The following is a 201,973-nucleotide window of genomic DNA, read 5'->3' as shown; positions in this document are numbered from 1 at the left end:
CGGGCGGCGGCCCGCGCGCACGGCGGCGACCGCGTCGGCGAACTCACCACCACTGGAGTAGCGCCGCGACGGGTCTTTCTCCATCGTGATCTCGATCAGTTCGCGCACGTTGCCGGGCAGATCGGCCGGCATCGGGGGCGGTGTCTCGCGCACGTGCTTCATCGCGACGGTGATCGCGCCGTCGCCGGTGAACGGCCGCTGTCCGGCCAGCACTTCGTAACCGACCACGGCGAGTGAGTACACATCGCTGGCCGCGGTGGCGTCCTCGCCGACCGCCTGTTCCGGTGCGATGTACTGGGCGGTGCCCATCACCATGCCGGTCTTCGTCACCGGGGAGGCGTCCACCGCTTTGGCGATACCGAAGTCGGTGATCTTCACCTGGCCGGTCGGGGTGACCAGGATGTTGCCCGGCTTCACGTCACGGTGCACGACGCCCGCGCGGTGCGCCACGTCCAACGCGCGCCCGGTTTGCTCGAGCAGATCGAGTCCTTGGGGTACCGACAGCCTGCCGAGCCGGTTGAGCACGGTGTTCAGCGGCTCGCCCTGGACGAATTCCATGACGAGGTAAGCGATCTCGCTACCCTGCGGGTCGATGGTCTCGCCGTAGTCGTAGATGCCCGCGATCCCGGGGTGATTCAGCTGGGCGGTGGTCTTCGCCTCGGTGCGGAATCGATGCCGGAACGTCGGATCGGCCGAGAACTCCGATTTCAGCACCTTGACCGCGACCCTGCGGTCGAGCCTGGTGTCCAGCGCTTCCCAGACCTGGCCCATGCCGCCGGTCGCGATCAGTCGCTGCAGCCGGTATCGGTCGGCGATCATCGCACCGTTGTTCAGCATCGAGGTCCCCGTACCTTCACTCGCACATCCATATCGTTCAGCCCCCTCGAAGACCGGCGTCCAGAACCGCGCGAGCCACCGGCGCGGCGACCGAGCCACCGGTCGCGGCAAGCGCCCGGTCCCCACCGTTCTCCACGATCACCGCGATGGCGATCTTCGGGTTCTGCGCGGGGGCGAACGCGATATACCAAGCATGCGGCGGCGTGTTACGGGGGTTGGTCCCGTGCTCCGCGGTGCCGGTCTTGGACGCGATTTGATAAGGGGTCTGGCCACCTCCGGAGGTGTTGCTCTCCGACGCGATCATCAAGTTGGTTACGGTCGACGCTACATCGGCGCTGACGGCTTGGCCGACCGACACCGGCTTGGTCTTGGTCAGCTCGCTCAGATCCGGGCGCTGCAACTGATCGACCAGGTACGGCTCCATCCGGACGCCGCCGTTGGCGATGGTCGCCGCGACGACCGCGTTCTGCAAGGGGGTCAGCGCCACGTCGCGCTGACCGATGCTGCTCTGCGCCAAGGCGGCGTCGTCGGAGATCGGGCCGACGGTGCTCTCCGCCACCGGCATCGGGATCCCCCGGTGCGGGCCCACACCGAACGCGGCCGCCTCGTCCTTGAGGTCCGCGGCACCCACCTTGATGCCGAGTTCGGCGAACGCGGTGTTGCACGAGCGCCGGAACGCCTCGAACAACGAAGCGGTCGGGTTCGGACCGCAGGTGGTGCCGTTGTAGTTCTCCATCGGAGTGCTGGTGCCGGGCGGTGTGAAGGTCGGGGCGGCGGTGAACTGGTCGTCGGGGGTCGCGACGCCGTTGGCCAGCGCGGCGGCGGTGACCACGACCTTGAACGTGGACCCGGGCGGATAGGTCTGCGAGATGGCCCGATTCAACATGGGGTGGTTCGGATCCGCGCTCAGCGTTTCCCACGCCTGGGTGCCGCGCGCGCCGTCGTGCCCGGACAGCAGGTTCGGGTCGTAGCTCGGCGTGGACACCATGGTGAGGATCTTGCCGGTGCTCGGCTCGATCGCCACCACCGAGCCGGTGTAGCCCTTGCTGGTCATCTGGTCGTAGGCGACCTTCTGCATCAACGGGTTGAGCGTGGTGAGCACGTTGCCGCCGCGCGGGTCCCTGCCGGAGATCAGGTCGACGAGACGGCTGCCGAACAGCTGGCTGTCGGAGCCGTTGAGCATCGAATCCTCGGCGCGTTCCAATCCGGTGCTGCCGTACTGCATCGAGTAGAAGCCGGTGGCGGGCGCGTACGCCTCCGGCTCGCTCGGGTAGGCGCGCAGGTACTTGTAGCGATCGTCGGTCGCGATCGAGCTGGCCAGCACGGTGCCGCCCGCCGAGATCTGCCCGCGCTGGCGGGCGTACTCGTCCAGCAGCACCCGGGAATTGCGTGGATCCGAGCGCAGGTCGTCGGCCTTGATCACCTGTACGTAGGTGGCGTTCGCCAGCAGTGCGACGACCATGACCATCACCGCGACCGCGACTCGGCGTAGTGGAGTGTTCATGTCAGCGGCCCCGCATCCGGTCGTCCCCCGTCGCGGCGCAGCAGTTCGGTCTGCGCGTCGGCGATCGGCGCCGGTTCCTTCTTACGCACCGGGGCGGGTGCGCGGGCGGCGTCGGAGACCTTGATCAGCAACGCCAGCAACGCGTAGTTGGCCAACAGCGAGGAGCCGCCGTAGGACATGAACGGAGTGGTGAGACCGGTCAGCGGAATCAGCTTGGTCACACCCCCGACCACGACGAACAGTTGGATCGCGATGGTGAACGACAGACCGGCCGCGAGCAGCTTGCCGAAGCTGTCGCGCACCGCGAGGGCGGTGCGCAGCCCACGTACCACGAATACCAGGAACAGCATCAGCACCGCGGCGAGCCCGATCAGGCCGAGTTCCTCGCCGATCGTGGTGACGATGAAGTCGGTCTTGGCGAAGGGCACCTGGCTGGGCCTGCCGCTACCGAGGCCGGTTCCGGCGAGACCGCCGGTGGCCAGGCCGAACAGTGACTGCGAGATCTGATAGCCGGTGTTGTTGTAGTCGTCGAACGGGTGCAGCCAGGTCTCCACCCGGACCCGCACGTGGCCGAACAACTGGTAGGCGAAGATGAATCCGAGGGCGAGCAGCCCGCTGCCGATAACCAGCCAGCCGACCCGTTCGGTGGCGATGTAGAGCATCACCAGCACCGTGCTGAAGATCAGCAGTGAGGTACCGAGATCCTTCTCGAATACCAGCACGCCGATGCAGACGATCCAGACGGCCAGGATCGGACCGAGGTCGCGGCCGCGCGGGAACTCCATGCCCAGCACGTGACGCCCGGCGGCGGTGAAGATCTCGCGCTTGGCCACCAGCACCGACGCGAAGAAGATGATCAGCAGGATCTTCGCGAACTCACCCGGCTGGACGCTGAACCCGGGCAGCCGGATCCAGATCTTCGCGCCGTTGGTCTCGGAGAACGCGCTGGGCAGCAGCGCCGGGATGGCCAGCGCGACGAGGCCGATCAGGCCGAGGGTATAGCTGTAGCGGGCGAGGGTGCGATAGTCGCGCAGGGCGATCAGCAGCGTGATGAACACCAGCGTGCCCAGCGCGGTCCACAGGATCTGCTGATTGGCGTCGGGGGAGGGGGTCGCCCACGAGTTGTAGGCGGCGGTCTGCTGATCGGCCAGGTCGAGCCGATGGATCAGCACGAGACCGAGTCCGTTGAGCAACGCGACGATCGGCAGCAGCAGCGGGTCGGCGAACGGGGCGAACCGCCGCACGGCCAGGTGCGCCACCGCGAACAGCGCCAGGTAGGCCAGACCGTACTTGGCGATATCCCAGGTGATCGACTGTTCCTGACTGGCCTCGACCAGGAAGAGGGACACGGTGGTGATGACCGCTGCCGCCGCGAGCAGCAGCAGTTCCGCATTTCGTCTGGTGCTCGGCGGCGGCGCGGGAGCGAAGCCGCCCGGGGGGCTGGGAAAAGCCCCAGCCGACGGCGGTGCCGGCGCGGACATCAGTCCGTCACCCGGCAGTTCTCCCCCGTGGTCTGGGGATTGGGCGAGGTGCTCGACGGTGTGGCAGGAGCTTCCGACTTGGTCGGCGTCTTGATCTCGGTGCCCCTGGCGTCACCCTGTTCCGGCGCAGGCGCAGGCGCAGGCGCCGGTGTGGTGGTGGCCGGTACGGGCGGAGCGCCGTTGGGTGCGGGCGGTGCGGTCTCGGCAGGCGGGACGACCCCCGGCTGCGGCGCCGATCCCTTGACCGGGCACGGCGGCAGCAGTTCTCGCTGGGCCAGATAGGTCATCGAATCCCTGGCCTTGTCCAGCGAACCCGGCGGCAACCCCTTGTCCACCTGATCGCGGCCGGTCTGCTTCAGATCGCTGACCTTCAGCGGCTTGCACGAGGAGGGCGGATCCGCGCCGGGCTCGGCCAGGGTGAGTTCACCGTTGCGGGTCACGCACCCGACCAGGTTCACGTCATGGATCGAGTAGCCGAGGATCGACCCGGGCAACCCGCGCAGGATCACCACCGAACCGTCGTCGGCGCCGACGTAGTAGTTGCTGCGGATCATCTTGTAGCCGACCACGAGCCCGACGCAGACGGCGACGACGAGCGCCAGCGCGAGCACGATCCAGCGCAGCCGGTGCGACTTCTTCGCGGGCGGCTCGGGCGCGGCGGCGGCCCGGCGCGGCGCGGAGCGCGGCGGACGCAGAGCGGAAGCCCGGCCCGCGGCGGTGTTGGGCGGAGGAGTGTCCTCGTCGACGCCGGACGCGGCGCCCGCCACGATCGGGTGGCTCTGGCCGTAGTCCAGATCGATGACGTCGGCCACGACGACGGTCACGTTGTCCGGACCGCCGCTGCGCAACGCCAGCTCGATGAGCCGGTCGGCGCACTCGTCGGTGGTGCCCTCGCGCATCGTGTTCGCGATGGTCTCGTCGCTGACCACGTCCGAGAGACCGTCGGAGCACAGCAGGTAGCGGTCGCCGGCGCGCGATTCGCGCATGATCAGCGTCGGCTCGATCTCGTTGCCTGTGAGCGCGCGCATGATCAGCGAACGCTGCGGGTGCGTGTGCGCCTGCTCCGGTGTGATCCTGCCCTCATCGACCAGCGACTGGACGAATGTGTCGTCCCGGGTGATCTGGGCCAGCTCGCCGCCGCGCAACAGGTAGGCGCGGGAGTCGCCGATGTGCACGAGGCCGAGTTTCTTGCCCGCGAACAGGATTGCCGTGAGCGTGGTGCCCATGCCGTCGAGCTCGGGCTCCTCCTCGACCTGATCGGCGATGGCGGCGTTGCCTTCTCGGGTCGCCGCGTCGAGTTTGCCGAGCAGATCGTCGCCGGGTTCGTCGTCGTCGAGGTGGGCGAGCGCGGCGATCATCAACTGGGACGCGACTTCTCCCGCGGCATGGCCACCCATGCCGTCGGCGAGTGCGAGCAGCCGGGCGCCCGCGTACACGGAGTCTTCGTTGTTGCCTCGGACGAGACCACGGTCGCTGCGCGCTGCGTAGCGGAGAACAAGTGTCACGATCGCAGCTCGATCACTGTTTTGCCGACACGGACAGGCGTGCCGAGTGGAACACGGACGGCGGTGGTGACTTTCGCGCGATCGAGATAGGTGCCGTTCGTCGAGCCGAGGTCTTCCACGTACCAGTCGTCACCACGCGGAGACAGTCGCGCATGCCTGGTCGAGGCGTAATCATCGGTGAGTACCAGCGTGGAGTCGTCCGCACGCCCGATCAGCACCGGTTGGGTGCCGAGCGAGATGCGGGTGCCGGCGAGTGAACCCTGAGTCACCACAAGAAATTTGGCGCCCTTCTGGCCCCGGCTGAAGGAAGGCAGCACCGCGGAACCGCGTGCGGCCCTGGGCTGAATCCGAATGCCGGATGCCGCGTAGATGTCGCTGCGCAACGTGCGCAGCACAGCCCACACGAACAACCACAACAGCAGAAGGAACCCCGCACGGGTCAGTTGCAGGATCAGTCCCTGCACGGCGCTCCACCTCCTGTTCGACCGTGTACGTCGGTGCCGTAGGTGCGGTTCGACCACCCCCACCAGCCTGCTGGTCTTGCCGGCCCCGGTGTCGGCGCCGCGCGTGTGTAGGCAGCATCATAGGGCCGTCGGTCGAGTTCGATCACGATACGGCCGACGAATCCCTCGAGAGCCATGTCGTGACCTGCACCGCGAGCTTACGGGATCAGACGATACGGATCAGGATCTCGGAGTGCCCGGCACGGATGACATCGCCGTCGGCGAGCTGCCAGTCCTGCACGGGCGAGCCGTTCACCAGCGTGCCGTTGGTGGAGCCGAGGTCGGACAACATCGCGGTCTGTCCGTCCCAGCGCACCTCTATGTGCCTGCGCGACACGCCCGTGTCGGGCAGGCGGAAGTGCGCGTCCTGGCCGCGGCCGATGATGTTGCTGCCTTCCCGCAGCTGGTAAGTCCGGCCGCTGCCGTCGTCCAGCTGGAGGGTCGCCGAATAGCCGGAACCGGCCTGCGGCGCTGCGCCGTAGCCTTGGCCGCCCGCGTAAGGCTGCGGCGCGCCGTATCCGGGTTGCTGCGAGTACGCCTGTCCGTAGCCGCCCTGGTCGTCCTGGGCGTAGCCGCCTTGATCGGCGTAGCTCTGATCGCCGTAGCTCGGGTCGGTGTATCCCGACTGACCGTATCCGGGCTGACCATAGCCTGGCTGACCGTAGCCCGGCTCGGCGTAGCCCTGCTGGCCGTAACCGGCCTCGCTGTAGCCCTGCTGGCCATAGGCTTGGTCGGCGTAGCCCTGCTGGCCGTAGCCCTGGTCGCCGTAGCCTTGCTGGCCGTAGCCGCGTTCGGCGTAGCCGCCGCCCTGCTGGCCGTAGCCCGCTTCGCCGTAGCCGGCCTGCTGGCCGTAGCCGGATTCGCCGTAACCCTGCTGGCCGTAGCCCTGACCGCCCTGGCCACCCTGGGGGTAGTCGTAGCCGTTCTGGTAGTCGCCGTAGCCCTGCTGTGCGTCCGGAGCCTGGTAATCCGCCCCGTACGCGCCACCGCGGCCGTAGTCGTCGCGGTACGCGCCGTTCTGCGCACCGCCGCGACCGGCAGGCGGTGGAGCGTACCCGCGGTTGCGTGGATCGGACTCCGCGGGCTCACGGCTCGGGTCGTAGCCTGAGTTCTGCGTCATGGGGCCAGCTCCTGGTTGCGGGTTTGCAGGTCGTTGTGGCGGTGATTCGGGGCCGCGAGCCGCGCCGGCTCTGTGTCCGGCGTCGGGATCGACGCGGCCACTCGCCCTGAACTGTCCGGTGTGCAGCGTAGGTGATGCCTCGAACGCCACGTGTACTTCGCCGTAGGTCTGCCAGCCTTGTTCGCGGATGTAGTCCTGCAGGTGTTTGGCGAACGCGCGGGTGGTGAGGTCGTGGTCGGCGTCCAACTGCTGGTGATCGGAGGAGTTGATGGTGATCACATAGCTGTTGGGTGCCAGCAGATGCCCTCCGCCCACGTCCTGGACATGATCGGCGGCCTCGCGTTGCAGCGCCGCCTCCACCTCCTGGGGTACGACACTGCCGCCGAACGCTCGGGCGAAAACGTCACCGACGGCGCCTTGCAGGCGACGCTCGAATCGCGAAACGATGCCCATCAAGGCCTCCCTTCGGTGCGCGTCTCTTCCTGATTCGTAACAACGACACGCGCGTATGGCGTGTCGTTAATCGACCACGTTCATTGCATGATATCCACGATCGTCCACACCTGTAACTCTTGGCGACGGCCCCGGGTTCCCGGACCTGTCCAGCCCCCCGGTCAGGCCTCTGAAATGGCGATTTCGTATCCGGCGTGAGGCCGTGATACTGTCTCCCAGTCGCTCGGGCGAGTGGCGGAATGGCAGACGCGCTGGCTTCAGGTGCCAGTGTCCTTCGGGACGTGGGGGTTCAAGTCCCCCTTCGCCCACAGACGGGAAAGCCGCGTACTCGTACTGTTACGCGGCTTTCCCTATTTTCGTGTTTCGAAACGCCGCGATCGGGCCTCGTCGGTCAGTGCCCTCCCACAGTGGGTAATACTCCGAGCTGCCGCAGGAACTCGAGCACGTCCTTGCCGGACCACTTCTCGGCGAGCGTGCCGTCTGCTATCCGGTGGATCGCGGTACCGGTCATCGTCGATTCGTTCCCGGTCGCAGGTATCCCCGGTATGGCGGCCGTACCCGGTGAGCCGTGTGACAACCCGGTCGCCCTCCTCGAGCTGATCCTCGATCACATGCCTCCCGGGCGCGGCGTCCCAGAACATGCGAAAGCCTGTTCGAGGCCCTCGCGGCCGTTTCGCTGTCAGGGCAGCGGGCCGTGGCGGTCGAGGAAGCGCTGCTCGAACGCGGCGACGAATCGCTCCGGGTCGACTGCCGAGGATGAGTGTGCGAACTCACCGTCGTCGGCGACGTAGAAGATCGCCCGGCGGGTCTGCGCGTTCGCGTGGGCGGGCACGTGCACCATCCAGCCGAAGCGGAAGCGATCGGCGCTCAGCTGCGACAGCGGATACCCGGTGGTGTCCAGCTGCCGTCCGGTGATGTAGTCCCGTACCCGGCTGATCGCCTGTTCGGCGGGCATCGGCTCGGGCACGGTGGACAGCAGCCCGGCCGCCGAGAACTGATAGAGCGCGCCGTCGATGTCGTAGCGGCCGTCATCGCCGAATACGGCGACCAGCGCCGATCGCGTCACTCTTCCTGCCTCGGCCGCGGACAACAACGCGCCTATGGCCTCCGGCGCTTCCCTTCCCACGCTCTCCGCGAGCAGACCCGCCACGATCTTGATCGCCGTCTCCCGCGTCCACATGCCCGGCACCGCGGGCGCACACTCCTGTGCGGGCGGTGACTGCCCGCGGTACCAGCGCCCCGCTTCCCACCAGTAGCAGAACGACAACAGACCGGATGCCGCCCGCGGGTTCAGGACCGGGTCGGCCACCCAGTCCGGCGCGCCGCCGTACAGCTCAGGCATCGGCGCGCCCGCGTTGTACACCGCGTCCAAGGTCGGCGCGTTCCATACGCCACCGGACAACACGGCCCGTCCGGCGGGAAGCGCGTGCAATGTCGATCCCCCGCGTGAGGTGCCTTCGAACACGCCCACCCAGGGCAGCATCCGCGGCCCCCATTCCGAATTCGCCGCCACGAAGGCCGCGGCGATCGTCGTCCAACGCGCCCACATCTGCGGGAACGGCGGGAACTCGTTCTCCGCGAGCACCGCCCACACCTTCTCGGCCCGGTCGGTGCGCGCTTGGGCCGCGGCCTGCTGCGGAGTGCGTCGCTGCCGGTCACCGTGACCGATGTACGCGGCCAACCACACGGGCACCTTCGCGCGCGGATACGCCGCGAGGTCGGCTCGGTACGCCTCCGGCACGAACAGCTGACCGTCCGGGAAGGGCTCGTCACCGTAGTCGTATGCGACTTCGATCTCGCCGGAACTCGTCATCGCCAGCAGCAGACGCCACCAGGGTTCCGCACCAGCGTCGGCCGCGATCGCACGGTGCTCCCGGACGATGGAAAGCACCGGCTCCGGCGGGTCTACCGATATCACTTGCCCACCAACGGTATACACGAGCTGGGCGATCTCACCCACCACCGTGACCGCGAACACCGCGTCCACCCGCTGCCACCCCGTCGGCGCGTGCGCCGCCAGCGCACGAGCGAGCGGGTGCCCGACGGTCAGCCCACCGGGTTCGTCTGCCACATCGTCCTCCGTATGGTCGTCGAGCCACTGGTCTCGCTCCGCTTCGCCGAGTAAGCGCGGTGGCAGCGAATGTCGAAGATAGCGGGGCGCGACATGGTGTGCTCGGCGGAGAACGGTCGAGGCCGGGACCGGCCCTCCTCTGCTCTCACGGTTGCCATGAGCGGAGAATGTCGAGTTCCGCGCGTGGCGGCAGTAGCTTGGTGTGACCGGACAGCTCACGCACCTGGATCACAGCCTCACTGAATTCGCTGTTGATGAATTCGATCAGTTGAGGGGTGAGTTGGCCGGCGGCCGCCAGCGGCGCCAGTTTGACGGTGTCGTTCATGACCCGCTTGAACTTCTCGAGTCGGGCGAATTTGACCATGTCGGGGCCACCGAGTATGCGAGGCACCTCGATTCCGGGAATGAGATGGCCCAAGCGGGCCCAGTCGTAGGCGCTCGGACCGGTGACGGCGAGCTCCCAGTCGAGCAGTGTCACGTGTAGCTCGTTACTGATGAGGAAGTTTCCCTCGTTCGGGTCGGCGTGCAGAATGTGGTGGCGGGACTCCCGCATCGATCGGGCCTCGTCGATCAGCGGTTCGAAAGGATTCCCGCGGAGCAGGCCGAACTCGTCGAACAGCGGACCGAAGCGGTCATAGTGCCGTCGATAGAAATTCTCTGTATACCAATCGATATGGTTCAGGTACCACCCGCCGGTGTCACCTCTGTCGACGCCCGGTGGTGTCAGTTGATGCAGCAGCGGATGGTCCTCCGGCATCGCGCGCAGCTGCTCGTGGATGTTCGCGAAGGCCCGCAGTATCAGGCCCTGATGGGTTCGGATCGTTCTACGGTCCGCCCGCCGGAAAGTCTCGGCGAGATTGTCTCCCCGCGCGAGTCTTTCGATGAGAATCGGCGTCGATTCGTCGACCACGCGCCCGTCCGGCATGCGGCCGGTGATGACTTTCAGCAGTTGAGGTGCGTTCCGGACGTATTGTGAGATATCGGGGAGGGTGCTGTGCTCGGGTCCGAAACGTGGATCGTAGCTGCCGGTATCGGGCCGACCGATGCGCAGGACCAAGCCGAGGTCTTTGAGGATGACGGTCGTGTTGTAGGTTCCCGACAGCGCATCATGAAGCAGTGGTTGAGCTGCTCGGTACACCGTCAGGCCCTCGTCGTGAGTCATCGCGAATCCCCGGCGGCCCCCGAGCGGTCGGTACTCGTGCGCGGTGAGCAGCTGAGACACGTCGCGGACGGTGGTGGGGGTCTCGATCAGCGGAGCGGCTGATCGGCTGGAGGCGTCGGGCGCGGATTCGATATCGGCGCCTTGTCCGACCAAGATCAGTCCGATGGTGTTCGGATCGTGGTTCCGGTCGCGGTGGGGGTTGAGCGTATACACATGTTCAGTGCCGATATGGAGCTGATCGGCGGTGGGGAGCCGGTCGTCGGCCGAGCCGGGCACGAGAACGATCTGGTCCACGGCTCGACTCATCTGCAGAGTATCGGCGGCCGAGCGCAGCACGCCGATACCGTCGCCGTGCCCGATCACAGTGAACAACTGTGATCTGTGCGACCACCTGTGGTCACTGCCGTCGAGGGCCAATTCGCGCGTTGCGTCGTAAGTGATGAGTTCCCGCGCCACGGTGTCCCCGGCTACGTCTCGGGCTGCGACGGCGTTGTCTATGGTGTCCGGCTCAGCGGTGCGCGAAGGATCCCTTCGCCATCCCGCCCATCGCCGACGTCGATCTGGACCGGCTCCGCGCGGGCTGCGAGACGACCGTGCTGGTGCGTCGATCCCACGCGGTGAGCCGACAGTGAACATGATCGCTACGCGGGTGTCCCGGGGCGCATGCTGCTGCGCTTTCTCGTACTGCTGGCAGGCGTGAACCGACCAGTGGGACAGATCGGTTACAGGTGTGTCGGCTCCGGTGACGTTGAACGCTATGAAAGATGCGCTGTCGGCTTCGCCGATCGAGACGACAGCCCGCCCCGTGCCGCCTTCCGCGACGGGATCGTAGGAGACCAGCAATACCGGTGGCCAACTGGAGCCGGGGATGGTGAATCGGGGGGCGCTGCGTCTGACCTCAGTCAACTGGTCGCGCAGCGCGGCGAGCTCATCCCGGCGCTCGGGCGCGATGTCGGGGGATTCGAGGTCACGGGCGAGCGAGAGCCGATTCGCCAGATCCCGCGCCCGGTATGGGATGCCGGCGGCAGCCCCGATGATGTGGGGATACTGTCTCAGCACCGCCAACTGCATCTGCCACACGAAAAAGTCCGTGGCCCCCGCCAGCAGACTGCCGATCGTTACGGTATCGGTCCATCGAGTGAGCCCGTGCCACCATTGCATATTCTTTCCGACGTTGTCGAAGGCGCTCTCGAACAGATCGGGAGAATCGTTGTGGCTCAGCAATGACCGAATGTCGGCCTCCGGTCCCCGGACGATCCGCAGCAAGTCCACTGCGGTTGCGGCGAGGGCACGCTCGTCATCGGTGAGATCCCAATCCCTCGGCAGGTCGGCATCCAGACGGTGCTGCTCTGGGGCGTATTCGATCCCCGGACTTTGACTACCCAGCCCCCACAGTGCCCGCACGCCCCAGAGGAATGAGCGGGTGATGACGGACTCCGATTCGTCGCGGAAATAGTCCGAGAGGGCGCCATGTATGCGCCGCGCCCGCACTTCGGGCAATCGGTGGGAGTCCGCGACGATGACTTCTTCGTACAGTCTGTGTATATGGTCAGCGGCGTCTTGGAGCGCATAAATGGCACCGCTGTTCGTGAAGCGGGTGGTGGCCTCTGCCAGCAGGTCGTCGACCCGCCTCAGGTAGTCCAGCCCCAAGGCGGAATTGCTGGTGGGGAGCAGGTAGAACGCCGCGTCGAGCAGAGCAGGCAGTGCCGTGGCGATCGTCGCGGCAAACAGCCGGTCCGAGCCGGTTCGCGCCCGATCGAGCGCAAGGGCGTGGATGGGCAGCGATTCGAAGATCGCGGCGTACTTCGGTGAGAAACTCTCACCGGATCGCAGCTGTAGCAGCATGTCCATGGTATAAGCCCACTCCGCGACCATTCGAGCAATCGTCCCGTCGCGCACCTCATTCCGCAGGAAGGACTTCACAAGCCGCGCATGTTCCGCCGCGAGGGCGGCGCTCGGCGGGAAAGAGTCCTCCTCGAGCCAGATGCTGTGCTGGCCGGCTTCTTCGATAGGGGCTGCTATTTCCGCGAGGTGTGCCGGGACCACATGGTGCGGAGCATCCACCGACCAGCAGTATTCAGTGGACGTGCGGGTCACAGCGAACGTGGCATCGAGCACGGCGATCATGGCGGCGTACAGGTCGGCGACGGTGCGTCGGTTCGCCTTCAGCCAGGGCCCGAGAGCGAACAACTCGCGGTAGGTGGTCGGGTCGGTGGTGGGAACGTTGTCGCCGAAGCGGCGAGTCGCTTCCGCCACGATCGCGCCCAACAGGCGTGCCGGATTGATCACACGGTCGGTCACCGCTGGCGTTTTGCCGCGATGGAAGGCCGCTATCTGTTCGGTGGCCGTGTGGGTGAACCGGACCAGCAGTTGGTGCAACTCGTCGTCGGAGAGGCGTCCGGCCCAATTCTGGAGGTGGGCGAATGTGGCCTCGACGCGGAAAGTCGACAGCGCGGCGTTGGCGATTCGCTCGGCTCCGCTTCGTCCACTGCCGAACGCGCCGCCATTCGGGTCACCCGGATCCGCGGCATGCGTCACCACGCCGTCGGGCAAACCGCGCGGGGCGCCGCTGAAGGGATTCGCTACTGCCCATGGCGGACCGGAACCGAGCCCATCCAGACCACGGGCGCGTCGCGGCGGAAGATCCAGCGCGACAGCCGGATCGAACGTCCCCCGAGGATCGGTGCCCGGACGGGACGCTCGCGCCTGCCGCTGGTAGAGCCGACGCCCCAGTTCGACCCCGACCCCCATCCGCCGTGTTCGCAATCCGGGATGCTCCGTGGTTTCGGGTGGGATCACGGGGGCGGCAGTCGCCGGATCGTCCTGCTCCCTACCGCGGGCGAATCCATCGCCGTCCGCGTGCGGCTCCACCAGCCTGCTTATTCCTGCGGATCGTTGCCGGTCGTCGGAATCGGTGACTCTCTCGGTGGCCACCGCCGATTCCTCATTCTGCGCTGTCGCCTGTTGATACAGCCCGGCTGCATCGCCGTCGTTTCGCAGCGTGATCGCAGTGACAACCGTGCGGTGCTGTATGCGGTAGCGGCCCTGATACACCGCGTCGCCTGCCGCCGGAGCGTCGTCCGGCAATTGCGCCTCGAACGTCCCGGTCATGCGGTCGTCGGTATCGGGGTGGAAGGTGACTTCTACCTGGTTGTGCCTCAACTGGTGTCCGGTCAGCTTCGAGTGCAGGGCGAGGACGTTCTCCTTGGCGGAGATGTGCGCCTGATCCCAGTGCACCGCGGGGAGCGTGTGCATCAGTTCGCGCATGCGAGAGCGCTCTTCCTGTTGTGTCATCCTGAGCAGCAGGTCGGTCCGAACGGCGACATGCCGCTTCGCGTCGAGACCGATGGCTCGAATCGTTCGTGCCTCGCCGAGGGCAACGCCGGTGAAGTGTGCTGTCTGCACGGTGGCCACGACCAGCATTTCGGGCGGCTGCGGTTCGCCGTTCGGTCCGGTCGGGATCGATACCCCGATATGGCCTAGAGCCTGCAACGCATGGTCCATGCAGCGTCGGAGATTCAGTGCGGAGCTGTGCTCGTTCCCGACGACTTCGGCGGTGACCACGTCGCCGGGCACTACGTACAGGAGCGAACCGGTGTTCGTAACGCCCGCTTCGATGGGATCGGCCGCTGGCGTGGCGGATGCCTGCACGGGCCACTTATCTCGACTCGTGATCCGGGTGCCTGCCTTCCTGCGGCTCACCAGATACCCTTCGGCGCCCAACTGCTGGTAAGCGGCCGCCACGGCGGAGGCCGACGACATGCCCAGCTGTGCGGCGAGGTCGCTCGCAGGAGGCAGCGTCCGCCCCTCGGTCAATCTCCCCGAAAGGATTGCCTGGCGTAACTTGGAGACCACTGTGTTCCGCCCGCTGGCGCCACTGGGTGCCGGTTCCTCACCCGTCCACGTCACGGCGAAGACCTGGAGCACTTCGGCGGGAGTCAGCCGTTTGGTCTCCGGAGCAGCCTCTTCGTCGAGAATCGAGGCCAACGCTTGCACCCCGCGGTGGTGCAAGTGTTTGGTCGCGTTCTCGCTACGGTATCCGCCGGTTTCGTCGCCGATCTCAGCGAAGGTCAGATGCTGGAGGTACCTGAGCTCGAGAACCGTCCGTTGGTCCTCGTTGCGGATCCGGCGGAGGGCTGCCTGCAATTGTTCGAGCTTCGTATTGTCACCCTCGTCCGCCGCGGCGAGCGCAGCGTCGAAAGCTGCTTTGACCTTCGGTAATGCGTTCTTGTCGATCGCTGCCCGGGCGCGGCCCGCCGCGGAGTCCCCATCGGGTGCCCGGGAAAGCGCCTCGTTGTCGGGCGGTAGTGCGCCGGCGTCGGCTGGTCGCAGGGCGCGCCCGCGTGCGATGTCCGGGTCGGCGTGAGGGTTGTTCTCGCCCAGTTGTTGTTGTCTCGATTCCAGCGTGCTGCCGCTTTCGCGGCGGGTCAGTACCAGCGCGTGTGTGGTTTGTGCAGTGAACGGTGGGTTTTCTGGGTCGAATACCCTCTTGGGTTGTTGTGCGTGCTGGTCGTGAATCCAGAGCTGTTTGCCGTCGTTGCGCAGCAGGAACAGGTGGCCGATCGCGGCGCCGATGGGGCGGGCGTTCACGAGCATTCCCGCGCCGGGTCCCAGACGGGTCAGGAATTCCGCCATTTCGGTGAAACCACCGTCGAAGCGCTGGTGGTGTGCTCCGGCTAGCCAGGCCACTGCTGCTGGGGGAACCGGTCCGGTGACGTTCACGGGTTGTTGGACGTCGAACCCGAGGTCCCGGGCGTCCGCGAACGCTCCCACCGCGCAGATGGGATCCACAGCGCTATCCGACGGGTGGCTGTTCGTTGTCGTCGAGTCTCGCGTCTGTGCCGACGGTTGACCCGGCCTGTCGACAGCGGACTTCGATGGGTTTGCAGGAAGCGCTCTACTCCACTTGGGGGCCAGATGTTTCATCAGCAGCGAATAGAGCACCCGCTGTCCATCGGTGGGCGCCTCCGCCCGTACGACTGCGACGACCGACTCTGCCAGCGCTGCCTTCTCGTCCAGGTATAGATGTCGATCGGGCGACCGATGATCGTCGCGGAAGGCAGCCCGACGGCTGAACTCGGTGAACTGAGATCCCAGCCACTTTCCGAAATCCTCATTGCCATAGCTGCCTTTGTCTCGGCCATCGAGCCATCGGGTGAGCAACGCGGGGAATACATCGTCCAGAACAGCGCTACCGGCGTCGGCAGCCATGACCAATGCGAAGCGATACATTGCTTCGGGGTGAACATTGTGCGCACCGTATCTGAACTTGTCCTGATGATCTGTCGGAATGTCACCACGAAGGTTGAAGAATATCTCTTTCGTACCCTCGCCGACATTCTCATCCGGCGTGGCCTTTATCGAAGGGTCCATCGGTCGAAAGCCCACTGATTGGATTTCGACATCTGGGAAAACATCCCACATGGTGTGAAGGCCCCGGAAGAAGGCGCGGACTTTCTTGCCGTCGCTACCAGGGATATCGGCCCCTGCCACCGGGATGCCGCGTTCCGCGGAAAACGCCGCTGCGAGCTCTGACGGGCTGTCGGATCCTCTACCCCATTGGGTTCGTGCGTATCGGTCGACCTCCGGTAAAGGTGTATCGAGGAGATCCAGCGACTCCGGGTCGCCGCGCAGCTGCGCGAACAGCAGCCGATACAGTGTCCGCGCCGCGTCCGAAGCGTTGTCCCATCCGTTGAACTCCACATCGGCGACCGACGCGCGAGCGGCCTGCTGCACATCGAAGCGGCTCGACAAAGCATGTCGTCCGAGGCGAATCCGGCTGCGTGGCTTGACTACCGACTCGCCCAGCTGACCGCGCAGCCAATCCTCGAACCCGGTCTCGTCATCGGCTCCCCGCTCGGGCCGAGTCCCGAGGTAATGCGAGTACAGGTAGTCGAATCCGCGTTCCCGCACGACGCCGACTCCGGCCTCGACGAGGATGCCGCCGATCGCGCCCGCAACTGAGGCATCGAGTCGTTCGCCCGCCGATTCGGCCAGTCGGCCTAGCAGTCGCGGGTCCACGGTTATCGACTCGATGCAAACCTGGCCACGATCGTCACGACTAGCCGCGACGTCGATGCCTTGATCTCCGCGAACTTTGCCGACCGCGATCACAGCGCCGTTTCGTACGGTCAACTGCCGATGTCTGGTGAGCATGTGGTTCATTCCGCGAGCCACATTCCGGGATGCCTCCGGCTCGTTGAAGCCGACCAGCTCGACCTGCCACGTCCGCCGCGACCACGCGGCGATTTCGACAGCCGTACCGCTGCGCAAGACGTCCGAGTCCAACCAGTCATGGGAATCGTCCAGCGCACTTGCCACGAGGTCGGCCGAAGCGTCGGAGCGGGGATTCGTCGCAGAATGGTCGATGTTGTACTCGAACCACACCGTCTTGCCCCGCTGGTGCAGTTCGACACCCCACGCATCGGCGGTGTCGTCGACCATGACGATGCCCCGGCTCGTCGTCCGTGCCTGGTCCAGCGTCGGCAGTCCATGGTCGTTGTCGGTGACCTCGACTCGCAAGACGCCTTGATCGGACATCGTCGCATTCACGAACGCATCCGAATCGGTGTGCCGGAACACGTTGTCCACCAGCGCCGAGAACCCCAGCTCCGGGAACAAGGTCTGACTTCGTCCGGCCTTCGCGAGTCGGGCGATGGCATGGCGAACTTCGGCGGCCAGCTGCCGCTGGTCACGGCCGATCCGTACGCCGGTCGTCAGATCCAGCGACGTGCGCTCACCGGAAGCATCGGCGTGGGCGACGTCCCAGCGGCCGATGGTACGGCTGGGCACGTAGTGACTGTACGGGAGCACGAAGCTGACTTCTGTGCCCGCGGGCTCGCGCCGCAACGCGAAGCCCCACGACGTGGCCGATCGGTCCAACTCCGGGACCCAGGAATCCTGTAGCCCCGGCAGGTCCGGCGTCGGCAATGCGCGACCCTCGGCGGTGACGGTGCAATGCAACGTGGCGGGATGCACCGACACCGCCACTCGCGCACCATGGCTGTGACGAAACGCATCGTCCAACAGCGCAGAGATCAACCGAACGGCAACGGGCCGCTGCTGCGGACTCAGCCAACGTTCTGGCAGCAGACTCGTGATGTCCTCCCGACCCAGTTCCCACTCCTCGCGGGTGATGGCTACCTCACGCGAGGTGGCCGCTCGTGGGGGTGTCGAGTCGGATTGATGTCGATCGCCGGTGGGCGCGGTAGGAGAGATCTCCGGAGAGGTGCCGCCGAGTCGGCTGCTGTCGTCCGGTGGTTCGGGTTGGATGCCACGGACGAAGCCACCGCCGTCGGCGTGGGGTTCCGCGAGTCGATTGATGCGTTGATGTCTCGGTACCGGACCGCCGCGGTCCCAGGGATTGCGCTCGTCGAAGGGGTTCACGAGATCGGGAGCGCCCCCGATCATGGCAGCGGTCCCGGCCGGCTTCGACCGTGGTTTCCGGGGCGCGTGGCTGGGCGGACGCGCCTCCGGCTGTGCCGCCTGCCGAGGCGGCGACTCTGCCGGGGCTTCCTCGTGAGGAGATCCGGGAGCGCGAGTAACGTCGAATGGCGGAACCATGGTGCCGTCCGGGGCCACTTCGATCCGAATACATACATGCCCCTCATCGCTCGTGAGCATAATGTCTCGACCGCCCCAGACATCCCCTGTGAAACCTTGTTCGTGCAGATGGTTCGACAGCAACCGGTGTGCATCTCCGGCCGCTGCGCTGCACCCGACCAGCAGCAACTGACTTCCCGGATGGTGGGCAAAAGCGGTTTGGAAGTAATCACTCGACCACACAATTCGGCCGAACACGATTCCGTCGACAAGGACTCCCCGGCGCTGCCCGGTCTGCCGATCTTCGAGCATGATCAGATAGCCGTCTTCTTCTGCGTGTGCGAACACAACGATCGGCTCAGAATCTGTTTCGGCATCGAAGTACGGGGCTTTCTCGGGCTGCGGGTGGTCGGCCCACTGCGATGTCGGAGCTATATCCGGCATTCTTGTTGCCACATCCGACACCGGCCAGACGGGTATGAATTCTCGGTTTCCCGGCCTGTTCTCCGTCAGGCCCCATGCTCGGATATCATCGGCGTTCTGCTCGTCCCCTGGAAATCCTGCACCAGAAATCTTCCCGTCGGACGAAGACACCGGGATGATCCAGACATCGTCCAACTCGAATTCGACGTGGCGACCATTGTCGTCCAAACCGTGAAAAGGCGACTGCGGCGACGATTCGGAGTCGACCACACCGGTATCGGACAGCGCCGGTTCGTCTGGGTTTCCGCGCGTGCTTTCGCTGGGTGCCCCTAGGATCTTGTTGGCTTCGGGATCGGCGCCCGTACGCCCCTGGGCAGGTGATGCGTCGGTGTCGGCCGGCCGTTCGGGGCCTGCGAGAACGTCATTCGGCTCGAGGATTCGATTCTCATGCGGTGCGCGGCCGTCGAAGTTCTCATCTAGTTCGATCACCCTGCCCTCGAACCGTTTCAGCAGGGCGGCATACACCATTCTTTGGAATTTGCCGAATTGGGGGTGCCCGAGCTGTGGTTCCTCGTGACTGATGTACGCGCGTACCGGTCCGCCGTCGATATCCCGGTACGCGATGTTGCACCGCACCGTGAGACCGCCGGTCTCGATATCGATAACCCATGGGATTTCGTACTGTTCCCGCAAGTCGTCGTGTGACGCTGATCGGGCTTCGATCACATGCAGCACCAGGGAGTTCGGCCCGCTTTCCGGGTCGACGCCGGCCACGACTCCGCCCGTCGTGTACGGAGCGGTGCCGCCAAGGAGCTCGACAGTCTCAACCACCATGGTGCCGGATACCGTCGGCCCGCTGGGCGCCGGCTCGGGCGCCGCATCGTCCCGTGCGTGTCGCGGTACACCGAGACGCTCTGCGGGCTTCTGCTTCGGATCGGTTGGCGTTTCAGCTCGGCTTATCCGTGCGGTGGAGGCCGCGTTCGGATCGTCCGGTGCTTCGGTCGCTTCCGCTTGCCCGCGGCGGTGCTCGCTGCCGGAACGCATCTCATTCTCGAGCCGAGCGACGGCGAGGTCGGCGAGCAGGAAGTTCTCGATCGCCTCGGCGAGTCGCTGGAGGTTCGGGTCGCTCGTCGCATCGGCGAGCGCGCGTAGCTCCATCAGTGGATTGTCGGCGGATGTGTGGGCTGTCGGGCCGGGTTCCGATAGTCCTAGTAGGTTCGCCAATTGGTGATCCAGCTCCTCGCCCCGATCTGCGATCTGCTGCTGGGTCACCGGGTCGGCCTGCGCCGCATTCGCGGCTTCGATGTCCCGAAGCACGGGAAGCCGCAGTGCGACCCAGTCGATGAGAAGGTCCATATCCTGGGCTGAATCCACCACCGCCCAGGCTGTTTCGTCCAGCCCTCGAATCCACCGTTGTGCGATCGTCACTGCCTGCCGCACCCACCCGCCTCGCACCAGATCCGTGAGCACGCCCAATACCTCGGCCAGTTCGGCCCGTGTCGATTCCAGGTGAATGCGCAGTTCTTGCAGGTGAGCTCCCGGATCATCGGTCGCGCTGTCCACGGGCGCATCGCTGCCGGTGAAAATGGCTCCCGACCTGGTCAGCCACGGATCCACAACCCTGGTGTGAAATTCGTCGATCGCGGCGGTTACCCGATCGGCATCCTCGCCGAGGGCGATATCAGTGTATTTGGCTGTGATTACGTCATTTTCGCGCGTGAGCACCATGGTGATCCGGCCCGGCTTTCCCAGAACCGGGTTGATCGAGAATACGATCGATAGCGAATCATCCGCCGGGACAACGGCCGTGACGTACATCCAGAACTGAGCGGTGGCCCCCGGGAACATGGTGCGAGCATCGGGAACTGCCGGGTGGGGGCTTTCGCCGCGCTGATCGATCAGCGGACCGGCGGTCGGCACGCCAACCGGAATCTTTTTTCGCCACAGGTCGCCAAGGATGTTGTCGTCGAATTCGACCGGTACACCGCGCTCGGCCATTTCGAATAGGCCCTGGGCGACGTACTTCAGGTCGGCCGATGCCTTTGGCAGCATCTTACTGCCGAAGATAATGTATACCTTTCGGCCACCGTCGATAAACCAATGTCCGAATGAATATACCCGTATGTTGGGATTGGAAAATGTACTGTATAGCAGGGCGTGCGTCCCAGGGGGGGCCGGCATCGAGCGGTCGCCATTGTCCGTAAGGAAGAATACGTCACCTTCCGGCCCGGTGGTATACGGTGCGTCTTCGTCATGGATCCCGCCCCCGGTGGCGGTATACACATTCGTGTAGTCGAGCGTTTCGGCGATTTCCGGCGTGTACATGTACATGTGCGATGGCATTGGCACGGCGTCATATTCCATGCGAATTCCGGCTTCCCGCACGGTTGTGGTTGCGGCGGCATCGGCCGTGGGGGTCTCCGGTTCCGAGGCCGCATCGGTCTGCTGATGCGCGGGTACGGTCACCCCGAACTCAGCCGGAGAGGTCCGAGTACGCGGGGGTGTATCGGCTGGAGAATGATCGCCCTGGCCCTCGCTCGCCCCGACCGGGATGGCGGTCGGGGGACGAAGCAATTCGTTCAAGCGACGCACTACATCGTCCAGCACCGCGCCGTGCGGGGCTACGCGAGCGAGGACGGCGGCCACGCGATCGCGTTGCGTAGTCCTATGCCGAGCGTCGTCCTGATCGGTCGCTTCAGATGTTCGCTCGCTCTCGCGGCCTGCGATGAAATCTGCCATCCGACGAACAGCGCCGTAGGCGAGCAGTCCGATGGTGTCCTCGTCGTGCCCCAGCGCAGCCGCCATTTCGGCGCGCGAGTTCCCCTGCCTGCAAAGGCCGACGACGATGCGCTGCTGTTCTCGCCCGAGTCGGCGAAGCGCGTCTTGAAGTTGCCACGGACTGGCTTCGCTCAAAGCCTTGGACAGCACTTCCTGGCGCCGGTGCACGCCTCGAGCGACGATGAGCGACGCGAGGATGACGCTCGCGGCCTCCTTGCCCAGGTCCTCGACCGCGGTCGCGGCTAGTCCGAGTTCTTGCGCGATCTGGTCGATCGAATGCGCCGACCCCAGCCGCTGGATGACCAGTAGCTGCTGCGGAGTGATGTCGTCGAGGACGTCCATGACCTGTGAGATGGTCGCGTCGGCCAACACTTGCTCGCGGCTCTCGCGCTCGAAGCCTGTTGTCAGGATGTCGCGGAGCGCGATACGAAGCTCGACCGCCTTGGGCAGAGAGCCAGTTGTCCGCCCTGGTGACGTGCTCACGTCGCGTTCGCCGGTTCTACGGTGTCGCCATGGATGCGGCTTGGCCGCCGACTGCACAGCCGGCTCCGCCGCTTCGGAGACCGGCTCGTCGGCTGCCGGATCTGTGGGTCGCTGCCGCGTGGAGGGCTGGTTCTCCGAGCCGTCCTCGTTGTCGCCCGCAGGCGTCGGCTTACGCTGCGGATCGGGTACGGCGTGTTCGCGGGCTTGCTCGGTGGACGGGGTGGGATCGGGGTCGTCTTCCCTGTCGCGTCCACGGGTGAAGCCACCACCGTCGACGTACAGCTTCCCGAGCTCTTCTGCTTGTCTGTTCGGGCGGAGCCCGCCGGGGGCAAGGGGACTGCGCAGGTCGCCGAGGATATCGTCGTCGGGGTTCGGGACGAGATGGAAGTCATGCGGAAGTAAGGGGCGTGTGGGCCCGCTGCCTGCACCGGTCGAGGGTGGCGCATCCGGCGCGGGATCAGCTCCGGACTCCGACTCGTCGGCGGTCGGGATCGTAGGAGTGGCATGCTCGGCGTCGCGAGGCGCTCGGATGACTTCGAACGGAGGGACCAAGGTGCCATCGTCGGCGACTTCGATTCGAACACTCAGTAAGCCGTTGCTACCGGTGTACACCCAGTCCCGAGGCGCCCATACGTCCGCTTGGAAACCGCTGCGGTGCAGGTACCGCGCCAATAGTCGGTGTGCGCTTCCGTGCGGGGCAGCGGCACTGCAGGATATCTGCAGCAGCGGGCTACCCGGATGCTCCCGGTACGCGGCCTGGAAGGCATCGCTGGCCTCGGCCAACCGCCCGAATACTATTCCGTCCACCTTGACCCGCTTGAACCGCTGCGTCGCCGGGTCCTTGATCGCGACCGTATAGCCGCTCCCCGATGCGTGGCCAACCAGGATGAACGGCTCCAGCTGTGTCTCGGGGTCATACCACCCGGCCGGCTCGGTTTGGGTGTCCTGCCACCAGCGCGGCGCTACTCCCGGCTTCCGGGTCTTCACATTCGACGCGGGCCACGCCTGCCCGAATTCGCGGTACCCGCCTCTGGCAGTAGCCCCGGCCAGCCACGCTCGAACGTTGTTGTAATCCCGCTTCTCCGAGGGCAATACGACACCTTTGAGCCGGCCGTCGGGGGTATGCACCGGCTTGATGAGCACCTGATCAAAGGTGAATTCCACGTATCGATCGTTTCGATCCAAGCCGTAGAGGGGGATCTCCACAGCTTCCGCGCCGGATTCGACCAGTGTGTCATCAACTGTGTCATCCACCGCTGTTTCCGGAGACCCTGGAACTTCCGAATGCTGGTCAGGACCGGTGGCGGGCCAGCGACTCCATGGTGTCGGGGACTCCGATGCGCCGGGTGCCTGCGGCGTAGCCCCGGCGGGGCGGCCTTGCGGCGAGCGCGGATCCGGTTGCGGGGGCGACGTTGTAGGGCCCGGCGCGCTCGGTCCGGTCGAGGGAGCAACGCCGCGGCCTGGGTTCGATTCCGGAGGGGGTATCAGCGCACCGTTCTCGTCGAACAAGGCAGCCCAGGTTGCGCGGAGAAACGGGTCGTATTGCGTCGCGCCTGTGGCGCGTTCGACCGGCTTCAAGAGAGCTACAGTCGGGCTGACCTGGATGACCGGGCCGCCGCTGTCCTTGGTCAACACCAGCACCGTGTCGTGATTGGTGTTCCAGTGCATTCGCACCAGTGCGGTCGCCTTGGTGGGCATCCTCTCGATGAGGTCGAACGCCTCGGTCCATGTGGAGAACCGATGCAGGTTGTGGTCGCCCACCGCCTGTGCGATGTCACGTCTGGAGTGAGCGGCAAGCCCGTCCCGTAGATCGGTGGGAATGGTGACGACACGTCGTCCGTAGCGATCGTTGACCACCTGGAACGCCAGTCGTGCCTCGTCCGGCTGCATGAGCGTCTCGCTGCGCGCACGAGGCGGCGTCCCGCGTAGAGCTGCCGGATCGGTGTGGCCAGGGGCCAGCGCACGGGCGGCGCGCTCGACTTCGGAACGCATGTCGTCGCGCCGACGGGTCAGTTCGGCCACGGTGGCGGGGGAGAGGTCCGGGGCGGTCAGCTGATGCTCCAAGCCGAGCATGCCCAGTTCGAGCGTGAACCAGCGGTGGGCCAGTGCGTCCAGTCGAGCCGTCTCTGCGGCCGACCGCTCACGCTCGGGGGTCCCAGGCTGGAGTTGTCCGAGCTGGACATACATGTCCAGGCGTTCTCGCGGTATGTCCGTCTGGGCGGGGCTGGCCAGGACGGCGGTGATGTTGTCGTGGCCTCCGGCCGCCAAGGCGCGTTGCTCGAGTGCTTTCGCGGCGGCCAGGAGGTCGCCGGGCGAGCGCTCCAACTCGGAGCGGACGATCTCGGTGAGCGCCTCGGGCTGGAAAACTTCGTTCCACAGGCCGTCGGTACACAGCAGCAGAACGCCTTTACCCGAAATGGGCACGGACTCGGCGTGCGAACCTTCCGTGGGACCGGAGCCGAGGTAGCGTTGGATCTGGTGCGCGTACTGGATCTGCAACGCCTCGACTTCGGACATTCCCGACTCCACCAGGCGGCTCAGCAAAGTGTCGTCGGTGGTCAGCTTCTTCGACTCGCCGTCGTCCAAGGCGAGCCAATAACCTCGGCTGTCGCCGCGTGAGTCGGTCGTGATGCGGTGCGGCTCCACCACTGCCAAGACGATGGTTGCTCGCGGCGGCCGATGTGCTCCCGGGTATTTATCGGCCAACGCGACAACTGCGGCATCAGCCGCCGTCATCGCGTTATGCACCAAGCGCAAAGGATCGAACTCGCCACCCTGCGTGGTCGCCGCCGCCACCATATGATCCAAAGCCACCGTGGCGCCCACGTCGGCTGCCTCGTCGCCACGCGCCGATCTCGACACGCCGTCCGCCACGGCGAGGAAATGCACCGGCTGATCGCGGACGATCACCGTAGCGGCCTTGAAAACATCCTGATTGGTCGGGTGATCGGCGTCCAAGCCGATGTCGCTCACACCGGCGACCGCGCCCAGATTCTTCTCGACGTGCGGAGGCGGCAACGGTGTCTCGGTGGGCGCGAGTTGTGTGTCTCGCGGTGCCGCCGACGGGGAACCAACATGAACGATGGGTCGATCCGGCTCCAGCTCCGCCGCGGCCCAACCTACCCGGTCGTCGGCTGCTCGGTAGCGGGCGGCGGCCGCGGCTGCCAGCCGTGTCCAATCCACGCGATCCGGGTAGGTCTGCCGATCGCCTGCGTTCGCGGCGTTTTTCACGTCCATCAGCGCGGCCAGCCATTCCTTCGCCGCGTTGAAATGGTGCACGAGCAATTTGAGGCGCTCAGGCGCTGGCGTCGTATCCGTTCGCTGCATGACGTCCACCAATTCATCGAGGTGGTTGCGCATGTCGCGCAGCTTCGACTGCCGTGCCGCGTCCGCGTCCGGCACCGCCACGCGCGGGTCCACCACGGCGGCAGCGTGTTCTGCGGCGATCCCTTCGCGTACCAATCGGACCGTATTCGAGTCGACGCTGGACAGAAGGGTCGAGAAGCCGATTGCCGGTGAGGTGCCCGACGGCGTCTCGCGTAGTTCGGCCCTGAGTTGTTCGACTCGCTCGTCAGCCTCGCGATAGCGTTGCGCCGTCGTTCTCTGCAGCGCGGCATGGTCCGGATTCACCTGTCCGTCGGTGGCCTTGTCGGCGGCCATCAAGGCCTCAGCCCATTCCGCGGCGGCGTGGAAGTGGTGGACCAGCAGCCTGAGCCGCTCCGGCGCGATCGTCGTCGGTCGATCCAGCACGGCGTGCAACTCGTAGAGATGCACGAGCATGACGTCCAGCTTCTGCAGGCGGGCCACATCCGCGGGGTCGCCTGCGGTCTGCACTTCCACCAGCGCCGCCTGCTGTTCCGCCCCGATCGTCTCGCGCACCGACGCCAACAGTCGGGTGTCGACGGACGTCACCAGTTGCGTCGCGAGATCGTCGGTGGGGGGTGCGACGAGCGCGCCGTCGTCCGAGCCGACCGGTCCGGGGGCAACAACCGCGGGTGACTGCCGCACCAGGGACTCACCTTGTGGCGGCGCGGCTTCTTCGGCTGCTCGGTGAGCAGGCGGCTCGTGTTCAGCCGTGTCCTCTCGGTGCGGTACGCCCGGGCCATAAGGGCGGCCCAGCGGATCGTCTTCGTGGTGATGGAAGATCCGGGGGTCAGGCCCAGCTCTGCGTCCGAACCGCCGATTCTGCTTCGGGTCGGGTGGGAGGTCGAGGGCGGCGCGCGGATCGACATCGTGGAAATACTCCACGGCGCCGGGCGATGGTCCATCGGTCTTGCCCCCGCGCCCCTCGCGCTTCGGCTGTTCGAGACCGCCTGATGGGGACCGGGCGTCGTCGTTTCCGTCCGGCTCGACCACCTCTCTGCCGGCGGCGTCGGGCAGTATCGTCATCGGAAGGATTCCGGTGCGCAGGGCGATCGCAACCATTGCAGCGTGGTTCGTCGTGCCGAGCTTGCGTGCGATCCGCCTGAGATGGGAATCAACTGTCGCAGTAGATAAATCAAGTGCACCGGCGATCTCGCGGTAGGTCTTTCCGTCCGCGATCAATCCCAGCAACTCGGCTTCGCGCTCGGACAGCACGTTGTTGTGCTCTGCAGTAGGAACGGATTCATCCGCAGCGACGGGAAGGACACCGCTGCGCAATCCGATCGCCACCATCCCGGCACGCCCGTTCGCACCGAGTTTCTTGCCGATTCGCGTCAAATTGCCCTTCACCGTCACCGGCGACATTCCGAGCGCGACCGCGATCTCCTTGTTCGTACGGCCCGCGGCGGCCATGCCGAGCACCTCGACCTCCCGGCTGGACAGTACGCGGTCACCACCGGTCATGGATGCGTTCGAGGTCAGCGGGAGGATGCCTGTCCGTAGTGCTATCGCGACCATCCCGGCCCGATCACCCGTGCCCAGCTTGCCGCCGATGGCGGCCAGTTGGGTCTTCACTGTGCTCGGAGAAGTACCGAGCAACTCTCCGATTTCCTTGTTGGTCTTGTCCGCGGCTACCAGTTCGAGGACTTCGATCTCACGATCGGTCACCCCGCCGTGACGGGGCCCCGAACGTGCTAGGGCGGAGCCTGTGTCGCCGGGCGTCGGTGCCGGCGTCGCGCTGCCGTCGGTGAGCGATGCCGCATGGATCGACCTGGCCAGTCGCTCGACTGCGGCCCTTTGCAGGATGCCGATATCATCGCCACGATGCGCTGCTTGCACAGCGTCGGCGACAAGCTTTCGCTGCGTGGAGTTCAGTGGATCGAGGCCTCGCCGCAACTGCGACTCTGTGACCTGGGCCAACGACTGACGCAACGCGTCGGACTCCGGAACTCCCGAACTCGTAGAGAACGCTGCTGTGAGGGCCTGCCGATAGCGGACGAATCGAGGGTCGGGCGCCGAGGATCGAGCACGGGAGGTCTCCTGACTCGGTCGCGATTCGGCCGAACTATCAGGGGCAGACGATCGAGACTGCTCGTCGCTCGATGTTGTCCTCGGAGCGGGATTGGTTTCGACCCTGTCAGCGAGGGGCTTCGCCGGAGCGGGAGCGACAAAGGGCAGGATTCCGGAGCGGAGCGCGATCGCGACCATAGCCGCCCGATTCGCGGCATCGAGCTTCTCACCGATACGGGTCAGAACCTGTCTGACTGTGGCTACTGAGAGGTTCAACGAGGTAGAGATCTCGAGGCTCGACCTTCCCTCTGCGACCATGCCGAGCACGTCGATCTCACGAGTGCTCAACTCGTCGTCGTTTGCCGGAGCCTCGGCCGTCGGATCCAGGGGCAGAATGCCCGCGCGCAGCGCGACCGCGACCATCGCCGCGCGATCGGTGACTCCGAATTCGTCACCGATGCGGGCCAGGTGGTTTTCCACCACTCGCGGCGAGATCCCTATTGCCTGCCCTATGTGTGCGGTCGTTTCACCTGCGGCTACCCGACCGAGGACGTCGATTTCACGAGGAGACAGGTTGCCGCGGAACTGTTCGGCGGCAGGGTCGGTGAGAGGCAGGAGACCGGTGCGCAATGCGACGGCGACCATCGCGGCTCGCTTGCCGGTGCCGAGCTTCTCCCCGATGTGGGTCAGTTGATTACGTACGCCCGACCACGACATCTCGAGAGCTGCCGCGATGGCATCGTTCGTGTTGCCTTCCGCGATCAGGCGGAGTATCTCGACTTCTTGTTCGGTGAATGTGTCCGGGCTCGGTTGAACGGGCCGGCGCGATAACTGGATCTCCATCCAGACCGTCTTGCCCGGACGTCCATCCCGTGCCAGGTCCACACCGCGCGCGGTCGTGATCTCCGCGATGATGCCGGAGCCTCGGCCGTGGGTTCCGGCCGCGCGCTCGCCCAATGCGAACGGGTCCGAGTCGGCGGCGTCCAAGTCGTCCAGCGTGAAAGCGGCGAGCAGCGCCTCCTCGGCGTCCCTGTCGACCGCGGTCGATGGCGCCCCCTCGTCGTCCTGCTCCACGTCACTCTCCGGGCGCCACTTCGGCAGGCCGCGTGATGTGTCGGCGACTTCCACCCGCAACACGTCGTCGATCAGCCACGCCCGTATCTCCGCGCCGCCCTGCTTCGCGTAGAGGCCGACGTTGCCGACCACTTCCGACACCACCAGCTGGACGTCGTCGATCTGCCGGTCATCCGCACTCGCGCGCTCCAGCAAATCGCCGATCATCCGCCGGGCCCTGGAGGTGCCGGCCTGAACTTGACCGCGCTGAAGCACCAATTTCGCGGCAGGCTCCGGCGTCACCTTCGACGGGTCGTTTTGCCCAGTGGTCGCGAAGAGCGTGAAGTACCGTGTTCGTTCCCCGTTCGCACGTAACTCGAAACCCCACGTGCCGGCCAACCGCTCTACCAGCTCGATAGCACGGCCGGAGTCGGTCTGCGGAACCGCCTGCTCGTCACGAGCGGGAGTTTCCCGGCTCTGGTCGGTGATTTCGACCGATACCCACCGTGCGTGACCCTCGCCGCCGTTCGTTGCCCGAACTACTACTGTTCCTTGTGCAGTCCGCAGAAGTGCCGCGGCCATGGCCTCGGCTGCCTCGGCGTGATCCCCGACCGGCCAATCGCTCATCACGGTGTTCTGCAGCTGCTGCCTCAGTTCTCGAGCTCGCGCCGACGTGACGTCGATATTCTCGGCGGGCTGATCCGACTGGTTCCGGCCATCTTGCTGTCCCCGTAACCGGCTGGTGCCACGGGCAGCGCCCTCAGCATCAGACCGCGCGCTCACCCTCGGTTGTGGAGGTTCGGGTGGGGGTGGTGGCGGAGGTTGTTTGCGGGTACGTCTGCGTTTGTCCTCCGGATCGCCACCCATGCGGGTGACCAGGCGCTTGCGTTCGGTCTTCTTCGGTTGTGGAGCAGGTTGGTAGGGCGGGAGTCCTCCTATCGCGGGAAGGCGGCTTGGGTCCTCGCTGTATTCGAGGGAGTGCGGGTTCAGCTGAGGGCTTGCGGGTTTCTGCGGAGCGCCGGGCGCCTCGGGGTTCGGTTCGGTGGCATACCCACTCGGCATGGCGAGTGATGGGGGCGGTTTGGCGAGCCCGGCGTTTAGGCCGGTTTCCGGCGCGGCGAGATGGCGATCCGACAGAGGGTTGGTGATATCGGGAGCGCGCGGCGATGTGGGACCAGGGGTGTTCTCGGGGTTGTCGGGATTATGGAAGGCGCGGCCCAAGCCGACGGAATCGACAGGCAGGGGGGTCAACGCGGGTGTGCGCGGTATGACGGGTATGGCGTTGGCGGGTGGTTCGTCCTCCAGCGGGTAGGAGACGCCGGGGATGGTGACGTAATCTCCCGCCGGCTTCTTCTGGACACTGTGGTCCCGGGGGTCTTGCCAGACGCTGTGCTCGCGCGGGTCTTTCTGGACGTTGTGTTCCCGGGGGTCGTCCACGACGGTTCCCGGGGGTGTGGGGAACTCCTCTGGATCGGCGGAGGGTTCGTCGTCGCCCGGCGGGCTGGTAGCGGCGATGGGGGCCGGTGGTGTCGCGGCGGACTGTGGGGTTTCCCCGGGATCGGTTGACAGGAATCCCGGAATCGCAGCCGGTGTTGTCGGCATGCTCGCGGAGGCGGCCGGATCGTGGTGGCCACCCGGGGTGTGGCCCGACAGCGCTGACGGTGTGGCGAAGGGGATCGGGTTCGGCGGGTGCGGGTGTGCGGCAGAGGGTGTGTGGTCCGACGTACCGTGTGAAAAGGGGGTGCGAGGTTCTTCCGGTGGTCTTCGGTGTAGGCCAGGAGTGTTCGTGTCGGTCCCGGGGCGCGTCGGCGACGCCGTGGCATCCGGAGCAGGTCGTGGTGGGTTGGCCGACGCGACCGGGTTGTTGGCGTCGGCGGTGGGGCGCGCGGACGCCGTGGGTGAGGCGACCTCTTGTTTCGGTGGGCTCGGCGGTGCGAGCGGCGTGTTCGCGTCGGCTGTCGGCGACAGCTGCGGTGTGGCGTGTGTCGGCGCGGTCGCTGAGGCAGGGGGTTCGATCGCCGTCGGTTGTTCCGGAGTCGCGGTGTCGAGTTGCGGGAGCGCCGGATCGAAATCGAGGTCGCGAAGGATTTGTTCCTCGGCGGCGGTGGCGCCCTTTTCCAGGGTCTCGCCGGCAGGCCGGGGTCCTGTCATCTCCTGGGGCGTGTTACCGGTCGTCTGCTCCGGCGCCACCAAGTACATGTCCCCGGTAGGTCCGTGCTCGACCAACAAAGGATCCGGGTAAGAACTGCTGCCGTCGACGAGGACCTCGGTGGCGAGCCCGGGGGTGACCGGTTGTGCGCTCTGGTCCGGACGCACCTGAGGATCGCTGATCTGGGCCTGACGGGTCGGCATCGGTGTGGCCGAACCGCCTTCGGGAGGTGCGGCCACGGCGACCGAGCTGCCCGCCCGCGCGACCTCGGTGCTGCCCCACGCAGGCCAGGAGCCGCCGCGTCCGGGGGATGACGGTGAGTAGGGGTGTGATGGGCCGCCCGACGGGTAGTCGGGCGCGTTCCCGGGGGTGGTTCCGCCGCTCCCGTCCGGCAACTGCCCGGGGTCGTCGCCTCTCATGAACGCCGCGAGGGCTTGGCGGTCCGCTCCCTCCGCGCTGTCGAACAGATCGCGGAAGATCTGCTCGCCTTCGGCCATCATCTCCGGGGTCAGGCCGCTCGGCCGGTCCATGGAACCATCCCCGAACCCGGGTTCGGGCCCCCCCGCCCGTGGCGCGTCCACCTCACTGGTGGTGGACACGCGTTCGGGACTCGCCGTTTGCGCTTGGGGTGGCTGACCGTCCCCGGGCGCGGAGATCTGCGCCATCGGCGCGGCATCGGGGGGTAGGCCCCCATCCGAGGAAGCCACCCGTTCGGGTACTCCTGTGTAAGCCCCGGCCCGCGTGGCCCGCACCGCTGCCCCGGAGGCTCCGACGAGACCGGAGGCCGCGCCGGTCCACACCATCGCGGCCAGGTCCTTGCCGCGCAGTTCGCCGCCTGTCAATCCGTACGCGGTCAGCCCACCCGCCAGGCCACCAGCCATACCGCCCACGCCGCCCGCGGCCACGGTGCCGAGCACACGTCCGCCCGTTCGGATCGCCACGGGCGCGACGCGACGACCGACCTCGACACCTACCAGCCCACCGACGGCGCCGGCCGCCGCTCCGATCCGGACCTTCTTCCAATCCATCTTCTCCAGGTGGCCTTGCGCCATCTGGACGCGTTGCGCGACATAGGGAACCCCACCGCCGATCGCCGTCCCGAAGAACACGCCTTTCGAGGCCAGCACCAGGCGTGGGTGCTCGGCGACGAACCGCGCGGCACGTGCCAGCATGGTCAGCACCAAGTCGCGCTTGGCGAGTTCCATCCCCACCCTCGCCTCGGCGCGATCGGCGATCGCCTTCACGATGCTGCCGGGTGGCGGCATCGCCATGTCGATGATCACCTGGGCGAGCAGCGCTCCGGCGATGCCGATGATGACGTACTGCTGGTACTCGATGGCTGTGGCGTTGTCGTACAACTGCCGCGCCATGGCGTTGTTGAACTCGATCTGCGCCTGGATCTGGTCGATGATCTTGCGGTATTGCTTCTGTACTTCCGTACCGGTCTCGCCCTCGACCGCCTGCTCCAGCTGCTCCACCGTCGGCTGGAGCCGATGCAGCACCAGGACGAGCCCGTTCGCCGCGTCCGACCACGTGTCGGCGCTGCGCCGCATCGCCTCCGGGTCCCCCTCCGGGAAGTGCCCCAGCACCAACTCGGTCAGCCAGCCGGGGAAATAGTCCGGAATCTGCACCATCAGGCGCTCGATCGTCCGCGCGCGTGCTCGACGACCAGTCGGTGCAGCACCTTCGCCGGGCCGCAGGCGCGATCACCGCGCAGTTCGACTTCGGTGAACCCTTCGACCACCGCCGCTCGGGGATCGAAAAGGTCACCGGAGAAGCAGGCTCGGATCAGTTGTGCGCGCCACTGCCGGTAACCGCGGACGATCGCGGCCAGCGTGTCACCGCGGTCCCACGGCCCGCTGATGCGCCGATACTCCATGATCAACGACCGGTGCGCGGACCCACGGACACGGGGACCGGCTGCCGCCTCGAGTATCCCGCCGAGGTCGCGCACGATTATCGAATACATCGGCCGCTCAGTGGATTCGGCTACTCGCTCGCCCGATCGAACCGCGGTCTCGACCTTTTCTGACAGCAGCGCCCGATTCGCCACCATGACCCGGTCGAGCAGAATCCAGCCACCGGTGACCGGCCCTTTTCCCTCGTCGGTCGCGCGATCCAACACCACGCGGGACACCGCGCCGTCCCTGAGGTCGGTGATCTCCAACCCGGCCAGCTCGATGAAGGGATAACTGCCGAGGATGCCGTCGATTGCCGCCGCGATTTCGTCGACCGTACTTCTCGACACACCCGAGGTGTCGAATCCGTCGATCCGAAGGCCGTGACGAGCGGCGAGCGCCTGCGCGGCGGCCACCGCGTCCGGGTCGGTCCGTACCCGGGAGCGCTTCGCTTCCGCCGGGACCGGCTTCGGCTTGCGCCGTTTCGCGTCCTTGCCGGATTTCCCAGGAGGCGCCGCGTCGGGCCGGGGGCCTTTGCGGCGCGGTGGGAAGACCTGGCTCGGTGACGGACCACCGGCGTTTCGCGACCACGGCGTGCCGGGTGTGTTTCGCATCCAAGGCGAATCGGTGGGTGGCCTCGTCCAGCGGCCCTCCGGGCTCCGCTGGACGGCCGCCGGTTGGTTCGCACCCGGTTTGGGTGTCGCCGCAGGGGGCGAGGCGGCGGCGGACGAGGTGGTGTTGGCAGGGGACGCCGGGGTTCGCGCGGTCGGCGCGGCTCCTCGCGCGGTCGGCGTCGGCCGATCCGGAACCGAAGGCGTCGGGGACGAGTTGGGCAACGGCTCTTGTCCAGGTGAGCCGGGACTGTCGACCGGGCCGTAGTCGCCGGGGTTCGTCCGGCCGGGCGCGATCGGATTCGCGGTCGGTTGGTAGCCGGGCTGCGGTGGTCCCTGTGCGGCCGTGGGGTCGGATGCCGGAGCAGCAGAGTCGTACGCCGGGGTGGTGGGGTCGGACGCCGGGGTGGGCGCGATGGCGTCGCGAGCGGAGTTCGGCGCGGCGGCAACCGGCGTGGAGACGGGTCGATAGGGCGCCGGGCTCTGCCATTGTGGCTGCTCGAAGGGAACGCCATAGGCCGGATCGGAGCCGAACGGGTCCTGCTTGCGAAGTTGGGAGCCGAGGTTCTGGTCCTGGTCCCGCAGGACTTCGCCGGCGTCCGCGACGCTGCCGCTCATCCCGCGCAGATTGTGGACCAGGTTCTCGAAGCCGGTGATCCCCTTGTCGGCGGCGGGCTCGTAACTCTCGCCGAAGATACGGCCCGGCTCGTCGTCGCCCCAGCACTTTCCCTCGGCGGCGAGCCTTTGCCTCAGGCGCGCGAGTTCCTCCTGCGCCACGTCGGCGATCGCGGCGAGTTCCGGGGTCAGCGCTCGCAGCAGGTCGGTATCCACCCGCAACGATCGGCCCATATCCCGGCAAACCCTTCACCCTGCGTCGACGACACCGAGAGAAGACATTGTCCTCCGGGATCAGCTCCGGTACCCGCGCCCTCTCTTCCCGAAGCTGGGAACGGCCGAAGGGTGGGACCAGCTCGATTGTGTGTGTGAAGCCGCCGATCAGTCCCGGCGGCCGCCGGTCGCGGGACGGTCGGGCCCTGTTACTTCTGTGGCGAACTCAGCGACGGTTGGTGCAGGTCGAAGTAGGCGACGTCACCCATGAGGGCGTTCTCCTCCTCGAACAGCGACCGCAGGTCGTCCGGTATCTCGATCTTCTCGTGTTCGCGGGCTTCGGCTTCGGAGGTGAAATACACCGTCTCGACGAATCCGTCGTCGCCGTAGGTCGCCAGCGTGCCGCCGAGAATCTCCGGGCGTACCTCGTGCACCCGATCGCCCGACTGGGCCAGTATCTCGCGCATCCGTCCGGCGTCCCGGGTGTGACCCTCCATGACCTGCACGAATCCGGCGCGGTCGGAGCCGCCACCCATCCACTGCGTGACTTCGGCGCAGTCCATGAAGGTGACCGGCCCGTCGAAGCACTGCTCGGTCTCCCGCCACCAGGCGCCCTGCTCCGGGCGCTCGCTGTTGCGGCGGGCGGCCTCCTCGGATTCGAATCGGGCGAGCGCGATGAAGGTGCCGTCGTCGCACAGTCCGCTGGTCGTGCCGAGATAGCCGACGGCTCCCGGTTGCAGTTCCTCGTTCCAGCGGTCCATGCATCTACGCAGTCGGGCGGGGTCGGCGGCCTTGCCTTGAATGACTTGGATGAACATCGGTTCCTCCTCGGGCGGAGCGATCACTCCGCAGTATCGCCGGGGCCGTCGCATCGTGGTCCACCGAGGGCGGGACACCGCACGGCCCGCGATCGCGGCCGGCGCACAGTCAATCGTTCGCCGGTCGGATGCCGCACGCAAGGGCCGGACCGCGGTGCACCGACCGCGATCACAGCGGTCCGCCACGTGCTCCCTCGGACCGGTGCGTTCCCGGATCGGCGGTCAGGCGGCGGGCAGGGGCGTGTGGGCGCGGCAGGAGGCTTCCTTGTCGCGTTCGGTGATGCGGAGATACAGCCGGATCAGCACCTCGCGCAGGGTGAGGCCCAGTTCCGCGGCGTGGATGGCGGCCAGTTCGAGCGCGAGGTCGCTGGTGAGCGTGCCGGGATCGCTGAGCATTTCGTCGAGCATCATCCCGCTCACCGCCTGTTCGCGGGTCAGCGCGACCGCGGGCAACCAGCTGAGTTCCCACGCCGCGTCGGCGGAGAAGGGAAGCAGCCGGGCGTGCTCGGGGGTGATGTCGCTGGTGATGATCGAATAGGTGATGTCGAGTGCCATGATCCGCTCTCATTCACTCTGTTCGCGAATCCGCCGCTTGCCGGGGCATTGTGCCCAGGCGGTGGATTCGTCGGTGCCTTGGTCGCAGGGTGTCCGAATGCTTCGGGAGATCGGCGCGAGCGGAGAGGTGGGATGGTCACACCCGGCCGCAGACGAAGCCTGCTCGGCCCTGGCCGCGCCATGACGAGGTATCCGTATCGGCACCTCCTAGAGTTATCGGGCCACCGAGGTCGGCGAAGAGGAAAACCTTTGCGCCGAACGTGAATTGCGGTGGCTTCGAGAACAAGGCTAGGTGTGGCCACATCATGCTGTCAACGAAGCTTTAGCGCTTCGCAAAGATAATTGGTGAGCTATTGTGCTTTTGAAAAGTCGTTCTGCGCAGAAATCGGCAGAAATTGGTGAGACCTGCCGTTCGTACTGTGGGTGGCAGCCGGTGAAGCGCGTTTCTGGGCTCGTGTGGCAGCTTCTCTCGCGAAGCTTCGGGGCACCGCAGGATCTCTGGTCGACAACGAAATCCGGCTGGCGCGATTCATCGGATGCTTCGTGCCACTTGATGATTAGAATGTCGCATCATGACATGCCGTGAGCATGCGTATGCAAGGTGCAGATTGGGAGGCACGGGATGGCTGGCTCCGGCACGGATGAGCAGGTCGGCAATCTGGTCCGCAGGCTACGACTGGAACGCGGCTACACGCAGGCGGCGCTCGCCACCCGAGCGGGCTGTTCCCGCAGCCTGATTCAGCAGATCGAGAACGGCAGCCGGATTCCGCCGCTCGCGCTGCGGGAACGCCTGAGTCTCGCCCTCGGCGCGGAACTGCCGACCGACGGCAGCGCCGATCCCGCCACCGATCCGACCAGCAGCAACTACTACGACCTGCGGATGCGATTCAACGTCCTGCTCGGCAAGGACCCCGAATTGGTCTCGCGCGCATTGGGTATCGCCCAGAGCCTGATCGACGCCTCCGGCGCGCGGGCGGAAATCGAACCGCTGCGCCTGGTCGCCGATCGGCAGTTGGAACGCGCCGAGGAGATCCTCGCGCAGATTCCCTCGCGCAGCGCCACGGTGTGGGAGTGGAACACCGTCACCGACTGGCTGACGATTCTGGAACAGGCCACCACGTCGGTGTGCGCGATCCACACCGCGGACCTGGGCACGATCGGCGGTGACGTCGGCGACGACTATCACGCGGCGATCCTGCGCCTGGCCGACAAGTCGCATCCGCCGAAGATCGATGTGCGCCGGATGTACGTGCTGGACGACATCTCGGATGTGTGGCCCTACGACGACAAGCTGTGGAAACAGGCGCGCTCGGGCGTGGAGAGCGTGCTGGTCAAGCGCGAGTACGCGCGCAACGCGCAGAGCATGCTCGTGGTCGACGACCGCTACGTCGCGGTTGGCGAGTACGACTACTCGCGCCAGGCCCGGGTGGCGACGCGCTTCTCCGCGCTGAAGCACGACGTCGCGTTCGCGGTCCGGCGGTTCGAGAAACTCTACGACCTCCGGCGCGCCGGTTCGGCCATCGTGGTCGACCAGATCGTCGCGCAACCGCCCCTGGCGGAATTCGAACGACTCGCCGAGGGCAACTGCCGCAGCCTGTTCCGCACCGCGCTCCAGGAGAAATGGAACACCATGCCCGCACCGGGAGACTCTTCAGAAGGCGAGGTTCCGTGACTCAGAGCCACGTGCTCACCGATCCGCTCGCCGACCTGGCGCTGCTGACCAGTCGCTCCGAGGCCAGGAAACGGCAAGTGCGCGGGCACGTTTCGCGGGACGCCTGGTTCGCGGGGACCGGCGGCCTGCGCCACTCGGGCGTCATCGACGCCTACCACGGCGAAACCGGTCGTGCCCCGGACGCGCACGCCGTCGCGGCGCTGGATCGGGCGTGGCGAGAGAGCCTGCACATCGCGCCCTCCGCGGAGTATCTCGACGGCAGGCTCTACGACAAGCGGCAGCCGTTGATCCTGCGGGAGCTGGCGGCCCGCAGGCTGTTCGGGCGCCTGTCACATCCGGTGGAAGGGGTGCCCGGCGTCCGGGTGCGCGCGGAAGAGGTGATCGTCTGCCCGTATTCGAGCACGATGCTGCTCGAGGAGGCTGTCGCGAGCGTGGCCAAGCCCGGCGGGGTGATCGTGTGCCCGGAGGGCTTCTACAAGAGCGCCAGCATCCACGTGGAGAAATTCGGCTTGCGGATCGTGTCGTGCCCGGTGGCTCCGGACGACGCGTTCAAGATCGATCCCGCCCGGCTGGCCCGCTGTCTCGACGGGCTGCGGGCGACGGGCGAGCTGTGCGGCGTGCTGCTCACGCTGCCGGGCAACCCGGTGGTCGCCGACTACACGGCCGCCGAACTGGCGGAGATCGGGCGGGTGCTGCTCGACTGCGGCGTCCCCGTCATCTGCGACATGGCCTTCGACCTGCTGGTGGCCTCGCACATCCCGGTCGCCGCGCTGCATGTGCCGACCGAGCAGGGCATCCGGCGGCTGTACGACGTGGTGCTGACCATCACGGGCAACTCAAAGGGCTACAACGCCTTCGGCCCCTGCAAGATGGGTGCGGCATGCACGGGCGACAGTGCGTGGCTGGAGCGGATCCGGGAACGGCTCACCATCTCGTTCCAGCGCGAGACCACCCACCTGGCTCGCGCGATCCTCGAGCACACCTCCGAAGACTACTTCGATCGCAACCACACGCTGATGCGCGCGCAGATCGAGCGGGCCTGCGGCCACATCGCCGCGATCAACACCCGGCTCGGGGCCGAGGTCCTGCGACCGCTGGGCAATCCGGAAGGAATGTTTGTCTCGGTGGTGTTCGATCGCGCGCTCCTCGACGGGGCGGGTGTACGGACCAGTGCGCAGGTGGAAGACCTATTGCTCGCCGTGGCCGGCGTCGACAGCGTCGCGCTGGACCGCACCGGTTCACTGCGTCCCGGCGTCCGGTTGAACGTGCTCGCTCCCCGCAAAGCGCCACGACACGAATCGCCCGCTTTGCTCGAGGAGCTCTTCGACCGGCTGGAGCAATTGATCCGCGATATCGCGGGCGGGCTCACCTATCGCGCCGCGCTCGCCGATCGCGGCCTGACCGCCTTGGTAGCGGAGCCCGGAGCCGCGCGGTGATCGTCGGGGTGCTTCGCGAGACCGCGCCGCGGGAAACTCGTGTGGCGCTCACGCCCGATGGGGTCCGCACGCTTTCGACGGCGGGACACCGAGTGCTCGTGGAGGAAGGCGCGGGGCGAGGTGCGGGTTTCGCCGACGCGGCCTACCGCGCGGCCGGGGCGGACGTCGTCGGGGATCGCGCGTCGGTGTTCGAGCGCGCGGGCATCGTCGTCTGGGTGAAACCGCCCGCGTTCGACCTGGATTCGATGCCGTTGCGTGCTGGGACCACGCTGGTCGGCTTCCAGGATCCGCACTACCGTCGCGGCGAGATCGATCGGCTGCGCGGCCTCGGCATCGAATCGGTCGCCTTCGACCAGGTGCCGCGTGACGACTCGACCGCCGAGATCGATGCGCTGTCCGGCATGAGCCGGATCGCGGGCGCGGAGGGTTACGCCGAAGGCAGGCGGCTGCTCGCCCCGGCGCGGCTCACCCGTCCGGTCCGTGCCCTGGTGCTGGGGTGCGGGGCGGCCGGGCTCGCCGCGATCGCGGCCGCGCGCACGTTCGGCGACGAGAAGCCGACAGCGGTCGGTAACCGCCTCGCACAACGGGAGGCCGCGGCGGCGGCGGGCACCGGGCGGTTCGTGCCGAACCGGGAAGACAACGCGGCGTTGCTGGAATCGCTCGCCGCGACGCCGCCGGACCTCGTCGTCTGTACCGCCGTGCACCGCGGATCCCCGGCACCCCGCCTGCTCGGGCAGGCGGCGTTGGACCTGCTCGGCCCCGGGACCGTGATCGTGGACCTCGTGGCCAAGGCGGGCGGCAACTGCGTCGCGACCGTTGCGGATCGGACGGTCACCCTGCCCAACGGCGTCGTCGTCACCCATCGCTCCAATTACCCGGCGAGCCGTCCGGCATCGGCCAGTCGTGCGTACGCCGCGGCGACGGCCGCCATGGTGCTGCGGATCGCAGGAGAGCGCGGAAGTCCCTTGACGGTCGATGAGAACGTGTTCTAATTTTTGGCATGCGCAGATTTGACGGCCGCCGCGTGGTGGTGACGGGAGCGGGGTCCGGCATCGGTCAGGGCATCGCCCTGCGACTGCTGGACGAAGGGGCGCAGCTGGTCGCCGCCGACATCGATGCGGCGGGCTTGGCCACCACCGCGGACAAGGCGGGCGACAGCGCCGAGCGACTGCGAACGGTCGAGGTCGACACCGCCGATCCGGCGTCGGTGCGCGCCGCCACCGAAACGGCGCTCGAGTTCCTCGGCGGACTGGACGTGCTGGTCAACGCGGCGGGCATCCTTCGCCCCGCGCGCACCCACGAGATGCCGCTCGAGGTGTGGAACCAGGTGATCGGGGTGAATCTCACCGGCACCTTCCTGATGACCCAGGCCGCGCTGCCCGCTCTGCTGGACACCGGGCGCGGGGTGGTGGTCAACATCTCCTCCACCGCGGCGTTCAGCGCGGCGCCCTACCTGGCCTCCTACGCGGCGTCCAAGGGCGGCGTGAACGCTTTCACGCACGCCATCGCCTTGGAGTACGCCAAGCAGGGCTTGCGCGCGGTGAACATCGTTCCGGCCGGCATCACCAGCGGTATCACGACGAAGTCCATCCTGGCTCAGCCCGAAGGTTTCGATCCGCAGTTGTTCTCCCGGATGACCGGGTGGCTCAATGGTGGCGCGCTCGGCTCCCCGGAGGACATCGCCGGAGTGGTCGCCATGGTCGCCTCCGATGACGGGCGGTACATGACCGGAACCGAGATCCGGGTCGACGGCGGCGCGCTGATGTGAGTCAGCTGGGCGTGGCCACCAGAAGGTGGTGCGGAATCGGCGTATTCGCGAGCCGCCGATGCTCGACCCGGCAGCCCACATGTTCCAGTGCCGCGATCACCTCCGGCACCGGGCGCAGGGTGAAGCCGTACGACGTGAACGGCAGCTTCGCCATCGCGTCCGGATCTCCGATGCCGACCACCAGACGGCCACCCGGCCGGACCACGCGCGCGAGTTCGGCGCAGGCCGCTTGCAGGTCCGGCACGAAGTAGACGGTGTTCACGGTGATCGCGGCATCGAGACTGTCGTCCGGCAAGGGCAGCGCGGTGAGCGAACCCTCGAGCAGCCGCAGGCGACCGGACTCGATGTCGCTTCCGTGACCGGAGCGGGCGCGTGCCAGCATGTCCGCGGAGATCTCGACGCCGTGCACCACACCGTCCGCGCCGACTTGATCGAGCAGCAGGGAAAGCCCTGCACCGCCGCCGAATCCGAGGTCGGCCGCCGTGCCGCCGGGCGCGACGGAGGCAGCCTCCACCGCACCGGCGATGGCGGCCTTGTTGCCGCGATTGAGCACGAAGGCGATCCCTTTGCCGAGCACGCCGTGGGGATTTCCGAGCTGACCGGCGAGGGTGGACAACAAGCGGACCCGAACGGAGTTCATGCGCGCCATCGTATCGGCCCGGCCGTACCGGACGGTGGGGCGGAATGTCCGAATACTGTTCCCTTGGTATCCGTTCGACTACCGCGTTGGGAAGGACGACCTCGATGCGCCGACCGATGATCGTTCTGGCCGCCTGCGCGCTGGCTCTGCTGCCCGGCCAGCCCGCCTCGGCCGCCACACCGTGGGGGCCGCTCGCGCCGCCGAACCCGTTTCTCGGGCCGCCCGGCGCCGCGACCATGCACGGCGACGCGGGGTCCTCGGACGTGACAGCGCTCGCCGGGCCCGCCGCCGGGGCGGTCGCGGCCTATCCGCTGGCCTCCGCGTGCCCCACGCTGCTGGAAGGAGCGGACCGCCTCGTGGTCGCCCTGTGCACCGCGATCGCGGGACAGACCCCGACGGTGCACCTGCTCGATCCCGCGGCGCCGGGCCCGTTGGCGGGTTCGCTCGCCGCACTGCCGTTGACCAGAGGAAGCCTGCTCGGCGGCGTGTACGCCTACCTCGACCAGGACGACCGCTTGGTGGTCGTGGACGGCACCAGCCGGCTGCTGCGCATCCGGCACGAGCGCGACGCGACGGGGACGTGGCGGCTGATCAGCGAAGACTTCGCCGATCTCGGCCCGATGCTCCCGGCCGGGGACGCGGTGACCGGACTCGTGCCGGACTGGTCGGGCAATGTGTGGTTCGCGTCCGGTCAGGGAGTGGCCGGGTTCGTCACGGCTACCGGGCAGGTGGCGGCGCTCATGCTGCCCGCGGGCGAGCGCGTGGCCAACAGCATCTCGTCGGCGCCGAGCGGGCAGGTGGCGGTGGCCACGACGCACGCGCTGTACGAACTGCGCGCCGCCGCGTCCGGCATTCCGGAGATCGTGTGGCGCGCGCCGTACGACCGGGGATCGGCACGCAAGCCGGGGCAGCTCAGTTGGGGCACGGGCTCTACCCCCACCTACTTCGGGCCGCGCACCGGTGCGGACTACCTGACCATTGTCGACAACGCCGACGGTCAGGTGCGCGTCCTGATATTCCGTTCGGTGACCGGCGAACTGGTATGCGCGGCACCGGCGCTCGGCGAAGCCGGCGCGGGCAGTGAGAACTCGCCGGTCGGGATCGGCCGATCCGTCTTCGTTGCGAGCACATACGGATACCCCTACCCGGCGCTGCCCGAGGGTGCGGGACCGGCGGTGCCGCCGAGCGCGCCGTTCACCGGTGGCATGACGCGCATCGATGTGGACGGCGAGGGATGCCGCGTGGTGTGGGAGAACACGGTGCGCAGTGCGGCCGTACCGCGCCTGTCCACCGCCGACGGACTGCTGTATACGGTCGCCCGCGTCGGCGCGGACCACACCACGCCGCTCGACGGGTACGCGTTCACCGTGCTCGATCCGGAAACCGGTGCGGTGACCGCCTCGCACCCCCTTCCCGGCACCGTCGTCGACGATCCTCTCCAAACCGCGCCGCTGATCACGCAGGACGGCCACCTGCTCCAAGGAACGATCACCGGGATCCTGCGCGTCGGCTGAGCCGGCGGGGCAGCGAGGAAGTGACTCGGTTCCCACTCGGCCATTTCCGCCCCTGGCCGGGGCGCACGGTTCCGTCCGCGCATCAATGAACTCGGTGGTGCGTCTGGCCGCGCACAGCCGAATCGCCTTGGCGGGGGAACGGGAACCGATCGAGCGGTGAACTGTGACGTGCGTCTCTCGAACTCGGCTGCGGTGGTGTCGATTTCGCGCGGTTCCAGCCCTCGTTGCGACAGATGAGGCGAAGATCACATACCCCGTTACGGTTGCGGCCGAGGTGCTGAATCGGCAGCCGGCCGGTGCGGGCGACTTCTCTTTTCCTGGCCGGTTAATCCAGAGCCTGTCGGGGAACTGGCCGGTCTTCCCTGGGCATCACTATGTCCTTACCCGGTTTATTACCGCGTAAACAAACCTGTAGTCTCTTTCTTTCGGATGCTGATCAGCAACCGGCAATTCTTGCAAATGAACGTGCAGGTGGGAGCCCATGTCGGCAACCATGGAGGGGTCTATCTTCCGCTCCGGCTAACGCCCAGGAGGAGTTCCCCCGCTATTGCGGAGTGGATTCCCGTGGGGTGTTTCGGGAGTGTCACGGAGGCGGTGCCGGACGGTCGAAACAGTGATCGCGCGTGTCGCACGCGGTTAGCTGGCGGGGAGTGAAAGTGTGCGCCCCCCGGGGTTTGCTGGGACACTGCTTTATACGCTTGACCTCGACGGGGAGGGTTGCGTAGGGATAACGATTGTGTAGAGTTGACGGTAACGCTGGCCGCAGCTCGAGCCGGACTCGCTGCGGCCAGCGGAACTCAAATGGGGGACTTCCGAACCGATCTCACACCGCGTAGCTGCCGATTGTCCCAGCTGTGTCGCTCAGGGTGTGCTGAATGTTGGCTGCGTCACAGCGGACGGCTCATCGCTCGATGCCTCGGAATCCGTGCCCACCTGCTCGGTGACCGCACGGCGGCCCACTCCGAACACGTACACCAGGAACAACGCCTCGGCGGTGAAGCCGATCGCGAGGCGAATCGGGGTGGGCAGCGGGCTCGGTGTCACGAATCCTTCGATGAAGCCGCACACCAGCAACACACCGACCAGGCCGAGCGCTACGGTGGCGGTCGCGCGTCCCTGCCTGGCCACCGCCTCCACCCGGCTGAGCCGTCCGGGATCGATCAGAGTCCAACCGAGTTTCAGGCCCACGCCGCCCGCGACGAACACCGCCGTGAGCTCCAGCGTGCCGTGCGGCAGGATGAACCCGAAGAACGAGTCCAGCCGTCCCGCGTCGGCCATCAGCCCGGCGCTGACGCCCAGATTGAGCGCGTTCATGAACAACAGGTAGACCGCGGGCAGGATCAGTACACCGGTGAACAAGGCGATGGCGGTCACCCACGCGTTGTTGGTCCACACCTGTGCGGCGAAGGCGCCCTGCGGATGCTCCGAGTAGTACGTCTCGAACGCGCCGCCCGGTGCGGTGAGGCTTCCGGTGTCCGCCGGGATTCCGAGTACTTCGCGCGCCGACTCGACTCGGTCCACCCAGACGGCCAAGCCGGCCGATACGCACAAGAACACCGCGGCCACGCCGGCCCACCACGGCCAGGACCGGTAGAGCGCCGCGGGGAAGCGGCGGCCGAAGAACCGGCCGATCTCCTGCCAGGTGTCGGCTCGGGTCCCGAGCACCCGGCCGCGCGCACGCGCCAGCAGCGCGCTCAGCCCGGCGATCAGCTCCGGGTCGGGGCTGTGCGACTGCAATCGGGCCAGCTGCTGGGAGGTGCGGCGGTAGAGCGTGACGAGTTCGTCCGCCTCCGCGCCGGTCAGCTTGCTCCGTTTGGACAAGTAGTCGAGCCGGTCCCACGCCCTGCGGTGCGCCAGGCTGTATGCGTCCACGTCCATTCGGTTGCCTCCCACTCCCGCCGGTCGCAAGAATGCTATCGACATGGCTGAGTTCACCACCGGCGAAGCAGTGGCCCTGGAGCTGCCGATCGCCCGGATCCCCACCAGGGCGAGCGCGTTCCTGATCGACGTGCTGGCCCAGTGCACGCTCGCTTTCGTGCTGCTGTTCGCGATCGTCACGCTGCTGCTGCCCGCGGGCGTCGACTCGGCCTGGCTGGATGTGGTGATACTGGTCACCATCGTGACCGTGCTGGTCGGGTATCCGGTGGTCTGCGAGACCGTTTGGCGGGGGCGGACACTGGGCAAACTGATGCTCGGGCTGCGCGTGGTGCGCGCCGACGGCGGGCCGATCGACTTCCGGCACGCGCTCACCCGCGGCCTGGCGGGCGCGATCGTCGATTTCTGGATGCTCGGCGGGTTCGGCGCGATCGCGGTACTCACCTCGATGTGCTCGCCGCACGCGCGGCGGATCGGTGATGTGCTCGCGGGCACCGTGGTCGTGCACGCGCAACGCCCGCTGCCACCGCCCGCGCTCGCGATCGCGCCGCCGTGGCTGACCGGATGGAGCGCGCAGCTAGATCTGTCCGGACTGCCGGAGGAACTCGCCTTGGCGGTGCGGCAGTACCTGACGCGGTTGCGCACCCTGACGCCCGCGGCGCAGCACCAGTTGGGCGCGGCGCTCGTGGGCGAGGTGTGCGGGCGGCTGCGCGTCGCGCCGCCGGCCGGTTACCCGCCGCCGCAGATCCTCGGCGCGGTCATCGCCGAACGACAGCGCCGCGTGCTGCCCGCGCCGAGATACCCCGTGTTCCCGCCGCGCGTCGGTCAGCCGTTCGCCGCGACGTAGTCGTCCACCTCGCGAAGGAACGCGTCCTGCCGGGCGGGCGTCAGCCAGGAAGCGCGAAACGAGTTCCTGGCCAGCTCGGCCAGCCGATCGATGCCGAGGCCGGCCTGCTCGGCGAGTGCGAGGTAGTTGTCGGCAACGTACGCCCCGAAGTAGGCGGGGTCGTCGCTGTTGACCGTCACCGTCAGCCCGCGATCGAGCAGGCCGACGATCTGCGCGGACTTCATCTCGGCGGTGACGAAGGAGTTCGACACCGGACAGCAGGTGAGCGCGATTCCCTTGGCTGCGGCCAGTTCGACCAGACGGTCGTCCTCGACGATGTTCGTGCCGTGGTCGAGGCGGTCGACGGCGATGTCCTCCAGCGCCTGGCGGATGTGCTCGACCGAATCCGGCTGATCGATGTCGCAGTGCATCGTCAGCAGGAACCCTTCCGCGCGGGCGCGCTCGAAGACGGCGGCGAACTTGCTCGGCGGGTTTGCGCGCTCGTCGGAATCCAGCCCGACCCCGAGAATCCAGCTCTTGTACGGCAGCGCCTCCAGCAGCGTCGCCATGGCGTACTCGGCGGAGTGATCGCGCAGGAAGCACAGGATCAGCTCGGCGGATATCCCCAGCTCCCGCCGCGCTCGCGCGATCGCCGACCGGTATCCGCTGATCACCGTGGGAAACGGGATCCCGCGCCCGGTGTGCGCCTGCGGATCGAAGAACAGCTCGGCATGGCGCACGCCTTGGGCGTGCGCCCGGCGCAGATAGTCGAATGCGAGGTCGTGGAAGTCCTCGGGGCGCTGGAGAACGCGCATCGCGGGGTAGTAGACCCGCAGAAACGACGTCAGGTCGTGGAATCGATAGGTCTGCTTCACCTCGTCCACGGTCTTCTCCGGCAGCTCGATGCCGTTTCGCCGGGCGAGGCGGAACTTCAGCTCCGGCTCCAGTGTCCCTTCCAGATGCAGGTGCAGCTCCGCTTTCGGCAGTCCACGGACGAAGGTGGCGAGATCTGAGGCCATGCGGCCATGATCCTCCTCAGAGCGCGCCGGATTGCTTCAGTTCCAGGTATTCGTCCGCCAAAGCCTCCGGCAGCCGTTCCGGTGACGCGGCGACGACCGCGATACCGGAACGGCGCAGCGATTCCTGAACCAGCGCGCGTTCGGCGAGGACGGATTCGGCCGCGGCCGCGGCGTAGAGGTCGGCGAGGTTGTCGCGGCGGGTGGCGGCCGCGGCGACATCGGGGTCGGTCACCGAGACGATGAGCACTCGGTGCCGCTGCGCCAGCACCGGCAGCACGGGCAACAAGTTCTCCTCGACCGCGGCGCCGTCCAGACTGGTGAACCAGACGACCAGGCTGCGTCGGCGGGTGCGCTTGATGGCCGCCCGCACCAGCCCGGCGCTGTCGGTGTCGACCAGCGCGGGTGTGATGCCTGCCATCGCGTGCATCAACTTCAGCTGCAGACCCTTCCCGCCGACACCCCGGACTTCGGCGCGGACTCGCCGGTCGAAGGCGAGCAGGTCGACCGTGTCTCCCGCGGCCGCGGCCAGGCCACCGAGCAGCAGGGCCGCCTCGATGCTCGCGTCCAAGCGGGTTCCGTCGCCGACCCGGCCCGCGCTGACCCGGCCGGTGTCCAGCAGCATCAGCATGTGCCGGTTGCGCTCCGGGCGCCAGGTGCGGACCAGGACGTCGGTGGCGCGGGCGGTGGCGCGCCAGTCGATGGCGCGCACGTCGTCCCCGGCGACGTACTCGCGGAAGGAGTCGAATTCGGTGCCCTGTCCGCGCAGGTTGGCCACATTGCGTCCTTCCAGGTGTTGCAACCGCTTGACCTTCGAGCGCAACAGCCGTTCGGCGCGGAACGCGGGCAGCGCGCGTACCCGGGCGGGCACGTCGTGCCTCGTCTGCCTGCCCGCCAGCCCGAGCGGGCCGAGCAGGCGCACGGTGACCTGGCCCGCGACCCGATCGCCGCGATAGGTGGGCGTGAGCGCGGTGCGGAAGCGGACCTTGGTGCCCGGCGCGAGATCCAATTCGTGCGTGCGGTTTCCGGCGCGTGCGCTGCCGGGCCAGTCGTCCCACACCGTGCCGCGCAGCGTGCGGGCTCCGGTGTTGACCGCGACGAGCTCCACCTCGACGGAGCGCCCGAGACGCACCGTGGTGAGTGCCTGGCGGGACAGCGCCAGGTCGCGCGCGCGTCCCACCGCACCGAGATCGATGAGCAGCCCGGCCGCCAGGGCACAGGTCACCACGACGACGCCGAGCACGGACGGCAGGACCAGGGCGACGAACAGGGCCGCCACGCCTGCCGCGGCGGCCAGCCGACCGGTGACGACCATGCGCTACACCGGAACCGGAACCGACAGCAGCAGCGACGACAGCACACCCTCGGTGGTCACGCCGTCCAGCTCGGCCTCGGGACGCAGTTGCAGGCGGTGCCGCAGCACGGCGACGGCGACGGCTTTCACGTCGTCGGGTGTGACGAACCCGCGACCGGTGAGCCAGGCGAACGCGCGCGAGGCCGCCATCAGCGCGGTCGCGCCGCGGGTCGAGGCCCCGTGTTGCACGGCGGGCGAAGTACGGGTGGCCCGGCACACGTCGACGGTGTAGGCGAGCACCTCGGGGCTGATCGTCGTCTGCGCGATCGCGGCGCGGGCGGCGGTGATGTGTTCGGGGCCCGCGACGGGACGCAAGCCCGCGGCGGTCAGGTCGCGCGGATCGAAGCCCGCGGCGTGGCGTTGCAGGATGCGGAACTCGTCGTCGCGGCCGGGCAGCTGGATGTCCACCTTGAACAGGAACCGGTCCAGCTGCGCCTCCGGCAGCGGGTAGGTGCCCTCCTGCTCGATCGGGTTCTGGGTGGCGACGACGACGAACGGATCGGGCAGCGGCTGCGGCTTCCCGTCCACCGAGACCTGCCGTTCCTCCATCGATTCCAGCAGCGACGACTGGGTTTTCGGCGGCGTGCGGTTGATCTCGTCGGCGAGCAGCAGGTTGGTGAACACCGGACCGTGCCGGAAGGTGAACTCCGCGGAGTGCGGATCGTAGATCTGCGAGCCGGTGACGTCGCCGGGCATCAGGTCGGGGGTGAACTGCACCCGCGCGTGGTCCAGGTCCAGCGCCGTGGCCAGCGCCCGCACCAGCAGCGTCTTGGCCACACCCGGCACACCTTCGAGCAGCACGTGGCCGCGGCACAGCAGTGCGAGCACGAGGTACATGACCGCGCTGTCGTTGCCGACCACCGCTTTACCGATCTCGGCGCGCAGGGCGTGGAACGCGGCGCCCGCCTGCTCGGCCGTCGGGGTGGTCTCGGTGCTGGTCATTCGATCTCCTGTGGTTCGCGGGCGTTCCCGGATGCCTTGGGGCGGGCGAGGGTCGGGCGAAGGCGTCTCATCCGACCTCCGATTCGACCCATTCGAGCTGAGCGGCGACCACCTGCAGGGTCCCTGGATCGGGCACCGGGCCGAACAAGGCGGCCCCGATTTGGGCGGGGTGGGCTCCGAGGCGCGCGGCGACCACGGCGACGATCCGGTCCGGCGGAGTGTCGGCCGTGATGCCGAGCGGGGCGCGGATGCGGCGCAGCGTGGCCGCCCGCAGCTTTCCGGCGACGTGGTCGTGGTCTTTCGAGCGGCGGTAGAGGGCGGCGTGCCCGGCGAGCAGTTCGTTCGCCGCCACCTCGACCGGCCGGGGCTCGCGCACCAGTGCGCCCCGCCTGCGGGCCCGCCACCACACCACCAGTGCGGCGGCGATCAGGAACTGCACGCCGCCGTAGAAGACCGGCGCGGGCAGCCGGTCCCAGATCGGGTCCTCACCCGCTCCGAAGCCGGGGCGGTTGGGCGGCGGGACATCGGGCAGATCCGGTGGCGGCTGGGGCGGCGGCGGAGTGGGCGCGGTGGGCGCACCGCAGGATTGCAGGGCGCCGTAGACCAGCAGCAGTAGCGCGGCGGTCGCGGCGATCCCCGCCCAGAACCGGGGGTCGCGCAGTAGATTCGGCAGCGGTGGAAGCCTGCGCCTGGTGCGCGGCGCCTTCTCGACCGCCTCGATCTCGACCGGTTCCGGCGCGGGCGGCGGCGCGGAGGCGGAGAACCGGTCGGCGTATTCCAGCCTGCGGTATTCGTCCTCGGTGGCGCGGCGTCCGCCGTAGACCACCTCGTCGAAACTCTGTGCGGCGGGTTGGATCTCGGTGGCGACCTCGAGCGGCAACGTGGTCGTCACATCGTCGGCGGTTTCCCGCGCGGTGCGCGAGCGCCGGACCTCCAGCACACCGCCCTGTTCCAGGCCGCGCAACACGGCCCGGAAACGTTCCCGCAAGGCACGGTCGAAATCGCGGTGCCGCGCGGCCGATTCGGCGGCGGCCCGATGATCGGCGGCGGCGCCGAGCCGCGGCGCGCCGGGCGCCGGGTCGTTGTCCGCGTGGGGACCCTTGGTCAGCCGGACCTCACCCGATTGCCGTGCCGACGGGATCTGTGGCGGTGTCGGATCGCTCATCGCGTCTCCTGCCGGGGGATGCGAATGTCCAATCCCTCCCTGCGGCAACGGCGATCGACGTAGCACACCACCCGCGACGACGCCTCGACCACTTCGCCGAAGGTCGTCAGCAGCAGCACCGCCGACGTGGTCAGCACGATCACCGGCCACCGGTGCGTGCCCGAGAAGTCCGAGACGTACAACGGAATGGCCAGCAGTGGGATCGCCAACAGCCCGAACAGCGCGCGTTGGGCGATCCAGAGCCCGACGGTCGGCCACTCCGCACCTTCGGCGAGCAGTTTCGCGCGGGCGATCCCGTCGCGGTGCGAGGTGCGCTCCACGAACAGCACCGGCACCGCCACCCAGCGGCGGGCGCGCAGCCAGCCCAGCCAGAGCACCGCCAGCGGCAGTGTCACGATCGGCAAGCCGCTCACCGCGAACACGCCGACGCCCGCCAGCGTGAACAAAAGCTGGAACACCAGCAGCGAGCCGAGCGTCGCACCGAATCGGCGCAACGCGGTCCTGCGACCGATCGGCGCGCCGCCGACGGTCGCGAGCCCCAGGGCCACGGTCGTGCCGCGTAACGCGAAGCGCAGCAACCAGGCACAGGCCGCGGTGGACAGGATCGCCGCCCAGGCGGTGCCCGCGTCGGAACCGCCGGTCAGCTCGGAGACGCCCGCGGTCACCGCGACGACCGCGGCCTCGGCCAGGAGCAAGCCCGGCACGCTCAATCCGGCAATGGCGCGGATGTTCGCCTGGATCAGCGCGAACGGCGCATCGAGCAGTTCACGGAAACTCAGCGGTCGGATCGGCACCGTCGTTCCAGGAGACCCCGGTACCGGATCTGTTCCCGCCCCGACGGCGCCGGCCGGTTCGGCGGCTGGCAGCACGGGCCGAGTCTAGCCGTCAGCGGCGCAGTAAGCGGTCCACCACGTGCCGGTAGCGAACCGGATCGATCGGTGGCAGGCCGAGCAGCGCGCGCAGGTACACGCCGTCGCCGACGAGCCGGATGAGGTCGGCCTGGACCGGATCGCTGACCTCCGCGTCCAGACCGTCCGACCAGGCGTTCATCATCTCGACCAGCGCCTGCTGCACCTCGTCGGGCTCCGGCGTGGCGTCGATGGTGCGCATGGTCGCGAGCATCGACCGATAGAGCTCGAGTTCCACCGCTTCCGCCGCGTCGTCCGGGTTCGGCGTCTGCAGGTACCACTCGGCTACCGAGCCGCCTCTGGCGACCGCGCCGTCGAGCTGCTTGCCCGCGCGGTCGGCCAGCCTGCGGACCAAGCCGGCGAGCAGCGCGTCTTTGCTCTTGAAGTGATAGAGCAAGCCGCCTTTGGAGACACCCGCGGCGGCCGCCACGTTCTCCAGCGTCACCTGCGACATGCCTTTTTCCAGCAGCAGGGTCTCTAGTGCGTCCAGGATGCGGTCGCGAGTGTCAGCGGTCACGGGCACGACTATACCGTCCGGACGGTTGATCCATTACTATACCGTCTGGACGGTAAGAAAATGGACGACGGAAGTCGAGAAAGTCATGAACCCCCAGACCGCGCAGCCCACCGGACGATCGGCCACCGCGACACCCCGCGCCGGAGCGCGCGAGTGGGCCGGATTGTCCGTGCTCGCGCTCGCCCTGCTACTGCTCGCCGTCGACGCGACCGTGCTGGACCTGGCCGTACCCGCGATCAGCGCCGATCTGGCCCCGACCACTCCGCAGCTGCTGTGGATCATCGACGTCTACTCGTTCGTGCTGGCCGGGTTGCTCGTCGTCATGGGGAACCTCGGCGACCGGATCGGGCGGCGCAGGCTGCTACTGCTCGGCGCGGCCGGATTCGGTATCGCCTCCGTGCTCGCGGCGTGGTCCCTGACGCCGGAGATGCTCATCGCGGCGCGGGTGGTGCAAGGCGTCGCCGGTGCGACGCTGATGCCCGCGACGCTGGCGCTGATCAGGTCGATGTTCCTCGATCCGCGGCAGCGCACGGTCGCGATCGCGGTGTGGAGCGCGATGGCGGGCGGTGGCGCCGCGGCGGGACCGCTGCTGGGCGGCTGGCTGCTCGAGCACTACTGGTGGGGTTCGGTGTTCCTGGTGAACCTGCCGGTCATGCTGGTGCTGATCGCGCTGGGGCCCGTGCTGATCCCGGAGTCGCGCGACCCGAAGCCCGGTCGCTTCGACCTGCCCAGCGCCGTGCTGTCGATGCTCACGCTGGTGCCGGTCGTGTACGCGGTGAAGGAATTCGCGGCGCACGGCCCTGGCGTGCGCCCGGTCCTGGTCGGCGCGCTCGGCGTGCTGGCCGGCGTGGGGTTCGTGCGCAGGCAGCGACGGCTCGCGCAGCCGATGCTCGATCTGGCGCTGTTCGCGCTGCCCAACTTCCGTACCGCGGTGGTGACCAGTCTGCTCGCGGTGTTCGCGCTGGCCGGTGTGCTGTTCTTCGGCTCGCAGTACCTCCAGTTGGTTCTCGGACGCTCGCCGATGCAGGCGGGCTTGCTGCTGCTGCCGGGTCTGCTGGCCGGGATGATCGCCTCGCTCGCCGCGGCCTGGTTGGTGCGGCGGCTGCGGCCGGGCACCGTGCTGGGCGGCGCACTGATCACCGCGGCGGTGGGCGCGGCGCTGTTCGGATGGCTGGGCCCGGAGGCGGCCAACAGCACGACGCCGTTCGTGCTCGGCTTCCTGTTCGTGGGGGCAGGTGTCGGCGTCGCACTGACCGTGTCGTCCGATCTGGTGGTCGGCTCGGCGCCCGCGGAGCGCGCGGGTGCGGCCGCCGCGGTGTCGGAGACCGCCTACGAGACCGGTATCGCGCTGGGCGTCGCGATACTCGGCAGCGTGGTCATGGCCATCTTCCGCAACGGCCTCGACCTGAGCCACGTGCCGGATGATCAGGCGGACGCCGCCTCGGAATCCCTGGGCGCGGCCACGGCTTTCGCCCGTGAGCTGCCGGAGGCCGCCGGAAACGCGTTCCTCGCCTCGGTGCACGATTCGTTCGTCTCCGGCATCCACTTCGCGGCGATCGGCACCACCGCGATCCTGCTGGCAGCCGCGCTGGTGGCGTTCCGGTTGCGCGGTGCGCGGATGTGATCGCCGGCCGGGGCGCTTCCGGGCGGGAGCGGTCAAGCGCGGGCCGGGGTCGTCCGCCCGCGCCAGACCGGTCGACATTGCGATTCGCGCCGGTCACACGCGATCGTGACGGCACTCGGGACCGGCTGATCCGGTCGCACCGTTCCGTGGGCTCGGCGGAGCGGACGTCCACCGTGCGCGAGCGCCGCGGCGAAGGTCGAGCGGGCGTCCCGCCGAAGACCTCACGCGGGGCGCGCGAGCCGGGTCGGCGTGAGGCGGCCGCGGAGGGTGACGGATTCGCCGAGTCGCCAATTTCCGGCCTCGGCCTCGGCGGCCGCCGCGACGGTGGCACCGGAGGCGAGCAGCAGACCCTGCTGCTTGGCCAGCTCGCACAGGCGCGCGGCCTCGTTGACTGCGTCACCGATGACGGTGAATTCATAGCGCTGGTGCGCGCCGACGTTGCCCGCGACGACCCGGCCCGCCGCCACGCCGACAGCGGCCACGTAATCCGCCGCGTCGGCATCGAGCCGGGCCCGGATCGCGCGTGCGGTGGCCAGCGCGGCGCCCGCGGCGTCGGACAGCGGCGCGGGCGCGCCGAAGACGGCGAGCGCGGCGTCCCCCTCGAACTTGTTGACCAGCCCGCCGTGGCGCTCCACCTCGTCCACCACGATGGCGAAGAACCGGTTGAGCAGGGCGACCATCTCCGGCGCGGGGATGGTCGCGGCCATCGTCGTAGAGCCGACGATGTCGATGAACAGGGCCGCGGCGTCGGTTTCCACGCCACCGAGCGTCGGATCGCCCGCCAGCGCGGCCGCGGCGACCTCGCGCCCGACATGCCTGCCGAACAGATCCCTGATCTGCTCGCGTTCCCGCAGGCCCTCCACCATGTGGTTGAAACCGCTCTGCAGTTCGCCGAGTTCGGTGCCGTCGTAGACGGCCAGCGCGACAGCCAGATCGCCGTCCTCCACCTGGCGCATCGCGCGGCGCACGCCGAGGATCGGGGCGACCGTCGCGGCCAGTGTCTGGGTCATCAGCAGCAAACCGAAGATCAAGGTCGCTCCGCCGAGGGACAGCACGCAGACCGCCAGCCGGGCCTTGGTCACGTCGTCCATCACGAGCGCCGACACCGCGAGCACCATCATCCCGGCCACCGGAACGCCCGATCCGACCACCCAGACCACCAGTGAGCGTCCGAAGACGCCGATACCACGGCGTCGACCGGAACTCGCGGCTTCCAGCACCCGTGCGGTGACGGGTCGCAGCGCGAACTCGATGATCAGGTAGCTGTTCGCGCACACCACGATGGCGCTGAGCGCGATGCCGAAGGCCACCTTCGGAATCAGGCGCGGTTCGGCCAGGCCGTACAGGGTGGTCAGCAGGACGAGTCCGCCCAACCACAGCAGCGCTTGGTTCCGCACCAGTCTGCGCGGTACCACCGTGGCCGCGGCCTGCTCCTCCTCGGTGGGCACGTGCAGCGGGTCGGTGGCCCACCGCAGCGCGCGCAGCCCGCGGGTCGTGCCCCACCACAGCCCGAGCAGCAGGGCACAGCTCGCGTACAGCGGTGCGGCGAGCACGTCGAGCAGCAAGAGATCCCGGGTGAACACCGACGGCCCCGGCAGGACGAAGCCCACCAGCACGATCGACACCACCATGCCCGTCAGGTTTCCCAACAGGGTGGGCACGGTGAGCAACAGCTGAATGCGAATGCGCTGCAGCCCCGACGACTCCTCGGCGGACCCGAGCAATGGCGAGCCCCACGGCGCCGCGGCGAGCGTCACCTCCCTGTGTTGCATGGGTGCAGCGTAGGCCGAGGCGTGCCCGGCCGCGGCGGGGCGATCACCGAGATGAGCCGCAGCGTCACCCGGAGTCCGAGGCGTCGGCGCCCACGCGCCACCTCGCCCCCCAACGCGCCGAGTGCGGGGCGTGCGATTCGGTTCGCGCGCGAATGCCCTGAATCGGCACCGAGGCGGCCTCGGTCAGCTCGATTGCCCGTCTGCGAGTGGCCGCGCCCACACAGGCGGTAGCCACGGGAGGAGCGCTTATTCGTACCTGCCGAGCTGCTGGACGCGGCCGACGCGGTGGCGGGCCGGTCGGTCAGCGCCCGGGTGGCAGTTCGCGGCGGTCGGGCTCGGGCAGCTCGTCTCGGCGCACGCCGGTGGGCAGGCCGTAGCCCGCGGCGCCGGTGGGCGGAAGCGAGGAATAGCGCGGCACGGCGTCGACGACGGTGGAGGCGATGTGCTGGGCGTGCGCGATCTCGGACGCGCCGGGTTGCGGCTGGTAGACGGCCTGCGGATGCGAGGTCTGGCCGTCGACGGTGACCTTGCGGGTGCGCCGCAGCGTGAAGGTGATCTCCTCGACCTCCTCGAACGCCTGCCGCGCCGTGCGCAGCGGGTGCGTCGCCGTATCGATCGCATTGGCGACGAACGACGGAACCAGCGGCCGGATGAAACGCGCCGCGGTATCGGTGAACGGGACCGTGCCGATCAGCGGCAGTTCGAGACCCCCGCCGCTCGGCGCCGGCGTCGCGGGTGCGACGGCGGGCACCGGCGGGTGCACGCCGACGGGAGCGGGTAGGTTCGGCGTCGCCTCGTCGGGCATGGCGCTGTCCTTTCGGTCGTCCGCCGCGGCGGGAAGCTCGGGGCGGCGCGGCGGCTCCGTGATGCCGATCTCGATGCCGCCGATGGCCGCGATGATGCGAGTGCGCTGGCGCTCCCGGTCGATGGCCGTGTCCGCCTCGACGGCGAGGCGGGCGGCGGTGAGCTGCTGTTCGGCGCGCAGGGTCTCCGCCTCGGTGCGCACTTCGGCCTGCTTGACCGCGATCGCCGCGTCGGCTTCCCGCTCGGCGCGGTCGTGCACCGTGCGGGCGGCGTTGTGCCGGTCGAACGAAGTCTCGCCACGCCACCACCGCAGCACAAGTGGCAGCAGGGCGAGTGCGACGAACGCCACGATGGTGAGGACGCGCAGCGGCAGCGCCTCGTGCACGGTGTAGTCGTTCATCGCCTGCCAGCGCGCGCCGAGTCCGCGATCGGTGTCGTCGAAGGCGGCGGTCCGCGCAGCCGACAAGGCGTCCTGGTCGGCGTCGATCCGGCGGTCCGCGGCATCCACCCGGCCCTGCGCGGTGGCGAGCTGCTTGCGAGCGTCGTCGAGCATGGCCTCGGCTGTCCGCGCCTCCGGCCCGCGACCAGGCACGCCGGTGATCCTGGTCCGCGGGCACTCGGGGGCCGGGTTGAATTCGCAGCGGGCAATCACCAGGGCGTGATCGATATCGTTCTGGGCCATGCCGATCGCCTGTTCGAGCGCGGCCCGGTCGGTCTTCGCCCGGTCCAGTTCCGCCTGCGCCGCGACGACCCGTGGCGCCGAATCGAGCGAGCGCTGCGCCTTCTCATCCAGCACTCGGTCGACGGACCCGCTGAACAACACGATCGCGGCCAGCTCCGCGAGCAATCCACCGGCCAGCACGGCGACCGCGAAGCGCGCGATCAGCCCGAGCCGATCCGGTCCTCCGCTCGGCCGCGCCGTGGCCAGCGCACGCGCCAGCGCGCCGGTCAGTGCGCCGACCACGATTCCCACCGCCGCCGCTGCCCACCAGGGCCAGGCGGACGCTGCGGCCAGGGCGGCGACCACACCGGAGATCGTGGCGAACAACAACACGACAGCGCCCGTGACGGCGTATCCGGCACGCTCGTGGCGATCGACGATCGCGCTGGTCCGGCCCCCTCCGAGCCAGGTGAACAAGCCGGTGACGGTCATCGGAAGGCACATCCTCTACGTCCCAGGCGCTTTCGCGGGCGCGACGAAACTGTCACGGATTCGTTGTGACAGCGTGACAGGCCCCGCGGGTGCGCAGCGAGCAGGGGAGGCCGGATGTGGCCAGGCTCACAGCCCGGTCCGCGGCATGCCGGGCGGCGCGGGTGACCTCGCCTACGCTGGCGCGGTGATTCGTTTCCATGCGGGCGATCCCAGGAGGTCACGACGTGCGCGAGTCGGTGGGACGCTGCTGGCAGCGGCGCTGCTGATGTGGCCGGCCGGCGCGGGCGCCGCTGCGGCCGACGGGTCCTTGGACCGGCTGGTCGCCTTGGTGGTCGAGCGCTTGAACACCGCCGACGCGGTGGCCGCGGCGAAGTGGGTGACCGCGGGGGAGCTCGGCATCGAGCCGACGATCGACGATCCGGCCAGGGAGGCGGAGGTCTACGACGCGATGGCCCGGCTGGGCGACGGTCGTGACCTGCCGGAGGACTGGGTGCGACAGGTTTTCCTCGGGCAGATCGAGGCCAACAAAACGGTGCAGCGCGGATTGATGCTGCAGTGGCGCTTCGACCCGGCCGCCGCGCCCATCGCGCCCGCAGGACTCGCCTCGGTGCGCCCGATCATCGACCGCGTGAATGTCGAGATCCTCGACCAGCTCGCCATGCACCGCACCGAGCTGACTGCGCCGGATTGCGCGGAACGGTTGGCGCGCAGCGTCTTCGGTGTATTCACCACAGGCAACGGGGACGCCCTGCACCGCGCTGCGCTGGTGCGGGCCGCCGTGTCGCTCTGCCGGTCGTAGGCCGGGCCCCGCCGGTCCTGTGGCGCGTCAGCGGAAAGATGTGTCCAACACCACTTCCCGAGATTTGCTGACTATGTGCTGAATGACACAACGGGCAAAACAGTCCGGACGGTCGGATCACATTCATGGCTTGTCACGCCCGTGTCGGAAATATCTCAGCGGGCCGATCGCCGAGTTAGCCGCCGCCGCTTGGTTTGCCGCGCCGCCAACCGGGGAAATCCACTTCGACGCAGGTGAGGGCGGTTTCCGGGCTTTGTGAGGAAGGTCTCGGATCGGTGTCGCGCACCGGTTTCCCCAGCTGGCACCGGGTGCCATAGGGATCGATCGCACGGCACTCGCTGCTTTACACTGGACGACGCGCACACGTGGAGGACCAAATGCAGAAGCCCAGCTAAACCTGGTTATTAGCACAACCTAAGTTGGTTGGGCCCCGGACCTGACTTATCGTTTGCTCTTACGCCGAACACAGAACGTTCGGCTACCTCGCCCGCTCGGGCAGCCCTAGCCAGGTGCTCAGCGTAGCGGGCGAGCACCCGCTCGGAGGTAAGGATCTTGTTAGGGATCCGTTACCGAAGGGCACCCACTACGTCACAGAAGCGGGTGGAGAGACAACTGCAGACCTGACTGCACGCCGAAGACCATCAGCGCGGCTGGCTTCGGAACGTACGGGCGCAGTCTTGTACGGAGGCGTTCGGCGAAAGGCCGTTTTCTTCGAAGGCCGACTTTCTTGAAGGCAGAGGCATGACGCAACTTCCTGGCCACAGGTCACCTGGACCCATCGGGCTCTACGACCCGGCGAACGAGCACGACGCCTGCGGCGTCGCATTCGTCGTCGACATGCACGGCCGCCGCAGCCGCGACATCGTCGACAAGGCTATTACGGCTCTGTTGAACCTGGAGCACCGTGGCGCCGCGGGCGCCGAGCCCAACAGTGGTGACGGCGCGGGCATCCTGATCCAGGTCCCGGACCGCTTCTTCCGCGCCATCGTGGACTTCGAGTTGCCGCCGGAGGGTTCCTACGCCACCGGTATCGCCTTCCTGCCGCAGGCCCGCCGCGAAGCCGCGCGCGCCGCCTACGGCGTGGAGAAGATCGTCAAGGAAGAGGGCCTCGAGGTCCTCGGCTGGCGCGAGGTGCCGATCGACGAGTCGTCGCTCGGCGCGCTGGCCCGCGACGCCATGCCGAGCTTCCGGCAGATCTTCATCGCCTCCCCGAAGAACGCTTCCGATCCGCTGTCGGAGATGGATCTGGAGCGTCGCGCCTACGTGGTGCGCAAGCGGGTCGAGCGTGAGCTGGGGTCGGCCGGTGCGGGTGAGGGCGCGGTCGGCAGGGAGTCGGTCTACTTTCCGAGCCTGTCCGGGCAGACCTTCGTCTACAAGGGCATGTTCACCACGCCGCAGCTGCGCGCGTTCTACCTGGACCTGCAGGACTCCCGGGTGGAGAGCGCCCTGGGCATCGTGCACTCCCGGTTCTCCACCAACACCTTCCCCTCCTGGCCGCTGGCGCACCCGTTCCGCCGGGTGGCGCACAACGGTGAGATCAACACCGTCACCGGCAACGAGAACTGGATGCGCGCCCGCGAGGCGCTGCTGCGCAGCGACATTTTCGGGGTCGACTCCGCGGGCAAGAACCGGCTGGAGAAGATCTTCCCCATCTGTACCCCCGGGGCGAGCGACACCGCCCGGTTCGACGAGGTGCTGGAACTGCTGCATCTCGGCGGCCGCAGCTTGCCCCACGCCGTGCTGATGATGATTCCCGAGGCCTGGGAACGCAACGACACGATGGACCCGCGGCAGCGGGCCTTCTACGAGTACCACTCGATGCTGATGGAGCCGTGGGACGGCCCCGCGTCGGTGTGCTTCACCGACGGCACCGTCGTCGGCGCCGTGCTCGACCGCAACGGCCTGCGGCCGAGCCGTATCTGGGTGACCGACGACGGCCTGGTCGTGATGGCCTCCGAGGTCGGCGTGCTGGACATCGACCCGTCCAAGGTGGTCAAGAAGGCGCGCCTGCAGCCGGGCCGCATGTTCCTGGTCGACACCGCCCAGGGCCGCATCGTCGGCGACGAAGAGGTCAAGTCCCAGCTCGCCGCCGAGCACCCGTACCAGGAGTGGCTGGACGCGGGCGTGTCCCGCCTCGCCGACCTGCCCGACCGCCCGCACGTGCACATGTCGCACGACCGCGTGCTGATCCGTCAGCAGATCTTCGGATACACCACCGAGGAGCTCAACCTGCTGATCTCGCCGATGGCCAAGACCGGCGGCGAAGCACTCGGCTCGATGGGCACCGACACCCCGATCGCGGTGCTGTCGGCCCGCCCGCGCCTGCTGTTCGACTACTTCTCCCAGCTGTTCGCGCAGGTCACCAACCCGCCGCTGGACGCGATCCGGGAAGAGGTGGTGACCAGCCTCAAGCGCAACATCGGCCCGGAGGCCGACCTGCTGCACCCGGGGCCGGAGTCGTGCAACATGATCGCGCTCGAGCAGCCGATCCTGGACAACGACGAGCTGGCCAAGCTCGTGCACATCAACGACGACGGATCGCACCCCGAGCTGCGCTCGGTGGTCGTGCGCGGCCTGTACCCCGTCAAGAAGGGCGGCAAGGGCCTGCGCAAGGCGCTGGAGGCGATCAACACCCAGGTGTCGGCCGCCATCGACGGCGGCGCGCGGATCATCGTGCTGTCCGACCGCGAGTCCAACGAGAAGCTGGCGCCGATTCCGTCGCTGCTGCTGACCTCCTCGGTGCACCACCACCTGGTACGCGAGCGCACTCGCACCATGGTCGGCCTCGTCGTGGAGGCCGGTGACGCCCGCGAGGTGCACCACATGGCCACCCTGGTCGGCTTCGGCGCCGCCGCGATCAACCCCTACATGGCCTTCGAGACCATCGAGGACATGCTCGAGCGCGGCGCCCTCGAGCTGCCGGGCAGCACCGGCGACCTAGCCGCCGACTACCGCAAGGCGGTCGCGAACTACAACAAGGCCGCGGGCAAGGGCGTGCTGAAGGTGATGTCCAAGATGGGCATCTCCACGCTGGCCTCCTACAACGGCGCCCAGCTTTTCCAGGTGATCGGCCTGTCGCAGGATCTGGTGAACGAGTACTTCACCGGCCTGCGCTCGCACCTGGACGGCATCGGCCTGGACGAGATCGCCGAGGACGTCGCGCAGCGGCATCGGATCGCGTTCCTGGAGAACCGCAACGAGCGCGCCCACCGCGAGCTCGAGGTCGGCGGTGAGTACCAGTGGCGGCGTGAGGGCGAATACCACCTGTTCAACCCGGACACGGTGTTCAAGCTGCAGCACGCCACCCGGTCCGGCCAGTACTCGATCTTCAAGGAGTACACCAAGCTGGTCGACGACCAGTCCGAGCGGCTGGCGTCGCTGCGCGGTCTGTTCAAGTTCAAGCACAAGGCGCGCAGCCCGATCTCGATCGACGAGGTCGAGCCCGCCTCGGAGATCGTTAAGCGGTTCTCCACCGGCGCGATGAGCTACGGCTCCATCTCGGCCGAGGCGCACGAGACCCTGGCGATCGCGATGAACCGCCTCGGCGGCCGGTCGAACTCGGGTGAGGGCGGCGAGTCGCCGTCGCGCTTCGAGCCGGAGGAGAACGGCGACTGGCGGCGCAGCGCGATCAAGCAGGTGGCTTCCGGCCGTTTCGGCGTGACCGCGCACTACCTGACCAACTGCACCGACATCCAGATCAAGATGGCGCAGGGCGCGAAGCCCGGCGAGGGCGGCCAGCTTCCGGCGCACAAGGTGTACCCGTGGGTCGCCGAGGTGCGGCACTCGACGCCCGGCGTCGGCCTGATCTCGCCGCCCCCGCACCACGACATCTACTCGATCGAGGATCTGGCGCAGCTGATCCACGACCTGAAGAACGCCAACCCGCAGGCGCGCATCCACGTGAAGCTGGTCGCCGAGCCGGGCGTCGGCACCGTCGCGGCGGGCGTCTCCAAGGCGCACGCCGACGTCGTGCTGATCTCCGGTCACGACGGCGGCACCGGCGCGTCCCCGCTGACCTCGCTCAAGCACGCGGGCGGTCCCTGGGAGCTCGGCCTCGCCGAGACCCAGCAGACGCTACTGCTCAACGGGTTGCGCGACCGCATCGTCGTGCAGGTCGACGGCCAGATGAAGACCGGCCGCGACGTGATGATCGCCGCGCTGCTCGGCGCCGAGGAGTACGGCTTCGCCACCGCGCCGCTGGTGGTCTCGGGCTGCATCATGATGCGCGTCTGCCACCTGGACACCTGCCCGGTCGGCGTCGCGACGCAGAACCCGGTGCTGCGCGAGCGGTTCACCGGAAAGCCGGAGTTCGTCGAGAACTTCTTCCTGTTCATCGCCGAAGAGGTCAGGGAGCTGCTGGCGCAGCTGGGCTTCCGCACGCTGGACGAGGCCATCGGCCGGGTCGACCTGCTCGACACCTCGCGGGCCAAGCAGCACTGGAAGGCCAGCAAGCTGGATTTGTCGCCGATCCTCGACGACGTCGAGACGGCGTTCATGTACCAGGACCGCCGCTGCACCAAGTCCCAGGACCACGGTCTGGACAAGGCGCTGGACCAGCAGCTGATCGTGCAGAGCCGCGACGCGCTGGAGCGGGGTCAGGCGGTGAAGTTCGAGACCAAGATCACGAACGTCAACCGCACCGTCGGCACCATGCTCGGTCACGAGGTGACCAAGCTCTACGGCGGCGCGGGCCTGCCCGACGACACCATCGACATCACGTTCACCGGGTCGGCCGGCAACAGCTTCGGCGCCTTCGTGCCCGCGGGCATCACGCTGCGCGTGCAGGGTGACGCGAACGACTATGTCGGCAAGGGTCTTTCCGGCGGTCGCCTGGTGGTGCGCCCGTCGCTGAACGCGCCCGGCGAGTTCGTCTCGGAGCAGAACATCATCGCGGGCAACGTGATCCTGTTCGGCGCCACCAGCGGTCAGGTGTTCCTCCGCGGTGTGGTCGGCGAGCGGTTCGCCGTGCGCAACTCCGGCGCCACCGCGGTGGTCGAGGGCGTGGGCGACCACGGCTGCGAGTACATGACCGGTGGCCGGGTGGTCATCCTGGGCGAGACCGGACGCAACTTCGGCGCCGGTATGTCCGGCGGCGTGGCGTTCGTCTTCGACCCGAACGGCACCTTCGCGTCCAAGCTCAACCCCGAGCAGGCCGAGGCCGTCGAGCAGCTGGCCGGTGACGATTTCACCTGGCTGCACGACATCATCACCCAGCACCGTGACCAGACCGGTTCCGCGGTGGCCGAGCGCATCCTGAGCGATTGGTCCCAGCAGGTGAACCACTTCGTGAAGGTCATGCCGCGCGAATACAAGAAGGTTTTGCTCGCCATCTCCGAAGCTGAGAAGAGCGGCAAGGACGTGGACGAAGCGATTATGGAGGCCGCTCGTGGCTAAGGAAGTTCTAGAGATGACGTGGACGAAGCGCTGTGACTATTCGGGGGCCGCTCGTGGCTGACCCCCAGGGTTTTCTGAAGCACACCGCACGCGAACTGCCCAAGCGGCGCCCGGTGCCGCTGCGCCTGATGGACTGGAAAGAGGTCTACGAGGAGAAGTTCTCCCACGAGACCCTGCGTACCCAGGCCAGCCGGTGCATGGACTGCGGTATCCCGTTCTGCCACAACGGTTGCCCGCTGGGGAACCTGATCCCCGAGTGGAACGACCTGGTCTACAAGGACCGCTGGCGCGAAGGCATCGACCGGCTGCACGCGACCAACAACTTCCCGGAGTTCACCGGGCGGTTGTGCCCCGCGCCGTGCGAGGCGTCCTGCGTGCTCGGCATCAACCAGGATCCGGTCACGATCAAGCAGGTCGAGGTCGAGATCATCGAGAACGCCTTCGACGAGGGTTGGGTGACCCCGGTCTACCCGACCCGCCTCACCGGCAAGAAGGTCGCCGTCGTCGGCTCCGGTCCGGCCGGTCTGGCCGCCGCGCAGCAGCTGACGCGCGCCGGGCACACCGTGACCGTGTTCGAGCGGGCCGACCGCATCGGCGGTCTGCTGCGCTACGGCATCCCGGAATTCAAGATGGAGAAGCGCTTCATCGACCGCCGCATGGCGCAGATGGAGGCCGAGGGCACCATCTTCAAGACCGGCGTGAACGTGGGCGTCGACATCACGGCCGAGCAGCTGCGTGAGAAGTTCGACGCGATCGTGCTGGCCGGTGGCGCCACCCTGGCGCGCGACCTGCCGATCCCGGGCCGCGACCTGGACGGCATCCACCAGGCCATGGAGTTCCTGCCGTGGGCCAACCGGGTGCAGCACGGCGACGACGTCCTCGATGACGAGGGCCTGCCGCCCATCCACGCGAAGGGCAAGAAGGTCGTCATCATCGGCGGTGGCGACACCGGCGCCGACTGCCTCGGCACCTCGCACCGGCAGGGCGCGGCCAGCGTGCACCAGTTCGAGATCATGCCGCGCCCGCCGGAGGAGCGGGCCGCGTCGACCCCGTGGCCGACCTATCCGCTGATGTACCGGGTTTCCTCGGCGCACGAGGAGGGCGGCGAGCGGGTGTTCTCGGTCAACACCGAGCGCTTCGTGGGCGCGGACGGCAAGGTGACCGGCTTGGATGCCCATGAGGTCAAGATGGTCAACGGACGCTTCGAGAAGGTCGAGGGCACCGACTTCACGCTCGAAGCCGATCTGGTGCTGCTGGCGATGGGCTTCGTCGGTCCCGAGAAGCCCGGTCTGCTCACCGATCTCGGCGTCGGCTACGACCAGCGCGGCAACGTGCAACGCGACAAGAACTGGGCCACCAACGTTCCCGGCGTCTTCGTCGCCGGTGACATGGGCCGCGGTCAGTCGCTGATCGTCTGGGCCATCGCCGAAGGCCGCGCCGCGGCCGCGGGTGTGGACCGGTACCTGGAAGGCGAGACCGCCCTCCCGGCGCCGATCACCCCCACCATGGTGGCGCAGCGCTAGAACCCCTCTCTTACCGGAGCGGAAACAAAGGCGCCTGTGGACAACTCGTCCACAGGCGCCTTTTCGCGATCGAGGGGCTTTCGGCCCACGCCTCTCCTGTGCTCCTGCCCGAGCAGGCATCGGAAATCCGACACACTACGAGGTTCGAATGGCATTGCGGCGTTCGTGGCTTTATTGTGATCTCCGGCGTGCTGCTGATCTTGGGATGCGGTAATGGGTGCACGTCATACCGGTCGGGTGATCGTTGTTCACCCGGCGTGCACTGAAACGACATCCGGTGAGTTCAGCATTGACGCGGCAACTCGGCGGGAAGTTCGACGAGGGCGAGGTTTGGAGCGGTATGCAGTGGAAGAAGGTCGTCGCGGCTCTGGGCGCGTCCGCGACCGTGATGTCCGGCTTGGTTTTCGGCAGTGGGTCGGCGAGCGCCGCTCCTGGTTGCCCGAGCTTGTACGTGGTGGCGATCCCGGGTACCTGGGAGACCGGGCGGGACAAGACCCCGCAGCCCGGCATGCTCGCCGGCGTGACTCGGGGGCTGCCCGCTTCCGCGGAAGTCGACTACGTGACCTACGCCGCGACCGCCTTCCCCTGGGAAGGTGAGGTCTACGGCAACTCCAAGAAGGAGGCGGTCGACAACGCGCGCGGCCTGATCGCGAACATGGCGCAGCAGTGCGGCGCGACCAAGATCGCGCTGGTCGGCTACAGCCAGGGCGCGGACGCCGCCGGCGATCTGGCCGCCGAGATCGGCACCGGCCTCAGCGTCGTGCCTGCCGATCGCGTCGCCGGTGTCGGCCTGATCTCCGATCCGCGCCGGTCGCCCACCGACGTCCAGGTCGGCCCGGTGGCTCCGGGCGCGGGCGCGGGCGGTCCCCGGGTCGGCGGCTTCGGCTGGGTCAGCGATCGCACCCGCACCATCTGCGCGCTCGACGACCTCTACTGCGCGACCGCGACCGACGACTTCGTCACCCGGTTCGCCGGTTTCCTCGCCCAGGCGTCGGACGCCAACCCCGCCAACATGTGGCGCTACCAGATCGAGGCGGGCAACATCCTCGGCGACCTGATGTCCTCGGGCGGTGTCCCGGTCCTGCAAGCGCAGCTGACCGACTCGGCCACCCAGCAGCGGGCCAAGGACCTGGAGCGGTTCTACAAGTCGCAGTCCCACACCCTGTACGGCAGCTACCCCGTCGGCGGCGGTCAGACCGCCATCTCGTGGATGCACAACTGGATCGCGGGCATGGCCTGAGCCACCGCTGAAACACAAGGCCCACCTCCGAACTCGGAGGTGGGCCTTTTCGTTGGGGCGGAACGACTAGCTCGAGCCGGTCGGCGGCAGGACATGCTCGAACTTGTAGAAGTGCCGTGGGCCATCCGGCCCGGGGCCGCCGTCCGGCCCACAGTCGGGGCGGTCGTCCGGCCCACGACCCGGCCCGTCATGCCGTTCGTGACGTTCGAAATGACCGGGCCCGCCATCGATGTCGGCGCCCTGCCGCGGCGCGTCCACCAGCTGTACCTGGCCCTGGTCGGCGGGGGTTTCGGCGGACGCGGTCGACGCGAGGGCCGCGAGCGGGACGGCGATCAGCGCGCCGGCCACGGCGACCCGGGCCAGACGCCGCAGCGGCGTAGCGGTTTCGGAGAGCGACACGAAGTTCCTTTCTTTCGGATCGTGGGCCGCGTTCGGAGCGGCTCACGTGTCCTATTTCAGATCGTGTCACTGGCAAATCGATGCGACCGGCCTGGCACTCGGCTGTGAATGCTCAGCGCGGGCCGATATTGCGCGGCAAGAGATCCCAGACATGCCCGTTCTCGTTGATGGTGGCGGCCGTGCGGCGTCCCGTGCGGGAGAACAGGATCCTGGTGATCGAGCAGTAGTCGATGGGGAAGGTCAGCGGCCTTTCCAGCGCGAGGACCTCTTGCAGCAGCACGTTGATCACACCGCCGTGCGCGAACACGACCACGGTGTCCGCCGGAGCGGTGGCCGCGACGACATCGGAGACGGCGGCGTGCACCCTGGCCTTGAATGCCGCATCGTCGATCTGCACCGGAAGATGCCCGGCCTTGATCCGGTCATAGGCGTCGCGGAATTCGACCTTGGCATCCTCGATGGGGATGTAGGAAGGCAGATCGCGATCGTATTCGGCGAGTCCGTCGATGACGTCGACGCCGAGACCCAGCTTCGCGGCGGTCGGTGCCGCCGTTTCCCTGGCCCGGCGCTGCGGGCTGCTCACGACACGGGAGATCCGGTGATGACCGAGCGCCGCGGGCACCCGCTCGGCCTGCTCCACCCCGACCGGGGCCAACTCCGGATCGGCGGGCCCACTCGAACTCGACATCCGGACGGGCTGAGCATGGCGAACGAGAATCAACTGCACCCGCCCCACTCTGCCGCATGCCCATGACTCACTTCATCCGGCCTGTGGTCTCGATGACCGGCACATTCGGGGTGACATACTCGAAGCATGAATCTCGAGCCGTTTCCGCAGTGGCTGCGCCCGCCGCCGGGCGGATTTGTCGCCGAGGATCTCGACCGCCTGCCAGACCTTCCCCCGCACACCGAGTTGATCGACGGGAGTCTTGTCTTCGTGAGCCCGCAGGCGAAGTTCCACATGCTGGTGATTACACTGCTCGACTCCGTACTGCGCCGTCTGGCTCCGGACCACCTGCGGGTGCGGCGGGAAATGACCGTGACACTCGGCCGGGACCAGCGCCCGGAGCCGGACCTGATCGTCATCCAGGCCGAGCGCGACGGCGGTCCGGAACTGACCTCGTATAGGGCCGATGACGTCGTTCTCGCCGTGGAGGTCGTCTCTGCCGAATCGCGTACGCGCGATCGGGAGCGCAAACCGCAGCTGTACGCCCGCGCGGGAATCGCTCACTTCTGGCGAGTCGAGAACGCGGACGGCCGCCCGGTCGTCTACGTCTACGAACTGGATCCGGCCACGAAGACCTACGCGCTCACAGGGATTCACCACGATCGCCTGAAGCTGACCGTGCCGTTCGATATGGACATCGATCTGACCGAGATCGATCGACTCTGAGCCGGTCGGTAGACAGCGGGAAACGACGGCCCGGTTCGCTTCGCGCGAGCCGGGCCGTCGATGTCTGCCGCTAGGTGTTCTTCTTGCGCTTGGCCAGCAGGTAGATGCCGCCGATGATCAGCGCGACCACCAGCAGGCAGCAGATCGCGCCGATGATCAGGCCGCCCCCGCCCCTGCTCTTCTTCTTTTTGGCGGCCAACTCGAGCGCGGAGTTCCACGTGTCGGGGCTGGCCCACACGGTGTGGTCCAGCAAACTCGCGTTCGTCAGCAGGTCAAGGTACATATCGAGCCCCTTACGGTGTAGCGGCCTCCTCCCGGGGCCGAATCTCCAAGGGTAGCGGCCCGATTCGCTCGCGGAGACCCTTCCACGACGAAGCCCCGGTCAGCGAGGTTTCACCAAGGGGAACGGCAGTGTCTCGCGAATGCTGCGTCCGGTGATCAGCATGACGATCCGGTCCACGCCCATGCCGAGCCCGCCGGTCGGCGGCATGGCGTGCTCTAGCGCCAGCAAGAAGTCCTCATCCAGCTCCATCGCCTCCGGATCACCGTTGGCCGCGAGCAGCGACTGCTCGGTGAGCCTGCGGCGCTGCTCCACCGGATCGGTGAGTTCGCTGTAGGCGGTGCCGAGTTCGACGCCCCAGGCGACGAGGTCCCAGCGTTCGGTGACGCCGGCGATACTGCGGTGCTGTCTGGTCAACGGGGACACCGAAGTCGGGAAGTTGATGTAGAACGTCGGCTCCTCGGTACGGGATTCGACCAGGTGCTCGTACATCTCCAGCACCACCTGGCCCGCGTCCCAGCCGTGCTGATAGGGCACCCCCGCCTTCTCACACAGTTCGCGCAACTCCTCGACCCCGGTCTCGGGGGTGACCTCGGCCCCGATCGCCTCCGACACCGCGCCGTGCACCGTCCGCACCCGCCACTCGCCGGAGATGTCCACCTCCTCGAAGGTCCCGTTCCCATTGGGCCGTAATGCCACCATGGCGCCGTTGGCCGCGATCGCGGCGTTCTGGATCAGCCTTCGGCAGGTGTGCATCATGCGCTCGTAGTCGCTGTGCGCCTCGTAGGCCTCGAGAATGGTGAACTCGGGGTTGTGGCTGAAATCGACGCCCTCGTTGCGGAAGGTCCGCCCGATCTCGAACACCTTCTCCATACCGCCGACGCACAGCCGCTTCAGATACAGCTCGGGTGCGATCCGCAGGTACAGGTCGAGGTCGTAGGCATTGATGTGCGTGACGAACGGCGTGGCGTTCGCGCCGCCGTGCACCTGTTGCAGGATCGGCGTCTCCACTTCCAGGTAACCGAGGGAATCCAAGGAGTCCCGCAGCGAGCGCACCACCGCGCTCCGCTTGGCCAGCACCTCGCGGATCTCGGTGTTGATCGCCATGTCCACATAGCGCTGCCGCACCCTGGCCTCGGGATCGGCCAGCCCTTTCCACTTGTCCGGCAGGGGGTGCAGGCACTTGCCAAGCATGTGCCAGTCCGCCGCGAGCAGCGAGAGCTCACCGCGCCTGCTCGCCCCGATCTGTCCGCTCACCTCGATCAGATCGCCGAGATCGAAGAACTCGCCGAATTCGGCGCTGCGTGCGGTGCCGACCCGGTCGCGATCGATGACCAGCTGGATGTCGTCGGTCCAGTCCCGGACCACCGCGAAGATCACCCCACCGTAGTCGCGGATGCGCAGCAACCTCCCGCACACCCGGACCGTGGTGCCGCGCGGGGAGCGGCGCGCATCGGCGACGGTATGCGTCGGAGGGTAGGCCACCGGGTAGGGATCGATGCCGGATTCGGCCAGGCGCGCCAGCTTGTCCATGCGCACGCGGACCTGTTCGGGCCTGCGCGGAAGCTGCTCCGCACCGTCGACCTCGGCGGTGTCCGGCGGGCTGCCGTCCGCGTGCAGGCCCGTCACCGTGGCGGGCACCGCCGTGTGCTCGCCGGTGTGCGACGCGGTGTCGGGCTCCTTGCCGAACCGCGGCAAGAAGCCCTCGGCCAGCGCGCTGGCCACCGCGACGCGCGGAAGCTGCCTGCGCTCCTCGAACAGGAAGAACCGGGGCACCCAGTACGGCTGGTACTTCACATTCGAGCGATACAGCGCCTCGAGCTGCCACCAGCGGGAGAAGAACAGCAGCACGCCGCGCCACAAGCGCAGCACGGGACCGGCCCCGATCCGGCCGCCCTCCTCGAACACCGCGCGGAAGACCGCGAAATTCAGCGACACCTTGGTGATGCCGTACTGCTCGGAGTTCAGCGCGAGCTGCGAGATCATCAGCTCCATCACACCGTTGGGGCCACCGGGGTCGCGGCGCATCAGCTCCAGCGAGACACCGGTGCGTCCCCACGGAACCAGCGACAGCATGCCGAGCACCCGCTCCTGTGGGTTGACCGCCTCCACCAGCAAGCAGTCGCCGTCCAGCGAATCGCCCAATCGCCCCAGCGCCATGGAGAACCCCCGCTCGGTCTCGGTGTCGCGCCAGGCGTCGGCGCGGGCGATGATCCGGGCGAATTCCTCGGCGGGGATATCGCGGTGCCTGCGGATACGGACCGCCACGCCGTGCTTGCGCAGCCGGTTGGCGGCCTGCCGCACCGGCTTCATCTCGGGCCCGGCCAGTGAGAAGTTCCTGGTGTCCAGGATGGCTTCGTCGCCGAGGCGCAACGCGGAAAGACCCGCCCGGCGGTACGCCGTCGCACCGAGTTCGCTCGCGCCCATCACCGCCGGAGCCCACCCGAATTGATCGGCCTGGCGCAGCCAGGCATCGATCGCCTGCGGCCACGCCTCGCGGATGCCGATCGGATCCCCACTGGCCAGGCAGACACCCAGTTCCACCCGGTAGGTCACCGCCGCCTTGCCGCTGGGCGCGAACACCACCGCCTTGTCCCGGCGGGTGGCGAAGTAGCCGAGGGAATCCTCCACGTCCGAACGCTCCAGCAACCCGCGGATGGCCGATTCGTCGGTGCCGGTCATCGCGTTCGCCGCCCGCTGCGAGCGCAGCAGGATCACCACCGCGGCCAGCAGTGCGACGGCGCCGAACAGTCCGAGCAGGAAATTCACGAACGGCGGCGGATGCCCGTCGAAGTGCTCGTTGTCCGCCAGCACCGCCGCGGTCACGCGGTAGATCGCCCAGCCCGGTCGCTGCACGCCCCGCGGGAGACTACCCGGGAACAATTCCACCAGGCCCCAGCCGAGCAGAGCGCCGATCGCGAGGCCACCCGCCAGCACACCGAGCGCCTTCCACCCTGCGCCGCGGCGCACCTTGGTGTAGAACTCCGGCCATGCCGCGATGAGCACGCCGATCACGGCGAGATGCAGCACCATCGCCACCAGCGCGTGGATACTGCCCCGGTCGGCGAAGGTGACGCCGTTGACGATCGTGTAGATCGCGAGGTAACCGGTCAGCAACCACCAGGCGATACGTTTGCGGCTGGCTATCGCGCCCGCCGTCAGACCGACCACAAGCGCCCACATCAGGTTCGTGTCCGGCGCGTCGAAGTAATAGGTATCGATATAGCGGCGCGGCACCTGGGTCAGGAAACGCAGACCCGGCGAGAGGCTCCAAAGGAAGCACAGCGCCGCGAATACACCGAGCGTCAACCCCGCGATATGCGGCACTTCCGAAAGTCGTCCGTGACCCCGGTGGGGAACCGGCGGAGTCGGTTTATCCGCGCGTGGTGCGGTGTCGAGGTGTTGCTGGGCTTGCGTGGAGGTCACGGAACCAGTGTGTACGTGAGTGTGTCGGATTTGCCAAGCCTGCGGCGCGCGTGTTTGTGCGGTGTTTGCGCGGGCGGACTTCTTCGCGGTGTGTTCGTTGCCGGGCAGAGCCGAACGCCGACTTTCCCGATTCCGCGCTGACCTGGGCGGAGTGGCCGATCAAATCGGCGTGAATTCGATGCATACGGTTCGTCGGTGGGATTTCCGCGCGGTGCGGATGGCCGGGCTCGAGTTGCCCAGAGATCGCTGAGAGGACGGGGCGGTGTTCGGCGAGTTCGGATGGGGGAGTAAGTATTTACTTCATGTCGGAACCAGTCGAAGTGCCGATCGATGACGACGTTATTCGGCTCGGCCAGTTTCTGAAGCTGGCCAACCTGATCGAATCCGGTTCGGAGGCGAAGACGGTGATCGCCGCCGGATTGGTGCGGGTGAACGACGAGGTGGAACTGCGGCGCGGGCGGCAACTGCACATCGGCGATGTGGTCGCGATTGCCGGTCACAAGGCGGTCGTGTCCGCCTGATCGCGGGCTCGGGGCGGCGGCCGGAGCGATCCGGCGCGCCGCCGAGCCGCTCAGTCCTCGGCGCGCACGACGATCCCGTCGTGGTCGCTGTAGAGCACCTCTCCGGGCACGAAGGTGACCCCACCGAACTCGACCGGCACATCGCGCTCGCCGCTACCGGACTGCGTGCTCTTGCGCGGGTTGGTGCCCAGCGCCTTGATGCCGATGTCCAGGGTGCGCAGGATGGCGGAGTCGCGGACCGCGCCGTTGACGATGACGCCCGCCCAGCCGTTCTCGACGCCGCGCCCGGCGATGATGTCGCCGACCAGCGCCGTGTGCACGCTCGCGCCGCCGTCGACCACCAGCACCTTGCCCTCGCCCGGCTCGCCGAGCGTCTGCTTCACCAGCAGATTGTCCTGGAAGCACCGGATGGTGGTGATGCGTCCGGAGAACGACGCACGCCCGCCGAACTGGATGAACTGCGTGTCGCAGCTGCGGATCTCCGGGCCGATCTCGTCGGCCAGGTCGGCGGTGGCGATTACATTCTGCGATTCGGTCACGGTGTCTATTTTTCCAGCGCCTGTGGCGCTGGGTGTTCGCGACCCCTTCATGGCTCGCATCCGAGCTGGGCCGCGAACGGCGCATGCTCGGTCTGGCTTCGCTCGAAACCGGGCGTTGAGCCGGTTGGGTGGTGTGAGGCGGAGATCGCACTACCCGGGGCTCGGCTGTCCCGGGTGCTTGCTGCGTCATCACGAGCGCTGCAACGAGCTGGGTGGGCGGCCCAGGTGGACGTGCCTCGCCCTCGCGCGTGGTTGCTCGGTGCGCGGTGTGGGAGGTGGGCGGAGCTATCGGTGGCCGTAGCGCAATTCGTACAGGTCGCGATCGTGGTCGGTGTACTTGCCGTGGTCGACGAGGTCGGGGCTGAGGCCGTGCTGGATCAAGCGGAAGCGGCGCCAGACGTAGCTGAGCGCGACCGTGAAGACGACCAGGGGGACGATCATCATCACGATCAAGCCGACCTTCAGGGGCAACGGTCCGGGGAACAGCAGCACCAATGCGAAGAACGGGATGATCGGCCCGAGGAAACGGACGAGATAGCGCTCCATGGCCCCGTGGCCGACGAGGTCGTGGGTGACCCACTCGTGTAGCTCCTCGGGGAGTTCGCGGCCGAGATCGTAGGCGATCCGCTGCCGAAACGTGGGGGTTCTCATGTCTCTAGGCTATTCCTGTGGCATAAGTCACCGCTAGGTATCCTGCGGCTCAGGCGCGTCCGTGCCTGCGCTCGTAATCAAGGCGTTCGCGCTCGCCGCGGCGGCGGGCGTCGGCGTCCGCGAGCGCGGGGTCGAGACCGTGCTTGATCAGCCGATGACGCCGGTAGACGTAGAGCAACGCCACCGTGAAGTAGACCAGCGGGATGTACAGCAGTGCCATCATCGCCAAACCCATCCACAACGGGCCGGGCAGCAGCAGAAACAGCATGAGCACCGGGAGCACGGGTACCAGGAACCGCAGCAGATAACGTCGCGTGGCGCCGGGACCGACCAGATCCTCCCGCACCCATTCGGACATCGATTCCGGCAGCGTGCGGCCGAAGACGTAGCCGATCCGCTGTCCGAACGAGGGTGTAGCGCTCACACCTACAGCATCCCCACCCCGCCACCATCGGCGCAACCGATCCCATCGCGCCGCGAGCGACATGCCATCCCGAGGCGCTCGGCCGGCGCCATAGGTCTCGACCGACCGCGACCATCGGGTCTGGAGGCGACCCTCCGGACGAACACGGTGATGCGCCGCAGGCGCGGCGAATCGAACAACGGATCAGACCGAGTCCGCGTGGAACGCGGCGATCCCGGTGACCAAGTTGTGGGTCGTGTGCTGCACGGCGATCTTGACGAACGGTTCGATGGTCTTACCGAGGGCGCGGCCCGCCAGGCCGCCGGGCACCCAGTAGTCCACGATCGCGTCGACGGTGCACAAACCCTCGCCCTTGTCGTGGAACAGGAATGTGGACGAGACGTCGAAACCCTTGATGGACTCGACGCCGATCGCGAAGTCCCTCTCCCAGCGGACCACTCGGATCCGCGACTTCAGCGAGGCGGGCCCCAGCTTCATGTGCCCGTCGAACGTGGCGCCGACACCTTCGGTCTGCTCACCGGCCGGGGTGAAGGACTGGATGCCGTGCAGGAATCGCGACAGGTTCCGATAATCGTTCACGTAGGCGAACGCGGACTCCGCCGAGGCCATGCAATCCTCGACGATCTTCACTTCGGTCATGCGCAGACCCTAACCGGGCTCCGGCGATACGGCTCAGGCTGTCACCGCCAGGGTCGCGGCGAGCCCGAAGGCGAGCGCCATCACGACTACCTCGGCTACCGCACGGCGCAGCGAGTCCTTCGCGTCCATCCGGTGATCCGCCGCCTTCGGCACCCAACTGCGCCGCCACCACCAGCCGAGGGCGAGCAACCCGAGCAGCACCACGGTCTTGGCGAGCAGGATCCTGCCGTAACCGGTGCTGACGAACGGGGTTATCCCGCCGACCCGGATCAGTCCGTTGAGCAGTCCCGTCACCGCCACGACCGCCACCAGGGGCAGCGCCACCGCCGAATACTTCGGCAGCACGACCGCCCACTCACCGCGGGTGCGCACGACCAGCGCCAGCGCGATCAGCAACCCGAACCAGGCGCCCGCCGCCAGGGCGTGCACCGCCGCGAGCACGGAGCCGAACGTCTGCTGCGACATGTGCCCCGTGATCGGCCGCAATGCCAGCGCGACCGCCGCGAACACCAGGACGAGGTCGGCGGAGGCGGACCCGGGCCGCCGGAAGGCCAGCGCCGAGCCACCGGACACCGTCGCGACGCCGACCAGAATCGCGATTCCGACCTGCCCACCGCTGACGTCGACGAGATAGGTGCCGAACTCCCCGGCGCCGAGTTCGCGCACGGGAACGCCGACCACGTCGGCGGCCTCGAAGACCAGCACGGCGAACTCGGCTACCGCCCAGATCCCGGCGAGCACCGCCAGTAGCCGCCAGGGCGTCCGCAAGCGCGGCGCGACCCTGGGCAGCGCGGCCAAGCCGAGCGCGGTCGCCCCGACGCCATCGGCCACCACCCGGACCACGGCCTCCCCTGGCAACGGGACCGGCCGGATCAGAATCCAGGCCAGCGCGACGCCCAGCAGCCCGGCGGGGATGGTCAGCAGCAGTACGGGCCAGGGCATTCGGCCGGGAGCGCGCCGAGCGCCACCCCGGCCGCCGATCTTGACGTCGTTCACCGCTTGGAGTCGCGGTTCCTGCCGCCGAACAACGCGAACGCGAGCCCGCCGCCGAACAATACGACCGCGCCGGCGACGAACACCCACAGCGGAATACCGTCCGAGCCGTCCGAGCCGTCCTTGGCTTTCGCATGGGGTTTCGGTCCCGGCGTGCCGTTGCCCGGCTTGCCGAGCGTGAAGTGCCGCTTGCCGCTGACCGGGTGCCCGTCGGCCGAGGTCACCCGGTAGGCGATGGTGTACTCGCCGACCGGCCCCAGCTCGCCCAGGGCCACGCTGACCGTGTTGCCGTCGACCACCGGCTCACTCTTCGACCACAGATTGCCGTCCGGCCCCACGACGGTGAGCGACGGGAAGCTGGGCTGCAGTTCCTCGTTGAACGTGACGCTCGCGCGCTCCGGACCGGCGTCGACGGTCGCGTTGTCCTCCGGGACGCTTCCCGTCGCCGCGGAGTGCGCGGCGGCGACTCCCGTTGCGGCGATACCGAATCCGAGCAGGAACAGGCCCGCCACCACGGCGGCGAGGAGGCGGCGGGTCATGCGCGCCGCCCGCGGATCACGTTGCCGAGGCCGAGCGCGACACCGAGCAGGCCGAGCGCGAGACCGATCCCGCCGAGCCAGCGGGCCGTCTCGTCGTCGTGGTCGTCATCTTCCGCTTCGGCTTCGCTGCTCACCTTGTGCCCGTCCGCCGCGTTCGCTTTGCCCGCGGTCAGGGTCAGCGAGGGGGCCGGGTGCTCGGGTTCGTCGCCGTCCTTGCCGACCGGCTGATCCCAGCTGAGCACCTTGCCGTCGGAATAGGTCTGCTTGGCGGGGAAGCTGACCGAATCCAGCGCGGGCAGCGGGCCGACGGAGACCGCGAAACGCTGGAACTGACCGGGCGGAATGCCCGGCGCGCCCGGGTCGGCGGTCCAGGTGATCGCGGTGACCTCCTTCTTGTCGTTGCGTTCGACCTTGGCCGACCATCCGGGAATCGATTCGGTCCGAGCCGATTTCAGGTTGGGCAGAGTGATGGTGAGCGCCGTGGTGCTCGCGGTGTCGGATTCGGTGGGCACCCGGAAGGTGGCGACGGTGTATCCGCCTTGGGTCGCGCCCGGAGCGTCCACCGTGACGTGGGCCGCGGCGGTGCCGCCTGCGAGCAGGACGAGTGCCGTTGTGGTGACCGTCGTTGCGACGGCGCGCGGAATCGAGCTGTGCATGCTGAAGCCTCTTGTGCGAAGGGAAGGGTGGCGGGATCAGACCGACACCGGCGGCGCGCGGGGGCCGAGCGCACCGAGCGGAGCACAGCGATGGGGCAGGAGATCGGGATCCGGCCAGGGCGGTGAACCGGCGATCCGCGCGGGGCGCGGCGGAGCGGATAACGCCCGCAGGACGCTGGAGACGGCGGCGTAGAGCCGCTCGGTGAGCACGATCAATGCCGCGCAGCCGACCGTCGCGGCGATGTGCGCGAGCAGCATCCATCCGGTCGGCAGCGGGGAAGCCGTTGCGGTCGAGCCGGTCCCCGCGTGGTCGTGGCCGAGCAGAACCGACAGTGCGGCGTGACTCAGCAGCTGGCCGGCGCCGAGCAGCCCGGCCGGGACGGACGGGCGCGGGCACGCCCGAACGGCTCCCGCGGCCGCGCCGGCCAGGGCGGCGATCAGCAACAGCAACGTCAACTCGGTGGAGCCCGGCGCCCCGCCACCCGCTGCTCCGTGCGCCGCCACGGCGAGTACGCCGACCAACACGCCGACCAGGCCACCTCGCAGGTGGCCGGTGATCGGGTGCGGGGCCATCGAGGGAGGGAAGGTCAGCGCACGCCGAGCCGGGCCAGGATGTCGGACTCGATCCCGGACAGCTCGTGCGAGATCGACGCGTGCACCGAACGGCGGCGGTTGGCGGGCATCTGGTCGGCGGTGTGCACGGCGGCCGTCAGGCTGCCGAGGCGGTCCTTGGTGGCGGCGACGAACTTCTGCGTCTCGCCTTTGTCCTTGCCGTTCTGCGCGCCGACCTTCAGCAGCGCCGCTTCGGCATTCGTGATGCGCGCCTGCAGCTTGGCGCCGTGTCCGGTGAAGTCGCCGAGCTGGTCGACGCCCACGCCGAGTTGCTGGGCGCGGCGGGTGTCGAGCTGTCCGCGCAGGAAGGTCGCGCCGCGGTAGGCGAGCGGAGCGAGCACCGGGATGAGCACACGCGCCACGCCGAGGTACTTCTTCACCTGGCCGGCGCTGAACGGATCGCGCTCGGCCTTGGCGGCCGCCTTCAGCGCGGCTTTCTCCTCCGCCTGGAACGCCGCGATCTGCGCCTTGGCGACCTTGCGCTGGGTGCGCGCCTCGGCGCGGCGCGCTTTGCGGTCGTTCTTCGCGGCGAGCCTGGCCTCGATCGCGGCCTTGTGCTTGAGGGCTTTCGCCTCGGCCCTGCGGCTCGGCCGCCGCTTGCGCTTCGTGAACAACCCCATCGAAGGCCCTCCGTCATGCTGGTTCGCCATGGCAGTACGGCGCCGGGGAAGCCCGTCCGCCCATGTCACACGGTTTGCCGCCACCCTATCGGGTCCGCGGTGTCAGCTACGAGGGTAGTGCGGCCCAGGCGCTGGAATTCAACACTGTCGGGGGTAGGGACCATACTGCTTAGCGTGGATTCGGACATCGGTGACCAAGACGGTCTCAAGCGCGACGGAACGGCCGTGGATCGGGCCACCGGCGCGCCGACCGCCTTCATCGATGCCAGGGCGCTGATCGGCTGCCGCCATCGCCTGCGTCTGGACGCTACGCACCCCGACGCACTGATGGGCATCGCCGAGGACGCGGGCGTACGCCAGCGCCGGGATGCCGCCGTCGCCCACCGCTCCCGGGTGCGCGACGCGCTGGTCGGCGCGGACCCCGATGCCTGGGTGGTGATCGATCCCGGACTGCGCGCCGCCGAGCGCGCCGAAGCGACGATGCGCGCGTGCGAGATCGGCGCACAGCACATCTGGGGCGGCCTGCTGCCACAGGAGCCGGACACCGGCAGGCGCGGAGGTTCGGAGATCCTGCTGCGCGACGCCGATCGCGGCGGGTACATCCCGATCATCGTGGTGAACCACAAGGTGACCGATCCGCGTCAACCCGAGCGGGCCGACTTCCACCCCATCACCTCGGACCCCTATCGCTGGAATCCGCAGCCGGATCCGCACCGCAAGCTCCGACAGCAGCCGCGCGACCAGCAGCGGCTCGCCCATCTGCACCGGATGCTGCAACGGCACGGCCTGGCCAGCCCCGCGCTGGTCGGCGGCGTGATCGGCTTCGACTTCGATCGCATCCTGGTCCACGATCTGGCTCCGTTGCTGGCCGATTACGACCGCCGCTACGCCGACCGGATCGCGGTGGTGCGCGGCGAGCTGCCCACCATTCCCTCCAAAGTGCCCGAGTGCAGGCAGTGCCCGTGGTGGACGCGCGGGGTCGAGGGACCGAGCTGCGAGGGCTGGCTGATCGAACATCGCGACGTCAGCCTGGTGGCGCCCGGCTCCCGCGCCGAGGTACTGCGCAGGCACGACATCGAGACCATCGACGAACTCGCCGCCTGGGTGGGCGAGGAACCCGAGGACTGGCAGCACGGCCCGTTCGACGAGGCCGTGGTGACGGCACGGGCGTGGATCGCGGGCGCGCCGCTGGTGCGGCGGGTCGAGCAGGTTCGGGTGCGACGAGCGGACGTCGAGGTCGACGTCGACCTGGAGAGTTTCCAGGAATACGGCGCGTACCTGTGGGGAACGCTGCTGAACGGCGTGTACCGCCCGTTCGTCACCTGGGATCCGTTGCCCACCGAGGACGAGGGCCGCTCCTTCGGCGAGTTCTGGACCTGGCTGATGACGGTGCGCGCGGAGGCGGCGGCCACGGGCAGAACGTTTGCCGCGTATTGCTATTCGCGGACGGCGGAGGACAAGTGGCTGTACGAATCGGCGCGCCGGTTCGCGGGCCGCCCGGGCGTGCCGACGGTGGAGCAGGTACGCGCGTTCGTGGACGGACCGCAATGGGTGGACATGTTCCAAGCTGTGTCGGACCAGTTCATCTGCCCGAACGGCAAGGGACTGAAGAAGATCGCGCCGGTCGCGGGGTTCTCGTGGCGCGATCCGGAGGCGAGCGGCGAGGCGTCGATGAGCTGGTATCGGCTCGCGGTCGGTTACGACGACGGCGCGCCCGACCAGACCCAGCGCACCCGTTTGCTGGAGTACAACGAGGACGACGTGCGCGCCACCCAGGTGCTGCGCGAATGGATGACCACGCGTGCCGACGAAGAGGTTCCCGGTCTCGCCGACTTCCGGCCGGTTACCGATCCGCGATCGCACGGCGCCGTCCCGGATTACGCCGCGGTGCCACCTTCGGCCACGTAGTCCGAGCGCGGCTGTACCATCGCCGACGTGACAGAGCACGTCGAACAACTCGAGTTCCAGGCAGAGACACATCAGCTGCTAGAGCTGATGATCCATTCCGTCTACTCCAACAAGGACACCTTCCTGCGGGAGCTGATCTCGAATTCCTCCGACGCGCTGGACAAGCTGCGCCTGGAGTCCTTCCGGGACAAGGATCTGCACGTCGACACCTCGGACCTGCATATCGAGCTGGGGGTCGACAAGGACAACCGGATCCTGACCGTACGGGACAACGGCATCGGCATGTCGCGCGCCGAGGTCGTCGACCTGATCGGCACCCTCGCCAAGTCCGGTACCGCTGAGCTGCGCAAGAAGCTGAACGAGGCGAAGTCCGAGGCCGCGGCCGAGGAATTGATCGGCCAGTTCGGCATCGGTTTCTACTCGACGTTCATGGTGGCCGACAAGGTCACCCTGACCACCCGCCGCGCGGGCGAGACCACCGGAACCCGGTGGGAGTCGAGCGCGGGCAGCTCCACCTACACGATCGAGGAACTGGACGAGGCCCCGCAGGGCACGTCGGTCGCGCTTCACCTCAAGCCGGTGGACGAGGAGGATCACCTCTTCGACTACACCCTGGAGTGGAAGCTGCGCGAGATCGTCAAGAAGTACTCCGACTTCATCGCGTGGCCGATCCGCATGCAGGTGGAGCGGACCGTCACCGAGGGCGAGGGTGAGGACGCCAAGGAGACGACCATCCTCGAGGATCAGACGCTCAACTCGATGAAGGCGCTGTGGACGCGCCCCAAGAGCGAGGTCTCCGACGAGGAGTACAAGGAGTTCTACAAGCACGTCAGCCACGGCTGGGACGATCCGCTGGAGATCATCCCGTTGAAGGCCGAGGGCACGTTCGAGTACCAGGCGCTGCTGTTCATCCCCTCGCACGCGCCGTTCGACCTGTTCACCCGCGAGCACAAGCGCGGTGTGCAGCTCTACGTCAAGCGGGTGTTCATCATGGACAACTGCGAAGAGCTGATGCCGGAGTACCTGCGCTTCGTCAAGGGTGTGGTGGACGCGCAGGACCTGTCGCTCAACGTCTCACGCGAGATCCTGCAGCAGGACCGCCAGATCCAGATGATCCGCAAGCGCTTGGTGCGGAAGGTGCTGTCCACGGTCAAGGATCTGCAGGGCGCCGAGGACCAGACCAGCTACCAGACGTTCTGGAAGGAATTCGGCCGCGTCCTGAAGGAGGGCCTGCTCTCGGACTTCGACAACCGCGAGACCATCCTGCAGGTCTCCTCGTTCGCCTCGACGAACTCCGAGACCGAGCTGACCACGCTGGCCCAGTACGTGGAGCGGATGCCCGAGGGGCAGGACACGATCTACTACATGACCGGCGAGACCCGCCACCAGGTCGAGAGCTCCCCGCATCTGGAGGCGTTCAAGGCCAAGGGCCGCGAGGTGCTGATCCTGACCGACCCGGTCGACGAGATGTGGGTCGGCTCGGTGCCGGAGTTCGACGGCAAGGCGTTCCAGTCCATCGCCAAGGGCGAGGTCGATCTGGAGACCGAGGAGGAGAAGAAGGCCTCCGAGGCGCTGCGTGAGCAGCAGGACAAGGACTTCGCGGAGGTGCTGACGTGGCTTGGCAAGGCGCTGGAGCAGAACGTCAAGGAGGTGCGCCTGACCAACCGGCTCACCACCTCCCCGGCCTGCCTGGTCGGTGACGTGTTCGACTTCACGCCGATGCTGGAGCGGATGTACCGCGCCTCGGGGCAGGCGCTGCCGGAGAGCAAACGGATTCTGGAGCTGAACCCGGCCCACCCGCTGGTCACGGGCCTGCGCGACGCGTACGCCGCCAAAAAGGAGGAGGCCGACGCGGGCACGGCGACCGAGTTGTCGGAAACCGCCGAACTGCTGTTCGGCACGGCGGTGCTCGCCGAGGGTGGTGAGCTGAAGGATCCGGCGCACTTCGCCCACATCCTTACCGATCGGCTGACCCGCACGCTGTGAACCCGCCCGCGACCGGAGGACCACGTCGAGGTTCTCCGGTCGCGGCCGGTGCGGTCGGCGACGTTTCGGCCATTTCTCGGTTACGGTGACCGTCGAGGTGGCATATTCGCAGGACTGGGGAGTATGCCCCCGGGTGGCGCGGTTAGATGTGGATGCCTGAAAGGATCGTCACAACATGTCCGCAAACCCGCTTGCCGTCGCCGAGCCATGGGATCTCGTCGCCGACGGGTACGCCGAGTTCGCGCCCACCATCATGCGACCGTTCTCGGCGCGGGCGCTCGAGTTCGCCTCGTTGTCACCGGTGTCGCGGATCGTGGATGTCGCTGCCGGGCCGGGCACGCTCAGTCTGCTGGCCGCGGGCCAGGTCGCGCAGGTCGAGGCGATCGATTTCGCGGAGTCGATGATCGCCCGGTTGGCGAAGGACGCCGCTGCCGCCGGGCTGACGAACATCCGTGCGCGGGTGGGCGACGGGCAGAATCTGCCGTACGAGTCCGACCGGTTCGATGCCGGGTTCTCCATGTTCGGCCTGATGTTCTTCCCGGACCGCGCTCGTGGCTTCGCCGAACTGTTCCGGGTGCTGCGGCCGGGCGGCACCGCAGTGGTGTCGAGCTGGGCGCCGATCGCCGACTCACCGCTGATGCGGATGATGTTCGGCGCCCTGACCGCGGCCGACCCGAACATCCAGGAGCCGCAACCGAACTTCTTGAGCCTGGAGAATCCGGAGGTCTTCGAATCCGAGATGCGCGGCGCGGGTTTCGAGGCGGTGTCCATTCAGCGGCATTCGATCGCGCTCACGTTCGGCAGCCCCGAAGAGATGTGGGAGGCCATGGTGCGCAGTAGCGCCCCGTTGGAGCTCATGCGCCACAGTGTGAGCGCGGAGGTCTGGGGTCGGCGCGCCGCCGTCATGAAAGCGTTTCTCGCCGAGAAGTACCGGCCGAACTACCCGTTGTCCACCACGGCCTATCTCGGCATCGGGCACAAACCGCAGGCGTGAAAGACGGCAGCGCGCGGCCCTTCCAGGAGGGGCCGCGCGCTGCCGGAGTAGCGCAGCGGGATTACCGCGGCGCCATGCGCAGCGCGCCGTCCATGCGGATGGTCTCGCCGTTGAGGTAGTCGTGCTCGACGATGTACTGCGACAGCTGCGCGTACTCGTCCGGACGGCCCAGGCGGGACGGGAAGGGCACCCCTGCCTCGAGGCCCTTGCGGTATTCCTCGGTGACGCCGGCCAGCATCGGGGTGTCGATGATGCCGGGGGCGATGGTGTTCACCCGGATACCGAACTGGGCCAGGTCACGCGCGGCCGGAACGGTCATGCCGTGCACACCGCCCTTGGAGGCCGAGTAGGCGATCTGACCGATCTGGCCCTCGAACGCCGCGACGGAGGCGGTGTTGATGACGACGCCGCGCTGGCCGTACTCGTCCACGGCATCGGTCTTGGCGATCGCGTCGGCGGCCAGTCGCATGACGTTGAAGGTGCCGAGCAGGTTCACCGTGATGACCGTGCGGAACAGCTCCAGGTCGTGCGGGCCGTTCTTGGACAGGATGCGGCCCGCCCAGCCGACGCCGGCGCAGTTGACCACGATGCGCAGCGGCGCGCCGGACTCGACGACCTGCGCGACGGCCGCGGCGACCTCGTCGTTGCTGGTGACATCGGCGGGAATGAGGGTGACCCCGGCGGGCACGTTGTCGCCCGCGCGCTCGATCGACTGCGGTACATCGAGCCCGAAGACGGTGGCGCCCAGTTCGGCGAAACGCTTGGCGGTGGCGGCGCCGAGGCCCGATGCGCCTCCGGTGACAATGGCGGCGGAACCCGAAATCTCCACGATGGTCCTCTCGTTCGTGACAGCCAGTTGGCCTTTCGTCAATTGCACCCTAACCGGTGCGCGGCGCGCGGCCCTGCACGGCTCCCGCGACTCGTTCCCGGCGCGCACCCTCTTCGACCGGTCTGCGGACCCGACCGCGCAGAATGAAGCAGCCCAGTTCAGCTCCACCGAACACCGGAGTCACCGTATGACCGAATCGGCCCTCAGCGCACGTCTGCCCCGCGGCAGGCACGGCCTGCCGCGAGAGCAGGTGATCGCCTCGCAGCGCGAGCGGATCCTCGTCGCGACGGCGGAGGCCATGGCCGAGAACGGATATATCGGAACGTCCGTCGCGGCGATCCTGAAACGGGCGGGCGTGTCGCGGGAGACCTTCTACGAGCAGTTCCGGTCCAAAGAGGACTGCTTCGAGGCAGCCTACGAGCGTGCGGTGCAGCTGTTGCTCGACCGGATCGCCGCGGCCACCGGGACGGAAGACGACGCGGACGCCATCACCCGCATGGACCGGATCCTTCGCGCCTATCTCCAGTATCTGGTCGACGACCCGGCCAGCGCGCGGCTGTTCCTGGTCGAGGTGTTCGCCGTGGGGTCGGCGGCCATCGCGCGCCGCGCCCGGTTGCTGGAGCGGTTCGTCGAGTTGATCGCCGACGTGCTCGACGCTCGGACCGAGCCGCAGCGCTTCGCATGTCAGGCCGTGGCCGCGGCTATCGGTTCGATGGTCACCGCTCGGATCGCGGCAGGGGATGTGGACGGTCTGCCCGCGCTGCGGGAACCGCTGCTGGATCTGCTGCGCCGGGGTGGCGGACTGTATGGAGCCGCGCTGGACTCGTGCGGCGAGCCATTCGCGTGAGCAGCACCGCACCGGCCAGCGCCGGAGCCAGGGCCGCGAGTCCGGCGACGGCGGCGCCGCCGAGGGCCGGTGCGGCCGCGCCGAGCAGGGTCGCCGAGCCGAAGAAGAGGAAAAGCAGGCCCGAGCCGATGCCGATGGCATGCTCCGGCAGATGCTTGCCGACCAGGATGCCCACCGCGATGGCGAGCGCGTCGGCGGCGACCATGCCGATGGTCGAGCCGAGCCAGACGCCCACCCAGTCGTAGTCGGTGGCCAGCGCGGCGGTCGCGAACATGGTGCGATCGCCCAGTTCGGCGAGCAGGAACGCGGACAGCACCACCAAGAACGGCGCCCCGGCGGCCTTCGGCGTCTTCGGTTCCGGATCCTCATCGCCGGGGCCGAAGTGCTCACGCAGGGTCCACAGGCCGACGGCCAGGAAGGTGACGGCGGCGACCAGCGCGATCGCTCTGGTGGGCAGGGCCGCGCCGAGGAAGTGACCGACGCCGACCGAGATCAGGTGGACCGCGGCGGAAGCCGTCGCGATACCGCCCAGCACCACCCACCAGCGATAGCGCAGCGCGAACGTCAGCGCCATCAGCTGGGACTTGTCACCCACTTCGGCGAGAAAGACGATGCCGACACTCAGCAAGACGGTGGCGATCATGTGTGGCGGTTCTCCCAGGTCTCCGGCCTGCCGGTCGGAGATGTGGGGCTCCGGCCGACAACGAAATGGTTGTCCAGGCCGAAGGTCTCGCCCACCGGACGAATGCCGGTTCACACAGCCGGACCCGGGCCCTGGTGGACCGAGGGTCAGTATGTCGACTGTGCGATTGGGGGCTACTCCCCTTCGCTGTAGCCGACTCTACCCGCCGGAATCGGCTCCTGCCAACCCGCTGTAATCGAAATCGCCATGCGCACAATAAGTTTGGCGATCCAAGCGGCGAATTTCGGTTACCCCTCACGCGGCCAGCAGCATAGCCAGAACCGCGGTGTCGGGATCGCTGATCGGGTCCAGTCCGACCCGGCTGACCAGCGAGGTGATCGTTCCGTCCGACTCCGCTTCCACCCACGCGGCACGGTGTTCCAGCCCCAGATGGGGCACGCCGGGCAGCAGCACGCAGCCGGACGCCGCGCCGGCGCATTCGGGCAGCGAGGGGCGGGTTTCGGAAGGAGGATGCAACATCAGCAGCGCCGGTGGCACATGCTCGGCGAAATGGCCCGGCTCGACGGCTTCCTCGCCCAACACCGGCCCTTCGGCCAGCACCAGGCCGACCGTGCCGGGCGCGGGATCGTCGGGCAGGTCCTCCCGGACGCCGAAGACGGTCGAGGTCGTCAGCAACCCGGGTAGCGAAGCTACGCGCACGGCCAGGACCAGCACCTGAGCCCACTCCTTGGTGGTGTCCGGCCAGCGGCCGGAGATCAAGAAGCCACGCAGCGACCCGCGCGAATGGAACGGCGTGATGCCGATCGGTTCGTTCGTGCGCATTTCTGCCTCCCGTTGTCGAACCCGGGGGCGACCTTGCCCGTCCCTTTTTGTGTGGATCCCGAATATGAACCACGAGTCACCTGGCACACAAGTACCAAAGAGTGCCAATCGGACAGTCGGACGAAGATCGGCGGGCAATCGGGCTGCGCATGCGGCGGATCCGGCCCCACCTCGCAGGGGTCGAATTCCCGGTCACCGGGCGGGGTCCTCGGCAAAGTGCCCGCGTCACCGGGAAACAGAACGGGCCCGCGAACCCGGCCGCGCATGGCGGACGGATTCGCGGACCCGGTTCCGATGCTCGGGCTCAGCCGAAGATGAGGCCCTTGGCCTGCGAAGTGGCCTTGGCGAAGCGCTCTTGCACGTCGGCCCAGTTGACGACGTTCCAGAAGGCGGTCACGTAGTCGGCCTTGACGTTCTTGTACTGCAGGTAGAAGGCGTGCTCCCACATGTCGACCTGCAGCAGCGGGATGATGCCCAGCGGTACGTTGGCCTGCTGGTCGTAGAGCTGGAAGGTCAGCAGCTTCTGGCCGAGAGTGTCGAAGCCGAGCACCGCCCAGCCCGAGCCCTGCAGACCGTTGGCCGCCGCGGTGAACTGCGCGCGGAACTTGTCGAACGAACCGAACTGGTCGTCGATCGCCGCGGCGAGTTCGCCGACCGGCTTGTCGCCGCCGTTGGGGGAGAGGTTCTTCCACCAGATCGAGTGGTTGACGTGCCCACCCAGGTGGAACGCGAGGTTCTTCTCGTGCAGGAAGATGGCGCTGTGATCGCCCGACTCGCGAGCCGCTTCCAGCTTCTCCAACGCGGTGTTCGCACCGGCGACGTATGCGGCGTGGTGCTTGGAATGATGAAGCTCGTTGATCTGCCCGGAGATGTGGGGCTCCAGGGCGCTGTAGTCGTAATCCAGATCTGGCAGCGTGTACTCAGCCACGATGTCCCTTCCTATGTCGGGCCGGTTGTGCCCGTTGTTCCGAGCACAGCCAACCATCATTCGTACACCCGGTCGATTCCAACTCGGGCCCGCGCCCGCGCATTCCGGTGACGCCGCTCACAGCCTGCGGGTCGCGCACCGTCACATCACGCACATCGGCCCCACTGGAAACGCACGCGTAGCATCGAACCATGTCGTGGTACGACGAACTAGTGGGGCGTCTGAGCCTCCCCGAACCCGTCATGATCGCACCCGAGCAAGCCCTGCCAGGGCGGGCGGAGCCGCTCGACGTGCCGGATACCCACTACGTCAACGCTCACCCGATCCATCCGCCGTTTCCCGACGGGCTACAGCTCGCGGTCGTCGCGATGGGCTGTTTCTGGGGCGCGGAAAAAGGTTTCTGGGAACTCGACGGCGTCTACACCACGGCGGTCGGATATGTCGGCGGGTACACGCCCAATCCCAGCTACGAAGAGGTCTGCAGCGGACGGACGGGACACACCGAAGCCGTGCTCGTCGTGTTCGATCCCGCGGTGATCGACTACGCGGGCATCCTCAGGCACTTCTGGGAGAACCACGATCCCACCCAAGGCATGCGTCAGGGCAACGACCGCGGCACCCAGTACCGTTCGGCGATCTTCACCTTCGGCCCGGAGCAAGCCGATCTGGCCCGCTCGACGGCCGAGGCGTATGGCAAGCGCCTGGCCTCGGCGGGGTACGGGCGGATCACCACGGATATCGCGCCGCTGCCCGGCTTGGCCGCCTTCTACTACGCCGAGGGCTATCACCAGCAGTATCTGGCCAAGAACCCCGGCGGATATTGCCCGGTGCACGCCACCGGAGTGAGCTGCCCGGTGGGCACGGGCGCCTGAGCGGCGCTCACAGTGGCGGAGCGATACCGGGACGCATCGCCCGTGGATCACCCGCATCGTGCGCGCGCCACCACCGCGCGCCGCCCGCGACGAAGTCCGCCAGGGGAATCTGCTTGCCCCGCGTGTCGTATACGACGATGTCGTCGAACCACACCCGGACGTCCAGCTCGCGCGGATCGATGCCCTCCTCCTGGGAGAACTCCAGAACGTGCGCGGACTCCTGAGCATCGATCCGGGTATCGAAGCTGAGCAGTTCGCTCCACAGCGCCCAGCTGCTGTCGTCCAGATCGATGAACTCCCAGCCGTGCAGCCGCCCGCCGCCGAAGCTGCGGATCGCCTCGTCCAAGCCGTCCAGTTGCAGCGGCAGCACCCGGGGCTCCAGGTCGTCCCAGTGCTGCGTGCGCAGTGACGCGGCGACCCGGCTCACGCGGGTGAACCGCACCTGCACCCGGCTGTCCTCGGCGGCCGTCCCGTGTTCGGGGAGGGTCAGCACTTCGAGGTCGAGTCGTAGCTCGCCCGCGGTCTCGTCGACCGCGAGCCCGAGGCACGTGGCCTCGGACAACGCGACGTTGAGCCCTTCGGTGTCCATTCCGTGGCGTGGCCCCCTGCTCACGTTCATGCGCTCAGGCTACCGATCCTCGACGCCGGATCGCGGCATTTCGGCGGCGTTCCGAATTTCATGGAACCGAACGCGCCCAGGCCCCGTCAAAGTAGATGTCGGAACCCCTTCGGCCGCAGGTTCCGATGTCGGCGACGAATGGCCGCTCCGGGATCGATAGGAGGGGAGTCCCGGATCGGCCATTCGCACCGCACGGCCGTTAGGGGGTGAATCCTGTCACCTATCAGGCATTCGGCCTCTGATTCGGACCAAAGGTACGGGAACGCCCCGAATGTTAGCTGATAAGTTGCGCAAACGCTGCGCCAATGCGGCAAAATGCCCTCGACCGCTGCGCCTTGTGGATCAACCTGTGGATTATGTGGATAACTTCGCCCGAGTTATGCACAACCCGCATCGAGCGGGAAAATGGTCGGTTCCGGAAGGGAGAACATACCTGAAGTCGTCGCACGGTGTCGAGGCCGCTCCCCAAGGCATGGAACTGCGCGGCGGCCCGCCGCCCATGGCAGGATCGATTCTGTGACGAGCCCCCACGTTCCGTCGGTCACGGTGGAGGATGTGCCTGCCGAATTCGACAGCGCGCCCGCGTCGGCCGACACGCCGCGACAGATTCTGCTCGACGTTCGTGAGGACGACGAGTGGCGGCTCGGGCACGCCCCGGGTGCGACCCACATCCCGATGGTCGACGTCCCCGCCCGGATCGATGAGCTGGAGTACGACGCGGAACTCTATGTCATCTGCAGGCAGAGCGGCCGGTCCTTGCAGGTGGTCGAATATCTCGCGCACATCGGCTATGAGGCCGTTCAGGTCCGCGGGGGCATGGTGGCGTGGCAGCAGGCCGGGCGCCCGCTGGTCGCGGAGGGCGACCACGAGGCGAAGATCTACTGACGAAAGAACGAGGTGCGCGGGTGAGTACGGTGGTACAACCTTGTGCGCGCTGCGGTGCGCGCTGGGGCGTGCAAGGGGCGCCGATGCACTGGTGCCCGCGTTGCCGCGGCGTGCTCCTCTCGCCGGCGCCGATCGACGCGCCCGCCGACCGCCGCAACTACCGCTGGGTGGCCCGTAAACCGGATCACCGCGTCCGCAGGCAGCCGCCAGGGCCTGCCACGCGGAGCCGCACACCTAGGTACACGCGGATTCCGCGCTGGGGTCTGATCGACCCGCCGCCGCAGGCCGGGAGCGCGGTACGCCGTCCGCTGGACAAGTTGACCGACTCGGTGACCAGACTGCTCGTCGCCGCCGCGGCCGTTTTCGGGCTGGCGGCCGTCGCCGAGCTGGCGCGCTATGCGCTCTTGCTGCACAACCGGACGCGCCTGATCCACCCCGCCGTGCTCTTCGCCTCCGACGCGTTCGTAATCGGCGCGGGGGTGCTCGCGATCCTGATCGCGCTGCTGGCGGCCTTGTCCGCGGTCGGAAGGCTGATCGAGGTCAGGCAGGCGGCCTACGACGCCGCGGGTCGCAGCGACCCGCGTTCGCCGCGAGCGCTGATATCCGGCTGCCTGATCCCGGTGGTCAACTTGCTGTGGGCCGGGATCTTCCTCAGCGAAGTGGCCGCGTTGAAAGGAGATCCCCGGGCGGGACGGGCGGTTCGAATCTGGTGGGCGGCGTGGGTGTTCGGCGGGGTCGTCGCGGTGGCCGCGCTACTGTGGCGCACCGCGGATTCGTTGCAGGCGCAGGCGGATGGGGTGTTGTTCACCGCGGTCACCGACGCGGTCGCCGCGGCGGTCGCGCTGCTGACCCTGTGGGTGCTGCGCACGATCGAGGGCCGTGACCTGCTCGGTCGCTACCGGACCGCGCGCCGCTGGCTGATCGCGGTCGACCCCGCCGTGCCGGTGATCGAGCCGGTGCATCCCGGCGGACGCGCGCACGCGGCCGAACCGGCGGGCGCCGAGCGGGCACACGAGGACAACGGTGCTGAGGACCGTGAGCAGGAGGAGGTCATGGCCAAGTGAGCCAGGGCAGTCGCGCGCCATTCGTCGTCGCGCATCGAGGCGCCTCGGCGGCGCGCCCCGAGCACACGCTCGCCGCATACGAGCTGGCGCTGCAGGAGGGCGCCGACGGCGTCGAATGCGATGTCCGGCTGACCAGGGACGGGCATCTGGTGTGCGTGCACGATCGCACCGTCGACCGGACCTCCTCGGGCAGCGGGCTGGTCAGCGAGATGACGCTGGAGGAACTGCGGGTCCTCGATTTCGGCGCCGACGGCTCGCCCGCCTCGGTGCTGACCCTCAGCGAGCTGATCAGCCTGGTGCTGGACTGGCGCAGCAGGCCGACCAAACTGTTCATCGAAACCAAGCACCCGGTCCGCTACGGCGCGCTGGTGGAGAACAAACTGCTCGCCGAGCTCCAGCGGTTCGGCATCGCCACCCCGGCCTCCGCCGACCATTCCCGGGCCGTCGTGATGTCGTTCGCGGCCACCGCGGTCTGGCGCATCCGCCGTGCTGCTCCGCTGCTGCCCACCGTTCTGCTCGGTGAATCATCGCGCTACCTGGGCGGCTCCGCGGCGACAACCGTCGGAGCCACGGCCGTCGGACCCTCGGTGAAGACCTTGCGCGACCACCCCGAGTTGGTCGACAAGGCCGCCGCCGCGGGCCGCGCCACCTACTGCTGGACCGTCGACGACCCCGGCGACGTTCAACTGTGCGCCGACCTCGGCGTCAGCTGGATCGCCACCAATCACCCCGGCCGCACCAAGGCGCTGCTCCCGGCCGCCTGAATCGGCCGTGCGGGTGATCGGGCCGCGCGCCCGACTCCTCCCGCCCATCGACCCGCATACTCGCACCCGCGTGCGCGCCGGTGGCCCGCGGCGTCCACAACCCAGCCGCCTGCGGAGGTCTTGGATGGCAGGTCGCGAGGCGAACGACCACGCGCGGTCGACGGTACTCGAGCTCGAAGAGACCGCGGACACGAGCTCGAATGCTGACGTGCTCAGCTCACCTCGACTCCCGGTTTCGAGCGAGACCGAGCATCCGCCGTTCGCGGCCATGAAGGGGCCGCGAACACCCAGCGCCGCAGCCGGTGGAAATCAACACAGTCGCGAACACGCCGCGCCGCAGGCGCGGCCGGTCCAACACTGTGTAGGTTGACCCCTCGTGGGTAAGAGCAAGCGCAACAGTCCTAAGCCCGGCGGGAACCGGGCCCAGCGTCTCGCCGAGCGGCGGGCAGCGCAGGAGCAAGCGGCACAGGCCGTCACGCGTCCGTTCGAGGGCTTGGCCGCGGAGTGCGATCTGGTCGCGCTCCGTGAATTCGTTCCCTCCGCCACCGCGCGGTTGACGCCGGTGGCGTCGGTCGCGGCCGAGCGGCCGGTCGTGCTCGCCACGGTGCTGCCCGGCGCGGTGGCCGCGCTGGTGCGCGCCGGCGACGAGCCCAGCGGGTACGTGGGCGTGCAGACGCAATTCCAAGGCGCCGACCCGGCCGCCGATCTGGCCGCGGCGATCCTGTGGACCCAGTCCGCCGAGCCGGGCGATTCGCTGACCTCCGTGGCGAGCGTCGCGGGCGGCCCGCGGCTGGCCGATGTCATCGATCCCGCCGCGAACCTGGAGCTGACCGTGCACCAGGACTTCGACTGGTGGGTGCCTGCCGGAGTCGAGCCCGACGCGCAGGTCGCCGCCACCATCGAGCAGGCCAAACAGGCGATCATGCCTTCGGCGCGGCTCGGGCTGGACGCGGACGCGATCGGCGCGGCCTGGTGGGTGGACGCGGGTGAGAAAGCGCACATCCGCTGGGTGCGGCCGGAGGACGAGGACGCGCTCATGCTGGCGCTGGCTCGCCTGCACGCCTCCGGTGGCCTGCACCTCGGCGAGGGTTCCCGATTCGCCGGGTCGTTCCGTACGCACGGTGTGCTGGTCCCGGTGTTCGACCTGGACCCGGAGCTGCACCCCGACGAATGGGTGAAGCCCGCAACCGAATTCGGTGCGCGCCTGTCCGAGGCGCTGGCCGTCGACGCCCCGCTGACGGCCGACGAGCGCCGCTCCCGTGACGGCCTGCGGTCACGTCAGGTCACACTGCGCTGAGCCAGGGGATGGGATTCATGCGAATTCCCTATCGATCCGCTGCGACGGTTTTCGATTGCCGTCGATAACGCTGGAAGAGAGGGAACTCTCACCGACTCGCGGTGAAAGTGCCGAAACCGTCTCGCGCGGATTTCACGGGCAATAAGGCGCCGGACGGCGGCAGGCCCGGTTCCTGATAAGGAACCGGGCCTGTTCGCCTTCTCGGCGCGAACTCCGTCAGACGGAGCCGCCCGCCACCGAAGGCGCACCGGAGGTGTCGCTCGGGCCGCTCATTTCCCGGGCGACGAATTCCTCCAGGTCGAACAGGTTCGACCCCGCGCGATCGGCGATGGTGAGCAGTGTGGTCATGTTCGCGACTTCCTCGACCTGTTCCTTCAGGAACCACTGCATGAACTGTTCGCCGAGGTAGTCGCCCTCTTCCCGGGCGGTGCTCGCCAGCTGGATGATCTGCTCGGTGACCGTCTTCTCCTGGGCGAGCGCGAGCGCGATCGGCTCCCGAGCGCTCTCGAAATGCGATTTCGCCGCGTCGACGCCGGAAATCTCGATGCTGATATCCCGGTCCAAGAAGTACTGCACGATCATCATCGCGTGATTGCGCTCTTCGACCGACTGCTTGTAAAACCGCTTGGCCAGCTGCGGCAGGTCGGCATTGTCGAACCACACCGCAATCGCGATGTACTGATGCTCGGCATTGAATTCGTGCCGGATCTGATCGTGCAACAGGCTGTGAAATTTGCTGCGGGGTGAGTCCGGATGGCTTGACATGGCATCGACATTAGCGCTGGTCAGATCCCATGTCATCCAAGTGCAGCCTTATTGAGGCTAGTGTTGCCTAATTAATTCCGCGCTGCTCCAGCCATTTTCGGCGCCGGAATATCGGTGCGCTGCGGCGCCCGCATCTCCCGGGCGACGAACTCCTCGACGTCGAACAACTGGCCGTCGGCGCGGTCGAGCACGGCCAACAGCGTGGTCATCCGGGCGACGCTCTTCACCTGTTCCTCCAAGAACCACCGGACGAATCGTTCGCCCAGATAGTCACCGGTGGTGCGGGCCGCGCGGGCCAGATCGCTGATGCGGGTGCTGCGGTCCTGTTCGATCTCCAGCAGCAGAGCGACTGCGCCGCGCGGGGTTTCGAAGGTCGACGCGATCTCCTCCAGGCCCCCGATCTGCACCGGGAGATCCCGGTCCAGCAGGTACTGCACCATGCGCAGCGCATTGCCGTAGTGCTCGCGTGACCGGCCGTAGGCGTGTCCGGCCAATTGCGGCAGCCTGCGCGAGTCGAAGTACACGGCGGCGGCGAGATACTGCTGGGCGGCGGTGAATTCGTGACGGATCTGCGTGCGCAGCAAGTCGGGGAAGGACTCGTCGGCCTTGTCGGTGTCCGGCATGGCATCGACGCTACCGCGTCAGCAGATCCTCCGGGATGGCACGGTCGTCGGCCAGTGCGTCGAAGAACCGGCCGGCCTTCTCCTTGTCCCACAGCAGGACGTTGCCGCTGTCGGTGTCGTCGAATCCGCCGATCGGTACCGTCGTGGCGACGGTTTCGCCGCGCAGCGCCCAGCCCAGCCCACCGAGGTCCCAGATGTGGTCGCCGTTATCGACCTTCAGCGACTTTGCGGTGTCGGAGGCCAGCGGCCAGAGCTTGAACGGGTTGGCCAGGGTGGCGCCGCTGGTCGCCTTCTTCAGCAGGGCGGCCATGAACAGGCGCTGATTGTTCATCCGGTCGATGTCCGCGAGCGCGGTCGCCCGGCTGCGGACGAAGCCCAACGCCTGTGGTCCGTTCAGCCGCTGGCAGCCCGCTGGCAGGTCGATGCCGGCGAGCGGGTCGTCGATCGCCTTGGGGACGCACACGTCGATGCCGCCGAGGGTGTCGACCACGCCGGCGAAACCGCCGAAACCGATCTGCGCGTAGTGGTCGATGCGCAGTCCGGTGGCGATCTCCACGGTCTGCACCAGCAGCGCGGGGCCGCCGATGGCGAACGCGGCGTTCAGCTTGTCCTTGCCCTGGCCCGGTATGCCGACATACGAGTCGCGCGGCAGGCTGACCAGGGTGGTCTTGCCCGATTTCGGCACGTGCACCAGCATGATCGTGTCGGTGCGCTCGGGACCCACCTCGCCGCCGGTGGCGAGTTCCTGCTCCTGCTCAGGGGTCAGCTCACCGCGGCCGTCGGAGCCGACCAGCAGCCAGTTCGTGCCGGGGGTGTTCCCGACCCGCTTGGCGTAGTTCGCCAGCGCGGGGATGCGGTTGAGCGAGTTGTCCAGTTGGATGACGGCGCCGACGGCCGCGATCACCAGTACCAGCAGGATCACCAGGAACCAGCGGAACGGGTGCCGCTTGCGGCGCGGCCGCGGCGCTCGCGGGGGCCGTGCGCCGCGGGGTGGCACGGGCGGTGGGCCCTCGCGCAACGGTCGTGGCTTCCGGGGCGGCGTGGGCGGCGGACCTTCGTGATAAGACACCGGGCGCTGCGTGGGGGCGTGCGTAGGAGCTTCGTGATGCGGCGCCGGACGCTGCGTGGGGGCGTGCCTGCGGGACGGGGGAGGCGGTGGCATTCGTCGTGCCTGTTCCGGCGGGACCTGCGAATATGCCAACGGCTGCCCGTGCGGGTCGACCGCTCCATCGCGACGCATCACCTGGGTGGGCTCGATCGGCGGCGGCGCGCCGGGACCGGGCGGTGGCATGCGGCGGCGCATGGGAGGCTCACCGGGCTTGCCGGGCGGCGGCATCCGGCGCGTGTGCGCGTTGCGCTGGGGGTCGTCGCCGTTCATCACTGAAACTCTACTTATCGGGCGGTTGTGAGGTGTCGCATGTGGACACCGGGCGCACACGGAAGCGGCGCTGCTTCCTAATTCGCACGCGGCGCCGGGTTGTTAGCGTTCCGGAGGGCACGGTTGCGTCACGGGAGCCACGAAACATGGCCGCGCAGAAGGGTATAGCCGAGATAGGCGACCGCGTCGATGGTCGCGTGCGCGAGCACCAGCGGCCACAGCCGGTTCGTGCGCTGCCAATAGCGACCGAATATGACGCCCATCACAAAGTTTCCGAGCCCTCCGCCCAATCCCTGATACAAGTGATAGCTGCCACGCAGCAGCGCCGAGGCCAGCAGCGCCGAGTTCGCCGACCATCCGAGCCTGCGCAGCCGGGTGAGCAGGAACGCCACCACGATCACCTCTTCGGCCAGGGCATTCGCGCAGGCCGAGAGGATGAGCGCGGGCAGCCGCCACCAGTAGTCGCCGAGCGAGGCGGGCACGATCGTCACGCTGAGGCCCAGTGCGTGGGCCAGGAGATACAGTCCCAGCCCCGGCAGGCCGATGATCGCGGCGAGCGTCAAGCCGGGTAACACGTCCGCACGCCACCGGACCCGATTCGCCAGCCCGATCAGTCGCGGCCCGATGCCGCCGCGCCACAGCAGATACAGGCCCAAGGCCGCCCACCCGACCAGCCGCAGCACGCTGAGCAGCTGGAACAGCAGGTCGATAGTGGATTGCGTGGACCGCGACGGGTTCAGCGCGACGGTCCGCCCACCGATCCCGCCCGGCGCGAGCGCACTCTCCACCAGCGAGAGCGCGGCGCTGAGCCCGCTGAGCCCGAAGGTGACGAGCAGCACCACCGCGATCTCGAGTTTGAGCGCCAGCCGCTCGCGACCGGTCGGCTCGGCCTCGTCCCACTGAGCATCGGACTCCGCACGCATGGGTCGAATCTATTGCGCTCGCCGGGCCCGGCGTGCGGCGCGTCACCGTCGGAACTCCGCGACGGGCCGGAACTCGCCCGCCTCTTGCGCCACCACGCTTCCTGTCGTAGTCGCGTCAGGCCGGCCTGCCGCCGTGGTCGGCCTGCGTCGTGCTCGAGTAGTCACGTGATCGAGCCGGTCCGTGAACGAGCGGCCATGTCCGCGGAGTCGGGCCGCCACCGTGCTCGTGTCGCCTCGTTCTGCCGTGCCGTAGGGGGTGGTCACCAGGTCGAGCTGGAGCGGGCTCGGGCGGCCACCCCGGTCTCGCGGTGAACGAGCAGCCCCTGATCGAGTTGGGCCGTGGACGAGCAGTCACCTGGTCGATCCGGGCCGTGCTCGAGCGATCATCTGATTTTCCGTGCCCGGGTGCTCACCCGGTCGTGCTGCGCTCGGGCGGACACGGGTCGAGCTGGGCTGTGGTCGGTGGCACCCTGTCGTGCCCGTAGAGCCCTGCGCGCGGATTCCGGCAGCCGCGCCGCAGGGGCACTGGGCGATCGGGACCCAGTGGCCGGGGAAGGCGGGCGAGAGTCCCGGCGTCGAAGTGTCCGGCTTCCGTGCCCGCGAGCGGCGGGGCGGGGACAGGCCGGGTGGGCCTTCGCACCGGGTCAGATGCGGCGCAGGCCATTGAGGAACGGGCAGCCTGCCAGCGTGCGTACGGCCCGGCTGAGGCCTTCGATGTCGTCGGCCGGAGCGCTGAACGGCAAGCGGAAGTCGTGGTCGCCGTCGTGTCCCTCCACCCGCAGGGTGAGCCCGTAGCGGTCGATCGCGAGCGGGTGCACGATGCCGCGCTGCAGGTGCGGCGGCAGGTGCCTGGCCAGCTGGGCGACGATATCGGCGTGGTCGGCCTGCATGTGCTGTAGCCATGCGGATTCCATGGCGCAGAACGGATCCGGCTGCGCCGAGCGCAACTCGTCGCTGCTCACCGATTCCGCGCCGGTCGAGTCGGCCACCACCGCGGAGTTGATCACCAGCCGCAGCAGCGTGGCGCCGAAGCCGATGTCGAGCAGCCCGGGATGCGGGTGCTCCTTGGCCACCTCGGAGGCCAGTGCGCGCTGCGCCTGGGTGGGCACCGCACGCACCCAGCCGCGCAGCCAGACCAGTGCGCGCACCGGCTCGCGCAGCGGCAGCGGGGCATGATCGGTGAGCTCGAGCACCGCGGGCGCGCCGTGCTCGCCGGAATTGCCCGCCAGGATCGCGGCCACCGAGGCGGTGGGCACCGCGATCACGGCGTCGCCGCACTGGCGTACGTGGTGCACCGACGCGGGGGTGGGATCGATGCCCGGCATGGCCAGCACCGCTTGCTCCGCGTGGGCGCACGCGCTGCGCACCCGCTCGGCGGTGGACGGTGCGACGGTCGAGGACGGACTCGGCATACAAACCTCCGTGGAGCGGGCGGCACGCAATATTGATTAGGTTACCCTAAGCTAAGTGGCGGCGCGTCGGTTCCGCAAGCGTTCCGATCGAACCGAATCGAACCGAACCGGGTGGCATCGCGGCCGACCGCGGTGAACCTCATGGGCACCGGGTCCTGCGGGCAGTCGATCTCCGGTTGAACAGGGTTGTTACGGTGAGGCCGTGTCGGAAGGGACGGAATCCGGAGAACCGGTGCTGGTGACGTTGTCGACGCCGCCGCGGCGCAGTCTGGTCGACGGGTTGGTCCGCAACATCGGCGCAAGCCCCGCCGCGCCGACCGTGGAACTGGACGCGCCGGACAGCGGGATCGCGGAGTTCCTCGCGCAGGTCGCACACTCCGATACCGGCTTCGTCGCGCGTACCACCTCCGCTGAGCGCGCGGTGGCCATCGTCGCCGCGACGGCCGCCGCACTGTGCGGCGAAGACATCGGCGCCGCACTGCGCAACCCCGATATCGCCTTCCTGACTTCCCTGAAACCACCGGCCGTCGAGGCGGTCAGATCGGTCCTGCTCGCCATCGAAACCGAGGCCGGTGACCGGGTGAACGACGCGTTGCGGGTGCTCAACAAGGGTTGAACGACGCTCGGGCGGCCGTGCAACAGCGGCCGCGCGGTGGCCAGGCCTTCCGCGATTGGTGGGGAGCCGGGCGAGCGCGCAAGTAATCTCGTATCCGTGCCGCGAATCGCGTACTTCGGGCCGTCCGGAACCTTCACCGAGATGGCCCTCGCCCAACTCGAATCCTCGGGAACCTTCGACGGACCCGTCGAGCGGATTGCCGCGCCCAGCCAAGGGGCCGCGCTCGACCTGATCCGCTCCGGCTACGCGGACGGCGCGGTGGTGCCCATCGAGAGTTCCGTCGAGGGGTCGATCTCGGCGACGCTCGACTCGCTGGCAATCGGCCCGCGTCTGCAGATCGTCGCCGAGACCGAACTCGAGGTGAGTTTCACGATCCTGGGCAAGCCGGGCACGGCGCTTCCGGAGGTGCGCACCCTCGCCGCATACCCCGTGGCCGCAGCCCAGGTGCGGCTGTGGGTGGCGCGGCATCTGCCGCAGGCGCAGCCCTACACCTCGGCGTCCAACGCCGCGGCCGCGGAAGACGTGGTGGCCGGTCACGCCGATGCCGCCGTGTCGACCGCTCTGGCGGGCGAGCGGCTGGGGTTGATCGCACTGGCCTCCGGAGTAGCCGACCACGAGCAGGCCGTCACGCGCTTCGTGCTGTGCACCCGGCCCACGGTTGCGCCGCCGGCCACGGGCGCCGACCGTACCTCGATCGTGCTCGAATTGCCGAATGTACCGGGCTCGCTGATGCGCGCCTTCGCCGAATTCGCCACGCGCGGAATCGATCTGACCAGGATCGAGTCGCGGCCCACCCGAACCGGCATGGGCACCTACCGGTTTTATCTCGACTGCGTCGGGCACATCGACGACACGGCGGTGGCCGAGGCGCTCAAGGCGCTGCACCGCGCCGCGCGGATCCGCTTTCTCGGGTCCTGGCCGGCGACGTCGGCGATCGGCACGCCGCCACCGTCCGACGAAGCCGCGTCGGAGTGGTTGATTCAGCTGAGGAAGGGGAAGGCGGACCTATGACCGGGAGGTTGATTCTGGTCCGGCACGGGGAGACCGAAGGTAACGTCGCCAAGCTGCTGGATACCAGAATTCCAGGCCTACCGCTGACCGAACGCGGTGCGGCACAAGCGAAGACATTCGGTGAAGGCCTGCTCCGCGCGCCGAAGGTGCTGTTCTCCTCGGTGGCGCTGCGGGCACGCCAGACGGCGAGCTACATCGAGGCGGCGACCGGTGTCGCCGCCATGGTCCTGGACGGACTGCACGAGGTGCAGGCCGGGGACCTGGAGGGCCAGCACAGCGAGGACGCGCACCAGAGGTTCCAGCAGATCTACCGCGCCTGGCACGAAGGCGATCTCACATTGCGAGTGCCCGGCGGCGAGTCCGCCCAGGATGTGCTGGATCGTTTCCTGCCCGTGATCGCGGAGTTGCGGAGCACGTATCTGACGCCGGAGGACGGCGGGCACGGCGACGTGATGGTGGTCAGCCACGGTGCGGCCATGCGGCTCGTCGGCCGCACGCTCGCGGATGTTCGACCGCCATTCACCACGAACAACCACCTGGACAACACCGAGACCATCGAGTTGGTGCCGACGCCGGACGCCGGGTGGGAGTGCATTCGCTGGGGCCGGTTCACGCCGCCGTTCGGCTACGACGTCGCGCCGACCCCCGACGATCCCATGGGTTAGCGACGCACGTTCGGCGTGCTCAGGACAGCTTCGGATGTCGCGGGAACTCTTCGCGTTCCGGCAAGGAGTTGATCAGGTCCTGCACCGCCGTGCGCAGCCGCGCGGGGGTTCCGCTGCTGAGTGACGTCCACTTCACGCCGTCGTCGGACTTGCTGGCCGTCGCGATGAATCGCCCTGCGCGCGTGTTGAAGACGGCGATGTGGTTGTCGGCCATGTCTCTGGTGCCGTCGCCGTAGATCACGCCGACGATCTCGGCATACGAGTGAATCTCGACCAAAGCCGCCGCCAAGGTCTTCGCGTCGTGGGCAGGGTTTCCCACCTTCGTCAGCCGCTGCGCGGTAGCCGCGGCGTCACCGGTGTCGCCGAAGATCGTGGCCAACTCTTCGGTCGGGGCGTTCATGCCGTACAGCTCCAGCGGCTCGGCGTAGCCGAGTGCCGCGAGAATTGTGCCGGGCAGATCGATTCCCGCCTCGTCGATGACATAGGAGTCCTGTCCCCGAAGGGCGACGACCGGAAGGTCGACGCCCTTCGCCAGACAGAAGCGACTCACCCAACCGTCGACGATCAATCGCAGCGCGATGATCCAATGTGGCCGGTTCAGCGCGCGCAGCCGATTCTCCAGATCGCGATGCAACACATCGTCGATGAGAAGTTCCCGCTGGGCGAGGGACTCGGCGGCCGCGTCCATCGCCGCTCTGTGATCGGTCAGGTTGTCGTAACGTGCCCGGGCGTTCAAGACGACGGGGACTTCGATCTGCAGTTTCTCCACGAGAAACTGCATCTCGTCGAGCGACAGGACGACCGCCTCGAGCGTCGACGGGTCGCGGCCCGCACCGAGTACGGTCACCTAACCGTCCCGCTGAAGTCACCGCCGATGACTCCATCGGCGGTGAGACGGCCGTCGTTGAAGTGCTCGGTCGACCGCAGGTAATCCCGGCCGTTGTGCTCGGTCTCGTCGTCCTCGTCGCTGCGAGCCTGGTTACCGAGCAGCGGATTGCCACTGCCGTTGTTCGCCGGACGGACCGGTGCAGCCTCGACGGGCTTGACCGCGACAGTCTCCTGCACCGGGGCGGAGCCACCGATCGTGCCGCTGGAGCCCCAGCCTTCCGGAAGCTTGAGCGATCCGTTACTGATACCCGCCGACCCGAGGCCGGAGAACGACACCGCGCGAGTGGCGGCGCCGACGCCGGTGGCCGCCGCACCGGCTCCCATGGCCATCGGAGCCATACCGGAGAAGGTGGGCGCGGAGGTGGTGGTCGCCGCCGCGATCGCGCTGCCCGCCACATTCCCGACGGTGGATACACCGGTGGTGGCGATCGAGCCCACGGCCTGAGCGGCCTGGGTGGCAGCGCTCGCCACACCGGGGTTGCTCAAGAACGCCTGCGTGGCGGCCACGGCGGCCTGGATCGGATCGGCTGGGACCTCGGTGGTCGTATCCGCCGCCTGTTCGGGGCCGGCCGATCCGGCGCCCTTGGCGATCGGCGGCGGCAGCAGGAACTCGGCAGGCGTGGCGACCATGGCGCTGGTGGCCGCCTCGTAGGTCTCCATGACCAATGCCGCGCGGATGTCCATGGCGTTCCTGGCGACTTCCGCGACCTCGAACGCTCCGCTCAGTACGCCGGGCGGGTTCGCAGACGCGGCCAAGGCGGCGTTGACGGCCGCGATCTCGGGCGGGCTGGGCATCGCCAGCGAGGCGACGGTGTAGGCGGTGGCGTTAGCCGCGGCCTTCGCGCCCATCGCGGCCGCCTGCACGCCCTGCTGCTCGGACCAGCCGAGGAAGCCGGTGAGCTTGCTCAGCGCGGCGATACCGTTGATGCCCTGCATCCCGACGCCGAGTTCGGCCATCACCCTGGCGACGGTCGTCGTCGCGTCGATCCAGGCGGCGGTGAGCCCGCCCCAGGCGGTGGCCGCTGCCGAGATCGGAATCGCGTGCGCGCCCGCGTGAAGGGTGGCCGAATTGATCTCCGACGGGCGCGCCGCCCAGATCACCCCGGTGACTCCTGCAACCATGTTTGACTTCTCCCCTGCTAAGCGTTGCTGATGGGTCTGGAACTACACCTGGATGGCGCTGATGCCCGCGGCGCGGACCACGTCACCCGCTACGTGCTGCGCCAGCTGCATGCGCAGCGTCGCCGCGGCGTGGTGGCATTCCAGAATCGCCTGCGCGATCGCGCGGTCGTGCGACATCGCTCCCTGGTTGAAATGGCTTGCGCCGAGGAAGGAGACCTCCTCGGCGCCGGAGGGCAGCACGTGCGTCGCGGGCGCGGTGATCGCCGCGGCGGCGGCCAGACGTTCGGCGACGAGGTCGAGTTCGGCCGCGGCGGCGAGAATGGCTTCGGGTGCGATCAGTACATGTCCAACCATGACTCGACTCCTTCTAGTGGCTGTGGGGCGGAACCACGAGAATTCCCCCTTCGAGTGATAGGACGCGACAGCAACGCGATCGGTTCCATCGAATCCCCAACTTTTCGATCTCCGTGCCGATTACACACCCACCGCTCGGGGTGCGCAATACAGCTCGGTTCAGACTATCCCCATCCCAGCTGATGCAGGCGGTCTTCGTCAATGCCGAAATAGTGTGCGATCTCGTGGATCACGGTGACCGCCACCTCTTCCACCACTTCCGTCTCGTCGGCGCAGAGTTCGAGAATGGCCTCGCGATAGATGGTCACGGTATCGGGAAGCGCTCCACCGTAATGACTGTCGCGTTCGGTGAGCGCGATGCCGTGGTACAGGCCCAGCAGATGCGGATCCTCCGCATTGCGCGGCTCGATCAGCACGACCACATTGTCGATCGCGCGGGTCAGCTCGGGTGGAATGAGATCCAGTGCGTCCCCGACCAATTCCTCGAACCGGTCGTCGGACATCGATACAGGCATCGGCGCCGGGCTACCTCGGCTGGGGCTGCGGCGGCAGCGGCGCGGCGCCGGGCAGCGGTGCGGGCGTGGAACGCCCGCTGTTCGGCGGCGGCACCGGCGCCTGGCCGTTGATCAGGATGTCGCCCCTGGCCGAGCCGGTGATCGGCGCGAAACCTTCCCGATCGGCGCCCTTGCCGATCATGCAGTCCAGTTTGCGGCTGCCCGCCATCCAGCTGCGGGCATCGATGTAGTCGAAGAACAGCGTGAGCGTCTTGTTGCGGATGACGTCCGGCCCGCCCAGGTAGTCGGTCGAGGTGCGAGTGCACTCCTCCTCGACGAACTTGTCCTGATCCTCTTTCGCAGGCGGGCCGCCGGCGAAGTGCCCGGCGAGATCGACCGTGGAGACGATCTCGACGGCGTGCGGCTGCGTGCAGTCCACGGGATCGGTGGGCAGGTTCTGGTTGATGCCGAGGCACACGCCCGCCTCGTACACCCTGGACTGATCGTGCTCGGTGGCGCTGCCGACCGACGGCGGGGTGCCGACGCTGGCCGCGACCTGCAGGCCGCAGCGCAGGGTGCGGTCACCGTGCTGCCAGCCGTCCGGGCTCGGGTACATCAGTCCGACGATGAACTTGCCGCGCGGGTCGAAGCGGCCCGACATGTACTTCTGCACCGCGGGTACGCAGTGCTCTTCCTTCAGCTCGGTGAGCCGCAGCGAGTCGGGGAAGCGCGAGCCGGGGCCGAACTCCTTGCCCGGGTACCTGCTCATATCGATGTCGGCCGCGACCTCGAACATGTGCTTGCTCGAGCAGTTCACCTTGACCAGGTCGGAGCGGTCGGGCTTGGTCCAGCTCAGGCAGTCGCCCTTGGCGGCGGTGCCGAATTCCTTGTCCAGTACCGGCTGTGGCGGGGAGCCGGGATTGTGCACCTCCAGGTTCTTCCCGTTGTCGAAGCCGGTGATGGACAGCGTCACCAGGGCAGCGACCACGGCGCCGACGGCCACCGCGAGCAGACCCCAGCGCAACATGGGCGCCGACAGCTGCACATCGCGCAGATCGCTGTCGGCGAGAGCGGCCTTGGCCGAGTCGATCGAGCGGCGTACCGAGTCGGCACGCGAGGACGCGCCGCGCTTGGGCGCCCGCGGGGACCGGGACACAGGTTCGGAGGACATCGCGGTCCATCATGGCAGCGTCCGTGCCGTGGTGCCACGACCTGCCCCGATCGGCGCGGCACGAGTCACGGGCGTCAGCCGCGCAGAGCCGACAGGAAGACGCCGGGCAGCCGGGCGGGGTTGGCGTCGGCGTAGAACTCGGTGAGCCTGCGCCCGGTGGCCGCGGCGGTGGCGTTGTCGACGAACCACGGCGGCTTCGGGGAGAGGGAGAGTTCGCCGCCGAGCAACGAGCGCGGCGCGGGCCGGAACGGGCCGCGCACCACCGTGCGCTCGACGTCGTCGAGCAGCAGCGCGTTGTGCACCACGCCGATCCCGCTCTGCACGTCGTCGAGGGTGTGTCCGGGGAAGGCTCCCCAGGCGGCCCGCGGCGCGAGGAAGGCCAGCCCGGTCCAGGTGTTCACGGCGATCGCGCCGTAGCGCAGACGTTCGATCGCGCGGTCGAAGGCGACGCCGAGCCTCCGGATGGTCGTCGGATGGGCGATCACGTTCGCGCCGAGCGTCCCGGTGAGCTCGGCATTGGCGAAGTCGACCGCGCGTTGCAGGAACTCGCCGCCCGCGAAGGGCAACTCGACCACGCCGAGCACGGGGGAGAAGTACTCCGTGCGCAACAGCGGTGTGCCGGTGGGCGGCAATCCGTCGACCAGCACCCGTTGCCCGCCGAGACGCTCGGCCTCCGGGTACGAGGCCAGCGCGTCGGCGACACGCGCGTCGCTGCCCGGGTAGTAGGCCGTGCGCTGTGGCGCCCGCTCCATGGCCAGGCGCAGCTCGGCGAGGAACCGGTCCTTGCGGTCCCACTCGGCACCGATCACCACCGCCTGCGCGGCCACGCAGTTGTAGCCGCCGTTGTGCAGCCGCTGTGTCGCCACGTGCTCGGCCTGGTAGCGCAGATCGGCGTCGGACCAGTCGCCGGGCACCACGATGGTCGGCGAGACCCCGCCCAGCTCGCTGGTGATCGGCTTGTCCAGCAGTGGCCGGTTGTCCTTCTTCCGCTTCGCGCCCTCCGCGCCGGGGCCCCACACGATGGCGTCGTGGGTCTGCGCGCTGCCGGTCATGTGCACGTGTGCGACATCGGGATGACCGACCAGGTAGCCACCCTGCTGTGCGCCGCCGGTGAGAATTCGCAGCACACCGAGTTCCAGCAGCGGTTCGAAGACCATCTCGAACACCGTGAACAGCGGGTCGGTGATCGGGTTGAGCTTCAGGGCGACCACCCGGTTGTGCGCGTACAGCTCGTACAGCGCGTCCAGCGGCGGGATCGAGGTGATGTTGCCCGCGCCGAGCACGGCGCCGATTCCGCCGGTCGCGGTGGGATCCAGCTGACCGAGTCCGGCTCGCCTGCGCGCGGCGCCCGCGTCGACGCCGGGTCGCAGCCACACCTCCCCGTGAAAACCGTTGAGCAGCAGCCGGTCGTAGACCCCGAGCGGGAACACCGGCACCGCGACCCGTCCGCCCGGCGCCTCCCGCAGCGTGATGCCGGTCAGCGGGGTGCGCCCGGCCTCCAGCGCGGCGAGGGTCGCCGACAGCGCGGCCGTGGCTTGTAGCAGGGTGAGCGGGCCGGACATCCATTCCTCGCCGACCAGCGGGGAATCCGGGGCGAGGTCCTTGACGACACACGCGGCCCGCACCCAGTCCTCCGCGAAGCGGGCGGTCCGGGCGTGGATCTCGTCGAGCAGCTCGCGCCGGCGGCGCAGCGAGGTCGCGGCCCACGCTTTCTCGCCGGCGATGAGGTCGGCCAGCGCGTTGTCGATGGCTGTCTCGTCGAACGGAGTGCCCACAAGCCCACTATGCGCGTGATCTCGCGCGGATGTACCGCATCCTGGGATATCGGCGTGAAAGGTCGGCACTGCGACCACTAGGCTGGTGGCCCATGATCGACCTCCGATTCCTGCGGGACGACCCCGATGCGGTCCGCGCCTCGCAGCGCGCCCGCGGCGAAGATCCCGCTCTCGTCGACGCGCTGCTCGAGGCGGACGCGGCGCGGCGTGCCGCGGTGGCCACCGCGGACAATCTGCGCGCCGAGCACAAGGCGATGGGCAAGCTGATCGGCAAGGCGAGCAAGGAAGAGCGTTCCGCGCTGCTCGCGCAGGCGTCGGAGATGTCGATCAAGGTCAAGGAGGCCGAGGCCGCACAGCACGCCGCCGACGCGGATCTGGACGCCGCGCATCGCGCGATCTCCAACGTGGTGCAGCAGGGCGCGCCCGCGGGCGGCGAGGACGATTACGTCGTGCTGCGAACCATCGGCACGCCCCCCGAATTCGACTTCGAGCCGAAGGACCACCTGGAACTCGGCGAGTCGCTCGGCCTGATCGACATGGAGCGCGGCGCGAAGGTCTCCGGCGCCCGGTTCTACTTCCTGACCGGCTACGGCGCGCTGCTGCAGCTCGGACTGCTGCAACTGGCCGCGCAGCAGGCCGTGGCCAACGGCTTCACCATGATGATTCCGCCGGTGCTGGTGCGCCCGGAGGTCATGGCGGGCACGGGATTCCTCGGGCAGCATTCGGCGGAGGTCTACCACCTCGCCGACGACGACCTCTACCTGGTCGGCACCTCGGAGGTGCCGCTGGCGGGCTACCACTCGGACGAGATCCTCGACCTGAGCGGTGGGCCCAAGCGGTATGCGGGCTGGTCGTCGTGTTTCCGCCGGGAGGCGGGCAGCTACGGCAAGGACACCCGCGGCATCATCCGGGTGCACCAGTTCGACAAGGTGGAGATGTTCGTCTTCACCACGCCCGATCAGGCCGACGCCGAACACCAGCGCCTGCTCGCCTGGGAACAGGAGATGCTCGCGGCGATCGAGGTGCCCTACCGGGTGATCGATGTCGCGGCCGGCGATCTCGGCAGCTCCGCGGCGCGCAAGTTCGACTGTGAGGCGTGGGTGCCCACGCAGCAGACCTACCGCGAGCTCACCTCGACGTCCAACTGCACCACCTACCAGGCACGCAGGCTCTCGGTGCGCTATCGCGACGAGAACGGCAAGCCGCAGATCGCCGCTACCTTGAACGGCACCCTCGCGACCACCCGCTGGATCGTGGCTCTCCTGGAGAATCATCAGCAAGCCGACGGGTCGGTCCGGGTACCGTCCGCCCTGGTCCCGTTCGTCGGGACCGAGGTGCTCCGACCGGTGAACTGACGACGCGCGAATGACGTACAGGTGAATAGCTACTGGTTCGCCATGCCGGATTCCCGGGATGTGGCAACCGGCGGGATTCCTTGTGGATAGGCTGTTCCTCGTGCGAGGAATCGGGTCTCGCGGCGATACCCGAACCCGGGTGCGGGCCGCGTCTGCGCTGGCGACGGCAATGGTCATGGCTCGGACCACCGGGGCGTTCTACGTCATGGGCGGGGTGCTCGGTCTGTTGATCACCGCCATCGCCCCTGGTGAGGAGGGTAGTCGGCCGCTGGTCGGCGGGGCAGCAGCGGTAGCGCTGGTGCTCGGTCTCACGCTGCTCGCGTGGGGGCCGCGGCTGCCGCATTCGATCCACCACGTGTACGTCGCGATCGCGACGGTGCTGGTGACGATCGCGGTGCACTCCTTCCCGAACACGGTGGGCGCGATCAGCCTCGCGGCGTTCTACGTATTCATCGCCTGCGACGCCGCCTTGTTCTTCGCCTGGTCGCAGGCCGCCGCCCATATCGCGTTCGCGTTGGCGCTGTGCCTGTGGGTGCTGCCCGCGCGGCCGGTGAGTCCCGGGCTGCCCTGGTGGTCGGGCCTGATCCCGGCCGGTGTGACCTTCGGCGTCGGTGTCGTGGTCGGGATCCTGACCAGGATGGCGTCCGAGGCCGACATCGACGTGCTCACCGGCCTGCTCAACCGGCGCGGCTTCGACCGGGCGCTGAACACCGCGATCCAGCAGGCCACCAGGTCCGGGCACGGGCTCGCACTGGTGCTGGTCGACCTGGATCGCTTCCAGAAGATCAACGATCATCTCGGCCACCGCGCCGGTGACGCCGTCCTGCAGCGGGTGGCCGACACCTGGTCGAAGCTGCTGACCCCCGACCAGCGCCTGGCGCGCTACGGCGGTGACGCGTTCGCCTTGCTGCTGCCGAACACCACCGAGCAGGCCGCGATCCTGCTCACCGAACAGCTGCGGGCGGCGGTGACCACCGGCTGTTCGGCCGGTGTGACCTCTTGGCAGCCGGGCGAATCCGGTTCGCTGCTGGTCAGCCGCGCCGACGTCGGCCTGTACCGGGCCAAGCAGGCCGGGCGCAACCGGACGGTGCTGGAGTCCTCCCGGCAGTTGCCGCTGGCGGTGGAGTTGCGCGAGGCGATCGACCAGGGCGCTCTCGACGTGCACTACCAGCCGATCGTCAGCTTGACCGAAGGCGGCGGCAAGGCGGTCGGCGTGGAGGCACTGCTGCGCTGGTCGTCCAGCGCGCAGCCGGACGTCACCACCGAGGGCCTGATCCGCGTCGCCGAGGAGTACGACCTCATCTCCGACCTGGACGAACTGGTGCTGCGCCGGGCCTGCGCGGACGCCGCGCGGTTGCAGGAAACCTTCGCCCAGCTGGATCTCACGCTGAACGTGAACGTCAGCGGGCTGGAGCTGGCCGAGACCGGTTACGCCGACCGGGTGGCGGGCATCCTCGCCGCCACGGGATGGCACGCCGATCAGCTGGTGCTCGAGGTGACCGAGAGTGAGCTGGCCGCCGAATCGCAGACCGCGATCGAGAACCTGCACCTGCTGCGCGACCGGGGCGTGCGCATCGCCATCGACGACTTCGGTACCGGTTACTCCTCGCTCAGCAGGCTGGCCACCCTGCCCAGCGACATCCTCAAAGTCGATCAGTCCTTCGTCGCCGCGATCCGCTCCGATTCGCCCGCCCCGCCTTTGCTCGGTGTGATCGCCGCCCTGTCCAATGCGCTGGACCTACAGGTCATCGCCGAGGGCGTGGAGACCGAATACCAAGCCGCCGTACTCACCGAACTGGGCTTCGCGCTCGCGCAGGGCTATCACTACAGCGATTCGCACCCGGTATCGGAGTTGATCAGCGACCTCAACGAGAACAAAGGCCGGATCGGTCCCGGCGTCACCGACCGGGAACTGGGCGATGGGGACTCGGTGCCGGCCAACGGCTGGGTGCCGCTGCCGTAAATCGCTTGACCGTACGGGCCGACCTCGAGCATGCTGGTCGACATGCGATTGCTCGTCTACGCCTATTGATTCGCCGAATCGCTGCGCCCGCCGCGGGCGGGTAGCGCACATACCTTCGGCCTGCGCTCGCTGACGGTTCGGGCGGTGCTCTTCAAGAGCATCGGTGAACTGATTCCGCTGTACGCGCTGTACGCCCTGCTGTTCGCCGACCACGGCATGAGCACGGGGCAGATCTCCTTGCTGTTCGCCATCTGGTCGGCGACTTCGTTCCTGCTCGAGGTGCCCTCCGGTGCGTGGGCCGATACGGTCTCCCGGCGCGGACTGCTCGTGCTCAGCGGTGCGTTACTGACGGCGGGCTTCGCGCTGTGGACGGCGGCGCCCTCCTTCGCGGGTTTCGCCGCCGGATTCGTGCTGTGGGGAACCTCAGGGGCGCTGGCTTCCGGCACCTTCGAGGCGCTGCTGTACGACGATCTGGCCGCCCGGGGTGAGTCGTCGGCTTACCCGCGTCTCCTCGGCTACACCCGCGCGGGCGCGGAAGCGGCCGTCGTCATCGCTATCGTCGCCGCGACACCCCTGTATCTCTACGGCGGCTACGCCCTGGTCGGCTGGTCCAGTGTCGCCGTGGCGGCCGTGCACACGCTGATCGCGCTGTCGCTGCCCACCGCGCCGAAGGCGGTGTCGGCGGCGGACATCGACGACCTGGAAGAGGAAGAGCCGACGTCCGCGGCGCGCGACGCCTCGCCGGCCGGAGACCCGGCAGTCGGGAACGTCGCGTCCCTCCCCGGCTTCGCGGGCGACGCCGCCCAACTCGGTCGCGTGCCCGGCGTGGATGGACGTGGTCGCGTCTCGGTGTCCGGCGGTCGAGAACCTGCGCCTGCCGCAACAGAGGGTTTTCCGGCCACGCTCGAGCAGACCGGGCAGAAAGACGATGCGGCGCAGTCCCGCCCGTTCCCGCGATACCTCACCATGCTGAAGGCCGGTGTGGGCGAGGCGGTCCGCGTTCGGGTGGTGCGCTACGGGGTGCTGCTGGAAGCGCTGCTGTTCGGGATCACGGCGTTCGACGAGTATTTCGCCCTGCTGGCGGAGGAATCGGGCGTCTCGACCGCCGTGGTGCCATTGCTGGTCGGTCTCACCGTGCTCGGTTCGCTGACCGGTTCCGTGCTGGCCGGGCGCACCGAGGGAATGTCGGGTCGCACGATGTCGATCGCGGTGGGCGTCGCGGGCGTGCTCTTCCTCGGCGGCGCGCTGATCGCCGGTCTCGCGACCGGTCGTCCGAACGCGATCTACCTGTTGACGGGCCTCGGTTTCGCTTCGATCGGCGTCTCCTACGGCATCGTCTACAACGCGGGCATCGTCGCGGGCGCCCGCCTCCAGGACGCCATCGAGGGTCCGGCCCGGGCGACGGTCACCTCCGTCTCCGGCCTCCTGGGCGAGGTGATCGCCCTGGCGGTCTTCGGCTTCGCCGCCCTGATCACCCTCTGGTCCTCGATGGCCACTCTCCTAGCCCTCCTCGGAGCCTCCATCCTCGCCCTCTCCACCCTCGCCCCCCGCTGGCTCCCGCCCCGCGCCAACTGACGAGCGGCGCACCACCGAGAGCTTCTCGGGAAACGCCGCGATCATGTGCCACTCGCGGTTGGGTAGCGTGCGGAAGGTGAGTGCGGAGGCGAGGGTGGGGCTGGTTTTCGGGTTCGGGATCGGTGCGGGGGTGGCGGTGCAGGCGAGGATCAATGGGGCGTTGGGGGCGCGGCTGGAGGACGGGGTCGCCGCGGCGGTGATCAGTTTCGGGGCGGGATTCGCGATGCTCGTGGTGGCTTTCGCGTTCAGTGGGCGGTTGCGGGAGGGTGGGCGGCGGGTGCGGCGGGCTTTGGCGGAAGGCGCGCTGCGGCCTTGGCAACTGCTCGGCGGTCTGTGCGGTGCGTTCTTCGTCGCGTGCCAGGGGCTGACCGTCGCGGCGATCGGCGTCACCGCGTTCACCGTCGCGGCCGTCGCGGGCCAGTTGCTCAGCAGTCTGGTGGTCGACCGGCTCGGGCTCGGTCCGAGCGGACGCACGCCGGTCACCACGGTGCGTCTGGTGGGGGCGGCGATCGGCGTGGTCGCGGTGCTCGTCGCCGGATTCGGGCACACTCGCGTCACCGGCGGGCTCTCGATGCCCGACGCGCTGCGTGGCACGCCGACCGCATTGCTGATCGTGCTACCCGCGCTGGCGGGCATCGGGCTGGCCTGGCAGCAGGCGGTGAACGGCAAGGTGGGCGCCGTCGGCGGGTCGTTCTCGGCGGCCATGGTGAACTTCTGCGCCGGTCTGGCCGCGCTGCTCGTGATCGAGGGTGTGGTCGTCGCGTCCTCCGGCGGCCCGGCCGCATTCCCGACCGAGCCTTGGCTGTATCTGGGCGGTTTCATCGGCGTCGCCTTCATCGCCCTCGCCGCGCTGACCGTTCGCTGGATCGGCGTCCTCCTGCTCGGGCTCACCTCCGTCGCCGGCCAGTTGCTGGTCTCGGTGATCCTCGATGTGCTCACCCCGACCAGCGCGGGCCTGTCCGCCACCGCGATCGTCGGTTGTGCGCTGACTCTGGTCGCGGTCGCCGTCGCCACTCGGTCGCAGTCCTGAGGACACTCGCCGCGCATTCATGCTCGAAGCGCATCAGTGTGGGATGGTGCGCTCATGCTGATCGAATACGGGGTGTGGGTTTCGCGGCTCGGGCTGTGTGTCGTGTTCGGGTTGTCGGCGTGGGGCAAGCTGGCGGATCGGGGCGCGACGCGGCAGGCGGTGGGGGATTTCGGGGTGCCGCTGCGCTGGGTGCCCGCAGTGGCCTGGGCGCTGTCGATCGCCGAGGCCATCATCGCGGTGGGTGTGCTGCTTCCGTGGGTTTCCGGCGTGGCGGCGCTGGCGACGCTGCTGTTGCTCGCCGTGTTCACGGCGGTGATCGTGCGCTTGCTGCGGCGTGGCGAGCATCCGTCCTGTTCCTGCTTCGGCGCTGCGAGCGCCGCGCCGATCGGGCCGAAGATTCTGGTGCGCAATGGTCTTTTCGCCGTGCTCGCCGTGCTGGTTGGTATCGGCGCGCTCGCACGTCCGCGCCTGCCGATGGGTCTGCCCGCCGACAACGCGATCGGTTGCGCTGTGGCCGCCGCGGTGGTAGCGGTGCTGGTGTGGTTGGCGGGCCAAGTGCGTGTCCTGCGTCGCCGGGTGGACGAGCAGGCACTGTCCACCCTGGGCGCGGAGGGCTTACCGGTCGGCGCGGTGGCGCCGGAGTTCGAACTGTTCGGCCCTCAGGGAAGGAAGACCACGCTCGAGGATCTGCTGACGGGGGCGAGGTCGGTACTGCTGGTCTTCGTGCACCCGGGCTGCGAGCTGTGCGCGGCGCTGGCCCGCGAGTTGCCCCGCTGGCGCGCACGGACAGCTGACACTCTGGCCATCGTGGCGGTCGGCAACGGAGACGCCGCCGAGCAAGCCGCTTGGGGCCTCGAGCACGGGTTGGGTGACATTCCCTCGCTCGTGCAGCAGGGCAACGAGGCCGCCTTGCGTTACCGGGTGCGCGGTACCCCGTCCGCGGTGCTGATCGACGCCGAGGGGCGTGTCGCCGCGCCGGTGGCCAGAGGGGGGATCGCCATTCGCGAGTTGATCACCACGGTGCGGAAACAGCCGCGCCAGCCCGCGCGCGACAGGGTGCCGGCCGGGGCCGCGCGTTAGTTACCTCCTTTTCGCCCTCGAGACCGACCCTCGTCCGACTCCTCGCTAGATAGCTAATTCTCAGCAAATTGCTCGGCGCGCCGATAGGATCGAGTCGCACCGGTGCGGAATTCGCCATCCATCGACCACAGGACCCATCGACAAGAGGGGAAAGACATGGCGCTCTTCGCATTCACCGACTACTCCGGCAAAGAGTTCGTCATCCAGCTGACCAACGAACAGCGGATCGCTGAGGCCCGCCGCATCCTGTCGGGTGACGAGCAGATGTCTGTGCACGTCATGGGACGGATCCGGAAGATTCCCGCACCCTACAACCCGGGCTGGGACTTCCACCTGGACCCCGACACCATCACCTTCTTCACCATGGCGATCGAGGTCTGCGACGCCAGCATCATGTACGTCAACGACCACCTGGACGAGGCTTGCGGCGCCTTCCTGCCCGGCTGTATGTGGTGCCCGTGGTCGTCGAAGCTGACCCGTGAGGTCGCCGACCGATAGCAATCGGCTGGCAACTGCTTCCGGCCGACGTGGACGCGTCGGCCGGAAGTCAGGGTCAATCCAGCTTGCGCGAGCGCAGTTCGTGTCCCTTGGACGTCTTGCACCGTCCCGACTCCAGGTCCCACTGCCAGCCGTGCAAGTTGCAGGTGAGCGTGTTGCCTTCCACCACACCGAACTTCGACAGGTCCGCCTTCAGGTGCGGGCAGCGGCGCTGCACCTCCCACCCGCTGAGCTCGGTGGAGGCGGAATCGTCGTGCGCCTCGGCGAACCAGCCGTCGGCGTAGGCGATCCGCTCGTCGGTGAGGCATTTGAAGAACGTGTAGAGGAACTCGTTGTACCCGCCGATTCGCCAGGCATGGAAGCGGGTGGACAGGAAGATGGTGTTCACCCAGTCGGGCTCCCGGTCGCGCAGCACCGTGCGCACCAGTTCCGGCGCGATGCGGAAGCCGTAGCGGTAGCGGCCCTCGCCTTCGATCGGCTCGCGCACCGTGCGCTTGGGGAAGTCCAGCACGATGGTTTCCTCGCCGATCACCAGGCCGACCGGGTAGCCGATGCCGTCGCAGATCACGTCGCTCTGCGCCATGATCGGCTCGAACAGCTTGCGCAGCGGTTCCAGCAGGGAGCCGTCGCCGCGTTCCCAGGTCGCCTTCTCGGCCTCCAGCACCGGCGCCAGGCGCTGGGCCATCCGCTCGATGTACTCGGCCTTGTTGTCGTAGATCTCGGCGGGGTCGCTGGGATGGGTCAACGTCAGCTCGGCGCCGCGCACGTCGGCGACCGAACCGGGGATCATCAGGATGCCGCCGGCGTTGCCGTGGATCTCCATCTGCTCCAGGAACACCTTCTGGTCGGGGAAGATGTTGCCCTCGTCACCGCGATCGTCGTTGAGGTAGCGCAACTCGTCGTCGAGGAACACCGGCGGACCCGCCGACGGCACCACCCAGGTCGCGCCGACCTGCTCGATGTAGCTGCGCGCGCGGTCCATGCCGCGCTGACGCTTCTGTTTGCCGAAGTTCGACTTGGTGCGGGCCGGGATGTCGTAGACCATCGGGTACCAGATCGCGCCCGAGTACTGCAGCAGGTGGATGTCGACGTGGCCGAACGCGTCGTGCAGCACGTCCATGTCGACCGGCCGGGCATCGTTCATGTTGAAGCAGGTGGTCTCGCCGTCGGAGACGACCAGCCCGGAGTCGCCGATCGGGCCGTCGGCGGGCGCGCGCAGCGCGATGATCATGATCTCCAGTTCGCCGCCGGGCCCGGTCACCGTGTGCTTGACCGAGTCCTCGGTCTCGAAGAACTTGTGGAAGCCCAGTTGTTCCAGCTCGCGCCGCAGGTCCGGTACGGGATAGTCCGGCAGTAGGACGGTGGCGTCCTTGTTGACGTGCTCGGTCAGCGTCCGAGCGTCGAAGTGGTCGCGGTGCAGGTGCGAGACGTACAGGAAGTCGCACGCGCCCAGCTCGTCCCAGTTCAGCGCGGTGTTGTCGGGGAACGGGAACCAGGAACCGAAGTACGCGGGGTTCACCCAGGGATCGCAAAGGATCGACCCGGCCGCGGTGCGGATGTGGAATCCGGCGTGTCCGACGCTGGTGATCTGCACTAGCTGCTCCTCCTGCTGTTTACCAGCCAACCAGGGTAGTAGTTACGGCGAGATGTCGCCGATGCAGTAGCCGTCCGGCCCGGAGCGCAAGGTGAAGGTGCGGGTCTGCGTCACACCGGAGGAGTTGGTCACCGGCACTAGCACCGCGATGTAGTCGGTGTTCACCTGCTCCGACCGGATCTGCTGGTCGGCGAACTCGGTGGCCCCGGTGAGCGCGCCCTGGTTGTTCGCCAGCGGCGCAGGGCTCGGACGCCCGGTGCCTTTGGGGTCCCAGGTCGCCGGGGACGCCTTACAGATCAGAGGGTAGTCGCCCTCCATGTCGGCGGGGTCGAGCGGTGTACCGACGAACCGGGACAGGTACCGCCGCACGGTGTGGCGGGCGTCGGCGTCGTTGTAGGCGACCTCCGTGCCGTCGGTGGCGACGCGTGGGCAGGCGTAGCCGCTGTCGAGTTCGGCGCGTGGCACGGCGACCGTGGTGGCCGAGCTCTTCCAGACGACGGCGTCCTCGGTCGTCGTGCCCGGCTGAGCCAAGGCGGTGAAGACGGCCTGCTGGTCGGCGTACATGTCGGCCACGTTCTTCGGCGCGATGGTCCAGCACTTGTCCTGCATCTCGGCGATGGTGTGCGAGCGCAGGTCGGCGGCCCAGCGCTGCATCGCGGTCGCGGCGGCGGGCAGCCCGGCGACCGCGCCGACCGGCGGAGCGTCGGCGGGAACCGGAGGCAGTGCGGAGGTGCTGGGCGGTGGCGTGGTCGGAACGGCGGCCGGTGGCGTTGTGCGCACCGCCGCCTGCGGCGGACTCTCCTCCGGAATCCCGACGACCGAGTCGCAACCGGACAACGCGATCGCTGCGATCAGAGCCGAGCCGCCGACCAGCGCGGCGCGGGTCACTCGCCCAACCGAGGCCCGATTCCGCTCGCGTGCTGCACTGCGGTCGTCCTCGCGCGGTGCCGATCGGGCGCGTTCCACTTCGGCGATCCTCTTCTCTCAGGCGTGTGGTCGGGGCTGCTCGTGTGTCCTCGCTCCGGCGCGGCGCGTGATGGCGCGCACTGCCGGTGGGGACGAGCAGCGACTACGCTAGCGGACTTGTGGAACCCGTCTACCGGACGATCATCGGGCTGGCCCGTACCGTCTTCTTCGTCGAAGGTCTGAAGTTCACCGTCAAGGGCGCTGAACACATCCCCGCCCGCGGTGGCGCCGTGCTGGCGGTGAACCACACCGGCTACATGGACTTCACCTACGCGGGCCTGCCGGTGCGCACCCCGAAGCGCTACATCCGGTTCATGGCCAAGAAGGAGGTCTTCGACAACAAGATCTCCGGCCCGATCATGCGCGCGCTCAAGCACATCCCGGTGGACCGCTCGGCAGGCGCGGACTCTTACAAGGCCGCCGTGGAATATCTGCGCCGGGGTGAACTGGTCGGCGTGTACCCAGAGGCGACGATCAGCCGCAGTTTCGAGATCAAGGAATTCAAGTCCGGCGCGGCGCGCATGGCCGTCGAGGCGGAGGTGCCGATCATCCCGATCGTCATCTGGGGCGCACAGCGGGTCTGGACGAAGGGTTTCCCGAAGCGGCTCGGCCGCACCAACACCCCCATCTCGATCGCCGTGGGCGAACCGATACAGCCGTTCGAGCCCGTCGCCGAACTTACCGCCGAGCTGCGCTCGACCATGCAGGATATGCTGCTGGACCTGCAAAAGGACTACGTGCACGAGCCCGGCGCGTACTGGGTTCCCGCGCGGCTGGGCGGCAGCGCTCCTACCCTGGAAGAGGCGGACGCGATGGATGCTGCCGAAGCCGAGGCCAAGGCCGCGCGCAAGGACGCGGCAGGGTAACGGGAGCTGTGATGGCGCGGGAACCGGTTTACGACATTCTCACCGGCTTGGTCCGCGCCATCTTCCTCGCGCAGGGTCTGTGCATCGATATAGAAGGGCAAGAGCACTTTCCGCGTTCCGGAGGCGCGGTGCTCGCCGTAAACCACACGGCCTACCTCGATTTCATGGAGGTCGGGTTTGCCGGGCGGAAGTCGGGGCGCAACGTCCGGTACATGATGAAGGCCGAGCTCGAGCACGGCATCGTCGGCTTCCTCATGAAGCATTGCAAGGCGATCGGCGTCGACCGCACGGCCGGGGCCGAGTCGTATGCCCGCGCGGTGACGGCGCTGCGCCAGGGCGAGGTGGTGGTGGTCTATCCGGAGGCGACGATCAGCCGCAGCTTCGAACTGAAGGAATTCAAATCCGGCGCGGCGCGGATGGCTGTGGAAGCCGATGTCCCGATCGTCCCCATGATCATCTGGGGCGCGCACCGGATTTGGACCAAGGACATCCCGAAACAGCTCGGCCGCCATCGTTTCCCGGTCAACATCCGTATCGGCGCGCCGATCCCACCCGACGAACCGGTCGAGAAACTCACCGCCACCCTGCGCACTCGGATGAGCGAATTGCTGGAACGCGCTCAACGCGACTATCCGATGGTGGAAGGCGCCCGCTGGGTGCCCGCCCGGCTCGGCGGGACCGCCCCGACCCTCGCGCAGGCGGCTGTGCTGGAACGCGAGGAGATGGAGAGGCGTCGGCGCGCGAAGGCGCGGTGATTCCGCTTCGCGGGCGATGGTCGGCACTTCGCAACCACCGCCCCGCGGCGTCATCAGTACGCTCCGCCGCCTCGCGCCACGACACCGACCGTGCGCGCGATCAGCCGCAGGTCCATCCGCATGGACACGTTCTCCACGTAGGACAGGTCGAGTCGCACCGCGTCCTCGAGCGGAAGGTCCGACCTGCCACTGACCTGCCACAAGCCGGTCAGCCCCGGCTTCACGAGCAGGCGTCGGCCCATCATGTGGTCGTAGGTGTCGACTTCCCGCCGCACCTGCGGTCGCGGCCCGACAACGCTCATATCGCCACGCAGCACGTTGAGGAACTGCGGCAGTTCGTCGAGACTGTACTTGCGCAGGAACCGCCCGACCGGCGTGACCCGGGGGTCGACCTTCATCTTGAAGAAGACCGGATTTCCGCCCTGCTGTGCGATCAACGCTTCGGCATACCGGTCGGCATCGTCGTACATACTGCGAAACTTGATCATGCGGAAGGGCAGGCCGTATCGGCCGATGCGTTCCGACAGGTAGAAGACCGGGCCGCGGCTGGTGGCCTTCACCGCGATCGCGATCGCCAGGAACACCGGCAGGAGCAGCAGCAGGCACACTGTCGCGAAGCCGATGTCGAAGGCCGTTTTGCTGACCGACCGAGCCCGCTCGTACTGCGGTTCGGCGATGTGCATCATCGGCATCCCCGCGACCTGCCGATTGGTGAGCCGGGATATGGCGATGTCGATCGCCCCTGGCGCCAGCATGAACTCGACGCCCAGCGCGTCCAGTTCCCAAGCGAGCCTGCGGAGTTCGGCCGGGCCGAGATGCCGGGAGGGACCGATGGCGACGGTGTCGGCGTGGGTGTGCAGGGCCGCCCGCAGCACAGCGTTGTCGTCACCGACTACGGCGACCGTACCGCCGGCGAAGGCCAGCGGCGCATCGCCCGATTGGCCACCCGGCACGCAGGCGCCCACAACGTCGTAACCGGCGCCCGGGTCTGCGGCGAACGCCGCGGTCATCGCCGCGGCCGCATCGGCAGTGCCGACCACGAGTACGGCCGAACGATGGCGTCCCCGGCGGCGTTCCCTGGCAAGCTGATGACGCCACCACAGTCGTCCACCGACCACCGCGAGGACGCCGGCCGGAAAGGCGATCGCGAGATAGCCTCGGGCGAACTTGATTTCGAGTGCCAGTGACATGAGTGCCAGTACGCCGAACAGGTGCATGGTCGCCGACATCAGCCGCCGGAATTCCTCGACACCGCTGCCGACCAGTTGCGGCGCGCGGCTACCCGCGCTTCCGAGGATCGCGAACCAGCTCATGGCGAGCACGCCCGAGACCACTGTGTAACCGACCCGGTACGGCTGATCCCAAGCCAGCGGCGGAGCGCCGCCCCCGTTGAAACGGATCAGCTGCGCACTCCCCACGGCAATGGAAACGGCGGCGAAATCGGTGATGGCGAGACGGCGTACGTACTCCGATCGCCAGGCCTTACGGCTCGAATTGTTCACCGGCCCAGCCGCAAAGGATCGTGGGGGTTCGGCGGTCCCATTCCATCCCGGGACAGCCTTTGATTTCATCAAGAGAACACCCCTCCTGGGGCAAGGTGGAATTGCTACCCGATCCGGAGATCGTCTTTCCCGGCAGCGTCCCGACCGCCTCTACCGAACGCTTCATCGGCACTTGATCGGCAAGTGTCACAACATTTCTCGCCGGTCAGGAGGTATGCGCAATGCAGCGTGATCGGGATGTTAACTGCTCCGGATCAACCCGGCGACCCATCTCGATGCACATCTGGAATAACACCATGAAGGTGAATATGGAATGTGCTCTATATCACAGTTTGTAACGCGGATGTGGAATCCGGCCGATATTGCCGTCGGTACGCTGACGGTCGCAACAGTGCGGCCCGTACGACGAATGACGTTCTCGTCACGCGCATCTCGTGATACGCCTGGCAGCTGATGCTTCCGTGCGCCGCGACAGGCGTTCCGACGGGCCGGGACGTTTCGAGCAAAGGATCGGATCTGTGCGCTGTCGACTCTGTGACTCCGGCAGACTGTCCAGCATTCTGGATCTCGGCGCCACGCCGCCGTGCGAATCGTTCCTCACCGCCGACCAGCTCGACCTGCCCGAGCCGACCTACCCCTTGCATCTGCGGGTGTGCGCCGACTGCCTGCTGCTGCAGATTCCGGCACTGATCACATCGGAGGACACCTTCACCGAATACGCCTACTTCTCCTCCTACTCCGACAGCTGGGTCCGCCACGCGGGCGAGTTCGTCGACACCGCGGCGGCCCGGCTGGGGCTGGGGCTGGGCAGGGACTCCTTCGTGGTCGAGGTCGCCAGCAACGACGGCTACCTGCTCCGCCACATCGTCGACCGCGACATCCGATGCCTGGGCATCGAGCCCTCGGTCAACGTCGGCGCGGCGGCTCGCGAGTCGGGCGTACCTACCGAAACCACCTTCCTCGACGAGCATTCCGCACGTCGGATCCGTGCCGAACACGGTCCCGCGGATCTCGTGATCGCCAACAACGTCTACGCCCATATCCCGGATCTGCGCGGATTCACCCGTGCGCTACGCATCCTGCTGGCGGACGACGGCATGCTGACCATCGAGGTGCACCATGCGCTGAATTTGGTCGGGCTCGGCCAGTTCGACACCATCTACCACGAACATTTCCAGTACTACACCGTGCTGTCGGCGCAACGTGCGCTCGCTGTAGCTGGATTGACCGTGGTCGATGTCGATCGGCTGCCGACGCACGGCGGATCGATCCGGCTGTGGGTGCGCCCCGATGCCGCCGTGACGGCGGTGAGCGACCGGGTGCGGGAAGTGCTCGACCTCGAGCGGTCCGCGGGACTGCACTCGGCGGACGGCTACGCATCGCTGCGGCGGCGTGCCGAGTCCGTGCGGCATGAGCTGCTGAGCTTCCTGCTCGACTGCCGACGCCAGCGCAAACGCGTCGTCGGATACGGTGCGCCGGGCAAGGGCAACACACTGCTCAACTATTGCGGGATCCGGCCTGATCTACTCGAGTACACCGTCGACCGCAACCCCTACAAGCACGGCAGATTCACGCCCGGAACGCGAATCCCGATCCACCCGCCGGCTCGGCTCGACGCCGATCGTCCGGACGTGGTCGTGGTGCTGCCCTGGAATCTCGAGCACGAAATCACCGCGCAGCTGCGGCATGTCGCCGAGTGGGGCGGTCAGCTCGCCTATCCCTTGCCCAAGCTGCACCTGGTCGACCCGGCGTCGCCGTCCCCGGCCGGAGCCGAGTCGACAGGAAACCGGCGCTGATGAAAGTCGTTCTGTTCTGCGGTGGCTACGGCATGCGCATGCGCGGCGGCACCGATGACATGGTGCCCAAGCCGATGCAACTCGTCGGCCCCCGCCCCTTGCTCTGGCACGTGATGCGGTACTACGCGCACTACGGTCACACCGAATTCATCCTGTGTCTCGGATACGGCGCCGAGCACATCAAGAATTTCTTCCTCAGCTACCGGGAGTCGGCGTCCAACGACTTCGTGATCCGCAACGGCCAGGTCGAATTGCTCGGCAGCGATATCGACGACTGGACGATCACTTTCGTCGATACCGGAGTGGAGTCGGCCATCGGAGAGCGATTGCGCCGGGTTCGCGAGCACCTCGGCGACGACCAGCACTTCCTGGCCAACTACGCCGACGTCCTCACCGACGCTCCCCTGGACGAGATGATCATCCAGTTCCGCGCTTCGGGGGCCGCGGCATCTCTCCTGGTGGTGCCACCGCAATCGTCGTTCCACTGCGTGGATCTCAGTCCTACCGGCGAGGTCAAGGATATCGTTCCCGTGGCGCGTATGCCCCTGTGGGAGAACGGCGGCTACTTCGTGCTCGACCGAGAGATCTTCGACCTGCTGCCACCCGGTGGCGATCTGGTGGAGGACGCCTGTGGGACGCTCGCGGGCCAGGGCCGGTTGTTCGGCTACCGCCACGACGGATTCTGGAAGCCGGCAGATACTTTCAAGGAGCGCGCCGAACTCGATGCGGCCTACAGCAGCGGACACCGGCCATGGATGGTGTGGGAGCAGTGATCGCGCTGCTTTCCCCGCGGCCTGCCGAGATCGCCCTGCTCGGCGCGCATTGCGATGACATCCCGATCGGCATGGGAGCCACACTGCTGTCGCTGACCCGCACCCATCCGGATATGCGGGTGCGTGCGCTGGTCCTTTCCGGTGCCGGTACGCAGCGCGAACAGGAGGAGCGGGCGGCGCTCACCGCCTTTTGCTCGGGACGGACACCGGAATTGACGGTGCTCGACGTCCCGGACGGACGCGCACCGGCGCACTGGGACCGGATCAAGACGGCCGTAGCAGAGTTTCGCCGGGCGGGTGAACCGGACCTGGTGTTCGCCCCGCAACCGGGCGACGCGCACCAGGATCACCGCACGCTCGCGGAGCTGGTGCCGACCGAGTTCCGCGACCACCTGATCCTCGGCTACGAGATTCTCAAGGCGGAGGTCGACACGCCGGCGCCGACCGTATTCCACCCGGTCGACGCGGATCTGGTCCAGCGGAAATCGCAATTGCTGCACCGGTATTACCCGTCGCAGACCGGTCGCGACTGGTTCGACGAAACCGCGTTCCTGGCGTCCGCGCGGGTCCGCGGCGTGCAGTGCCGCACCGAGTACGCCGAAGCCTTCGTGGTGGGCAAGGCCGTCATCGCATGGAAAAAGGAGTGACAACGATGCGAGTCCTGGTCACCGGGCATCAGGGATACCTGGGCACCGTCATGGTCCCGATACTGCGAGCCGCCGGGCACGAAGTCGTCGGGCTCGACACCGGCTGGTTCGCCGACTGCCTGCTCGGTGAGTTCTCCGGCGACCCGGTGGGCTTGTGCCTCGACCTGCGATCGGTGGAGATCGATGCCCTTCGCGGCATCGATGCGGTCGTCCATCTCGCCGCGCTGTCCAACGATCCCCTGGGCGCGCTCGCGCCGGAAGTCACCCACGAGATCAACCATCGCGCCTCGGTGCGTCTGGCTCGGCTCGCGAAAGAAGCCGGTGTGTCCCGGTTCCTGTACGCCTCCACCTGCTCGGTGTATGGCGCCGCCGGAGACGAGCTGGTGACCGAGTCGGCGCCGCTGCGGCCGATCACCCCGTACGCCGAGTCGAAGGTGCGGGTCGAAGACGATGTCGCGGAGCTGGCCGACGACGACTTCGTTCCCGTCTTCCTGCGCAATGCCACCGCATTCGGATTCTCGCCTCGTCCTCGCGCTGACATCGTGCTCAACAACCTCGTCGGACACGCCGTCCTCACCGGTGCGGTCAAGGTGCTCTCCGACGGCACGCCCTGGCGGCCGCTGGTCCACGCCCGCGACATCGCGGCCGCGTTCGAACGCTGCCTCACCGCACCGGCGACGGCCGTCGCCGGCCGGGCCTTCAACATCGGCACGGAGCGAAACAACCTCACCGTGGCCGAGATCGCCGAGGCGGTGGTGGCCACCGTGCCGGGTTCGCGACTGCTGATCACCGGGGAGACCGGGGCCGACCCCCGCTCCTACCGGGTCGACTTCTCCGCCGCCCGCGCGGTGCTCGGCTTCGAGGCACAGTGGTCGGTGTCCGACGGCGCCGCCGAGCTCTGCCGCGAATACACCGAGCGTGGCCTCACCCAAGAGGACTTCTTCCAGCGATTCACCCGGCTCGCGCGGCTGCAGCGGCTGCGAGCGTCCGGCGCACTGGACCCGCGACTGCGTGCGGTCACCGCGCCGGTGACAGGGTAGCCCGCAGATGGCTCCATCGTCCGGCGTTCGCGTCGCGATCCGACACCGCCGTCACCGGCAGCGGCCAGGCGATCCCCAAGTCCGGATCGTCGAAGGCGACGCTGAGATCCTCGGCGGGATCGTGCGGCCGATCGATGCGGTAGCACACATCGGCGGTGTCGGTGAGTGCTTGGAATCCGTGCAGAAAGCCCGGTGGTACGTACAGGTGCCGGAACTCCTCGTCATCGAGCCGGAACGCCTGCGTCCGGCCGAACGTCGGCGACGACGGCCGGATGTCGACCAGCACGTCATACACCGCGCCGTGTGCGCAGCGGACCAGTTTGGCCTCCCCACGCCCGGACCGGCCGTGCATGCCGCGCACCACCCCACGGCGCGACCGGGATTGCGAGTCCTGCACGAAACTGGCGGAGATCCCCGGAATCCCCAGAAGGGAGTCGAATTCGGCGGCATCGAAGGTCCGAGTGAACAGGCCACGGTCGTCCCGAACCGGCGCTGGGACCAGCGCCACCACGCCGACCAGGCCGGTCTGCTCGATACGCACACCGACATCGTGCCATGACCGGCCGCTGCCGCGCCTGCTCCGGCGCCGGTCTGCACACCGTCCTCGATCTCGGGACGGTGCCCGCAGCCGATGATTTCCCGCCCGCGGCCCGGCCGGTGACACCGGCGGAGACCGCGCATCCGCTGCGGATGGTGCGGTGCCCGCACTGCGAGCTGGCGCAGCTCGCCGAAGACGACACCGTGGCCGCCGAGCCCCGCGGCGTGGAGCCGCGGGCCCTCCGCGATCAAGCAGCCGATGCGATTGCCCGGGTCGACGCGGCCGGCCTGCTGCGCGGCCGCACGGTCATCGAGTTCGGCAGTCCGCACGGTGGTTCCTGGCTGCCGTTGCTGGCCCAGCGGGGCTGCACCGAAGCGGACGCGGCGCAGGCGGACCTGGTCATGGACTGCTTCGGCATCATGCACGAACCCGACCAGCGGGCCGCGTTCGCCGCACGCGCCGCGGCCACCGCGCCGGACGGTCTGCTCCTGCTGCAGTTCCACTCGCTGGCCGCCATCGTGGCACAACGGCAGTGGAACGCGTTGCGGCACGGGCATTTCGCGTACTACTCCCTGCATGCGCTGAGCCTGGCGCTCACCGCCGCAGGCATGGGCGTGACCACCGCGTGGGAGTTCGACCTCTACGGCGGGACGGTGCTGGTAGCGGCTCGGCGCGGCCCTACCGAGCCCGACCACACCGTGCGCGAGATGCTGGCCCGCGAACGCGAACTCATCACCCCGGAATCGCTGCATCGGCTCCAGCGATTCGTGGACGATCACGTGCGCGCGCTGCGGAACTGGCTGATCGATGCGGCCGCGGCACAGCAGCGCGTCTACGCCTACGGCGCCGCGTCCCGGGCGGTTGCCCTGCTGTCGCTGGCCGGTGCGCACCAGGGACTTGTCGCCGGAGTCGCCGACGCCGCGCCCGCCAAACGGGGACGCAGGATGCCCGGCACCGACATCCCGATCATCAGCCCGCAGGATCTGATCGCGGCAGCACCCGACCGAGTGCTGCTGACGCTGCCCGACCTACTGGATGAAGTGTCGACCGGACTGCCAGAACTCGACGGTCGCTGGTTCGTCGACGATCCCCGCGGACCGAGAGAAGGGAGTATGGATGACCGGCCCCCGACCCTGTGACTCCATCCCGGCAGCCACAATCCCCGGGCCGCACCCGGCCAGCAGATCCCGAGCGAGGACAGCCGTACCGATGAACACCACCCCTCGGATGCGCCGACTTCAGCCGCATTCGCCGGCCCACTCGGTCGCACCGGCCACAGCCTCGACGGTGTGATCGGCGGTGGCCACTTCCCGACAGCAGCGACCGCGGTCTTGTTCAGCGGCCGACCGCGGCCCGCGCGCGCACCCGCAGCCGCGTCCCCAACGCGCGGACCAGGCGCAGGTCACCGGCCAGCACGTCGGACGGACCGACGAGCTCCGGGTGATCCGCGCCCAGCCGATGGTGGAATCGCAGCTGCTCGGTGAGCTTGCTGCGGGTCGATGTGCGACTGCACAGGTTGAACGTGGAGTTCCGCCAGGCGGCCACGATGTCGCCGAGCCCGACGAAACCGCCGCGGCTGCCGACGCGGGCGAACAGGTCCACATCCATCGGAAATACGAGGTCGCCGCGCAGTCCGCCGACGGCGTCGTAGTCGGTACGCCGGAACATGGCGGCCGCGGTGGGGCCGAATTCGGCCGCCCCGCGACGCACGATCACCCGGGCCAGATGGCGGCTGCCGTGCCGGCCGATCAGCTGCGGCAGCCCCAGCCCGGTCTCGAGGATGTCGCCGGACTCGTCGATCACGTCGAACTTGCCGGCGCACAACGCGACCGCGTTGTCGTCGAACACCGCCGACTGCGCGGCGAGGGCGCCGGAACGCAGAATGTCGTCGGCACAGACCACCTTCACGAGGTCCCCGGTGGATTCCCGGATCGCCCGGTCCCAATTCGCGCCGATCGGCAGTACGCGATCATTGCGCAGGACACGCACCCGCGGATCGCACCGCGCCCGCGCGATGTCACCGGTGCGGTCGGTGCTCGCGTTATCGAGGACCACGACCTCGAAATCGAGATCTTGGGCCAGTACGGAATCCAGGGTCGCGGACAGCGTTCGTTCCGCATTGTAGGCCGGCACGCACACCGACAGTTTCCGCATCGCCAGCCGCCCCTTTGTCAGAATCGCAATCGGACATTGCCTCGTAATTGCCCAGACTATGCCATATTTCGCTCCGAGCCGGCATCCGGACTCGTAATGTCCGGTGCCGAATATCGGATACCGCGCATCTGCGTGAGAAGGCCGAATCCGGTGGTCGACCCGATACTGCCCGGCCGCGAACGAGTTCGGCAGACGACTCAACGGTGCCGCATGCGGGATGCGGGGATCGGGTCATGAACAGCGCTTCCGGCGCGGTGAAGGTGCACATGACCGGATCGGAATGGTTCGGCGCCGCGCCCGGCGGCCTGGGCCGATACTTCACGGACTTGCACGGCGCATTGCTGGGCGTTCCCGGGATTTCGTTGTCCGCCGCCGCATTCGGCCGGCCCGACCGGACAGTTGCCGGTGCCCGGTCCTGGGGGCCGGTCGGCGGGTCGACACTGCGCCGCGCCCGCACCGCGTTCTGCGCTCGCGACGCGTTGGACCCCGGCACCGTCGTGGATCGCCACTTCTGCCTCTACGGCCCGGCCGCCAGGGACCGGCGTGGTCGTCGGCTACCACTGGTCGTGCATTTCCACGGTCCGTGGGCAGCGGAAAGCCGAATGCACGGACAACATCCCGCCGCCGCCTTCGCCAAATACCTCATCGAACGTTTGCGATACGTTCGCGCGGATCGTTTCGTCGTGCTTTCCGAACACTTCCGCGCTTTGTTGTCCGACGACTACCGCATCGCGTCCGATCGCATCGAGGTGATCGCGCCCGGAGTCGATCTCACCCGGTTCCGAGCTGCCCCGGTCCCCGCGTCCCCGCCGGTCGTCCTGTGTGTGCGGCGGCTGGAGCGCCGGATGGGGATCGATGTGTTGCTGCGCGCGTGGCCCGGGGTGCTCGCCGAGCACCCGGAGGCTCGTCTGGTCATCGTCGGAACCGGCAGCGCGGAGGCGGATCTCCGGCGCGCCACCGAGGGCGGGCTCGACGACAGTGTCGAGTTCACCGGCCGAATTCCGGACCATGAGCTCGCCTCCCGCTACACCTCCGCCACGCTCACCGTGGTGCCCACGGTGGCCCTGGAGGGATTCGGCCTGATCGCCCTCGAGTCGCTCGCCGCGGGCCGGGCGCCGGTGGTCACCCGGTGCGGTGGTCTGCCCGACGCCGTGCGGGGCCTGGACCCCTCGCTGATCGTGCCGCCCGGCGACGCCACCGCGCTCGCGGCTCGGATCAGCGCGGCGATCTCCGGCCGTCGGCCGACGCCGGAGCAGTGCCGCGCCCACGCGGAGACCTTCAGCTGGCATGCCGCCGCACAGCGGCACGCCGCACTGTATCGGGAGCTCGCATGACTGGGCCCGCCGTCTTCCTCGGCCATACCGCCGCGCCGTCCGGAGCCGAATTGGCCACCCTGCGGCTGCTGCGCACGCTGCGCGCGCATGGCACCGAAGTGGCGCTGGTGTGCACCGAGGACGGCCCGGTGATGGCACGTGCCCGCGACGCGGGGATCGACACCCGTGTCGTGACAGGGCGGTTCGACAGCCGGGCGATGACCACCGGGTCCGGCCCGCTGCGGCTGATCACCGGGTTTCTCGCGCTACTGCGGCTGGGCTGGACGGTGGGGGCCACGGTCCGTGACTTGGGCGCTCGGGTGCTGGTCGCCGAGAGCACCAAGGCGCTGGTGCTGGGAGCGGTCGCGGCCCGCCGCGCCCGGGTGCCGCTCGTCTGGCAGGTCCACGACCGAGTGTCCCGGGACTACTTCGGCCTGCTCCCTGCCACCTCTATTCGGCTGCTGGCCGCATTGCTCTGCCGGGGGCTGCTCGCCAACAGTCACGGCACCCGTGCCACACTGCCCCCGCGCATCCCGGCGGTCGTCGCCTACCCGGGTGTCGCCCTGCCCGCCACACCGCCGCCGCCCCGAACTCGCGCGGCCGCCGAGGCGGTCGTGGTCGTCGTGGGACGGCTGAGTCCTTGGAAAGGCCAGGACGTGTTTCTGCGTGCCCTGGCGGCGGTGCCGACCCGGCCCGCGGCGGTGTATCTCGTCGGCGGGACGTTCTTCGATGAACAGCCGTTCCGGCAGTACCTGGAACAACTCGCTGCCGAACTCGGTCTGGCCGTGACATTCACCGGTCACGTCGACGACCCCGACCGGTATCTCGCCGAGGCCGACGTGCTCGTGCACTGCTCGGTGCTGCCCGAGCCGTTCGGGCAGGTGGTGGTGGAAGGCATGGCCGCAGGCTGCGCGGTGATCGCGACGGCGCCCGGCGGACCGGCCGAGATCATCGCCGACGGGCGGACCGGCCGACTGGTGCCCGTCGGCGACGAAGCCGCTCTCACCGCGGCTCTCACCGAACTGCTCGGCGATCCGGCCGCGCGCGCCCGGATCGCCTACGCCGGCGTCGACCGCGCCCGCGACTTCGACATCGACACCACGGCACGGGTGGTCACCCGCTTCCTCGACGAGGTGGCGCCGCCGTGACCGAACCCGATTACCTCGCCACGCTGACCACGGACGTCTTCCCCCGGGTCGAACTGCCCCGGCGTCCCGGCGGAGTGCACCGTCGCGCCGACGGGGCTCGCGGGCCGGGAGGCGGTGGCGCGCACAGCAAGCCGAGCCGGTTCGAGGTACTCGGTGATATCGCGCTGGTGAGTTTCGGCAGGTACGGTCAGTACATCGTCACGGTCGTCACCGTGCCGCTGATCGCCCGGGTACTCGGCGCCCACGGCCTCGGCCTGCTCGCCATCGGCATGTCGGCCTATTTCATCGGCTCGCTCGTCGTGGATCTGGGAGTCACGCAGTTCCTGTCCGCCCGCGTGCCGGAGATCAACGCCCGCAAGGACACCCGACTGCGGGAGATCAACCAGCTGCGTGGCGACTATCTGGCCATCCGTCTCGCCACGGCGACGCTCTTCGGTGTCGCGCTCGCCGTAACCTCGGCCCTACGCGCGCCCGAAGCCGCGCAGATGGTGCTGCTCGGCCTGTTCGCCGGTGGCTTCTGGTCCCTGTCGGAGGACTGGCTGCTGATCGGTGAGGGGCGGTTCGGCACCTCCACCGCGTATCAGACCATCGGCCGGCTGTGCTATCTCGGGCTGCTGGTGGGCCTGCTTCCTCAGCTGCCGAACCCGCATATCGCCTTGCTGTGCCTATTGCTGTCCTCCGTGCCGACGGTGGCACTGACATGGTGGGATGCCTGGCGCCGGTACGGGTCGCCGGCCCGTCCCCGCTACTACGGCGTCGTGCTGCGCCGCAGCGTGCCGGTGTTCGTCTCCCGGTTGCTGGTCACCGGCTACGGGCAGGGCGCGGCGACGCTGTACTCGGCCGTGCTCGACGCCGTCTCGCTGGGCCTGTACTCGGCCGGCGACCGCCTGGTGCGCGCGGTCCAATCACTGCTCGACGCCATCGGTTTCGCGCTGCTGCCACGAATGGCCAGGCGCGGCAACCATCTCGGGTTCTGGCGGCACAGCATGCAGGCGCTGGCCGTGACCGTCGCCGTCGCCGCACTCGCCGCGGCGGGCATCTGGCTGGCCGCGCCCCTGCTGATCCGGCTGGTCTTCGGTACCGAATTCGCCGCGTCCACCGGTCTGTTGCGGATCGAGGTGCTGATTCTGCCCGCCACGACGGTCACCTCGTTCATCACCACGGCCATTCTGCCGGTGCGCCAGGACACCACCGGGGTCCTGATCGGCGCGCTGCTCGGGACTCTCGTCGCCATCGGCGCACTGCTGCTGACCGTCTGGACCCGCTCGGCGCATACCTTGGTCTACGGCCTGCTGCTGGCCGAAATCACCGTCGCCACCTGGCATCTGCTGCGAGTGCGGTTCCTGGCCCGCCGCGACCGCGCCGAAGCCGACACCGTGCCGCTGCCTGTCGTGCCCCGGAGGGAGAACTGACCATGAGAATTCTGTTCGTCGGCGACGACTGGCTCGGCAGCAACGCACGTTCGCTGGCCGACGGTTTCCGTCAGGCAGGCCACGACGTGCTGGTGGTCGACTCCACACAGGTGACGCTCCCGGCCAGGCTCTCGCCGCCGTGGGTGTACGCGAAGGCGACCGGTCGACGCGACCGGCGCACGGTCGAACGAGTGCACACCCAGATCGAACGCAGCGCCGCCACGTTCCGGCCCGACATGCTGTTCGTGTTCAAGGGAATCCATCTCGATCAGCAGCGACTGCTCGATGTGCCCGCCGCACTGCACGTGCACTACAGCCCCGACGACGTGTCCAACCCCGAGAACCTCACCGATGCCTACCTGGCCGCGGAAGCCGGCTGGGACCTGATCGTCACCACCAAACAGCACAACGTGCCGGAGCTGCGGGCGCGTGGCGTCCGTGCCGCCGAGTTCGTGCTCAGCGCTTACGACCCGGCCTGGCATCATCCGGCGGCGCGCCGCGGCGCGGGTGACCATCTGGTCGGCTTCATCGGAGTGTGCCGACCCGACCGCCGCGCCGAACTGGTGTCCCTGGCACGCCGCTACGGACCGCGTCTGCTGGTTCGCGGCCCCGGCTGGCGCCGCGTTCCGGAGTTGCGCGCCACCCGCGCCGTCGTCGGCGGCGCGGTGTACGGCCCCGGGTATTCGGCCGCGGTCGCCGAGGTGACAGCCAATCTGGTGCTGCTCAACTCCGGCAACCGCGACACCCACACCTGCCGTACCTTCGAGGTGCCCGCGGCCGGTGGATTGTTCGTCGGTGAACGCACCGGCGAACACGCCGACCTGCTGCGCGACACCGTCGAGTGCTTCCTGTTCGACGGCACCGACGAGCTGATCTCGATTCTCGATTGGGTTGCCTCCCACCCGGACCGGGCGGCCGAGATCGCGGCGGCCGGGCACCGGCGGATCACCGCCGCGGGGCATCGTTACGTGGATCGCGCCCGGCGGATCGTCGGCCTCGCCGCGGAGGTCGCGAACTGAACGCCTACACCGATATAGCCGCCGTCGCGGCCGCACTGGTCACGGTTGCCGCGGCCGCGCTGTGGGTTCCCGGCATCACCCGCGTGTTCTTCATCGCGCAGGCCCTGTTCTGGTCGCTGTCCTACGTGGCGCGGCCGCTGGTGCTGCTCGCGGTGCAGCCGGACCCGCATTATGGCGACAACATCTCCGACCCCCGGCTGGCTGGTCTGGGGTACGACCGCGGAATCGGTCTGGTGCTCGACCACGTCGTGTTCGGCTTGTGGTGTTACGCGCTGTTGGTGATCGGTTACGCGCTCTGGCGGCGTCGGCACCCGCCTCGCCCCGTCCCGGCCGCAGTCGCGGACCCCGACGTGATGCCGACGCTGCTGGTGCTCTACGCGCTCGGGCTGTTGGGGCGGGCGGCCTCGGTGGCCACCGGATCGCTGGGCACTGCGGGTGAGGTCAGCAGCGGCAACCCCCTGCTCAGTTTTGTCGCCACGTTCGCCGGGATCGCGGCGCTCGGGATGATCGTCTTCCTCCGGCCGGCCCGGCCGCAGACCACGGCGCTGGTGCTCGGCGCGCTCTTCGCGGGCGAGCTGTACTGGTCGTCGGCCGTGCAGTCCAAGACACCGATCCTCGCCGCCGCACTCGCTCTGGCCGTACGGTTTTCGATGCTCGGCTGGAACCGGCGCACCACGATCGGTGTGGCACTGATCGGCGTGCTCGGCGTCGCCGGATTCGGCTGGCTGCAGTCGTTCAAGAACTCCGGCACGGCCGCCCTCGACGCCACCGTCGTCGACTCCCGCTACCCGGCGAACGTCCGGCCGTTCCTGAGTATCCTGCGGCGCTTCGACCTGCTCGAAGCCGCCACCGATGCCTACTTCGTCGGCCCAGGCGGCTGGTTGTCCCCCGGCGAAGTACTACACCACGCGAGCCTCAGCCTGATCCCGGCGCAGGTGCTCGGTGCCGAGAAGCTCCAATCCGGCACGGCCTGGGCGAACGACGTGCGTGGCGCGTCAGTGGATATGAGCACCGTGTCGGTGTCCCTCGCGGAGGGCAACGTGAACGAAGGCTATTTGCTCGGCGGCGAGGCCGGCGTGGTTGTCGCCGTCGTGTTCACCTTCGTGCTGCTGCTCGCCTGGGAGCGATCGCTGTATCGGCGGCACTTCCCCGTCCTGGTGCTGGGGCTCGCGATCACCGGCGCCTCCACCCTGTTCGAACGCGGCATCCTCGGCAGCTTCGAGAATCTGGGCAAATTCGCGCAGTCGGCCGTGCTCGCCTGGTTCGTCCATCTGATCGTCACGGAATTCCGCCGCCGCCCGACGCCGCTCCCGGCACCGGCGCACGCTTCAGCAGTTACGAAGACATGAGGTCGCAGTCCATGGGTTTGATCGACATCTGGCACATCGTTCGGCGGCGGTGGGTGCTGATCGCCGCGCTCGCGCTGACCGTCACGGCGGCCGCCGTCTGGTACGCCTCGTCGCGGGCGGTGACCTACGTGGCCAGCAGCACCATGTACGTCTCGATGGCCACCGGTACCTCGGTCAACGACTCCTACCAGGGCGGCCTGGCGGCCCAGCAGCGCGTGCGGTCCTATCTCGAACTGGCCACCAGCGCCGCGGTCGCGGAGCGGGTCGTCCACGATCAAGGACTGACGGAATCCCCGGATGAGTTCCGCGGCCGGATCACCGCCTCGTCGCCGCCCGCCAGCACGATCCTGGAGATCGCGGTCTCCGCGCCCAGCGCACAGGCTGCGCGTGATCTCACCGACGCCACGGTCGCCCAGTTCCGGGCCTTGGTCGACGGTCTCGAGTCCATCGAAACCGGCGCTGCTCCCGCCGCCCGCGTCTCGGTCGTCGACCGTGCCCGACTACCGGCCGCTCCGGCCGGCCCCGGGGCGAGCCGGTTCGTCGCTCTCGGCCTGTTCGGTGGACTGCTACTCGGCTTCGCCGCCGCATTTCTGCGTGAACGCACCGACCGGCGTATTCGCACCAGCGGCGACCTCGCCGATGTCGCGCCGGTTCCGGTGTTCGCCGACTTCGACAACGGTGAATCCGCCGCCGAGTCGGCCCGGCGGCTGCGCAATCACCTGCGGGGCGCTCAGACCATCGAATGCACCAGCCTCACCGACCGATCACGGTCCGAGGTGGCGCACACTCTGGCGCTGGCCTTCGCGGATGCCGGTCATCCGGTGATCCTCGTCGACGCCGACACCTCCGGCGGCGGAAGCTCCGGCGCGATGCCAGGTCCAGGCCTGACGACACTGTTGCGCGGCGGCGTACCACTGGACCGGGCGATCACCGACGACTGGGGCGGGACCGGGGTCGCGGTGCTGCCGATCGGGCACATCGAGCCGGACACGTCCGACCTGATCGCCTCGGAGCACTTCGCTCATCTCATCGCCGATCTGCGCGAGCGTTACTACCGCGTGGTCATCGAGACGGCACCGGTCAGCTCCGCCGCCGACGCGGTCGCCGTGGCGCCCTTATCCGATGCCGTCCTCGGCGTCGCCGATCTCGGCAGACTCACCGGACCGCAGTTGCGTGCCGCCCTGACCGCGTTCGGCACGGCCGGGCCGACCGGTGTGGTCAGCCACCGCACACCCGGTTCGGCGGTGGACCGGCTGGTGGGAAGGATGAAGGTATGAGCGACGACTTTCTCCGGCGGCGCCGCTTGCTCGCCGCGACTCTGGGTGCGGCGGCTGCGATTCCGCTCACCGCCGCCTGCGCCACGGCCGAGCCGGACGACCCGCAGTTTCGATCGCCCACCACCGATGCGCCCGGAGCACGCAACGTCCGGGACTTCGGAGCCGTCGGAGACGGTATCGCCGACGACACCAAGGCATTGGCCGCAGCCGTGGCCGCGGACCCGAACGGGCCGCTGGTGCTCTACCTGCCCGCCGGGCACTACCGGGTCGAGTCGATGCCCGATCTGCCGGACTATGCCACGATTCTCGGCGACGGTGCCGACGTCACCACGATCGTCTACGCGGGCAACGGCACTCTGGTGCGGCTGCGCAAGCGCAGCCGGGTCCGTTTCGCCAGGCTGGGGATCTTCACCACAGGTCCCGGCTCGACCGCGGTCGAGCTGTCGGAATGCTTCCGCTGCTCCTTCGACGCGGTGGTACTGCGCGGCAACCACCTCAGCGATAACCATCCGCAGTACCTGACCCAGCGCGGCGTCGTGTTGCGCGACAACACCGGCGGCACCGCCTTCATCAACTGCGATATCAACAACTTCGGGATCGGGCTGACCACATCCTGTATCCAGAACTACGTCACCTCCTCGAAGTTCACCAGCAATCACACCGGCGTCCTCGGCACCGGCAACGACCACAACGCCGGGCTGGCACTCACCAACGTCGAGTTCGTCTCCGACCAGAACCCGCTCACCACCGACCGCCACCTGCGGGTCGACGGCGCCGCCAACGACTGGTGGCTGACCAACGTGTGGTTCGAAGGAGCCGAGGTCGCCCTGTCCGTCGGCGAGAACGGGCGCGGTGGACCCGCGCAGTTCGGCATGGTCAACGCGAAGGTCGCGGCCCGTTCGGTCGGGCTCGAACTGAACTACTGCCGACAGCCGTATCTCGCGAACGTGATCTTCGACGCGGAGTCGCGGCCGCCGGGCATCCCGGTGCGCGTGGATCAGGCCGGCTGTCCGGAAGGCACCGCGGTCGGATTGATCTCCGGCATCACCGACGACATTCCCGACGGGGTCTTTCCGGCCGGGTGGACCGTCATCGGCCGCAAGGGCATGCGTACTCCGCGCTTCACCGGCACCGTGGTGTCCCAAGCGGGGCCGCACGGCGCGGACGTGTTCCAGGCACAGAACAGCGACGGCGCTGTCCGCGCCGCGGTGACCGCCGACGGAAGCTGGGTCTGCGAGCACGCTGACAACGGTCCCGTGCTCAAGGCGCCCGACGGCGGCTACTGGCGGCTCACCGTCTCCGACGACGGGAAGCTGGGTACCGTAGCGCTCGGCAGGAAGCGTCCCGGCGGATGACCCGACGCCCGCACCGCCGCACCGAAGCGCATCCCACCATCACCGGTCCCATCGGAACGGCGGTCCGGTTGCGGCCGCCGCGCTTCGACGACTTCGCCGAGTGGCGGCGGATCCGGCTCCGCGATCGCGCGATCATCGAGCCCTACTGGGTGAGTTCGGCGCAGGACTGGCACGACCGCCACACCGCCCGCCACTGGGCGCGGGAATGCCTCGACAACCGGGCCGAGGGCCGCGCCGGGCGGTGGGTGAGCCTGGTCGTCGAGGTAGCCGGTCGATTCGCCGGGCAGGTCGAACTGGCCTCGATCGATGCGACGGCCCGCAGCGCCGAGCTCGGGATCTGGATAGGCTCCGCCGTCGCCGGTGGCGGCATCGGTGGCCTTGTGCTGGCCATGATGGTGGACTTCGGATTCGACAGTCTCGGTCTCATGCGGATCACCGCACCGATCGCACCCGGCAACATCGCCGCCGCCAAGATCGCGGCCGCGACGGGCCTGCGGTACGAAGCCCGGATGAGCACCTATTTCGATGCCGGTGGCGCACGCCGCGACCACGAGTTGTGGGCGGTGATCCGCGCCGATCGGCCCGACCGCGGGTTCGCCGCCGCGTATCTGGCCCGGCAACGCTTCCGCCCGATGACGACGCAACTGCCCGCCGCGCCTGCCGTCCCGCACAGGCCGCCCCGCTCGAGCGTCGCAGCCGCGCATCTGCGGTTCCAGTTGTCCCGATCGCGCCGGGTGGTCAGGTGGCTGCGTGGCAGCGCCGTCATCACCCTCACCGGCTCCGACGCCCAAGGCAGGGTGCTGGTGCGATCCCGCCGGGTCACCGACTACCGGCGCTGCCGCGCGGCCCGCATCCGCAACCGCGCGACGCTGGCACGTGACCCGCGGATGTCACCCGCCGCCTGGCTGCGCCGACATTCCCTGCGCCGCTGGCTGGCCGAACTCGCCGAAGCCAGGACAGGCCTGCGTTCCCGGCCAGGACTGACGCTGACGATCCTCGACGACGGCCGCTTCGTCGGGGAAGCCCGGCTGCACGGGCTGGACATGTTCGATCACAACATCCGGCTCAGCATCTGGACCGATGCCTCGGCCCGCCCGGAACTCCGCGCCGACGTGCTCCGCGTGCTGGTGCGCCATGCGACCGAACGGCTCGGAATCCTCCGCATCGCCACCGCGATCCCGGTTTCCGACCTCGCCGCCGCGGCTGCGGTCGCCGCCGCCGGGTTCACCGAGGAGGGACGGATGCGCGGGCACCTCGATGTCTTCGGACCCCGCGGCGATCACGACCTCTGGGCGTACAGTCATCCGCCCGGTCCGGCCGCCCCCGGATGACGCGCGGACCCGGCACGGCTCTGCTATCCCGGCTTCCCCGCCCGCACCGCGAACGGAGCACCAGATGAACCCGCACCTCGACGTCCCACCGCACCGCGGGTTCGCCCGCAGCAATGCGCTGCAGCGTCGGTTGCACGAGCTGGTGCCCGGCGGCGCTCACACCTACGCCCGCGGAGCCGACCAGTATCCCGAGCAGATGGCGCCGATACTGTTGCGCGGCAACGGATGCAGAGTGTGGGATGCCGATGGCAACCAGTATGTCGAATACGGAATGGGCCTGCGTTCGGTCACCCTCGGCCATGCCTACGCACCGGTCCTCGACGCCGTGACGACCACCATCGCCGACGGAGTGAACTTCAGCAGGCCGACCGAGCTGGAGCTGCTCGCGGCCGAGGACTTCCTGGACCTCGTTCCCGGTGCGGACATGGTCAAGTTCGCCAAGAACGGCTCCGATGCCACCACCGCCGCCGTTCGGCTGGCCCGGGCTGTGTCCGGCCGCCAGCGGATCGCCGTCTGCGAGCAGCCGTTCTTCTCGGTCGACGACTGGTTCATCGCGACGACACCGATGTCGGCAGGCATCCCCGATCATGTCGGCGCGGAAATTGTCCGGTTCCCCTACAACGACGTCGACGCTCTCGCCACGGTCCTGGCGGGCGACAGCGTGGCCGCGGTCATCATGGAGGCGGCCACCGCAACGGCGGAACCCGAGCCCGGCTACCTCGAGGCGGTACGCGCCCTGTGCGATCGGCACGGCACCTTGCTGATATTCGACGAGATGATCACCGGATTCCGCTGGGCCACCGGCGGCGCCCAGTCCGTCTACGGCGTGACTCCCGACCTGTCTTGCTGGGGCAAGGCCATGGGTAACGGATTCCCCATATCTGCGCTCGCCGGACGACGCGAATACCTCGAGCGGGGCGGCCTGCGCACCGACGCCGACCGCGTATTTCTGCTGTCCACCACGCACGGCCCGGAAACCAGCGGGCTCGCGGCCTTCCGCGCGGTCGCCGCGGCGTACCGGACCGGCGATCCGATCTCCCGCATGGAAGCGGCAGGCGCCGCGCTGGCGACCGGATTCACGGCATCGGCAGACGAACTCGGCATCGGCGATCACCTCCGGGTCCGCGGTCGCTCCTCGTGCCTGATCTTCGAAACCCTCGATTCCGACGGAAAACCCTGCCAGGCATTCCGCACGTTGTTCCTGCAAGAACTGCTTCAACGCGGAGTGCTCGGGCAATCCTTCGTCACCTCGGCGGCACACGACCACGACGCGATCGCCGCCACCTTGTCGGCTTGCGCGGACGCGGCCCAGGTGTACCGGACCGCCCTCGAACGCGGCACCGTCGACGGACTGCTGCGCGGACGATCGGTCGCTCCCGCGCTTCGCCGCACCGCCGCACCCCGACAGATCGAAGCGAGCACATCTCGATGACCGCACCCCGCATCGCCATCGTCCACGAACGGTTCACCGAATTCGGCGGATCCGAAGCCGTGGTGGGCGAGTTCGCCCGCACCTGGCCCGGCGCGGACATCTACGCGCCGATCGTCACGCCGAGCGGAATCCGCCCGCCCGTCCAGCGCGTCCACGACACCTGGCTCTCCCGCGCCCACGCGCTGACCCGCGGCCGGCACGCCCCTCTGCTGCCGCTCGTCCCCCGGTCGCTGCGACGGATGCCGTTGCGGGGCTATGACGCCGTGGTCGTCAGCCACCACTCATTCGCCACCCAGGCCGCACTGGCCACCGACGCACCCGTGATCGCCTATGTGCACAGCCCTGCCCGATGGGCCTGGGATCGAGAGTTCCGCATCCGCGAAGCCGGTGGACGGGCCGGCCAGTTCGCCCTCGGCGCCGTGGGCGCGCTGGCCCGCCATGCCGAGCTGCGCGCCGCGCCGCGCCTGGCCCGGGTGATTGCCAACTCGACCGCCGTCGCCGACCGGATCCGCGACTGGTGGGGTTTGACCGCCACCGTGATCAATCCACCCGTCGATGTCGACCGTTTCACCCCCGATCCCGCACGTGCCCGGGAGGACTTCTTTCTCTACGCCGGTCGCCTCGTTCCCTACAAGCGCGCCGACCTTGCCATCCGAGCCGCTCAACTCGCCGGGAAACGGCTGGTCGTGCTGGGCGACGGACGCTTCCGGTCTCAGCTCGAAGCTCTCGCCGGACCCGAGACGACTTTTCTGGGCGCCACCTCCACCGACACGCTGCGGGAGATGTACCAACGTTGCCGAGCCCTGCTCATGCCCGGCGTGGAAGACTTCGGCATCGTCCCGGTCGAAGCCATGGCCTGCGGTACCCCGGTGATCGCCCTCGGCGCCGGCGGCGCACTCGACACGGTACGACCGGGCATGACAGGCGAACACCTCGCTCCCGGCACCGATACGGACGTCGTCACCCGCCTGGCCGCGGCAATGGCCGACTTCGACACCGCCCACTACGATCCCCGCGTCATCCGCGCCCATGCGGAAACGTTCGCACCACCCGCATTCCGGGCACGGATAGCCGCATGCGTCGATATGTGATCGGCCTCGTATCGAATTGCCGGACGCTGGCTCGGCAAGGGTGATATGCCTAGCCGCATGGTGATCGAGGCGATCAGTGAGACCCGCTCGCATGGCTGTGGGAGCCGGTCCTCGATGCTGTGGAGTCGGCTGAGCTCAGCCTAGCTAGGGCTGTTTACGTGCTTCGGTATGGTGCCCCAAGCGTAGCCGGACAGTTTCGTGGATCGGTTCGTGTCGGAGCTGTTGCGGATGAAGGAAGCGGACGTCGGTGGATTCGCCAGGGTCTCACCGATTTCCATGGTGCCGCCCGGTAGGGATTCAGGTCAGCATTCCCCGTACTTCGGCGATCCGCCGATCCAACCGTACCGAGTGGGCGGTGGCGGCTGCCGTCTCCGCCTCTCGAATGGTGGCGCGTGCTGCGTCCAGTTCCCGCTTCTTCAGGAATGACTCCGCGAGCCAGGTGCGATACAGGGCAACTTCACGAGCTCGGTCGGCCGAGAGTTGCCCGATCGCACGGGAAAGCAGTGCGCTCGCCTTGGCGGGTTCGCCCAGCTCGACGAAGCACCTGCCTGCCATTACGTCTATCTCGGTGCGGTCCATCCAGTACACCCACTCGGGCTCGGAAATGTCGGATGACCTGCGATCATACGATTCGTCGACCGCATCGAGCGCCCGTTCGGCTCCCTCGCGATCTCGCGAGCGCGCGCATGCCCACGCCAAGCGATCCGTCAGCAAGGAGCGGACTACCGGGGGTGCGTCCGTCGCGCCTTTGACGGCGGTGCGAGCGAGCAGCGTCGCCTCGCTGGGATTCCCGACATTGGCGATCTGGTAGCTCAGACTCGACAGAAGTTGCGCCGTCAACACGCGGTCTCCGGCATCATCGGCGGCGGATGCGCCGCTCAGATAAAGCCGCTGCGCGTCGTCGTATCTGCCCGCGTCGCTGGCCACCCACCCGGCAAGTTGTGCCAGTTCACCCGCGACCGTCAGCAACCGCTTCCCGACTCGATCGGAATAACTGCATTCCGTGATGATCTTCCGAGCGCTTTCGAACTCCTGCAATACCAGCGGGAACAAGTCCTCGCCACCTACGCTGTCATCCAGATGCCGAAGTTCGACCACACGTCGTTCCATCTCGGTCGCCAACTCGTCCCCGACGCGCCGACCAGCGGAGGCATGTGTCTTGGGTGCGGATTCTCCCACCAGCCATTCGTGTGCGACTCGGATCGGGTCCGGTGATGGTGCCATCAGTGCGCTGATCGGAATGTTCAGCGCTCGTGAGTAGCTGATGATGTGCTCTTGCTTCACATCGCGCTGCCCGTTCTCCAACATCCCGAGCAGAGACTTGCTGTAGTTGGTCTTCGCGGCGAGCGCCGCAAGGCTCACTCCTCGGCTCAGCCGGGCAGTTCGAAGCAGAAATCCAGGATTTTCCATCGAGCCGACGCACCCCCGCTTCTGTGGACGCTTGTGGACTGCAAACCGATTCCGCGCCTGACCTATTGGTCCGAGACTTACCCCGCCTTCCGTGCGAACGACTGTATTGCGAGCGCGCGGCAAACCGTGTCGGCTGTAGTGGGTAAGCGCACGCCCCGAGACAGGGCGGGTCAATCAGCTGACGTTGCGAATCATTCCGACGTGAAACGAAACGGATGGCGCCCCGGTCAGCGGCGACGGGTGAGTGCGCGGCACGGGGAAGGGGCCGGGACCTCACCTCGGAGGTATGAGGTGGGCGGGACGCCCATCAGGCTGCGGAAGTCGGCCGTCATGTGGGACTGGTCGTAGTAGCCCGTGCCGGTGGCGATATCGGCCAACGGGGCGTCGTCGGTCCGGGACAGGACCTGGCGGACTCGGTTGATGCGTGCGAAGTGTTTGGGGGAGACGCCGATGCCATTGGTGAACAGAGTGCGAAGTTGGCGTTCGCTGACCGAGAGGCGTGCGGCCAATTCGGTGACGGAGAGCGGGTGGTCGGCGGCGATGACCGCTACGGCGGTGGTGAGGAGTCTGCGGTGGGCGCGCCGGACCGGATCGTCGGGGATGCGGCGCGGCAGCTCGTTCTCCAGGTACGGCACGACCTCGTCGTGGTCGAGTTCGATCAGCGCGGCGGCCAGCTGCCCGACCGGCCCGGGCAGATCGTCCAGCCGGAGCACGCGATCGGTGAGGTCGGCCGCCGGAACGCCGAGCAGCGCCGGGACCGCGCCCGGGGCGAGCCGCAAGCGGACACAGCCCGCGGGTTTGCTCGCCCGCGAGTAGCTCGCCTTGGTCTGCGGCCCGACGACGAGCGCGACACGGCGGTCACCGATATCGGCGTGCTCGGTGCGCAGCACGATCGTGGTGGCGGTCTGCGGCACGTGCGCGAACGGCTCGGATAGGTCGAGCACGGTCGGGATGCGGCCGAGTTCGGCCAGCCACGGGCGCAGCGACTCCGGCGCGGGCTCGGACGTCTCGACCAGTTCGGCGGTCACGACGGGCGGGCGCAGCTGGGTGGTCACGGCATCCACTGTATGCAGTCGCGCCCTCCGCAGGTGTGCCGGAATTTCCTAGAGACCTGCGCGAATGCCCGGCACGGTGGTTCCCATGATCGTGATCACCGGTGCGACCGGCACCATCGGCAGTGAAATCGTCCGGCAGCTCAGCATGCGCGCAACCGCGATCCGCGCCGTCACTCGTGACCCGGATCGGGCCGAGGTGCCCGCAGGCGTCGACGTGGTGCGCGGCGATTACACCGACCTCGCGTCCATGGCGAAGGCGATGGTCGGCGCGGAGGCCGCGTTCATCGTCGGCGTGCTGGGTCCGGAGTACGCGGAGACCGACCGTGCGCTGATCGCGACAGCTCGAGATGCGGGCGTCGGCAGGATCGTCAAACTCTCCGCGATCGGCACCGGCGATACCGGCCTCGGCCGGGTCGGAACCTGGCATCTGCCGGGTGAGCAGGCCGCGCGCGAGAGCGGCGTCGACTGGACCATCCTGCGCCCGAGTTCGTTTGCCTCCAACACCCTGAGCTGGGCCGCCGCGATCCGTGCCGGGCAGCCGGTGCCGAACATGACCGGTGACGCGGCGCAAGGCGTCATCGATCCACGCGACGTCGCCGGGGTGGCGGTCGAGGCGCTGACCTCCGCCGGTCACGCGGGACGGACCTACACCCTCACCGGGCCGGAATTGCTCACCACGCACGACCTGGCCGCCATTCTGGCTACTGTTACCGGCCATCCCGTCGACGTGACCGATATTCCCGAAACCGAAGCAAGAGCACATATGCTCGCGTCCGGAATGTCCGCCGAATTCGCCGACGGTGCGCTGGCCGGGCAGGCATATGTGCGCGCCGGACACAATGCGATCGTCACCGACGATGTGGCCCGAATTCTCGGGCGTGCCCGGAGTTTTGCCGAATGGGCCACCGATTACGCCGGTACGTTCGTGGCCGACGAGCGCACGCCGTAGGGTACCTGTGATCAGCGCCACATCGAATTGCCGAACGGTGCCTGCTCGGCAAGGGTGACAGGACCGGCCGGTCGGCCGGTGTGCTTACACGAAAAGGAAATTCGGATGCGTCAACGGGTCATGACGGTCTTGGTAGCGGTCGTAGCAGGCGGATCGGCCGCCGCGTTCGGCGGCGCGAGTGCGTCCGCGGTCGCGGTGAACCCTTTCCCCGGCGGCACGGAGGTCTACTTCGACAACGGTGAGTCCGCGGCGATCGCGAACCTGAACCTCGGACCGGCGCTGAGCCAGGTGGCCCTCGCCTGGTCTCCCGGAGCGAAAGCTCTGCTCGGCGAGGGGATCAACGAGCACGCCCGGTGGGCCAGCGAAACCCCGACCGGCGGGGTGTCGATCGAGGTGTACGGGTCGCCCGTCCAGCCCTCGCTGGTCACGGTCACCACCCTGCGCGGCTGAGCGAGATTTCATTTCGGATTTCGGTGTGCCAGGGGTACGCTCGCCCATGGCGTTATGCGCATGCTTTGCCGGGATCCGCGGCGCTCGAGCCTAGAACTCGAGCCGCTGCCGCGACCAGGCACGCGGCGAGACATCTGGCCGCCGCGCGTGCCGCCGGATGCCGCGCGGCTCGCGCCGCGCCTTCGGTGATTGCCGACATGGAGACCTCCTGGCGGATGCCCGGACGGGACGACACTACGTGTGCCGTCCCGTCCGGTGTTTTCGTCAGTTCGCGGTGGAGCGGAAGCCGCGCAGCCGCAGGCTGTTGCTGACCACGAAGACCGAGGAGAACGCCATCGCGGCGCCCGCGAGCATCGGATTCAGCAGGCCCGCCATGGCCAGCGGGATCGCGGCCACGTTGTAGCCGAAGGCCCAGAAGAGATTGCCCTTGATGGTCGCGAGGGTGCGACGCGACAGCCGGATCGCGTCCGCCGCCGCCCGCAGGTCGCCGCGCACCAAGGTCAGATCGCCCGCCTCGATGGCCACGTCGGTGCCGGTGCCCATGGCAAGGCCCAAGTCGGCCTGGGCCAGCGCCGCGGCGTCGTTCACGCCGTCGCCCACCATCGCCACCACTTTGCCCTCGGCTTGCAACCGCTTGACGGTGTCGACCTTGTCCTGCGGCAGCACTTCCGCGATCACCTCATCGATGCCGACCTGCGCGGCGATCGAGTCGGCGGCGGCCCGATTGTCGCCGGTCAGCATGATCGGGGTGAGACCGAGGGCGCGCAGCTGGGAAATCGCCTCGGCGGAGGTCGGTTTCACCGCGTCGGCCACCACGAGCACACCGCGCGCCTTGCCGTCCCAGCCGACCGCGACGGCGGTCTTGCCTTCGGCTTCGGCCGCGCGCATCGCCTGCGTCAGATCGTCGTCGAGGTGCTGTGACCAGTCGGCGAGCAGCCGGGCGCGGCCGACGAGCACCGCGTGGCCGTCCACCATGCCTTGCACACCCAGGCCCTCGACGTTGGCGAAATCCTCGACCGGCTTCAACTCGCCCACCCGCTCGCGGGCGCCCTTGGCGACGGCTTGGGCGATCGGGTGTTCCGAGGAATCCTCCAGCGCTCCGGCCAGTTCCAGAATCCTGGGGACCTGCTCGCCTTCGGCGGGGACGACATCGAGCAGCGTCATCTTGCCCGCGGTGACGGTGCCGGTCTTGTCCAGCACGATCGTGTCCACCCGCCGGGTCGATTCCAGCACCTCGGGGCCCTTGATCAGGATGCCCAACTGCGCGCCCCGTCCCGTGCCGACCATCAGCGCGGTCGGCGTGGCCAGCCCGAGCGCGCACGGGCAGGCGATGATCAGCACCGCCACCGCCGCGGTGAAGGCCGCGGCCACCGATCCGCCGGTACCGAGCCAGAAGCCCAGCGTCGCGACCGACAGCGCGATCACGATCGGTACGAAGATCCCGGATATCCGGTCGGCCAGCCGCTGGGCCTGCGCCTTGCCGGTCTGCGCGTCCTCGACCAGCTTCGCCATCTGCGCGAGCTGGGTGTCCGAACCGATCCTGGTGGCACGCACCACGATCCGCCCGCCGACGTTGACGGTCGCGCCGACCACGACGTCGTCTCGGCCGACCTCCACCGGCACCGACTCACCGGTGAGCATCGAGGCGTCGACGGCCGAGGAACCTTCCGTCACGATGCCGTCGGTGGCGATCTTCTCGCCGGGACGCACCACGAACCGGTCGCCGACGGTCAGTTGCTCCACCGGAATACGCTGCTCGGTTCCGTCACGCAGCACCGAGACCTCTTTGGCGCCCAGTTCGAGCAGAGCCCGCAGCGCCGCGCCCGCACGCCGCTTGGCGCGCGCCTCGAAGAAGCGTCCGGCCAGGATGAACGTGGTGACGCCCGCCGCGGCCTCGAGATAGATGCTGCCGGTGCCGTCCATCCGCGAGATGGTGAACTCGAACGGGTGCGTCATGCCCGGCGTGCCTGCGGTGCCCCAGAACAGGGCGTACAGCGACCAGCCCAGTGCGGCCAGCGTCCCCATCGAGACCAGGGTGTCCATGGTCGCGGTGCCGTGGCGCAGGTTGGTCCATGCCGCACGGTGGAACGGCAGCGCGCCCCACACCACCACCGGGGCGGCCAGGGTCAGCGACAGCCACTGCCAGTTGGTGAACTGCAACGCCGGGATCATCGCCATGGCGATCACCGGCACCGACAGCACCAGCGACACCAGCAGGCGGGTGCGCAGGGCGGCGGCGGGATCTTCCTCGGTCTCGGCCTCCTCCGAGCGCTCCGGCTGGGCGGGCAGGGCAGCGGTGTAACCGGCCTGTTCGACGGTGGCGATCAGCTCGTCCGGCGAGACGCTGCCGGTGACCTCTACCCGGGCCTTCTCGGTCGCGTAGTTGACCGTCGCGGTGACGCCGTCGAGCTTGTTGAGTTTCTTCTCGATCCGGGCGGCGCAGGACGCGCAGGTCATTCCACCGATCACGAGTTCGACCTGCCCGGCGGGCGGCGGTTGTGTCGCGGTGGTCATCGTGGTGCTCCGTTCTGTGCGCGGACGGTCGTCGGGTCAGTGCGCGTGGCCGTCCGGCGCCTGCTGCTGACCAGTGTGTTCGTTGTGAGTGGACGCGTCTACGGCGGGGGTACCCGGCGCGACGGTCAGGGTGAATTCGGCGGTGCGGACCACACCCTCGTGCTGGAAGTCGAGGAATAAGCGGTAGTCGCCGGCGCTCGGCGCCGTAACCGCGAAGGTGATGCCCGGTCCGGCCGCGGTCACGCCGTCGCCGGGATGGCCTTCCGGATGGACGTGCAGGTAACCCAGGTCGGCGGCGCGCAGGGCCACCAAGTGGCCGTAAGCCCCGAGGTAGGGCTGCAAGTCGCTCACCGGCTTGCCCGCACGGTTCACCGAGAGCGTCACCGTCGAAGCCCGGCCCGGTACGACTGCACCGTCCAGCGTGACGGTGTAGTCGCCGACGGTGGCGGTGGAAGTCGCCGCAGGCAGCTTTTGCGGGTCGTAGACGCCCGCTACCCGCAGGTCCGCGCCGAGTGTCAGGTTGTCGCCACCCTCCGGGGTGAAGTCGGCGAACACCCGGTAGTCACCGGCGCGGGTGAGATCGAGCGGGACGCTCCAGGTTCCGCCTGCCTCGAGCACCGGGTGCACATGCTGGAAAGCGGCCAAATCGCGGCGCACGACGATCAGGTGCAGGTCCTTGTCGTGACTGCGCACGTAGCGGGTGACGGCTTTTCCGTCGCGGTCGAGGATGGTGAAGCGCAGCGGCACGTTCGCCGCGGCGGTGGTCTGGGTGGTATCCAGCCGCAGGGTGTAGCCGCGGTCGGTCGCCATCATTCCTCCAGGTAGTGCGCGGGCCTCGCCCTGGTCGGCGGAGCCGGTGTCGTGTGCGGTCGAGTCGTGGGCGGGTTCCGGTCCGATGAGCGAACCGGTCGCGAGGGCGATCCCGAAGACCGCGGCGAGGCCGAGGGCGAAGCCGCCGAACTTGGTGGATGCGTTCATCGGAGTGCTCCGTCCGTCAGTCGGCGACCGCGTAGCCGGCGCGGGTCACGGCCGCGGTGAGTTCGGCGCGTTCGATCGGGGTCGCGCTCTCGACGGAGACCAGTCCATCGGCGAGGTCGACGGCGACGGACTCGACGCCGGAGATGCGGCCGATCTCGGTGCGGACCGAGCCGGCGCACCCGCCGCAGTTCATCCCGGTGACGGTCACGGTGGTGGTGCTCATGGTCGCTCTCCTCGTGTGGTGGGCGTTTGCTTCGAAATCTACCCTACCCCCCTAGGGTATATACATGTCAAGTCCCCGCGCAGACGAAAGCCCGGTCCGCGATGGGCTGCGGACCGGGCTCGCTGGTCGGCGGTCAGGATGCGCGGTAGGTCACCAGTGCGACGGCGGGCGCCGAGACCACCTGCACTTCCGCGGCGTCGGAGACCTTGACGTGCAGGAACCCGCCTTCGATCGCGATGTGCACGTCATCGACGGTGCGTGTGGTCCGCCCCTCCCGGTCCAGCAGGGAGTAGCCCTCGACCAGGGTCACTTTGCTCGCGGGCCGCCATTTCGCCTCCATCGCAGAACCTTTCGTCGGCGTCGCGGGAGGGAAGTCGAGTTCCGGCTCGGCGACGTGGTTGAAGTAGTTGGACAAGACGTTCAGTGCGACGTGGCCGACGATCTCGCCCAGTTCCGCATCGCTGACGCCGCGGGAACGGGCCGAGGCGAGCGCGGCATCGTCGATCCGGCCGCGAAACCGGAGTATGTCCCGAGCGACGCGCAGGATCGCGTCGGTGTGCGGGTCCTCGGCGCGCGCAGCGCGGGTGTCGGCGATCGCCTGCTCGGTGAAGCCCATCCGCTCGGCGCGCATGGTGTGCGCTGCGGTGCAGTAGTCGCAACCGTTTTCACTGGCTACCAGCAGCGCGAGTTGCTCGCGAACCCGGGCGGAAAGCTTTCCCCTGGTCAGCGCGTCGCGCAGGTTGAGGTATCCCCGCAGGGCGGCGGGGCTGTTCGCCATGGCGGCGTAGAGATTCGGGACGCGGCCCAGCTGGCGCTGTACCTCGGCGAGCAGGTCGGCCTGCTCGGCATCGGTGGAGTCGGTGGATACAAGGGGCAGGCGGGACATCGAAGCCTCCAGCTCGGACAAACGGTACCGATCGGTGCCGAAATGAGACGGTACTGACTGGTTCCGTTTCGGTCAAGCAAGACGGCACTGATCGGTTCCGTTCTGCTAGGGTGGCACCATGGCAACCCAGGCCAGGCAGCGCTTGCTCACCACGGCGGAAGAACTGTTCTATGCCGAAGGCATTCGTGCCGTCGGCATCGATCGCCTGCTCCAGGAGTCCGGCGTGGGCCGCGCCTCCTTCTATCGCCATTTCGCGAGCAAGGACGATCTGGTCGTCGCGGTGCTGGAGGATCGTGACCGCCGCTGGCTGGACTGGCTGCGGGAGTCGGTCGAGACGACTGCCGACGATCCGGCCGCGCGCCCACTCGCCGTCTTCGACGCCCTCGCGGACCGATTCGCCCGCAAGGACTTTCGCGGCTGCGCGTTCATCAACACCATGGTCGAGGTCGCCGATCGGGACAGCGCCGCCCATCGGGCCGCCGATCGCCACAAGCGGCGCGTGATCGCGTATCTGTCCGAACTCCTGACCGATGCGGGCAGATCCGACGCCGCCGAGCTGGCCGCCGAGCTCGCGCTCCTGGTGGACGGAGCGATCGTCACCGCCGTTCGCGAGGGCACTCCGGACGCTGCCGCCCGAGCCCGTGCGATCGCCCAGCGGCTGCTCACGCGGGGCTGAGTGTCCGCGAGTCGGTGCTCGCCTGCTGTCCGGGGCGCCGTGGGGAGCGTCAGGCGCCCGTCCCGCGCCTGACGTGTTTCCCGTGGCCGTGCATCGGCCACTCCTACAGACTGACCGGCTTACCGAGGTAGCACGGGTTACGAAAAGTCCACGTGTTCAGTCACATCGAGTGTGGCCAAGCGCGATGTGATGGACTACTATGCGGTTCAGGCGGATTTATTCCGCGGGTGGGATGGTCGTAGAACGGGGGTGGAGCCTGTGTATGCAGTCCTTTTTGAGGATGGGCGACAATTCTGCGCCCGGCAATGAAATCTGCCTTGCGCGATAGCGATAGCAAATAATGGTCACTAGGAGCTTCGACTGAGGTCGATTACCCGGCCTTGACAATCGCGCATATGAGAGGGGGTGGAAATCATGGAGCTCAGTTTCCAGAAGGTCGATATCACGACCATCGAGGACATTGACCTGGACGACATCGTCGGCGGCACCGTCACGCCGTGTCCTGTGATGAAGTAGGTCGGCGGTTCGCGGGCTCTGGATGCCCGGGCATCCAGAGCCCTTCGATGATAATAGGAGAATTGATGCGTTTTCCGGTCACGGCCGGGCAGGCCGACCTGTTATTGGAACAGGAACGGCCGGGTTCGTCTAGCAGTCATATAGGATTCGTCCTGGAATTTGCGCCGTCGGTTGATCCGCGAGATATCTTTCGGGGTGTGCACGAGACGGTGCGCAGTTGCTCGGCATTGCGTCTGAAGTTCCACGGATCGGCCGAGGCGGGGTACGAGCAGGAGATCGAAGATTATGGCGAGAATCGTGTAGCATTGGAACTACAAGATGTTTCGGATGCAGACGACATCGCGGTTCAGCGCTACATGGACCTCATCCTACATCGAGACGCTGTGGCATGGGATTGGAATACTCGCGGAGTTTACAAGCTGACCTTGATTAAGAACTCCGGCGGCCGACATCATCTGGTGATCTCACTGCAGCAGGTGGCGTTCGACCGGCGATCCATGCAGGTTCTGTTGAACCGCCTGGTCGCCGCGATTATGGGCCCCGCCGCCGTCTCGCCTTTCCTGGCGGAATTGGACGAATATCAGTCCGCCGTCGCGGCAACGAGGCCGAGTGAGGCCGAGAAAGCCGCCGCTGCCAGGTATTGGAAGCGTGAACTATCCAATCATAGAAACGCCTTCGAGGGGCACCCGTGCTTTGCTGCCTCCAGGTCGCATCGGGGTCGGATCGCGATAGTCGGTGCGGACTATCGCAGTCTTCGCGAATCGATACCTGACGGCGGGTGGAGTATGGCGTCGCTGTTTCTGCAGCGTTTCTTGTCGGAGTGGCAGCAGTACGTGCCACGAACAACGCTGGTCGACACATTCATGACCTGCCGCCCGGACAAATTCGAAAATCAGATCGGAATGTTCACAACATTACGTCCACTCGTGTTCGACCTGTCGAATGACGAATGGCGGCGACAGACCACGGCCAAGCTGATGCGCGGATCGGCATACCAAGGCATCGACAGCTACGCCCTGCGCACCGCGGAGCGGGCTTGCGGGATACCACAGCGCCCGTTTCCCGCCTACAACTTCACCGATGACTCCACGAGCGGTGGATCCGAGCCCGAGCCTTCGCCGGTTAAGGTCACCAAATTCGCTGCTCGTAGAGCATCCGCCAGGCCCGTGCTGCTGCGAGTGCGGGATCAGGGAACCTCGCTCAGCATCGCGGTTCATATGAACTCGGGAACGTTTTCGTCCGCCGACATGAATCGTCTTCTGCGGCGATTGGCCGGCGGATGACCAGCGAGGTCGATACACGCGGTCCCGACGGCGAGAGCGAGCAGTCGAGGTTTCGATCGGAAGCCCTCGAAAGTCATCGTCGCTCGAGACGGTTCGGTCGTGTGACATTGATTTCCGGCCGTGATCCACGGCGGCTCCCACTCTGGCGCAGGCGGTTTCTGCGCAAGTCCGCGAATGTTCCCTACTTTCCGCAGGTGGGGTACGCGGACTGCGGGCCGGCCTGTTTGCGGATGACGCTTGCCAGCCGTGGGGTCAGCGTCTCGTTGCACACACTTCGTGAGGAGACCGAAAGCGGCCGGAACGGCACGGCGGCCTCCGCGATTCTCCGGGTGGCGCGACGATATGGAATAGACGGCCGTGGCGTCAAGTGCAATTTGGCGGGGCTTCGCCATCTCGGCCCCGGCGCTATCCTGTTCTGGAAGTTCAATCATTTTGTCGTTCTCGACAGCACCACACAATCACATCTGGTCATCGTGGATCCAGCTGTCGGCCGGCGCCGCATCGGGTGGGACGAAGCCGGCGAGAACTTCACAGGCATCGCTCTGGACTTCGGCCCGAATCCGACAGCACGGCGCTACGGAGAGAAATACCGGCAGACTTTCGACGAACTGCGGGTCGCCGCCGAGTTCCTACCGCAGACCGGAAAATGGCTGTCGATGCTGGCTGCCTCGGCGCTGTTGCTCACCTTCAACCTCGCTTTTCCTCTGGTACTCGGCCGCCTGGTCGAGCGCCGGGACGGGACGTTGTTCGGTGGAGCAGGCCAGCTGCCGATATTCCTGTGCGCGATATTCGTCTATGGGCTGTTGCAGTTCGCGCGTTCCCGCTTGATCGTCACCGCCCAGACGCTCCTCGAGCAAAAGGCCGGGCACGCACTGATGTCCAGACTGATGCGTTTGCCTATGAGCTATTTCCTGATCAGGCACCCCGGTGACATCGCACACCGCGTCCGGTCGACTGCTCGGCTGAAGCAAGTGGTTTCGGTGACCACCGTGGGAGCGGTGTTCGATGCGACTCTGGTGATCGGCTACGTCGTTGTGATCGCAGGTCGGCAGCTACTTCTTTCGACGGTCGTCTTCGCGTCCGTGCTGCTTCTCGTACTCAGGATCGTGTTGTCCTGGAGGCATGAACGGCGCCTATCGGCTGATGTCCTGGACGCCCATGTCCAGTCGGTCAGCAAGTTATCCGAAATCATCAACAACATCGCCACCGTCAAATCACTGGGTGCGGAGGGTTCGGCGCATACGCAGTGGGCCAACGCTTTTTCGGCGGAACTCTCCGCGGGGACCCGTAAGCGCCGCCACTCCGGGGGAATCGCCGCATTCGTATCCACGCTCCAGTTCGCGACCCCGCTGGCCGTACTGGTTGTGGGCGTACTGGTAGCGACCCAGCAACGCTCCGATCTGGCTTCTGCCGTCGCTCTCGGCGCCATCAGCGCCAGCCTGTTCACGTCACTGACGAATCTTGCTCAGGCTGCGGCGACACTGGTGGAACTCATACCGGAGCTGACCAGGATCAACGACATTCTGACCGCGCCCGTCGAGCGGCATTCCGCTGTTGGCGTCGGTTGGCTCGATCGGCCGCCCTCGGTGCGCCTCGACACCGTGTCGTTCACCTATCCCGGCGCGAGATCGGCGGCGATCAGCGAGATAGACCTCGACATCGAGCCGGGCCGGTTCCTCGCCGTGATCGGCCCATCCGGTTCAGGCAAGTCGACCATCGGCATGCTGCTGGCCGGTCTGCTCGAACCCGGCAGCGGGAAGGTATTCATCGGCGACCGAGACCTCGCCGACCTGGATCCCGCGGACTTCCGGAGCCGCATTGGCTACGTCGACCAGAATAGCGGCCTGATGTCCGGAAGTATTCTGGAGAACATCCGTCTCGGCAACGAGGAAGCATCGATCGATCAGGTATGCGAGGCGGCCGCGGCAGCCGGTATCGACGGATTCATATCAGGCCTGCCGATGAAGTACGAAACGATTCTCGGAGCCGGCGGCACCGGTATATCGGGAGGACAGCGACAACGAATAGCTCTGGCCCGCGTGTTGGTCAAGAGGCCGCAGATACTGATCCTCGACGAAGCGACGAGTGCGGTCGATCCCGATACCGAACGAGAAATATTCGAGCGCATCAAAGGTTTGGGCGTAACACTCGTCGTGCTGGGTCACCGGGCTGCGATGGCCGCGGATGCCGATGCGATTCTCACCATCGAACGCGGTCGAGGGACGTTTACTCGCCGATCGTCACGCGACGCGGCCTCATCACGAACTCAGGGGATCACCGAATGCGCCCAGCCGTAGCAGAGCTCTGCGCTGCAGAGCCTGGCAGATGTCGAGGTACCAGATGAATCGCACCGAGCACGATCGCAGCGACCTCGTGTATCGCAGCCCCCGCGACGTGTCGGAGTCGCTCGCCATGGTCGGCCTGACCGCGGATGACCTGCTCCGGGAGGTTCCGATACTGAATGCGGATGGGACTCGGCCATACTTGACCGGTTCGCTCGCCTTTGGCGTCGGGAACCGGGACAGCGACGTCGACATCCATGTGTTCGATTCGGGCAGCGGTACGGCCGTGCGGCCGTCGCTGTACTGGATCGGGACTACGACCGTCGATGTCGCCGTATACCCCGCTGGGCAGCTGACGGAAATTTGCCACCAGCTTCAAGCTGTGGAGGCCGCCGAGTACCCCTTCGGCAGTCTGGCCCTTTCCGCCGGCCCTAGCCGAGGGCTGCGCAGAAGACTGTCGCGATGGGTCGCGGCGATGCCGCTCTACGGGGGAGTCGACCCGCTGATCGACGACAGAGCCTGCGGCCTGGCTCTCGCATGGCTGCGCAAAGACGCACTGGATGGACTCGTTGTCGCTGTGGCGTTGGCGGAGGCGGCGTCCATCGCGGATATGCCGGCAACCGGGGTGGCGTATTTGTGGACACGGGTGCAGCGTGCGGCTGCTGAGTTCTCGTTGCGAGCTGTCGGTGACCTGACCACCGGTTGGAAATGGCTCGGTGCGTGCCTACGTCGGCACAGTCTCGGATGGCCGAGCGGGATTGTGGACGTATCGTCGGTTCGTCAATTTTTCGAAGCATATGGTATCGCTATCGGTCCCCCGAGTTCGTATGTAAAAGTCGAAACCGGAAACGGATCCACATCTTTTCGTCTCCGGAGTCTCGGCTACCTGAGTAGCCGTCAGGGTGATGTGATCGATGGTTTTTCGTCTCCGGGTCGGTCGTCGATGGACGGCTACCTTACCGAAATCGGCCCGAAGCGTCTCTTGGAATTGATCGGTGCCGGTTTCCTCGACCTGCGCATCGACAACGAACTGTTGCGAGAGGACCTGGTGCGATGACAGACCGTGAACCCGGGCGCCGCACCATCGACTGGCTGTTGCAGAACGGAGCGAATTCATGTTGGGCCTATGCACTCGAAGTACAAGGCGCCATCGATGATCTGCGTGCTGCGGAGGCGGCGGATGATGAACCGCTGATGGCAGAGGTCGGCATCATGATGCTGCGGTCTGTCTACAAGTGTCAGCTGATCTACCGGAAAAATGCGGTCGATACCCAGGAAATAGAGTTGGATGCAAGCATCGCATTTTCAGACGATCCGGTAGCCGAGGCCGTACGCAAATGGGAGTCGATGGATCCTGGTGAGGTCGGCGTCGGACGAGAGATAGGTCGAGTGGCGATGGCCTTTGCGCACAGACTGCGCGATATGTTGCCATTCGAGATGCCGTTGATAAGAGCTGAGGGTAGCGCGGCTGAAACGATGCGACTCGCCGCTGATCTGAGTCGGCTCAGGACGAGGAGAGGCATGAGCCCACTCAATTGGAGACGGAGATCATGAGCGGTCGGTCGGTGCCGGTCCTCGGGGGGCGAAAGGAACGGTTCGGAATGAACGAAAACGCTGGGCAAGACTACCGAAATGAGCTGGAGAGGATTGTCGTCTCCCATCTGACCTACTATCGGTCCACCGATCGTTTGGACCCCGATGTCGAACTCTCGAATCTCGGTCTCGATTCACTCACCTCCGTACGCCTGCTCGTGGATATCGAATCATCTTTCGAGATCGAGATACCCTTCGAAGATCTGGTGCCGGAAACGTTCCGGACGCTGGGTTCGTTGAATGCGGCGGTGGAACGGGCGATCGAAGCAGCCGGAGATCCCGAATAGTCAACCGACGGGGAATGAGCGAGCATGTACGACATTCTGATCCGAAACGCATCTCTTCCCGGTGCGCCGGGCCTGTCCGACTTCGGTGTCCTCGACGGCAGGATAGTGAGCATCGCGGCAGGGAGTCCACGGCAAACCGCAACCCGAATACTCGACGTCGGCGGTCGCGTGGTATTGCCCTCCTTCGTCGATGCGCATATGCATTTGGACACCGCTCTCACGCTCGGGCGCCCGCGCCATAATCGCAGCGGAACTCTCGCGGAAGGTATCGAGATCTGGGGCGAACTGAAGTCCACGTTGACAGTCGCAGAAATTCGGGACAACGCGATGGAGGCATTATTATGGGAAGTCGCGAAAGGAACCGGCTTCATACGATGCCACGTCGATATCTGCGATCCGGAGCTTCGAGCGCTTCGAGCGCTATGTGAGGTGCGCGAGGCTGCCCGCGGATTGTGCGAAGTACAGCTGGTCGCGTTCCCCCAGGACGGCGCCTTGACCTTCCCGAGCGGCAGGCGGTTGATGCGGGAGGCCGTCGAGCTCGGCTGCGATGTGATCGGTGGAATTCCGCACCAGGCTCCGACATACAGGGCGGGATGTGCTGAGCTCGATTTCGTCTTCGACTTGGCGACGGAGTTCGACCTGGAGATTGATTGCCACTGTGATGAAACCGACGATCCGAGTTCACGCTTCGTCAATGCACTGGTCGAGCGCACCGAGGCCGCAGGTTGGCATGGCCGAGTGACGGCAAGTCAGTGCACAGCGATGGCCGGCTATCCCAGCGGGACTGTCGAGGTTGTCTCTCGGCGGTTGGCTTCCGCCGGAATCTCCGTCATTGTCTGCCCCTTTGTCAATGTTCTGCTGCAAGGCAGAGGCGATACCTCGTCGCGGCGGCGCGGTCTGGCGCCTATTCGGGAGTTGCTCACGAACGGCGTGAATGTCGCCGTCGGGTACGACTCGATCATGGACGCGTGGCTGGCGCTGGGGGATGGCGACATGTTGGCAGCCGCGCAGTTGGCGCTGCTCCTCGGTCAGCTGAGCGGTTCCGACGAGGCGCAAGTCGTACTGGATCTGGTGACGACCAACGGAGCGCGCGCCATGGGGATCGGAACCGGCTACGGTCTTGCCGACGGTGACCATGCCGACTTCGTCGTGCTCGATGCGGTTGATCCGGCGGAGGCGTTGCGCTTGGTGCCGGAGCGATTGTTCGTCTTTCACCGGGGCCACCAAGTGGCTTCGACAGAGCCTGCGCGTTCAACGATCACCGGAGCGGCGGCCCGGGAAATCACATTCCGTCCCCCTGGCCGCGTCCTACCGCCTGTCCGCGAGACGACTTAGGGTGCGGTGGCGTTGCTGGCTGCGCCCGGCCACTGCTGGTCCATCACCCAGGCTGCGTCGAAGACACGGACCTGGTGTTCGAGGCTCCGCCGGTAGATCTGTCGCATGCGATCCCTGGCCACGCTATCGGCGGTTGCGGCGGTCGCTTCTATGAGAGCGAAATGCTGCTCGCGCATCTCATTTCGAGTGCGTCGCGTATACATATCGGTCCATCGCTTGAACGCCGAGTGACTCATATCCGTGTTCCGGAACCTCTCGCCGATCACCACCGTGAACAACGAGCAGGGATAGAGACTTGTCGCTATGTCTCCGAGCGACCCCTCGTAGGCAGTTCGTACCAGATGGTTCACATATCCTTCGCGGGCTGGGGAGCACTTCCATCGACTGTGCTCGATTCTTCGTTCCACGCCGAGTTCATCTAGCAGGGATTGTTTTTCGGACAATTCGGCCGAGGTCGACATGTCGTCCAACACATGTGCCGCCGCGCGCGCCCATGGGTGACCGACGGGCGCCTTGGCTATGCCGAGCGCCAAAGCCCTGTTGAACTCGGCGACGTGCGCACCGTCGTCGATCTGAAAGAACGAGAATTGCGCGACCGTCAGGGTACCGCCCGCCAGCGCTTCGATCCACGGATGGTTCTTGTAAGCGGCCCATACCTCCGCGGTGAACTCGTCACATTCCTCGATGAAGGTCGTCACATGTACTCCTCAGGCCGTGCGGAAACGTTCATATGAAAATGGATTTTCGCGATCTGTTCGGCATCGGTCGGAAATGCTCTCGGTGAGCCGGAGCGCCGAGCCGGGACCGGTGATGAAACCGCTTCCCCCATGACCGCAGCAGACGAAGAGGTTGTCATCGAGGCGATCGATGATCGGACGGCCATCCGGCGTGGTCGGACGTGTTCCGGACCAGCCGCCTGCAATCCGCGAACCGCGCAGGGCGGGTATGAGTTCGATGGCGTTGTCCACAATGGTCTGGTCCAGATCAGTAGGGTCGGGTTGACTTTCGTCGATCCACGAGCCTCCGATGAGGAATACGCCATCCGCGCGTTGATGGGCCAGCAGAGCCACCGGTTGGTGTGCCGGGCGCGGATAGCCGACGGCGGCCTGACCGACGATGGTGGAGAAGAGCGGTCTCATCGGCTGCGTACGCAGGATGCGACCCCGGACTCCGGCTATCGGCACATCCACTCCGGAGTTTGCGCCCAGGTCGCGTGTACCCAGTCCCGCGGCGAGTACGACGACGTCGAATTCCGAGTGGGAGCCGTCATCGTGGTGCATCGCCCATTGCCGTCGCCGCCCAGGGACGATCGCTCGAACTTTCGTGTGTTCGCGCAGGACTGCGCCGCGTGCGGCGGCGACCGACGCAAGCCGACGGACTACCTGATTCGGGTCGATGCGCCGCCCCTCCTCCTGCCACAGCCCGGCGGTGACGCGGGGGCCGAGGTATGGAAATCGTGCTCGCATCGCGGAGCCGGATATCAGGTGCCCGTCCACGCGTCCAGCCAGCGCGGTGGAATCGCCCGCATTGGCCACCAGCACCAGGTTTCCAACTCGCCTCGCGCACGCGAAACGGTCGTAGAACGCAACGCTGTCCCGCCACAACGAGGTCATGCTCACGTCAGGGCGGACCAGTTGACCATGCGCCGCGGCGGACGCTCCGTCGCCGACGCAGCCCGCGGTGGACAACGTCGTGGCGTATCCGGCCTCCCGCAGCACGATCGCCGCGGAAACGCCCACGATGCCTCCCCCGACGACCCCGACCTCGATCCCCATATGACGACTACTCAGCTCCGTCACGCAGTGCCTGGGCTACATCAACCGGGTGTCTGCCCGACCCGATGTCTTGCCGGCCAACGCCGACAGCGCGGGACACAATCCGCTGCGTGAGATGCGCCGCTTCGGACAATCCACTTCCGGAACCCAGGAGAACCGCCAGCACCGCGGAATGCGCACAACCGGCGCCATGGTCGCAGCCGGTCCGGTGCCTGCGGCCGGGTATGGCGATGTGCCGGTGTCCATCGAACAGCCAATCGCCGCCTTCCGGCAGCGCATCCGTGATCACGACCGCCCGGGCACCGGCAGCGACCATTGCTTCCGCGACCACACCGATCTCCGTGTCGTCGCCGACGTTTCCGAGCAACCGTGCTTCCGAAACGTTGGGTGTCACGACCGTGACGGCAGACAGCAACGTACGGCGCAGCGCGTCGATCGCGCCCTGGTCGGACAATCGGGCGCCGGCGGCCGTGAAAATCACCGGGTCCAGCACTACGGGTACGTCGAGTGTGCGGATCTCGCCGCCGAGCCACTCGATGATCTCCGCGCTCCACGTCGTACCGATTTTGACCGCGTCGGTTCCGATATCGTCGAGGACTGCCCGCCACTGCGCAGCGATCACCTCTATCGGGACGCTGTGCCGAGCTACGACGCCGAGAGTGTTCTGTGCCGTTACACCCACCACTACCGTGCTGCCGAACGCGCCCATGCTGGTAGCTGCTTTGACATCGCCTTGAATGCCGGCGCCGCCAGAGGAGTCGGACGAGCCCACGGTGAGAAGGCGAATGCTACGACCGGCCATGCGTTCCCCCGGACACCGGACTCAGCGCCCATGATGCTCCGGTGGCACGGGCGAGCGAATCAACGGCGGTGGAGATGCCCGACAGCGCTTCGTCGAGATCGGAAAACCGCACGTACTCGATCAGGGCGATGCTGGACAACCCGGTGACAAGCGCGGCGTAGGATTCCGTCGCTTCCAGGAGGAGGATCGTAGGCTTGGCCATTGCTGTCGCCCAGCCGATCTCCACATGTGTCCCCGGCGACGCCGGAGAGCCCGGGAATGCGATGAACAGGTCGCAATCGTGCATCCACTGGAAGTCACGCTCCGTGCAAGCGCGGTCCGGAACGGTGTTCAAACCCCAACCTTCGGACCGGTGGGCGTTGTGAACCAGCCAGCCGGCTTGGGTGAAGAACGCGGCCAGAAACTCGTATCTGGACCGGTACTCGGGGATGATCGAGCCGGTCCCCGGGTCGATCAACCCCTTGAAGGGTCCTCCGATGAAGACGGTGTTCATATCACGCATGGGATGCCTCTCGATCCAGCACCGGAAAACGCCTCGTCATCAACTGCCGATATCGGGGGTTGATCCAGTTCAGCAGTTCACTGATCGTTCCGGCATCCGCCGTCTCGTCGTACTTGACGCGTCTGTGCAGCTCCAGCAGCACCGCTACTTCGCACCAGTAATGTGGCAATTCGAGGTTGCCGATATCCTCAGGAGCGAGCCGGCGCGCATTCGTCCGGAGTTGATGCTCGAGGGCCATGAGCCGCATGATGTCGCCGGGTACGTCGCCGTCCGGAATGGGCGGCATCGGACCGGATTCCTCTGTATTCTCGGTGGCCAATAGGTCTGATGCCGCGGGCAGATCTGGATCGTACACGTGTATCGAACCGACCATGTGGGTGTAAGTACCGACGCTGACCCCGAGCTGGCGGGCCATCACCTCCTGAAGAAAGGTGAACGAGAAAACGTCGCTGACCATGCCGCGATAGGCATCGTTCGCCCGCATATAGCCCACCGCATGCAGCCGGCCCTCGCGGAGAAGAAATTGCAGCGCGAGCGTGCACGCGACGTCTATGTTGTCGGGTATCTGCAGTTCTTCGGCTTGATATATCTGAATAACGGCGCGCTTGCTATCCGGATCAGCGCGCAGCTGCGCCAGCACGGCATCCCACTGGTCGATTCCGGCGGCACCATATCTACTGATGCGGGGGCCGTAGGCCGTGCCGGTCAGCCGCAGACCGTCCGAAGAATATCGTCGCACCGAGGGTGCGTAGTAGGACAAATATGCGAGGTCATCTCGTCCGGTCAAATACCATAGAGCTTCGGCGAAATTGAAGACAAGGTTGGACCGACGCGACGGATGGGTGATCAGCCGGTCCAGCGGATTGTCGATCCGGAATCCCGTACCGACTAGCTCCAAGCTGCGAAATCCCCGAGGCGACACCTGGTAGGAGTCTTTCTCCAGAATATCGTCGAGAGTGTCGAGATATGCATCCTGGAAGTTGCCGTAGACATTCATCACATGTCCTCGGGATAGGACGTAAACATATCCCGATATTTGGCCCGTGGTCTCGAAGCGCACCCGCAGTCGTCCGGCTGCTCCGAGGTACGTGTCGCGAGCCCGGCCTCCAGAATCGCCTCGAATTTCTCGCGCCCGATCCCGATCGCTTCCCGGGACCTGGCACGGAACTCATCGGGATCCTTGGTCGACTCGTCGCGCATTTCGTCATACGAGTCGATCGCGACGGCAATCGACGCATAGTGCAACGAACGTTGTCGCGCGAGCGTGAACTCGGGGTCCATGGTCTGGCCGACTACGGTCGCGCCGAGCCGTTGCATAAGTTCGAGCTCGGCCAGGGTTTCTATCCGACCGAACCCGTAGAAACCGAAGTAGACGCCCTCTTCGTGGACGGGAATTCCGGTCACTCGCGCGCCTCGAACGAGCAGCGCTCGCAAAGAGGGGCACAGCGACGGAATGACGTGGGCATTGGAGAAGCGCGCGTTCGGCGCGGTCATCGCTCGCTGCGGTCCGGCGAAGCAGACGAGGTCGTGCGGAATGACCAGGTCACCGCTGCTGACGCGACTGTCGACACCACCGACGACGAAGGTCCCGATCACGTGATCGACGCCGAGTTCGTCGAATACCAGCTGGTTGGTCTCGTACGGTATGTCCCAACTGGGCGTGCGTAGCCCCGGGAATCGTCCGTACAGAAAGTGCGTCTCGACACCGCTGAGTTTTCCGGAAAATACCCGGTCGACCGGGCCGTTCGCGGTGACGATCCGCTGTTGTTGAAACGCTTCGTCACGGATTATGCGATCAGCGCGCAATACTATGCCGAGTTTCATGACGACTCCACCGCCGAGAACATGACTTTGTCCATCTCCCTCAGAAATTGTTCGACCCATCCCGATCGGGGGTGGTCGAATTCGAATATATCGACGTTGTGCGAAATGAGCTGGGCAGTATCGTCCATGGACGGAAAAGAGATCCCCAAATCGCTGATGAACCCGTGCCTGTTGCGATCCGGATACCGCTCGACATGTTTTTCGACGAGTTCGGCCGCCTGCCCGGCAGGAATTCTGTGCATAACGCCGGCAGCCGCTGTGGAACAGCGCAACTCGACGAGGGCATCCACCCGCATGGTCGGTGCCGCACGACCTCCGATGGCCGGCAGTTCGGATGGCGAAAGAAAGATCTTCTCCGCCGTGGGTACCGCCACGTTGGCAGGGTGGAGGCGGGCTGCTCGCGCCAGGTCGTCGAGAGGGAGGGCGGGCCTGTGCTCAGCGAGTGAGCCGATCCGGACACCGATGGAGCGCGACGTTCCCATGGCGCGAACACGGTCGGTCAGCGCGAGCATCGTGTCGTCGTTGGAGATGAACTCTCCTCCACGGGACCGAACGAGGGAGAGCGCCGCCGTCGTCTTTCCCGCGAACTTGTCGCCGACTATCACGACCCCGCGGCCGGCGACCGTCACCGCAGCGCCGTGAACCGGTCGCCATCCGGCCATCATCGCCGCGATGCGATCGAGGGTGCGAATGTATCTGTTGGTGAATGTGGACACCCAATTGGATGAGCCGACGATGTTCACCCGTCGATCGGCAACCTGCCAGTCTACGTTGGGTTCGGAATCCGGACCGGGGGAAACTGAGCCGGTTTCTTCGATGTGAATGGACCAGCAATCGCCCGCTGAGGACAGGGGCACCGGTTCGAGAAAGGGATCTACTGTATCAGCGATCTGGTCCAGGATATCTGCACTGCCGTGGATCGCGTACAACGCGTTGATGGATTTCAGTTTGATGGATTTCATGGCCGGAGGGCTTTCAGTATCGTATAACCTTGGTCCGCGAACTGTTCCTCGCGCTGTAGTCGGCCCGCCGTCAGCGTTGTCACGGCGCATCTGAGCCGACTGAATCGCAACAACACCGGGTCGGGCCAGAGCTGGGCAAGCCCCCGTGCTCTACGATAAGCGGCCGCGAACAGCGACTGCCCGTTCGGTACGCGGGTGAGTTCTCGATCCCATATCCGGGCCAGGTCGAGCTCGGCCGGGCCGGTACAGGCGCGCTCGAAATCGAAAACGACATGTCGACCCGAGCATTTTGCGACGTTGCGGAACGAAAAATCGCCGTGCAGAACAACCGACGGAGCGGTCGTCGCGATCTCTGAAGCGGCGGTTACCAGGTCCTGCGCCCAGGCGCCGGCAACCACCGATTCCACTTCGGCAAAACTATCCGGAGCGACGCGCGCGAGACGCTCGACAGCCTTCTCGTACGACGCGGGAGTGATGTGGTCTGCCGCGATGCCACTGCTCGGTGGTAGCGGGCAGTCGTGCACCGCGGCAAGTAATCTCGCGGACACCTCCACGCCGTTGTGGTCCAGTGCGACATCATTCAAATTCGCCCACTCGAATGCTGTGTACGCGCCTATCTCGTTCAACACCCCACTGTTCACGAATCGGGTTGTGATCGCTCTCGGCAGCTGTGACGCCACCGCGGCCTCGGTGGCGGCTCGGTGATCCGACGCGTACAGCTTCAAGAACACTGTGCCCTCGCCTCCGTGACCGGAGAACCAGGCATTGGCAGAACGACGGTCCGCTGTCGGAGCTTCTATCTGGCGAAGTCGTCGATAGCCCAGGCGAACGCGGATCTGCTCCACGGTAGTGGCGGGCAGCCGGTCGACCAGGCCGCCGGCGAACACCGAATCACGCGTGAGTTCAGTCCTGACCGGCTGCCGAACGTACGATTGTGTACGGTCGATCGCCTTCCTGGAACCACACGAGTTCCTTGATTCGCTCATCAGAGAGTTGTTCCCCGTCTTCAACAACCACAAGTTTGTCGTCATCCTCGTATAAGCGATGCACAACAGCGATACACAAGCCCTCGGATTCGGCCACCGGACCGGTCGGTCCTATGAGATATGCGTCGAGATCCTCACCATCGGGCGCAGGGACGCCCGGCAGGTAGCCGTAATTCAGGTCATAATGAAACCCGTCGGTCGGATGATGTGACCCCAGAGGCCGGTCGATAACCACCCGGACATGCTTGCCGAGGAACGCCTTGCCGAGCGCCAGTGTTTTGCTGTTGTCCATGCGCAGCAGCTTAGCTGCCGCGCGGCTTTCCGATCCAGGTGCAGAGATAGTCCATATGTACGAGCCTGATGTCGGTCGGCACCTGAGGTTTCTGCGGGAACTGCTGCTGGGGCTGCACATCTCGCGGGCAGTAAGGATCCCTCGAGAACAGTGAACGCTTACCGGTTACGTGTGCGTTGTGCAGATAGGACCGCCCGGCGCAGCCGCCGCGGCAGCTGTGCAGCATCGAACATCCCGCGCAACCTTCGACCATTTCGGGATTCGCATTTCTACGACGAAACGACTGGAACTGCGGCGACCGGACGATATCGTACAAGCTGTCCTTTCGGAGGTCACCTATCTTGTAGTCGTGCAGGTAGACACAGGGTGACACCGGAATGCGACCGTCCGGCGTGATCGAGTGGATCCGGAACGAAGTGCGACCACACGGGCAGCCTTTGGCCCCCTGGTAGTCGGTGACCGCGGCGATAGGCGGCTCACCGAGATCAATCGGATCGCAATGCTCCATCAGCATGGCGAACCCTTCGTAGTACTGTTCGGCAGTCAGTAGAGAATCCATGTGAGCGGGTTCGACCGGCTTTATCGGATTGATCCGGATATGCGCATCGTACTTGGTGGCGAGCTCCAGGATCGCTTCGATATGTCGGGGTGTGAAGTTCCAGTTCATCCCACACATGATGACGGTGTGGTCGATGCCGTAGTCTTTCGCGAGCTGGAGAGTACGGATTGCCTGCTTGTAGATCTTGGCGCCCCGATTCGCATTGTGCTCGTCCTCGAACGGCGAGTCGAAGCTCACATCCAGATCGTTCAGCTTGCGCCACTGCGCATTGTGATCACGCTCGAGGTGTATCGCCGTGATGCCGGACGTGGTGAGGCCCACGATGATCCCGGCGTCGTTGAGGGCGTCCAGGATGTAGGGCAGCAGGGTGTCTCTGGGGTTCGCGCCATTCGTGAACAGGGGCTCGTTTCCACCGAGGTTCACCGTTTCGACGCCGTTCGAGGCGAGTTCGGAGACGATTCGGTCGATGATGTCGACGGAGAAGTTCATACCCTTCTCACGAGCCGACATCGAATAGCAGTGAGTGCATCGATACGGGCAATCGTTCCCGAGTGTCCAGCCGATATTCCTGATGGTGATGGGGCATTCGTCCAGATCCGGATGTTCGATGGGCCCGACCTGCCGGTCGAAATGCTCTTTAGGGTCGATCTGGATGGACTTGCCCACGAGTTCCGACGAACGCTCCCATGGGAATTTCGCGACCGCCGAACCCGCCTCGGCCTCATTCTCTGTAATTTCCGTCATGGTTTCCTCATAGTCACGAGTTCCGATTTACTGCTAGCACAAAAATGGGTTGGGATCCGCGTCGTAGACCAAACCGGCATGCGCGTATGCGGCTTCGACTTCCCGCTCGAAAGCGGCGTACCACTCATCCGATACCCGCAGCCGCTGGTCGAGTAATTCCTCGACCTCCATCTCGATCGTATCGATCGAGATGTCCTGGGCGACGATATCGAGTACGGCACCGAAGAAGTCGAGGTCTTTGTCGCGAAGCTGTACCGAGATCCGGTGGAACATGGCCAGCTCATCGGCAGCCAATGCCTTCGGGGCGGAGAGCGGATCTATTGCCTTGTCGTAGACAGTCGAGTGATGGCTGTGCCATTTCTTCAATGCGTTGTACACGGCGCGAGCGGTCCGGTCTCTGACGGCGTATCGGCTATTTCCGAGTGAGTCGGCATCGATCAGTTCGCCGGTCTTCCGCAGCTTACGGGTGAAGTTCGTCCCCGCAGCTGCGTACATCTCGGTGAAGATTCCTTTCGATATCGTCCAGTTGTACCTTCTCATCAATAAGTAGTTGTCCTGTAATTCCGCCACCGTCGTGCCGTCATCGAAGAGGATGTGGCCGGCTTGGACATAGAGGCCGTAGCGCTTCATCGCGTTCAGGGCTCTGCAGTTCGCGGGCACATCCGCTCGCTTGGCCATGCGTCGGAGCGCGGATGCGGAGAAGTTCTCGATGCCACAGGAGAACGAGAAGAACCCTGCCCTCGCGAGCTCACGTAGCACCTCATCCGATGCGCGGTCAGCCCTGATCGACCCCCGGAACCGAGGGGAGATCCCTCGACGTTCGATCTCATCGGCCAGAGCCGTGCACCACTCGGCATCCCGCGGCGGCTCGATGAAGCTGTCATCGATGACCTTGAAATGCGTGGCGCCCCTGCGCCACAGGTTCTCCACCTCGTCGACGAAGTTCTCAATGGTGCGCTGTCGCCAAGTCGGCCCAGGAGCGATGCGCTCGAACGCCACGATGGAACAGAACGTGCAGGACGCTTGGCACCCGCGGGCGCTCTGCACGTGGACCAGGCTTCGACGGGCGATCGTCAAGCTCAAGGTGTCCCGCTGGGGATGGGGCAACTCGTCCATCGGCAGCTTCGGTGCCGGAGCGGCATTGTGCACCACGTCGTCGCCGTTCCGGTGGGTCAAACCCGGAATCGCGGCTAGTGATGGTGTCCCGGATCTGACGTGTGCGATGAGCTGGAGCAACGGAACCTCGCCCTCGCCGCGCACCGCAGCGTCGAAGCCCGCTCGCACGAACTCTTCGGCGTGGAAAGTCGGGCCGTAGCCGCCGGCCACGGAGAAGGCGGTCGACCCGGAGTCTTTGACCAGCCGGATCGTCTCCATGGCGCGCTCCATATTGGTGCGGTAGCAGGAGAATCCGATCAGATCGGGGTCGTGGCGGCTGATCCTGGATGCGAGTTGTTCGGTATTCAGTCCTTCGAGCCAACCGTCGATTACTACGACGGTGACGCCGTGATTCCGTAGCACCGCGGCCAAGTACCCGATGCCGAGGTTCTCTTCTGCGGTTCTGTGCGTAACTGGAGCGGGAGTTGCCAGGACCACAACGCAGGGAGAGCCGAGTCGATCATTTGACTCATTCACTATCGTAGTCTCTCGATGTTTATTTCTGGCAGCACCGATTGCGCGAACACGAAGAGCGATAGGGAAATTGGTTTTTCGTAGCCCTATGGCGGTCTCGTGTGCGCTAGATGAAATCGATGCAGGAATTCGACAGAACCTGATGTCGCACATGTCGAGAAATGTGCGCGTGCCGATCTAGTTCTGTCGCAGAGCGCGATTCTTCGCGAATACTCAGCTGAGCTGAGGTAATGCTACGTGCTTCCTGTGGACCACGACAGAAATCAAGATGCCCATGACGGGTACTCCCTCCCCAAGTGCGATGGCGCTGTCCTGCCTCGCTGGTCGTAGCATAGGTTCGGTTCGTCCACGTGTCAACGAGTCCTGTTGAGCTCGGGAGGCTTTCGCTTCGGTGGAACACGAGGACGCGGCTCTCCGTAGGTAATGCCGGCGCGCGTTCGAAGAGGCCGACGCGCTGCGGATTCCGCCGAGCAGGGCGTTCGGGGACCAAGGTATCGGTCCGACTTGCCCAGGTGCGGAGAAATGGTACTGTGGCCGCGAAGGGACGCATGGGGATCGTTATGCCTCGGGGGAGGGTAAGTTTGGAGAGTTTGGCGATTGCGCTCGAAAGCGCAGTGCTGAGAAATGCGGTGCGCAACCCATCCAAAATAGCGTGCTCGGATGGTCGTGTGGAGATTACCCACGCCCAACTCGCACTCGATGTCGCCGAAACGCGCAGGCGTGCAAAGCAGCTGTTCGGGGATTGTGTCGGCGATGCGATCGTGTTGATCCAAGCCGAATCTTCGTACCGGTTTCTACGTACGGTGGTGGCCTGTCATATCGAAGGCGTCGTCGTCGTTCCGATCAGTGCCACCGCGACGCCACGGGAGGTTGTCGCGTTCGTCAGCACCTGTGGAGCGAGCGCTGTAATTTCGGCTCGAGCGGATGTTCGCGCGTCGGTGGAGGCGCTGCCGAGCGCGCTGGCTGTGCACCCCGAGGCGGTGCTCATCTCTGACGGCGATCCCCCGGTGCCGGAGCATCGTCGACGGATTCTCGCGGATGACCTGGCCTTCGGTATCTTCACTTCCGGGTCCACCGGGCGACCCAAGGGGATCGGTTTCACTCAGAGGCAGATGAGTCTGCTCGTGCACACGATCGCGGACCGGCTGCGGTACCGCGCGGACGACGTCGTGTATTGCGCGTTGCCACTGGCGTTCGACTACGGGTACTACCAACTTCTGCTGAGTCTCACGGCGGGTTGCCACGTCGCACTAGCGGAGGCAGGCGCAGGTGCTGCGATTCCGCGAGTACTCGCGCAGCGTAACGTGACAGTTCTGCCCGTCGTCCCGACATTGCTGCGCATGTATCTCACCGCGGCTCAGCGAAGTCGAGTCCTCCCGCCGCTACGCATCGTGACCAACACAGGTGAACGGCTGCCCGCGCCCCTGCAGGAACTCGTGGCCGAGGTGCATCCGGAGGTCACCATGGCTTTGATGTACGGCCTGAGTGAGTGTAAACGTGTTTCGATCGGTTTGTACGCGGCAGCCGAACTACCACGCGATGACGTCGGCACTCCGCTGAGTAGTCACGACGTGACGGTACGCGATCCGCAGGGTTGGACAGTGCGTCCTGGCGAGCTCGGTGAGATCGTCGTCCGCGGGCCTGCTGTGTCCCGGATCGACCTGGCGGACCGACAGCGACAGGGCCTGCCGCTGGATGATGAGAGCTGCTTGCGGACAGGGGATTTCGGTCGCATCGATGAACTCGGCCTGCTGTACGTGGAAGGTCGGCGCGGAGACTTGTTCAAGAACAACGGAATTCGCGTGTCCAAACTGGAGATAGAGCGTGCCGCAGAGCGAGTGCCCGGGGTATTGCAGGCATACTGCGGTCCGGATGCGGCAGGCGAACTGAAGCTGTGGGTCGCCGGTTCGGTGTCCGCGCCGGATCTGCTCGAAGCGCTACGCGGCGAGTTGGACTCGGCGAAGATTCCATCCGCCACAGCGGTGGTAGATCGAATTCCAGTCAACGCGAATGGGAAGTTCTCTCCGAAGGGCACAGCGCGGTGACTATCGACGATGCCGAGCTGATGAGGCTTGCGCTGGCGTACCCAACGCCGCTCTACGTGTACGACGCCCGTGATGTCGTCCGGGCCATCGACACCCTCACAGCACTGTTGCCGCGCGCGAGCGCCCTGTACTACTCCGTGAAAGCGAATCCGCATCCTGACCTCGTGCGCTTGATTCACGCGGGCGGCCTCGCGCTCGAAGTGAGCTCGATCGGTGAAGTACGGATCGCGGAGTCGTTGTCGGCCACGGCGGACGCGATGTTCACCGGCCCCGGGAAGTCGAGGGCGGAGTTCGACGAAGCGATAGCACGGGGAGTTCGCAAGTTCTCTGTCGAGTCGGTAGCGGACCGCACTCGTCTGGGACAGGCGGCGGCCGAGGCCGGGACCCTCGTCGAATATCTCGTCCGCGTCAACTCACCGGCACGTGGCAGCGCCGGTCTGCGGATGAGCGGCCGGCCGAGCCAGTTCGGAGTCGACCCGAGTGGAATCGGCGAATTCTCGGCATTGTTCACCGACGATCCGCATTCGACCTTTCGTGGGCTGCACTTTTATCCGGCGACCCAGATCGCGGACGAAGCGGATCTGCTCGAGTCCTTCGCCAACAGCGCGCGGGAGGCGCGCAGACTCATCGACCGGCACCAGCTCGAGGTACGCGAGGTTGATTTGGGCGGCGGATTTGCGGCGGCTTTCGGCGTGCCGGGTGAGTACGAAGAGTATCCACGGTTGCGCGACCGGCTCGAGCAGATGTTGGATGAGTGGCTTCCGGGATGGCGGGATCGCCGACCGGCCATCTCGTTCGAATCCGGCAGGCGTGTGGTCGGAACGTCTGGAACACTGTTGTCGACCGTGCGCGACGTCAAGCGATCACACGGAAGTACGTTTGCGGTGCTGGACACCGGAGTGCATCACCTCGGTGGTATGAGCGGCTTGGGCAGAGTCTTGGCCGCGCGACTGGAGCCGCGACGAATCGGCTCGACTTCCGATGGTCGATCACAGGAGGCCGCACCGTTCGACGGAACGCTGGCCGGGCCGCTGTGCACTCCGGCCGACATTCTGGTCCCCAGCGCATCTTTCGAAAGCCTCTGCGCGGGAGATGTGCTCGCGATCCCGAATGTCGGTGCGTACGGCCTGACGGCGAGCTTGCTGGCGTTCCTGAGTCATCCTATTCCGATCGAACTCGTAGTCGACGGGACAACTGTGACGTCGGCGTCCCATTACGTCATGACACGCCGGCCGCTGCCCGGGGTTGCTCCATGAGCACACGGTCGACAGGTTCGGAAATCCGAGCGGCAGCTATGGCGGTCGCCGCGGTGGCACGTCGCGAGGCGGTAGCCGCGGACCGAGCCGGCGTCTTCGCGGAAGAAGCTCTGGCGGAGCTGCGGTCGTCCGGTCTGCTCGGGATGTTCGTGCCGGATAGGCAAGCCGATGGCACCGCCGCGACGATCGGTGACTATTCCCAGGTGGCTCGAATCCTCGGTCGTGCCTCGCTATCCGTGGCGGTCATGTGGGTCATGCACAGCCAGCAGGTGATGACGATCGCGCGATATGGCTCCGATGATCTGCGGGGGCGCGTCCTGGAGCAAGTCCGTCGCGGGAGGAACTACATCGGTTCGGTGACCACCGAGCCCGACACTGGGGGCGATCTCTTCACCAGTCCTCCTGGTTCGTCCGCTGGGGACGGCCGGATCGCTATTCGCCGCACCGCGCCTATCGTGACCGGCGGACTCGTCGCGGATTCCTTTCTCATAAAGATGAGATCGGCCGAGGGACGCACACCCAGAGATACGGCGCTGGTCTATGCCGACCGCAGCGATCTCGAAATCACCGCGGGCCGGCCGTGGGACATGCTAGGGATGCGATCCACCGGAAATGTCGCGCTCGAGCTGGACGGCTCTGTTCCGCGGTCGAACGAGCTCACTGTTCCGCTCGCCCAGATGGCGGCGGCTTCGTTCGGCCCGTTGGCGCATGTCGGATGGGCCTCATCCTGGCTCGGCTGTGCAGAAGAAGCGTGGTCACGTCTGCTGCGCTGGAGCGGACGAAAGCAACATCGAGCGTTCCTCGATTCGGACTCGGCTCTCGAGGAAGTCGGCCGGGTACGCGAGCACTTGGAGATCGTTGCGGCTTGTCTTCGGACATGCGTAGCGCGGATGTCCGAGAACAATGTTCATGACCTGTCCGGGATTCCGGATCAGATCCATTTCAACGTGCTCAAGACGGTAGCGAGCAGTCACTGCTACGCCGCGGTCGAGCGAATGATCGACCTCGTCGGACTCTCCCACGGATACTCGCGTGAGTCGGAGCTCGGCCTCGAGCAGGCCTTGCGTGATCTTCGCGCAGCCGGCCTCATGTTCAGTGATCGCAGACTGCGCCGCTCGAACGGCGCGCTCGCCCTCCTGGACAGGAACGTGTCGTTGATGTGCGGCGATGAGTGAAATCGACCGGGCGAGTGGGTATGCGGGGCGCTGGACCCGGCGCAGAACCGCGGGATGTGACTGCGCGGGGTCCAGCTGGAGAGTGCACTGCGGCCGATATTCAGGCCGAATGCAGCTTGCGTGCGGTGGGTGAGGTCTCGGTCGCGGCCGGGTCAGGGTAGGTGCGGAAAAGGCGGTCGGCGGTGCCGGAGCTGGTGACCGTGAACCAGTAGTGTTCGTTCTTGTAGTGGTGGTGGCGGTGGTTGCGCCAGACCGCCCGGTAGAGCGATCCCTTCGGCTTGTAGTCGGTGTGGATCAGGTAGTGCGTCCACTCGTAGCCGAGGCCGAGCAGGGTGATGGTGATCAGGAACGTCAGGCCGAGGCCGAGGCGCGGGAAGGCGAATATCGCCAGTGCGATCAGCACGACGACCAGCACCGATAGTGTCCTCGTCGGGATAAAGATCAGTGGGATGTCGCGCGGGTCGACGTGATGCTCGCGGTGCTTGCGGGCCAGTTCGCTGTCGAGCGCGATCGGGCCGAGCCGCCGTGGCCGCCAATGCAGCACGGTGACGTGCACGATCCACTCGAAGACCGGGAAGACCGCCAGCATCGCGGCGGGCACCAGCAGATCGGTCGGCTGCCAGTCGCCGATGACGATCCGGGCGATCAGTGCCCCCACCAGCGTGGTTGCGATCATCCACGGCGAAGGGTGCCGGAGGAATTCCTCGAATGCCTGGCCCAGGGTGAGTCCGCGACGCAGCGCCCGCTCGTCCCTGCGCACCTGCGCCCGCGCGTCGGTGTCGATCGAATCACGTTCGGATGCTTTGGATTTGGTCATGTTCGTTCCTAGCTGTGCGTGACCGGCGGTCCACTGAGGACCTCGATCAGAGCGGTGGTCGCTGGCTCGAGCAGCGCCCGAGCGGTGGTGGCGGCCTTCTGCGGCCGGCCCGCGGCGATGGCGGCGGCCAGTTCGCGGTATGCCCCGACGTTGCCCACCTCGGCGGACATGATCGGGGCCAGCGCCGCGAGCGCCGGTTCATAGGCGGCGCGCAGCATGTTGAACATCAGCCGGAAGACGATCGAGTCGGCCGCGTCCACGACGTGATCCCAGAACTCCATCGCGTGCCGCTGCTGCGCGACCGGATCCTGTTCGACGGCGAGCGCTTCGATCGAGGCCTCCAGCAGGGGACGAACCTCGTCGGCGCCGATCGTGCCGACCCGGCGCGCGGCCAACTCGGCCACCTTCGGCCCGTTGTGCAGGCGGGCCTCCAGAATGCTGCTGGCGACCGCAGGGTCCAGTTCCCCGGCCTGCACCAGCAGCCTGGGCAGAACCTCGAGCCCCGCGCCGCGCCGATAGTTCAGCACGGTTGTCGCGTCGCCCTGCCGCACGGACACCAGTCCGGCCGCGGCCAGACGCTGTAGCGCCTCCCGCACTGCGGGGCGGGACACACCGAGCGACTCCGCCAACTGCCGCTCACTGGGCAAGGTCGCCCCCGGCGCCAGCTCACCGCTGAGCACATCCGCGGCGATCTGCTCGAACACATCCGCCGACACCGACCGCTTGACCACAGGTTGCAACGCCATGCTCCTACTGTGCGCATTGTTGGTCAGGAGGTCAAGTGGTCAGACCAATATAGGTTCGAATCAATTCACTGGCCCGCCCGCGCTAGCATCGCTCGTTCGTTTTGATCGGCTGTGCGAGCACCAAGGAGGTGGAGCGCGATGACCGCGCCGAAGACCGCCGTCACGCACGGCGCCTGGAACGTGCGATTGCTCCGGGTCTCGGTGTGATCTCGGAGTCCGGCGTGCGTGTGCGAGCCATCCGGCTCGCGTGACGGTGGTGCCGTGTCCACGACCGACCATCGAAGACGGAGAATTCGAGTTGAGTTCCACCATCGCTTGGCGCGTGCGCGCCGAAACCGATGCCGATATCCCGGCGATCCACGAGATCAACCGCGCGGCCTTCGACCGGGCCGAGGAGGCCGATCTGGTCGACGCGCTGCGCGGAGATCCCGCATGGATCGACGGCCTGTCCCTGGTCAGCACGCTGCCGGACGGCACACCGGTCGGCTTCGCGTTGCTGACTCGCTGCCACGTCGACAGCACACCGGCCCTGTGCCTCGGCCCGTGCGCGGTGCTGCCCGATTACCAGCGGACCGGTGCGGGCGCCGCCGCGATTCGGGCCGGGCTCGCGGCCGCAGCCGGGATGGGCGAGCCGTTCGTCATCGTGCTCGGGCATCCGACCTACTACCCGCGCTTCGGCTTCGGCCGGGCATCCGAGCACGGTATCGGCCTGAGTATCGATGTGCCGGATGAGGCGCTGATGGCGTTGACGCTCGATCCTGCTCATCCGCTGCCGCGCGGCAAGGTTCGTTACGCCGCGCCATTCGGTATCGACTAGCGGGAACCGTCGGCTAACGGCTGACAGTACCGGCGGTGGGGCGGCTCGAAGTCCGTTCCACCGCCGGGGCCATCCGCCTCCGCTGCGCTCCAGGCCGATGACGGCGCGAGATTCGCTTTTTCCTGCTCAGGCTGCGCGCGCCGAGTCGCCGATGTCGACAATCGCCGGTAGTCCCTGATCGATTGTCACGTGGGATCCGAACCGCCGATGGCGGACAACCATAGTGACCCTCCGAACGCGACTGTGAAAGCGGCGAAGAAGGTGGTGAGTCCGCCGCCGTCGAGATAGATCCACAGGAGGGCGGCGATCGGGGCAGCGACGGCCGACTGGGCGTCGAGCAGGAGCCTGCGACGTAGCCGGACGGCCTTCGCCGTGTGGCCGGGTGCGTCGGGGTCAGGACGGCTCGGATTGTCGATCAGGCGGCCAGGGGGCTCGGCATCGCGGAGACGGCCGGACGGATAGAGGCGGCGTCCGGAGACGTGAACCGTGCGACCGGTCAGGTCGGCCTCGGTTTCGGTAAGGGTGGGCAGCGCCGAGTCGAAGTAGACCGGAAGCCACCGTCGACCATCGGCGCCGTCGATCTGCAACCATGACCGGCTGACGAGGCGATGTTGCTGGCGGACTCGGGTGACTCGGGCCGTTCGCACGGCGCTCGAACTCCCGAACCCGAGCAACCCGAACGCCACAGCGAACCGGTACGCGGTGTATCCGACAAGCCCGAGGGCGACGGCCACGATCCCCGCCACCTGATCCAACGTGCCGAACGGCGCCCAAGCGGCACAGACCGCGAGGGCGCCGAACGTCACCGTGACCGGATAGGCCAGCGGGTGGTCCGATCCAAAACTCACTTCAGGAAGCCGACCTTGGTGTAGTCGCGCGAGGCGAGGCCGAACGCTCCGTAGTTCGCCAGGTCGGTCCGGGCGGCGTAGGTGCCCGCCGCCTGGTGCAGCGGAATGGAGTACCCCTCTTCGAAGATCATCCGATCGCACTGGTTCGCCAGCTGGATCGCCTTGTCGGGGTCCAGTTCCGAGAGGGTCTGGTCGATCAGCGCGTTGAGTTCCGGGGTACCGATCCGCGCCTTGTTGCCCTGCAGGTTGTTCGGATCGTAGTAGTAGATCTGCCGCAGTCCGCTCAGCGGGAGAACGCTGCCGTTCCAGCTGAATTGGGCCAGATCGAAGTTGCCGGGGTCGATGACGTTGGTGAACAGCCCGGTGCCGGGCACGGTCTGGATGGTCAGCTTCACTCCGACCCTCGCGAGGTTCTGCTGCACGATCTGCGCGGTCTGGACCCATTGATCCTGCTGGTACATCACGTCGCGGAGTTCGAGCCTGCGACCGTCCTTCTCGCGGACATCGCCGTTGAGTTTCCACCCGAGGGCGTCCAACATGCGGGCCGCCTCGTCCGGGTCGTAGGCGATGGGCGCCGCGTTGTCCTGGTAGCCCTTCTGCCCCGACACGAAGACGTGATTGTTCAGCGGCTTGGGATCGTCGACGACGCCGTGCTGCGAGGCGGTGACCACTCCCTGCCGGTCGATCGCCTTGGAGATGGCGATTCGCAGCTGCGGATCGGCCAGCAGGGAACCGGGTGCTCCGTTGAACGTGATGTGCGACCAGGTCGGCTCGGGCGTGCGCCGGATGACCACGTTCGCGGCATTGCGCGCCGCGCTGACGTTCTCGATGCCGGACATGTAGGCGATATCGAGTTCGTTGTTCTGGATCGCGGGCAGCCAGGCCGAATGGTCGAGCACGCTGAAGGTGACGGAATCGAGCTTCGGCGTATCGCCCCACCACTTGGGATTGCGCCCCAGCACGATGCGATTCTGGCTGCGGTCGATGGAGGTGACCACGAAAGGGCCCGCACTTTGTGGCAGCCCGTTCCTGGCGGCGTTGGTGAAGGCGTCCGGGGTCGCGGTGACCGACTTCGGGTACAGCGGGCTGAACAGTCCTTGCCATTCGCCATACGGTTGGTCGAAGGTCACCACCGCTTGCCGGTCGTCGGCTCCGCGCTCCACTTTGCCGACCCGTTCGAAACCGCCGGTGGCCGAGACGAGGAACGCGTTGTCCTTGCCGCTGAGGGCGTTCGCCTGAGACCGGAGGTCCTCCCAGGTGATCGGGGAGCCGTCCGACCACACGGCCTTCGGGTTGATGGTGTACTGCACCTGCTGCGGGCTCGTGCCGGTCAGCTTGATATCGGTGAAGAAGTCGTGGTCGACGCTCAGCTGCCCGGCCGCATCGCTGACGAAGGCGGCGGGCATCGTCGCTTCGACCAAGTAGAAGACAGACTCCGTTCCGCCGTCCACGTGCAGATAGTTGAAGGTCTCCGGGAAGTTGGTGAGTGCCAGCCGCAGGTTGCCGCCGTCGCGCAGTTCGCTCGGGTCCCTCGGGTTGATGTCGTTGGTGCTGCCGACCGTGCTGGAGCCCGGGGTCACTTCGTTGTCGCCGCCACAACCGGTGATTGCCAGCCCTACGGCGACCAGCGATAAGGCCAGCCGGGCATACGCGGAGGTAATCCGCATGGTGATCCTTCCTGCTCGTTGCGTCCTACGGAAACGACCTCACTTCTCGAAGCCCACCCGGAGGTAGTCCGTGGAAGCCAGCCCGAAGGCGCCGAAGTTGGCCAGGCCCGCACGCACCGCTACGTTGCCGGCCGATTGCGCGACGGGCACCGAATGACCCAGCTCGAAGATCATCCGGTCGGCCTTGTTCGCAAGCTCGATCGCCTTCTCGGGGTCGAGTTCGGAGATGGTCTGGTCGATCAGCGCGTTCAGTTCGGGTGACCCGATCCGTCCCTTGTTACTGAGCGTATTCGCTGGGTCGTAGGCGTAGATCTGGGGCAGCGCGCCGAGCGGGAAGATGCTTCGTTGCCAGCTGAACTGAGCGATGTCGAAGTTGCCCGGGTCGATGACATCGGTGAACAGGCCGTTGCCGGGGAAGGTCTGGATTTCGAGTTTCACCCCGACCCGAGCCAGATTCTGCTGCATGATCTGCGCCATCTGCACCCAGGTGTCCTGCTGGAACATCACATCCCGGATCACCAGCTGCCGCCCGTCCTTCTCGCGGACGTCGCCGTTGAGCTTCCAACCGAGTTCGTCCAGCATTCGGGCCGCCTCGTCGGGATTGTAGGCGATGACCGCGGAGTTGTCCTGGTAGCCCTTCTGCCCGTCGAGGTAGATGTGGTTGTTCAGCGGCTTGGGATTCTCCACGATCCCGTTCTGCAGCGCCGTGACGACGCCCTGACGGTCGATCGCCTTCGCGATTGCGACGCGCAGGCGGGGATCCGCGAGAATCGACCCCTGCGCTCCGTTGAACGTGATGTGCGAATTGGACGGACGCGAAGCGCGACGCACGATGATGCCCGGTGAGTTGGTCGCGGACTTGACCTCCTCGATGCCCGAGATATCGATGGCGTCGAGTTCATTGTTCTGCAAGGCGTTGAGACGGGCCGAATAGTCGAGCACGCTGTAGGTGACGGTGTCGAGTTTCGGCGTCTCGCCCCACCATTTCGGGTTGCGGCTGAGCACGATGCGTTGCTGCGCCCGGTCGACGGAGGTGATCACGAACGGTCCCGCCGATTTGGCGAGCCCGTTGCGGTCACGCTCGTTGAACGCCTGCGGCGTCTCGGTCGATTCCTTCGGCATCAGCTGACTGAACAGGCCCCGCCAATCCGCGTAGTGCTGTCCGAAGGTGGCGATTGCCTGGCGGTCGTCGACGCCGCGCTCGACGCGGGCCAGCCGGCTGTAGCCCTGGGTCGCGGAGACCCGGTATTCCGTGTTGCGGCCGCTCAGCGCCTCCGCCTGGGAACGCAGGTCCTCCCAGGTGATCGGGCTGCCGTCGGACCAGACCGCCTTGGGGTTGATGGTGTAGACAACTCGCTGCGGGTTGGTCTCGGTCAGCGCGATGTCGGTGAAGAAATTGTGGTCGATCGACAATTCGCCTGCGGCGTTGGAGGTGATCGGCCCTGGCAATGTCCAGTCGACCACCTCGGAGAGGTCATAGTCGCTGTCGACGTGGTGCGAATTGAACGTCGCGGGGAAATTCGTGATGGCGAGACGCAGGTTGCCGCCGTCGCGCAGTGCGCTCGGCTCCTGGGGATTGATGTCGTTGGTCGAACCCAGCGCGTTGGAACCCGACTTCACCTCGCTGTCGCCCGAGCCGCAGCCGACCAACAGCGCGAGCGCCGTGCCCACGGTGAGCGCCCGGACGATCATGCCGCGTGTCTGCGTCCGGCGATTCCGGGTCAGCTGTAGTGGTCTCATTGCACGAATCCGATCTTGGTGTAGTCGTAGGACGCCAGACCGGGGGAGCCGATATTGGCGAGGTCCGCGCGGGCGCCGAAACTGCCGTCGGACTGGGTCAGCGGCAGGGAATGTCCTTCCTCGAAGACCTTGCGGTCGACCTCGTTGGCCGACTCGATCGCCTTCTTCGGGTCGAGTTCGGTCAGCGTGCGCTCGATCAGGGCATTGAGCTCGGGCGAACCGATGCGGCCGTAGTTGCCCTGCAGATCGTTCGGGTCGTAGTAGTAGATCTGCCGGATGGAACTCATCGCGAAGGCGTCCCCGGAGAAGATGAACTGTGCGGCGTCGAAATCACCGGGAATGATGACGTCGGTGAAATAGCCGGCACCCGGCTTGGTGTCGATGGTCAGCCGCACGCCGATGCGGGCCAGATTCTGCTGGATGATCTGCGCGATCTGCACCCACAGCGGGTCGTTGTACATCACGTCGCGAATTTCCAATTTGCGGCCGTCCTTCTCACGGACGTCGCCGTTGAGCTTCCAGCCGAGCGCGTCGAGTTCCCGCGCCGCCTGGTCGGGGTCGTAAGCCACCGGCGCCGAATTGTCCTGGTATCCGTCTTGTCCCTGGAGGAAGATGTGGTTGTTCAACGGCTTCGGATTCTCGACCAGACCGTTCTGGGTCGCGGTCGCGATGCCCTGCCGGTCGATGGCCTTCGCGATCGCGACGCGCAGGCGCGCATCCGCGAGTATGGAGCCGGGCGCGCCGTTGAAGGTGATGTGACGCCAGCGATTGCCCGGCGCGCGGCGAATCACCAGCCCATTGGTGTTGCGGACCGTCTTGACCTCATCGATCGAGGCGAGCCGGACGAGGTCGAGTTCGTTGTTCTGCAGGGCGCCCACCCAGGCCGCCTGATCCAGCACGCTGTAGGTGATGGTGTCCAGTTTCGGCGTCTCGCCCCACCATTTCGGATTGCGGCCGAGCACGATCCGGCTCTGGGCGCGGTCGGTGGATTGGACGACGAACGGGCCCGCGCTGGGGCCGAGCCGATCCACGAGTCCCTTGTTGAACGATTCCGGGTTCGCCGTCACGGATTTCGGGAAAAGCGAGGAGTTGCCCGCGAACTGTCCGCGCCATTCGCCGTAGGGATGGTTGAAGGTGAGGACCGCCTGCCTGTCGTCCACACCGCGCTCGACCTTGTCGACGAACTCGAAGCCATTGGTGATCGCGATCAAGAAGCGCTTGTCCCGCCCGCTGAGCGCGTGTGCTTGCGCGGCGATGTCCTCCCAGGTGATCGGCGTGCCGTCGGACCAGACCGCGGCGGGATTGATGGTGTAGGTGACCCGTTGCGGATCGGTGCCGGTCAGCGCGACATCGGTGAAGAAATCCTTGTTCACGGTGAGGTTGCCCGCTGCGTCGACGTCGAACGAGCGCGGCATGAGCGGCCGCTCGATATCGGCGATCTCGCCGTCGTTCCCGTCATTGGACAGGGTGTTCCAGTTCGCCGGGAAGCTGGTGACCGCCAGGCGGAGATTGCCGCCCTCGCGCACCTCGTCGCGGTTCTTGGGATTGACGTCGCTGGTGGTGCCGAGCGCATCGGACAGTCCCGCGGCCGAATCGTCGGCGCCGCTCGCGCAGCCCGCGGCGATCAGCGCGAACGCCGCCAAGCCCGCGGTCCACCGCATTCGGTCGAAACGGATCCGCATCGCGCTCTCCTGACTATCGGCTGACTGCTGGAACCGGCACCGCGTCGATCAGCGCCCTGGTGTACTCGTGCTGCGGATCGGCGAATATCTGCTCCGCCGAGCCGTATTCCACGATCTTGCCGCGATACATGACGGCGATGTCGTGGGCCAGGTTCCGCACCACGGACAGGTCGTGCGAGACGAACAGGTAGGACAGCCCGCGCTCGGTCTGCAGATCGCGCAACAGGTTGAGCACGCCCGCCTGGATCGAGACGTCCAACGAGGAGACCGGCTCGTCCAGCACCAGCAGCTCCGGGTCGAGCGCGAGTGCGCGGGCGATGCTGATGCGCTGTTTCTGCCCGCCGGAGAAGTCGGCGGGATAGCGGTCGGCATGGTCCGGGCGCAACCCGACCTGCTCGAGCAGTTGCGGGACCCGGCGGACGATTTCGGCCCGCGGTCGCCCGTCGATGCGCAACGGCTCGGCGATCGCGTCGAAGATCGGCAGGCGCGGGTCCAGCGAGGCGGTGGGATCCTGGAAGACGATCTGCATCTTCCGGCGGATCTCCCGCTTGCGCGCCTTGCTCAGCGACGCGACATCGTTGCCCATGATCTCGATGGCGCCCGACTGCGGCGGTATCAGATCCAGAATCTGCGTGAGCGTGGTGGATTTGCCTGAGCCGGACTCCCCGACCAGCGCCAAGGTACGCCCGCCGCGGACCTCGAAGCTGATGCCGTCGACCGCCCTGACCTCCCCCGTGCGGCGGCGCAGTACTACACCCGAGGTGATCGGGAAGACTTTCACCAGATCCGAGACGCGCAAGACCACATCGGACTCCACCTCCGCCGCGGCGTCCGGCTCGGCGATCTCGCGGCGGTAGGCCTCGAACAAGTCGTCGGCGCCGACCTCGGCGGTGCGAATGCAGGCGGCGGTATGCCCGGGTTCGACGGCCTCCAGCGGGGGTTCCGCAGTCCTGCATTCGTCGATCGCCACCGGGCAGCGCGGTGCGAACGAGCAGCCCGGCGGCAGGGCGTGCATAGCGGGCGGCGCGCCGACGATCGGGATCAGCGGCTGCCGCGGCGGACCGTCCATGCGCGGAATCGAACCGAGCAGACCGACGGTGTAGGGCATTCGCGGCGCGCTGAACAGGTCCGGCGCGGTGGCGGTCTCGACGATCCTGCCCGCGTACATGACGGCGACGCGGTCGGCCAGGGTCGCGGCGATGCCCATGTCGTGGGTGATCATGATGACGCCCGCGCCGGTGATGTCGCGCGCCTTGCGGAGCAGATTCAAGATCTGCTTCTGCACCGTCACGTCCAGCGCGGTGGTGGGCTCGTCGCAGATGATCAGCGCCGGATCGTTCGCGATCGCCATCGCGATGACCACGCGCTGGCGCTGGCCACCGGAGAACTCGTGCGGAAACGCCTTGGCCCGCACCTCAGGATCGGGGATGCCGACCAGGTCGAGCAGCTCCACCGCCCGCTTCGCGGCTTCGCGCCTGCCCATCTTGCCGTGCGCCAGCAGGGCTTCGGCGATCTGATCGCCCACCCGGTACACCGGCGTGAGCGCCGACAACGGGTCCTGGAACACCATGCTGATGGAACTGCCGCGCAGTCTGGACAATTCGCGATCACCCAGCCCGAGCAGTTCGCGTCCGCGGAACCGGATGGAACCGGTGATTCGCGCCTGCTCCGGCAGCAATCCCATCACCGCCATCGAGGACACCGACTTCCCCGAGCCGGATTCGCCGACGATGGCGAGCACCTCGCCGTCGGACACCGTGTAGGTGACGCCACGGACCGCGTCGATCCGGCCCTCCTCGCTGGGGAAGGACACCCGCAGATCGGTGATCTCCAGCAGCGGCGCGGTCGAGGCCGTCTTCTCGGTATTTCCTGCGCTCGTCATGCTTTCGCCTTCTTCTTCGACCGAGCCCGCTTCGCGCCGGGATCGAACGCGTCGCGCAGGCCGTCACCGACGAGGTTGGCGCACAGCACAGTGATGATCAGCAGACCACCCGCGAACAGGAACAGCCAGGGATAGGTCAACGCCGATTTCGTTCCCGCGGCGATCAGCGAACCGAGCGACACGTCCGGCGGCTGCACACCGAAACCGAGGAAGCTCAACCCCGTTTCGGCCATGATCGCCGAGCCGACGGTGAGGGTGGTGTCGATGATCAGGATCGAGGCGATATTCGGCAGGACGTGACTGAAGATCACCGTGTGGGTGGGCGCGCCCATGTACCGCGCGGCCCGGACGAATTCGCGATCACGCAGGCTCAATGTCAGCCCGCGCACGATTCGCGCCGAGATCATCCAGCCGAAGCAGGACAGCAGGAGGATCAGCAGCAGGATGGAACCGCTGCCTTTGGTGCGCGGCGCGAACAGCGCGATGATGATGAAACTCGGGACCACCAGCAGCAGATCGACCAGCCACATGATCGCGCGATCGGTCCAGCCGCCGAGCAATCCGGCCAGCGATCCGGCGGTGGCCGCGATCGTGGTGGACAACAGCGCCACGCACAGACCGATGATCAGGGATTTCTGCAAGCCGCGCAGCGTCTGCGCGAGCACGTCCTGACCGATCTGGGTGGTGCCGAACGGATGTTTCGCGCTCGGCGGTTTGAGCAGTGCGGTGTAATCCAGTTGCTGGTAGTCGTAGGTCAGCAAGGGCGGCAGCGCGAAGCTCGCGACGAACAGAGCGATGAGGATCAAGCCACCCGTGACGGCGGGCTTGTTACGCAGAAAGCGCCGCAGGACCAGCCTGCGCCGTCCGGTCGCGGTGACTTCCGGGGCGCCCTGGACGATGATTTCGGCTTCTGTCATCCCACACGCACCCGGGGGTCGAGGATCGCGTACACGATGTCGGACAGCAGACCCGACACCAGCACGACGAGGCCGGCGAACGCGGTCACCGTCACCACGACGTACAGGTCCTGGGCGTTGATCGAGTCGACCAGCCACTCGCCGACGCCGTGCCAGCCGAAGATCTTCTCGGTGAACGTCGCGCCGGTGATCAGGGCGCCGAGACTGTAGGCGAACAGCGTGGCCATCGGGATCAGCGCCGTGCGCAGGCCGTGCTTGTACAGCGCCTTGCTCCGGGTGAGGCCCTTGGCGCGGGCGGTGCGGATGAAGTCGCTCTGCAGCACGTCGAGCATGGCGTTGCGCTGGTAGCGGCTGTAGCCCGCCATGGCCCCGAGGGCCAGCGCGGTGGTGGGCAGGATCAGGTGCTGGACGCGGTCGAGCAGTTGCGGCCCGAACCCTTCGATCTTGTTCGCCGACGTCTCGCCGGTATAGAGGAAGATCTGCGAACCGGTGAGCGAGTTGATCTCCAGCGCACCGTATTTCAGCAGGGTCGCGAGCAGGAACACCGGCGTGCTCAAGACCAGCAGCGACACCACCGTGGTGAAGTAGTCGCTGAACTTGTACTGCCGGATCGCGCCCGCGGCGCCGATCAGTACGCCCAGCACCGTGCCGACCAGGGAGCCGACGATCAGCAGGCGCAGACTCACCGCGACCCGCCGCGGCAGTTCCCGGCTGACCGGCTGACCGGCCAGCGTGGTGCCGAAGTCGCCGTGCGGAATGCCCGCGAGCCAGGTGATATAGCGCTGTGGGATCGGGTCGTTGAGATGCAACTCCTCGGCCTTGGCGTCGATCACTGCCTGTGGCGGGCGCGGATTGCGTTGTTCGAGACTGTCCAGCGGCCGGAACGTCAGTGACGCCAGGCTGAACGTCAGGAACGAAGCCAGCAGCAACAGCACGACATAGTTGAGCGCGCGTCGTAGCAGGAAGCCGGTCATCAGTCCTCTGGTCTTTCGGCTGGACGGGCCAGCGTCGGTATTAGCCCCCGATCATAAGGACGTGGTCGGCGGCGCGCGTGCCACACGACATCCGGGCATGTCCGAGGCTCGGCCGGATACCGGCCCGCAGGACCGTCCGGGCGTCGTCCGGCAGGATGGAATGGGTGATGCCCCTGCACCTGCCCAAGCCGAAGATGGTCGCCACCGATGTGGACGGCACGCTCATCGATCACGACGAGCGGGTCACCGCGCGGACCAAGGCAGCGGTAGGCGCCCTGATCGCCGACGGTGTGCCATTCGTCCTGGCCACGGGGCGTCCGCCACGCTGGATCGATCCCGTGGTGCAGGGTCTGGGTTACGCCCCGCTGTGCGTGTGCGGCAACGGTGCGGTGATCTATGACAGCGCCGCCGACCGGGTGCTGGCCAGCATGACATTGGACGTGCCGACGCTCGCCTGGCTCGCCGAGGTCGCCGAGCGGGCGTTGCCGGGCTGCGGTCTGGCGGCCGAACGCGTCGGCGAGCGGGCGCACGACGCGGTGACCCCGCAGTTCGTCAGCTCGCCGCAGTACGAGCACGCCTGGCTCAACCCGGACGACACCTCGGTCGCTCGCGAGGAGGTCATCGACGCGCCCGCCATCAAGATGCTGATCCGGCTGCCCGGCGCGCGCAGCTCGGACATGCGCACCGTGCTCGCTCCGCTGATCGGTGAGCGAGCCGACATGACCTACTCGACCGAGCAGGGGCTCATCGAACTGTCCGCGCCCGGCATCACCAAGGCCGCCGGGCTGGCGCTGGTCGCCCAGCGGCTCGGCGTGGACGAGTCCACCATCGTGGCGTTCGGCGACATGCCCAACGACGTCCCCATGCTCACCATGGCGGGTCACGGCGTCGCGATGCGCAACGCCCACCCCGAGGCCATCGCCGCCGCCGACGAGATCGCCGAATCGAACTCCGACGACGGAGTCGCGCGGATTCTCGAACGCTGGTGGATGTAGCGGTGGTACACAGCCGGAGCCCGCGCCGTGGCGCGGGCTCCGAATCAGTGTGACCTGCTGAGTGGTTCGCGATCAGTCCTCGGGTGAGGGGTTGGGAGACGCGGCTTCGCCTTCGTCGGTGGCCGCGGGCGCCGGGCCGTGCGGCGGCTGGATGGTGGCCGCCTGCTGTGGTTCTGTCTGGGACGGACCGATCGGGGCGGGCGCGCCCGACTCTGCCGGAGGCTGGGTGAGCGGGGTCCGTGCCTCGGGAGCGAGCGGGGGAGCAGGGACAGCCGGAGCCGGGGCATCAGCTCGGAGCGGGAGATTGCCCGGAGCCTGGGCGCCGTCTTGGTACCGGGCGCTGCCCGGAGCCTGGGCGGCCGGAGCCGGGGCAACACCCTGACCCGGAACGCTGCCCGGAGTCGAGGCGGCCGGAGCCGGCGGGTGGGGCGGAATCGGCGCGCTCACCTGGGCCGCGATCGGGTTCCGGTGGGTTTCCTCCCGGTAGGTGTCGTTGTAGGTCTTCCACACAGTCGTGACGATGCCGGTGAGCTGGTTGAGGATCAGTGAGCCGCGTTCGAAGTCGGCGCGCAGGCCGTCCGGGACCGGGTAGGCGTTCTGCAGCGGGAGTCCGAGGACACCCGTGTCGGCGCCGAGTTGCAGGAAGCGATCCAGGATGGTGCCGAGCACCTCGACGACCTGTCCGTCGGCCGCGGTGTAGACGTAACCGTTGGAGAATTTCGCGTACTGCCGGCCTTGCGCGGCGGGCAGTACGTCCGAGCGGACGGCGCCGAGCGGGCCGTTCGGTCCGCCGGACTGGGACCAGTGCCTGGCGATGATGTTCTCCTGCACCATGTTCAGCAGCTTCGTGGTAAGCGCGGCGAGGTTCGCCACATCGGATTCGCCGGATGCCGGGGGTCGACTGTCCTGCCCGCCGGGCGCACCCGGCGTACCGGCGGCGATGTCGCGGATCCGATCCATCAGCGCGTACGCGGCGTCGCCGGGGCAGGTGGTGTTGCCGACGTCGCGGTGCGCGAAGACGACCGGCAACTGGACACTCTCGCCCTGGGCGTACGGGGTGTAGGAGGTGCCCTCGGAGACCATCGTGGTATTGCCCTTGGGATCGAGTCCGGCGATCTTGGCGCGCCAGCCCACGAAGGCGCCGATCGCCTCGATCGCCGCCTCGGTCGGTTGCTCGGATTCGTAGTTGCCCATCAGCGCGACGCCGGAGGTGTTCTCGTTGAACCCACCCGCGTGCGCGCCCTGCACCGGGCGGTCCAGGCCGCCGAAGCGCCCCTCGAAGACCTGGCCGTACTTGTCGACCAACGCGTTGTAGCCGATGTCGCACCAGCCCAACGTCTTCGCGTGATAGGTGTAGATCGCGCGGACGATTCCGGCCGACTCGGACTTGCTGTAGTCGTTGCGGCCCGCGGTGTGGTGCACCGTGACGCCGCCGAGGCCGTCGTCGTAGGTCGGCTCGTCGCAGCGAATGGATTCGTCGGCGCCCCACTGAGCGCGGGTGATCACGCTCGGTCCGCCGCCGGGCAGCGCCGCGGCGACGCTGTGCAGTGAGCCGTCGGCGGCGCCCCGACCGGGATCGATGAGCACGGCGGTCAGGTCTGCGGCCTGCTGGGCCGGGTCGTCGGAACGCGGGGCGGGTTGTTGCGCCGCGTCGTCCGCGATGGGTACGGGCTGCGCCACCGGCTGAACCGGGCCTGCCGCCGCCTGCTTTCGAGTGACCAAGACCTGCACCGCGTTCGTATCGCCGACATAGATCGGCTCGGTGCCGTCGGTCGCACCCGGGCCGGAGCGGTCGGTGCGGTGTGTGTCGACCGGTTCAGCGTCGTACCAGGGCCCCCACGTGCCGTCGGGCTGCCGAGCCCGGATCGTGGCCGCGGTGTCGGCCAACTGCCGGGCGGTGAGCGCGACCATGCTGAACGGAGTGTCGCTGGAGAGTTCTTTCACCTGTGCCCCCACTTGGCTCATCAGCTCGGGGGTCACGGCGCCGGGAGACAGCGCGGGCGTGTCGGGAGTGGTGCCCGGCTGGAGCCGCCCGGGCTCCGCGATGAAGCGCACACTGCCTTGGGAAATGGGCTGAGCTGGGGAATTCGGGCTCTCCGGCGAACGATTCGGAGTGAATTCCGGGCCGGAGGTTTGGCCGGAATTCGAGCTGGGTAGTCGTACTCCTTCCGTTAGCTGCGGGCCCGGTGGTAGCGGGCCATCCGGAATCGGAATGGACTCGGCGATCGGAAGCATGCGCAGATCGGAAAGATGCAGATCAGGCAGGCTCAACCCGGTGAGTTCGCGCAGCGGCAGCACGATATCGGGCGCGTGGGTGAGCGCGACCTCGGCGAGTTCGGCCGTTACGGCGGCCGCTTCGCTGTTGGTGGTGGTGCGGTAGTCGGTCGAATCGCCGAACGTCAGCGTGCCCAGTGGGGCAGCTACCGCGAGGGTGGTGACAACTGGGAGCACGTAGGAACGTTTCGGTTTGCGGTACCGCACGAGCGTCTCCAATCAGGTCGAACCAGTGATCATGAGTGATTCAGGGTTGCTTCCTGATGTAGCAATGATCACAATAGCCACATTTGTCACATAACTAAACCTCTGGTTGAGGATTATGTGATTGCCTGAATGTAGCTCTTCGATTGCTATCGCATCTACAGAACGTGCCGAAAAGGTGGAGATCGACCGTCTGAGGAACCATGGGAGTGAACGGATGCCTCGTAATTTGAGCACATCGAGAGCGGAACAATGCTGGTAAAGGGCATTTTGTCGGAGCGATCACGCGTCGTGCGTCCGCATCGGCGGCAGCTGCGTCTTCACTCGCCATCGATCGTGTTGCTAATCGGCTTCGGAATGGTCGCTGGAACGCTCTTCGTGCACTCCGGCCGTCCGCTGGACGCTCCGTATCGCCCTCTGGCAGGACCGGGGCACGGGCGCGGCATGAGCCAGGTGGGCGCGTTCGAGAACGCGCGAGCGGGGTGGGCAGCCGAACGCATCCTCGAGCACTACTACCCAGGCGCGACGCTCACCACCATCGCGCCCACCGCCGTCCGGGTTCGTCTCATGACGCGGGACAACTCGGCTCTCGACGCCTTCGCGAACGCCGGCCTGCGCGTGGCGGGCAGGGAGGTGGCGCCCGGTCAGGTCGCGCACCTGACACCGCAGCCGGGTGGCCGAGCGAGCGTGGTCGTTACGGCGGGCTGCGCCGGTGACGTGCTGTGGCAGGCCGAGACCGACGACCCCTGGATCCATCCCGTCGACTCCCGGCCGAACCGCCCTGCGGCGGAACATCTTACGCTGTGCGGGGGTTCGGCGTATCGCGGTGCGCTCGGCGTCGCCCTCGAGGACGGCGCGGCCCGCACGATCAACCAGGTGGACGTCGAGGACTATCTACTCGGCGTGGTCCCGGCGGAGGTGCAGCCCAACTGGGCGGACAAGGGGGCGGTGGAGGCCTTACGCGCCCAGGCGATCGCGGCGCGCTCCTATGCCCTTGCCGAACAGCGCTATCCGTACGCGCAGACCTGCGACACCACCGCTTGTCAGCGGTATCCCGGCACCGCGCAGGAGGATCCGAGAACGGCAGCCGCCGTCTCGGCAACGGCCGGTGCGGTCCTGCTGCGCGACGGCCGGATCCTGCGCACGGAGTACTCGGCCGCGCCCGATGGCGGGGAACCCACGGACATCCAGACCCTCGAGGTCGGCCCCGCGCCCGGCGAGTCGACCACCACCGCGCCACCCGAGGATCCGCGCAAGCGGGCGGCGGTCACCGAGTCGGCGATCGATGCCGAGTATCGCCGTATCGGTGGTGCGACCAGCACGATCGGTACGCCGCTCGGACCGGAGATGATCCTGCCGCGTCGTGCGGGCACCTACCGGCTCTACACCAACGGCGTCATCATCGTGACGCCCACACTGGGCGCGCAGGTCGTGGACTACTCGCGCATGCTGCAGGTGGTTCCGGAAGGGGGTGAGCCGTTACGAATCCCGCCCGAGGCGTCGTCTGGCGCGGCGCCTTCTCCTGGTGCTACCGCCCCCGGTGGGGCCGGTGTCATCCCGCCTGGCGCGGCTCAGGCCGGCGCTATCGCCCCTGCTGGTGCGGATCAGCCCGCCACGGCGTCTCGCGGCGCTCAGCCCGGCGCTGTCTCGCCGCACGGTGCGCAGCCCGGTGATGGGTCTATGTCTTCTGCAATCGCACCCCGTGGTGGGACAGCGCTTGGTGCTACCACCACGCAGGGCGGTGGGCCTTAGCCCGCAACCCCTCGCGATGATCACTACCGAGGTGTGTCGCCCAGCGGCTCGGCCGACTTGGCAGTAGTCCGGCCGGTCGCCGGCGCGATGGTGCCGTCGAGTGCCGCCCGCAGCCCCTGCTGCTCGATCATGTGCTCGAGCAGCAGGTCGTCGGTCGGTGAGAGGCCCTGTTCGGTGAGCGGGAGCCGGACGGTCTGTGCCCTCGAGGTCCCGGCTCGGTTTGTGCCGTCGCCAGTGCTGGTCGCGCCTATCGGAGCTGCGCCGAGTCGGAAAATCCGCCCGGATATCGGGGTTGACCTTGACGTAACGTCAACTTGCAAGCTGGTTACACCGACGAGAGAAGGAGGGAGGAGAAGTCGTGGGCACCAAGGAATGGTCCATACAGGATCTGGCGAAGGCGGCCGGTACCACCAGCCGCACGCTGCGCCACTACGGGCAGCTGGGGCTGTTGCCGCCCAGCCGGATCGGCGCCAACGGGTACCGGTACTACGACCAGGGCTCCCTCGTGCGGTTGCAACGCATCCTGCTGCTGCGCGAACTCGGCCTCGGACTTCCGGTCATCGCCGAAGTCCTCGCCGGAGAGCAGGACATCGCAGCCGCGCTGCGCACGCACCTGGACCTGCTTCGGCAGGAACAGGATCGGATCCGGCGGCTGATCGAGTCGGTGCACACCACGCTGCACAAGACGGAAAGAGGTGAACAACTCGTGGCAGCAGAAGTTTTCGACGGCTTCGACCACACGAAGTACAAGGACGAGGTGATCGAACGCTGGGGCAAGGACGCCTACGACAGCGGTGACCGCTGGTGGCGCTCGATGTCCGACGCGGACAAGAAGACCTTCCAGCAGACCCATCTCGACATCGCCGCGGACTACGGCCGTGCGCACGCCGACGGGCTCACCCCCGACAGCGATGAGGTGCAGGCCATCGTCCAGCGCCACTACGACTGGATCGGCATCGGATGGCAGGGTCGTCCGGTAGTGAAGGAGGCGTTCGTCAACCTGGGCGAGATGTACGTGGCCGATCCGCGTTTCGCGGTCAACTACGACATGCACGGCGCGGGCACCGCCGAGTTCGTGCGCGACGCGATGAAGGTCTACGCCGAGCAGCGGCTGTAGAGCACAACCTGCCGGCGGCCGGTACGTGTGCACGTGTACCGGCCGCCGGTCGTTCGGTGCTGGAGCGCCGCCCGTTTCGCTGTGCGAGAGCCGCTTTCGAGTCGATAGTTGTCGGGGCGGCGCGGTAAGGTCCGATGCCGAAGGGGGAGTTCGATGAACAATTCGTACGCTCGGTTCGGGGTGCAGGGGAACAGCGGAGCGCCGGCGACATGGCACGCCGTGTCGGCGATCATCGCGGCCTGTCTCGGTGGGGGCGGGATCTGTATCGGTGCACTGTTCGGCATCAGGGAACTCAACGGCTCGACCAGCGGAATCCCAGACGCGACGAAGGATTTCGACGCCTGGTGGGCCGCGTCCCGTATCCGCGCGGTACAGGAGATCTTGCTCGCGGTATCCGCGCTGCTGGCGGTGGTGATGGTCGCCGGTGCGATCCTCTTACTACTCGGCAAGCCGGCTGGGCGGCCCGTGGTGCTGATCGGTTCCTCATGGGGATTCTTCGGCGGCCTGATCGCGGCGACCTATGGCGGCGAGTACGGTTTGGCGGCACAGTCGGCCGCCTCGCCTTTCTACTTGATCGTCGGGGCGTCTGTCTGCACGGTCGCGTTCGGCACGATCGCGACGAGTCCGCAAGGCCACCCCACTGCTTCACCCGCGCCCGTGCCGCCGCAGCCCGGTCTTCACTCGTCGGTGCCGCAGTCCGGTCCGCAGCCGCCATCGGCGCAGTATGGTCTCCAGTTGCCACCGCCGCGGTTCGGCCAACAGCCACCCGCACCGCACTCGCGCCCGCCCCACTGACGCGCGTTCCGGTTCGTTCGACGCGACAGCGGACCCGCGTCACGGAATCACTCGGTTTGGTCGTCGTCGCGCCCGAGCGCGTGCATCAATTGGTCTTCCGTGATCGGCGGAACCGGAAGGGGATGGGCGGCCTCCGCGCGCAGTCCGTCGAGCACCAGGCCGAGGTGGCGGCGCCAAGCTTCGGGGGCGATGTGACTGGTCGCCTCGACGATTCTGGTGTGTGACCGGGTGATGCGCGTTGATCGAGGGCAGCAAAGCCGCGCAGATCGTCGACGAGCGCCCGGAGCTGATTCCCGACGGCCTGGAAATCGTGCGGATCAGCGGCGAAGCACTCGGCGACCACTACTGGCGGCTGTACACCGAGCGGGACAAGGTCGAGCTGGACGTCGGTTTCCCGGCCTGATCGCGGCCGCGGGCCTCCGGCCACGGGCGGCTCCCGGGCGATTCTGCACGGATCCATCCGAGGGCTCACGGGCGGCGAGTCGATCACCGAGGGACGCGGTCCCTCGGTGAGGCGCAGAGGGAGCCTCTTCATCGCGCACCGGTCTCGGTGGCCCACCGCCACGGAGCATCGCTAACCGCGCGCGATCGCCGGCCGGCCGGCCGGGGGGGGCAGTAAACAGCCCGGCGGTTGCCCGCGCGGTCCATTCCGGCAAACATCCGGCGAAATCAGGAGGTCGGGGACGTGAAATGGGGTGCCGCGAACGGTGCCGCTCAGCGCACTTCCTACTCCGCCCGGACGCGGCCGGGACTTCCGATACTCTGGGCTCCCGTGACCGTCGCATCGTCCCCGGGTAACTCCGTCCATTCCGCCTCACAGTTCGATCTGATCGTCGTCGGCTCCGGATTCTTCGGGCTGACCGTTGCCGAACGCGCCGCCACCGTGCTGGGTAAACGGGTTCTGGTGATCGAACGGCGACACCACCTCGGTGGTAACGCGTACTCCGAGCCGGACCCGGAAACCGGGATCGAGATCCACAAGTACGGCGCGCACCTGTTCCACACGTCGAACAAGCGGGTGTGGGATTACGTCACCCAGTTCACCGAGTTCACCGGCTACCAGCACCGCGTCTTCGCGATGCACAAGGGGCAGGCCTACCAGTTCCCGATGGGTCTCGGTCTGGTCTCCCAGTTCTTCGGTCGCTACTTCTCGCCGGAGGAGGCGCGCAAGCTGATCGCGGAGCAGGCCTCGGAGATCGAGACCAAGGACGCGCAGAACCTCGAGGAGAAGGCCATCTCGCTGATCGGCCGACCGCTCTACGAGGCGTTCGTGCGCGACTACACCGCCAAGCAGTGGCAGACCGACCCGAAGGAGCTGCCCGCGGGCAACATCACCCGGCTGCCGGTCCGCTACACCTTCGACAACCGCTACTTCAACGACACCTACGAGGGCCTGCCCCGCGAGGGCTACACGAAGTGGCTGGAGAACATGGCCGCCTCCGAGCTGATCGAGGTGCGGCTGAACACCGACTGGTTCGAGGTGCGTGAGCAGCTGCGCGCCGAGAACCCGGACGCACCGATCGTCTACACCGGCCCGCTGGACCGCTACTTCGATTACAGCGAAGGCGAACTGGGCTGGCGCACCATCGATTTCGAGACCGAGGTACTGCCGGTCGGCGACTTCCAGGGCACTTCGGTGATGAACTACAACGACGCGGACGTGCCCTACACCCGCATCATCGAGCCGCGCCACTTCCACCCCGAGCGCGAATACCCCGCCGACAAGACGGTGATCATGCGGGAGTATTCCCGGTTCGCGCAGACCGGTGACGAGCCGTACTACCCGATCAACACCCCGGAGGACCGGTCGAAACTGCTGGCCTACCGGGAGCTGGCCAAGCAAGAGACCGCCTCGGCGAAGGTCGTCTTCGGCGGCCGTCTCGGTACCTACCAGTACCTGGATATGCACATGGCGATCGGCAGCGCTCTGAGCATGTTCGACAACGTGCTGCAACCGCACCTGGCGGACGGTGCGCCGCTGGTGGACCAGGCTTAGGAGACCGATGACCTCCCAATCCATTTTGGAAGACATGACCACCGAGACCCGCGCGAAGTCGCTGCTGCAACGCATCATCCTGCCCCGGCCGGGTGAGCCGCTGGACGTGCGCACGCTCTATGTCGAGGAGTCGCAGACCAACGCCCGGCGCGCGCACGCGACCACCCGCACGTCGCTGTCGATCGGCGCGGAGTCCGAGGTCTCGTTCTGCACCTACTTCAACGCGCTGCCCGCGAGCTACTGGCGGCGCTGGAGCGTCCTGTCGTCGGTGGTGCTGCGACTGGAATTGGCCGGGCACGGCCGGGTGGATGTGTACCGCTCCAAGGCCGACGGCTCGCGAATCCACGTGCAGGGCAAGGAATTCGCGGTGGCCACCGGCGCCGACTCGGTGGTCGTCGAGTTCGAGACCGATCTGGCCCCGTTCGAGGACGGCGGCTGGATCTGGTTCGACATCACCACCGACACGGCGGTCACGCTGCTGTCCGGCGGCTGGTACGCGCCGGTCGAGGCGCCCGGCGAGGGCAGCATCGCGGTCGGGATGCCGACCTTCAACCGGCCCACCGACGCGGTGAAAACGCTCGCCGCCCTCGGATCGGATCCGCTGGTGCTGGAGAAGATCAAGGCCGTCATCATCCCGGACCAGGGCACGAAGAAGGTCGTCGACGAGCCCGGCTTCACGGAATCGTCTGCGGCGCTCGGTGACCGCCTGTCCATTCATGATCAGCCCAACCTCGGCGGGTCCGGCGGTTACAGCCGGGTCATGTACGAGGCGTTGAAGACCACCGACGCCGAATACATCGTCTACATGGACGACGACATCGAGATCGAGCCCGACTCGATCCTGCGCGCGCTGGCCTTCGCCCGCTTCGCGAAGTCGCCGGTGCTCGTCGGCGGCCAGATGCTCAACCTGCAGGAGCGCTCGCACCTGCACGTCATGGGCGAGGTGGTCGACCGCGGCATCTTCATGTGGACCGCGGCCCCGAACGTCGAGTACGACCACGATTTCTCGAAGTACCCGCTCAAGGACCGGGACAACTCGAAGCTGCTGCACCGGCGCATCGACGTCGACTTCAACGGCTGGTGGACCTGTGTCATCCCGCGCCGCGTCGCCGAGGAACTCGGCCAGCCGCTTCCGCTGTTCCTGAAGTGGGACGACGCGGAATACGGTCTGCGCGCCCGCGCGGCCGGATACCCGACCGTCACCCTGCCCGGCGCGGCGGTGTGGCACATGGCCTGGAGCGACAAGGACGACGCCATCGACTGGCAGGCGTACTTCCACCTGCGCAATCGCCTGGTCGTCGCCTCGCTGCACCTGCCGGGCAACGGGCGGGGCATGGTCGTCAACACGATCAAGGCAACCCTGAAACACCTGCTCTGCCTGGAGTACTCGACGGTCGCGATCCAGAACCTCGCCATCCGCGATTTCCTGGCCGGCCCCGAGCGGCTGTTCCAGTTGCTGCCCAGTGCGCTGGGCGCGGTGCACGAGCTGCGCAAGCAGTACCCGGACGCGGTGATCCTGCCCTCGTCCACCGAACTGCCACTGGCCAGCCACATCGGCGTCGGGGCGGTCGGCGAGCCCGCCAACCCGATCGCGAAGGTGGTCCGGCTGGCCAAGGGCGTGGTGCGCAACTTCCGTCCAGCGCACTCCGAACACCACGAGACCCCGCAGCTGAACGTGCCGACGCTGGACGCGCGCTGGTTCCTGCTCTCGCAGGTCGACGGCGTCACGGTCACCACGGCCGATGGCCGCGGTGTCGTCTACCGCAAGCGCGATCCGCGCCAGGCGCTCGGCCTGTTCAAGGAGGCCATGCGCCTGCGCAAGGAGCTGGCCGCCCGCTTCCCGGAGATGCAGCAGCGTTACCGCGCCGCCCACCCGCAGCTGACCAGCACCGCGGCGTGGGAGAAGGTCTTCGGGATCGACACGAAGGATGGGCAGCAGTGAGTCTCGGAGCGAGCGCCGCCGACGACGCGGCCGTGCAGCCGCCGTTGCACAGCGCAAACGGGCACGGCGGCCCGGTGTCCGCGCGACCGGAGCGGGCCGAGCAGGCGCCGCCGGAAGTCGCGATCATCAACGCCGTGCAGGCCACCCTCGGCAGCAAACCGGCTGTGGTGTCCGCGGCCCGCGGCCTGTCGCACTTCGGCGAGCACGCGCTCGGCTGGGTCGGCATCGCCGCCGCGGGATGGCTGGTCGACAAACCGCGGCGCAGACAGTGGGCGGGGGTCGCGGTCGGCGCGGTCGGCGCGCACGCGGCCTCGATCGTCATCAAGCGCGTCGTTCGCCGACCGCGTCCGAACGACCCGTCGGTGCAGGTCAACGTGGGGACGCCGAGCAAATTGAGCTTCCCGTCCTCGCACGCGACCTCGACTACGGCGGCGGCCGTGTTGCTCGGCAGATTGACCGGGCTACCCTTGCCTGCGGTGCTCGTCCCCCCGATGCTGCTTTCCCGGGTGGTCCTCGGGGTGCACTACCCCTCCGACGTGCTCGCCGGTTCCGCGCTCGGCGCCGCGTCCGCCGCCGCCCTGCTCGCCGCCGAAAAGAGACTCGACAGTGACCGCACAAGAAAGAGCCTTGGTTGACATGAGTGAAGAGCCGACCGGCGCCGACCTCGCCGAGGCGGTGGTCAAGGGCCCGCCCAAGACGCTGGCCGGCGGTCTGTTCAAGGCAGTCCGTCCGCGGCAGTGGGTCAAGAACGTCCTGGTGCTCGCCGCACCGCTGGCCGCGGGGACGGCCACCGATGTGAACGTGCTCGCGCATGTGGGCATCGCGTTCGTGGTGTTCTGCATGGCGGCCTCGGGCATCTACCTGGTGAACGACGCGCTCGACGTGGAGGCCGACCGGGCGCACCCGACCAAGCGGTTCCGTCCGATCGCCGCGGGCATCGTCCCGGTGAATTTGGCCTACCTGCTGTCGGCCATGCTGCTGGCCGGGTCGATCGCGGGATCGTTCCTCGCCTCGTGGGATCTGGCCGTGGTGATGGCGGTCTACATCGGCATCCAGCTGGCCTACTGCTTCGGCCTCAAGCATCAGGCCGTGCTGGACATCTGCATCGTGTCGTCCGGCTTCCTGCTGCGCGCGGTGGCCGGTGGCGCGGCGGCCGACATCGAACTGTCGCAGTGGTTCCTGTTGATCATGGCCTTCGGCTCGCTGTTCATGGCCGCGGGCAAGCGCTACGCGGAACTGCAGATCGCGCTGGGCACCGGCGCCAAGATCCGCAAGTCGCTGGAGTACTACACGCCCACCTACCTGCGCTTCATCTGGACGCTGGCCGCGACGGCGGTCGTGGTGTTCTACGGGCTCTGGGCGTTTCAGCAGGACGGCATCAAAGACACCAACTGGTTCGGGATCTCGATGATCCCGTTTACCATCGCAATCCTGCGTTACGCGGTCGACGTCGATGGTGGCGAGGCCGGGGAACCGGAAGAGATCGCGCTGGGGGACCGCATCCTGCAGTTCCTCGCAATCGCCTGGATCGGAGCGGTAGGTGTCGCTGTCTATCTCACCTGACGAGATGCTGGTAGCGGAGCGAACGGAACACGCGGCGGAGCGGCAAGCCGATGAGCAGACCCGCTCCGCGTCGCGGTTCACGCGCCTATCCGAAGCCACGTTCGTCGGTGGGATCGCGCTCACCGTTGTTCTTTTCGCGGTCGGAGGCTGGCAGCGACGGTGGATCGCCGACGACGGCCTCATCGTGTTGCGCACCGTCCGCAACCTGCTGGCAGGCAACGGCCCCGTCTTCAACGAGGGCGAGCGCGTCGAAACCAACACCAGCACCGCGTGGACCTACTTGGTCTGGTTCTTCAGCTGGCTGACCCAGGCGCGGCTCGAGTACGTGGTGCTCGGTGTCGCGCTCACGGTGTCGCTGGCCGCGGTCGTGTTCGCCATGCTCGGCTCGGCGCGGCTGTGGGGCGGCGCGGGCACCGGGCTGTTGCTGCCGGCGGGCGTGCTGGTCTACATCGCGCTGCCCCCGGCCCGCGACTACGTCACTTCCGGCCTGGAAAGCGGCTTGGTGATCTGCTGGATCGGCCTGCTGTGGTGGCAGCTGATGCGCTGGAGCCAGGCGAAGTCGGTGCGTCTGCCAGGCCTACTCGGTCTGGTCTTCCTCGCCGGGCTCGCCCCGCTGATCCGCCCTGAGATGACCCTGGTCGGCGCGCTGGCGCTGCTGATGATCTTCTTCGCCCCCATGCCCGAGAGCAAGCTGCGGCCGATCGTGCTGCGCGCGGTGATCGTCGCGGTGGCCGGGCTGGTTCCGCTGGGTTACCAGATCTGGCGGATGGGCTACTACGGTCTGCCCTACCCCAACACCGCCGTCGCCAAGGACGCGGGCGGCGCCAAGTGGGGGCAGGGTTTCACCTACCTTTGGGACCTCGTCGGTCCGTACTTCCTGTGGGCGCCGCTGCTGGTGCTGCTGCTCGCCGGTGTGCTCGCCGCGCGCACGCGGGCAGGCCGGACCGCCGGCGCCGGTTCGGCGGAGGAGCGCGGTCGGTCGATTCCGCGGGGCCGGGAGTGGCTGCGCTCCCCGGGAGCGGTGGTTACCGCGGTCCTGCTCAGCGGTTTCCTCCTGACGCTGTACGCGCTGCGAGTCGGCGGCGACTTCATGCACGGCCGGATGCTGCTGCCGCAGCTATTCCTCCTGCTGCTCCCGGTCGCGGTGATCCCGATCCGCGCGCCCAGGGGCGGGCTGCGCGCGGCGACCGCCGCCGACTGGTCCTTCGCGGTGGTCGCCGTGGCATTCGTCGGTGTCGCGGGCTGGGCGCTGTTCGCCGCGAACACCACCGCGATCAAGACCGGCACCAAGATCACCTCCACCGGCATCGTCGACGAGCGCGTCTATTACGTGCTCAACACCGGGCACGACCACCCGATACTGGCCGAGGACTACCTGGACTATCCGCGTATCCGCGCGATGGTCGACGACATCACCGCGAGCCCGAACGGCGGCCTGCTGCTCAACTCGCCCTCGTTCATGTTCTGGTATGTCGCTCCGCCGCCGCAGCCCATTCCCGACGGCGGCGCCGGGCACACGGTCTACTTCCTGAATCTCGGGATGACCAGCATGAACGTTCCGCTGGACGTGCGTGTGATCGATCCCATGGGCCTGGCCTATCCGCTGGCGGCGCACACCGACCGCCTCACCGACGGCCGGATCGGGCACGACAAGAGCCTGTATCCGGACTGGGTCATCGTGGACGCGGGCATGGTGGACAAGAAACCGTGGATGCCTTGGTATCTGGACGAGAAATGGGTGGCCCAGGCACGCACCGCGATGTCCTGCCCGGACACCCAGGCACTGCTGATCTCCTCGCGCGACCCGCTCACCTTCGAGCGGTTCCGGCACAACCTGCGTAACTCGCTGCGATTCGCGAAGTACCGCATCGACCGAGTGCCGAAGTACGAGATCCAGCGGTGCGGACTGGCCGATCCGTTCCCGCAACCGATCGCGCCGCGCTGAATCCGTGGCACGCACCGGGCCCGGTCATGCACGCCGGCCAGGGCCTTGTGCGAGTCCGATAAAGTGGCGTACGCCGCTTTATCTCTTTTTGGTAACGCCACCGTGTCGATACCGATATACGCTACGACCGTATGCCCGGCCGTGGCGTCCATCGGTAGAGGGCATCGGCGGGTTACCGTGTGGACGGCTTGCCGCTGTCGCTGTGAAACGAAAGGTTCAAACTGATGCGAGGCGTGATCGGGCGTCGTCTTAATACTCGAAGAACAGGTTCCTGGCTCAAGCGGTCGGTGCTGGTGTCGCTGGCGGTTCTGCTACCGCTCGGGGTGTCGGTGGCAGGCCCTGCCGCCCCGGCATCCGCCGCGTTCAATCCGGACGGCTTCGACTTCTGGGTCGATTCGGAGATGGGGCCGATCAAGTCGCGCGTCTTCCGCGCCGCCGACGGCAACACCGGGCGCGTGGTCTACGCGCTGGACGGTATGCGGGCACGCACCGACCTGAGCGGCTGGGAGATCGATACCGAGGTCGTTCGCGAGCTGACCAAGTGGAACATCAACGTGGTCATGCCGGTCGGCGGCCCGTCCAGCTTCTACGCCGACTGGAACGGTCCGAGCGACTTCTTCGGCCTGGGCAGCGCGGGCTCGTCCTCCACCGGTTCGGCGAACTCCGGCTCCGGCCTGCTGACCGGTTCCGCGGGCGGACCGGGCAAGACCAGCACCTACAAGTGGGAAACCTTCCTCACCAACAACCTGCGCTGGGCGCTGCGCGACCGGCTCGGGTTCAACCCGAACGGCAACGGCGTGTTCGGCCTGTCCATGGGCGGCAGCGCCGCGCTCACCCTGGCGGCCTATCACCCCGACCAGTTCCGTTACGCCGGTTCGTACTCCGGCTATCTGAACATCTCCGCGCCGGGCATGCGTGAGGCGCTGCGCGTGGCGATGCTGGACGCGGGCGGCTACAACATCGACGCGATGGCGCCGCCGTGGGGCCCGCAATGGCTGCGGATGGACCCGTTCGTGTTCGCGCCGCGGCTGAAGGCGAACAACACTCGCCTGTGGGTCTCCGCCGGTAGCGGTCTGCCGAGTGGGGCCGACGGCCTCAGCTTCAACACCGTCAACGCGATGGGTCTGGAAGCGCTGGCCTTGGCCAACACCCGCGCGTTCCAGGTCCGCATGCTCACCCTGGGCGCGAACAACGTCACCTACGACTTCCCGGCCGTCGGTGTGCACAACTGGAACTACTGGGCCGACGAGGTCTACCGGATGATCCCCGACCTGTCCGCCAACATCGGCTAGCTCGGCAATCGCGACGAAAGACCGCTCCGCGCCAACGGCACGGAGCGGTTTTTCGGCGTTTACCGGGTCGTCCGGGGGTAATTCGGCAACGAATACGAAGAAAACGGGCTTCGGTAGTTGTGGTCTGGATCACCATCCAGCAACATGAAGGCATTCGTCCCCGATTGATACTCCAACGACATGCACCGAGTTAGACTCGTCCGTTTCTCGGTGGACGTTGCGGCTCGATGCCCGATGAGGGCGCGGTATTGATCGCTGAAAGTTTGCCGATGGGGCCGCCCGAGGGAAAGGTCGAATGTGATGCGTAGTGCGCGCGGGAAGCGCGGGCCCGAGAGGTCTCGAACATCCGGTTCGTGGTTGCGACGGTCCATCCTCGGCGTCGCCGTAGCGCTGCTGTTGCCGCTCGGCACGACCATCGCGGGCACCGGCGCCACGGCATCGGCGGCCTTCGACCCCGCGGCCTTCGACTTCTGGGTAGATTCCGGCATGGGCCCGATCAAGACCCGGATCCTGCGGGCGGCGGACGGCAACACCAACCGCGTCGTCTACGTGCTCGACGGCATGCGGGCGCCGGAGTCGCTGAACGGCTGGGAGATCGAGACGAACATCCCGCAAGTCCTGGCCGGCCAGAACGTCAACGTGGTCATGCCGGTCGGCGGCATGTCGAGCTTCTACGCCGACTGGATCGCGCCGAGCGAGTTCCTGGGCATCCCGGCGGGTAGCGGCTCGAGCACCGGTTCCGGCGGGCTGGACGGGTTCGCGGGCGGGCCGGGCAAGAGTTACCGCTACCAGTGGGAGACCTTCCTGACCAACAACCTGCGCTGGGCGCTGCGCGACCGGCTCGGGTTCAACCCGAATCGCAACGGCGCCTTCGGGTTGTCGATGGGTGGCAGCGCGGCGCTGACCCTGGCCGCCTACCACCCGGACCAGTTCAGCTTCGCCGGCTCGTTCTCCGGGTACCTGAACAACTCGGCGCCGGGCATGCGCGAGGCGATCCGCGCCGCCATGCTGGACGCGGGCGGCTACAACGTCGACTCGATGGCCCCGCCGTGGAGTCCGCAGTGGTTGCGGATGGACCCGTTCGTGTTCGCCCCCAACCTGATCCGCAACGGCACCCGCCTGTGGATCGCCGCGGCCAGCGGCCTGCCCTCGGCCACCGACCCGCCCAGCTTCGGCACCCTCAACGGCATGGGTCTGGAGACCCTGGCCCTGGCGAACACCCGCGCGTTCCAGGTCCGGATGGCGACGCTGGGCGGCGGCAACGCCGTGTACTCCTTCCCGCCGTTCGGTATTCACGCCTGGAACAACTGGTCCGACGAGGCCATGCGAATGATTCCGGATATGTCGGCGAACATCGGCTGAGTTGGATTTCCAGCGCCTGCGGCGCTGGGTGTTCGCGGTAGGGGTGGGGCGAACTGGGGGTTGTAGGGGTCCGGACGATGGGGCCCGGATGTCTCCGCTGTGTTTGCTGTGTGATCGCTGTTGTAGGATCGTCGGAGCTAGAACTGTTTGCTAGCGGTCATTCTTATGGCTATCACGGCAGATCTCGAGGCCGATCACATCTCGGTCAACGGTCCTGCCGGGTCTTTGTCTCGTCGACCGGATGTGCGGTGTGCCGGCTCCGTGCGAGCCGGACGCCGGGATTGCGAAGATCTCGGGTCGGTGACAGTTCCCGCCAGGAGCGCGAATATCTTGCGATCCAAGACGACATCACCGCGAGAACGCGATAAGGTCACCGCATCATTACCTTGCGCAAACGGACGGATTTCGGCCAGTGGAAAGACCTCGGATCTTGCTAAAGCGGGGACCGTCGAATATCGTCCAGCGAGCGCAAGTGTGACCAGATCGTTGTAGCGCCGTCACGGGGACTGGATTGTCGGGACCATGTCCGTGACGCGCGTCTCGTTGGCAACACGGGTGCCGCTTCGCCCTTCGGGTGGCGAGGTGGCACCACAACAGCAGAAAGAGAGCAGGATTCATGCGTTTCGGCAGGGCGGCCGCGCCGAAGAGAACACAGTCGGGACGACGAGGCGCGCCTCGCGGTTGGCGTAATCGAATTCTGGCTGTCGGTGCCGCCGCATTGGCGCTACCGATCGCCGCGGGCCTGGCGACCCCGACGCTCGCCACCGCGGCGCCGTCGGCGCACGCGCCGGTGTTGCGAGCGCCCGCGGGTGGCTTCGAGGACCTGATGGTCCCTTCCAGCATGGGCCCGATCAAGGTCCAGGTCCAGTGGGCTGCGCGCGGCGGTAACGCGGCGCTCTACCTGCTCGACGGCCTGCGCGCCCGCGACGACCGCAACGCGTGGTCGTTCGAGACCAACGCGCTGCAGCAGTTCGGCAACGACAACATCACCCTGGTGATGCCGGTCGGCGGCCAGTCCAGCTTCTACACCGACTGGTACGCGCCGTCGAACCTGAACGGCCAGAAGACCACCTACAAGTGGGAGACCTTCCTCACCAAGGAGCTCCCGGCCTTCCTGGAGGGCTACGGCGTCTCGCGCACCAACAACGCGGTCGTCGGCCTGTCCATGGGCGGTAGCGCGGCGCTGGCTCTCGCGGCCTACCACCGCGACCAGTTCAAGTTCGCCGCCTCCTACTCGGGCTACCTGAACATCTCCGCGCCGGGCATGCGCGAGGCGATCCGCGTCGCGATGCTGGACGCGGGCCGCTTCAACGTCGACTCGATGGCCGCGCCGTGGAGCCCGCAGTGGCTGCGGATGGACCCGTTCGTGTTCGCGCCGCAGCTGAAGGGGCTGCCGATGTACATCTCGGCCGCCAGCGGCCTGCCGGGTCAGTTCGACCAGCCGAACTCGGCGGTCGGCGTGTTCAACACCGGTAACGCGATGGCGCTGGAAGCCCTTTCGCTGGTCAACACCCGCGCGTTCCAGGCTCGCCTGAGCTCGCTGGGTATCCCGGCCCGCTTCGACTTCCCGGCCGCGGGCACCCACTCCTGGAAGTACTGGGAGGGCCAGCTGTTCGCCTCCCGCAACATGATCCTGGACGCCACCGGCGCCTGGTGATCTGATCCACCTTCTCGCAATTCAGGCCGCACCGTTTCGGTGCGGCCTGAATTGCGTTCGGGGCCAGCCCTGATCCGGGGCAGCGAACATAGTTTGCTACGAAGCGCGTGTCTCCCGTAAACGTCGCTATAACGGGAGTACAAAGCTTCTGTGGCAGGGATTACGCGCGGTAGCTGCGGTAGACGCGGGCGTCTCGTCGCCCGTTCGGCACGTGAGCGGCTGATGCTGCTCGCCACCGCACTGGTGGTCCCCCTAGCCGCGGGCATGTCCGTCGAGGCGCCCGCGGCTGCGGAACCCACGGTGGCCGTGGCCGCGCCCGTGCTGGAGAAGGTCCAGTGGCTCAGTGACCGCCGCGTCGCGTTGTGGGTGATCTCGCCGTCCATGGGTGCGCCGATCCAGGTGCAGTTGCTGCTGGCCAGGGACTGGAACGCCCGTCCGGAGGCCAGGTTTCCCGTTTTGTTTCTGCTCGACGGCCTGCGCGCGACCGACGACGAGAACGGCTGGACCAAGGAGGCGGGGGCGGTCGATTTCTTCGCCGACAAGAACGTCACCGTCGTGCTGCCCATCGGCGGACAGTCCAGCTTCTACACCGATTGGCTGGAGCCGGACAACGGCCGCACCTACAAGTGGGAAACCTTCCTGACCAAGGAACTGCCGCCGCTGCTGGAGAGCCATTGGCGGGCGACGAGCGTGCGGGGCATGGAAGGCCTGTCGATGGGCGGCACGGCCGCGATGCTCCTGGCCGCCCGCAATCCCGGCTTCGTGCGGCACGCCGCCTCGTACTCGGGCTTCTTGACCACCACGACGCTGGGTATGCCCCAGGCCATCGAGTTCGCGATGCGCGACGCGGGCGGGTTCGACTCCGCCGCCATGTGGGGTCCGCAGACCGGACCGGAGTGGGAAGCGCACGACCCGTACATGCTGGCCGACAAGCTGCGCGGCGTCAGCCTCTACATCTCCAGCGGCAGCGGCGCGATCGGACCCTACGATCAGGCCCTCGGCATACCCGGCGTGAGCACGAACATCGCGGGCATGGGGTTGGAGATCCTCGCCCGGCTCACCTCGCAGAACTTCGTGACCAAGCTGTCCAAGCTGGCCATCCCGGCGCAGGTGAACTATCGCCCGTCCGGCACCCACTCCTGGCCGTACTGGGATTTCGAGATGCGCCAGTCCTGGGCTCAGGCCGCCTCCGCGCTGGGCGTCGACCAGGGCAAGCCCGCCTGCCAGCCGGGCGGTGCGATCGGCCCGGTGGCCGCCGCCGCCGCGGGCTGGCTCGGCGAATGCCTCACCGGGGAGTACGCGGTGGCGGGAGGCACCGCTCAGGACTTCGCGGGCGGCCGCGTGTTCCACACGCCGGGTAGCGGCGCGTACTCGGTCGGCGGTTTGTTCGGCGCGGGCTACCAGGCGGCCGGGGGGCCCACCGGACCGCTCGGCCTGCCGACCAGCGAGGAGCGCGCGCTGGAGGACGGTCGCGGTAAGTACCAGTTCTTCCAGAACGGCTCGCTGTACTGGACGCCGCAGACCGGCGCCCAGGTGGTCCGCGGCGCGATCCTGGAGGAATGGGGCAAGCAGGGGTTCGAACGCGGCCCCGCCGGTTATCCGGTCGCGCCGGAGATCAAGACACCGAGCCGCGACGGTGCCGTGCAAGCCTTCGAGAACGGCCCGTTCTACTACAGCGCAGCCACCGGCGTGCACCGTGTCCAGGGTTTGATCCTCGGCAAGTACGCCCAGCTCGGCTTCGAGAACAGCCCACTCGGCTTCCCCGTCGACGAGGAACAGGCGCTGAAGGAACTGGGCCGGTTCAGCCGATTCGAAGGCGGCAACATCTACTGGAGCCCCGTCTCCGGCGCTTGGGCGGTGCGCAACGGCCCGGTGCTGGACGCCTGGCGCGAGACCGGCTACGAGAACGGCAAACTCGGTTACCCCACCGGCGACGAGTTTCCCATCTCCGACGGCGTGCAGCAGAACTTCCAAGGCGGCTTCATCACGGTGCGCGACGGCAAACCGGAAGTGCACGCCCTTTGAGAGGGGCCGGTCCACGCGGTGGCGAAGGTCGCCCGCGGAGCGGCGCGTCGAGCCGCCGACCCCCACTTCTACGCCGAAGTCGCTACGGGCCGTAACGCGGCGGCTCACCCGGCCGCACATCGTGCATCCGACCGGCGGGTACTGCCGATACGCACGCGTCGGCCCAGCTCCCGGTTTCGAGCAGAGCGAGACCGAACATGCTCTGTTCGCGGCCCGGCAGGCGTCCGAGTGGCCGCCGCGTTCGCGACGAAGTCGCCAGCGGCGGTCGCTCGGACGCGAGCCAGGAACACGCCGCGACGGAGTCGCGGCCAAACCAGCACAGCGCGGCAAATTGAACACCGCTAGCCTGGTGGGCGACCCGACCCCCGCTCAGCGACAGATCGAGGACAAGAATTCATGCATCGGACCCGTGGAAAGGTATTCGGCGTAGTCGTGGCGCTCGCCGCGACCGGCCTGCTCGCCGCGTGCGGCGACAATGATTCGACCGCGACGAGCACACCGTCGACGCCTGCCCGCACCACGACGGCGACGACGACGTCGCCGGCCGCATCGACGCCCGCCGACACCGGTCAGCCCGCTCCCGCGCCGGAGCAGCCCACGACGACGGTGGCCCCCGAGCGTCCGCAGCCGGTGCCAACCGAAGCCGTCCCGCCCGCGGACACCTCGAAGCTCACCGACAAG

At 67.4% G+C, this 201,973-nt stretch carries 157 protein-coding genes, 1 tRNA gene and 3 pseudogenes (1 of these 161 only partly in view); 77 read left to right on the top strand and 84 right to left on the bottom strand.

All coding sequences use genetic code 11. The features are described 5' to 3' along the window. The 6 genes from NA8_RS01315 to NA8_RS01290 form a co-directional block, all read right to left on the bottom strand. On the bottom strand, positions 1–837 hold an 837-nt coding region (locus tag NA8_RS01315; protein WP_157106453.1), incomplete at its 3' end, for a serine/threonine-protein kinase. A gap of 37 nt (positions 838–874) precedes the next feature. After that, entirely contained in the window at positions 875–2,341 is a 1,467-nt protein-coding gene (locus tag NA8_RS01310; RefSeq protein WP_063048469.1) for a peptidoglycan D,D-transpeptidase FtsI family protein, read from the bottom strand. Beyond that, positions 2,338–3,822 (bottom strand): FtsW/RodA/SpoVE family cell cycle protein, encoded by a 1,485-nt coding sequence (locus NA8_RS01305; protein ID WP_063048468.1) that lies wholly within the window; start codon positions 3,820–3,822, stop codon positions 2,338–2,340. The genes NA8_RS01310 and NA8_RS01305 overlap by 4 nt, the downstream gene beginning before the upstream one ends. Beyond that, positions 3,822–5,327 (bottom strand): PP2C family protein-serine/threonine phosphatase, encoded by a 1,506-nt coding sequence (locus tag NA8_RS01300; RefSeq protein ID WP_063048467.1) that lies wholly within the window; start codon positions 5,325–5,327, stop codon positions 3,822–3,824. The genes NA8_RS01305 and NA8_RS01300 overlap by 1 nt, the downstream gene beginning before the upstream one ends. Continuing rightward, positions 5,324–5,791: an FHA domain-containing protein FhaB/FipA gene (locus NA8_RS01295; protein ID WP_014980860.1), complete on the bottom strand. Its 468-nt coding sequence runs from the start codon at positions 5,789–5,791 to the stop codon at positions 5,324–5,326. Before NA8_RS01295 ends, NA8_RS01300 begins: the two co-directional genes overlap by 4 nt. Positions 5,792–5,996: 205 nt before the next feature. After that, entirely contained in the window at positions 5,997–7,403 is a 1,407-nt protein-coding gene (locus tag NA8_RS01290) for an FHA domain-containing protein (protein WP_063048466.1), read from the bottom strand. A 225-nt stretch (positions 7,404–7,628) separates the two neighbouring features. Here NA8_RS01290 and NA8_RS01285 point away from each other — a divergent pair. Next, positions 7,629–7,711: transfer RNA gene (locus tag NA8_RS01285), tRNA-Leu, on the top strand. Between the two features lie 282 nt (positions 7,712–7,993). On the opposite strand, the pseudogene NA8_RS35650 reads toward NA8_RS01285, so the two are convergent. The 7 genes and pseudogenes from NA8_RS35650 to NA8_RS01260 all read right to left on the bottom strand — a co-directional run. Further along, a pseudogene (locus NA8_RS35650) lies at positions 7,994–8,044 on the bottom strand (hypothetical protein); the annotation flags it as partial. Between the two features lie 38 nt (positions 8,045–8,082). Next, positions 8,083–9,474, bottom strand: coding sequence for a hypothetical protein (locus tag NA8_RS01280; RefSeq protein ID WP_063048465.1), 1,392 nt, complete (start codon positions 9,472–9,474; stop codon positions 8,083–8,085). A 145-nt stretch (positions 9,475–9,619) separates the two neighbouring features. Further along, positions 9,620–31,342 (bottom strand): LuxR C-terminal-related transcriptional regulator, encoded by a 21,723-nt coding sequence (locus tag NA8_RS01275; protein WP_157106452.1) that lies wholly within the window; start codon positions 31,340–31,342, stop codon positions 9,620–9,622. A 378-nt stretch (positions 31,343–31,720) separates the two neighbouring features. Then, positions 31,721–31,990: pseudogene (locus tag NA8_RS35975) on the bottom strand (WXG100-like domain-containing protein); the annotation flags it as partial. 80 nt (positions 31,991–32,070) lie between these two features. After that, complete coding sequence (locus NA8_RS01270; protein WP_063048463.1) at positions 32,071–33,795, bottom strand: WXG100 family type VII secretion target; 1,725 nt, start codon at positions 33,793–33,795, stop codon at positions 32,071–32,073. Positions 33,796–33,983: 188 nt separating this feature from the next. Further along, positions 33,984–34,592 (bottom strand): hypothetical protein, encoded by a 609-nt coding sequence (locus NA8_RS01265; RefSeq protein WP_063048513.1) that lies wholly within the window; start codon positions 34,590–34,592, stop codon positions 33,984–33,986. A gap of 222 nt (positions 34,593–34,814) precedes the next feature. Beyond that, complete coding sequence (locus NA8_RS01260; RefSeq protein WP_063048462.1) at positions 34,815–35,147, bottom strand: hypothetical protein; 333 nt, start codon at positions 35,145–35,147, stop codon at positions 34,815–34,817. Between the two features lie 622 nt (positions 35,148–35,769). On the opposite strand from NA8_RS01260, the gene NA8_RS01255 reads away from it, so the two are divergent. From NA8_RS01255 to NA8_RS01240, 4 genes are read left to right on the top strand one after another with little or no spacing between them, the layout of a single operon-like run. Further along, complete coding sequence (locus NA8_RS01255) at positions 35,770–36,819, top strand: helix-turn-helix transcriptional regulator (RefSeq protein WP_063048461.1); 1,050 nt, start codon at positions 35,770–35,772, stop codon at positions 36,817–36,819. Beyond that, on the top strand, positions 36,816–38,255 hold the full coding sequence (locus NA8_RS01250; RefSeq protein ID WP_063048460.1) for a pyridoxal phosphate-dependent aminotransferase: 1,440 nt from the start codon (positions 36,816–36,818) through the stop codon (positions 38,253–38,255). Before NA8_RS01255 ends, NA8_RS01250 begins: the two co-directional genes overlap by 4 nt. Further along, complete coding sequence (locus NA8_RS33365; protein ID WP_169810436.1) at positions 38,252–39,247, top strand: Rossmann-fold NAD(P)-binding domain-containing protein; 996 nt, start codon at positions 38,252–38,254, stop codon at positions 39,245–39,247. The genes NA8_RS01250 and NA8_RS33365 overlap by 4 nt, the downstream gene beginning before the upstream one ends. Positions 39,248–39,255: 8 nt before the next feature. Further along, positions 39,256–40,023 carry an SDR family NAD(P)-dependent oxidoreductase gene (locus NA8_RS01240; RefSeq protein ID WP_063048458.1) on the top strand — a complete coding sequence of 256 codons (768 nt, stop codon included), beginning with the start codon at positions 39,256–39,258 and terminating at the stop codon, positions 40,021–40,023. A gap of 1 nt (position 40,024) precedes the next feature. Here the strand turns inward: NA8_RS01240 and NA8_RS01235 are convergent, their stop codons facing one another. Further along, entirely contained in the window at positions 40,025–40,663 is a 639-nt protein-coding gene (locus NA8_RS01235; protein WP_063048512.1) for a class I SAM-dependent methyltransferase, read from the bottom strand. Positions 40,664–40,767: 104 nt separating this feature from the next. Here NA8_RS01235 and NA8_RS01230 point away from each other — a divergent pair, with 104 nt between their 5' ends. Next, a complete protein-coding gene (locus tag NA8_RS01230; RefSeq protein WP_063048457.1) occupies positions 40,768–42,177 on the top strand; it encodes a hypothetical protein in 1,410 nt (469 codons plus the stop codon). An 861-nt stretch (positions 42,178–43,038) separates the two neighbouring features. On the opposite strand, the gene NA8_RS01225 is transcribed toward NA8_RS01230, so the two are convergent. Continuing rightward, a complete protein-coding gene (locus NA8_RS01225) occupies positions 43,039–44,055 on the bottom strand; it encodes a stage II sporulation protein M (protein ID WP_063048511.1) in 1,017 nt (338 codons plus the stop codon). Between the two features lie 43 nt (positions 44,056–44,098). Between NA8_RS01225 and NA8_RS01220 the strand changes: the two genes are divergently transcribed. Next, complete coding sequence (locus tag NA8_RS01220) at positions 44,099–44,899, top strand: RDD family protein (RefSeq protein WP_063048456.1); 801 nt, start codon at positions 44,099–44,101, stop codon at positions 44,897–44,899. On the opposite strand, the gene add is transcribed toward NA8_RS01220, so the two are convergent. The 6 genes from add to NA8_RS01190 form a co-directional block, all read right to left on the bottom strand. Next, the gene (add, locus tag NA8_RS01215; RefSeq protein ID WP_063048455.1) at positions 44,878–45,897 is read right to left on the bottom strand and encodes an adenosine deaminase; all 1,020 of its coding nucleotides are present in this window, start codon (positions 45,895–45,897) and stop codon (positions 44,878–44,880) included. The genes NA8_RS01220 and add overlap by 22 nt on opposite strands. A gap of 16 nt (positions 45,898–45,913) precedes the next feature. Further along, entirely contained in the window at positions 45,914–47,209 is a 1,296-nt protein-coding gene (locus tag NA8_RS01210) for a DUF58 domain-containing protein (protein ID WP_063048454.1), read from the bottom strand. A gap of 3 nt (positions 47,210–47,212) precedes the next feature. After that, complete coding sequence (locus tag NA8_RS01205; protein ID WP_063048453.1) at positions 47,213–48,190, bottom strand: AAA family ATPase; 978 nt, start codon at positions 48,188–48,190, stop codon at positions 47,213–47,215. 67 nt (positions 48,191–48,257) lie between these two features. After that, positions 48,258–49,355, bottom strand: coding sequence for a DUF4129 domain-containing protein (locus NA8_RS01200; RefSeq protein ID WP_084466422.1), 1,098 nt, complete (start codon positions 49,353–49,355; stop codon positions 48,258–48,260). Then, positions 49,352–50,224 carry a hypothetical protein gene (locus NA8_RS01195; protein ID WP_245663618.1) on the bottom strand — a complete coding sequence of 291 codons (873 nt, stop codon included), beginning with the start codon at positions 50,222–50,224 and terminating at the stop codon, positions 49,352–49,354. The genes NA8_RS01200 and NA8_RS01195 overlap by 4 nt, the downstream gene beginning before the upstream one ends. A 16-nt stretch (positions 50,225–50,240) precedes the next feature. Further along, positions 50,241–50,780 (bottom strand): TetR/AcrR family transcriptional regulator, encoded by a 540-nt coding sequence (locus NA8_RS01190; protein WP_063048452.1) that lies wholly within the window; start codon positions 50,778–50,780, stop codon positions 50,241–50,243. An 85-nt stretch (positions 50,781–50,865) separates the two neighbouring features. Between NA8_RS01190 and NA8_RS01185 the strand changes: the two genes are divergently transcribed. Continuing rightward, on the top strand, positions 50,866–52,404 hold the full coding sequence (locus NA8_RS01185) for an MFS transporter (RefSeq protein ID WP_063048451.1): 1,539 nt from the start codon (positions 50,866–50,868) through the stop codon (positions 52,402–52,404). A gap of 221 nt (positions 52,405–52,625) precedes the next feature. Here the strand turns inward: NA8_RS01185 and NA8_RS01180 are convergent, their stop codons facing one another. Continuing rightward, positions 52,626–54,176: an adenylate/guanylate cyclase domain-containing protein gene (locus NA8_RS01180; RefSeq protein ID WP_063048450.1), complete on the bottom strand. Its 1,551-nt coding sequence runs from the start codon at positions 54,174–54,176 to the stop codon at positions 52,626–52,628. A 301-nt stretch (positions 54,177–54,477) separates the two neighbouring features. Then, the gene (locus tag NA8_RS01175) at positions 54,478–56,133 is read right to left on the bottom strand and encodes a DUF4407 domain-containing protein (RefSeq protein WP_063048449.1); all 1,656 of its coding nucleotides are present in this window, start codon (positions 56,131–56,133) and stop codon (positions 54,478–54,480) included. A gap of 184 nt (positions 56,134–56,317) precedes the next feature. Between NA8_RS01175 and NA8_RS01170 the strand changes: the two genes are divergently transcribed. From NA8_RS01170 to NA8_RS01155, 4 genes are all read left to right on the top strand, one after another. Next, complete coding sequence (locus tag NA8_RS01170; protein WP_169810435.1) at positions 56,318–56,932, top strand: chorismate mutase; 615 nt, start codon at positions 56,318–56,320, stop codon at positions 56,930–56,932. 741 nt (positions 56,933–57,673) lie between these two features. Further along, positions 57,674–62,326 (top strand): glutamate synthase large subunit, encoded by a 4,653-nt coding sequence (gene gltB, locus NA8_RS01165; RefSeq protein WP_063048447.1) that lies wholly within the window; start codon positions 57,674–57,676, stop codon positions 62,324–62,326. A 53-nt stretch (positions 62,327–62,379) separates the two neighbouring features. Beyond that, positions 62,380–63,849 carry a glutamate synthase subunit beta gene (locus NA8_RS01160; RefSeq protein ID WP_063048446.1) on the top strand — a complete coding sequence of 490 codons (1,470 nt, stop codon included), beginning with the start codon at positions 62,380–62,382 and terminating at the stop codon, positions 63,847–63,849. A gap of 340 nt (positions 63,850–64,189) precedes the next feature. Then, the gene (locus NA8_RS01155) at positions 64,190–65,089 is read left to right on the top strand and encodes a cutinase family protein (protein ID WP_063048445.1); all 900 of its coding nucleotides are present in this window, start codon (positions 64,190–64,192) and stop codon (positions 65,087–65,089) included. 66 nt (positions 65,090–65,155) lie between these two features. Here the strand turns inward: NA8_RS01155 and NA8_RS01150 are convergent, their stop codons facing one another. Next, positions 65,156–65,488: a hypothetical protein gene (locus NA8_RS01150; RefSeq protein WP_063048444.1), complete on the bottom strand. Its 333-nt coding sequence runs from the start codon at positions 65,486–65,488 to the stop codon at positions 65,156–65,158. A 112-nt stretch (positions 65,489–65,600) separates the two neighbouring features. Then, positions 65,601–66,215: a histidine phosphatase family protein gene (locus tag NA8_RS01145; protein ID WP_063048508.1), complete on the bottom strand. Its 615-nt coding sequence runs from the start codon at positions 66,213–66,215 to the stop codon at positions 65,601–65,603. Between the two features lie 87 nt (positions 66,216–66,302). On the opposite strand from NA8_RS01145, the gene NA8_RS01140 reads away from it, so the two are divergent. After that, positions 66,303–66,881: a Uma2 family endonuclease gene (locus NA8_RS01140; protein WP_063048443.1), complete on the top strand. Its 579-nt coding sequence runs from the start codon at positions 66,303–66,305 to the stop codon at positions 66,879–66,881. 70 nt (positions 66,882–66,951) lie between these two features. On the opposite strand, the gene NA8_RS01135 is transcribed toward NA8_RS01140, so the two are convergent. Continuing rightward, the gene (locus NA8_RS01135) at positions 66,952–67,164 is read right to left on the bottom strand and encodes a hypothetical protein (RefSeq protein ID WP_063048442.1); all 213 of its coding nucleotides are present in this window, start codon (positions 67,162–67,164) and stop codon (positions 66,952–66,954) included. A 99-nt stretch (positions 67,165–67,263) separates the two neighbouring features. After that, positions 67,264–70,587, bottom strand: coding sequence for a bifunctional lysylphosphatidylglycerol synthetase/lysine--tRNA ligase LysX (gene lysX / locus NA8_RS01130; protein WP_063048441.1), 3,324 nt, complete (start codon positions 70,585–70,587; stop codon positions 67,264–67,266). Between the two features lie 302 nt (positions 70,588–70,889). On the opposite strand from lysX, the gene NA8_RS01125 reads away from it, so the two are divergent. Next, positions 70,890–71,108, top strand: a complete 219-nt coding sequence (locus NA8_RS01125; RefSeq protein ID WP_063048440.1) for an RNA-binding S4 domain-containing protein — start codon at positions 70,890–70,892, stop codon at positions 71,106–71,108. Positions 71,109–71,158: 50 nt separating this feature from the next. Here the strand turns inward: NA8_RS01125 and rraA are convergent, their stop codons facing one another. The 9 genes from rraA to NA8_RS01080 form a co-directional block, all read right to left on the bottom strand. Continuing rightward, on the bottom strand, positions 71,159–71,698 hold the full coding sequence (gene rraA, locus NA8_RS01120; RefSeq protein ID WP_439957355.1) for a ribonuclease E activity regulator RraA: 540 nt from the start codon (positions 71,696–71,698) through the stop codon (positions 71,159–71,161). A gap of 234 nt (positions 71,699–71,932) precedes the next feature. Beyond that, positions 71,933–72,298 (bottom strand): DUF5313 family protein, encoded by a 366-nt coding sequence (locus NA8_RS01115; RefSeq protein WP_063048438.1) that lies wholly within the window; start codon positions 72,296–72,298, stop codon positions 71,933–71,935. Between the two features lie 49 nt (positions 72,299–72,347). Continuing rightward, the gene (locus tag NA8_RS01110) at positions 72,348–72,722 is read right to left on the bottom strand and encodes a DUF5313 family protein (protein WP_063048437.1); all 375 of its coding nucleotides are present in this window, start codon (positions 72,720–72,722) and stop codon (positions 72,348–72,350) included. Between the two features lie 183 nt (positions 72,723–72,905). Beyond that, the gene (locus tag NA8_RS01105; protein ID WP_063048436.1) at positions 72,906–73,361 is read right to left on the bottom strand and encodes an SRPBCC family protein; all 456 of its coding nucleotides are present in this window, start codon (positions 73,359–73,361) and stop codon (positions 72,906–72,908) included. A gap of 33 nt (positions 73,362–73,394) precedes the next feature. After that, entirely contained in the window at positions 73,395–74,303 is a 909-nt protein-coding gene (locus NA8_RS01100) for a CopD family protein (protein WP_063048507.1), read from the bottom strand. A gap of 50 nt (positions 74,304–74,353) precedes the next feature. Next, entirely contained in the window at positions 74,354–74,893 is a 540-nt protein-coding gene (locus NA8_RS01095) for a copper resistance CopC family protein (RefSeq protein ID WP_084466421.1), read from the bottom strand. Beyond that, a complete protein-coding gene (locus NA8_RS01090) occupies positions 74,890–75,549 on the bottom strand; it encodes a YcnI family copper-binding membrane protein (RefSeq protein ID WP_063048435.1) in 660 nt (219 codons plus the stop codon). The genes NA8_RS01095 and NA8_RS01090 overlap by 4 nt, the downstream gene beginning before the upstream one ends. Before the next feature lie 36 nt (positions 75,550–75,585). Beyond that, positions 75,586–76,122, bottom strand: coding sequence for a hypothetical protein (locus NA8_RS01085; protein WP_063048434.1), 537 nt, complete (start codon positions 76,120–76,122; stop codon positions 75,586–75,588). 14 nt (positions 76,123–76,136) lie between these two features. Next, positions 76,137–76,781: a DUF6474 family protein gene (locus NA8_RS01080; RefSeq protein ID WP_063048433.1), complete on the bottom strand. Its 645-nt coding sequence runs from the start codon at positions 76,779–76,781 to the stop codon at positions 76,137–76,139. 225 nt (positions 76,782–77,006) lie between these two features. On the opposite strand from NA8_RS01080, the gene NA8_RS01075 reads away from it, so the two are divergent. The 3 genes from NA8_RS01075 to NA8_RS01065 all read left to right on the top strand — a co-directional run bounded on the left by NA8_RS01075 (position 77,007) and on the right by NA8_RS01065 (position 81,669). Continuing rightward, the gene (locus NA8_RS01075; RefSeq protein WP_174550022.1) at positions 77,007–78,689 is read left to right on the top strand and encodes a TM0106 family RecB-like putative nuclease; all 1,683 of its coding nucleotides are present in this window, start codon (positions 77,007–77,009) and stop codon (positions 78,687–78,689) included. Between the two features lie 27 nt (positions 78,690–78,716). Continuing rightward, positions 78,717–80,675 (top strand): molecular chaperone HtpG, encoded by a 1,959-nt coding sequence (gene htpG / locus NA8_RS01070; RefSeq protein ID WP_063048432.1) that lies wholly within the window; start codon positions 78,717–78,719, stop codon positions 80,673–80,675. 175 nt (positions 80,676–80,850) lie between these two features. Beyond that, on the top strand, positions 80,851–81,669 hold the full coding sequence (locus NA8_RS01065; RefSeq protein ID WP_063048431.1) for a class I SAM-dependent methyltransferase: 819 nt from the start codon (positions 80,851–80,853) through the stop codon (positions 81,667–81,669). Positions 81,670–81,730: 61 nt separating this feature from the next. On the opposite strand, the gene NA8_RS01060 is transcribed toward NA8_RS01065, so the two are convergent. Then, a complete protein-coding gene (locus NA8_RS01060; RefSeq protein ID WP_040864299.1) occupies positions 81,731–82,498 on the bottom strand; it encodes an SDR family NAD(P)-dependent oxidoreductase in 768 nt (255 codons plus the stop codon). Here NA8_RS01060 and NA8_RS35645 point away from each other — a divergent pair. Next, a pseudogene (locus tag NA8_RS35645) lies at positions 82,473–82,901 on the top strand (TetR/AcrR family transcriptional regulator); the annotation flags it as partial. The gene NA8_RS01060 and the pseudogene NA8_RS35645 overlap by 26 nt on opposite strands. Positions 82,902–83,214: 313 nt before the next feature. Here the strand turns inward: NA8_RS35645 and NA8_RS01050 are convergent. The 3 genes from NA8_RS01050 to NA8_RS01040 all read right to left on the bottom strand — a co-directional run bounded on the left by NA8_RS01050 (position 83,215) and on the right by NA8_RS01040 (position 85,738). Next, entirely contained in the window at positions 83,215–83,988 is a 774-nt protein-coding gene (locus NA8_RS01050; RefSeq protein ID WP_084466419.1) for a TMEM165/GDT1 family protein, read from the bottom strand. A 294-nt stretch (positions 83,989–84,282) separates the two neighbouring features. Continuing rightward, positions 84,283–84,810, bottom strand: a complete 528-nt coding sequence (locus NA8_RS01045) for a hypothetical protein (protein ID WP_063048429.1) — start codon at positions 84,808–84,810, stop codon at positions 84,283–84,285. 304 nt (positions 84,811–85,114) lie between these two features. Then, entirely contained in the window at positions 85,115–85,738 is a 624-nt protein-coding gene (locus tag NA8_RS01040) for a superoxide dismutase (RefSeq protein WP_039794275.1), read from the bottom strand. A gap of 191 nt (positions 85,739–85,929) precedes the next feature. On the opposite strand from NA8_RS01040, the gene msrA reads away from it, so the two are divergent. Then, entirely contained in the window at positions 85,930–86,610 is a 681-nt protein-coding gene (gene msrA / locus NA8_RS01035) for a peptide-methionine (S)-S-oxide reductase MsrA (protein WP_063048428.1), read from the top strand. Positions 86,611–86,617: 7 nt separating this feature from the next. Here msrA and NA8_RS01030 read toward each other — a convergent pair whose 3' ends face one another. Then, positions 86,618–87,229 carry a hypothetical protein gene (locus NA8_RS01030; RefSeq protein ID WP_063048427.1) on the bottom strand — a complete coding sequence of 204 codons (612 nt, stop codon included), beginning with the start codon at positions 87,227–87,229 and terminating at the stop codon, positions 86,618–86,620. Between the two features lie 516 nt (positions 87,230–87,745). On the opposite strand from NA8_RS01030, the gene NA8_RS01025 reads away from it, so the two are divergent. The 4 genes from NA8_RS01025 (at position 87,746) to NA8_RS01010 (ending at position 91,239) form a co-directional block, all read left to right on the top strand. Then, positions 87,746–88,114 (top strand): rhodanese-like domain-containing protein, encoded by a 369-nt coding sequence (locus NA8_RS01025; RefSeq protein ID WP_439957354.1) that lies wholly within the window; start codon positions 87,746–87,748, stop codon positions 88,112–88,114. Between the two features lie 20 nt (positions 88,115–88,134). Then, positions 88,135–89,178, top strand: coding sequence for a DUF4328 domain-containing protein (locus tag NA8_RS01020; RefSeq protein WP_245663617.1), 1,044 nt, complete (start codon positions 88,135–88,137; stop codon positions 89,176–89,178). Beyond that, positions 89,175–89,942, top strand: a complete 768-nt coding sequence (locus NA8_RS01015; RefSeq protein WP_063048424.1) for a glycerophosphodiester phosphodiesterase — start codon at positions 89,175–89,177, stop codon at positions 89,940–89,942. Before NA8_RS01020 ends, NA8_RS01015 begins: the two co-directional genes overlap by 4 nt. A 376-nt stretch (positions 89,943–90,318) precedes the next feature. Continuing rightward, on the top strand, positions 90,319–91,239 hold the full coding sequence (locus tag NA8_RS01010) for a DUF5926 family protein (RefSeq protein ID WP_063048423.1): 921 nt from the start codon (positions 90,319–90,321) through the stop codon (positions 91,237–91,239). Between the two features lie 216 nt (positions 91,240–91,455). Here the strand turns inward: NA8_RS01010 and NA8_RS01005 are convergent, their stop codons facing one another. From NA8_RS01005 to NA8_RS00985, 5 genes are all read right to left on the bottom strand, one after another. Further along, positions 91,456–92,004, bottom strand: a complete 549-nt coding sequence (locus NA8_RS01005; RefSeq protein WP_063048422.1) for a ferritin — start codon at positions 92,002–92,004, stop codon at positions 91,456–91,458. 71 nt (positions 92,005–92,075) lie between these two features. After that, entirely contained in the window at positions 92,076–92,627 is a 552-nt protein-coding gene (locus NA8_RS01000; protein ID WP_063048421.1) for a ferritin, read from the bottom strand. Between the two features lie 10 nt (positions 92,628–92,637). Beyond that, positions 92,638–94,005: an LCP family protein gene (locus NA8_RS00995; protein ID WP_084466415.1), complete on the bottom strand. Its 1,368-nt coding sequence runs from the start codon at positions 94,003–94,005 to the stop codon at positions 92,638–92,640. A gap of 128 nt (positions 94,006–94,133) precedes the next feature. Continuing rightward, positions 94,134–94,928 (bottom strand): CPBP family intramembrane glutamic endopeptidase, encoded by a 795-nt coding sequence (locus NA8_RS00990; protein WP_063048420.1) that lies wholly within the window; start codon positions 94,926–94,928, stop codon positions 94,134–94,136. A 644-nt stretch (positions 94,929–95,572) separates the two neighbouring features. Beyond that, positions 95,573–96,340: a DUF2470 domain-containing protein gene (locus NA8_RS00985; RefSeq protein ID WP_063048419.1), complete on the bottom strand. Its 768-nt coding sequence runs from the start codon at positions 96,338–96,340 to the stop codon at positions 95,573–95,575. Positions 96,341–96,542: 202 nt separating this feature from the next. On the opposite strand from NA8_RS00985, the gene NA8_RS00980 reads away from it, so the two are divergent. From NA8_RS00980 to NA8_RS00970, 3 genes are all read left to right on the top strand, one after another. After that, entirely contained in the window at positions 96,543–96,956 is a 414-nt protein-coding gene (locus NA8_RS00980; protein WP_063048418.1) for a hypothetical protein, read from the top strand. Positions 96,957–97,052: 96 nt separating this feature from the next. Next, on the top strand, positions 97,053–97,967 hold the full coding sequence (gene pheA / locus NA8_RS00975; protein ID WP_063048417.1) for a prephenate dehydratase: 915 nt from the start codon (positions 97,053–97,055) through the stop codon (positions 97,965–97,967). Next, positions 97,964–98,632: a histidine phosphatase family protein gene (locus NA8_RS00970; RefSeq protein ID WP_063048416.1), complete on the top strand. Its 669-nt coding sequence runs from the start codon at positions 97,964–97,966 to the stop codon at positions 98,630–98,632. The genes pheA and NA8_RS00970 overlap by 4 nt, the downstream gene beginning before the upstream one ends. 19 nt (positions 98,633–98,651) lie before the next feature. Here NA8_RS00970 and NA8_RS00965 read toward each other — a convergent pair whose 3' ends face one another. The 6 genes from NA8_RS00965 to NA8_RS00940 all read right to left on the bottom strand — a co-directional run bounded on the left by NA8_RS00965 (position 98,652) and on the right by NA8_RS00940 (position 104,436). After that, a complete protein-coding gene (locus NA8_RS00965) occupies positions 98,652–99,479 on the bottom strand; it encodes an ESX secretion-associated protein EspG (RefSeq protein WP_063048415.1) in 828 nt (275 codons plus the stop codon). Next, positions 99,476–100,642 (bottom strand): PPE domain-containing protein, encoded by a 1,167-nt coding sequence (locus NA8_RS00960; RefSeq protein WP_063048414.1) that lies wholly within the window; start codon positions 100,640–100,642, stop codon positions 99,476–99,478. The genes NA8_RS00965 and NA8_RS00960 overlap by 4 nt, the downstream gene beginning before the upstream one ends. 42 nt (positions 100,643–100,684) lie before the next feature. Beyond that, a complete protein-coding gene (locus NA8_RS00955) occupies positions 100,685–100,996 on the bottom strand; it encodes a PE domain-containing protein (protein WP_040864191.1) in 312 nt (103 codons plus the stop codon). Between the two features lie 164 nt (positions 100,997–101,160). Next, positions 101,161–101,511: a metallopeptidase family protein gene (locus NA8_RS00950; protein ID WP_063048413.1), complete on the bottom strand. Its 351-nt coding sequence runs from the start codon at positions 101,509–101,511 to the stop codon at positions 101,161–101,163. A 10-nt stretch (positions 101,512–101,521) separates the two neighbouring features. Then, positions 101,522–102,661, bottom strand: coding sequence for a septum formation family protein (locus NA8_RS00945; protein WP_084466414.1), 1,140 nt, complete (start codon positions 102,659–102,661; stop codon positions 101,522–101,524). A 74-nt stretch (positions 102,662–102,735) separates the two neighbouring features. After that, positions 102,736–104,436 carry an aldehyde dehydrogenase family protein gene (locus tag NA8_RS00940; protein WP_063048412.1) on the bottom strand — a complete coding sequence of 567 codons (1,701 nt, stop codon included), beginning with the start codon at positions 104,434–104,436 and terminating at the stop codon, positions 102,736–102,738. A 92-nt stretch (positions 104,437–104,528) separates the two neighbouring features. On the opposite strand from NA8_RS00940, the gene serS reads away from it, so the two are divergent. The 6 genes from serS (at position 104,529) to NA8_RS00910 (ending at position 111,937) form a co-directional block, all read left to right on the top strand. Next, complete coding sequence (gene serS, locus NA8_RS00935) at positions 104,529–105,791, top strand: serine--tRNA ligase (RefSeq protein WP_063048411.1); 1,263 nt, start codon at positions 104,529–104,531, stop codon at positions 105,789–105,791. A gap of 175 nt (positions 105,792–105,966) precedes the next feature. Continuing rightward, positions 105,967–107,754, top strand: a complete 1,788-nt coding sequence (locus NA8_RS00930) for a putative bifunctional diguanylate cyclase/phosphodiesterase (protein WP_245663616.1) — start codon at positions 105,967–105,969, stop codon at positions 107,752–107,754. A 144-nt stretch (positions 107,755–107,898) separates the two neighbouring features. Next, positions 107,899–109,329, top strand: a complete 1,431-nt coding sequence (locus NA8_RS00925; RefSeq protein ID WP_245663615.1) for an MFS transporter — start codon at positions 107,899–107,901, stop codon at positions 109,327–109,329. Positions 109,330–109,405: 76 nt separating this feature from the next. Beyond that, positions 109,406–110,359: a DMT family transporter gene (locus NA8_RS00920; RefSeq protein WP_245663614.1), complete on the top strand. Its 954-nt coding sequence runs from the start codon at positions 109,406–109,408 to the stop codon at positions 110,357–110,359. Between the two features lie 54 nt (positions 110,360–110,413). Continuing rightward, on the top strand, positions 110,414–111,439 hold the full coding sequence (locus NA8_RS00915) for a TlpA family protein disulfide reductase (protein WP_063048407.1): 1,026 nt from the start codon (positions 110,414–110,416) through the stop codon (positions 111,437–111,439). A gap of 156 nt (positions 111,440–111,595) precedes the next feature. Further along, on the top strand, positions 111,596–111,937 hold the full coding sequence (locus NA8_RS00910) for a BP74-related protein (protein ID WP_063048406.1): 342 nt from the start codon (positions 111,596–111,598) through the stop codon (positions 111,935–111,937). A 55-nt stretch (positions 111,938–111,992) separates the two neighbouring features. Here NA8_RS00910 and NA8_RS00905 read toward each other — a convergent pair whose 3' ends face one another. Continuing rightward, a complete protein-coding gene (locus NA8_RS00905) occupies positions 111,993–113,531 on the bottom strand; it encodes a Rieske 2Fe-2S domain-containing protein (RefSeq protein WP_063048405.1) in 1,539 nt (512 codons plus the stop codon). A 42-nt stretch (positions 113,532–113,573) separates the two neighbouring features. After that, positions 113,574–114,419 carry a hypothetical protein gene (locus NA8_RS00900; RefSeq protein WP_245663613.1) on the bottom strand — a complete coding sequence of 282 codons (846 nt, stop codon included), beginning with the start codon at positions 114,417–114,419 and terminating at the stop codon, positions 113,574–113,576. A gap of 197 nt (positions 114,420–114,616) precedes the next feature. Here NA8_RS00900 and NA8_RS00895 point away from each other — a divergent pair, with 197 nt between their 5' ends. Then, a complete protein-coding gene (locus NA8_RS00895; protein ID WP_063048403.1) occupies positions 114,617–115,363 on the top strand; it encodes a lysophospholipid acyltransferase family protein in 747 nt (248 codons plus the stop codon). Between the two features lie 11 nt (positions 115,364–115,374). Then, positions 115,375–116,118, top strand: coding sequence for a lysophospholipid acyltransferase family protein (locus NA8_RS00890; RefSeq protein WP_063048402.1), 744 nt, complete (start codon positions 115,375–115,377; stop codon positions 116,116–116,118). Positions 116,119–116,171: 53 nt separating this feature from the next. Here NA8_RS00890 and NA8_RS00885 read toward each other — a convergent pair whose 3' ends face one another. Further along, complete coding sequence (locus tag NA8_RS00885) at positions 116,172–117,620, bottom strand: sugar transferase (protein WP_245663612.1); 1,449 nt, start codon at positions 117,618–117,620, stop codon at positions 116,172–116,174. A gap of 518 nt (positions 117,621–118,138) precedes the next feature. Here NA8_RS00885 and NA8_RS00880 point away from each other — a divergent pair. From NA8_RS00880 to NA8_RS00865, 4 genes are read left to right on the top strand one after another with little or no spacing between them, the layout of a single operon-like run. Beyond that, complete coding sequence (locus tag NA8_RS00880; RefSeq protein WP_063048400.1) at positions 118,139–119,416, top strand: class I SAM-dependent methyltransferase; 1,278 nt, start codon at positions 118,139–118,141, stop codon at positions 119,414–119,416. After that, entirely contained in the window at positions 119,416–120,189 is a 774-nt protein-coding gene (locus tag NA8_RS00875) for a sugar phosphate nucleotidyltransferase (RefSeq protein ID WP_063048399.1), read from the top strand. Before NA8_RS00880 ends, NA8_RS00875 begins: the two co-directional genes overlap by 1 nt. Then, entirely contained in the window at positions 120,186–120,836 is a 651-nt protein-coding gene (locus tag NA8_RS00870; protein ID WP_063048398.1) for a PIG-L deacetylase family protein, read from the top strand. The genes NA8_RS00875 and NA8_RS00870 overlap by 4 nt, the downstream gene beginning before the upstream one ends. 5 nt (positions 120,837–120,841) lie before the next feature. After that, a complete protein-coding gene (locus NA8_RS00865) occupies positions 120,842–121,876 on the top strand; it encodes an NAD-dependent epimerase/dehydratase family protein (protein WP_063048397.1) in 1,035 nt (344 codons plus the stop codon). Here the strand turns inward: NA8_RS00865 and NA8_RS00860 are convergent. Beyond that, positions 121,854–122,417 (bottom strand): dTDP-4-dehydrorhamnose 3,5-epimerase family protein, encoded by a 564-nt coding sequence (locus tag NA8_RS00860; protein WP_063048396.1) that lies wholly within the window; start codon positions 122,415–122,417, stop codon positions 121,854–121,856. The genes NA8_RS00865 and NA8_RS00860 overlap by 23 nt on opposite strands. Positions 122,418–122,431: 14 nt before the next feature. Between NA8_RS00860 and NA8_RS00855 the strand changes: the two genes are divergently transcribed. Then, positions 122,432–123,553 (top strand): class I SAM-dependent methyltransferase, encoded by a 1,122-nt coding sequence (locus NA8_RS00855; protein ID WP_063048395.1) that lies wholly within the window; start codon positions 122,432–122,434, stop codon positions 123,551–123,553. A 196-nt stretch (positions 123,554–123,749) separates the two neighbouring features. Here the strand turns inward: NA8_RS00855 and NA8_RS00850 are convergent, their stop codons facing one another. Further along, positions 123,750–124,568, bottom strand: a complete 819-nt coding sequence (locus NA8_RS00850) for a glycosyltransferase family 2 protein (RefSeq protein ID WP_063048394.1) — start codon at positions 124,566–124,568, stop codon at positions 123,750–123,752. Between the two features lie 260 nt (positions 124,569–124,828). On the opposite strand from NA8_RS00850, the gene NA8_RS00845 reads away from it, so the two are divergent. The 10 genes from NA8_RS00845 to NA8_RS00800 all read left to right on the top strand — a co-directional run bounded on the left by NA8_RS00845 (position 124,829) and on the right by NA8_RS00800 (position 137,295). Continuing rightward, complete coding sequence (locus NA8_RS00845; protein WP_245663621.1) at positions 124,829–125,902, top strand: glycosyltransferase family 4 protein; 1,074 nt, start codon at positions 124,829–124,831, stop codon at positions 125,900–125,902. After that, on the top strand, positions 125,899–127,029 hold the full coding sequence (locus NA8_RS00840; protein WP_063048393.1) for a glycosyltransferase family 4 protein: 1,131 nt from the start codon (positions 125,899–125,901) through the stop codon (positions 127,027–127,029). Before NA8_RS00845 ends, NA8_RS00840 begins: the two co-directional genes overlap by 4 nt. A gap of 158 nt (positions 127,030–127,187) precedes the next feature. After that, on the top strand, positions 127,188–128,441 hold the full coding sequence (locus tag NA8_RS00835) for a lipopolysaccharide biosynthesis protein (protein WP_063048502.1): 1,254 nt from the start codon (positions 127,188–127,190) through the stop codon (positions 128,439–128,441). Between the two features lie 2 nt (positions 128,442–128,443). Next, positions 128,444–129,460, top strand: coding sequence for a CgeB family protein (locus NA8_RS00830; protein WP_063048392.1), 1,017 nt, complete (start codon positions 128,444–128,446; stop codon positions 129,458–129,460). Positions 129,461–129,543: 83 nt separating this feature from the next. Then, positions 129,544–130,809, top strand: coding sequence for a hypothetical protein (locus NA8_RS00825; RefSeq protein ID WP_245663611.1), 1,266 nt, complete (start codon positions 129,544–129,546; stop codon positions 130,807–130,809). 11 nt (positions 130,810–130,820) lie between these two features. Further along, entirely contained in the window at positions 130,821–132,086 is a 1,266-nt protein-coding gene (locus NA8_RS00820) for a Wzz/FepE/Etk N-terminal domain-containing protein (protein WP_063048391.1), read from the top strand. After that, positions 132,083–133,441, top strand: a complete 1,359-nt coding sequence (locus NA8_RS00815; protein WP_063048390.1) for a glycosyl hydrolase family 28-related protein — start codon at positions 132,083–132,085, stop codon at positions 133,439–133,441. The genes NA8_RS00820 and NA8_RS00815 overlap by 4 nt, the downstream gene beginning before the upstream one ends. Next, positions 133,438–134,772, top strand: coding sequence for a GNAT family N-acetyltransferase (locus tag NA8_RS00810; RefSeq protein ID WP_063048389.1), 1,335 nt, complete (start codon positions 133,438–133,440; stop codon positions 134,770–134,772). The genes NA8_RS00815 and NA8_RS00810 overlap by 4 nt, the downstream gene beginning before the upstream one ends. A 64-nt stretch (positions 134,773–134,836) precedes the next feature. Further along, positions 134,837–136,204 carry a glutamate-1-semialdehyde 2,1-aminomutase gene (locus tag NA8_RS00805; protein WP_063048388.1) on the top strand — a complete coding sequence of 456 codons (1,368 nt, stop codon included), beginning with the start codon at positions 134,837–134,839 and terminating at the stop codon, positions 136,202–136,204. Continuing rightward, positions 136,201–137,295: a glycosyltransferase gene (locus NA8_RS00800; RefSeq protein ID WP_063048387.1), complete on the top strand. Its 1,095-nt coding sequence runs from the start codon at positions 136,201–136,203 to the stop codon at positions 137,293–137,295. The genes NA8_RS00805 and NA8_RS00800 overlap by 4 nt, the downstream gene beginning before the upstream one ends. Positions 137,296–137,592: 297 nt before the next feature. On the opposite strand, the gene NA8_RS00795 is transcribed toward NA8_RS00800, so the two are convergent. Continuing rightward, complete coding sequence (locus tag NA8_RS00795) at positions 137,593–138,879, bottom strand: helix-turn-helix domain-containing protein (RefSeq protein WP_218019375.1); 1,287 nt, start codon at positions 138,877–138,879, stop codon at positions 137,593–137,595. 53 nt (positions 138,880–138,932) lie between these two features. After that, complete coding sequence (locus NA8_RS00790; protein ID WP_157106448.1) at positions 138,933–139,760, bottom strand: helix-turn-helix domain-containing protein; 828 nt, start codon at positions 139,758–139,760, stop codon at positions 138,933–138,935. Positions 139,761–139,845: 85 nt separating this feature from the next. Between NA8_RS00790 and NA8_RS00785 the strand changes: the two genes are divergently transcribed. Continuing rightward, on the top strand, positions 139,846–140,709 hold the full coding sequence (locus NA8_RS00785; protein WP_063048499.1) for an NAD(P)H-binding protein: 864 nt from the start codon (positions 139,846–139,848) through the stop codon (positions 140,707–140,709). Positions 140,710–140,814: 105 nt separating this feature from the next. Further along, positions 140,815–141,159: a hypothetical protein gene (locus NA8_RS00780; protein WP_157106447.1), complete on the top strand. Its 345-nt coding sequence runs from the start codon at positions 140,815–140,817 to the stop codon at positions 141,157–141,159. A gap of 264 nt (positions 141,160–141,423) precedes the next feature. On the opposite strand, the gene NA8_RS00775 is transcribed toward NA8_RS00780, so the two are convergent. The 4 genes from NA8_RS00775 to NA8_RS00760 all read right to left on the bottom strand — a co-directional run bounded on the left by NA8_RS00775 (position 141,424) and on the right by NA8_RS00760 (position 145,760). Beyond that, positions 141,424–143,673, bottom strand: coding sequence for a heavy metal translocating P-type ATPase (locus NA8_RS00775; RefSeq protein ID WP_063048384.1), 2,250 nt, complete (start codon positions 143,671–143,673; stop codon positions 141,424–141,426). 36 nt (positions 143,674–143,709) lie between these two features. After that, on the bottom strand, positions 143,710–144,651 hold the full coding sequence (locus NA8_RS00770) for a DUF8832 domain-containing protein (RefSeq protein WP_063048383.1): 942 nt from the start codon (positions 144,649–144,651) through the stop codon (positions 143,710–143,712). A gap of 16 nt (positions 144,652–144,667) precedes the next feature. Further along, the gene (locus NA8_RS00765; RefSeq protein WP_063048382.1) at positions 144,668–144,874 is read right to left on the bottom strand and encodes a heavy-metal-associated domain-containing protein; all 207 of its coding nucleotides are present in this window, start codon (positions 144,872–144,874) and stop codon (positions 144,668–144,670) included. A 133-nt stretch (positions 144,875–145,007) separates the two neighbouring features. Continuing rightward, positions 145,008–145,760 (bottom strand): carboxymuconolactone decarboxylase family protein, encoded by a 753-nt coding sequence (locus NA8_RS00760; RefSeq protein ID WP_063048498.1) that lies wholly within the window; start codon positions 145,758–145,760, stop codon positions 145,008–145,010. Positions 145,761–145,878: 118 nt separating this feature from the next. Here NA8_RS00760 and NA8_RS00755 point away from each other — a divergent pair, with 118 nt between their 5' ends. From NA8_RS00755 to NA8_RS00725, 7 genes are all read left to right on the top strand, one after another. After that, positions 145,879–146,436 carry a TetR/AcrR family transcriptional regulator gene (locus NA8_RS00755; RefSeq protein ID WP_063048381.1) on the top strand — a complete coding sequence of 186 codons (558 nt, stop codon included), beginning with the start codon at positions 145,879–145,881 and terminating at the stop codon, positions 146,434–146,436. 581 nt (positions 146,437–147,017) lie between these two features. Next, positions 147,018–148,235, top strand: a complete 1,218-nt coding sequence (locus tag NA8_RS32315) for a condensation domain-containing protein (RefSeq protein ID WP_169810433.1) — start codon at positions 147,018–147,020, stop codon at positions 148,233–148,235. Beyond that, positions 148,232–150,532: a peptidase domain-containing ABC transporter gene (locus NA8_RS00745; protein WP_084466410.1), complete on the top strand. Its 2,301-nt coding sequence runs from the start codon at positions 148,232–148,234 to the stop codon at positions 150,530–150,532. The genes NA8_RS32315 and NA8_RS00745 overlap by 4 nt, the downstream gene beginning before the upstream one ends. 43 nt (positions 150,533–150,575) lie before the next feature. After that, positions 150,576–151,574 carry a hypothetical protein gene (locus NA8_RS00740; protein WP_157106446.1) on the top strand — a complete coding sequence of 333 codons (999 nt, stop codon included), beginning with the start codon at positions 150,576–150,578 and terminating at the stop codon, positions 151,572–151,574. Further along, on the top strand, positions 151,571–152,071 hold the full coding sequence (locus NA8_RS33360; RefSeq protein WP_063048377.1) for a hypothetical protein: 501 nt from the start codon (positions 151,571–151,573) through the stop codon (positions 152,069–152,071). The genes NA8_RS00740 and NA8_RS33360 overlap by 4 nt, the downstream gene beginning before the upstream one ends. A 47-nt stretch (positions 152,072–152,118) precedes the next feature. After that, the gene (locus tag NA8_RS00730) at positions 152,119–152,397 is read left to right on the top strand and encodes a phosphopantetheine-binding protein (protein ID WP_063048376.1); all 279 of its coding nucleotides are present in this window, start codon (positions 152,119–152,121) and stop codon (positions 152,395–152,397) included. Between the two features lie 24 nt (positions 152,398–152,421). Further along, positions 152,422–153,732, top strand: a complete 1,311-nt coding sequence (locus tag NA8_RS00725) for an amidohydrolase family protein (RefSeq protein WP_063048375.1) — start codon at positions 152,422–152,424, stop codon at positions 153,730–153,732. Here the strand turns inward: NA8_RS00725 and NA8_RS00720 are convergent. From NA8_RS00720 to NA8_RS00670, 11 genes are read right to left on the bottom strand one after another with little or no spacing between them, the layout of a single operon-like run. Beyond that, a complete protein-coding gene (locus tag NA8_RS00720) occupies positions 153,729–154,430 on the bottom strand; it encodes a TenA family protein (RefSeq protein ID WP_063048374.1) in 702 nt (233 codons plus the stop codon). The two genes, NA8_RS00725 and NA8_RS00720, sit on opposite strands and share 4 nt — an antisense overlap. A gap of 9 nt (positions 154,431–154,439) precedes the next feature. Continuing rightward, the gene (locus NA8_RS00715; protein ID WP_063048373.1) at positions 154,440–155,507 is read right to left on the bottom strand and encodes an NAD(P)/FAD-dependent oxidoreductase; all 1,068 of its coding nucleotides are present in this window, start codon (positions 155,505–155,507) and stop codon (positions 154,440–154,442) included. Between the two features lie 7 nt (positions 155,508–155,514). Beyond that, complete coding sequence (gene thiD / locus NA8_RS00710; RefSeq protein WP_063048372.1) at positions 155,515–156,309, bottom strand: bifunctional hydroxymethylpyrimidine kinase/phosphomethylpyrimidine kinase; 795 nt, start codon at positions 156,307–156,309, stop codon at positions 155,515–155,517. Then, on the bottom strand, positions 156,296–156,802 hold the full coding sequence (locus NA8_RS00705; RefSeq protein WP_157106444.1) for a nucleoside 2-deoxyribosyltransferase: 507 nt from the start codon (positions 156,800–156,802) through the stop codon (positions 156,296–156,298). The genes thiD and NA8_RS00705 overlap by 14 nt, the downstream gene beginning before the upstream one ends. A 1-nt stretch (position 156,803) precedes the next feature. After that, positions 156,804–157,808: a thymidylate synthase gene (locus NA8_RS00700; RefSeq protein ID WP_063048371.1), complete on the bottom strand. Its 1,005-nt coding sequence runs from the start codon at positions 157,806–157,808 to the stop codon at positions 156,804–156,806. Then, positions 157,808–158,695, bottom strand: a complete 888-nt coding sequence (locus NA8_RS00695) for a phosphorylase family protein (RefSeq protein WP_084466408.1) — start codon at positions 158,693–158,695, stop codon at positions 157,808–157,810. The genes NA8_RS00700 and NA8_RS00695 overlap by 1 nt, the downstream gene beginning before the upstream one ends. Continuing rightward, positions 158,632–159,597 (bottom strand): phosphoenolpyruvate carboxykinase (ATP), encoded by a 966-nt coding sequence (locus tag NA8_RS33355; protein WP_063048369.1) that lies wholly within the window; start codon positions 159,595–159,597, stop codon positions 158,632–158,634. Before NA8_RS33355 ends, NA8_RS00695 begins: the two co-directional genes overlap by 64 nt. Next, on the bottom strand, positions 159,594–160,484 hold the full coding sequence (locus NA8_RS00685; RefSeq protein ID WP_063048368.1) for an aminoglycoside phosphotransferase family protein: 891 nt from the start codon (positions 160,482–160,484) through the stop codon (positions 159,594–159,596). The genes NA8_RS33355 and NA8_RS00685 overlap by 4 nt, the downstream gene beginning before the upstream one ends. A gap of 16 nt (positions 160,485–160,500) precedes the next feature. After that, entirely contained in the window at positions 160,501–160,875 is a 375-nt protein-coding gene (locus tag NA8_RS00680; protein ID WP_063048367.1) for a hypothetical protein, read from the bottom strand. 10 nt (positions 160,876–160,885) lie between these two features. Next, entirely contained in the window at positions 160,886–162,178 is a 1,293-nt protein-coding gene (locus NA8_RS00675) for a radical SAM/SPASM domain-containing protein (RefSeq protein WP_063048366.1), read from the bottom strand. 33 nt (positions 162,179–162,211) lie between these two features. Beyond that, positions 162,212–163,960: a B12-binding domain-containing radical SAM protein gene (locus NA8_RS00670; RefSeq protein WP_281198939.1), complete on the bottom strand. Its 1,749-nt coding sequence runs from the start codon at positions 163,958–163,960 to the stop codon at positions 162,212–162,214. A 428-nt stretch (positions 163,961–164,388) separates the two neighbouring features. Between NA8_RS00670 and NA8_RS00665 the strand changes: the two genes are divergently transcribed. From NA8_RS00665 to NA8_RS00655, 3 genes are read left to right on the top strand one after another with little or no spacing between them, the layout of a single operon-like run. Beyond that, positions 164,389–165,852 carry a class I adenylate-forming enzyme family protein gene (locus NA8_RS00665; protein ID WP_169810429.1) on the top strand — a complete coding sequence of 488 codons (1,464 nt, stop codon included), beginning with the start codon at positions 164,389–164,391 and terminating at the stop codon, positions 165,850–165,852. Beyond that, entirely contained in the window at positions 165,849–167,108 is a 1,260-nt protein-coding gene (locus tag NA8_RS00660) for a type III PLP-dependent enzyme domain-containing protein (RefSeq protein ID WP_063048363.1), read from the top strand. Before NA8_RS00665 ends, NA8_RS00660 begins: the two co-directional genes overlap by 4 nt. A gap of 38 nt (positions 167,109–167,146) precedes the next feature. Further along, the gene (locus tag NA8_RS00655) at positions 167,147–168,283 is read left to right on the top strand and encodes an acyl-CoA dehydrogenase family protein (protein ID WP_063048362.1); all 1,137 of its coding nucleotides are present in this window, start codon (positions 167,147–167,149) and stop codon (positions 168,281–168,283) included. Positions 168,284–168,383: 100 nt separating this feature from the next. Here the strand turns inward: NA8_RS00655 and NA8_RS00650 are convergent, their stop codons facing one another. Further along, positions 168,384–169,100 carry a sterol desaturase family protein gene (locus NA8_RS00650; RefSeq protein WP_084466403.1) on the bottom strand — a complete coding sequence of 239 codons (717 nt, stop codon included), beginning with the start codon at positions 169,098–169,100 and terminating at the stop codon, positions 168,384–168,386. An 8-nt stretch (positions 169,101–169,108) separates the two neighbouring features. Next, positions 169,109–169,846, bottom strand: coding sequence for a FadR/GntR family transcriptional regulator (locus tag NA8_RS00645; RefSeq protein ID WP_063048361.1), 738 nt, complete (start codon positions 169,844–169,846; stop codon positions 169,109–169,111). Between the two features lie 298 nt (positions 169,847–170,144). Here NA8_RS00645 and NA8_RS00640 point away from each other — a divergent pair, with 298 nt between their 5' ends. After that, positions 170,145–170,663 carry a GNAT family N-acetyltransferase gene (locus tag NA8_RS00640; protein WP_063048496.1) on the top strand — a complete coding sequence of 173 codons (519 nt, stop codon included), beginning with the start codon at positions 170,145–170,147 and terminating at the stop codon, positions 170,661–170,663. A gap of 185 nt (positions 170,664–170,848) precedes the next feature. On the opposite strand, the gene NA8_RS00635 is transcribed toward NA8_RS00640, so the two are convergent. The 7 genes from NA8_RS00635 to NA8_RS00605 are packed head-to-tail and all read right to left on the bottom strand — an operon-like array spanning position 170,849 to position 180,373. Beyond that, positions 170,849–171,511 carry a hypothetical protein gene (locus tag NA8_RS00635; RefSeq protein ID WP_063048360.1) on the bottom strand — a complete coding sequence of 221 codons (663 nt, stop codon included), beginning with the start codon at positions 171,509–171,511 and terminating at the stop codon, positions 170,849–170,851. Continuing rightward, positions 171,508–173,178, bottom strand: a complete 1,671-nt coding sequence (locus NA8_RS00630; protein WP_063048359.1) for an ABC transporter family substrate-binding protein — start codon at positions 173,176–173,178, stop codon at positions 171,508–171,510. The genes NA8_RS00635 and NA8_RS00630 overlap by 4 nt, the downstream gene beginning before the upstream one ends. 39 nt (positions 173,179–173,217) lie before the next feature. Beyond that, positions 173,218–174,870, bottom strand: a complete 1,653-nt coding sequence (locus NA8_RS00625) for an ABC transporter family substrate-binding protein (protein WP_084466402.1) — start codon at positions 174,868–174,870, stop codon at positions 173,218–173,220. A gap of 44 nt (positions 174,871–174,914) precedes the next feature. Then, positions 174,915–176,600 carry an ABC transporter family substrate-binding protein gene (locus NA8_RS00620; protein WP_063048357.1) on the bottom strand — a complete coding sequence of 562 codons (1,686 nt, stop codon included), beginning with the start codon at positions 176,598–176,600 and terminating at the stop codon, positions 174,915–174,917. A gap of 13 nt (positions 176,601–176,613) precedes the next feature. Continuing rightward, positions 176,614–178,482, bottom strand: coding sequence for an ABC transporter ATP-binding protein (locus NA8_RS00615; RefSeq protein WP_063048356.1), 1,869 nt, complete (start codon positions 178,480–178,482; stop codon positions 176,614–176,616). Then, complete coding sequence (locus NA8_RS00610) at positions 178,479–179,399, bottom strand: ABC transporter permease (protein ID WP_063048355.1); 921 nt, start codon at positions 179,397–179,399, stop codon at positions 178,479–178,481. Before NA8_RS00610 ends, NA8_RS00615 begins: the two co-directional genes overlap by 4 nt. After that, positions 179,396–180,373 (bottom strand): ABC transporter permease, encoded by a 978-nt coding sequence (locus NA8_RS00605; RefSeq protein WP_040864240.1) that lies wholly within the window; start codon positions 180,371–180,373, stop codon positions 179,396–179,398. The genes NA8_RS00610 and NA8_RS00605 overlap by 4 nt, the downstream gene beginning before the upstream one ends. A 155-nt stretch (positions 180,374–180,528) precedes the next feature. Between NA8_RS00605 and NA8_RS00600 the strand changes: the two genes are divergently transcribed. Further along, complete coding sequence (locus tag NA8_RS00600) at positions 180,529–181,368, top strand: Cof-type HAD-IIB family hydrolase (protein WP_084466401.1); 840 nt, start codon at positions 180,529–180,531, stop codon at positions 181,366–181,368. Between the two features lie 72 nt (positions 181,369–181,440). Here the strand turns inward: NA8_RS00600 and NA8_RS00595 are convergent, their stop codons facing one another. Continuing rightward, positions 181,441–183,849: an N-acetylmuramoyl-L-alanine amidase gene (locus NA8_RS00595; protein WP_063048495.1), complete on the bottom strand. Its 2,409-nt coding sequence runs from the start codon at positions 183,847–183,849 to the stop codon at positions 181,441–181,443. Positions 183,850–184,290: 441 nt separating this feature from the next. Here NA8_RS00595 and NA8_RS00590 point away from each other — a divergent pair, with 441 nt between their 5' ends. The 14 genes from NA8_RS00590 to NA8_RS00530 form a co-directional block, all read left to right on the top strand. Further along, positions 184,291–185,598: a SpoIID/LytB domain-containing protein gene (locus NA8_RS00590; RefSeq protein ID WP_245663608.1), complete on the top strand. Its 1,308-nt coding sequence runs from the start codon at positions 184,291–184,293 to the stop codon at positions 185,596–185,598. 358 nt (positions 185,599–185,956) lie between these two features. Further along, entirely contained in the window at positions 185,957–186,715 is a 759-nt protein-coding gene (locus tag NA8_RS00585; RefSeq protein ID WP_063048352.1) for a MerR family transcriptional regulator, read from the top strand. Between the two features lie 153 nt (positions 186,716–186,868). Further along, a complete protein-coding gene (locus NA8_RS00580; RefSeq protein WP_063048351.1) occupies positions 186,869–187,510 on the top strand; it encodes a hypothetical protein in 642 nt (213 codons plus the stop codon). 238 nt (positions 187,511–187,748) lie between these two features. After that, positions 187,749–187,913 (top strand): hypothetical protein, encoded by a 165-nt coding sequence (locus NA8_RS33350; protein WP_157106442.1) that lies wholly within the window; start codon positions 187,749–187,751, stop codon positions 187,911–187,913. Positions 187,914–188,282: 369 nt separating this feature from the next. Next, positions 188,283–189,506, top strand: a complete 1,224-nt coding sequence (gene glf / locus NA8_RS00575) for a UDP-galactopyranose mutase (RefSeq protein WP_063048350.1) — start codon at positions 188,283–188,285, stop codon at positions 189,504–189,506. A gap of 7 nt (positions 189,507–189,513) precedes the next feature. Next, complete coding sequence (locus NA8_RS00570) at positions 189,514–191,448, top strand: glycosyltransferase (protein ID WP_063048349.1); 1,935 nt, start codon at positions 189,514–189,516, stop codon at positions 191,446–191,448. Positions 191,449–191,522: 74 nt separating this feature from the next. Beyond that, a complete protein-coding gene (locus tag NA8_RS00565; RefSeq protein WP_063048493.1) occupies positions 191,523–192,083 on the top strand; it encodes a phosphatase PAP2 family protein in 561 nt (186 codons plus the stop codon). A gap of 1 nt (position 192,084) precedes the next feature. Next, entirely contained in the window at positions 192,085–193,011 is a 927-nt protein-coding gene (locus NA8_RS00560) for a decaprenyl-phosphate phosphoribosyltransferase (RefSeq protein WP_063048348.1), read from the top strand. Between the two features lie 4 nt (positions 193,012–193,015). Beyond that, entirely contained in the window at positions 193,016–194,956 is a 1,941-nt protein-coding gene (locus NA8_RS00555; protein WP_084466399.1) for an arabinofuranosyltransferase AftB family protein, read from the top strand. Between the two features lie 224 nt (positions 194,957–195,180). After that, complete coding sequence (locus tag NA8_RS00550; protein ID WP_063048347.1) at positions 195,181–196,248, top strand: alpha/beta hydrolase; 1,068 nt, start codon at positions 195,181–195,183, stop codon at positions 196,246–196,248. 300 nt (positions 196,249–196,548) lie between these two features. Continuing rightward, complete coding sequence (locus NA8_RS00545; RefSeq protein ID WP_063048346.1) at positions 196,549–197,610, top strand: alpha/beta hydrolase; 1,062 nt, start codon at positions 196,549–196,551, stop codon at positions 197,608–197,610. 616 nt (positions 197,611–198,226) lie between these two features. Further along, entirely contained in the window at positions 198,227–199,267 is a 1,041-nt protein-coding gene (locus NA8_RS00540; RefSeq protein WP_245663607.1) for an alpha/beta hydrolase, read from the top strand. A 222-nt stretch (positions 199,268–199,489) separates the two neighbouring features. Next, on the top strand, positions 199,490–201,292 hold the full coding sequence (locus tag NA8_RS00535; RefSeq protein WP_063048345.1) for an alpha/beta hydrolase-fold protein: 1,803 nt from the start codon (positions 199,490–199,492) through the stop codon (positions 201,290–201,292). Between the two features lie 396 nt (positions 201,293–201,688). Further along, a protein-coding gene (locus NA8_RS00530) for a DUF732 domain-containing protein (protein WP_063048344.1) crosses the window boundary here: on the top strand, positions 201,689–201,973 show its 5' portion. Its footprint extends 240 nt past the window's final position; 285 of the gene's 525 nt are visible here — the first part of the coding sequence; it begins with the start codon at positions 201,689–201,691; its stop codon lies beyond the right edge, outside the window.

The sequence above is a fragment of the Nocardia arthritidis NBRC 100137 genome (genome assembly GCF_001612765.1).
Classification (GTDB): Bacteria; Actinomycetota; Actinomycetes; order Mycobacteriales; family Mycobacteriaceae; genus Nocardia; species Nocardia arthritidis.
The sequence above is the reverse complement of the archived record's forward strand: the minus strand, read 5'-3'. Positions and strand labels throughout refer to the sequence as shown.

Coding starts and splice junctions, on each gene's coding strand:
- NA8_RS01310 (WP_063048469.1), bottom strand. CDS start 2,341: ATGAACACTCCACTACGCCGAGTCGCGGTCGCGGTGATGGTCATGGTC.
- NA8_RS01305 (WP_063048468.1), bottom strand. CDS start 3,822: ATGTCCGCGCCGGCACCGCCGTCGGCTGGGGCTTTTCCCAGCCCCCCG.
- NA8_RS01290 (WP_063048466.1), bottom strand. CDS start 7,403: ATGGGCATCGTTTCGCGATTCGAGCGTCGCCTGCAAGGCGCCGTCGGT.
- NA8_RS01270 (WP_063048463.1), bottom strand. CDS start 33,795: ATGGGCCGATCGTTGCGGGTGGATACCGACCTGCTGCGAGCGCTGACC.
- NA8_RS01265 (WP_063048513.1), bottom strand. CDS start 34,592: ATGTTCATCCAAGTCATTCAAGGCAAGGCCGCCGACCCCGCCCGACTG.
- NA8_RS01260 (WP_063048462.1), bottom strand. CDS start 35,147: ATGGCACTCGACATCACCTATTCGATCATCACCAGCGACATCACCCCC.
- NA8_RS01255 (WP_063048461.1), top strand. CDS start 35,770: ATGGCTGGCTCCGGCACGGATGAGCAGGTCGGCAATCTGGTCCGCAGG.
- NA8_RS01240 (WP_063048458.1), top strand. CDS start 39,256: ATGCGCAGATTTGACGGCCGCCGCGTGGTGGTGACGGGAGCGGGGTCC.
- NA8_RS01235 (WP_063048512.1), bottom strand. CDS start 40,663: ATGAACTCCGTTCGGGTCCGCTTGTTGTCCACCCTCGCCGGTCAGCTC.
- NA8_RS01230 (WP_063048457.1), top strand. CDS start 40,768: ATGCGCCGACCGATGATCGTTCTGGCCGCCTGCGCGCTGGCTCTGCTG.
- NA8_RS01225 (WP_063048511.1), bottom strand. CDS start 44,055: ATGGACGTGGACGCATACAGCCTGGCGCACCGCAGGGCGTGGGACCGG.
- NA8_RS01220 (WP_063048456.1), top strand. CDS start 44,099: ATGGCTGAGTTCACCACCGGCGAAGCAGTGGCCCTGGAGCTGCCGATC.
- add (WP_063048455.1), bottom strand. CDS start 45,897: ATGGCCTCAGATCTCGCCACCTTCGTCCGTGGACTGCCGAAAGCGGAG.
- NA8_RS01210 (WP_063048454.1), bottom strand. CDS start 47,209: ATGGTCGTCACCGGTCGGCTGGCCGCCGCGGCAGGCGTGGCGGCCCTG.
- NA8_RS01205 (WP_063048453.1), bottom strand. CDS start 48,190: ATGACCAGCACCGAGACCACCCCGACGGCCGAGCAGGCGGGCGCCGCG.
- NA8_RS01200 (WP_084466422.1), bottom strand. CDS start 49,355: ATGAGCGATCCGACACCGCCACAGATCCCGTCGGCACGGCAATCGGGT.
- NA8_RS01185 (WP_063048451.1), top strand. CDS start 50,866: ATGAACCCCCAGACCGCGCAGCCCACCGGACGATCGGCCACCGCGACA.
- NA8_RS01180 (WP_063048450.1), bottom strand. CDS start 54,176: ATGCAACACAGGGAGGTGACGCTCGCCGCGGCGCCGTGGGGCTCGCCA.
- NA8_RS01175 (WP_063048449.1), bottom strand. CDS start 56,133: ATGACCGTCACCGGCTTGTTCACCTGGCTCGGAGGGGGCCGGACCAGC.
- gltB (WP_063048447.1), top strand. CDS start 57,674: ATGACGCAACTTCCTGGCCACAGGTCACCTGGACCCATCGGGCTCTAC.
- NA8_RS01155 (WP_063048445.1), top strand. CDS start 64,190: ATGCAGTGGAAGAAGGTCGTCGCGGCTCTGGGCGCGTCCGCGACCGTG.
- NA8_RS01140 (WP_063048443.1), top strand. CDS start 66,303: ATGAATCTCGAGCCGTTTCCGCAGTGGCTGCGCCCGCCGCCGGGCGGA.
- NA8_RS01135 (WP_063048442.1), bottom strand. CDS start 67,164: ATGTACCTTGACCTGCTGACGAACGCGAGTTTGCTGGACCACACCGTG.
- NA8_RS01125 (WP_063048440.1), top strand. CDS start 70,890: ATGTCGGAACCAGTCGAAGTGCCGATCGATGACGACGTTATTCGGCTC.
- rraA (WP_439957355.1), bottom strand. CDS start 71,698: ATGAAGGGGTCGCGAACACCCAGCGCCACAGGCGCTGGAAAAATAGAC.
- NA8_RS01115 (WP_063048438.1), bottom strand. CDS start 72,298: ATGAGAACCCCCACGTTTCGGCAGCGGATCGCCTACGATCTCGGCCGC.
- NA8_RS01105 (WP_063048436.1), bottom strand. CDS start 73,361: ATGACCGAAGTGAAGATCGTCGAGGATTGCATGGCCTCGGCGGAGTCC.
- NA8_RS01100 (WP_063048507.1), bottom strand. CDS start 74,303: ATGCCCTGGCCCGTACTGCTGCTGACCATCCCCGCCGGGCTGCTGGGC.
- NA8_RS01095 (WP_084466421.1), bottom strand. CDS start 74,893: ATGACCCGCCGCCTCCTCGCCGCCGTGGTGGCGGGCCTGTTCCTGCTC.
- NA8_RS01090 (WP_063048435.1), bottom strand. CDS start 75,549: ATGCACAGCTCGATTCCGCGCGCCGTCGCAACGACGGTCACCACAACG.
- NA8_RS01085 (WP_063048434.1), bottom strand. CDS start 76,122: ATGGCCCCGCACCCGATCACCGGCCACCTGCGAGGTGGCCTGGTCGGC.
- NA8_RS01080 (WP_063048433.1), bottom strand. CDS start 76,781: ATGGGGTTGTTCACGAAGCGCAAGCGGCGGCCGAGCCGCAGGGCCGAG.
- NA8_RS01065 (WP_063048431.1), top strand. CDS start 80,851: ATGTCCGCAAACCCGCTTGCCGTCGCCGAGCCATGGGATCTCGTCGCC.
- NA8_RS01050 (WP_084466419.1), bottom strand. CDS start 83,988: ATGATCGCCACCGTCTTGCTGAGTGTCGGCATCGTCTTTCTCGCCGAA.
- NA8_RS01045 (WP_063048429.1), bottom strand. CDS start 84,810: ATGCGCACGAACGAACCGATCGGCATCACGCCGTTCCATTCGCGCGGG.
- msrA (WP_063048428.1), top strand. CDS start 85,930: ATGTCGTGGTACGACGAACTAGTGGGGCGTCTGAGCCTCCCCGAACCC.
- NA8_RS01030 (WP_063048427.1), bottom strand. CDS start 87,229: ATGAACGTGAGCAGGGGGCCACGCCACGGAATGGACACCGAAGGGCTC.
- NA8_RS01005 (WP_063048422.1), bottom strand. CDS start 92,004: ATGTCAAGCCATCCGGACTCACCCCGCAGCAAATTTCACAGCCTGTTG.
- NA8_RS01000 (WP_063048421.1), bottom strand. CDS start 92,627: ATGCCGGACACCGACAAGGCCGACGAGTCCTTCCCCGACTTGCTGCGC.
- NA8_RS00995 (WP_084466415.1), bottom strand. CDS start 94,005: ATGAACGGCGACGACCCCCAGCGCAACGCGCACACGCGCCGGATGCCG.
- NA8_RS00990 (WP_063048420.1), bottom strand. CDS start 94,928: ATGCGTGCGGAGTCCGATGCTCAGTGGGACGAGGCCGAGCCGACCGGT.
- NA8_RS00985 (WP_063048419.1), bottom strand. CDS start 96,340: ATGCCGAGTCCGTCCTCGACCGTCGCACCGTCCACCGCCGAGCGGGTG.
- NA8_RS00970 (WP_063048416.1), top strand. CDS start 97,964: ATGACCGGGAGGTTGATTCTGGTCCGGCACGGGGAGACCGAAGGTAAC.
- NA8_RS00960 (WP_063048414.1), bottom strand. CDS start 100,642: ATGGTTGCAGGAGTCACCGGGGTGATCTGGGCGGCGCGCCCGTCGGAG.
- NA8_RS00955 (WP_040864191.1), bottom strand. CDS start 100,996: ATGGTTGGACATGTACTGATCGCACCCGAAGCCATTCTCGCCGCCGCG.
- NA8_RS00950 (WP_063048413.1), bottom strand. CDS start 101,511: ATGCCTGTATCGATGTCCGACGACCGGTTCGAGGAATTGGTCGGGGAC.
- NA8_RS00945 (WP_084466414.1), bottom strand. CDS start 102,661: ATGTCCTCCGAACCTGTGTCCCGGTCCCCGCGGGCGCCCAAGCGCGGC.
- serS (WP_063048411.1), top strand. CDS start 104,529: ATGATCGACCTCCGATTCCTGCGGGACGACCCCGATGCGGTCCGCGCC.
- NA8_RS00930 (WP_245663616.1), top strand. CDS start 105,967: ATGGCTCGGACCACCGGGGCGTTCTACGTCATGGGCGGGGTGCTCGGT.
- NA8_RS00915 (WP_063048407.1), top strand. CDS start 110,414: ATGCTGATCGAATACGGGGTGTGGGTTTCGCGGCTCGGGCTGTGTGTC.
- NA8_RS00910 (WP_063048406.1), top strand. CDS start 111,596: ATGGCGCTCTTCGCATTCACCGACTACTCCGGCAAAGAGTTCGTCATC.
- NA8_RS00890 (WP_063048402.1), top strand. CDS start 115,375: ATGGCGCGGGAACCGGTTTACGACATTCTCACCGGCTTGGTCCGCGCC.
- NA8_RS00875 (WP_063048399.1), top strand. CDS start 119,416: ATGAAAGTCGTTCTGTTCTGCGGTGGCTACGGCATGCGCATGCGCGGC.
- NA8_RS00865 (WP_063048397.1), top strand. CDS start 120,842: ATGCGAGTCCTGGTCACCGGGCATCAGGGATACCTGGGCACCGTCATG.
- NA8_RS00855 (WP_063048395.1), top strand. CDS start 122,432: ATGACCGGCCGCTGCCGCGCCTGCTCCGGCGCCGGTCTGCACACCGTC.
- NA8_RS00850 (WP_063048394.1), bottom strand. CDS start 124,568: ATGCGGAAACTGTCGGTGTGCGTGCCGGCCTACAATGCGGAACGAACG.
- NA8_RS00840 (WP_063048393.1), top strand. CDS start 125,899: ATGACTGGGCCCGCCGTCTTCCTCGGCCATACCGCCGCGCCGTCCGGA.
- NA8_RS00830 (WP_063048392.1), top strand. CDS start 128,444: ATGAGAATTCTGTTCGTCGGCGACGACTGGCTCGGCAGCAACGCACGT.
- NA8_RS00820 (WP_063048391.1), top strand. CDS start 130,821: ATGGGTTTGATCGACATCTGGCACATCGTTCGGCGGCGGTGGGTGCTG.
- NA8_RS00815 (WP_063048390.1), top strand. CDS start 132,083: ATGAGCGACGACTTTCTCCGGCGGCGCCGCTTGCTCGCCGCGACTCTG.
- NA8_RS00810 (WP_063048389.1), top strand. CDS start 133,438: ATGACCCGACGCCCGCACCGCCGCACCGAAGCGCATCCCACCATCACC.
- NA8_RS00805 (WP_063048388.1), top strand. CDS start 134,837: ATGAACCCGCACCTCGACGTCCCACCGCACCGCGGGTTCGCCCGCAGC.
- NA8_RS00800 (WP_063048387.1), top strand. CDS start 136,201: ATGACCGCACCCCGCATCGCCATCGTCCACGAACGGTTCACCGAATTC.
- NA8_RS00785 (WP_063048499.1), top strand. CDS start 139,846: ATGATCGTGATCACCGGTGCGACCGGCACCATCGGCAGTGAAATCGTC.
- NA8_RS00780 (WP_157106447.1), top strand. CDS start 140,815: ATGCGTCAACGGGTCATGACGGTCTTGGTAGCGGTCGTAGCAGGCGGA.
- NA8_RS00775 (WP_063048384.1), bottom strand. CDS start 143,673: ATGACCACCGCGACACAACCGCCGCCCGCCGGGCAGGTCGAACTCGTG.
- NA8_RS00770 (WP_063048383.1), bottom strand. CDS start 144,651: ATGAACGCATCCACCAAGTTCGGCGGCTTCGCCCTCGGCCTCGCCGCG.
- NA8_RS00765 (WP_063048382.1), bottom strand. CDS start 144,874: ATGAGCACCACCACCGTGACCGTCACCGGGATGAACTGCGGCGGGTGC.
- NA8_RS00760 (WP_063048498.1), bottom strand. CDS start 145,760: ATGTCCCGCCTGCCCCTTGTATCCACCGACTCCACCGATGCCGAGCAG.
- NA8_RS00755 (WP_063048381.1), top strand. CDS start 145,879: ATGGCAACCCAGGCCAGGCAGCGCTTGCTCACCACGGCGGAAGAACTG.
- NA8_RS32315 (WP_169810433.1), top strand. CDS start 147,018: ATGCGTTTTCCGGTCACGGCCGGGCAGGCCGACCTGTTATTGGAACAG.
- NA8_RS00745 (WP_084466410.1), top strand. CDS start 148,232: ATGACCAGCGAGGTCGATACACGCGGTCCCGACGGCGAGAGCGAGCAG.
- NA8_RS00740 (WP_157106446.1), top strand. CDS start 150,576: ATGAATCGCACCGAGCACGATCGCAGCGACCTCGTGTATCGCAGCCCC.
- NA8_RS33360 (WP_063048377.1), top strand. CDS start 151,571: ATGACAGACCGTGAACCCGGGCGCCGCACCATCGACTGGCTGTTGCAG.
- NA8_RS00730 (WP_063048376.1), top strand. CDS start 152,119: ATGAACGAAAACGCTGGGCAAGACTACCGAAATGAGCTGGAGAGGATT.
- NA8_RS00725 (WP_063048375.1), top strand. CDS start 152,422: ATGTACGACATTCTGATCCGAAACGCATCTCTTCCCGGTGCGCCGGGC.
- NA8_RS00715 (WP_063048373.1), bottom strand. CDS start 155,507: ATGGGGATCGAGGTCGGGGTCGTCGGGGGAGGCATCGTGGGCGTTTCC.
- thiD (WP_063048372.1), bottom strand. CDS start 156,309: ATGGCCGGTCGTAGCATTCGCCTTCTCACCGTGGGCTCGTCCGACTCC.
- NA8_RS00705 (WP_157106444.1), bottom strand. CDS start 156,802: ATGAACACCGTCTTCATCGGAGGACCCTTCAAGGGGTTGATCGACCCG.
- NA8_RS00700 (WP_063048371.1), bottom strand. CDS start 157,808: ATGAATGTCTACGGCAACTTCCAGGATGCATATCTCGACACTCTCGAC.
- NA8_RS00695 (WP_084466408.1), bottom strand. CDS start 158,695: ATGGGTCGAACAATTTCTGAGGGAGATGGACAAAGTCATGTTCTCGGC.
- NA8_RS33355 (WP_063048369.1), bottom strand. CDS start 159,597: ATGAAATCCATCAAACTGAAATCCATCAACGCGTTGTACGCGATCCAC.
- NA8_RS00680 (WP_063048367.1), bottom strand. CDS start 160,875: ATGGACAACAGCAAAACACTGGCGCTCGGCAAGGCGTTCCTCGGCAAG.
- NA8_RS00675 (WP_063048366.1), bottom strand. CDS start 162,178: ATGACGGAAATTACAGAGAATGAGGCCGAGGCGGGTTCGGCGGTCGCG.
- NA8_RS00670 (WP_281198939.1), bottom strand. CDS start 163,960: ATGTGCGACATCAGGTTCTGTCGAATTCCTGCATCGATTTCATCTAGC.
- NA8_RS00655 (WP_063048362.1), top strand. CDS start 167,147: ATGGCGGTCGCCGCGGTGGCACGTCGCGAGGCGGTAGCCGCGGACCGA.
- NA8_RS00650 (WP_084466403.1), bottom strand. CDS start 169,100: ATGACCAAATCCAAAGCATCCGAACGTGATTCGATCGACACCGACGCG.
- NA8_RS00645 (WP_063048361.1), bottom strand. CDS start 169,846: ATGGCGTTGCAACCTGTGGTCAAGCGGTCGGTGTCGGCGGATGTGTTC.
- NA8_RS00630 (WP_063048359.1), bottom strand. CDS start 173,178: ATGCGGATTACCTCCGCGTATGCCCGGCTGGCCTTATCGCTGGTCGCC.
- NA8_RS00625 (WP_084466402.1), bottom strand. CDS start 174,870: ATGATCGTCCGGGCGCTCACCGTGGGCACGGCGCTCGCGCTGTTGGTC.
- NA8_RS00620 (WP_063048357.1), bottom strand. CDS start 176,600: ATGCGGATCCGTTTCGACCGAATGCGGTGGACCGCGGGCTTGGCGGCG.
- NA8_RS00615 (WP_063048356.1), bottom strand. CDS start 178,482: ATGACGAGCGCAGGAAATACCGAGAAGACGGCCTCGACCGCGCCGCTG.
- NA8_RS00610 (WP_063048355.1), bottom strand. CDS start 179,399: ATGACAGAAGCCGAAATCATCGTCCAGGGCGCCCCGGAAGTCACCGCG.
- NA8_RS00605 (WP_040864240.1), bottom strand. CDS start 180,373: ATGACCGGCTTCCTGCTACGACGCGCGCTCAACTATGTCGTGCTGTTG.
- NA8_RS00600 (WP_084466401.1), top strand. CDS start 180,529: ATGGAATGGGTGATGCCCCTGCACCTGCCCAAGCCGAAGATGGTCGCC.
- NA8_RS00590 (WP_245663608.1), top strand. CDS start 184,291: ATGAGCCAGGTGGGCGCGTTCGAGAACGCGCGAGCGGGGTGGGCAGCC.
- NA8_RS00580 (WP_063048351.1), top strand. CDS start 186,869: ATGAACAATTCGTACGCTCGGTTCGGGGTGCAGGGGAACAGCGGAGCG.
- NA8_RS00570 (WP_063048349.1), top strand. CDS start 189,514: ATGACCTCCCAATCCATTTTGGAAGACATGACCACCGAGACCCGCGCG.
- NA8_RS00560 (WP_063048348.1), top strand. CDS start 192,085: ATGAGTGAAGAGCCGACCGGCGCCGACCTCGCCGAGGCGGTGGTCAAG.
- NA8_RS00555 (WP_084466399.1), top strand. CDS start 193,016: ATGCTGGTAGCGGAGCGAACGGAACACGCGGCGGAGCGGCAAGCCGAT.
- NA8_RS00550 (WP_063048347.1), top strand. CDS start 195,181: ATGCGAGGCGTGATCGGGCGTCGTCTTAATACTCGAAGAACAGGTTCC.
- NA8_RS00545 (WP_063048346.1), top strand. CDS start 196,549: ATGCGTAGTGCGCGCGGGAAGCGCGGGCCCGAGAGGTCTCGAACATCC.
- NA8_RS00540 (WP_245663607.1), top strand. CDS start 198,227: ATGCGTTTCGGCAGGGCGGCCGCGCCGAAGAGAACACAGTCGGGACGA.
- NA8_RS00535 (WP_063048345.1), top strand. CDS start 199,490: ATGCTGCTCGCCACCGCACTGGTGGTCCCCCTAGCCGCGGGCATGTCC.